At 58.3% G+C, this 230,686-nt stretch carries 209 protein-coding genes, 1 tRNA gene and 8 pseudogenes (2 of these 218 only partly in view); 116 read left to right on the forward strand and 102 right to left on the reverse strand.

The features are described from left to right. The 4 genes in view from ACWGKN_RS04285 to ACWGKN_RS04300 are tightly spaced (at most 28 nt apart) and all read left to right on the forward strand, a layout consistent with a single transcriptional unit that may run on beyond the window. Positions 1–536: the 3' end of an SPFH domain-containing protein gene (locus ACWGKN_RS04285; RefSeq protein WP_035233868.1), read on the forward strand. Its footprint begins 592 nt before the window's first position; 536 of the gene's 1,128 nt are visible here — the last part of the coding sequence; its start codon lies beyond the left edge, outside the window; its stop codon occupies positions 534–536. A 6-nt stretch (positions 537–542) separates the two neighbouring features. After that, complete coding sequence (locus ACWGKN_RS04290; RefSeq protein ID WP_452094756.1) at positions 543–1,799, forward strand: hypothetical protein; 1,257 nt, start codon at positions 543–545, stop codon at positions 1,797–1,799. Positions 1,800–1,827: 28 nt separating this feature from the next. Continuing rightward, entirely contained in the window at positions 1,828–2,397 is a 570-nt protein-coding gene (locus tag ACWGKN_RS04295; protein WP_452094757.1) for a nucleoside deaminase, read from the forward strand. Then, the gene (locus ACWGKN_RS04300; protein WP_035233870.1) at positions 2,394–3,398 is read left to right on the forward strand and encodes a radical SAM protein; all 1,005 of its coding nucleotides are present in this window, start codon (positions 2,394–2,396) and stop codon (positions 3,396–3,398) included. The genes ACWGKN_RS04295 and ACWGKN_RS04300 overlap by 4 nt, the downstream gene beginning before the upstream one ends. 4 nt (positions 3,399–3,402) lie before the next feature. Here the strand turns inward: ACWGKN_RS04300 and tatC are convergent, their stop codons facing one another. Then, on the reverse strand, positions 3,403–4,176 hold the full coding sequence (gene tatC, locus ACWGKN_RS04305) for a twin-arginine translocase subunit TatC (RefSeq protein ID WP_035233871.1): 774 nt from the start codon (positions 4,174–4,176) through the stop codon (positions 3,403–3,405). Then, a complete protein-coding gene (locus ACWGKN_RS04310; RefSeq protein ID WP_424255704.1) occupies positions 4,163–4,627 on the reverse strand; it encodes a twin-arginine translocase TatA/TatE family subunit in 465 nt (154 codons plus the stop codon). The genes tatC and ACWGKN_RS04310 overlap by 14 nt, the downstream gene beginning before the upstream one ends. 414 nt (positions 4,628–5,041) lie before the next feature. Between ACWGKN_RS04310 and ACWGKN_RS04315 the strand changes: the two genes are divergently transcribed. The 9 genes from ACWGKN_RS04315 to glyS all read left to right on the forward strand — a co-directional run bounded on the left by ACWGKN_RS04315 (position 5,042) and on the right by glyS (position 13,070). Next, a complete protein-coding gene (locus tag ACWGKN_RS04315) occupies positions 5,042–6,337 on the forward strand; it encodes an adenylosuccinate synthase (RefSeq protein ID WP_035226265.1) in 1,296 nt (431 codons plus the stop codon). 71 nt (positions 6,338–6,408) lie between these two features. Beyond that, positions 6,409–6,675: a DNA-directed RNA polymerase subunit omega gene (gene rpoZ / locus ACWGKN_RS04320; protein WP_035226263.1), complete on the forward strand. Its 267-nt coding sequence runs from the start codon at positions 6,409–6,411 to the stop codon at positions 6,673–6,675. A 27-nt stretch (positions 6,676–6,702) separates the two neighbouring features. Continuing rightward, positions 6,703–7,824 (forward strand): molecular chaperone DnaJ, encoded by a 1,122-nt coding sequence (gene dnaJ, locus ACWGKN_RS04325; RefSeq protein WP_035226260.1) that lies wholly within the window; start codon positions 6,703–6,705, stop codon positions 7,822–7,824. A gap of 16 nt (positions 7,825–7,840) precedes the next feature. Beyond that, positions 7,841–8,344 (forward strand): cyclic pyranopterin monophosphate synthase MoaC, encoded by a 504-nt coding sequence (gene moaC, locus ACWGKN_RS04330; protein ID WP_035226257.1) that lies wholly within the window; start codon positions 7,841–7,843, stop codon positions 8,342–8,344. A 35-nt stretch (positions 8,345–8,379) separates the two neighbouring features. Beyond that, positions 8,380–8,745: an RNA polymerase-binding protein DksA gene (gene dksA, locus ACWGKN_RS04335; RefSeq protein ID WP_035226254.1), complete on the forward strand. Its 366-nt coding sequence runs from the start codon at positions 8,380–8,382 to the stop codon at positions 8,743–8,745. Between the two features lie 3 nt (positions 8,746–8,748). Further along, positions 8,749–9,747, forward strand: a complete 999-nt coding sequence (gene galT, locus ACWGKN_RS04340; RefSeq protein WP_035226252.1) for a galactose-1-phosphate uridylyltransferase — start codon at positions 8,749–8,751, stop codon at positions 9,745–9,747. Between the two features lie 19 nt (positions 9,748–9,766). Then, positions 9,767–10,120: a response regulator gene (locus ACWGKN_RS04345; protein WP_035226249.1), complete on the forward strand. Its 354-nt coding sequence runs from the start codon at positions 9,767–9,769 to the stop codon at positions 10,118–10,120. A gap of 93 nt (positions 10,121–10,213) precedes the next feature. After that, on the forward strand, positions 10,214–10,942 hold the full coding sequence (locus ACWGKN_RS04350) for a GTP cyclohydrolase, FolE2/MptA family (RefSeq protein WP_052159618.1): 729 nt from the start codon (positions 10,214–10,216) through the stop codon (positions 10,940–10,942). Positions 10,943–10,994: 52 nt separating this feature from the next. Beyond that, on the forward strand, positions 10,995–13,070 hold the full coding sequence (gene glyS, locus ACWGKN_RS04355; protein WP_035226244.1) for a glycine--tRNA ligase subunit beta: 2,076 nt from the start codon (positions 10,995–10,997) through the stop codon (positions 13,068–13,070). A gap of 576 nt (positions 13,071–13,646) precedes the next feature. On the opposite strand, the gene ACWGKN_RS04360 is transcribed toward glyS, so the two are convergent. The 5 genes and pseudogenes from ACWGKN_RS04360 to ACWGKN_RS04380 all read right to left on the reverse strand — a co-directional run. Next, entirely contained in the window at positions 13,647–14,003 is a 357-nt protein-coding gene (locus ACWGKN_RS04360) for a cytochrome c3 family protein (RefSeq protein ID WP_424252833.1), read from the reverse strand. Between the two features lie 208 nt (positions 14,004–14,211). Then, positions 14,212–15,066 (reverse strand): c-type cytochrome biogenesis protein CcsB, encoded by an 855-nt coding sequence (gene ccsB, locus ACWGKN_RS04365; RefSeq protein ID WP_035226239.1) that lies wholly within the window; start codon positions 15,064–15,066, stop codon positions 14,212–14,214. Positions 15,067–15,162: 96 nt separating this feature from the next. Further along, on the reverse strand, positions 15,163–16,491 hold the full coding sequence (gene resB / locus ACWGKN_RS04370; protein WP_035226237.1) for a cytochrome c biogenesis protein ResB: 1,329 nt from the start codon (positions 16,489–16,491) through the stop codon (positions 15,163–15,165). A 355-nt stretch (positions 16,492–16,846) separates the two neighbouring features. Next, positions 16,847–17,248 (reverse strand): hypothetical protein, encoded by a 402-nt coding sequence (locus ACWGKN_RS04375; RefSeq protein WP_452095334.1) that lies wholly within the window; start codon positions 17,246–17,248, stop codon positions 16,847–16,849. Between the two features lie 97 nt (positions 17,249–17,345). Next, positions 17,346–17,753 (reverse strand): annotated as a pseudogene (locus tag ACWGKN_RS04380) (radical SAM protein); the annotation flags it as partial. Between the two features lie 267 nt (positions 17,754–18,020). On the opposite strand from ACWGKN_RS04380, the gene rpmB reads away from it, so the two are divergent. Together rpmB and ACWGKN_RS04390 are read left to right on the forward strand one after the other, a co-directional pair. After that, positions 18,021–18,215 carry a 50S ribosomal protein L28 gene (gene rpmB / locus ACWGKN_RS04385; protein WP_424252836.1) on the forward strand — a complete coding sequence of 65 codons (195 nt, stop codon included), beginning with the start codon at positions 18,021–18,023 and terminating at the stop codon, positions 18,213–18,215. A gap of 76 nt (positions 18,216–18,291) precedes the next feature. Next, on the forward strand, positions 18,292–18,546 hold the full coding sequence (locus ACWGKN_RS04390) for a hypothetical protein (protein WP_035226235.1): 255 nt from the start codon (positions 18,292–18,294) through the stop codon (positions 18,544–18,546). Positions 18,547–18,734: 188 nt separating this feature from the next. Here ACWGKN_RS04390 and ACWGKN_RS04395 read toward each other — a convergent pair whose 3' ends face one another. Together ACWGKN_RS04395 and ACWGKN_RS04400 are read right to left on the reverse strand one after the other, a co-directional pair. After that, positions 18,735–20,180 (reverse strand): DNA integrity scanning protein DisA nucleotide-binding domain protein, encoded by a 1,446-nt coding sequence (locus ACWGKN_RS04395; protein WP_035226233.1) that lies wholly within the window; start codon positions 20,178–20,180, stop codon positions 18,735–18,737. Positions 20,181–20,410: 230 nt separating this feature from the next. Next, complete coding sequence (locus tag ACWGKN_RS04400; RefSeq protein ID WP_452094758.1) at positions 20,411–20,968, reverse strand: glycine zipper 2TM domain-containing protein; 558 nt, start codon at positions 20,966–20,968, stop codon at positions 20,411–20,413. Between the two features lie 157 nt (positions 20,969–21,125). On the opposite strand from ACWGKN_RS04400, the gene ACWGKN_RS04405 reads away from it, so the two are divergent. The 3 genes from ACWGKN_RS04405 (at position 21,126) to ACWGKN_RS04415 (ending at position 22,837) form a co-directional block, all read left to right on the forward strand. Beyond that, positions 21,126–21,266, forward strand: coding sequence for a hypothetical protein (locus ACWGKN_RS04405; RefSeq protein WP_452094759.1), 141 nt, complete (start codon positions 21,126–21,128; stop codon positions 21,264–21,266). 198 nt (positions 21,267–21,464) lie between these two features. Continuing rightward, a complete protein-coding gene (locus ACWGKN_RS04410; protein WP_424252842.1) occupies positions 21,465–21,890 on the forward strand; it encodes a DUF523 domain-containing protein in 426 nt (141 codons plus the stop codon). 44 nt (positions 21,891–21,934) lie between these two features. Next, entirely contained in the window at positions 21,935–22,837 is a 903-nt protein-coding gene (locus ACWGKN_RS04415; RefSeq protein WP_452094760.1) for a DMT family transporter, read from the forward strand. 39 nt (positions 22,838–22,876) lie between these two features. Here ACWGKN_RS04415 and ACWGKN_RS04420 read toward each other — a convergent pair whose 3' ends face one another. Then, positions 22,877–23,794, reverse strand: a complete 918-nt coding sequence (locus ACWGKN_RS04420) for a LysR family transcriptional regulator ArgP (RefSeq protein WP_035226229.1) — start codon at positions 23,792–23,794, stop codon at positions 22,877–22,879. Positions 23,795–23,887: 93 nt separating this feature from the next. Here ACWGKN_RS04420 and ACWGKN_RS04425 point away from each other — a divergent pair, with 93 nt between their 5' ends. Then, positions 23,888–24,505, forward strand: coding sequence for a LysE/ArgO family amino acid transporter (locus ACWGKN_RS04425; RefSeq protein ID WP_035226318.1), 618 nt, complete (start codon positions 23,888–23,890; stop codon positions 24,503–24,505). A 50-nt stretch (positions 24,506–24,555) separates the two neighbouring features. Here the strand turns inward: ACWGKN_RS04425 and ACWGKN_RS04430 are convergent, their stop codons facing one another. From ACWGKN_RS04430 to ACWGKN_RS04440, 3 genes are all read right to left on the reverse strand, one after another. Further along, positions 24,556–25,035 carry a hypothetical protein gene (locus ACWGKN_RS04430; protein WP_452094761.1) on the reverse strand — a complete coding sequence of 160 codons (480 nt, stop codon included), beginning with the start codon at positions 25,033–25,035 and terminating at the stop codon, positions 24,556–24,558. Beyond that, positions 25,032–25,976, reverse strand: a complete 945-nt coding sequence (locus ACWGKN_RS04435; protein ID WP_035226225.1) for a helix-turn-helix transcriptional regulator — start codon at positions 25,974–25,976, stop codon at positions 25,032–25,034. Before ACWGKN_RS04435 ends, ACWGKN_RS04430 begins: the two co-directional genes overlap by 4 nt. Before the next feature lie 142 nt (positions 25,977–26,118). Next, a complete protein-coding gene (locus ACWGKN_RS04440) occupies positions 26,119–28,119 on the reverse strand; it encodes a ribonuclease catalytic domain-containing protein (RefSeq protein WP_035226222.1) in 2,001 nt (666 codons plus the stop codon). Positions 28,120–28,323: 204 nt separating this feature from the next. Here ACWGKN_RS04440 and era point away from each other — a divergent pair, with 204 nt between their 5' ends. Beyond that, on the forward strand, positions 28,324–29,235 hold the full coding sequence (era, locus tag ACWGKN_RS04445; RefSeq protein WP_035226219.1) for a GTPase Era: 912 nt from the start codon (positions 28,324–28,326) through the stop codon (positions 29,233–29,235). Between the two features lie 54 nt (positions 29,236–29,289). On the opposite strand, the gene ACWGKN_RS04450 is transcribed toward era, so the two are convergent. Genes ACWGKN_RS04450 through ftsE form a run of 4 tightly spaced genes read right to left on the reverse strand, consistent with a single transcriptional unit; the run spans position 29,290 to position 33,501 of the window. After that, the gene (locus ACWGKN_RS04450; protein ID WP_452094762.1) at positions 29,290–30,606 is read right to left on the reverse strand and encodes a S41 family peptidase; all 1,317 of its coding nucleotides are present in this window, start codon (positions 30,604–30,606) and stop codon (positions 29,290–29,292) included. A gap of 53 nt (positions 30,607–30,659) precedes the next feature. Continuing rightward, on the reverse strand, positions 30,660–31,946 hold the full coding sequence (locus ACWGKN_RS04455; RefSeq protein WP_452094763.1) for a murein hydrolase activator EnvC family protein: 1,287 nt from the start codon (positions 31,944–31,946) through the stop codon (positions 30,660–30,662). After that, entirely contained in the window at positions 31,943–32,830 is an 888-nt protein-coding gene (locus tag ACWGKN_RS04460) for a cell division protein FtsX (RefSeq protein ID WP_035226209.1), read from the reverse strand. The genes ACWGKN_RS04455 and ACWGKN_RS04460 overlap by 4 nt, the downstream gene beginning before the upstream one ends. Next, a complete protein-coding gene (ftsE, locus tag ACWGKN_RS04465) occupies positions 32,827–33,501 on the reverse strand; it encodes a cell division ATP-binding protein FtsE (protein WP_035226206.1) in 675 nt (224 codons plus the stop codon). The genes ACWGKN_RS04460 and ftsE overlap by 4 nt, the downstream gene beginning before the upstream one ends. A gap of 365 nt (positions 33,502–33,866) precedes the next feature. On the opposite strand from ftsE, the gene ileS reads away from it, so the two are divergent. The 9 genes from ileS to ACWGKN_RS04510 all read left to right on the forward strand — a co-directional run bounded on the left by ileS (position 33,867) and on the right by ACWGKN_RS04510 (position 44,156). Further along, entirely contained in the window at positions 33,867–36,689 is a 2,823-nt protein-coding gene (gene ileS, locus ACWGKN_RS04470) for an isoleucine--tRNA ligase (RefSeq protein WP_452094764.1), read from the forward strand. Then, positions 36,686–37,168 carry a signal peptidase II gene (lspA, locus tag ACWGKN_RS04475; protein ID WP_424252849.1) on the forward strand — a complete coding sequence of 161 codons (483 nt, stop codon included), beginning with the start codon at positions 36,686–36,688 and terminating at the stop codon, positions 37,166–37,168. Before ileS ends, lspA begins: the two co-directional genes overlap by 4 nt. Then, the gene (fabD, locus tag ACWGKN_RS04480) at positions 37,165–38,109 is read left to right on the forward strand and encodes an ACP S-malonyltransferase (protein ID WP_035226201.1); all 945 of its coding nucleotides are present in this window, start codon (positions 37,165–37,167) and stop codon (positions 38,107–38,109) included. Before lspA ends, fabD begins: the two co-directional genes overlap by 4 nt. A 69-nt stretch (positions 38,110–38,178) precedes the next feature. Further along, positions 38,179–39,201, forward strand: coding sequence for a biotin synthase BioB (gene bioB / locus ACWGKN_RS04485; protein ID WP_452094765.1), 1,023 nt, complete (start codon positions 38,179–38,181; stop codon positions 39,199–39,201). After that, complete coding sequence (gene bioA / locus ACWGKN_RS04490; RefSeq protein WP_452094766.1) at positions 39,198–40,508, forward strand: adenosylmethionine--8-amino-7-oxononanoate transaminase; 1,311 nt, start codon at positions 39,198–39,200, stop codon at positions 40,506–40,508. The genes bioB and bioA overlap by 4 nt, the downstream gene beginning before the upstream one ends. Next, positions 40,505–41,704 carry an aminotransferase class I/II-fold pyridoxal phosphate-dependent enzyme gene (locus tag ACWGKN_RS04495; protein WP_035226197.1) on the forward strand — a complete coding sequence of 400 codons (1,200 nt, stop codon included), beginning with the start codon at positions 40,505–40,507 and terminating at the stop codon, positions 41,702–41,704. Before bioA ends, ACWGKN_RS04495 begins: the two co-directional genes overlap by 4 nt. A 6-nt stretch (positions 41,705–41,710) precedes the next feature. Next, the gene (locus tag ACWGKN_RS04500; RefSeq protein ID WP_452094767.1) at positions 41,711–43,201 is read left to right on the forward strand and encodes a pimeloyl-ACP methyl esterase BioG family protein; all 1,491 of its coding nucleotides are present in this window, start codon (positions 41,711–41,713) and stop codon (positions 43,199–43,201) included. After that, a complete protein-coding gene (bioD, locus tag ACWGKN_RS04505) occupies positions 43,198–43,950 on the forward strand; it encodes a dethiobiotin synthase (RefSeq protein ID WP_424252856.1) in 753 nt (250 codons plus the stop codon). Before ACWGKN_RS04500 ends, bioD begins: the two co-directional genes overlap by 4 nt. Beyond that, positions 43,947–44,156: a hypothetical protein gene (locus tag ACWGKN_RS04510; protein ID WP_035226195.1), complete on the forward strand. Its 210-nt coding sequence runs from the start codon at positions 43,947–43,949 to the stop codon at positions 44,154–44,156. The genes bioD and ACWGKN_RS04510 overlap by 4 nt, the downstream gene beginning before the upstream one ends. Positions 44,157–44,186: 30 nt before the next feature. On the opposite strand, the gene ACWGKN_RS04515 is transcribed toward ACWGKN_RS04510, so the two are convergent. Beyond that, positions 44,187–44,321 carry a hypothetical protein gene (locus tag ACWGKN_RS04515; RefSeq protein WP_452094768.1) on the reverse strand — a complete coding sequence of 45 codons (135 nt, stop codon included), beginning with the start codon at positions 44,319–44,321 and terminating at the stop codon, positions 44,187–44,189. Continuing rightward, entirely contained in the window at positions 44,318–44,668 is a 351-nt protein-coding gene (locus ACWGKN_RS04520; protein WP_452094769.1) for a hypothetical protein, read from the reverse strand. Before ACWGKN_RS04520 ends, ACWGKN_RS04515 begins: the two co-directional genes overlap by 4 nt. Before the next feature lie 118 nt (positions 44,669–44,786). Between ACWGKN_RS04520 and ACWGKN_RS04525 the strand changes: the two genes are divergently transcribed. Together ACWGKN_RS04525 and ACWGKN_RS04530 are read left to right on the forward strand one after the other, a co-directional pair. Further along, the gene (locus ACWGKN_RS04525; RefSeq protein WP_424252859.1) at positions 44,787–45,146 is read left to right on the forward strand and encodes a hypothetical protein; all 360 of its coding nucleotides are present in this window, start codon (positions 44,787–44,789) and stop codon (positions 45,144–45,146) included. 87 nt (positions 45,147–45,233) lie between these two features. Then, positions 45,234–45,518 carry a hypothetical protein gene (locus ACWGKN_RS04530; protein ID WP_035226190.1) on the forward strand — a complete coding sequence of 95 codons (285 nt, stop codon included), beginning with the start codon at positions 45,234–45,236 and terminating at the stop codon, positions 45,516–45,518. A 19-nt stretch (positions 45,519–45,537) separates the two neighbouring features. Here the strand turns inward: ACWGKN_RS04530 and ACWGKN_RS04535 are convergent, their stop codons facing one another. After that, a complete protein-coding gene (locus ACWGKN_RS04535; RefSeq protein WP_035226188.1) occupies positions 45,538–45,738 on the reverse strand; it encodes a hypothetical protein in 201 nt (66 codons plus the stop codon). A gap of 96 nt (positions 45,739–45,834) precedes the next feature. Beyond that, positions 45,835–46,269 carry a cupin domain-containing protein gene (locus ACWGKN_RS04540; protein WP_035226186.1) on the reverse strand — a complete coding sequence of 145 codons (435 nt, stop codon included), beginning with the start codon at positions 46,267–46,269 and terminating at the stop codon, positions 45,835–45,837. 1,012 nt (positions 46,270–47,281) lie between these two features. Here ACWGKN_RS04540 and ACWGKN_RS04545 point away from each other — a divergent pair. Continuing rightward, a complete protein-coding gene (locus ACWGKN_RS04545; protein ID WP_452094770.1) occupies positions 47,282–47,587 on the forward strand; it encodes a hypothetical protein in 306 nt (101 codons plus the stop codon). Between the two features lie 332 nt (positions 47,588–47,919). Here the strand turns inward: ACWGKN_RS04545 and ACWGKN_RS04550 are convergent, their stop codons facing one another. Further along, positions 47,920–48,192, reverse strand: a complete 273-nt coding sequence (locus ACWGKN_RS04550; protein WP_035226182.1) for a hypothetical protein — start codon at positions 48,190–48,192, stop codon at positions 47,920–47,922. Positions 48,193–48,591: 399 nt separating this feature from the next. After that, entirely contained in the window at positions 48,592–48,918 is a 327-nt protein-coding gene (locus tag ACWGKN_RS04555) for a hypothetical protein (protein WP_035226180.1), read from the reverse strand. A gap of 445 nt (positions 48,919–49,363) precedes the next feature. On the opposite strand from ACWGKN_RS04555, the gene ACWGKN_RS04560 reads away from it, so the two are divergent. Beyond that, the gene (locus ACWGKN_RS04560; RefSeq protein ID WP_035226178.1) at positions 49,364–49,546 is read left to right on the forward strand and encodes a rubredoxin-like domain-containing protein; all 183 of its coding nucleotides are present in this window, start codon (positions 49,364–49,366) and stop codon (positions 49,544–49,546) included. Between the two features lie 285 nt (positions 49,547–49,831). Here the strand turns inward: ACWGKN_RS04560 and ACWGKN_RS04565 are convergent. Together ACWGKN_RS04565 and malQ are read right to left on the reverse strand one after the other, a co-directional pair. Next, positions 49,832–49,907: transfer RNA gene (locus ACWGKN_RS04565), tRNA-Glu, on the reverse strand. A gap of 111 nt (positions 49,908–50,018) precedes the next feature. Continuing rightward, positions 50,019–51,554 carry a 4-alpha-glucanotransferase gene (gene malQ, locus ACWGKN_RS04570; protein WP_452094771.1) on the reverse strand — a complete coding sequence of 512 codons (1,536 nt, stop codon included), beginning with the start codon at positions 51,552–51,554 and terminating at the stop codon, positions 50,019–50,021. 424 nt (positions 51,555–51,978) lie between these two features. On the opposite strand from malQ, the gene ACWGKN_RS04575 reads away from it, so the two are divergent. The 8 genes from ACWGKN_RS04575 to ACWGKN_RS04610 are packed head-to-tail and all read left to right on the forward strand — an operon-like array spanning position 51,979 to position 59,729. Next, complete coding sequence (locus tag ACWGKN_RS04575) at positions 51,979–53,313, forward strand: sigma-70 family RNA polymerase sigma factor (RefSeq protein ID WP_424252865.1); 1,335 nt, start codon at positions 51,979–51,981, stop codon at positions 53,311–53,313. Between the two features lie 55 nt (positions 53,314–53,368). After that, complete coding sequence (mqnE, locus tag ACWGKN_RS04580; RefSeq protein ID WP_424252867.1) at positions 53,369–54,481, forward strand: aminofutalosine synthase MqnE; 1,113 nt, start codon at positions 53,369–53,371, stop codon at positions 54,479–54,481. Positions 54,482–54,485: 4 nt separating this feature from the next. Then, on the forward strand, positions 54,486–55,550 hold the full coding sequence (gene mqnC / locus ACWGKN_RS04585; protein WP_035226170.1) for a cyclic dehypoxanthinyl futalosine synthase: 1,065 nt from the start codon (positions 54,486–54,488) through the stop codon (positions 55,548–55,550). A gap of 31 nt (positions 55,551–55,581) precedes the next feature. Continuing rightward, a complete protein-coding gene (locus ACWGKN_RS04590; protein ID WP_035226169.1) occupies positions 55,582–56,436 on the forward strand; it encodes a menaquinone biosynthetic enzyme MqnA/MqnD family protein in 855 nt (284 codons plus the stop codon). Between the two features lie 37 nt (positions 56,437–56,473). Continuing rightward, a complete protein-coding gene (locus tag ACWGKN_RS04595; protein WP_035226166.1) occupies positions 56,474–57,055 on the forward strand; it encodes a UbiX family flavin prenyltransferase in 582 nt (193 codons plus the stop codon). Continuing rightward, on the forward strand, positions 57,049–57,909 hold the full coding sequence (locus ACWGKN_RS04600; RefSeq protein WP_035226164.1) for a UbiA-like polyprenyltransferase: 861 nt from the start codon (positions 57,049–57,051) through the stop codon (positions 57,907–57,909). The genes ACWGKN_RS04595 and ACWGKN_RS04600 overlap by 7 nt, the downstream gene beginning before the upstream one ends. 4 nt (positions 57,910–57,913) lie before the next feature. After that, positions 57,914–58,828 (forward strand): DUF3108 domain-containing protein, encoded by a 915-nt coding sequence (locus ACWGKN_RS04605; protein ID WP_452094772.1) that lies wholly within the window; start codon positions 57,914–57,916, stop codon positions 58,826–58,828. Positions 58,829–58,838: 10 nt separating this feature from the next. Beyond that, complete coding sequence (locus tag ACWGKN_RS04610) at positions 58,839–59,729, forward strand: phosphoribosylaminoimidazolesuccinocarboxamide synthase (RefSeq protein WP_424252871.1); 891 nt, start codon at positions 58,839–58,841, stop codon at positions 59,727–59,729. A 13-nt stretch (positions 59,730–59,742) separates the two neighbouring features. Here ACWGKN_RS04610 and ACWGKN_RS04615 read toward each other — a convergent pair whose 3' ends face one another. From ACWGKN_RS04615 to ACWGKN_RS04625, 3 genes are read right to left on the reverse strand one after another with little or no spacing between them, the layout of a single operon-like run. Beyond that, complete coding sequence (locus ACWGKN_RS04615) at positions 59,743–60,636, reverse strand: TIGR01777 family oxidoreductase (RefSeq protein ID WP_452094773.1); 894 nt, start codon at positions 60,634–60,636, stop codon at positions 59,743–59,745. Beyond that, positions 60,633–61,022, reverse strand: a complete 390-nt coding sequence (locus ACWGKN_RS04620; protein WP_035226154.1) for a nitrous oxide-stimulated promoter family protein — start codon at positions 61,020–61,022, stop codon at positions 60,633–60,635. Before ACWGKN_RS04620 ends, ACWGKN_RS04615 begins: the two co-directional genes overlap by 4 nt. A 1-nt stretch (position 61,023) precedes the next feature. Further along, entirely contained in the window at positions 61,024–61,563 is a 540-nt protein-coding gene (locus tag ACWGKN_RS04625) for a shikimate kinase (protein WP_035226152.1), read from the reverse strand. Between the two features lie 287 nt (positions 61,564–61,850). On the opposite strand from ACWGKN_RS04625, the gene ACWGKN_RS04630 reads away from it, so the two are divergent. The 4 genes from ACWGKN_RS04630 (at position 61,851) to ACWGKN_RS04645 (ending at position 65,170) form a co-directional block, all read left to right on the forward strand. Beyond that, on the forward strand, positions 61,851–62,174 hold the full coding sequence (locus ACWGKN_RS04630; protein WP_452094774.1) for a hypothetical protein: 324 nt from the start codon (positions 61,851–61,853) through the stop codon (positions 62,172–62,174). Between the two features lie 11 nt (positions 62,175–62,185). Beyond that, positions 62,186–63,268, forward strand: coding sequence for a cyclic nucleotide-binding domain-containing protein (locus tag ACWGKN_RS04635; protein WP_035226148.1), 1,083 nt, complete (start codon positions 62,186–62,188; stop codon positions 63,266–63,268). A gap of 18 nt (positions 63,269–63,286) precedes the next feature. Beyond that, entirely contained in the window at positions 63,287–63,988 is a 702-nt protein-coding gene (locus ACWGKN_RS04640; RefSeq protein ID WP_052159607.1) for a DVU0298 family protein, read from the forward strand. A gap of 63 nt (positions 63,989–64,051) precedes the next feature. Next, positions 64,052–65,170 (forward strand): nitrilase-related carbon-nitrogen hydrolase, encoded by a 1,119-nt coding sequence (locus ACWGKN_RS04645; protein WP_452094775.1) that lies wholly within the window; start codon positions 64,052–64,054, stop codon positions 65,168–65,170. A gap of 8 nt (positions 65,171–65,178) precedes the next feature. Here the strand turns inward: ACWGKN_RS04645 and ACWGKN_RS04650 are convergent, their stop codons facing one another. Continuing rightward, entirely contained in the window at positions 65,179–66,006 is an 828-nt protein-coding gene (locus tag ACWGKN_RS04650) for an SDR family NAD(P)-dependent oxidoreductase (protein WP_424252880.1), read from the reverse strand. 597 nt (positions 66,007–66,603) lie between these two features. On the opposite strand from ACWGKN_RS04650, the gene ACWGKN_RS04655 reads away from it, so the two are divergent. Next, positions 66,604–68,916 (forward strand): bacteriohemerythrin, encoded by a 2,313-nt coding sequence (locus ACWGKN_RS04655; protein ID WP_052159605.1) that lies wholly within the window; start codon positions 66,604–66,606, stop codon positions 68,914–68,916. Positions 68,917–68,937: 21 nt separating this feature from the next. On the opposite strand, the gene ACWGKN_RS04660 is transcribed toward ACWGKN_RS04655, so the two are convergent. The 10 genes from ACWGKN_RS04660 to atpD form a co-directional block, all read right to left on the reverse strand. Then, on the reverse strand, positions 68,938–69,684 hold the full coding sequence (locus tag ACWGKN_RS04660; protein ID WP_424252884.1) for a TerC family protein: 747 nt from the start codon (positions 69,682–69,684) through the stop codon (positions 68,938–68,940). A gap of 132 nt (positions 69,685–69,816) precedes the next feature. After that, the gene (locus ACWGKN_RS04665; protein ID WP_452094776.1) at positions 69,817–70,713 is read right to left on the reverse strand and encodes a F0F1 ATP synthase subunit gamma; all 897 of its coding nucleotides are present in this window, start codon (positions 70,711–70,713) and stop codon (positions 69,817–69,819) included. After that, entirely contained in the window at positions 70,710–72,383 is a 1,674-nt protein-coding gene (locus ACWGKN_RS04670; RefSeq protein ID WP_452094777.1) for an alternate F1F0 ATPase, F1 subunit alpha, read from the reverse strand. Before ACWGKN_RS04670 ends, ACWGKN_RS04665 begins: the two co-directional genes overlap by 4 nt. Further along, the gene (locus tag ACWGKN_RS04675; RefSeq protein ID WP_052159604.1) at positions 72,376–73,230 is read right to left on the reverse strand and encodes a F0F1 ATP synthase subunit B family protein; all 855 of its coding nucleotides are present in this window, start codon (positions 73,228–73,230) and stop codon (positions 72,376–72,378) included. Before ACWGKN_RS04675 ends, ACWGKN_RS04670 begins: the two co-directional genes overlap by 8 nt. 3 nt (positions 73,231–73,233) lie before the next feature. Further along, on the reverse strand, positions 73,234–73,515 hold the full coding sequence (locus tag ACWGKN_RS04680; RefSeq protein WP_035226138.1) for a F0F1 ATP synthase subunit C: 282 nt from the start codon (positions 73,513–73,515) through the stop codon (positions 73,234–73,236). 30 nt (positions 73,516–73,545) lie between these two features. Beyond that, on the reverse strand, positions 73,546–74,241 hold the full coding sequence (locus tag ACWGKN_RS04685; protein WP_035226134.1) for a F0F1 ATP synthase subunit A: 696 nt from the start codon (positions 74,239–74,241) through the stop codon (positions 73,546–73,548). Then, positions 74,222–74,539 (reverse strand): N-ATPase subunit AtpR, encoded by a 318-nt coding sequence (locus tag ACWGKN_RS04690; protein ID WP_035226289.1) that lies wholly within the window; start codon positions 74,537–74,539, stop codon positions 74,222–74,224. The genes ACWGKN_RS04685 and ACWGKN_RS04690 overlap by 20 nt, the downstream gene beginning before the upstream one ends. Further along, complete coding sequence (locus tag ACWGKN_RS04695) at positions 74,532–74,870, reverse strand: AtpZ/AtpI family protein (RefSeq protein ID WP_035226131.1); 339 nt, start codon at positions 74,868–74,870, stop codon at positions 74,532–74,534. Before ACWGKN_RS04695 ends, ACWGKN_RS04690 begins: the two co-directional genes overlap by 8 nt. Continuing rightward, positions 74,863–75,252: a F0F1 ATP synthase subunit epsilon gene (locus ACWGKN_RS04700; RefSeq protein ID WP_035226129.1), complete on the reverse strand. Its 390-nt coding sequence runs from the start codon at positions 75,250–75,252 to the stop codon at positions 74,863–74,865. Before ACWGKN_RS04700 ends, ACWGKN_RS04695 begins: the two co-directional genes overlap by 8 nt. Positions 75,253–75,283: 31 nt before the next feature. Then, entirely contained in the window at positions 75,284–76,687 is a 1,404-nt protein-coding gene (gene atpD, locus ACWGKN_RS04705) for a F0F1 ATP synthase subunit beta (RefSeq protein ID WP_035226128.1), read from the reverse strand. A gap of 229 nt (positions 76,688–76,916) precedes the next feature. Between atpD and ACWGKN_RS04710 the strand changes: the two genes are divergently transcribed. From ACWGKN_RS04710 to ACWGKN_RS04730, 5 genes are all read left to right on the forward strand, one after another. Then, positions 76,917–77,291, forward strand: a complete 375-nt coding sequence (locus ACWGKN_RS04710) for an ArsR/SmtB family transcription factor (RefSeq protein WP_035226126.1) — start codon at positions 76,917–76,919, stop codon at positions 77,289–77,291. Positions 77,292–77,327: 36 nt separating this feature from the next. After that, on the forward strand, positions 77,328–78,419 hold the full coding sequence (gene arsB, locus ACWGKN_RS04715) for an ACR3 family arsenite efflux transporter (protein WP_452094778.1): 1,092 nt from the start codon (positions 77,328–77,330) through the stop codon (positions 78,417–78,419). A gap of 69 nt (positions 78,420–78,488) precedes the next feature. Next, positions 78,489–79,763, forward strand: a complete 1,275-nt coding sequence (locus ACWGKN_RS04720; protein ID WP_452094779.1) for a radical SAM/SPASM family putative metalloenzyme maturase — start codon at positions 78,489–78,491, stop codon at positions 79,761–79,763. Positions 79,764–79,816: 53 nt separating this feature from the next. After that, positions 79,817–80,338: a (Fe-S)-binding protein gene (locus ACWGKN_RS04725; protein ID WP_035226119.1), complete on the forward strand. Its 522-nt coding sequence runs from the start codon at positions 79,817–79,819 to the stop codon at positions 80,336–80,338. 559 nt (positions 80,339–80,897) lie between these two features. Continuing rightward, complete coding sequence (locus ACWGKN_RS04730) at positions 80,898–82,349, forward strand: (Fe-S)-binding protein (protein ID WP_452094780.1); 1,452 nt, start codon at positions 80,898–80,900, stop codon at positions 82,347–82,349. A 30-nt stretch (positions 82,350–82,379) separates the two neighbouring features. On the opposite strand, the gene ACWGKN_RS04735 is transcribed toward ACWGKN_RS04730, so the two are convergent. The 9 genes from ACWGKN_RS04735 to ACWGKN_RS04775 form a co-directional block, all read right to left on the reverse strand. Then, complete coding sequence (locus tag ACWGKN_RS04735) at positions 82,380–82,916, reverse strand: permease (protein ID WP_452094781.1); 537 nt, start codon at positions 82,914–82,916, stop codon at positions 82,380–82,382. Beyond that, positions 82,913–83,395 carry a permease gene (locus ACWGKN_RS04740; RefSeq protein ID WP_452094782.1) on the reverse strand — a complete coding sequence of 161 codons (483 nt, stop codon included), beginning with the start codon at positions 83,393–83,395 and terminating at the stop codon, positions 82,913–82,915. Before ACWGKN_RS04740 ends, ACWGKN_RS04735 begins: the two co-directional genes overlap by 4 nt. A gap of 6 nt (positions 83,396–83,401) precedes the next feature. After that, complete coding sequence (locus tag ACWGKN_RS04745; protein WP_452094783.1) at positions 83,402–83,872, reverse strand: arsenate reductase ArsC; 471 nt, start codon at positions 83,870–83,872, stop codon at positions 83,402–83,404. Between the two features lie 21 nt (positions 83,873–83,893). After that, positions 83,894–84,598 carry a cytochrome c biogenesis CcdA family protein gene (locus tag ACWGKN_RS04750; protein WP_035226110.1) on the reverse strand — a complete coding sequence of 235 codons (705 nt, stop codon included), beginning with the start codon at positions 84,596–84,598 and terminating at the stop codon, positions 83,894–83,896. Between the two features lie 3 nt (positions 84,599–84,601). After that, positions 84,602–84,940: a thioredoxin family protein gene (locus ACWGKN_RS04755; protein ID WP_424253177.1), complete on the reverse strand. Its 339-nt coding sequence runs from the start codon at positions 84,938–84,940 to the stop codon at positions 84,602–84,604. 74 nt (positions 84,941–85,014) lie between these two features. After that, a complete protein-coding gene (locus ACWGKN_RS04760) occupies positions 85,015–85,401 on the reverse strand; it encodes a putative zinc-binding protein (RefSeq protein WP_052159601.1) in 387 nt (128 codons plus the stop codon). Positions 85,402–85,422: 21 nt separating this feature from the next. Continuing rightward, on the reverse strand, positions 85,423–85,653 hold the full coding sequence (locus ACWGKN_RS04765) for a thioredoxin family protein (RefSeq protein WP_035226106.1): 231 nt from the start codon (positions 85,651–85,653) through the stop codon (positions 85,423–85,425). Positions 85,654–85,673: 20 nt separating this feature from the next. Continuing rightward, positions 85,674–86,975, reverse strand: coding sequence for a permease (locus ACWGKN_RS04770; protein ID WP_452094784.1), 1,302 nt, complete (start codon positions 86,973–86,975; stop codon positions 85,674–85,676). A 21-nt stretch (positions 86,976–86,996) separates the two neighbouring features. Then, complete coding sequence (locus tag ACWGKN_RS04775; RefSeq protein ID WP_052159600.1) at positions 86,997–87,350, reverse strand: ArsR/SmtB family transcription factor; 354 nt, start codon at positions 87,348–87,350, stop codon at positions 86,997–86,999. Positions 87,351–87,632: 282 nt separating this feature from the next. On the opposite strand from ACWGKN_RS04775, the gene ACWGKN_RS04780 reads away from it, so the two are divergent. From ACWGKN_RS04780 to ACWGKN_RS04790, 3 genes are all read left to right on the forward strand, one after another. Next, positions 87,633–88,064 carry a universal stress protein gene (locus tag ACWGKN_RS04780; RefSeq protein ID WP_052159599.1) on the forward strand — a complete coding sequence of 144 codons (432 nt, stop codon included), beginning with the start codon at positions 87,633–87,635 and terminating at the stop codon, positions 88,062–88,064. 451 nt (positions 88,065–88,515) lie between these two features. Further along, positions 88,516–89,112 carry a TetR/AcrR family transcriptional regulator gene (locus tag ACWGKN_RS04785; RefSeq protein ID WP_424253186.1) on the forward strand — a complete coding sequence of 199 codons (597 nt, stop codon included), beginning with the start codon at positions 88,516–88,518 and terminating at the stop codon, positions 89,110–89,112. Next, positions 89,109–91,307: an acetate--CoA ligase family protein gene (locus ACWGKN_RS04790; RefSeq protein WP_035226097.1), complete on the forward strand. Its 2,199-nt coding sequence runs from the start codon at positions 89,109–89,111 to the stop codon at positions 91,305–91,307. The genes ACWGKN_RS04785 and ACWGKN_RS04790 overlap by 4 nt, the downstream gene beginning before the upstream one ends. Before the next feature lie 24 nt (positions 91,308–91,331). Here the strand turns inward: ACWGKN_RS04790 and ACWGKN_RS04795 are convergent, their stop codons facing one another. Both ACWGKN_RS04795 and ACWGKN_RS04800 read right to left on the reverse strand, forming a co-directional pair. Continuing rightward, the gene (locus ACWGKN_RS04795; protein WP_424253190.1) at positions 91,332–91,526 is read right to left on the reverse strand and encodes a hypothetical protein; all 195 of its coding nucleotides are present in this window, start codon (positions 91,524–91,526) and stop codon (positions 91,332–91,334) included. A 95-nt stretch (positions 91,527–91,621) separates the two neighbouring features. Continuing rightward, the gene (locus ACWGKN_RS04800) at positions 91,622–92,386 is read right to left on the reverse strand and encodes a histidine phosphatase family protein (RefSeq protein ID WP_052159598.1); all 765 of its coding nucleotides are present in this window, start codon (positions 92,384–92,386) and stop codon (positions 91,622–91,624) included. Positions 92,387–92,446: 60 nt separating this feature from the next. Here ACWGKN_RS04800 and ACWGKN_RS04805 point away from each other — a divergent pair, with 60 nt between their 5' ends. The 7 genes and pseudogenes from ACWGKN_RS04805 to ACWGKN_RS04835 all read left to right on the forward strand — a co-directional run. Then, entirely contained in the window at positions 92,447–92,788 is a 342-nt protein-coding gene (locus ACWGKN_RS04805) for a hypothetical protein (RefSeq protein ID WP_452094785.1), read from the forward strand. Positions 92,789–92,890: 102 nt separating this feature from the next. After that, positions 92,891–94,065, forward strand: a pseudogene (locus tag ACWGKN_RS04810) (AMP-binding protein); the annotation flags it as partial. Between the two features lie 243 nt (positions 94,066–94,308). After that, entirely contained in the window at positions 94,309–94,545 is a 237-nt protein-coding gene (locus tag ACWGKN_RS04815) for an AMP-binding enzyme (protein ID WP_452095315.1), read from the forward strand. A 23-nt stretch (positions 94,546–94,568) separates the two neighbouring features. Further along, positions 94,569–95,558 carry an electron transfer flavoprotein subunit alpha/FixB family protein gene (locus tag ACWGKN_RS04820; protein WP_452094786.1) on the forward strand — a complete coding sequence of 330 codons (990 nt, stop codon included), beginning with the start codon at positions 94,569–94,571 and terminating at the stop codon, positions 95,556–95,558. 129 nt (positions 95,559–95,687) lie between these two features. Continuing rightward, positions 95,688–96,179: pseudogene (locus tag ACWGKN_RS04825) on the forward strand (acyl-CoA dehydrogenase family protein); the annotation flags it as partial. After that, a complete protein-coding gene (locus tag ACWGKN_RS04830; protein ID WP_424253202.1) occupies positions 96,172–96,813 on the forward strand; it encodes a TetR/AcrR family transcriptional regulator in 642 nt (213 codons plus the stop codon). The pseudogene ACWGKN_RS04825 and the gene ACWGKN_RS04830, both read left to right, overlap by 8 nt. Next, positions 96,749–97,768 (forward strand): annotated as a pseudogene (locus tag ACWGKN_RS04835) (phosphotransferase family protein); the annotation flags it as partial. The gene ACWGKN_RS04830 and the pseudogene ACWGKN_RS04835, both read left to right, overlap by 65 nt. Positions 97,769–97,890: 122 nt before the next feature. Here the strand turns inward: ACWGKN_RS04835 and ACWGKN_RS04840 are convergent. The 3 genes from ACWGKN_RS04840 to ACWGKN_RS04850 form a co-directional block, all read right to left on the reverse strand. Further along, complete coding sequence (locus ACWGKN_RS04840) at positions 97,891–98,232, reverse strand: DNA integrity scanning protein DisA nucleotide-binding domain protein (protein ID WP_452094787.1); 342 nt, start codon at positions 98,230–98,232, stop codon at positions 97,891–97,893. Next, a complete protein-coding gene (locus tag ACWGKN_RS04845; RefSeq protein ID WP_052159792.1) occupies positions 98,150–98,506 on the reverse strand; it encodes a hypothetical protein in 357 nt (118 codons plus the stop codon). The genes ACWGKN_RS04840 and ACWGKN_RS04845 overlap by 83 nt, the downstream gene beginning before the upstream one ends. Positions 98,507–98,758: 252 nt before the next feature. Then, positions 98,759–101,311 carry a cation-translocating P-type ATPase gene (locus ACWGKN_RS04850; RefSeq protein ID WP_424253206.1) on the reverse strand — a complete coding sequence of 851 codons (2,553 nt, stop codon included), beginning with the start codon at positions 101,309–101,311 and terminating at the stop codon, positions 98,759–98,761. Between the two features lie 255 nt (positions 101,312–101,566). On the opposite strand from ACWGKN_RS04850, the gene ACWGKN_RS04855 reads away from it, so the two are divergent. From ACWGKN_RS04855 to ACWGKN_RS04865, 3 genes are all read left to right on the forward strand, one after another. Then, positions 101,567–102,172, forward strand: coding sequence for an undecaprenyl-diphosphatase (locus ACWGKN_RS04855; protein WP_035228036.1), 606 nt, complete (start codon positions 101,567–101,569; stop codon positions 102,170–102,172). Then, a complete protein-coding gene (locus ACWGKN_RS04860) occupies positions 102,162–104,273 on the forward strand; it encodes an LssY C-terminal domain-containing protein (protein WP_452094788.1) in 2,112 nt (703 codons plus the stop codon). Before ACWGKN_RS04855 ends, ACWGKN_RS04860 begins: the two co-directional genes overlap by 11 nt. Before the next feature lie 117 nt (positions 104,274–104,390). Then, positions 104,391–105,389, forward strand: coding sequence for an Lcl C-terminal domain-containing protein (locus ACWGKN_RS04865; protein WP_452094789.1), 999 nt, complete (start codon positions 104,391–104,393; stop codon positions 105,387–105,389). A 60-nt stretch (positions 105,390–105,449) separates the two neighbouring features. Here the strand turns inward: ACWGKN_RS04865 and ACWGKN_RS04870 are convergent, their stop codons facing one another. The 3 genes from ACWGKN_RS04870 to ACWGKN_RS04880 all read right to left on the reverse strand — a co-directional run bounded on the left by ACWGKN_RS04870 (position 105,450) and on the right by ACWGKN_RS04880 (position 109,601). Next, on the reverse strand, positions 105,450–107,618 hold the full coding sequence (locus ACWGKN_RS04870; RefSeq protein ID WP_452094790.1) for a molybdopterin cofactor-binding domain-containing protein: 2,169 nt from the start codon (positions 107,616–107,618) through the stop codon (positions 105,450–105,452). Beyond that, a complete protein-coding gene (locus tag ACWGKN_RS04875; RefSeq protein WP_035228031.1) occupies positions 107,615–108,076 on the reverse strand; it encodes a (2Fe-2S)-binding protein in 462 nt (153 codons plus the stop codon). Before ACWGKN_RS04875 ends, ACWGKN_RS04870 begins: the two co-directional genes overlap by 4 nt. A 391-nt stretch (positions 108,077–108,467) precedes the next feature. Further along, on the reverse strand, positions 108,468–109,601 hold the full coding sequence (locus ACWGKN_RS04880; RefSeq protein ID WP_035228029.1) for a DUF362 domain-containing protein: 1,134 nt from the start codon (positions 109,599–109,601) through the stop codon (positions 108,468–108,470). Positions 109,602–110,456: 855 nt separating this feature from the next. On the opposite strand from ACWGKN_RS04880, the gene ACWGKN_RS04885 reads away from it, so the two are divergent. The 14 genes and pseudogenes from ACWGKN_RS04885 to ACWGKN_RS04950 all read left to right on the forward strand — a co-directional run. Then, positions 110,457–110,996 carry a flavodoxin family protein gene (locus ACWGKN_RS04885; protein WP_035228027.1) on the forward strand — a complete coding sequence of 180 codons (540 nt, stop codon included), beginning with the start codon at positions 110,457–110,459 and terminating at the stop codon, positions 110,994–110,996. Positions 110,997–111,444: 448 nt separating this feature from the next. After that, entirely contained in the window at positions 111,445–112,071 is a 627-nt protein-coding gene (locus ACWGKN_RS04890) for a DUF1819 family protein (protein ID WP_452094791.1), read from the forward strand. Continuing rightward, complete coding sequence (locus tag ACWGKN_RS04895; RefSeq protein WP_452094792.1) at positions 112,059–112,679, forward strand: DUF1788 domain-containing protein; 621 nt, start codon at positions 112,059–112,061, stop codon at positions 112,677–112,679. Before ACWGKN_RS04890 ends, ACWGKN_RS04895 begins: the two co-directional genes overlap by 13 nt. A gap of 12 nt (positions 112,680–112,691) precedes the next feature. Further along, entirely contained in the window at positions 112,692–116,273 is a 3,582-nt protein-coding gene (gene brxC / locus ACWGKN_RS04900) for a BREX system P-loop protein BrxC (protein WP_452094793.1), read from the forward strand. A gap of 191 nt (positions 116,274–116,464) precedes the next feature. Next, positions 116,465–119,977 carry a BREX-1 system adenine-specific DNA-methyltransferase PglX gene (gene pglX, locus ACWGKN_RS04905; protein ID WP_452094794.1) on the forward strand — a complete coding sequence of 1,171 codons (3,513 nt, stop codon included), beginning with the start codon at positions 116,465–116,467 and terminating at the stop codon, positions 119,975–119,977. 2 nt (positions 119,978–119,979) lie between these two features. Further along, a complete protein-coding gene (locus ACWGKN_RS04910) occupies positions 119,980–121,701 on the forward strand; it encodes a DUF262 domain-containing protein (RefSeq protein ID WP_452094795.1) in 1,722 nt (573 codons plus the stop codon). 37 nt (positions 121,702–121,738) lie between these two features. Then, positions 121,739–122,449, forward strand: a pseudogene (locus tag ACWGKN_RS04915) (ATP-binding protein); the annotation flags it as partial. Positions 122,450–122,474: 25 nt separating this feature from the next. Then, complete coding sequence (pglZ, locus tag ACWGKN_RS04920) at positions 122,475–124,970, forward strand: BREX-1 system phosphatase PglZ type A (RefSeq protein WP_452094796.1); 2,496 nt, start codon at positions 122,475–122,477, stop codon at positions 124,968–124,970. 10 nt (positions 124,971–124,980) lie between these two features. Beyond that, positions 124,981–127,035: a BREX system Lon protease-like protein BrxL gene (brxL, locus tag ACWGKN_RS04925; protein ID WP_452094797.1), complete on the forward strand. Its 2,055-nt coding sequence runs from the start codon at positions 124,981–124,983 to the stop codon at positions 127,033–127,035. Between the two features lie 303 nt (positions 127,036–127,338). Continuing rightward, positions 127,339–128,176, forward strand: a pseudogene (locus ACWGKN_RS04930) (transposase). Between the two features lie 35 nt (positions 128,177–128,211). Then, positions 128,212–129,213, forward strand: a complete 1,002-nt coding sequence (locus ACWGKN_RS04935) for an ABC transporter ATP-binding protein (protein WP_424254326.1) — start codon at positions 128,212–128,214, stop codon at positions 129,211–129,213. Positions 129,214–129,341: 128 nt separating this feature from the next. Beyond that, positions 129,342–130,085, forward strand: a pseudogene (locus ACWGKN_RS04940) (L-iditol 2-dehydrogenase); the annotation flags it as partial. Positions 130,086–130,130: 45 nt separating this feature from the next. Then, complete coding sequence (locus tag ACWGKN_RS04945) at positions 130,131–131,612, forward strand: mannitol dehydrogenase family protein (protein WP_452094798.1); 1,482 nt, start codon at positions 130,131–130,133, stop codon at positions 131,610–131,612. A 13-nt stretch (positions 131,613–131,625) separates the two neighbouring features. Then, positions 131,626–132,123 (forward strand): annotated as a pseudogene (locus tag ACWGKN_RS04950) (FGGY family carbohydrate kinase); the annotation flags it as partial. A 266-nt stretch (positions 132,124–132,389) separates the two neighbouring features. Here the strand turns inward: ACWGKN_RS04950 and ACWGKN_RS04955 are convergent. Further along, positions 132,390–132,623, reverse strand: coding sequence for a hypothetical protein (locus ACWGKN_RS04955; protein ID WP_035225518.1), 234 nt, complete (start codon positions 132,621–132,623; stop codon positions 132,390–132,392). 499 nt (positions 132,624–133,122) lie between these two features. On the opposite strand from ACWGKN_RS04955, the gene ACWGKN_RS04960 reads away from it, so the two are divergent. From ACWGKN_RS04960 to ACWGKN_RS04970, 3 genes are all read left to right on the forward strand, one after another. Next, positions 133,123–134,118, forward strand: a complete 996-nt coding sequence (locus ACWGKN_RS04960; protein WP_035225524.1) for a methyltransferase — start codon at positions 133,123–133,125, stop codon at positions 134,116–134,118. A gap of 325 nt (positions 134,119–134,443) precedes the next feature. Next, positions 134,444–135,628 (forward strand): serine palmitoyltransferase, encoded by a 1,185-nt coding sequence (gene spt, locus ACWGKN_RS04965; RefSeq protein WP_424255834.1) that lies wholly within the window; start codon positions 134,444–134,446, stop codon positions 135,626–135,628. 245 nt (positions 135,629–135,873) lie between these two features. Continuing rightward, positions 135,874–137,631 (forward strand): ABC transporter ATP-binding protein, encoded by a 1,758-nt coding sequence (locus ACWGKN_RS04970; RefSeq protein ID WP_452094799.1) that lies wholly within the window; start codon positions 135,874–135,876, stop codon positions 137,629–137,631. A gap of 72 nt (positions 137,632–137,703) precedes the next feature. On the opposite strand, the gene lptB is transcribed toward ACWGKN_RS04970, so the two are convergent. The 8 genes from lptB to ACWGKN_RS05010 all read right to left on the reverse strand — a co-directional run bounded on the left by lptB (position 137,704) and on the right by ACWGKN_RS05010 (position 145,822). Further along, on the reverse strand, positions 137,704–138,429 hold the full coding sequence (gene lptB / locus ACWGKN_RS04975) for an LPS export ABC transporter ATP-binding protein (protein ID WP_424255836.1): 726 nt from the start codon (positions 138,427–138,429) through the stop codon (positions 137,704–137,706). A 154-nt stretch (positions 138,430–138,583) separates the two neighbouring features. Further along, positions 138,584–138,835, reverse strand: coding sequence for an acyl carrier protein (locus ACWGKN_RS04980; RefSeq protein WP_035225532.1), 252 nt, complete (start codon positions 138,833–138,835; stop codon positions 138,584–138,586). 19 nt (positions 138,836–138,854) lie between these two features. Then, entirely contained in the window at positions 138,855–139,781 is a 927-nt protein-coding gene (locus ACWGKN_RS04985) for an NAD-dependent epimerase/dehydratase family protein (RefSeq protein WP_452094800.1), read from the reverse strand. A 120-nt stretch (positions 139,782–139,901) separates the two neighbouring features. Continuing rightward, entirely contained in the window at positions 139,902–141,641 is a 1,740-nt protein-coding gene (locus tag ACWGKN_RS04990; RefSeq protein ID WP_035225536.1) for a fatty acyl-AMP ligase, read from the reverse strand. Next, positions 141,641–141,892 carry a hypothetical protein gene (locus ACWGKN_RS04995; protein WP_424255811.1) on the reverse strand — a complete coding sequence of 84 codons (252 nt, stop codon included), beginning with the start codon at positions 141,890–141,892 and terminating at the stop codon, positions 141,641–141,643. Before ACWGKN_RS04995 ends, ACWGKN_RS04990 begins: the two co-directional genes overlap by 1 nt. 745 nt (positions 141,893–142,637) lie before the next feature. Then, positions 142,638–143,594, reverse strand: a complete 957-nt coding sequence (locus tag ACWGKN_RS05000) for a hypothetical protein (protein ID WP_452094801.1) — start codon at positions 143,592–143,594, stop codon at positions 142,638–142,640. Then, positions 143,591–144,574 carry a diacylglycerol/lipid kinase family protein gene (locus ACWGKN_RS05005; RefSeq protein WP_424255813.1) on the reverse strand — a complete coding sequence of 328 codons (984 nt, stop codon included), beginning with the start codon at positions 144,572–144,574 and terminating at the stop codon, positions 143,591–143,593. Before ACWGKN_RS05005 ends, ACWGKN_RS05000 begins: the two co-directional genes overlap by 4 nt. A gap of 39 nt (positions 144,575–144,613) precedes the next feature. Further along, positions 144,614–145,822, reverse strand: a complete 1,209-nt coding sequence (locus ACWGKN_RS05010) for a CDP-alcohol phosphatidyltransferase family protein (protein WP_035225547.1) — start codon at positions 145,820–145,822, stop codon at positions 144,614–144,616. Between the two features lie 319 nt (positions 145,823–146,141). Here ACWGKN_RS05010 and ACWGKN_RS05015 point away from each other — a divergent pair, with 319 nt between their 5' ends. Then, on the forward strand, positions 146,142–147,062 hold the full coding sequence (locus tag ACWGKN_RS05015) for a metallophosphoesterase family protein (protein ID WP_035225549.1): 921 nt from the start codon (positions 146,142–146,144) through the stop codon (positions 147,060–147,062). A gap of 14 nt (positions 147,063–147,076) precedes the next feature. Here the strand turns inward: ACWGKN_RS05015 and lptG are convergent, their stop codons facing one another. The 4 genes from lptG to ACWGKN_RS05035 form a co-directional block, all read right to left on the reverse strand. Further along, a complete protein-coding gene (lptG, locus tag ACWGKN_RS05020; RefSeq protein ID WP_035225552.1) occupies positions 147,077–148,147 on the reverse strand; it encodes an LPS export ABC transporter permease LptG in 1,071 nt (356 codons plus the stop codon). After that, complete coding sequence (gene lptF, locus ACWGKN_RS05025; RefSeq protein WP_424255819.1) at positions 148,144–149,346, reverse strand: LPS export ABC transporter permease LptF; 1,203 nt, start codon at positions 149,344–149,346, stop codon at positions 148,144–148,146. The genes lptG and lptF overlap by 4 nt, the downstream gene beginning before the upstream one ends. Further along, complete coding sequence (locus tag ACWGKN_RS05030) at positions 149,291–150,052, reverse strand: phosphocholine cytidylyltransferase family protein (RefSeq protein ID WP_052159550.1); 762 nt, start codon at positions 150,050–150,052, stop codon at positions 149,291–149,293. Before ACWGKN_RS05030 ends, lptF begins: the two co-directional genes overlap by 56 nt. A gap of 363 nt (positions 150,053–150,415) precedes the next feature. Further along, positions 150,416–151,048: a hypothetical protein gene (locus ACWGKN_RS05035; protein ID WP_452094802.1), complete on the reverse strand. Its 633-nt coding sequence runs from the start codon at positions 151,046–151,048 to the stop codon at positions 150,416–150,418. On the opposite strand from ACWGKN_RS05035, the gene ACWGKN_RS05040 reads away from it, so the two are divergent. After that, complete coding sequence (locus ACWGKN_RS05040; protein ID WP_424255824.1) at positions 151,026–151,703, forward strand: hypothetical protein; 678 nt, start codon at positions 151,026–151,028, stop codon at positions 151,701–151,703. The genes ACWGKN_RS05035 and ACWGKN_RS05040 overlap by 23 nt on opposite strands. A gap of 21 nt (positions 151,704–151,724) precedes the next feature. On the opposite strand, the gene ACWGKN_RS05045 is transcribed toward ACWGKN_RS05040, so the two are convergent. The 4 genes from ACWGKN_RS05045 to ACWGKN_RS05060 form a co-directional block, all read right to left on the reverse strand. Next, positions 151,725–152,543 (reverse strand): NTP transferase domain-containing protein, encoded by an 819-nt coding sequence (locus tag ACWGKN_RS05045; protein ID WP_424255826.1) that lies wholly within the window; start codon positions 152,541–152,543, stop codon positions 151,725–151,727. Then, positions 152,540–153,721 (reverse strand): N-acetyltransferase, encoded by a 1,182-nt coding sequence (locus ACWGKN_RS05050; protein WP_452094803.1) that lies wholly within the window; start codon positions 153,719–153,721, stop codon positions 152,540–152,542. Before ACWGKN_RS05050 ends, ACWGKN_RS05045 begins: the two co-directional genes overlap by 4 nt. 221 nt (positions 153,722–153,942) lie before the next feature. After that, positions 153,943–154,452, reverse strand: a complete 510-nt coding sequence (locus tag ACWGKN_RS05055; protein WP_452094804.1) for a hypothetical protein — start codon at positions 154,450–154,452, stop codon at positions 153,943–153,945. Positions 154,453–154,536: 84 nt separating this feature from the next. Then, on the reverse strand, positions 154,537–154,815 hold the full coding sequence (locus ACWGKN_RS05060; protein ID WP_452094805.1) for a hypothetical protein: 279 nt from the start codon (positions 154,813–154,815) through the stop codon (positions 154,537–154,539). Positions 154,816–154,959: 144 nt separating this feature from the next. Here ACWGKN_RS05060 and ACWGKN_RS05065 point away from each other — a divergent pair, with 144 nt between their 5' ends. The 6 genes from ACWGKN_RS05065 to ACWGKN_RS05090 all read left to right on the forward strand — a co-directional run bounded on the left by ACWGKN_RS05065 (position 154,960) and on the right by ACWGKN_RS05090 (position 161,116). Then, a complete protein-coding gene (locus ACWGKN_RS05065; protein ID WP_452094806.1) occupies positions 154,960–157,407 on the forward strand; it encodes an AAA family ATPase in 2,448 nt (815 codons plus the stop codon). Positions 157,408–157,584: 177 nt separating this feature from the next. Next, positions 157,585–158,085: a rubrerythrin family protein gene (locus ACWGKN_RS05070; protein ID WP_035225566.1), complete on the forward strand. Its 501-nt coding sequence runs from the start codon at positions 157,585–157,587 to the stop codon at positions 158,083–158,085. 373 nt (positions 158,086–158,458) lie between these two features. Then, positions 158,459–158,755 carry a hypothetical protein gene (locus ACWGKN_RS05075; protein WP_424255722.1) on the forward strand — a complete coding sequence of 99 codons (297 nt, stop codon included), beginning with the start codon at positions 158,459–158,461 and terminating at the stop codon, positions 158,753–158,755. A gap of 457 nt (positions 158,756–159,212) precedes the next feature. Then, positions 159,213–159,596 carry a hypothetical protein gene (locus tag ACWGKN_RS05080; RefSeq protein WP_035225570.1) on the forward strand — a complete coding sequence of 128 codons (384 nt, stop codon included), beginning with the start codon at positions 159,213–159,215 and terminating at the stop codon, positions 159,594–159,596. Positions 159,597–160,440: 844 nt separating this feature from the next. Further along, the gene (locus tag ACWGKN_RS05085) at positions 160,441–160,647 is read left to right on the forward strand and encodes a DUF2080 family transposase-associated protein (protein WP_424255724.1); all 207 of its coding nucleotides are present in this window, start codon (positions 160,441–160,443) and stop codon (positions 160,645–160,647) included. A gap of 16 nt (positions 160,648–160,663) precedes the next feature. Further along, positions 160,664–161,116: a GNAT family N-acetyltransferase gene (locus ACWGKN_RS05090; RefSeq protein ID WP_035225622.1), complete on the forward strand. Its 453-nt coding sequence runs from the start codon at positions 160,664–160,666 to the stop codon at positions 161,114–161,116. Here the strand turns inward: ACWGKN_RS05090 and ACWGKN_RS05095 are convergent. The 18 genes from ACWGKN_RS05095 to ACWGKN_RS05180 all read right to left on the reverse strand — a co-directional run bounded on the left by ACWGKN_RS05095 (position 161,094) and on the right by ACWGKN_RS05180 (position 182,699). Then, positions 161,094–161,393 carry a hypothetical protein gene (locus tag ACWGKN_RS05095; RefSeq protein WP_452094807.1) on the reverse strand — a complete coding sequence of 100 codons (300 nt, stop codon included), beginning with the start codon at positions 161,391–161,393 and terminating at the stop codon, positions 161,094–161,096. The two genes, ACWGKN_RS05090 and ACWGKN_RS05095, sit on opposite strands and share 23 nt — an antisense overlap. Before the next feature lie 193 nt (positions 161,394–161,586). Beyond that, complete coding sequence (locus tag ACWGKN_RS05100; protein ID WP_452094808.1) at positions 161,587–163,125, reverse strand: benzoate-CoA ligase family protein; 1,539 nt, start codon at positions 163,123–163,125, stop codon at positions 161,587–161,589. A gap of 244 nt (positions 163,126–163,369) precedes the next feature. Continuing rightward, a complete protein-coding gene (locus ACWGKN_RS05105) occupies positions 163,370–163,783 on the reverse strand; it encodes a VOC family protein (protein ID WP_052159554.1) in 414 nt (137 codons plus the stop codon). An 84-nt stretch (positions 163,784–163,867) separates the two neighbouring features. Beyond that, positions 163,868–165,232, reverse strand: coding sequence for a sigma-54-dependent transcriptional regulator (locus ACWGKN_RS05110; protein WP_035225578.1), 1,365 nt, complete (start codon positions 165,230–165,232; stop codon positions 163,868–163,870). Positions 165,233–165,244: 12 nt separating this feature from the next. Beyond that, positions 165,245–166,759 carry an ATP-binding protein gene (locus tag ACWGKN_RS05115; protein WP_452094809.1) on the reverse strand — a complete coding sequence of 505 codons (1,515 nt, stop codon included), beginning with the start codon at positions 166,757–166,759 and terminating at the stop codon, positions 165,245–165,247. Between the two features lie 252 nt (positions 166,760–167,011). After that, on the reverse strand, positions 167,012–167,443 hold the full coding sequence (locus ACWGKN_RS05120; RefSeq protein ID WP_035225582.1) for a Zn-ribbon domain-containing OB-fold protein: 432 nt from the start codon (positions 167,441–167,443) through the stop codon (positions 167,012–167,014). A gap of 13 nt (positions 167,444–167,456) precedes the next feature. After that, positions 167,457–168,626 (reverse strand): thiolase C-terminal domain-containing protein, encoded by a 1,170-nt coding sequence (locus ACWGKN_RS05125; RefSeq protein ID WP_424255736.1) that lies wholly within the window; start codon positions 168,624–168,626, stop codon positions 167,457–167,459. A 96-nt stretch (positions 168,627–168,722) separates the two neighbouring features. Then, positions 168,723–169,472: an SDR family oxidoreductase gene (locus ACWGKN_RS05130; RefSeq protein WP_035225587.1), complete on the reverse strand. Its 750-nt coding sequence runs from the start codon at positions 169,470–169,472 to the stop codon at positions 168,723–168,725. Between the two features lie 42 nt (positions 169,473–169,514). Further along, positions 169,515–170,648: a 6-oxocyclohex-1-ene-1-carbonyl-CoA hydratase gene (gene oah, locus ACWGKN_RS05135; RefSeq protein WP_424255739.1), complete on the reverse strand. Its 1,134-nt coding sequence runs from the start codon at positions 170,646–170,648 to the stop codon at positions 169,515–169,517. Positions 170,649–170,883: 235 nt separating this feature from the next. Beyond that, positions 170,884–172,014 (reverse strand): 6-oxocyclohex-1-ene-1-carbonyl-CoA hydratase, encoded by a 1,131-nt coding sequence (gene oah, locus ACWGKN_RS05140; protein ID WP_452094810.1) that lies wholly within the window; start codon positions 172,012–172,014, stop codon positions 170,884–170,886. Between the two features lie 55 nt (positions 172,015–172,069). After that, entirely contained in the window at positions 172,070–173,143 is a 1,074-nt protein-coding gene (had, locus tag ACWGKN_RS05145) for a 6-hydroxycyclohex-1-ene-1-carbonyl-CoA dehydrogenase (RefSeq protein WP_452094811.1), read from the reverse strand. A 28-nt stretch (positions 173,144–173,171) separates the two neighbouring features. After that, complete coding sequence (locus ACWGKN_RS05150; protein ID WP_424255743.1) at positions 173,172–173,996, reverse strand: formate dehydrogenase accessory sulfurtransferase FdhD; 825 nt, start codon at positions 173,994–173,996, stop codon at positions 173,172–173,174. Further along, on the reverse strand, positions 173,993–174,760 hold the full coding sequence (locus tag ACWGKN_RS05155; protein ID WP_452094812.1) for an enoyl-CoA hydratase/isomerase family protein: 768 nt from the start codon (positions 174,758–174,760) through the stop codon (positions 173,993–173,995). The genes ACWGKN_RS05150 and ACWGKN_RS05155 overlap by 4 nt, the downstream gene beginning before the upstream one ends. Positions 174,761–174,856: 96 nt before the next feature. Continuing rightward, the gene (locus ACWGKN_RS05160) at positions 174,857–175,723 is read right to left on the reverse strand and encodes a hydrogenase iron-sulfur subunit (protein WP_452094813.1); all 867 of its coding nucleotides are present in this window, start codon (positions 175,721–175,723) and stop codon (positions 174,857–174,859) included. A 21-nt stretch (positions 175,724–175,744) separates the two neighbouring features. Beyond that, complete coding sequence (locus tag ACWGKN_RS05165; protein ID WP_452094814.1) at positions 175,745–178,780, reverse strand: FAD-dependent oxidoreductase; 3,036 nt, start codon at positions 178,778–178,780, stop codon at positions 175,745–175,747. Positions 178,781–178,877: 97 nt separating this feature from the next. Then, positions 178,878–179,423 carry a 4Fe-4S dicluster domain-containing protein gene (locus ACWGKN_RS05170; protein WP_424255768.1) on the reverse strand — a complete coding sequence of 182 codons (546 nt, stop codon included), beginning with the start codon at positions 179,421–179,423 and terminating at the stop codon, positions 178,878–178,880. Further along, positions 179,423–181,432 carry an aldehyde ferredoxin oxidoreductase N-terminal domain-containing protein gene (locus ACWGKN_RS05175; protein ID WP_035225609.1) on the reverse strand — a complete coding sequence of 670 codons (2,010 nt, stop codon included), beginning with the start codon at positions 181,430–181,432 and terminating at the stop codon, positions 179,423–179,425. The genes ACWGKN_RS05170 and ACWGKN_RS05175 overlap by 1 nt, the downstream gene beginning before the upstream one ends. Before the next feature lie 115 nt (positions 181,433–181,547). Further along, positions 181,548–182,699 (reverse strand): (Fe-S)-binding protein, encoded by a 1,152-nt coding sequence (locus tag ACWGKN_RS05180; protein WP_035225610.1) that lies wholly within the window; start codon positions 182,697–182,699, stop codon positions 181,548–181,550. Positions 182,700–182,954: 255 nt separating this feature from the next. On the opposite strand from ACWGKN_RS05180, the gene ACWGKN_RS05185 reads away from it, so the two are divergent. The 4 genes from ACWGKN_RS05185 (at position 182,955) to ACWGKN_RS05200 (ending at position 187,653) form a co-directional block, all read left to right on the forward strand. Continuing rightward, entirely contained in the window at positions 182,955–183,455 is a 501-nt protein-coding gene (locus tag ACWGKN_RS05185) for a MarR family transcriptional regulator (RefSeq protein ID WP_052160153.1), read from the forward strand. A gap of 123 nt (positions 183,456–183,578) precedes the next feature. Then, positions 183,579–184,364: an electron transfer flavoprotein subunit beta/FixA family protein gene (locus tag ACWGKN_RS05190; protein ID WP_035231240.1), complete on the forward strand. Its 786-nt coding sequence runs from the start codon at positions 183,579–183,581 to the stop codon at positions 184,362–184,364. Between the two features lie 64 nt (positions 184,365–184,428). Continuing rightward, the gene (locus ACWGKN_RS05195; protein WP_035231242.1) at positions 184,429–185,391 is read left to right on the forward strand and encodes an electron transfer flavoprotein subunit alpha/FixB family protein; all 963 of its coding nucleotides are present in this window, start codon (positions 184,429–184,431) and stop codon (positions 185,389–185,391) included. A 159-nt stretch (positions 185,392–185,550) separates the two neighbouring features. Next, positions 185,551–187,653 carry a (Fe-S)-binding protein gene (locus tag ACWGKN_RS05200; RefSeq protein ID WP_452094815.1) on the forward strand — a complete coding sequence of 701 codons (2,103 nt, stop codon included), beginning with the start codon at positions 185,551–185,553 and terminating at the stop codon, positions 187,651–187,653. Positions 187,654–187,820: 167 nt separating this feature from the next. Here the strand turns inward: ACWGKN_RS05200 and ACWGKN_RS05205 are convergent, their stop codons facing one another. From ACWGKN_RS05205 to ACWGKN_RS05225, 5 genes are all read right to left on the reverse strand, one after another. Beyond that, positions 187,821–189,503, reverse strand: coding sequence for an adenine deaminase C-terminal domain-containing protein (locus ACWGKN_RS05205; protein ID WP_035231247.1), 1,683 nt, complete (start codon positions 189,501–189,503; stop codon positions 187,821–187,823). Between the two features lie 218 nt (positions 189,504–189,721). After that, positions 189,722–191,404 (reverse strand): class I adenylate-forming enzyme family protein, encoded by a 1,683-nt coding sequence (locus ACWGKN_RS05210; RefSeq protein ID WP_035231249.1) that lies wholly within the window; start codon positions 191,402–191,404, stop codon positions 189,722–189,724. Positions 191,405–191,494: 90 nt separating this feature from the next. Beyond that, positions 191,495–192,637 (reverse strand): cyclohex-1-ene-1-carbonyl-CoA dehydrogenase, encoded by a 1,143-nt coding sequence (locus ACWGKN_RS05215; protein ID WP_035231250.1) that lies wholly within the window; start codon positions 192,635–192,637, stop codon positions 191,495–191,497. A 45-nt stretch (positions 192,638–192,682) separates the two neighbouring features. Continuing rightward, on the reverse strand, positions 192,683–193,825 hold the full coding sequence (locus tag ACWGKN_RS05220) for a cyclohexane-1-carbonyl-CoA dehydrogenase (RefSeq protein WP_424255756.1): 1,143 nt from the start codon (positions 193,823–193,825) through the stop codon (positions 192,683–192,685). A gap of 476 nt (positions 193,826–194,301) precedes the next feature. Next, the gene (locus tag ACWGKN_RS05225; protein WP_035231255.1) at positions 194,302–195,471 is read right to left on the reverse strand and encodes a M24 family metallopeptidase; all 1,170 of its coding nucleotides are present in this window, start codon (positions 195,469–195,471) and stop codon (positions 194,302–194,304) included. Between the two features lie 430 nt (positions 195,472–195,901). Here ACWGKN_RS05225 and ACWGKN_RS05230 point away from each other — a divergent pair, with 430 nt between their 5' ends. Next, positions 195,902–197,605: a sigma-54 interaction domain-containing protein gene (locus ACWGKN_RS05230; protein ID WP_452094816.1), complete on the forward strand. Its 1,704-nt coding sequence runs from the start codon at positions 195,902–195,904 to the stop codon at positions 197,603–197,605. A 91-nt stretch (positions 197,606–197,696) separates the two neighbouring features. Here ACWGKN_RS05230 and ACWGKN_RS05235 read toward each other — a convergent pair whose 3' ends face one another. Next, on the reverse strand, positions 197,697–199,040 hold the full coding sequence (locus tag ACWGKN_RS05235) for a sigma-54-dependent transcriptional regulator (protein ID WP_452094817.1): 1,344 nt from the start codon (positions 199,038–199,040) through the stop codon (positions 197,697–197,699). Positions 199,041–199,050: 10 nt separating this feature from the next. Next, positions 199,051–200,559, reverse strand: a complete 1,509-nt coding sequence (locus ACWGKN_RS05240; protein WP_452094818.1) for a two-component system sensor histidine kinase NtrB — start codon at positions 200,557–200,559, stop codon at positions 199,051–199,053. Positions 200,560–201,005: 446 nt separating this feature from the next. Here ACWGKN_RS05240 and ACWGKN_RS05245 point away from each other — a divergent pair, with 446 nt between their 5' ends. The 4 genes from ACWGKN_RS05245 (at position 201,006) to ACWGKN_RS05260 (ending at position 205,012) form a co-directional block, all read left to right on the forward strand. Beyond that, complete coding sequence (locus tag ACWGKN_RS05245; RefSeq protein ID WP_452094819.1) at positions 201,006–201,593, forward strand: cysteine hydrolase family protein; 588 nt, start codon at positions 201,006–201,008, stop codon at positions 201,591–201,593. Positions 201,594–201,693: 100 nt separating this feature from the next. Then, a complete protein-coding gene (locus tag ACWGKN_RS05250) occupies positions 201,694–202,629 on the forward strand; it encodes a 3-hydroxyacyl-CoA dehydrogenase family protein (RefSeq protein WP_452094820.1) in 936 nt (311 codons plus the stop codon). Between the two features lie 94 nt (positions 202,630–202,723). Continuing rightward, positions 202,724–203,935 (forward strand): ISL3 family transposase, encoded by a 1,212-nt coding sequence (locus ACWGKN_RS05255; protein ID WP_452094821.1) that lies wholly within the window; start codon positions 202,724–202,726, stop codon positions 203,933–203,935. 129 nt (positions 203,936–204,064) lie between these two features. After that, positions 204,065–205,012, forward strand: coding sequence for a transporter (locus tag ACWGKN_RS05260; RefSeq protein ID WP_452094822.1), 948 nt, complete (start codon positions 204,065–204,067; stop codon positions 205,010–205,012). A gap of 245 nt (positions 205,013–205,257) precedes the next feature. Here the strand turns inward: ACWGKN_RS05260 and ACWGKN_RS05265 are convergent, their stop codons facing one another. Together ACWGKN_RS05265 and ACWGKN_RS05270 are read right to left on the reverse strand one after the other, a co-directional pair. Beyond that, positions 205,258–206,097 (reverse strand): ExeA family protein, encoded by an 840-nt coding sequence (locus ACWGKN_RS05265; protein ID WP_452094823.1) that lies wholly within the window; start codon positions 206,095–206,097, stop codon positions 205,258–205,260. A 1-nt stretch (position 206,098) separates the two neighbouring features. Next, positions 206,099–207,304, reverse strand: coding sequence for a DDE-type integrase/transposase/recombinase (locus ACWGKN_RS05270; protein WP_452094824.1), 1,206 nt, complete (start codon positions 207,302–207,304; stop codon positions 206,099–206,101). Positions 207,305–208,299: 995 nt separating this feature from the next. On the opposite strand from ACWGKN_RS05270, the gene ACWGKN_RS05275 reads away from it, so the two are divergent. Together ACWGKN_RS05275 and ACWGKN_RS05280 are read left to right on the forward strand one after the other, a co-directional pair. Continuing rightward, positions 208,300–209,949 (forward strand): (2,3-dihydroxybenzoyl)adenylate synthase, encoded by a 1,650-nt coding sequence (locus tag ACWGKN_RS05275; RefSeq protein ID WP_452094825.1) that lies wholly within the window; start codon positions 208,300–208,302, stop codon positions 209,947–209,949. An 80-nt stretch (positions 209,950–210,029) separates the two neighbouring features. Beyond that, a complete protein-coding gene (locus ACWGKN_RS05280; RefSeq protein WP_452094826.1) occupies positions 210,030–211,427 on the forward strand; it encodes an MFS transporter in 1,398 nt (465 codons plus the stop codon). A 165-nt stretch (positions 211,428–211,592) separates the two neighbouring features. Here ACWGKN_RS05280 and ACWGKN_RS05285 read toward each other — a convergent pair whose 3' ends face one another. Continuing rightward, the gene (locus ACWGKN_RS05285; protein WP_452094827.1) at positions 211,593–212,054 is read right to left on the reverse strand and encodes a hotdog fold thioesterase; all 462 of its coding nucleotides are present in this window, start codon (positions 212,052–212,054) and stop codon (positions 211,593–211,595) included. Between the two features lie 65 nt (positions 212,055–212,119). Next, positions 212,120–212,671 (reverse strand): DUF2889 domain-containing protein, encoded by a 552-nt coding sequence (locus ACWGKN_RS05290; protein WP_052160154.1) that lies wholly within the window; start codon positions 212,669–212,671, stop codon positions 212,120–212,122. A 282-nt stretch (positions 212,672–212,953) separates the two neighbouring features. Between ACWGKN_RS05290 and ACWGKN_RS05295 the strand changes: the two genes are divergently transcribed. From ACWGKN_RS05295 to ACWGKN_RS05370, 16 genes are all read left to right on the forward strand, one after another. Next, positions 212,954–214,375: a sigma-54 interaction domain-containing protein gene (locus ACWGKN_RS05295; protein WP_052160155.1), complete on the forward strand. Its 1,422-nt coding sequence runs from the start codon at positions 212,954–212,956 to the stop codon at positions 214,373–214,375. A 391-nt stretch (positions 214,376–214,766) separates the two neighbouring features. Then, positions 214,767–215,744 (forward strand): CoA transferase subunit A, encoded by a 978-nt coding sequence (locus ACWGKN_RS05300; RefSeq protein WP_035231257.1) that lies wholly within the window; start codon positions 214,767–214,769, stop codon positions 215,742–215,744. Between the two features lie 20 nt (positions 215,745–215,764). Further along, positions 215,765–216,526, forward strand: coding sequence for a CoA-transferase subunit beta (locus ACWGKN_RS05305; protein ID WP_035231275.1), 762 nt, complete (start codon positions 215,765–215,767; stop codon positions 216,524–216,526). A gap of 148 nt (positions 216,527–216,674) precedes the next feature. Next, positions 216,675–217,832, forward strand: coding sequence for an acyl-CoA dehydrogenase family protein (locus ACWGKN_RS05310; protein ID WP_035231259.1), 1,158 nt, complete (start codon positions 216,675–216,677; stop codon positions 217,830–217,832). A gap of 66 nt (positions 217,833–217,898) precedes the next feature. Further along, positions 217,899–219,656, forward strand: a complete 1,758-nt coding sequence (locus ACWGKN_RS05315) for an acyl-CoA carboxylase subunit beta (RefSeq protein ID WP_035231261.1) — start codon at positions 217,899–217,901, stop codon at positions 219,654–219,656. A gap of 113 nt (positions 219,657–219,769) precedes the next feature. Continuing rightward, positions 219,770–221,056, forward strand: coding sequence for a thiolase family protein (locus ACWGKN_RS05320; RefSeq protein WP_452094828.1), 1,287 nt, complete (start codon positions 219,770–219,772; stop codon positions 221,054–221,056). Between the two features lie 65 nt (positions 221,057–221,121). Then, positions 221,122–221,973 carry a 3-hydroxybutyryl-CoA dehydrogenase gene (locus tag ACWGKN_RS05325; RefSeq protein WP_035232924.1) on the forward strand — a complete coding sequence of 284 codons (852 nt, stop codon included), beginning with the start codon at positions 221,122–221,124 and terminating at the stop codon, positions 221,971–221,973. Positions 221,974–222,002: 29 nt separating this feature from the next. Then, positions 222,003–222,464 carry a PaaI family thioesterase gene (locus ACWGKN_RS05330; protein ID WP_035232925.1) on the forward strand — a complete coding sequence of 154 codons (462 nt, stop codon included), beginning with the start codon at positions 222,003–222,005 and terminating at the stop codon, positions 222,462–222,464. 1 nt (position 222,465) lies between these two features. Next, positions 222,466–224,469, forward strand: coding sequence for a heterodisulfide reductase-related iron-sulfur binding cluster (locus ACWGKN_RS05335; RefSeq protein WP_035232926.1), 2,004 nt, complete (start codon positions 222,466–222,468; stop codon positions 224,467–224,469). A 91-nt stretch (positions 224,470–224,560) separates the two neighbouring features. Then, entirely contained in the window at positions 224,561–225,331 is a 771-nt protein-coding gene (locus ACWGKN_RS05340; protein ID WP_452094829.1) for an electron transfer flavoprotein subunit beta/FixA family protein, read from the forward strand. A gap of 11 nt (positions 225,332–225,342) precedes the next feature. Beyond that, positions 225,343–226,260, forward strand: coding sequence for an electron transfer flavoprotein subunit alpha/FixB family protein (locus ACWGKN_RS05345; RefSeq protein ID WP_035232930.1), 918 nt, complete (start codon positions 225,343–225,345; stop codon positions 226,258–226,260). Between the two features lie 209 nt (positions 226,261–226,469). Then, positions 226,470–226,754 carry an OadG family protein gene (locus ACWGKN_RS05350; protein ID WP_035232932.1) on the forward strand — a complete coding sequence of 95 codons (285 nt, stop codon included), beginning with the start codon at positions 226,470–226,472 and terminating at the stop codon, positions 226,752–226,754. A gap of 139 nt (positions 226,755–226,893) precedes the next feature. Next, positions 226,894–227,277 (forward strand): biotin/lipoyl-containing protein, encoded by a 384-nt coding sequence (locus ACWGKN_RS05355; protein WP_452094830.1) that lies wholly within the window; start codon positions 226,894–226,896, stop codon positions 227,275–227,277. A 469-nt stretch (positions 227,278–227,746) separates the two neighbouring features. Continuing rightward, on the forward strand, positions 227,747–228,865 hold the full coding sequence (locus tag ACWGKN_RS05360; RefSeq protein ID WP_424255028.1) for a sodium ion-translocating decarboxylase subunit beta: 1,119 nt from the start codon (positions 227,747–227,749) through the stop codon (positions 228,863–228,865). A gap of 24 nt (positions 228,866–228,889) precedes the next feature. Next, positions 228,890–229,726: an enoyl-CoA hydratase-related protein gene (locus ACWGKN_RS05365; protein WP_424254988.1), complete on the forward strand. Its 837-nt coding sequence runs from the start codon at positions 228,890–228,892 to the stop codon at positions 229,724–229,726. Between the two features lie 120 nt (positions 229,727–229,846). Continuing rightward, on the forward strand, positions 229,847–230,686 hold the 5' end (the start) of the coding sequence (locus ACWGKN_RS05370) for an acyl CoA:acetate/3-ketoacid CoA transferase (RefSeq protein WP_452094831.1). Its footprint extends 1,185 nt past the window's final position; the window shows 840 of its 2,025 coding nt (coding positions 1–840); its start codon is at positions 229,847–229,849; its stop codon lies beyond the right edge, outside the window.

The raw sequence follows: 230,686 nt of genomic DNA on the forward strand, positions 1-230,686 counted from the left end.
TGGTCGAGGATTTCGCCCACTTCGGCCTCCGGCTGAGCCACCTCTACATCACCTCGATCACCCCGCCGGAGGTGGTGCAGCAGGCGATTGACGACCAGGGCCGGATGAACGCGATCAAGGATATGGACAGATTCGTCCGGATGAAGGCGGGCATGGCCATGGAAAAGGCGGCCGCCGGGCAGGGCGAGGCGGCCGCCGGCATCGGCATGGGCATGGGACTGATGATGCCGGCGATGTTCGCGAGAAATCTTGCCACGTCGATCCCTGCCCAGGCCGAGGCGGCAGTGAAATCGATCTGTCCCGACTGCCGCAACGCCATCCCTGAAGACGCGAGGTTCTGCCCGATATGCGGCCACCAGCAGGTCATCCTCAGCCAGTGTCGCCATTGCGGCAAAAACCTCTCCCCCAAGGCCCGCTTCTGCTCGCAGTGCGGCCGGCCGACGGACCAGGCGACCGCCGCCTTGCCCTGTCCCGAATGCAAGGGCGAAAACCTGCCGGATGCCCTGTTCTGCAATCATTGCGGCCGACGGTTGTAGGGGGCCATGGAGCTTGTCGTCGAACAGAGCTGTCCCTCCTGCGGCGCCCCCATCGTCCTGCATGAGGCCGACCGGCTGGTGAGTTGCCCTTACTGCGACGTCAATCATTACATGGTGGGGGGAGGCGCCCTGCGGTTTTTGCTCCGGGCAGGATGTCCGGCCGGAATTGGTGCGGAGGATCTTGTTTACCTGCCGTTCATCCGTTTCAAGGGCTGCATCTACCAGTGCCAGGGGAATGAGGTCCGGCACGCGATCATCGACACCACCCGGATCGCGCTGCGGGGTGACCGGCTCCCCATCTCCCTGGGACTGCGGCCGCAGGCGATGCAACTGGTCCAGGCGACAGCGGCGATTGGCGGCCGATTTGTCCCGCGGCAGGTGAAGCTGGAAGGCATTTTCAGCCAGGCGGTGCGGATGACCGCACCGTTCAGGCCGGAGAAGACCGGCCAGGTCCGGCATCGGGCCTTTATCGGCGAGACCGTCAGCCGGGTCTACCTCCCGGTGTTCGAGAAGGATGATATGGTGGTCGATGCCGTGACCCATCTCGAGATCATGCGGAAGGGCAGTGATTGGGACGAGATCGCCGCCACCGCCGTGCCCTTCCGGCGGCATTGGGAACCGAAATTCCTGTCAACGCTCTGTCCGCGCTGCGGGGCGCCGCTGCACGGCGAACCGGATGCCCTGGTGCTGCAGTGCCGCAACTGCGAGACGATGTGGGAGGAGTCGGATGGGCGCTTCTCCGCTCTGGAGTGGGGTCGGGTCCCGGGGGCGTCGGAGACCGACCTGGAGGTGCCGTTCTGGAAGATTGCTGTCCGCCAGGATGCCGGCAGTCCGCTGCTGCATACCTTCGCCGATTTCCTCCGCCTGACCGGGCAGCCGGTGGTGATCCGGGCCGAGGATGAATCGCGGCCGTTGTCGTTCTGGGTGCCGGCCTTCAAACTGCAGCCGGCCGCCTTTCTGCAGACCGCCCACTATCTGACGGTATCCCAGAAACGGATCGCCGATGGCGAACCGGGGCCGCTGCCGGCGGCGTACCCGGTCAATCTCCCGCGGCGGGAGGCGGTGGAGGCGTTGAAATCGGTGCTGGCCGAGGCGGCACTGACGCGGAAGCAGCTCTTTCCGCTGCTCCCTTCCCTTGACCTGCAGGCGGCATCGGCGACCCTGGTGTACCTGCCGTTCAGGGATGCGGGCCATGATCTGATCGAGCGGCAGACCTCCGTCACCATTGCCGCCGCGACGCTGCGGTTCGGCCGGAGACTGTGAACACCCAGGAAGCAATGATGAGGAGCGGATGGTGAACGGACACCTGCGATCGATGCATGAACGGTTCATGCGGCTGGCCCTGGCCGAGGCCCGGCAGGCCCTGGAGCGCAACGAGTTTCCCGTCGGCTGCGTCATCGTCCATGACGGCGAGGTCGCCGCCACCGGGGCCCGGCAGAACACCAGCGGCAGGGTCAACGAACTCGACCACGCGGAACTCGTCGCCCTCAGGGCCCTGTTCGACACCGCCCCCGATCTCGATCTCCACGAGGTGACGGTGTACTCGACGATGGAGCCCTGCCTGATGTGCTACGCGACGATGCTCGTCAACAATGTCGGCACCGTCGTCTACGGCTACGAGGATGTCATGGGCGGCGGCACGGGGCTGGCCCTGCCGTCACTGGCGCCGCTCTACGCCGATCGGCGGATCGAGATCGTCGGCCAGGTCCTGCGGCCGGAATGCCTGGAACTGTTCCAGCGATTCTTCCGGGGCGAGACCAACGGCTACCTCCAGGACAGCCTCCTGGCCCGCTATACCCTCGACCAGGGAACCTGTTCCCGGTCGAGTGCATCAATTCAATCCCCGAGGGAGAAACCATGACCCCCGTTGCCAGGACTGTCGGCTTCAAGCCGGGCGAACGCAATATCTTTTTCCATATCCTCACCGCCTGCAATCTGTCCTGCCGGCACTGCTACATCAATCCGGCCCAGCATGGCAGCGAGACCCTGGCCCTGGCGACGATCGAGCGGTGGCTGGAGCAGTTCGTCGCCCCGGGGGAAACCGGCAACGTCATCTTTTTAGGGGGTGAACCGACCCTCCACCCGGATCTCGCCGCTGCCGTCGCCCATGCCAAGGGGCTCGGTTTCTGTGTCACGGTCGATTCGAACGGCTATCTGTTCCATGATTTTCTCCACCGGACCAGCCCCGACCTGCTCGATTATCTCAGCTTCAGCCTCGACGGACCCGACCCCGGGGTCAACGACCCGCTGCGGGGCAGCGGCGTCTTCGCCACCTGCGTCGGCAACATCAGGAAGGCGGTGGAGATGGGATTCCGGACCAGCCTGATCTATACCGTCAGCAGCCGCAATCTCCTGCATCTGGAACGGATGGTGCCGCTGCTGGGTGAACTCGGCATCAAAAAGTTCTTCATCCAGGTGATCGGGCTGCGCGGCCGTTCGGCCGGCCCAACCGCCGGCGAGCATGCCCTGCAGGTCAGCCGCGACAAGTGGCTGGCCGTGGTTCCCGCAGTCGCGGCAATGGCCGCGGCGCAGGGCATTCAGGTGACCTATCCCAAGGTCTTCATCGAGCGGGATGAGATCTTCGAATGCGCCGGCAGGGTGGCGGAGAACTACTTCATCTTCCCCAACGGCCGGGTCTACCAGTGTCCCCTGTGCGAAGACCACCCGATCAACGCCTGGCGCATCGAAGGCGATCGTCTCGTCAAAAACGCGGGGCTGAGGGAGGACCGCCTGTTCACCCTCGATATCCCCGAGGGCTGTGTGATGAACAAGCTGCTGCAGCCGGACACCATCGATTACGGCGGCGACGGCCGGCCGGCCCATAAGATTTCGTGCTGCCTGCTGAAACAGGAGATCGGCTAGCGGCTCAGGAGGAGGTGTCCGCCTTCTTCCGGCGGGAGAACAGGGCGGTCAGGAAGATCCCGGCCTCGTACAGGCCGAAGAGCGGGACGGCGAGCAGGGCCGTGGCCATGAAATCGCCGGCGGTCAGCATGAAGGCGAGGACAACGATCACGGCATAGAAATAGTACCGTTTTTTCCGGAAATAACCGGCCTTGACGAAATCGGCCTTGCCGGCCATGACCATCAGAAAGGGGATCTGGAAGGACAGGCCGAAGGTGATCATCATCCGGATGATGAAGGTCAGGTACAGACCGAGTTTCGGCAGCGGCGTCAAGGCCGGTGTGGCGTAGCTCATGAAATAGATCAGCATCCGCGGCAGGACGGCGAACAGGGCGAAGGCGGCCCCGCCGGCGAACAGGAACGTCGCCCAGAACACCACGATGACCGCGAGCTTCTTCTCATCCTGGTTGAGGCCCGGGCCGATGAACCTCCAGAACTGGTAGAGGATGACCGGGAAACTTCCGCCCAGGCCGATCATGAAGGCCAGCTTGATATAGGACAGAAAGGCCTCCGGCAGATTGGTGTAGACCAGTCTGTCAACCAGCGGGCTGGCATTTTTCAGCGGGGTGATCAGAAATGCCGCGATCGGTTCGACGAAGACATAGGCGATCACCGACAGGACGAGGATGGACAGGAACGATTTGATCAGCCGCCGCCGCAGTTCGAGATGATGCGGCCGGAAAAAGGCCAGGCTCCGCTCGATGATCGGCAGCGTGACCTGGAGATTATTTCCCGCCATCGTCGTCTGCCGGAGCAACCGGGGGCATGGGGGTGGCCCGGGCAGCGCCCGGGCCTGATGCCGGCATCGTCTCGCCGGTTGGCGGCTCGGCTGCCGTCTCGTCCTTTACGACTTCGGTGTAATCGGCGTCGACCGCCGGCTGTTGGGCCGAGGTCGGCGGCGGGGCGGGAGGGTTGACGCCGGGGAAGGGGGTATCCTGGTCCCAGCCCGATTCCGGTTGCTCGAGGAGCTTGGTTTTCAGTGAACGGGCGGCATCATCGAGGTCGGAGCGGATCTCGTTGAGCGGGTTGCCTTCTTCTTTGAAGCTCTGCTTCAGGCCTTCGACGGTCTTCTTCAGGTCGAGCAGACCTTTGGCGACCGTGCGGGCGAGATCGGGCAATTTGTCCGGACCGACGACAATCAGGGCGAGGGCCAGAATCAGGATCATCTCGGGCAGGCCGATGCCAAACATACAAAAACCTCTTTTCTGCAGGTACCTGCGAAGAATTGTCAAAATTATGCGATGGCGCAGGAGAGTGGCCGAAAAGCCGGGGCGAATCCTGGGGGGATGGCTGACTCTCTGATGGAACCGATGGGTTCTGGATGCTGATCATGCCTCCCGGCATCAATGGAAATGTACGGTATTTGCCCGGCAGTGTCAACGGCGGAGGCGGTCGATGGCGGCGAAGGCAGGGGACAGGCAGAAATATATGAGGTGAATAACCTTTAAAAACAAATAGTTGGATATAGCGGCGGCAAGAGCTTTCGAGAATTGACATTTTTGATGGAGTTGGTTATATTTACGAGTTTGTCTCATGTGGATTTGACTACAGGCGACCGAGTCTTTTTATTTCTACGAATACATGGAAGGTCCGAGGAGTGTGAGATGGCCAGTGTGGTGGTGGTAGGAACGCAGTGGGGTGATGAAGGGAAGGGGAAGATAGTCGACCTGCTTACCCGGTATTCCGACTATATCGTCCGCTTTCAAGGGGGGAACAATGCCGGCCATACCCTGGTCGTCGACGGACGGCAGTTCATCTTCCACCTTATCCCTTCGGGAATCCTCTATGAGGACAAGATCTGCATGATCGGCAATGGCGTCATCGTCGATCCGGGGGTGCTGCTGGGCGAGATCGACAGCCTGCAGCAGCAGGGGCTGGCGGTCACCCCGAAGCGCCTGATGATCAGCGAGAACGCCCACCTGATCATGCCGTATCACTCCCGGCTCGACCAGGCCAGGGAGGCCTCGATGGCCAAAAAGATCGGCACCACCGGGCGCGGCATCGGCCCGTGCTATATGGACAAGGTCGGTCGGGTCGGCATCAAGGCCGGCGACCTGCTCGATCCGGACCTGTTCCGCGACAAGCTGCAGGCCGCCATCGAGGAGAAGAATTTCCTGATCGCCAAACGCTATGGAGGGGAGCCGGTCAGCTTTGAGGCGATCTATGCCGACTTCATGCGATTCGGCGAGCGGCTGAACCCGTTTGTCGGCAATGTCTCGGTCGAGCTCGATCGGGCGCGGAAGGCGGGGCGCAATATCCTGTTCGAGGGGGCCCAGGGCACCCATCTCGATATCGATCACGGCACCTATCCGTTCGTCACCTCGTCGAACACCGTTGCCGGCAATGCCTGCAACGGCTCCGGCTTCGGTCCGGCCTACATCGATGCGGTGGTCGGGATCATGAAGGCCTATACGACGCGGGTCGGGGAAGGACCTTTTCCGACGGAACTCAGCGATGAGGTCGGCCGCGAACTGCAGGCCAAGGGCCATGAATTCGGGGCGACGACCGGGCGGCCGCGCCGCTGCGGCTGGCTGGACGGGATCGTGGTCAACGATGCGGTCCGTCTCAACGGCCTGACCGGCATCGCCGTGACCAAGCTCGACGTGCTGAGCGGAAGTCCGGTCCTGAAAATCGCCAATGGGTACGACCTGGAGGGGAAAACCTTCACGACCATGCCCTCGAACATCCGTCAGGCGGAGAGGGTCGTCCCGCGCTACGAGGAGATGCCCGGCTGGCAGAAGGATATCTCCGGCGTCCGGCAATTTGAAGACCTGCCCAGCGAGGCGAAAGACTACATCAGACGCATAGAGGATTTTACCGGGACGCCGGCGGTCATCGTGTCCGTCGGCCCCGATCGCAGCGAGACGCTGCTCCTTAAAAACCCATTCGAAAAGTGCTGAAATTCGCTGAGAAGAGTGAGTTCGAAGACGCATTTTTTTGATTGCCACACTACACACAAGGATAGAAGCATATGGCGAGAATCACAGTGGAAGATTGTCTTGAGCAGGTCGGTGACGACAACCGTTTCAATCTGATCCACCTGACAGTCAAACGGATCAAGCAGCACCGGCAGGGGGAACCCTTTCTGGTCGCCGGCAAGAACAAGGAGATTGTCATGACCTTGAGGGAAATCGCCGCCGGCCGGGTGACGATGGCCAATATCGACAATCTCCCCGACACCTCCGTCAAGGAACAGCCGAGGCCTGCGGAAGAAACGGAGCGTAGCGCTGTCGAGTAATGAAGACAATCCTGTCATCGAGTTGATATGAGCACCGATTATTACGAAATCCTTTCCGTCAGCCGCACCGCCAGCGTCGCCGAGATCAAGAAGGCCTATCGCAAACTGGCGATGAAATACCATCCCGATCGCAATCCCGACGACAAGGAGGCGGAGGCCCGATTCAAGGAGTGCACCGAGGCCTATGAAGTCCTCAGCGATGAGAAGAAACGGCAGATCTACGACACCTACGGTCATGACGGGCTGAAAAACAGCGGCTACCGGGGCCCCGGCAATTTCGAGGATGTGTTCTCCAATTTCGGCGACATCTTCGGCGATCTGTTCGGCTTCGGCGGCGGTCGTGGACAGGCGCGACGGGACGGCCCCATTCAGGGCAACGACCTGCGCTACGACCTGTCGGTGACCTTCATGGAGGCGGTGCACGGGGCCTCGAAGGAGGTCGAGCTGACCCGGCGCGATACCTGCTGGACGTGCGATGGCACGGGGGCCAGGCCGGGACATCCGAAAACCACCTGCCCGACCTGCAACGGCAGGGGCCAGGTGATCCGGTCGCAGGGATTCTTTCAGGTCAGCACCACCTGTCCGACCTGTCGGGGCGAGGGCCAACTGATCTCCGACCCGTGCGTCGATTGCGACGGCGTCGGACTGGTCGAGCAGACGAAGAAGGTTGTCATCAAGATCCCGGCCGGCGTCGACACCGGAGCCCGGATGCGTCTGCGCAGCGAGGGCGAGGGCGGACGCCGGGGCGGGCAGGCCGGGGACCTCTACGTCATCATCCACGTCCAGGACCACGAGTTCTTCAAGCGGGACGGCGATACCGTCTATTGTCGTCTGCCGGTTTCGATGGTCAAGGCCGCCCTGGGGACGACCGTCGAAGTGCCGACCATCCACGGCAAAAGAAAACTCGATATCCCGGCCGGCAGCCAGTCGGGAGATATCTTCACCCTGCGCAAGGAAGGGGTTCCGAGCCTGCGCGGACACGGTCGGGGGGACATGATTGTCGAACTGCAGGTCCAGACGCCGACCAATCTCTGCGAGGAACAGAAAGAGGCCCTGCGCAATTTCGACAAGCTGTGCGAACAACACGGCCAGCACGTCGAACAGGAAGGGTTTTTTACCCGACTTTTCAACGAGGTCCTGGGAAAATAATTGGGACGGACAGGATATGGCACAGCGGAAAGAACCTGAATTCACTCATTTCGATGCCCAGGGCAATGCCCGGATGGTCGATGTCAGCGGCAAGGCGGAGAGTATGCGGGTGGCCGAGGCCACCGGTACCATCAGGATGAGCAGTGAGGCCTATGGTCTGGTCAAAACGGGATCGATGGCCAAGGGGGATGTGCTCGGCGTGGCGCGGATCGCCGGGATACTGGCGGCCAAAAAGGTCCACGAACTGATCCCCCTCACCCACCCCCTGCTCATAACCAGCAGCAATGTTGACTTTGCTTTCCAAGACGATCAAAATTTGATACATATCAGAGCAACAATCGGAATCTGCGGCAAGACGGGCGTCGAGATGGAGGCCCTGACAGCCGTATCGGTTGCGGCCTTGACGATATACGACATGTGCAAGGCCGTCGACAAGTCGATGGTCATCAGCGATATCTGTCTGGTGAAGAAAACCGGTGGCAAGAGCGGAACATACATTCGCGGGGAACATCGCGGGTAGTTTTCGCACCAATATATGTACTCAAGGAGAAGTTGATGGAGAAAGAGCAGCTCGAAAAATTCAGAATCCAGCTCTTACAGAAACGTGAGGAGATTCTTGACGAAGCCGGCAAGACGCTGTCGGAAATGACCGACCAGACGACGAATATACCTGATCCCAATGATCGTGCCACTGTCGAGTCCGGCAGGAGTTTCGAACTGCGCATCCGTGATCGGGAAAGACGCCTGTTATCCAAGATCGACGAGGCCCTGGGCAGGATCGAAGACGATAAATACGGCATTTGCGAAGGATGCGGCGAGGAGATCGGGATCAAGCGGCTCGAGGCTCGTCCGGTGACCACCCTCTGTATCGACTGCAAAACCCTGCAGGAAACGAAAGAAAAGGCGCAGGGGCAGGGTTGAACCATGCCTGAGCTGCGCAGGGACCCGGTCCTCGGCCGTTGGATCATCATTTCCAGGGAGAGGAGAAAGCGGCCGAGTGATTTCGCGATCGAGAGCCAGACGTCTCTCGGTGGATTCTGCCCGCTCTGTCCCGGCAACGAAAAGACGACGCCGCCGGAGGTGCTGGCCTACAGGCTCGGCGGCGACTCCACCCCGAACAAGCCGGGCTGGCAGGTGAGGGTCGTGCCCAATAAATATCCGGCGCTGGTCATCGAGGGCGATCTCAGCAAGGAAGGGGAAGGGCTGTACGACCGGATGAACGGTATCGGGGCCCATGAGGTCATCGTTGAAAGCCCGAATCATGACGAAAGTCTGACCCGGATGCCGCCCGACAAGATTTTTTTCGTCTTCAAGGCCTTCAAGGAGCGGATTGTCGACCTCGAGAAGGACCCGCGGTTCAGGTATGTCATGGTCTTCAAGAATTACGGCCGGGCTGCCGGGGCCTCCCTGGAACATTCGCACTCGCAGCTGATCGCCCTGCCGATACTGCCGCGGATGATCGTCTCGGAGCTGGCGGGAGCGCTCTCCTACTTCCAGTACAAGGAACGCTGCGTGTTCTGCGATATCATCCGCCAGGAGATGCAGCAGAATGTCAGGGTGGTGTGCCAGAACGAGCATTTCATCACCATTACCCCATTCGCCCCCCGGACCCCGTTCGAGATGTGGGTGCTGCCGAAGCAGCATTCCTCGGCGTACAACAAGCTTGACGATTTCCATCTCCTCTCCCTGTCCTCGCAGTTCTCCGAGACCCTGCGGCGGCTGAATGCCTGCATTCCCAATGTCCCCTATAACTTTGTCCTGCATACCGAGCCCCTCCGGTTCGGCAGTGCGGAGCATTTTCACTGGCATTTCGAGATTGTCCCCAAATTGACATCCATCGCCGGGTTTGAATGGGGTTCCGGTTTTTACATCAATCCCATGCCACCTGAGGAGGCGGCCGAGTATTTGCGCGAGTCGCTCTAAATGTTAAAAGGAGAAGGATGTGAAAAAGATACTGCTGGTCGATGACGATGCGAGCATCCAGCTTCTGTACCGTGAAGAGTTTGTGGACGCCGGATACGAGGTAATCTGCGCCTACAATGGCGACGAGGCCATCGAGAAATTCAAGAATGACACGCCGGACCTCGTGGTCCTGGACATCCAGATGCCGGGACTGAACGGCATCGAGGTGCTGCGGCAGTTGAAGATGCAGAACGCCGCTATCCCGATCATCCTCAGCAGTGCCTACCACGAATACAAGCAGGATCTGGGCGCATGGGCCTCCGAAGAGTATGTGGTCAAGTCGCCCGACATCGGCGAACTGCTCAAGGTAGTACGGAAATACCTCGGCGATTGAAGGATGGATGTGACCAAATATGGGCGATGACATGGGCGGCAGCGGTTGTCTGTCGCCTGATCAAGGATGCGGATGCACACGCAGGAATCTCGGATGAAGGATATCCAGAATCAGACCGACCATCGGCGGATCAATATCAAGAAGGTCGGCGTCAAGACCATCTCCTATCCGGTGACCGTTCTCGACAAGGCGAAGAACCGCCAGAACACGATCGCCACCGTCAACATGTACGTGAATCTGCCGCACCGGTTCAAGGGCACGCACATGAGCCGTTTCGTCGAGATCCTCAACCAGTTTCACGGGGAGATCGGCATGAAGAGCTTCCACCAGATCATGGCCAGGATGAAGGAGCGGCTCGATGCCGAGGCCTCGCACCTCGAGATGACCTTCCTTTATTTTCTGGCCAAGGAACGGAAGCCCGATTCGCTCAACCTCTGTCATTATCGCTGTTCGTTCATCGGCTCCTTCGAGCAGGATCCCGATCTGCAGCTGAAGGTCGAGATACCGGTGATCCTGCCGCTGATCAGGCGCAAAACAAGCGGGCTGCCCCGATCGATGGGACAGTGGGGCAGGGCCGAGGTGACGGTCAGGCTCAACAGCTTCATCTGGATCGAGGACCTGATTCTCCATATCGAACGCGCCATCGGCGATCAGCCGCGGCAATCCGCCGGCAATGGTCCGGAGATGCTGTCGGTCGAGACCCTGACGCGCAGGATTGCCGAATGCCTGTCGCAGCTTGCCGGTGTCGGGTGGTTTTCGCTGCGGGTCGAGAATCTGGGCAACGAGTATTCGACCTTCGCTACCCTCGAAGCGACCGTATAACCCCATGCTGTTCCATTGCCAGCCGATACCCTTACCCTCATAACGACTATTTATGCGCGATTTACTATTTGAAATTGGAACCGAAGAGCTGCCGGCGGGGTTCATCGAGCCGGCCCTGAGCCAGTTGCGCGACAATTTTGTCAGGAAGGCCGAGGCCCTCAACCTTGTCCACGGCGATGTCATGGTCAAGGGCACCCCGCGACGGCTGGCCCTGATCGTCCTTGGCCTGGCCGAGCGGCAGCAGGATAGCCGCGAAGAACTGCTCGGCCCGTCGAAGGCGGCGGCCTTCGACCGGGATGGCCGACCGACCCGGGCCGTCGAAGGCTTCGCCCGCTCGAAGGGGGTGAAGGTGGCGGACCTGCAGGTGGTGGAAACCCCGAAGGGCGCGTACCTGATGCTTGTCCGGGAGGTGGCCGGGAGGCCGACCGCGGATCTGCTGCCTGAACTGCTGCTGCAGTTGATCATCGAGATGTCCTTTGCCAAGTCGATGCGCTGGGGCAGCAATGTCCATCCCTTCGCCCGGCCGATCCAGTGGCTGACCGCCCTGTTCGGCGGCGAGGTGATCACCCTCGAGCACGAGGGGATCGTCTCGTCGGCGATGAGCCGCGGCCATCGCTTCATGGCCCATCATTCCTTCACGGTGACCGGGGCCGCCGCCTATGTGGAGCAGTTGCGCGAGCACCATGTCCTGGTCGATCCGGCCGAACGGCGGCAGGCGGTGCTGCGGGAGATCGAGGAAGCGGTGAAGACCTTCGCCGGTGCGGGCGATGCCCGGGTTGCCGTCGACGAGGAACTGGTCGATACGGTCACCAATCTGGTCGAATATCCGTTCGGGATCTGCGGCAGTTTCGAGGACAGATTCCTCCAGGTGCCGGCCGAGGTGCTGATCACCTCGATGCGGGAGCACCAGAAATACTTCCCGGTGGTCGATGCCGCGGGGCGGCTGCTGCCTGGTTTCGTCGCCGTCAACAACACCCGGGTCGACAACCCCGATGTCAGCCGCAAAGGGCACCAGCGGGTGCTGCGGGCACGGTTGTCGGATGCCCTGTTCTTTTTCAACACCGACCGGGAAACCACGCTTGAAGCGCGCCGGAACCAGCTCGGCGGGATCGTCTTTCAGGCCAGGCTGGGAACGATGCTGGAAAAGACCGAGCGGGTGGTCAAACTGACGCGGATGCTGTGCGAGATCCTCCGGCCGGACCTGACGGCCTCCGCCTGCCGTGCCGCCAGCCTCTGCAAGGCCGACCTGCTGACCAGCATGGTCGGTGAATTCCCTTCCCTCCAGGGAATCATGGGGCGGGTCTATGCCCAGCGTGACGGCGAACCGGAGGCGGTGGCGATGGCGATCCAGGAACACTATATGCCGAAACGGGCCGGGGCGGAATTGCCGGCCTCGGACGTCGGGGCGATCCTCGGCCTGGCCGACCGGATCGACACCATCGCCGGCTGCTTCGGCATCGGCCAGGTGCCGACCGGTACTGCCGACCCCTTCGGCCTGCGGCGCCTGTCCCTGGCGGTTCTCAATATCATCGCCGCCAAAGGCTACCGCCTGTCGCTGCAGGAGGTGGTGCACAAGGCGCTGGCCCTGTACGGCGACAAGGTTGATGCCGGTGCCGCAACGGTGAAGGCGGTGATGGCCTTCATCGAGGGCCGGTTCGTCAACGACTGCGCCGCCAAGGGGATGGATGTCGAGGCCGTCGATGCGGTGGTTTCAGTCGGTTTCGATGACGTGATCGACAGCCTGGAGCGGATCGATGCCTTCCGCCAGATTCGCTCGGAAGATGCCTTCACTGTCCTGGCCGCCTCCTACAAACGAATCCGCAACATCCTGAAAGACAACGGCGATACCCGGGTCGATCCATCGATCCTCCAGGCCGGGGCGGAGAAGGAACTGCATGCTGCTTATCTGCAGGTACGGGAGAGGGTTGAGACGAGGCTTGCCGGTCGTGACTACCTTGGCGCCCTGAAGGTGCTGCTCGATCTGAAACAACCGGTCGACCGGTTCTTTGACGATGTCATGGTCATGACCGATGACCTCGATATCCGCAGGAACAGGCTCAATCTTCTGACCGCGATCGGCGAGTTGATCCTGCAGATCGGCGATATCTCGAAGATGCAGGAGGGCTAAGCCGTCGTCAAACAATAACCGTTACACAGAAATACCTTTCCGGCATAAGGGGCCGTAACGAAATGGTGAAAAATGTAACGGTTATTTCGTAACGGCCCCTAAGTCCTTCTATTTCGCAACGAAGAGAAAATCTCGCTGTTCCCAGCAGGAGATCTCTGCACGGCCGGTTTGAGATCTCTCCCTTTGGTCGAGATGACGGCGGGGTAGGTCGCGATGGCTTCCTTTCGTGTTCTTTCGAGCGTCAGCATGAAAACCCGTTGTTTGTGGCAGGAGATCTCTCCCTTTGGTCGAGATGACAGCGGGGTAGGTCGCGATGCCTTCCTCCCTTGTCATTTCGAGCGATAGCGAGAAATCTTGTTGTTCCTGACAGAAGATCTCTCCCTACGGTCGAGATGACAGGGCTGGAAAAGGTCGAGATGACAGGGCTGGAAAAGGTCGAGATGACAGCATTGGAAAAGGCCGAAATGACAGGGGAGGCAGACATTCATACTGCAAGAGGATCAGAGGCAACAAAAAAGGCTTCCCGGGGAACACCCCGGGAAGCCTTTTCGCGTTTTGATGGCCGTTACGTTTGGATTACTTTTTGTGGCAGGTGGCACACTTGTCGATGTTTTTCGCCTTCAAGGCCGGGTCCTTCTTGACCATTTCCTTGTGGCACTCGACGCAGTTGCCGTGACCGGCGCCTTTGAGAGTATCGAGCTTCAGAGCGCCTTTGGTCTTGCCGGCAAGTTTTTCCGGGTTGTGGCAGGTCTCGCATTTCTCGATCTTCATCCCCTCGGTATAGGGAACCTGCTTGCCATCCTGCATGCCATGATGGCATTCGGCGCATTTGAGGGTTTCCTGATGCTTCTTGTGGGGGAAGGTAGCCGGTTTCGGTTTGGCGCTGCCGGTGGCCGTCAAGGTGATGGTTTCCGGTCCGGTGTCCGCGGCCAAACTGGTAAATGCAAGACCGCACAAGAGAAATGCCAGAGCTGTTCCGCACGTCAATGCCTTTCTGATCATAAGCTTCACCCTTTCAGTTGATATGGAAAAAATTCCGGCAACACCATATTGCCACTCGCCTATTTGTACTTTTTTTCCCGTTGGTTGTCAAATGCCCAGTGCGGTTATACGGCCACTGGACCTCGAGCGCAGGCGGATCTCAACCCGATCCGTAACTGTGCAGACCGGAAAGCCAAAAATTGACTCCATAGTAGGTGAATATGACCGAGACGAGGCCGAGAATCGCCAGCCAGGCCAGCGGTTTTCCCGTCCACCCTCCGGTATAGCGGGAGTGCAGGGTAATGGCGTAGATGAACCAGGTGATGAGTGACCATGTCTCCTTCGGGTCCCAGCTCCAGTAGGTCCCCCAGGCCGAATTGGCCCACACGGCCCCGGTGATGATCCCGGCGGTAAGCCAGATGAAGCCGAAGAGCATCGATTTGTAGATAAGATCCTCGACGAGGTCGGGTGCAGGGATGGCGGCAAGAAACTGACCCCCGTCTTTTTTCTCCGCCCCGCCCTTCGAGACCTTGAGGAGAAACATCGCTCCGAGGCCGGCAGCCACGGTGAAGGCGGCGTAACCGACGAAACAGGTGATGACGTGGGCGATCAGCCAGTTCGATTGCAGTGCCGGGATCAGCGGCGAGATCTCTTTCGAGATACCGGTTGAAAACGAGGCATAGGCCATCGCCAGAAAGGCGAAGGGAAGAGCGAACAGGCCGAGAATCCGGGTCTTGAATTTCCACTCCATCAGCAGGTAGATCAGGGCAATGGACCAGGAGAAAAAGACGACGGATTCGTACATGTTGGTCAGCGGTGCATGGCCGATGTCCATGGCGTACGATTCGTACCACCGCAGACCGATGCCGGCGGTCTGGATGGCCAGGGCGAGGACGGTGACGGCAATGGCGAAGGGATAGACACGGTATGCCTTGAAGACAAAGATATAGACGAAACACAGTGTCGCGAACAGATAGGTGAACGTTGTGATGCCGAGAAGGAGTGAGCTTGTCATGAGTTTCTCCGTGTGATCCGCGGACGCCAGCGACGTGAGATCAATTCCGGCAAGCCGGTAAAGGTGTTATGGGTGAGTTGTCTGCATGGGTCGATGTCATTGCTGCATACCTCGCAACCGATCGGCCAGTTTGGCAAAGGATCGGGCAAAACCGGTCTGGTTTTTGTTGCTGCCGCCGGCGAGCACGATGCCGGTCCCGGCATCGCCCTTTCCGGGGCGGAGGAGGAGCCAGAGGCGCTGGTGTGAAACGAAGAACGAAACATAGAGCCCGATCAGCATCAGGCTGCAACCGAGATAGACCAGCCAGACCCCCGGGTCCTTCGCCACCTGCAGCCCGGTTGCAAACATCTGCTTGGCCGAAACGGCGACGGTCTTGTCGCCTGAGGGAATGGATGCGTCCTTGCCGTTGTCCACCCAGAACGTCGACGCCGGCAGATCTCCGTGTTTCATCCAGATCTTGATCCGTGTGACGCTGTCACCCGTTCCCTCGGCATTGACGATGCCGAAGCGGATGTTTTTCTCGGGCCATTCCATTTCCTGCTGGTAGGGGATGGTGAAAATCTTGCCGGTCTTGTCGGGCTGAATGACGATCGAGACGATGAAATTCTGGTAGGCCTGGTAACTTGATTGATAAAAAGTGATCCCTTTGTAAGTCAGCGGTTTGTTGACCTCGATCATCTTTTTCAATATATCCTTGCCGTTCTCCCGGACGGTCAGAACCGAGGCGTATTCCTTCGGCATCCCGTTCGGATAATAGTCGATCGAAAACGAGTTGCAGAGGACCTCGAATCCGAGATCGATCGGCTCGGAGGAGTCGGAAGCGAATATCCTCGTCGTGCTCTCCCCCTCCGGCAGCATCACGGTACCTTTGAAACCGAGGAAGCTGCCGATGATCGCCCCGATGAAAATGATCAGTATCGAGAGGTGGACGACGTACACGCCCAGTCGCGACCATGCGCCCTTGCCGGCAAAGAGAAGGGTGCCGGTCTCGATTTCACGGGATGCCGACTTCCATCCTGCCTTTGCCAGCGCGGTGCTCAATTGGGCGGCACTCTCGCCGAGCGGCGAAGAGAGCGACCACTCCTGACGCAGGGTCATGCCCTGGAGCCGGTCAGAGTGTATCGCCAGCTGGTCCGAGGTCATGAGGCGCCAGGTGGTGGGAAAGCGATCGATGCTGCAGATGATCAGGTTGGCGCACAGCAGCCCGAGAAGGATGAGGAACCACCACGAACCGTACATGTCGGGGATGTCGAGCACCTGAAAAAACTGGGCCGTTGCCGGTCCGTATTTATCGACATACCAGGAATCCGGTTTGTTCTGAGGGATGACGGTTCCGATGATCGAGGTCAACGCCAGGGAACAGAGGGTGAAAATGGCCAGCCTGACAGAGGAGAAAAATTCCCAGGCCTGATTGGTGTGTTTCATGGATGCGTGCTGTTTGTAGGAATAATTCTTACGGATGAGAGCAACCTGCTACCATGCATGACGGCAGAATGCAATCGAAAAAGGAAGGAATGTTGACTGCTTCGCTCATTGATTCGCTTGATGGAGCTGAACATTCTACTTCCGAACACCAGTATAATCACGTTTCCTCATTCCGCTGAAAAAAGTGGAGGCCATACAATACCAATGTGATCGCGCAACCGACAGTCTCCATCTCCACAATCGCCGAAAGCCCCTTGGTACAATGAACAGCCGCTGCCATTCCGGGATGCGGCCTCGGGAGCACGCGGGGTAGGGCAGAGGACGGCGTCGTATCGTGGCACCCCCTGCACCATCTTTACATGCTGGAGGAAATTTCCTGATAATGTCGTTCCCGGACGGCGGCCGGCTGAGACAGAAATGCATCGATGGTTTCGAGCATTGACGGTCTGTCCTGCGGCAGCGTCCCCCTGATGCTGATGTAATTGTTGGCATGATCGCAGGTGAGAAACGGTCCTTCGACAGTGAGATGCCGGAGCAGAAGCTGCAATTCCAGAACCGTGCCTTCCGCCGTCTGCGGAGTGAAGTTGCCGGATTCAATTTCGGGAAGCAGCGGGCTGCCCGGACTGTTGGCCGATCCCGGATAGATCCACAGCCGGCGGATGCGGATGAAGGCCGGGGCGATATCGTTGAGCAGATCGGCGGTGGCGAGGGCATGTTGCCGCCACAGGGTCGCTCCGCCCAGACCGAAGAGGACCATACACCGAGAGTTCGATCCGCCCTTCTCTCGGCCAGCCCGCCGCCTCCCTGATCATCCTGGCGCTCTGCCCTTTGCGCTGGTAGCGGAGGATCTCGTCGCTGCCGGATTCGAGGCCGAGATGGATACGGTTCAAACCAGCCGCTGCGAGCTGCAGGACCCCATCTCTCCCTATTTTTTTGAGGGTCGATGCCCGTGCATAGGCGGTGAGACGCCGGAGCGGGAACATCTGATGGAGGTGCCTGGAAAGTTCGGCTATTGTCGCTACCCCTGCCTGCAGCGGGTCGGCATCGCCGAGGAAGAGCGTTTCGGTCTCGGGGCGGTGGTGGTGCAGAAAGGTGACATCGGCAAGGACCTCCCGGAGTGGGCGAATTGAGAAAGCGGGTTCGCCAAGGTGCGGATAGATGCCGCAGAACCGGCAGCGATTCCAGCCGCAACCCCGGGTGACGCGGATCAGGCCGCTGCGCCATTCGCTCGGGGAGCGGATGAGTGGTTGTTCGAAAGCCACGTATGGTTGTATCAAAGGTATTGAAAATGACGGCGGAAACCGTCAGAGACGGCGTAGCCGGTGAAGAAAAACCGCCCGGGGACAACGAACAGCCCCGGCCCTTGGTTATCCTGACATCATGGAATCATCGAAATATATTGCTATTCTCTGAAAAAGAAAGTAAAAGAACTGATTTTGAAATGGTTGTTCCGAGATACTTTTAAAAATCGTCTCTCTGTCACGTATATGGTTTGCGGCAAGGCGGGATGAGATAGAAGGAGAGTGAAAATGGCTAAGGTATGTCAGATTTGTGGAAAAGGGCCGGAAACCGGAAACAATGTCTCACACGCACATAACAAGACCAGGCGCCGTTGGCTGCCGAACCTGAAACGGGTCCGGGCGGTGACGGTAAATGGCGGCACCCAGAGGGTCAGGATCTGTACCCGGTGTCTTCGATCGGGAGCCATAATCAAACCGGCATGATCGAAATTTCATATGCAACAGCAATGAAGGCGAGTGGGAGATTCCAACTCGCCTTTTTCTTTGGAGAAAGGTTCAAATGAGCGAAGAGCAGATCAAATTTCTCAATTTTGATGAGGCGATGAAGATCGTTGCCGCCATCCAGGAAGAGGAAGACCTCGGTAATCCCGATAAACGGGTCCTCACCGTCTATAACCACGATGACCGCGAAATATGCTGGTTTGATTACGACGAACTGATCCAGGCCGTCGGACCCGTACCGAAAGATCAGTTGAAGGAATCCGTGCAGAACTACATCCTCAACCATATCCCTGAATGGGCCTTGGATATCTGATTTTTTCCCTCCTCTGCAACCAACGGTCGGGGTGTGGGGTGGCTGTCACTGCCTCTCCCCCTGGCGTCCGGTCTAGCCTCACACGCATTACTGTTCATCAACATCCGGGCTTCTCCCGGCACGGCAGAATTTTTGAATCCTCCCTTAACCGACACACCACCTCGGCAGGTGAGAACCTTCCTCCGGCCTCAACGGGAAGCCAGCCACTGCTCGAGTGGTTCGGGGAAGATGGCGCAATGGGAAGACGGATCAAGGTCATTCCGCAGGCGTATCTCCTTTCCATGCTGGATCACCGAAACCGGGCGATCGGCGGAGACGACGACGATGATGGTGCGGGGGTGCTCCGTCGAGAACCTCAGGGCCGAATTGTAACGCGCTCCCCGCGCCCGGTCTTCTCCGGGGATGCTGTGGCCGTCGAGGAGGCAGGCGAAGGCGTGGAGCTGCAGATCCGCCCTGAGATGGAGGGCGCCGTCGACCTTCGACAGGGCGCAGGCCAGATCCAACTGGTTCGGCAGCCGCAGATCGATCGGGGGAATCATGTCCTGCCCCGAAATCACCGATTTTTCATCAGCGAGATCGATGACGAGGGCGCAGCCGAACATCTTGTTCTGGGCGCTGTGCACGATCGAGACGATGGCCTGGAAGAGCGAATTCCGGGTACTGGTATCGAGATCGTAATCGAGCAAGGCCTCTTCGACCTCGAACAGCTTGGCCCGGTGGGTGTTGGAGGAGTAGCTGCCGTCGCTGAAACTGCAGATCTTTTCGCGGTTGAGGGAGAGAAACCCGATCTTTCCCTGGAATTCGGCGGTGAGGTGAAACTCCGGCAGAATGCCCTCGGAGATACCGATGATGCTGACGCCATCAGAAATCAGTTTCCGGTCCGAATATTCGACCGCCTGCAGCAGCTTCCTGACATGCTTGAAGTGGTTGACCCTGGGGCGTTCGTCGACCCTGAAACGGGCGAGAAATTCAATGCCGCCGAGAAAGCGCGGTTCGATGAACAGGATTTTGCCGTGCGGTCTGACGCTTTCCTCATGGGTTTTCGATACCCCGAGCACCGAGTCGAGGATATGGTAGATATCGATTCTGGTATCGAGTCCCAGATTGAGGTTGATCATGTCGACGATATAATCGTGCACGGCATGCGTGGCGTACTCCCGGAGAAAGTTGCCGGAGATGCCGGTATAGAGGATCCGTTCGTCGGCGACGTCGTGAGAGAAGCGCAGGACGGCATGTTCGAGCCACCGTTCGGTGGGCCCGATCGAACACATGTCCGGGTGATGTTCGGTGAACCACATCTGGTAGAATACCGAACCGGATTTGCCGCCGCAGGAGATGCGTCCGTCGAGATGCAGGCTCGGCACCGGATCGATGAGGTTGAAGGAATTGCGATTGAAGATGAAATTGCCCTGGCAACGCCAGTCGCTGCTGTTGAGATAGATCTCCTTGAGCTTCGGTTCGTAGCCGTTCAGCAGGTTCTGGGGGTCGAGGATGAGGAGCTCGCGGTCGGGGGCAAGACAGTAGATGACGGCCACCCTGCTCTCGCCGGAAAAACGGGTCAGGCCTTCCCGGGTGCCGGAGAGGGTATCGGTGATGCACCTGCGTATGAAGGTTTTTTCCTGGAGTGTTTTCATCCCGGTCAGCGGCTTGACAAGCGGTCGGTTGTTCTTGCTGGGGATAATAACACATATGCAACACTTTGATATACGAAAATAACGTTGATATCGGGGAGGATTCTCGGCCTGTCCGCTGCAGTCATCCCGCCGATCGCCAGGGAGAAGGGACCCTGCCGGCCGGTGCTGCCGTGCCGGCAGGATCCCTCGCGGAATTCAAACGGAGGAGTCACTCGAAGACGAATCGATTCTTACCATCTGGCATGGTGATCACGCCGGCCGTAGCGGTAACCGTCATCCCTCCAGCCCCCACGGTCCCTCCAGCCTCCTCGGTCCCTGCAGACGGTGGTCGTTTCCTCCCGATACCGGCCATGGCGCTCACTCACGACGACCGTCTCCCGACAGACTTCCACCGGCCGGTAATGATGACGTCGCGGCGGCGGAGGCGGGGCGACAACCATATGCACCCGCGGCGGCGGTTCATAGACGACGTGGACCGGCGGCGGGGGAGGAGCGTAGACGACTGGACGCGGCGGCGGCGGTGGGCTGTAGACGACGGGCTGCGGGGGAGGATAATGGCCGCCGTAGCCCTTGTCCATTTCGTTGCCGGCAATATAGCCGAGCATGCCGCCGACGGCCGTCCCGATGAGCGTTCCCTCGGTATCGCGACCGATCGCCTGGCCGACGAGGGCACCGCCCCCTGCCCCCAGCACCAGGCCATCGATCCCGTTGCTCCCGGCCATCGCTGTTCCTGTTACCACCGATCCTGCCAGAGCTGCTGCCACGACCGCCATCTTCAGTCTTTTCATTGTATGATCCTCCTTGGTTGAGATGTTCAATTGAGATACTGCCTTTGCCTCCCTTATAGATTTGGGCGAAAAAGAAAAATAGAGGACATCAGGGTGAATCGGGGTGGAGATGGCCATATATCAAGGCCATGTCGGGTCGATGTCTGGTCCATGAAAGATGGAAAAACAACAGGATATGGATGCGTGGCAATCGGGAAGGGAGCTGTGGATAATGATCGGAAAAGAATGGATGGCGACCGTTTCGCAACAACAAGATGCAGTTTTTGTCGCAGGGATCCATCAATTTTTGTTGCCTTGATCGACCTGTGGTTCTAGGGTGTACCGCCTTGCGGCCCATTCTGAACCTGTACGGTGTCATCGCGAGTGGTCGGCGCAGTGATTTTTCAAGATACAAGGACAATTATGGCGGTGATCGTTGTCAGTGCATGTCTCCTCGGGCATCCGGTGCGGTACGACGGTTCCGCCCTCAAGCCGGATAGTTCATGGCTTGGGGGGGGTGGCCGGGAAGCACACCCTGTGTCCATTTTGCCCGGAAGCGGAGGCTGGCCTCCCTACTCCCAGAATCTGTGCTGAAATCATCGGCGGTGATGGACACGACGTTCTGCATGGGAAGGCGGAGGTGGTGGATGCGGAAGGAAACTTGCTCACCGCTGTTTTTTTGTTGGCGGCGGGTAAAGTCCTTGACTTCTGCCGTTACCATAGAGCTGACGTGGCGATATTGGCTGAGAAAAGCCCCTCATCCGGCAGCACCAGTATCTATGACGGTACCTTTTGCGGCAGGCGGAAGAAGGGGGTTGGCGTGACGGCGGCGTTGCTGATCGAATCCGGGATCGCAGTGTTCAGCCGGCATCAGCTTGCCGATATCGCATCCATTTCCCCCGTGGTACTGACGGGTCCGAACAATACCCGTCCTGGCCGATGACCAACTGCAGGCGGCCCTGAAGCGGCTGCATTTCCCACCCAATCATGAATTCTGGACGCCTCTTCGGACTGGCAGACTCCCCGTATCTCCTTCTGATCCTGGCCGTTTTCTTCTGGGCCGGCAATTTCATCGTCGGTCGGGCGGTACGGGCCGATGTCCCGCCGATCGCCCTGGCCTTCTGGCGCTGGTTTATCGCCTCGATCCTGGTGACGATCCTGGCCTGGCGCCACCTCCCGGCTGATCTGACGCAGCTGCGCCGCGGCTGGCTCGCCGTCCTGCTGCTGGCGATCGCCGGGATCGCCTCGTTCAACACCCTGCTCTACATCGGTCTCCAGTACACCATCGCGGTCAATGCCCTGCTGATGCAGTCGTTGATGCCGGTGTTGATCGTCGGCCTGTCCTTTCTCTCTTTCCGGGAACGGATCAGTGTCGTCCAGGCCGGCGGGGTGGCCGTGTCGCTGGCCGGCGCCGTGGTGATCATCGGTCAGGGCAGTCTCGATACGCTGCTGTTGCTGTCGATCAATCGCGGCGACATCCTGGTGTTGATCGCCGTGGTCGGCTATGCCGGGTATTCGATCGGCCTGCGGAAGCGGCCGGCTGTTCACCCGCTCAGTTTCGTCACCGGCACCTTCATCGTCGGCGATCTGCTGCTGCTGCCGTTCCATGTCTGGGAGTCGCAGGCCGGCCACCGCCTCCACATCGACGCCGCGACGGTCATGGCGGTAGGCTACGTTGCAATTTTCCCGTCCATTGTTTCGTATCTCTGTTTCAATCGGGGGGTGGAGTTGGTCGGGGCGAACCGGGCCGGGATGTTCATCCACCTCCTGCCGGTCTTCGGCAGCGTCATGGCGATCGTCTTTCTCGGGGAGGCCCTGCAGTGGTACCACGCCGGCGGGATCGTCCTGATCGCCTCGGGGATCTTCATGGCGACTCGCCGCGGGCGTTGAGCCGCCCGGGCACGGCGTCGCCGCGATGACCGGTTGGGGCTATCTGCCGGATGAACGCCGGCCGGCGGGAGCGGCCAGTATGTCGTTCGCTCCGGCGAGAAGCTGTCGGGTAAACAAGTCGAGGATCTCCGAGCGCAGGTTCCAGCAGTGCCAGAAGAGGGCCACTCTGACACGTTGCCCCGGCGCCAGATCCACCAGGTCTCCCTTTTCCAGCAGGGTCGCGGCCTGCTGGTGCGGCAGCACGCCGTAACAGAGACCGCTTTTGACGAAATCGCTAAACGATGCGGTCGAGGGGATGAAAAAGGTCGGGCTGGAAGCCGGGATGACCTTGAAAATCCGACCAAAGATGAGGTCGTTGAGGCCGTCCTTGCGGTTGAAGCGGATGGCCGGGGCCCGTTCGGCGGCGGCTGCGGTCAAGCCGTGCGGGAACCAGCTGCGTTGGAAGGCAGGGGTACAGCAGAGCAGGTATTCCATGACCCCGACGCTGCTGACCCGGCAGCCCTGCAGCGGGCTACTGCGGGTGGTGATGCAGCCGAGGACCTTCCCTTGCTGGAGCAGCCGATCGGTCTGGTCCTGGTCGTCGACCTGGAGTTCGAGGACCACCCGCCGATCTGCCAGGAACGGTTGTATCGCCTGCAGGAACCACACCGCCAGACTATCGGCATTGATACCGATGGCCAGGGTGATGAACCCGTCCCGGTTTCCTTGCGCCGATCGTGCCAGCAGATCCTCTTCCAGGTGCCGCACCTGAACAAAGTGATTGAGCAGCGAAACCCCGGCCTCGGTCGGTCGCGGAGGATTGGTGCGCTGCAGCAGGATTTGCCCGTGGAGTTCCTCGAGCTGTTTGATCCGCTGGGACACCGCCGACTGGGTGATGCAGAGACGGCGGGCAGCCTTCTCAAACCCCTTTTCTTCCAATACGACGGCAAAGGCCTCGACCAGTCTGTAATCCAGCATATATAAGGACAGCTTATCGAATATTAAAAAGATGAATTGTACTTTTACTGTCTGATGTACGATATTCTCCCTCGATTCAACAAGGGAGATGCCATGATTGCTTCATATATTCAGGGAATGGCTGTCGGGGCGGGGTTGATCATCGCCATCGGCGCCCAGAATGCCTTCGTCCTGTCGCAGGGGATTCGCCGGCAGCATCACTGGCTGGTGGCCGCCATCTGTTTTTCCTGTGACGCCGTCCTGATCGCCGCCGGTGTGGCCGGGATCGGCGGGGCGGTTGCCGCCAACCCCTCGCTGCAGACGGTGGCGGCCTGGGGCGGGGCGCTGTTTCTTTTCGCCTACGGCGCCAGGGCCCTGCATCGGGCAATGGCCAACAGTACTTCCCTGCAGGCCGACCGCAGGAGGCCGTGCTCGGCCAAGGAGGTGGCCATGACCACCCTCGGGGTCACCCTGCTCAACCCGCATGTCTACCTCGACACCGTAATCCTGCTCGGTGCCGTGTCCGGCCAGTTCCCTCCCGGGGAACGATCGACCTTCGCCTTTGGTGCCTGTACCGCTTCCCTGCTGTGGTTTCTTTCGCTCAGCCTGGGTGGGGTGATGCTGGCGCCGGTCTTCGCCCGGCCCGGATCCTGGAGGGGACTCGATCTCTTCGTCGGGGTGACGATGTGGGTGGTCGCCGCCCGTCTGTTGCCGATCTCGGTGTGGAACTGAGTCCATTGGACACCGGTGGACGGCATGGTTGGGACGGACCGGCGGTGGGGTCAGGGAAGGACCGTACTCTCGGTGAAGAGGCCGCTGCCCGGATAACGATACCGCAACGTGGCCTGGATACCGGCAGACAGTATCGGCTGGTTGAATTCGATGGTGATGGTATATGCCCCCGGCCGCAGGTTTTTGAAAATCCATTTCATGGTCCCATCGTTACGGTTGTATCTCTGCGGCATCGGGGCGGCGCTGATGATCTCCAGCCCCGACGGGAAGTACTGCTCCACGATCAGGCTGACCGGGGGCGGATAGAGGACGCGAAATTCGAGACTTATGGTTGTGCCGTACGACGAGAGGTATCGGCCGGAGACCGGTTCGACCGCCATGGCCGGGGATGGAATGACGCAGGACAGCAGAATGAAAAAAAATAGAATCATTACAAGAAGATACGGTCCTGTCAGGGCGCCAGGCCGCATTCCGTCCATCGATTGCAACGATGTTCCGAAGGCCTGTGCCTGCCGAGATACCTGGTTCATGGCAGTATCTCATAGGTTGATTTTTTCTCGTTCCAGCGGTAGCCGGCACTCTGCCAGATCTTCTCGATCCTGGTGATATCGATCCCCAGCTTGTCGGCCCCATTGTACTCGTCATGCACGGTCAGCATTTCCTTGTCGCTGAGAACGCCGTCGGCGTTGGCGTCAGCCCAGTGATGGGCGCCGGTCTTGATGGTATCGTTGCCGGTTACGGGGTGGGCTTTTTCCGAATCCTGACTGACGGCGATATCGCCGGAGAAATGGAAGACCTCTCCCGGTTCGCCCGTAAGGGTGGCGGTGTAGATGAAACGGGTCGGCCCCTCTATCTTCTCCAGCCATTTCAATTCCCGGTCCTTTTCCGTCGCTGCCGAGAGAACGGGCGAGGTCTTTTTCAGTACCGCCTTTTCGGGCAGGATTTCCCGCAGGATGAGGGTGACCGGCCGGTCCGGGGTGCCGGCTACCTCGATGATGACCGGGAAGGGCTGGCCGGGCATGCAGTGCTTGGGGAGAATCCGCCGTGCGGTAATGACCGATTCCGTCGAGCGGGAAAAATAGAACCAGCCGGCGACGGATGCTGCGATGAGAACGAGGAGCAGGCCGACGGCGATGAACAGCATCTTTCTGGTTGGCCGGAGAAAAGCGGATTCCCTCGATTCCCTGGGTTCCTGGGCCGGCTCCTCGGCTGCCGGTTCCGGTTCATCATTCTCCTGATGCTCCAGAAGTTCATCCAGGGAAACGCCGAGGGCCTCGGCCAGTTTCAGGCAGTTTTCCTTTTTTACCGAAGGATATCGCTTATTTTCCCAACGCGAGATCGTATCGGTCGTCACCTGCACGGCCGTTGCGACATAGAGCTGGGTCAGACCCTTCTGCTCCCGCAGACGTCTGACCTTGCTCCCGTCGATTCTCACCATCATGATGCCGCCGGGCAACATTTCTTCTGTCATAGCATTGTCATGGATATCAGAGATGAATTTTCTCCCCCCGCAGCGAATATACCAAGTTCAGGTGCGGCATCAAAGCGATTAATCACAGCAGGATGGATGCTGCCACATCGGGAATGAAGATGTGTCGATCAACGGCGGGAATTCACCAGTCGAACCGGACCATGTTGTCAAGGGCATCGGCCTTGAGCAGTCTGATCTTGACCATGGATCCGGGGATCGGCTTGTGGCTGGAGGGGCAGGGCAGATCCACATCCATCAGGATGTCGGTCAGGAGGAGGAAGGTCCGTTTTGGTCCGGATTCGATCACCAGGGCGTCGAACTGCTGGCCCTTGCGGTCTTCCAGATACTTCAACAGCCAGTAGCGGTGCCGCAACTGGCGGACATTGTTGGCGGTGGTCACCGTGCGGTTGATGACCGAGGTGAAATCCTTGCACATATCGGCGGAAAAACAGGGTTGGCGGCGGCGGACAATGGAATTGAGCTGGTGCTGCATCACGAGGTCCAGCAGGCGGCGGATCGGCGAGGTCACGGTGGTGTAGTGATTGACGCCGAGTCCGCTGTGCATGCCGGCCGCGGTCAGCAGCTCGCCGCGCGGGATCTGTTTGCGCTGCCGGGTGTTCTGGAACAGGTCGTCGTCTTCACCGTGAACGATGCGGTTCTTCAGCGGTCCCTGGGTCCGGAACAGGCCCGGCACCATCCGGTCGGAGATATAGCGGGCCGCCTCGGTGTTGGCCAGGATCATCAGCTCGGAGATCAGTGTCCGTGACGGAGTGTCCGACCTGACGAGATTGACGTGGACCTTACCGTTGCTGTCGATGAAGATGTTGACATCGGGAAAGGGGAGCAGCAGGGCGCCGTTGTCCAGACGCCTCCGCCGCAACTGTTTCCGCAGCTGATCGAGGATCCGCAGGTCCGGATCACGGTCGATGATCCGGTCGGCCTCTTCATAGGTGAGACGGCGGGCCACCCGGATGACCGACGGCATGATCCGCACCCGCAGTACCTCGACCGTCGGTGTCAGCAGGATCATGAAACTGAAGGCGGCCCTGATCTCGTTCTGGATCAGGCTGCAGACCCCCTGCGACAGATGTCGGGGCAGCATCGGGATCTGCCCTTCCGGGAAATAGATCGAGGTGCCGCGCCGCATCGCCTCCTTGAACAGGGCGTCTCCCGGACGGACGTAGTGGGCGACGTCGGAGATATGGATGCCGACCAGATAATTGCCGTCCTCTTCCTGAATGGTCAGGGCGTCGTCGAAATCAAGGGTCGTGGCGCCATCGATGGTCAGCGGCGTCAGGTGGGTGAGATCGACCCTGCCGGGATCGTCGAACAGCTCCCGGGGATTGCTCTGCAGGATCGACTCCGCCTGCTGGCGGGCGGCGAGCGAGAAGCTGACCGGGATGTCGTGACGCAGCAGCGGCAGGTTTTCGTTCCTGCCCCAGATCCCGGCATTGACGAGGAGATGGAACGGGTCGTGGGGGCCGGCGAGCTGGGCCTCCTTGAGGATGCGTCGGGCCAGTTCGGCCTGATCCGCCTCGTTGCAGAACAGATAATACTCGCGGATGATGCCGAGGCATTCCTCGAGCCAGGGATCGAGTTGGTTCCCGGCTGCCGGGCGGAGCATGAGCTCGGCGATGGCCTTGGCCCCGTTCCGGATCAGTTCCGCTTCCTGGCGTTCCTTCTCCAACTGCTGGCGGATCTGCTGCACCTGTTCCGAGGTGTGTGTCCTGATCACGCCTTCGCGGTACTTGAAATAGATCCGGTCGGCTAAGATGCAGCGGAGAAAGGCCGCCACCTTGTCGTCGGTGGCCGTTTCGCCGAGGGAGAGTTCAGCGAGGAAGGCCGGATCGAACGAGGCGCCCTCCTCCTCGGAGACCAGCTCCCAGAGCTCTTCCAGGTTGATTTCCCGCATCAGTGAATTGCGTCGTTCGTGGGCCTCCTTGAGTTCACCCACCAGCAACTCACGATCGGCGACAGCGTTGTAGCTGTGCTCGGAGCAATGAATGATCCGGGAGACGGGAAGGTTGACTTCCCGCCCGTTCTGATTGATGAGGTGCACCCGTTTCGACTGGTTCTCGATGACCATGCCGCAGATGAATCTGCCTCCATCAAGATATTCGACGAGTCTGCCCGAGTACGTCATAAAGTCGATTGATCAGTCCTGTTTGGTCATGAATGTCCGGCTGTGCCGCACACCACGGAAAAAGAGTGTGCAGTGACGGCAGGAAGGGTATACTTTCGCGGCTTTGCCATTGGCAGAGGAAGTTAAAAACCGATTCAGTATAGTGTGAAAATAGGTTTTAGCTACACTATAATAAAATTTTATCGATACTCAAAATTGTCTCCCATGGACTCTACAGCACAGATCAGATCCGGAATGGTCGCCATCGTCGGTCCGCCCAATGCCGGAAAATCGACCCTTCTGAACACCCTCCTCGGCCAGAAGATCTCGATCGTCACCCCTAAACCCCAGACGACCCGCAACCGCATCCTGGGGGTGGTCAGCCACAGCGACTACCAGATCGTCCTGCTCGATACGCCGGGGCTGCATACCGCCCGGGAACCCCTGAACCGGGAGATGGTGCGGATCGCGATGAACAGCCTGACCGAGGTCGACGCGGTCCTCTTTCTGGTCGACGTCTCCCTGCCGGTTCCGGAAAGGACGAGATCCGAGCGGGAGAAGGAGTTTGCGGCCTGGTTGGAGAAGATTGTCTCGCCGGCGATCATGGTGCTCAACAAGATCGATCTCGTCGACCGGAAGGAGCTTCTGCCGCTCATCGAGGGCTATGCCGCGCTCTACCCGTTCAAGGCCATCGTCCCCGTCTCGGCGATGAACGGGGATGGCTGCGGGGAGCTGGTGACGGAGATCCTGAACCTGTTGCCTTTCGGCCCCCGGTATTTTCCCGAGGACATGCCGACGGACGCCAGCGAGCGGTTTCTGGCCGCCGAGATCATTCGCGAAAAGGTCTTTCTGAAGACCGGGCAGGAAATCCCCTATGCGACCGCCGTGCTGATCGAATCCTACAAGGAGGATGACGCCAAGGGGCTGGTGACCATCCATGCCGCCATCGTGGTCGAGAAGGACTCGCAGAAAGGGATCATCATCGGCAAAGGCGGGAAAAAGCTGCAGAGCATCGGCACAGCCGCCCGCAGGGAGATCGAGGAGATGGTCGGCTGCAGGGTCCTGCTCAAGCTCTGGGTCAAGGTTCGGAAGAACTGGTCGCAGGATGAGCGCTTCCTCAAGGAACTGGGCTTCTGAAGCGGCGGCTCATCCCCTGCAGGAGGTGGATGCGCTGAATGCGGTGCAGGCGGCTTATCGGCTGGCCTGCAGTTTGCGGTAGGATGAGAACAGATCGAGGCTTTTCAGGATATTGAGCGCCGTGTTGAGCTGGGGATCGTTCTTGAGTCTTTCCTTGGTCTCGGGGTCGATCGCCATGGCAGGCGGTGGAAGCTCCTTCTGATCCTTTATGTGATTTTTGAGGTCGGTTTCCCTGAGGGTTTGTTCGCCGTCGGGACTGTCCTCCTTGGCGGATTCCTGGGCCGAGATCTCCACGTCCGGGTTGATTCCGAGAGCCTGGATCGAGCGGTTGGCGGGGGTGTAATATCTGGCTGTGGTCATTCGCAGTCCGGCACCGTCCGGCAGCGGGATGATGGTCTGAACCGACCCCTTGCCGAAACTCCTGGTGCCGACGATGACCCCGCGTTTATGGTCCTGAATGGCCCCGGCGACGATTTCCGAGGCGCTCGCCGACCCTTCGTTGATCAGGACGACGATCGGCATGCCGGCATCGTCAGCGGTGCTGTGCGCCTGGAACACCATGTTCTGGTCCTCCGTTCTTCCCTTCGTCGACACGATCGTGCCCTTCCGCAGGAAGATGTCGCTGACGCTGACAGCCTGATTCAACAGGCCTCCCGGGTTGTTGCGGAGATCGAGGATCAGGCCCCGGATGTTCTGTTTTTTCTGGAGGCTGAGCAGTTCCTTCTTGAAATCCCTGGTGGTGTGACTCTGGAAGTTGGTGACACGGAAATAGGCGAAACCGGGGGTGAGGAAAGAGGCCTTGACGGAATGGATCGGGATGACATCCCTGACCAGGGTCATCGGCCGCAGCTGATTTTCCCCCTCACGCTGGATGGTGATATTGACCTTGGACCCCCTGGTGCCGCGCAACCGTTTGATCGCCTCGTCCGATGACATGTCCTTGGTCTTCTGCCCATCGATCTCGACGATCAGGTCGTTGGCCTTGATGCCGGCCTCATCGGCCGGTGTGCCCTCGATCGGGCTGACGACAGTGAGAATTCCGTCCTTGATCGTGATCTCGATGCCGATCCCGCTGAACGAGCCGCCGGTTTCTTCCTGCAGGTCCTTCAGTTCTTCCGGCTTGAGGTAGGAACTGTGGGGATCGAGGGTGAGGAGCAGGCCCTGGATGGCGCCGTCGACCGCCTTCTGGGTATCGATTTCCTCGACGTAATTTTCCTGCAGGATGCTCAGGACATTGGAGAATATTTCCAGCTGCTTGTAGGTCTTTTCCCGCTGTTCCTGAGAAATGTCGGCAGAGGCGGTTGCGGCGAAGACAGGGAGCAGGGAGCAAAGGACAAAGATTGTCCATCCCGAACGGGTAGGTGATGCCATGTACATCCTTAACGCACCTTTCGTGCGACGAGTGTCAGCAGGAATCGAAACTGTCAGCCAGGGTTCTGTCCTGGGGTTTGCAGCTTTCGGGTATCGAGCCAGTGCATTGGATCCAGTGAATCGGACCGATGACGGATCTCAAAGTACAACCCCTTGTCGATCAGGGTAGCCGTTTCACCGAGTTCACCGACGACGGTTCCGGTGTTGACTTCATCTCCCTTGGCGACCAGGATTTTTTCAACCCTTGAGGTGATAGAATAATACTGAAATCCATGATGCACAATAACTGTATTGCCGTAGCCGCGCAAATATCCGGCGTAGATCACCGTGCCGGGGAAAATGGCCTTGACCGGCGTGCCGTTCGGGGCCTCGATGGCAATGCCCTCGGATTGTTTCTCGATGCCGAGTGCATTGGTGGTCGCCTGGTTGAAATCGGTGATGACCGTCCCCGGGACAGGTGGGGGCAGGGCGCCTTTTCGGCGCAGGAAACCCTGTTCGTTGGCCTCTTCTTTCTTTTTCAGGGCGAGCAGCGAAGCGGTGAGATCAGTTGCAGCCCGCTCCATTTCCTTGATAGCCTGCCGGTGCAGCTTCGACCGGGTGCGGATATGCTGCAGCAGTACTTCCTTCTCTTCCTTTGTCGCGTCGATATTTTCTTTCTCGGTTACCGACTGGGCGATGAAGTTGGAAAGGACATTTTTTTCCAGGACCAGGCTGCGGGTAACTCGTTCGAGATCGGCGATGCTCTTCCGATAGGTGGCAACGACGTTCTGGTCGTATTCGATGAGCGATTGGAACGAATCGTGAAACCGCAGCAGCTCGGGCAGGGTCTGGGCCGAGAAGATGACGTTGAGCAGCCCGATATTTCCCATCTTGTAGTAGGCGTTGATCCGCTTGAGCAGATGGCGCTGGACCTTGTCCTTCTCCGCCCTGACCTCGGTCAACTCCCGCTCTTTTTCGGTGATCAGGACCTGTTGCGAGCTCAGCCTGCCTAAAAGGGTCTTCAGCCTGGCGACCTGGTCGGACAGGCGGCGGTCGAGTGTCTCGAGTTCCTGGAGCAGGCTTTTTTCCTTGTTGGTCGCCTCGAGGTACTGTTCCTGCTGGGTCGCGATGCCCTCCTGGAGGCGCTGGATATTGATACGGAAGGTCTTGATCTTCTCCTTCGGCTCCCGATCCGCTTCCCGAGCGACCGCCCCGGCGATTGCCGGGAGGAGGAAGCAGCCGCAGAGGAGAAGGAGGGTGGCCCGGTGCCCCATCGGCCGGAGAGCAACGATGGAGGCGCCGGGGCTGGTGCAATACCGCAGCAGATGACCGGCTTTGTGGAAGATTATCCTGGCCTTCATATCCTCAGGTATTTCTGGATCGAGGTGAAACTGCCGACGGTGCAGAGCAGGATGGACACGAAGACGATTGCCAGGAATGCCGATGCAGGCAGGAATGTGAAATCAAAAAGATTGAAGAGCCCCGGCCCCGAGAAGCGGACCTTGATCCAGTCGAAGAGGAGGTAGAGCGACAGCAGCCCGAGCGCCGAACCAAAGAGCCCCTGCAGCAACCCTTCGAGCAGAAACGGAGTGCGGATATAGTTATTGGTGGCCCCGACGAGTTTCAGCAATTCCATCTCCGCCTGCCGGCCCATGATCGTCAGTCTGATCGTGTAGGCCACCATGAACACGGTGGTGAGGATCAGCAGGTTGCCGGAGAGAAAAACGACGATGGACAGGAGTTTGGTGAAGGAATAAAATCGTTCGATCCAATCCTTGCCGTACTGCACCTTGATGGTGCCGGGCAACTTGGCCAGGTAGTCGGAAAACAGTTTGATCTGGTTGAGTCCGCGCAGGGTCTTGAGCGGGACGACCTCGATGGAGGCCGGCAGAAAGTCGTTGGGCATGTCTTCGAGCACGTCCCGGTTCCGCGACATCTGCTTGGTGAAACGGTCATAGGCCTCGGTCTTGGAGATGAAATGGATCGCCTCGACATCATCGAAATTGGTGATCTTGCGTCGCAGCTGTTCCTTCATTTCCGGTCCCGGTTCTTCCTCCAGATAGACGATGAGACGAAGATCGTCGCCCAGTTTGTCACCGATGGTCAGCAAATTGGTATAGACAAGATAGAAGAACGCGAAGATCAGCACCGACAGCGTCACGGTCAGCAGGGTCATCAGCTGTGACGGCCAGGTTTGACGGAGATTTCTGCCGACCTGCCGGAGAACGGTGAGCCAGAAATTCATACGGTCATCCCCCCGTGCATGGCGTGCATCCTTCCCTTGCTCAATTCCATGACCCGGTGCGGCGTGTTCCGGTAGATCGAGTCGTCGTGGGTGGCGATGACTACCGTCGCCCCGGAATTGTTACATTTGTTGAGCAGTTTCATGACCCGTTCGGTGGTGATGGCATCGAGGTTGCCGGTAGGTTCGTCGACCAGGATGAGGGTCGGAGAATTGGCCACCGCCCTGGCGAGGGTGACCCGTTGCTGTTCCCCGCGTGACAGTTCGCCGGTAATGGTGTCGTGCTTGTCGGAAAGATTGAGCTGCTCAAGCAGATCGACGACCCGCTTGCGAATGATGCTTGGCTTTTTATAGGACACTTCCATCGAAATGGCGATGTTTTCGGCCGCCGTCCGGTCTTCCAGGAGCTTGAAATCCTGATAGGCGACGCCGATCTTCTGGCGCAGGCGGGCCAGCGTCGTCCCCTTCATCGTGTGGATTGGTTTTCCCGCGACCTCGATCAGACCGTTGGTCGGCGTTTCCATACTGCAGATGAGTTTGAGCAGGGTTGTCTTGCCGGCGCCGCTCATTCCGATAACGAAAAACATCTCCCCGCGGGCGATGGTCACCGAAACATCCGAAAGAGCCGTGACATCGGGGGGGTAGATCTTCGAGACCTTGATCATCTCGATCATTGTATCCGTTTCGGGAAACCGTAGTATCATAAATTTCTGTGCCTGTTGAACGTGCCGGAGGACGGCCGTCTGACCGCGATTTCCGGTACACTTTAATAAGATCTGGAATTTATGTCAATTTTAAAGGATTTCTCTTCACCGCTTTTGACAGTGGCCGATATTTTCGACAAAAAAAATTTCTTTGTCACGGTCTGACCGTGATTTCCCGATTTTGCCTTGCATCTTGATGTTCAATTGGTAAACTTGTCAGTTTCATAAATGGCGGGTTGGCCTTCGACACATGCGAGGGCCGGCGGCATGCCAGCCGCAACGATGCTATTCCAACCGACGGCCGCCGCCGTCGCGTTACGATAAAGGAGAACGACATGGACTACCGGGCGACGCTCAATCTGCCCCAGACCTCATTCAATATGAAGGCCAACCTGACCCAGCGCGAGCCGGTCTTCCTCAAGCGTTGGGACAAGGAAGATCTTTACGGCCAGATCCAGGGGAAGGCGGCCGGCAAACCGCTCTACATCCTCCACGACGGGCCGCCGTATGCCAACGGCCATATCCACCTGGGCACCGCCTTCAACAAGATCCTCAAGGACATTATCCTCAAGTCCAGGCGGATGGCGGGATTCGATGCCCCCTATATTCCGGGGTGGGACTGCCACGGCCTGCCGATCGAGCACAACGTCGATCTCGAGCTCGGTGACAAGAAAAACTCCATTCCGAAGTTGTCGAAGCGCGGCGCCTGCCGCAAGTATGCGGAAAAGTGGATCAAGACCCAGAAGGCGGAGTTCAAGCGCCTGGGGGTCCTGGGCGACTGGGACAGGCCGTATCTGACGATGGATCATGCCTACGAGGCGACCATCGCCCGGGAATTCAATCGCTTTCTGCTCTCGGGATCGGTGATCAGGAACAAGAAGCCGGTCTACTGGTGCGCCACCTGCACGACCGCCCTGGCCGAGGCCGAGGTTGAATATCACGATCACCGTTCACCGTCGATCTACGTCAAATTTCCGGTGACCGAGGATTTCTCCGACGTCTGCCCGGCACTGGCCGGATCCGACGTGTCGATCGTCATCTGGACCACGACCCCGTGGACCCTGCCGGCCAACCTGGCCGTGGCGTTTCACCCCGATTTCACCTATGCCGCGGTGGCGGTGGAGGGGGAGACCTGGATCCTGGCCCAGGATCGGGTGGTGCCCTTCATGACCGAGGTCGGCATCGAAAAATACACTGTCACCGGCACCTTTTCCGCCCGAGACCTGGAAAATCGGCACTGCCGCCACCCCTTCCTCGATCGCGATTCGCTGCTGGTCCTGGCCGACTACGTCACCATCGATGCCGGTACCGGCTGCGTCCATACCGCCCCCGGCCATGGCGTCGACGACTACCAGACCGGGCTTCGCTACGGGCTCGACATCTTCTCGCCGGTCGACAACGAAGGCGTGTTCACCAGCGAGGCCGGCCCCTATGCCGGGCAGCGGATCCCGGCCGTCAACAAGACCATCAACCAGGATCTGCACAACCTCGGCCTGCTCATTCACCAGAGCGACATCAACCACAGCTATCCCCACTGCTGGCGCTGCAAGAAACCGGTGATATACCGGGCCACGCCGCAGTGGTTCATCTCGATGGAGATCAACGATCTGCGGGCCAGATCCCTCGACTGCATCAAGCAGGTGACCTGGACCCCGTCCTGGGGGATGCAGCGGATCTACTCGATGATCGAGGGGCGGCCCGACTGGTGTCTTTCCCGCCAGCGCAGCTGGGGGGTGCCGATCACCATCATCAGCTGCGCCGACTGCGGCGAGATCGTCAAGAGCGAGGCCCTGGTGCACAAGATCGACCAGCTCTTCGCCAAAGAAGGGGCCGACGCCTGGTTCCGGCACGGCATCGAGGATTTCCTCGAACCGGGCACGACCTGCGGCAAGTGCGGCTCGATGTCGTTTGCCAAGGAGGAGGATATCCTCGACGTCTGGTTCGATTCCGGGGTCAGCCATGCCGCGGTCTGCGAGGAGCGGGAGGAACTGCGGTCGCCGGCCGATCTCTACCTCGAGGGCAGCGACCAGCATCGGGGCTGGTTCCACAGCGCTCTGCTGACCTCGGTCGGCACCCGCGGCCGGGCCCCGTATCACGGTGTCCTGACCCATGGCTACGTGGTCGACGGCCAGGGCCGGAAGATGTCCAAGTCGGTCGGCAACGTCGTCGCTCCAGGCGAGGTCATCGAAAAATTCGGCGCCGAGATCCTCCGCCTCTGGGTCGCCAGCGAGGATTACCGCGACGACGTCAAGGTCTCGGATGAGATCCTGCGCCAGGTCGCCGACGCCTATCGCAAGATCCGCAACACGATCCGCTACATGCTCGGCAATCTCACCGATTTCGATCCCGATCGGCACCGCCTGGCCCGCCGGCAGCTGCCCGAGCTCGATCGCTGGGCCCTGGCGCGCTACGACGAACTCGCCGCCCGGATCGTCAAGGCCTTTGAGCGCTTCGAGTTCCACGCCGTCTATCAGGGGTTGAACTATTTCTGCGGCACGACGATGAGCGCCTTCTACCTCGACATCATCAAGGACCGGCTGTATGCCTCCGGCAGCGATTCGCTGCCGCGCCGCGCCGCCCAGACCGCCCTGTACGAGATCCTTCACGGCATGCTCAGACTGATGTCGCCGATTCTCAGCTTTACCGCGGCCGAGGCCTGGGAGTCCCTGCACGGTCTCACCGACCGCTCGTCGCTCACCGCCGGCATATTCTTCGCCGAGTTCCCGGTGGTCAACCCCGAGCCTGTCGACCAGGGGATGGAGCAGCGCTGGCTGCAATTGATCAGGCTGCGTGCCGAGATCACCAAGGCCCTCGAGATCGCCCGCCGGGACAAGATCATCGGTCATCCGCTCGAGGCCGAGGTGCAGTTGCAGGTCGCGGGCGAGATGGCCGAATTCATCACCCAGGAATGGCGGACGATCAGGGAGATTGCGATCGTTTCGGCCCTGTGCCTCAAGGACGACCTGGGGGATGACGTCTTCCGCAGCGAAGAGATCGAGGGGCTGGCGATCAAGGTGGTGCAGGCCCCCGGCCAAAAGTGCGAGCGCTGCTGGACCAGGTCGACCACGGTCGGTGACGATCTCCACCATCCGCTCATATGCGACCGCTGTGCGGCGGTGGTCGGATCGTTGGATACCAACCGGGAAGGGCAGGCGTGATCTATTCCCTTGTCGTGCTGCTGGCGGTGGTCCTCGACCAGGTGACCAAGCTGTGGATCCTGCGCTCCTTCGAGCTCTATGAGTCGCGGGAGATCATCCCCGGCCTGTTCAACCTGGTCTATGTCACCAATCCCGGGGCGGCCTTCAGTTTTCTGGCCGATGTCGATTCACCGTGGCGGCACTCGTTTTTCCTCGGCATCGGCCTGCTCGCCAGCATCGGCCTGACCCTCTATTACTACAAGTTGCGGGCCGCGCACCGGGCCTATGCGGTCGCCCTCGGCCTTATCGTCGGCGGCGCCCTCGGCAACCTGATCGATCGCCTGCGCTTCGGCTCGGTCGTCGACTTCCTTGACTTCCATCTGGCCGGCCACCACTGGCCGGCCTTCAATGTTGCCGATTCGGCCATCTGTGTCGGGGCGGTACTCTTTCTCATCACCAGTTTCATCGAAGAAAAGAAGACTACGAGGACGAATACATGAATATAGCGGTACTTTTTCCCGGCCAGGGCTCCCAGTTCATCGGCATGGGCCGGGAATTCATCGACAGTGACCGGAGCTGCGCCGAGATCATGACGGCGGCGGAGGCGGTCTGCGATTTCCCGTTGCGGCGGCTCATGATGGAAGGGCCGATGGAGGAACTGATGCGGGCGGTCTATCTGCAGCCGGCCATCACCGTCACCAACCTTATCTGCTGGCGGGCATTGCAGAACGCCCTGGGCGATCGCCTGCAGGTACGGTGCTTCGCCGGCCACAGCCTCGGCGAATACTCGGCGCTCTGCGCCTCCGGGGCGACAGGCCTGGAAGATACCCTGCGGATGGTGGCCAAGCGCGGTGAGCTGATGGAGCGGGAGGGGGTGAAGCATCCCGGCGGGATGCGGGCGGTCATCGGCCTCGACATCAGCGAGATCGAAACCCTGGTCAATGGATACAACGGCAGCGGGGTAGTAACCGCCGCCAATCACAATACCCCGCAGCAGGTGGTCATCTCCGGGACGATGGAGGCCATGGACGCCGTCGGCGCGGAGGCCGAGGCCAGGGGGGCGAAGGTGGTCGCCCTCAACGTCAGCGTTGCCAATCACAGCCCGCTGGTGGCCGATGCCGTGCCCGATTTTGCCGGGTTCATAAAAGAAATCACCTTCAATCCCCCGCAGATCCCTGTCTATTTCAACGTCTCCGCCAGGAAAGAAACGGATTTGGCTGTCATCCGCAGCATGATGGCGCAACAGATTGCGGCGAAGGTCAGGTGGTACGAGATTATCAGCGCGATGATCGCCGATGGTGTCGACACCTTTGTCGAGGTCGGTCCCAAGACGGTTCTCAAGGGGATGATGCGCAAGATCGTCCCGGCCGGGGTCAAGGTCACTGCCCTGCAGTTCGACTCCCCCGAAGCGCTGGCCGACTGTCTCGCCAGATTGGGCTGAACAGCTTGCGGCCGGCGGCAGGAATTCCGCGAACAACCTTGACTATGGCGATCTCTGGTGAGGAGAACCATGTCGGTCAACCCTGATGGCGGTCCAGCCTGGACCGATCCTGCAATGGCGGATACCGTTGTCAGGCGCATTGAGCAGGGCGGCAGGCTGACCTTCGCCGAGGCCCTGACCCTGGCGACCGAGACCACCCCCACCGCCCTCTTCCAGGCGGCCGACCGCCTCCGGCGGAAGCTGCACCGGAACAGGCTCGATCTCTGTTCGATCATCAATGCCCGCTCCGGCAGGTGTTCGGAGAATTGCCGGTTCTGCGCCCAGTCGGCATTCTACGACACGGCCATCGACACCTATGACCTCATCGATGCCGAAACGGCGGTGTCCCAGGCCAGGGAAAACGAGGCCGGCGGCGTAGGGCGGTTCTCCCTGGTGACGGCCGGCAGGACGGTGAGCGAGGGGCAGCTGGAACGGTTCGGCGAGATCTATGCCCGGCTCAGGCGCGAGACCGGCCTGTCGCTCTGCGCCTCGATGGGCTTTCTCGACCGGCAGAAGGCGATGCGGCTGCGCCAATTCGGGGTCAGCCGCTACCACTGCAACCTCGAGGCGAGCCGCAGCTTTTTCCCTGAGGTCTGCACCAGCCATACCTGGCAGGAAAAGGTCGAGACCCTGGAAATCGCCCGGGATGCCGGCCTGGACCTCTGTTCCGGCGGCATCATCGGCATGGGCGAGAGCCTGGAGCAGCGTCTGCAACTGGCCTTTGAACTGCGCGAGCTGGGGGTGCTCTCGATCCCGATCAATATCCTAACCCCGATCGCCAACACCCCCTTTGCCGGCCTGACCCCGCTCAGCCCCCAGGAGATCCTGATCACGATCGCGATGTTCCGCCTGATCAACCCCGAGGCCGTCATCCGCATGGCCGGCGGCCGCACCCTGATGGGGGTTGAACAGCTGCGCTGCTTCACGGCCGGGGCGAACGGGGCGATCGTCGGCAACTATCTGACCACGGCCGGCAACACCCTTGCCGAGGACCTGCGGATGTTCGCCGATCTGGGTTTCGACATTGCCGGCAAGGGGAACCGAAGGCCATGACGGAGACCCTCGCAGCCAGGTCCACTGCCGATCTCCTCGATTTCGACCGCAGGCATCTCTGGCATCCATACACCTCCATCGATCAGCCCCTGTCGGTCTATCCGGTGGCCTCGGCCAAAGGGGTGCGCCTTCGTCTCATGGACGGACGGGAGCTGATCGACGGCATGGCCTCCTGGTGGTCGGTGATCCACGGCTACAGCCACCCCCGGCTGAACGAAGCGATCAGGGACCAGGCCGAGCAGCTCGCCCATGTGATGTTCGGCGGCCTCACCCATGAACCGGCGGTGGAACTCGGCCGGCGGCTGGTGCAGCTGACCCCGGCCGGCCTTGACCGGGTTTTTTTCTGCGACTCCGGGTCGGTGGCCGTGGAAGTGGCGATGAAGATGGCGATCCAGTACTGGCATGCCCTGGGAAAACCGTGGAAAAACCGTTTCTTGACCATCAGGTCGGGATACCACGGCGATACCTTCCACGCCATGTCGGTCTGCGATCCGGTCGCCGGCATGCACTCGCTCTATGGCGGCATCCTGCCGCGGCAGTTCTTCGCCGACCGCCCCGAATGTCATTTCGATGACGAATGGGACCCGGGCGATATCGCCTCCCTTGCCGGATTGCTCGAGGAAAACCACGGGCAGATCTGCGCCGTGATCCTCGAACCGATCGTCCAGGGCGCAGGCGGCATGCGCTTCTACCATCCCGAGTACCTCCGCCAGGCCCGCCGGCTCTGCGACGAATACCGGGTGCTGCTCATCGCCGACGAGATCGCCACCGGCTTCGGCCGCAGCGGCCGGCTCTTCGCCTGCGAGCATGCCGGCATATCTCCCGACATCCTCTGTCTCGGCAAGGCCCTGACCGGCGGCTACATGACCCTGGCCGCGGTCCTCGCCACGGCGGCGGTCGGACACGGCATCTCCGGGGCGGACCCCGGCGTCTTCATGCACGGCCCGACCTTTATGGCCAACCCGCTGGCCTGCCGGGTGGCGATCGCCTCGATCGACCTGCTTGTGGAATCGGACTGGCAGGCCCGGGTGAAGAGGATCGAGGGCCTGCTCCGGGAGGGCCTGGCCCTCTGCCGGGAGTGCGGGCAGGTCGCCGAGGTCAGGGTCCTCGGCGCCATCGGCGTGGTCGAGTTGAGGGAACCGGTGCGGCTGGCTGCCGTCCAGCAGGCCTTTGTCGAGCACGGCGTCTGGGTCCGTCCCTTCGGCCGGCTGGTCTATGTCATGCCCCCGTACTGTATTACCGACGAGGATCTGCAGACCCTGACCTCGGCCATCTGCGCGGTAGTCCACTCGGAGGTCTGGAGATGAAGCCATCCTACCGGAAAGCACTTGACCGCCTGCGGGAAAACGGCCGTCTGCGCCAGCTCCACCTCCTTGATGGCCGCGAGGGCAGCCGGGTGAATTACCAAGGCAGCCGACTCCTGAACCTGACCTCCAACGACTATCTCGGACTTGCCGCCGACAGGAGGCTGCTCGAGCGCTTCTATGCCGGAATCGACAGCGGTTCGCTGATCGACCGATTCGGCCTCGGGGTCGCCTCGTCGCGCCTGCTCAGCGGCGACTGCACCGTGGCCCACGAGCTCGAGCAGACCCTGGCTGCGACCTACGGCAGACCGGCGGCCCTGCTCTACAACTCCGGCTATCATGCCAATATCGGCATCCTGCCGGCCTTGACCGACAAGGGCGACCTGATCCTCTCGGACAAGCTGAACCACGCCTCGATCCATGACGGCCTGCGTCTCAGCCAGGCCGAGCACCGGCGCTATCGCCACGGCGATTATGACCACCTCGAAGGCCTGCTCGAACAGCTGCGTTCCGACTACGAGCGGGTGATCGTGGTCAGCGAATCGGTGTTCAGCATGGATGGCGATGTCGCCGACCTCCGTCGCCTGGTGGAAATCAAGAACCGCTTCGATTGCCTCCTCTATGTCGACGAGGCCCACGCCGTCGGTCTGTACGGCGAAAAAGGTCTTGGACAGGCCGAAGAGCAGGGGGTGCTGAACGAGGTCGACCTGCTGATCGGCACCTTCGGCAAGGCCCTGGCCTCGGTCGGCGCCTTTGTCCTCTGCAGCGGCGATATCAGGGAGTATCTCGTCAACCGCAGCCGTTCACTGATCTTCACCACCGCCCTGCCGCCGGTGGTCATCAGCTGGAATCACTTCGTCTTCCGGCACATGCTCGGTCTAGGCCGGCAGCGTCTGCATCTGCAGGGTCTTGCCGGCAGGCTGCGTTCCGAACTCGTGCGAGTCGGCCTGTCGACGGCCGGCTCGACCAATATCGTGCCGGTCCTGATCGGCCAGGACGCTCCGACCGTCAGGCTGGCGGAAGCGATGCGCAAAGGCGGCTGGTTGATCTTTCCGGTCCGTCCGCCGACGGTGCCCGAGGGGACGGCGCGATTGCGTCTGTCGCTGACCGCCGATATGCTCTGGCAGGAGGAGCTGGCTCCGCTGGCGGCGGCGATTGCCGCGGAACTGGGCGGGCTGCAGGAACCCTCCGGTCGCTGAACTGCTATGAAAAGCACATGGCTGCACAGGCACAGCCGTCAGGCCCTGATCGTCTTCTGCAATGGCTGGGGTATGGACTACCGGCCGTTCCGTCACCTGGAGGCTGATCGCTGTGACGTCCTGATGCTCTGGGATTACCGGCAGATGACCCCGGTGGCCGACATCGTCGCCCTGGCCGGCCAGTATGCCGAAATCTACCTGGTCGGCTGGTCGATGGGGGTCTGGGCCGGACAGCGGATGTTTTCCCCGGTGCGGGAGCATTTCCAGGCGGCGATCGCCGTCAACGGCACCCTTTGCCCGATCCATGACCGCTTCGGCATCCCGGAGGCGACCATCGCCGGCACCCTGCGCAACTTTTCCGAGGTATCGCGGGATAAACTCTATCTGCGGATGTGCCGCGACCGGCAGGGGCGCCCGATATTCCAGGAAAACCTGCCGGCCCGCAGCCTCGCTGGCCAGAAGGAGGAGCTGCGGGCGCTCCTGCAGGAGTGCGACTGCCGGCCGGGGAAAGTCTGTACTCCCATGTCATGGTGGCCGACAAGGATGCCGTCATGCCGACCGCCAACCAGCTGCAGTTCTGGCAGGCCGCCGATCCCCGTGTCGTCTGCGGCGGCCATTTTCCGTTTCACCTGTGGCCGGGTTGGGATGCCTTTCTCGCCGCGGCGATGCGGCCCGGGACTGAGCCCCCGGGTGAGAGTTGAGAGCGGCCCGGTGATCTTTCATCCTGATAAAAACGAGGTGGCACGGCGCCTTAAGCGCAGTCTCGCCACCTATGACGACAACGCCGTGGTCCAGGAGAGGATCGGCGCCAGGCTGGTCGATCTGCTCGGCACCTGTCCCGAGCTCAGGTTTTCCAGGGTCCTGGAGGTTGGCTGCCGCACCGGTCTGATGACCGAAAAGCTCTGCCGCCGTTTTCCGGTCGAGACCCTCTACCTCAACGACCTGGTCGCCGAGTTCTGCGACCGGGCACGACAGCGGACCGAAGCGGCTGTTGCGGCCGCCCCGCGGCTTTTGCCCGGCGATATCGAGGCGACGGCGCTGCCCGATGACCTTGACCTCATCGTTTCCTCCTCCACCCTGCAGTGGCTGCGCGATTATGCCGGGGTCTTCGCCAGGTTTGCCGATGCCCTCCGGGCCGGCGGTTATCTGGTCTTCTCGTTTTTCGGCGACGGCACCCTGCGTGAGATCAGGGAACTCACCGGCCGGGGCCTGCAGTATCCCGGCCTCGAAGAGCTCAGGGGACTTCTCGAAGGACGATTTACCGTTCTCGGCAGCGAGTCCCGGTGCGACGAGCTGATGTTTGCGGAGCCGCGGCAGGTCCTGCGCCATCTCCAGGCCACCGGTGTCGGCGGTCTCGGCCGCTATCGCTGGACCCCGGCCGGCCTGCGGCGGTTCGAGCAGGATTACCGCCGGCTGTTCGGCAGTACCCGGGGGGTCCGGCTCAGTTATGTCTCGCACCTTGTAGCGGCCAGGAAGATTGGAGGAGAGAGGGCATGACGGCGATGGGCAAAGTTTTCTGCATCAGCGGCATCGATACCGATATCGGCAAGACCATCGTCACCGGTCTGCTGGCAAAATATCTCGTCCGCCAGGGTCTGCGGACCATCACCCAGAAGATCGTCCAGACCGGCTGCACCGGCATCAGTGAAGATATCCTGCGCCACCGGCAGATCATGGGGAGCGGGATTGTCGACGAAGACCGGCAGGGGCTGACCTGTCCCTATGTCTTTGGCACGCCATGTTCGCCGCACCTTGCCGCCCGTCTGGCGGGACAGGTGATCGATTGCGGCCTGATCGGCGCGGCCACGGACCGCCTGCGTGACCGCTATGATGTCGTGCTGCTGGAAGGGGCCGGCGGGCTGCATGTGCCCTTGACCGAGGATGTGACCCTGCTTGATTATATCGGCGAAAAAGGGTATCCGGTTATCCTGGTCACCAGCCCCCGGCTGGGTTCGATCAACCATACCGTCGCGGCCCTCGAACTCCTGCATCACCGCGGTATCGATCTGCGCGGGCTGGTCTATAACCGCTTTCCGGACCAGGACCCGAGAATTACCGCTGACTCCGCCGCGGTTTTTCTGCGGTTCCTGGCACGGTTCGCTTTCCCCTGCTGTCTGGTTGATCTCGGCCCTTTCCCCGGCGCGACGACAGCATGCGACACTACCGATTTCTCCTGTCTCTTTGGGGAGAAACGGGAACGGGATGAAGTTGTGAATATATCAACAATACAGGGAAAAAACGCATGAGTACGATACGGAAAGATTGTCTTCACTGCAAATATTACCGGCTCGACGATATTTTTTCCGGTGTCTGCCGGGTTGAAAAAATGGACATCTATCCGCTCAAACGCAACGAAGATACCTGCCCGTCATGGCGTGATTGCGGCCAGCAGTATTATATCAGGCTGGGTTGGATCAAGGCCAAAAAGGAGGCGGCGCTGTCGGCCTCGTAAAAACAGTGGCGGCAGGAGATGCCGAGGGGCTTACAGCGGCATCCTGGTGATCCGTACCACTCGATCTCTGTCGATCTGGACCTGGACGCCGGAATCATCCACGACCGTGACGGTCTCCTTGTCGGACGTGATGTTCCGCCCTTCGATCCTGCCGCCGCCGGTCACTTCAACCGTATAGAGGAAGGCGGCGGCGCTGCCGACGGCCTTCGGGTTGTCCGGGGGGAAGCGGCGGGCGTATTTCGACCGGTGAAGACATCCTGGAGAAACGGGATGACGGCATCCGTGTTGAACCCGTCGGCAAAATGTGTTTTGATCCCAGCCTGCAGCGTTGTTGACACGCCTCTGGAGGCTTGATGGATGGGATCGCGGAAGATGTACAGACATGACCCGGCGATGACCGACACGGTGAAGACGGCCAGGAACAGGATGATCCGAGATATCAGCCGTTTTTTCCTGCTGATCGGATCGGTTTCATCATAATGGCGGTTGTCGAATCGTTCCAGTCCGGTCATGTGAGGCGGGGAGTGTGTTCAAATATCATTGAATCGAGAGATTGTCTCGTGTGCTCCGGCTGGTGCGGTGAAAAAAAAGGGCATCGATTGGCATCGGGGCACGATCCAGGAGGAAAAGATGAAGCATCTGCCACGAATAACTCTGCTGTTGTGGGGCCTGATGATCGCCGGTTATGTCTTTCTGCCGGAGGTGGTCCTGAGGGATGCGGTTCAGTACCCGTTTGTCGTTCTCCTGTCGATCTTTCTCCCCATCAGTCTCTGGCTCAGTGTTCAGGATGGGAAGAAACTGGGGGTGGTGATTCTGGCAGGAATATTTCTCGCCAATGTGGCTCTGCTGGTATTCGCCCTGGAACGGAATTACACTTCATGGAAGACACATGAGCGCAGCGCCGGCAAAGGGATTTTCCCGCCTATCGCGGGGTTGCTGGCCGGGAAAAAAGATGCTGTAAGAAGCCAGTATGCCGCGCGGTATATTTAGGGGCCGTTACGAAATAACCGTTACATTTTTCACCATTTCGTTACGGCCCCTTATGCCGGAAAGGTATTTCTGTGTAACGGTTATTGTTTGACGACGGCTTACCAGCATTTTTCCGTTGCGGTGCCATACAAGACAGGCGAGGGAGGGTTTGCGGTCTACGCGCCGAACGAGCAGGACAAAAAGATCTTCCGGCAGCAATCTTCGCAGGATGTGGAAGCGAAAATCGTACGGATGGATGCTGAAAGTCAACTGCCGACAACCTTTCTGCTGCTCGCCCTCCATGTCGGCATCTTTGTCCTCTTGCTGCTCTTCCTGCTGATGTATGAGCAGAAGCCATTACCATCTCCAGTGCAGACTGGAGACGCATCGTAGACGGACTTTGGGCCACATCTCAGTTCTTGAGCAGGTCCTCGTTCGGCTTTTTGTAATATTTGGGGTTTGTTGAATCGGCGGAGGGTTCTTTTTCCTGCAGTTTTTCGACGATATCACGCGGCAAGGTCACGATGCTCCTGCCGGTCAGATATTGATATCCGTACGAGATCCCAAGCAGGATCAACAGATAGATGGCTATTTTTTTTATGAGATTTACCATGTCATGCCTCTTCAGCTAGCGTATTTTTTCTTCAGGGGGGCCTGTCCTGATGGTTGATCGTGGGTGGCATCCTGTAGTTTCTACCCCCAAACCTCTTCACCGGTCCTTCTTGATGCTCAGCGGCTGGTCGGGACTGCCGGCGTAGAAGACAATGATCTCCGCAGGATCCGCACCCTCATTTTTCCCGTAATGCCAGGTATCGACAACCTCGATTATCGGATCTCCCGCCTTCAAGTGCAGCATCTTCCCGTCCCTGGTGACCACAGTCAGTTGACCGTGCACCAGAACCCCGGCGTTAATGAGCGGATGCCGGTGCAGAGGCAACCTTGCCCCGGGCGGAATGGTGATCCGGAGGAGAGTGATTTCCGCCTTACCGGCAGGATAGGCGGGCAGCGGCGTGCCATCCCAGCTATGCCTCGCCTTGACCAGTTCCTTGACAGTAGAGGTTTGGACCTCCTTCGCCTGGACAGAGCCAGGGGTCAGGCACAACAACGCCAGGAGGAGGACAGGGACAAGCCGTATATGCATCATTTCTTGTCTTGCTGTCAACTTGTTTGACAGTCCATCAGATGTGAGGACCCTGTCGGTTTGTTTGATATTTCCAAACAAGGTCGGCCTGCCAGGCGGCGGAGCAGGTCGCTGATGTTTCCGGTACGTGGGAGTTGTTCGTCACTTGTGGTGACGATGAAGAGTATTCCCATGATGCCACCTGTTGTCGCCTGGATTCTGTCAAAGGCCTGTACGGTCAGAATCACCACAAAAACATACCTGCAAAAGTACCGTTTGGGAACACAAAAAGGTTCGGCCGGACAACCCGAGCGCTCATTTATCTGCCTGAATTTCCACTGCAATGTGGCTTGTCTATTGAGACAGGCTTGACAGCGGCGTGCCAGAGGGGCGCGGGCCGCGCGGTCAGTGGAATCGCATAAAAGATCAGACTGCCGGCCATGTCACGCCGCATATATGGTATTGTGTTGAAATGGCCGGCTTGCTGTCATCATCGAGTATGTTTATACCATAGATTCCGGAATTTGAATATGTTCCGGCACAAACAAGAATGCCATCTTGCTAATTTCTTAAGATAATTCGAGGCTATCGGGACGGGAGGCTTCCCCTCGATCGTGGCCGGTAATCACGGTAATGCCGAATCGATCGATAATCGCCACTCGGAAACGACTGTGAGAATCGCAGCAACCAGGGCCTTTGACCACACGTTGAACTGGCCCTGCAACGAATAATGCGGAATCCCTGAAAGTGAGCCTGAGTGGATGGATCCGATTGCATCCGGACACCGGACGGCAACGGATGGCCTTTTTTGAATCAGCGCGGTGGTAGTAGGGCATAGTTCATTTCCTCCTCCATCCTGCCTTATTTCCGCAAATATGGAAAAAAAGTGGGTGTATCCGATTATGCTGAAGCAATGTTCCGCAGAAGAGAAAGAGGAGACTGGACAAATCGACGGGGGTGGTGAATTCGCTGAATTCGTATACTGCTATTGCCGGGAAAACCATAGGCAGCCGGATATATATCCGGCTGATGGTACATGCCGACGACGAACAAGGGGGAAGGTATGGTAATGTCGGAGCAGGAATTTTTACACAACATCGCGGCGGCACAGTCGCTTCTTTCGGTCCAGGCGTATTCGGCGTTTCTCAACGGGTATATGCGCGGCCTGAGGTGTCATTTTCATGGCGAAGCGTTCGCCACCCGGCAGGAACATGGCTTGTTCATGACCCTGGTCGACGATCCCGACACGACCAAGGCTGCCATGGGGAGAGGGTACAGGGCCGGTCTTTCCGGAAAAACGGTTGAGGACCTGCTGAGAGACATGGAGTTGAGCATCGACTGACCCGCTCGACGGTGGAGAACCTCGTCGGATGGGTCTCAATTCAATTATCCGGAAAAATTCGGTAATGGTGGCGGCAGGGGTGTGCTGTCCGCCTCTTTTTTACCCCCTCTGTCGAACGGCATTTCCAGCCCGGTTGGCCGGACACATTGACTGGACAACCGGAAAGTTTACCGGCGGAGAGAACGAAACGGGACCCGGACCGGTGGCAATTCCTGCATACACTACCGGCAGAACCGACTGCAGGGTCAAAATTCGGTAGGAAGTGACAAAATATGGAACAGCGCGCAAACCCGGACGAGGCGGGAAAAGGCGTCGTTCTCCGCTGCTGGCCGCTACTTTGCGACGAGATCTGAAGGAAGCCTCCCGCACCCTCTTAATCTGTCGATGATGATAAAATATTGTTCGACGGTTTCCTTATGCTGCGGGCCGATGCGTGCCATGATATTGCGTATCGCCGTCCGGCGGTCAATTTTCATAAGCTCGTATACTGAAAATCCAAAAAAATCATGAGGCTGAGAGATCAGGAATTCAAGAAACCGATCTTCATCCTTGGAAACTTTTTTCGTGGCGGAGTTGTTGGCGATTGTGCTGGGAAAGACGTGCATTCTGTTTACACCCTACCTGTGACGGACGCATGCCACAGAAAAATATCACTATGATCGTGTGAGCTATCTATTTGGAACAACAGAAAATCTGCAAGATGGAGATCGTTTGGGTTGGTTCTGGACAATCATGCAGGTGATTGTGGCGGTTTCGGTTGCTCCTGATAGACGAGAGATGCAAAATAGAGGCCAGAATGATGGTTGAGGCCGAGATCAGCCTGCTGCCGTCGAGATCGAAAGATGGAGGGAGGCAAAGGACAGTGTGGGGCATACCGGTGGATGGTGCCGGTGGACACCTGAAAGGAGCGGCAGAGCGACGTGTGACCCTTCGCTCTGCTGAACGCTGCCCCATGGGACTTCAACCCTTCTGACCAGCGAGAGGGGATGGTCAAAAACACCATATCAGAAGATCAACTCCAGGACATACGCTATGATGAACCAGGACGCGCCCAGAATTGCCAGTATCAGTAGTGTTTTCCACAAGTTGTTGCGTGCCCGGACGAGACGGACGACGACGGTTTCTCCGCCTTCTACGGAATCGACAGTAAAATAGGCTGGTTTGCTGTTCGGCACATGAATCTCTATCACATCTCCGATTTTTACCTCCGAACCTTCATAGCGTACCTGCTGGATGAGGAATTCAGCGTTGGTGTCTTTATTCACGAAGCGATAGATGGTCCCGGCGGTATCTGCAGTCATATCCTGTCCGGGCGCAAGCTCTTCAGTCATCGGTGATGTCTCTTTCCTTGTGGGTGGCCCCTGGTGAAGCGGTGTTGGACGGAATCTGATTCATGCGCTCATTCGCATGAACCACTCCAGCATCCCGGTACTCCTTCACAGCTACTATATCCAAAGATCCTTCAAAGGAAAAGGGGCCTTGTCATCACGGAACCGATGGCTCGGAACGCCTCGGGTCTTCACCGTCTGTGGCATCGAGGGTACACCCGACCGGCCGGAAACATTTTCCGGACCTGAGCCGTGGTCACGCACAGACGCCATCCGCTCCGGCCTGCAACGAAAAGGTGGCTGCATTACTCTTCCCGACAAGAGCGACCATTTGACATCCTCCCCGGGCTATGCTGAAGTAAAAGGTACATGTTCCACGGTTCATCCGGGATGACCACGAGGGCGCAACGATCCTGGTTGAAGATGAGATCGGAAAAGGAGGTAATTTATGGCTGAAAACAAACAACAAACACCTGATCCATTCTGGAAGTGTCAAAACTGCGGCAACACGATACAGATACCGCTGCCGCCGGAAGAATGCCCGGCCTGCCATGAGAAATGCGAGTTTCTGAATGTCACGTGCTACACCCCGGAGTGCGGGTTCACCGGGATTGATCCGCGCCTGAAATAGGATCAGTGCGGTTTAAGAATCACTGTCGGATCGACTCGGTGCCACCTGATCGGAGAAGGCATCACCAGGCGGAACTTCCTGCGAGGCAAGCGGAAAGGTTTGTTGGATTGACAAGATGGTCGCGGTCTCTACCCCTTGTGGTGATCGGCAGTTTCGACTGCATGGGCGGCATCGTCCATCCATGCGGCAATAATTGAAAGGTGAGCTCAAAAATTAAAAGCCCTCTGAAAAACCTTCGAAAACAAAAAAGCCACCCGGGATAATCTCCTGAGTGGCTGAATTGTTTGGTGACCCCAAGGGGACTCGAACCCCTGTTACCGGCGTGAGAGGCCAGTGTCCTAGGCCACTAGACGATGGGGCCAAAATGTGCTGACTCTTTTACAAGACTGTATGGGGCTTGTCAAGGCTTTGTTCTCGCCGAGCTGTTTTTCATTCGAGGGAAGAATTCCGTTTGATTGCAAGGGGTCAATCATCACGGATTTCGTTCCCGGCCAAAGCGCACTGTCAGGTCATGGAGGAATGCCGCCCGCTCCGGGGTGAGGAATTCCGCCGCACAGCGCCATCGCCAGTTCCCGCTCGCCAGGCCGGGAGTATTCATCCGGCAGTCGCTGCCGAAGCCGAGTACATCCTGGAGCGGCAGGATCGTTAACCGGCCGGTTGATGACATTGCCAGGTAGATCAGGTCTTCATGGATTCCACTGCCATCGTCCAGCCGGCGGTTGGCATGACGCTTGATCTCCCGGCGCATCCCGTCGTTGATCCGGTCGCTGAGAAACCAGCCGACGGTCGTGTCGTTGTCATGGGTGCCGGTGTAGACCACGCAGTGAGGCGTCGTGAAATTGTATGGCAGAAAGCTGTTGTCGGGGTTGCCGTCGAAGGCGAACTGGAGGACCTTCATGCCGGGAAATCCTAGGCTGTCGCGCAGCGTCGAAACCTCGGGGGTGATGAGGCCAAGATCCTCGGCGATGATGTCGAGCCGGCCCAACCGGTCGAAGATCCGGTCGAAGAAGGCCTTGCCGGGGCCATGCCGCCATTGCCCCTCGACGGCCGTGTCGTTGGCCGCCGGAATCGACCAGTAGGATTCGAAGCCGCGGAAGTGATCGATCCGGGCCATGTCGACCATGTTGAAGATTGCCGCGATCCGGCTGGTCCACCAGTCGAGCAGGAGATTATCGGTCGCCTCTTCGTCGCGATCCCAGCGATACAGGGGGTTGCCCCAGCGCTGGCCGGTGGCGCTGAAATAGTCGGGGGGGACGCCGGCGACGTGGGTCGGCAGCAGCGTCCGGTCATCGAGGGCGAAGATCGGCTGGTGGGACCAGACGTCGACACTGTCGAGGCCGACATAGATCGGGATGTCGCCGAACAGGCGGACGCCCGCCTTCTGCGCGGCCAGGCGCAACAGGTCCCACTGGCGGAAAAATTCGAACTGCTCGAACTGGAAATAGCGGAACCGCGACATGTTTTCCTGTCTGAAGGAGGCAAGCGCATCGGCATGCCGCTGCGCCAGTTCCGGGGGCCAGTCGAACCAGCCGGCGTTGCCGAACCGCTCCTTGATGGTCATGAACAGGGCGTAGTCATCGAGCCAGGGCGCTGCCGCCGCAAAACGGCGGAAGGCGCTGCCGCCGAACCCGGAAAACCGGTCGAATGCCTCCGTCAGCAGCCGTTCCTTGTATTCCGTGACCGCGACGTAATCGGTGCTGTAGGGCGAGAAGCCGGGGTGGTCGCGGAGGCCCGATTCGGAGACCAATCCCTCGGTGAACAGGATGTCGGGCGCAATGAGCAGGGGGGATCCGGCGAAGGCCGAGGAACTCATGTAGGGCGAATTGTCAAATAGCGGATTGGTGGGGACGGTCGGCAGGAACTGCCAGCAGCTCTGCCCGGCGGCGGCGAGAAAATCCAGGAAGGCGTAGCTCGAGGGTCCGATATCGCCGATACCGTAAGGCGAGGGGAGGGAACTGATATGCGCGAGGATGCCGCTGGCTCGTTTCGAGGATTGGAGAGTGTGCATGGTGGTGGTCTCGCTGGTATCAATGTAACGTCATTCCGCTATGATGGCGGAAGGGGTCGGCCGCGTGGCGGAAAAGCTCAGGGCACGGGCTTGTATCTCGGTTGAAGAATGATATAATATAAGACAACGGTTGCCGTGATCCTCCTCCCCCTGTTCCGTGTATCTTGACATGGGTAACAGCGTTTTTGCCAGTACATTGTTGATGTCCCCGCGTTCAATTTTAACAATTTGCATTTTTCTTGATGATGAATTAACATTGAATGTTTTGCAGCCATGCTGCAGTGCGTGGAGAAGGAATTCTGCCGGTAATCTTTCAAATACGGATTTCTACAGAGGCAATCTCTACCATACCGGATAGATTATCGGTCAGTTGCAACCTGCTCGTCTGGTAATCTTTTAAATCAAGCAATGGAGTGGTATCTCAGTGCTGTCAGAACTCAAAGAAAATCTTCTCAAAGCCGGAAAATTGGAAGGGTGTATCAGTTTCAGCGACCTGAATGAACTGTTGCCTGAAGAAATCAAGGATCCCAGCGCGATAGAGAGCATTTTCAATTTTCTTGGTGCCCATGACATCGAGATTGTCACCATTGAGGAGTCCGGTGAGAAACGGACCCTTTCCGGAGAGATCTGGGAGAAGAAGGATGAGGCATCGCTGGATATTGATGATCTCAAGGATGAAATGGTCGGCGGCGGTGAGGAAGACGTCCACGAAGCCGAGGAGACCACCACCACCTATCTTCGGGAGATGGGCCGTTTCGATCTGCTGACCCCCGAGGAAGAGGCGAAGTACAGCAAGACCATCCGTCAGGGATTCGAGTCGATCATCCATGCGATCCGTGAAGATTCGTCCGGTGTCAAGGAGATGCGGCTTCTGGTCGACCGCATCGATCTCTGGGAAAAACGTGATCCGACCCTCAAGCCGAAGAAACAGCAATTGAATTTCATGCGCTATTCGGTGGCGAGTGCGTCGAAAAAATATCCGGATGTCCGTGAGTTGTTCGAACTGCAGGCCAAGCTCGAGGCCTACAGCCGCTCGATCGAGGTCGCCAAGGATACGATGATCCGGGCCAATCTCCGCCTGGTGGTGTCGATCGCCAAACGCTACATGCACCAGGGCCTGACCCTGGCCGATCTCATCCAGGAAGGCAACCTCGGCCTGATGCGGGCGGTCTTCCGCTTCGACTACACCAAGGGCAACAAGTTTTCCACCTACGCCAGCTGGTGGATCCGCCAGGCGATCACCCGGGCCATCCTCGACAAGACCAGGACCATCCGGCTGCCGGTCCATTTCCTCGAACTGCGGAGCCAGTTCTTCAAGGCCTTCTACGCCCTGTTCAAGGAGCTGGGGCGGGAACCGACGCCGCTCGAGATCTCGAAGGCGACCAATCTGCCGATGGACAAGATCCTGTCGATCCTCGAGGCCTCGCGCGAGCCGATCTCGCTCGAGACCCCGGTCGGCGACGATGATTCGACCCTCGGGGATTTCCTCGAGAACCAGGAGTCGCAGTCACCCTACGATGCGGTCCAGACCCGGGAACTGGCCGGTCGGGTGACGGAGATCCTCTCCACCCTGAGCGAGCGGGAGGAGAAGATCATCCGCCTGCGCTTCGGCATCGGCGAGAAGGCGGAATACACCCTCGAGGAGATCGGCAAGCGATTCAACGTCTCGCGTGAACGTATCCGCCAGATCGAGAAGAAGGCGCTCAACCGCCTGCGGCACTCGAGCCGGCGTGAAAAGCTGAAGTTCTTCATCGATTGACCGATACCACCATCCCATCGACAAGCCGGGTGCATCGCCCGGCTTTTTTATTGCCGTGAAAAAATACATTGAACAGGCCGGCTTCGGCACAATTCTCGAAAAGGTGGAGGCAGGCCGGCGCCTGACTCACGATGACGGCCTGCAGCTCTATCGCAGCCACGATATCCTCGCCCTCGGCTATCTGGCCGATATCGTCCGTACCAGGCTCAACGGCGACCGGGCCTATTTCATCTACAACCAGCATCTCAACTACTCCAATATCTGCACCAACCTGTGCAAATTCTGCGCCTTCGGCAAGGAGAAGGGGGCCGACAAGGCCTACGAGATGACGGTCGAAGAGGTCAGGCAGAAGGTCCGCGACCGGCTCGACGAGCCGATCACCGAGGTCCATGTGGTCGGCGGCATTCACCCCGATCTGCCCTTCTCCTACTATGTCGAGATGCTGCGCGGGATCCGGGAGGTGCGGCCGGATGTCCATATCCAGGCCTTCACCTGCGTCGAGATCGCCCATCTGGCCGGACTGGCCGGCACATCGGTCGGCGATACCCTCGAGGTGCTGAAGGAGGCCGGGCTCGGCTCGATTCCGGGCGGCGGCGCCGAGGTCTTCAGTCCCCGCATCCGCCGGCTGACCTGTGAGAAGAAGCTGGCCGGCAACGACTGGCTGGAGATCGCCAAGACCGCCCACCGCCACGGCCTGCGCACCAATGCGACGATGCTCTACGGTCATATCGAGACGATCGAGGAACGGCTCGAGCACCTGGCCGCCCTGCGCCAGGCCCAGGATGAGACCGGCGGCTTTCTCGCCTTCATCCCGCTGGCCTTCCATCCCCAGAATACCGGGATGGCGAGCCTGGCGAAGACCAGCGGCATCGATGACCTGAAAAATATCGCCGTGGCCCGGCTGTTCCTCGACAACTTCCCGCACATCAAGGCCTACTGGGTGATGATCGGGCCGAAGCTGGCCCAGATCGCACTGTCCTTCGGCGCCGACGACATGGACGGTACGGTCAAGGAGGAGGTCATCACCCATATGGCCGGGGCCGACACCGACCAGGCCATCGGCAGCACCATCCTGGTGCGGCTGATCCGGGAGGCCGGCCGGGTGCCGGTCGAGCGCGATACCCTCTACAACGTCCTCAGGGTCCATGGGACCGAGGGGGTGATGTGAGGCCATGACGGATCGATTGATCGCCGATATCCATGCCCGGGTGCTCGCCGGCGGGCGGATCGCTGACGACGAGTTCCCGGCCCTCGAGCGGACGGCCGGACTCTACGACCTCGCCTTTCTCGCCGATGCCATCCGCCGGCGCCTCCATCCCGAGCGGATGGTGACCTATGTGATCGACCGCAACATCAACTATACCGATATCTGCATCTCGGCCTGCAAGTTCTGCGCCTTCTTCAAGGCCCCGGAGGACAAGGGCGGCTATCTGCTGTCCTTTGACGAACTCGGGCGCAAGATCGAGGAGACCAGGGCCCTCGGCGGTACCCAGGTCCTTCTCCAGGGCGGGCTGCATCCCGATCAGCCGCTGGAGTACTACGAGGAGATGCTGCGCTTCATCAAGACATGCGGCATCCATGTCCACGGCTTCTCGCCGCCGGAGATCTGGCATTTCTCGCAGCTGTCGGGGCTGCCGGTGCGGCAGGTGGTGCAGCGGCTGATCGCCGCCGGCCTCGATTCGATCCCCGGCGGCGGGGCCGAGATCCTCTGCGACCGGGTCCGGCAGGCGGCGGCGCCGCGCAAATGCAGTGCCGACCAGTGGCTGTCGGTGATGGAAGAGGCGCATCACCAGGGACTGCGGACGACGGCGACGATGATGTTCGGCCACATCGAGACGATGGCCGAGCGGCTGGAGCACCTCCGCCGCCTGCGTGAGTTGCAGGATCGCACCGGCGGCTTCACCGCCTTCATCCCCTGGCCTTTTCAGCCGGACAATACGGTGCTGGCCGGGGTGGAGAAGACCACCGCCATGGGCTATCTGCGGATGCTCGCCCTGTCGCGCATCTATCTCGACAACTTCGCCAATGTCCAGGCCTCCTGGGTCACCCAGGGGCCGAAGATCGCCCAGCTGTCCCTCTTCTTCGGCGCCAATGATTTCGGCAGCACGATGATCGAGGAAAACGTCGTCGCCGCCGCCGGGGTCAGCTTCCGACTGACCGAGGAAGAGATCCGCCGACTGGTGGCAGACGCCGGTTTTACCCCGCGGCAGCGGCGGATGGATTATTCCCTCGTCTGAGGTGTCAATTGGTATTCCCGGGATGAACTCGATGATTACTGCTGGTGGAAGAACCGGGTGCCGGATCGGCATGGTCAACTATATCAATACCGCCCCGATCTACGAGGTGTGGAAAGAGACCGTCCGGCGTCAGGACTGGCGGGTGCACGAGGATGCGCCGGCGGCGCTGTGCCGGATGCTGGCTGCCGGCGAGCTCGATATCGGCGTGGTCTCCTCCTTTGAATACGGCGAGCGGCCGGAGAACTACCGGATCATGGACGACCTGTCGATCAGCGCCAACGGGCCGGTGGGGTCGGTGTTTCTCTTCTCCCGGGTGCCGATGGAACGGCTGGATGGCGGCCAGGTGCTGCTCACCAATCAGTCGAAGACCTCGGCGGCCCTGGTGCGGGTGATCCTCGAGGAGTTTGGCGGCGTCAGGCCGGTGTACAGTACCGGCGAGGCCCGCACTGTTGCCGACCAGGTCCAGGCGGTGCTGGCGATCGGCGATGACGCCCTGCGGCTGGCCCGGGAGGGCCGTTACCCGCATCGCTATGATCTGGGCGAGATCTGGAAGCGGGAAACCGGTCTGCCCTTTGTCTTCGCCGTTTTTGCCGTGCGCGAGGAGTATTGCCGCAACCATGCCGAGGAACTGGCCGAGATCCACCGGGAGTTCCTCCGTTGCCGGACCCGCGGCCGGGAGCAGATGTACCTGATCTGCTCCCGGGTCGCCCCCCGCATCCCGATGGATTGCGATGACTGCTATGCCTATCTGCGGGCGATCGAGCATGATCTCGGGACGGAAAAGCAGCTCGCCCTGGAGAAATTTTTCGGCTATCTGATCGCCAGGGGCGAGGCCTCGGCCGCGGCCCTGCCGCTGAAGATCCACAGACTGCCCGCTGCCACCTGACAGACGGGGAAGAACCACAACCGCCGGCGGATCAACTATGCAACCCGGAGCCCCCCACAGACTGCTCGTCGCCGTCACCGGCGCCAGCGGCATGCTCTACCTCAGGGCCTTCCTCAAGGTCATCGCCACCGGCTGCCTCGAGGTCCATGGGATCTGTTCCCCCTCCGGGCGCCAGGTCCTGCAGATGGAGGAGGACATCGAACCGGCTGCCCTGCCCGGCGTCGCCCGATGGTTTGCGCCTGACGACTTCGCCGCCCCGCCGGCCTCGGGGTCGAGCCGGTACCACGGCATGGTCGTCCTGCCCTGTTCGATGGGAACCCTGGCGGCGATCGCCTCAGGCCTCTCCATCAACCTGATCCACCGCGCCGCCGATGTGATGCTCAAGGAGAGGCGACCCCTGGTCCTGGCGGTCCGGGAAACCCCCTTCAACCGCACCCACCTCCAGAACATGCTCGCCGCCCATGATGCCGGCGCGGTCATCTGTCCGCCGATGCCGGCCCACTACCTCCGCCCGGCAACGCTGGAAGAGGCGGCCCGGACCTATGCCTGGCGGCTCGCCGATCAGCTGGGGATCGGGATCGCCGACCGCAAACGGTGGGGGGACGATCCCCTATGCTGAAGAAAATCGCCATCCTGCTCGAGATGATCAAGTTCAAGCTGACGATCTTCGCCATGCCCTTCGCCTTTACCGGGGCCTGCCTGGCGGCCGGCGGGGTACCGGGGGCGACCGTCATCCTGTGGGTGGCCGTGGCGTTGGTCGGAGCGAGGACCGCCGCCATGGGGTTCAACCGGATCGTCGACTGGCGCTTCGACAAGGCCAACCCCCGCACCGCCAACCGGGCCATCCCGACAGGCGAGGTCCGGATGGCCGAGGCCTGGGCGATGGTGGTGCTCTCGGCCCTGCTGTTCTTCTTCGCCTGTTCCCGGCTCAATCCCCTGACCCTGCAGATCTCCCCCTTCGCCCTGGCCCTGACGCTGTTGTACTCCTACACCAAGCGCTTCACCAGCCTCTGCCACCTCGTCCTCGGCCTGGCCCAGGCTTTTTCTCCCCTGGGCGGCTGGGTGGCTGTAACGGGGAGTCTCGCCGGCTATCCCTTCGTCCTCTCGGCCGGGGTGCTGTTCTGGATGGCCGGTTTCGACACCATCTATGCCTGCCTCGATGCCGACTTCGACAAGGACAGCGACCTCTTCTCGATGCCGTCGCGGTTCGGCCGGCGGAGGGCCTTCCGCCTCGCCGTCCTTTTTCACGTCCTCGCCTTTCTGCTGTTCACCGCCACCGGGGTGCGGATGGGCCTCAACTACTGGTACTATATCGGACTGGTGCTGACCGCCGGGGCCCTGTTCTACCAGCATCTGATCGTCACCCCGCGCGATCTGTCGCGGATCAAGGCCTCGTTCTTTTCGATGAACGGTGTCATCAGCCTGACCATCTTTGTCGCCACCCTGCTGTCCCTGCTGACCATGGAGAACTGAGACGATGCCGCGATTGTTTCGGATCATGCTTCTGCTGCTCTGCTGGACGCTGCCTGCCGCCGCCGCTGAACAGGACGCGCCTGCTGCCGGCGCGCCCTCCTACGGCGTGATCGACCGGGATTTGTTGAAGACGGCCTATGTCGACGGTGAAAGGATGCTGTACGAGGTCTTCTGGACCGGCGGGGTGAAGATCGGAGAACTCAGGCTGGAGATCGTCCAGATGAAGGGACTGATGCCGGAGACTTACGAGATCAAGACAACCATCACCACCGAGAACGGCGCCATCCACGGGATCTATCCGGTCAGGGATGGCCATGTGACGACAGTCTATGGCAAAAACCGCTTGCCCGGTCGCTATGAAGTCTGGCAGAAAGAGGGCTATAACTACCAGGCCCATCGCCTGACCACGTACAACCAGCAGACCGGGAGGATCTGGTACAAGAAGAACGCCGATCCCTCGACCACTACTATGGTCCAGGCGCCGATCCACAACGAGTTTTCGGCCTTTCTCGGCAGCCGGGTCATGCCCTTTGCGGTTGGCGGGTCGTTCCTGGTGCCGACCTTCGCCGACAAGCGGCGCAACGAGGTGCTGGTCAAGGTCGTGGCCCGGGAAACCCTGGAGCAGACAGTCCTGGGCACGGTCGAAACCATGCGGGTGACACCGATTCTCGAATTCAAAGGGTTGTACGACAAGAATGGGGATACGGTCGTCTGGTATACCGATGACGAGTGCCGGGTACCGGTGCGGATCAATTCCAAACTGATGATCGGTTCCTTGACCCTGGATCTGGTCAGCTATTACAATAGCCGATGCCCGCAGTATCACGGAGCAGTGCCGATCGAAGGGAAGAAGGCGGGGCAGCCGGTGGCGGCCGCCGGCCCGAAGACCGGCGGCACCAAGGATCAACACAACAATTGAAGGAATGACCATGACGATCGTGAAGACGACCGATTTTGCCGGTCTCGACCTCGTGCATCGCGGCAAGGTGCGGGACATGTACGCCCTGCCGGGCTACGACGATATGCTGCTGATGGTGGCGACCGATCGGATTTCAGCCTATGACGTGGTGATGGACGATGTCATCCCCGGCAAGGGCGAGATCCTGACCCGGCTCTCCCTGTTCTGGTTCGACCTGCTGGCGGATATCGTCGAGAATCATCTGATCACCGCCGATGTCGATGCGTATCCGGCGGTCTGCCGCCCCTACGCCGACGAACTGCGGGGGAGGTCGATGCTGGTGAAGAAGACCCGGCCGCTGCCGATCGAGTGCATCGTCCGCGGTTATATCTCGGGGTCGTTCTGGAGCGCCTACCAGAAGGACACCACCGTCTGCGGCTTCGTCCTGCCGACCGGGATGCGGGAATCGGACAAGTTCGCCGAGCCGCTGTTCACCCCGTCGACCAAGGCCGAGCTGGGCACCCACGACGAGAATATCTCGCTGGCGGCAATGGAGCAGATCGTCGGCGCCGACCGGGCCAGGGAGATCGCGGCGATCAGCACCAGCCTCTACCGGCGGGCCGCCGATTACGCCCTGCAGAAGGGGATCATCATCGCCGACACCAAGTTCGAGCTGGGGGTGAGAGACGACCGGCTGATCCTCATCGACGAGGTCCTGACCCCCGACTCGTCGCGGTTCTGGCCGCTCGACCGGTACGCGCCGGGGCAGGGGCAGCCGAGTTATGACAAGCAGTTCCTCCGTGATTACCTGTCATCGCTGACCTGGGACAAGACCCCGCCGCCGCCGCCGTTGCCGGCGGAGATCGTCGACAAGACCCGGGCCCGCTACCTCGAGGCGCTGCAGCGGATCACCGGCAGATAGGTCCCGCGTTCCCCTATCGACTGTGGGTGCAGGAGGCCAGGACCTGGCGCAGATCCTGCTCTTTGAACCGGTATCCGGCCTCGAGCAGACGAGTCGGGACGACCCGGCAGCTGCTGAGCACCATTTCGTCGGCCATCTCGCCGAACAGCAGCCGGACCAGGAAGGCCGGGGCCGGCATGATGGTCGGTCTCCCGAGGACCTCGCCCAGGGTCTTGACAAAGACCCTGTTGGTCACCGGGATGGGGGAGACGGTATTGAACGCGCCCTGCAGCCCTTCATTCTCCATCACGAAGCCGACGATGTCGGCGAGGTCGTTGATGCTGATCCAGCCGATATACTGGTTGCCGCTGCCGATGACTCCGCCGACCCCCGCCTTGAAAGCCGGCAGCATCTTGAACAACGCCCCGCCGCGCGGGCTCAGGACCATACCGAACCGCAGGAACACCACCCTGATTCCGGCCTGTTCCGCCTTCGCCGCCGTTTCCTCCCACTGCCGGCACACCTCGGCGAGAAAGCCTGATCCCGACGGTGACCGCTCGTCGACGATGGCGTCGCCGCAGTTGCCGTAATAGCCGGTCGCCGAGGCGCAGATCAGCAGTTTCGGCCGTCTGCCGGGCTGGCTGATATAATCCACCAGTTCCCAGGTGCTGTCCACCCGGCTCCGCAGGATCAATTCCTTCTGCCGGGCATTCCAACGTTTGTTGGCGACGTTCTCCCCCGCCAGATTGATCACCACATCGAAGGGGGATTGGTCGGCGTCGGCATCAAGGGATGCCGTGTCCCATAGTCTGCCCCAGGTTTTATTCCTGTGGCGGCGCAGCGGCCGGATGGTGTGACCTAGCTTGAACAGTGATTCGATCAGGGCGCTGCCGACCAGTCCGGAGGCTCCGGTGATGAGTATCTTCATGGTTTGGTCCTGTTCTTGTCACGGATTGAGAGACCGTTGTGGTGCCGCTGGCCGGCAACCGGCGCCCGGCGGCGGCCGTCAAGCAGATGCCTGAGGGCCATCAGCGGATGGGCCCAGATCATTCTGGAGCCGGCATACCGCATGACGCTGCGGACCTCGATGCGATAGCGCGGGGCATAGCAGTGCACCGGGCAATTGCCGCAGGTCGGTTTTTTCTGCTGGAACGGGCACTTCGCCAGCCGCTTGGCGGCGTAGGCCGCCAGTTCGCGGCACTGTGGGCACAGTTGCCGTCCTTCACCATGATGGTGGTCGCGGCAGTGGATGCCGATCATCGCCGTGATGGTCGCCAGTTCTCTCGCCAGGCGGGGCGGCAGGCTGTCCTTCATCTTATCGATCACCTCCGGCCATGATGTCCGTGCGTCTTTTCAACTCGTCGATGATCTGCTCGCAGACCGCTTCCTGGCTCGGTTCGGAGGCGGCGATGATGATATCGGCATAGCGGCGGTAGAGCCCCAGGCGTTCTTCGAAGAGGTCTTGAAAGCTCTGTTCCGGCCGTTTGGCCAGGCCCCGGGTCTCGTAGTTCCTGATCCGGGCCTTGAGCGTCGGCAGGTCGACGTGGAGAAAGACGCACAACCCGTCCTGTTTCAGGTGGGTCATCGCCCGGGCACTGTAGGCGGCGCTGCCCCCGGTGGCGATGACATGGTCGCGGCAGGTGACGCCGAGCAGCACCCGCTCCTCGATATCGCGCAGCACCATGTGACCGTCGCGGTTGACGATATCCTGCAGGGTCCTGTTCTCGGCCAGCTGGATCAGGACATCGGTATCGACGTAATTTTTGGCCATCATCTTGGCAAGGATAATACCGACCGTACTCTTGCCCGATCCCGGCATACCGATCAGTACGATATTGGATTTCTGATGGTCCATGATTATTATGCGCTATCCTGTTGAGGTTCCACTTTAACCCATGATAAAGTGTAAGCCGCCGGTAGTATTTGGCAACAGGATTTTTCCATGCGGTATATTTCCGGATTCGGGCGATCTCCGGCTGGGGATTGCTTTGTCCTCTTTTCCGGAAGGGGGATGAGAAAGGAATTGCTCTTTCATTCCAGCAGTGTATCATTCCGCAATTGTCATCCATGATGATCCGGTGAGGTTGCTGGTGGCAGCAACGGAAGACGAAACAAGTATATCCTTTTTCCCATGTGAGCGAAATGTGGAATAAAATTGTGGAGTGGTTCGATTCGACCCATCTGATCGAGCAGGTCACCGAGGTCGATTATGTCGGTTTGTTCACCAATCCCTGGTTCCTGGTGCCGTTCTGCATCCTGATGGCCTATCTGGTCTACCGACAGAGCTGGAAGGACCTGATCATCATCACCATTCTGCTTGCGGTCTGGTGGGTGTCCGGCACCGAATACATGAAATCCCTGATCGTCGATGGTGAACTGCAGATCTCCAAGATACTGCCGGTGGCCTTTGGCGGGGCGGTCATCCTCGGATTCGTCATCTATCTGTTCTTCGGCAGATCGGATTGAAGTGAGGACGGATGCAGTACCGCAATGGTGTCTTTATCATCACCGAAGAGAAGCGCTGTCCGATCTACAATGCCGGCGAGGAACTCAGGGTCAATAAGGGGATCCTTACCCTGCCGGTGGGCAAACCGACCTGTCTTACCCTGACCAGAGACCTGATCGTCATCGTCACCGAGGATGTCCCCTATGAACGCTATCGCCGGGGGGAGATCGAGAGGTTCCGATTCGAATGCGGCGGGTGTACCGGTCTCATCTCCTTCGAGTTCAAGAGAGACAAGGGGTATGCCACGCTGCAGATGAAAATGCTGGCGGCGAGGGATCGCAAGGAAAAGACCAGGGGGATCGTCCAGTTCGCCGATCTGCTCCGGCCCATTGAGATCTTCGCACCGCTGACCTACGACAATCTCCTGGACATCGCCACGCTGTTCACCTTCTCCCCGTATCCCAGCGGCTTTCCGATCGTTCAAAAGGGGGAGCCGGGCACCCTGCTCTATATCATCATCTCGGGACGGGTCGAGATCCTCGATGACGACGGCGTCACTCTTGCCGAGCTGACGCAGGGCGATGTCTTAGGCGAGATGAGCCTGCTCTCGGGGGAGGCGGCGATGACCACCATCGTGGCGACCGAGCCCTGCCACATCGCGACGCTGAAGTCCAAGGATTTCCGTCACATTCTGACGAAATTTCCCGTCCTCCAGGACTATTTCTACAAGCTGCTGGTCAGCCGGATCACCAGGATCAACCTGCAGCGGGCCGAAGAGCTGTCTTCCGGGATGGTCGGACAGTTTGACGATATCTCGGTGGTCGAACTCTGCCAGATGATCAATGCCAATCTGAAGACGGGTAGACTGAAGCTGGAGTTCGGGACAACACGGGCCTGTATCGATTTTCGTGAAGGCGAGATCATCCATGCCGAGTTCAATGGCAGTACCGGCCCGGACGCCTTTTTTCAGATCCTCGGCCGGTCCGAGGGACGGTTCAAATTCATCAATGGCCTGAAACCCGCCGATATGGAACGGGACGTCCTGGGCGGTTTCATGGCCTTGCTGATGCAGGGGATGAAACGTCTCGACGATCTCGAGGGCCGCGAAGACTGACCGGGGGAGTGGCACACGATGGGACGGCGGGAGATAAAAAACCAGATCCTGTTGTTGCTTGGTCGGCCCGATCTGGCCGCCATCCTTGAAACGACCGCATCACTATCCGCCCGCGACCTGATCGCCCCCCTGTTCTCCGCCCTCTGCCATCGGGACGAACTGGTGCGCTGGCATGCCGTCAGCGTCTTCGGCACCACCGTCGATCGGATGGCCGGGCAGGACCTGGAATCCGCCCGCATCGTCATGCGGCGGTTCCTCTGGAGTCTCAACGATGAATCGGGCGGGATCGGCTGGGGGGCGCCGGAGGCGATGGCCGAGATCATGTACCATTGCCGGCCCCTTGCCGAGGAGCACCTCCACATGCTCGTCTCCTACATGCGGGAAGATGGTCCGGAGGCCTTCCAGGACGGCAACTTCATCGAACTGCCGATGCTGCAGCGGGGCCTGTTGTGGGGGATCGGCCGGCTCATTCCCCGCTATCGGCAGACTTTGGCGCCGATGGGAATAGCCGGTGATCTCCGGCCGTATCTCCAATCGCCGGATGGGGACGTCCGGGGGCTGGCCGTCCGCGGTCTCCTGCTGCTCGGCGACAGGATGGAGGGGAAGGAATGTGACTTTCTCAAGCAGGATCGGCATCGCTTCAAGGTCTACACCGGGGATGGCTTCCTCACCTGCACCGTCGCCGACCTCGTTCGACAGGGGCGGCCGCGAGAGGAATAGCCTCGCGGTCACAATGGAACCGGCGGGACCGATCACGGCAGGTCCCGCCTCGGAGGAGTGAAGATGATGGAACTCGAAGACGACCTCTTTGCCGGGCTCGGTTTTGTCCAGTACCAAATCCAACTGGGCGAACCGGAGCGCAATCTCCAGCAGATCGCTCGCGCCCTGGAGTCGGTCGATGGCCTCGACCGGAGCCTCGTTGTCCTGCCGGAGTTGTGGGCCTCGGGCTTTGCCTATGACCGGTTTGACGCTATGGCCGCCGAGACCCCGGCGATGCTGGAGGAACTGGCCGCCCTGGCCGGACGCCACAACTGCATCTTCGCCGGCTCGCTGCCGGAACGGGCGGAAGAGAACAAGGGCGAGCTGTTCTACAATACGCTGTATGTCAGCGGGGCCGACGGTGTCCTGGGCTGCTACCGGAAACAGCAGGTCTTCTACTACGGCGGTGAGGGCCGGGCCTTTATCCCCGGCATCGAGCCTTACCTGGTAACGACGCCGCTGGGGCGAATCGGCTGTCTGGTCTGCTACGACCTGCGCTTTCCGGAGCTGGCGCGGCTGCAGTGCCAGCAGGGCGCCGACCTGCTGCTCTGTTCGGCGGAGTGGCCACAGGCGCGGATCGATCACTGGCGGGCGATGCTCAAGGTCAGGGCGCTCGAGAATCAGACCTTTGTCGTCGCCGGCAACGGCTGGGGCATGGTGGATGGGGTGAACCTGGGCGGCTGTTCGACGGTCATCGATCCCCGGGGGCAGGTCCTGGCCGAGGCCGGCGACGGGCCGCAGGCGGTGGTGGTCCGGCCCGATTGGAGCACGCGGGAGGAATATCGTTCCCGATTCCACTCCTTTGCCATTGCTTCGTACCCGTTCAACGACGCCGGGAAGATCCTGCCGTCGGCGGCATCCTGTCTCGACCTGCTGGCGGTGAGGTGGCGGGTGGGGCAGCGCCTGGTCTGCCGCGAGGTTGCCGGACCGGTCGACACGGCGATGCTCCAGTCCCTGGAGGAGGCGCGGCGGCAGGGGGATTTCCTGGTTGTCGCCGTGACGGCAGGGGTACAGGGCGATTCCGATCAGCGTCTGCTGGCCGCGCTTGGCTGCGTCGACGCCGTCTGTCGCCTCGATACCTTCACCGCGGCCGAACGGGCCCGGCTTGTCAAGCTGACCGGCGGGATAAAGGCGATCCGGTAGGCCGCCGCTCAGAGGATGCCCGGCGGCATCTTCGGTACCCGGTCGCCGCCGAGGACAAAACCGCCATCCAGCCGCAGCACCGCCCCTGTCATGTAGGTGGCGTCGACGGCGACAAACAGCACGGCCGTCGCGACCTCCTCCGGCAAGCCGGTCCGGCCGAGAAGCGTGTGCCGCCGCAGCTCCTCCCGCTGTTGCGGCGACAGCGCCCCCCAGCCGCGGGTCTGCTCGCCGTGGCGGCCGTCGATCAGGCCGAGCATCACCTCGTTGACCCGCACTGCCGGTCCGGCCTCCCGCGCCCAGGTCTCGGTAAACGATGACACCGCCCGGTTGGCGGCGCTGTAGCCGTCGTTGAACACCAGGGCGGCCGGGCCGCTGCGGCCGGTCATGGCGGCGATCGAGCTGACGTTGACGATCGCCGCCTCGCCGCTCCTCCGCAGCAGGGGCAGGCAATGGTGGTAGAGCAGCCACTTGGCGGTCAGCGTCGTCGCGATCTCGAGTTCCCACTGGCCGCGGTTGTGGGGCTGATCGTAACTGCCGTGGACCACCGGCATGCCGCCGCGCTCGATGTTGTTGACGAGAACATCGAGCCGGCCGAACCTTCCCTCGATGGTCGCCGCCAGGGCCGCCACCGCCTCCCCGGCGCGCAGGTCGACCGGCATGGTCACGAAGGCAAAGCCCCGCCCCTCAAACTCCTCCGTCATCTCCCGGGTGGACTCCGGCCAGTCATGGACAGGGAGGACCAGTGTGGCCCCTTCCTCGCCGAAGCGTCGGGCGATGGCCCGCCCGATCGGCCGCGAGGCCCCGGGGATGAGAGCGATCCTGCCGTGTAATCTCATGGTATTCCCCTTTCCAGCCGGCGTGCGGCCGGGAATCTTCAGTTAAACCGCAAGCGGCGTGGGCCTCGGAGCGGAGAAGAGAACGCGGTTGTGTCGCGGCCGCCCAGGCATTGGCAGCCAGGGACCACAGGCCCGCATCACTTCTTTGTAATGTGCCTCTCGCTCTCCGTCAATCGGAACAAAGGAATTCGGACCCTGAGCGCCGGCGTATGGCCGCTTCTCCGTACCGCCAGGCGGCGATCTCAGCAAAAATAGCTGATCCGCACCTCCCAGTCTGCCGCTGTTGTGCTTCTCGCCGTAATCGCTCGAATGGGGACCGGTCAGCGGGGCGAGGCGCAGCAGCAGTCGCCGGTTGGTGCCCCTGGGCAGGTCATCTCGGCGGCAGACGGCATCATGGACAAAGTTTCCCGCCAGGGTTGGCGACGGTTGTTTGACTTCCCCCGCCAATTCGCATACTCTCCTCAGAATTCGGAACCAGGATGAGTTGCCGGCCTGTCTCGTGGAATTGAACAGGTCGGGATGAGGTACGCCGTGGTCCGCCGGCCGTCGGCGGTGGGACTGGATGGTGCGTGAGGGACTGATGGAGACGGATACGGCATGAACTCGACCACCAGGCCTCAGGCCCGTTTTTCCCGGGAATGGCTGATATTCGGCCTGAGCATGACAATCCTCGGGCTATGGCACGGCTCCTTCGCCTATTACGACTATTCGCAGATAGAGGCTCGGGAACGGCAGCGCCTGTCGACCCAGGCCAGGGTGATCGATGACCTGGTCGCCCTGCAGCTGGAGGCGATCGGCAACACGCTGTCGAGGGTCCGGCAGGATCTGGGGCCGGATTGGCACAGCGACCGCGGTTCGATCCCGGCGACCGGCAGGCGGCTCGAAAACCTGGTCGAGGCCATGACCAGCCTGCGCACGATCGCCATCCTCGACGATTCGGGGCTGGTGGTCGCCTCAAACCAGAGGGACATCGTCGGCAAGTCCTTTCTCCAGCGGGATTTTTTCCAGACGGTGAAAAAAAATCCGCACCCTGACACCCTCTATGTCAGTTCTCCGTTCACGACCTCCCTCGGGGCATGGACGATGAACCTGTCCCGGGCGATCATCGATGACCAGGGGCAATTCGCCGGCGTGGTCGCCGCCTCCCTCAATCCGGCGACCTTCAGGGTCGTATTGAACACCGTGCTGTATGCCCCCGATGCCTGGTCGGCCCTGGTCCATGAGGATGGGGGCCTGTTCGTGATCGAGTCGGGAGGAGTCCTTGACCGCGGCAGCACGCCCGTCGTCGCCGCTGACATCATCGCCCGGGCGGCAGGCACCGGTGCGGAGGGCGAGGTCTTCAGAACGACCACCGATCCCGCCGGACTGCAGCGTCTGGTCGGGATTCGCACTATTCACCCGGCCCGGCTCAGGATGGACAACTGCCTGACCATCGTCGTGAGCCGCGATCTTCATGCGGTCTTCCCGGAATGGCGGCACAATGTGCTGGTGTATGGCGGCCTGTATCTGTTGCTCGTCGTCGTGGGCGGTTCCGGCGTCCTTGTCATCCGCAAGCGACGGCAATATATGGAAATGGCGGAAGCGAGGCTGTTCGAGGCCCGTGAGATTCTCGAAAATTTCTTTGCCATCACCCCCGATCTGCTGTGCATCGCCGATCTCGGCGGCGATTTCCGCCAGCTCAACCCCTCCTGGGAGAAGGTGCTCGGCTATCCGCTTGCCGAAATGGAAGGGACGCCTTTTATCGGCTATCTGCACCCGGAGGATGTCGAGCCGACGCTGGCGGCGATGTCCGACCTGGCGGCGGGGAAGGACGTGATCGGGTTCGTCAACCGCTTCCGGCATCGGGATGGTTCGTATCGCCATATTGAATGGCGATCGGCGGCCCGAGGCGACCTGATCTTCGCCTCCGCCCGTGACGTCAGCGAGCGTAAGGAGGCGGAACTGCGGTTGAAGTACCTGGCCTATCATGACCGTCTGACGGGGTTGGCCAACCGGTCGCTCCTCTTCGGCCGGCTGTCCCATTCACTCTCCGCCGCCGGCCGCAACCACACCCGGGTGGCGACCCTGTTCATCGATCTTGACGGCTTCAAGGAGATCAACGATCGATACGGTCATGAGGGCGGTGATATCGTCCTCAAGACCGTGGCCGGACGATTTCAATCGGCGGTGCGGGCGTCGGATACGGTGGCCCGGATCGGGGGGGATGAGTTCATTGTCGTTCTCGCCGACATCACCGAAACCGCCCAGGTGGGACCTGTTGCCGACAAGCTGCTGGCTACGCTCGAAGCCCCGATCTCTCTGGCCGAGGGCCGGACATGCCGGGTCGGGGCCAGTATCGGCATCAGCATGTATCCGGGCAACGGCAGGGAGATGGACGAACTGCTCGAGGCGGCTGACAACGCGATGTACCAGTCCAAGAAATCAGGCAGAAACCGCTACCAGTTCTCTCAGAGCGCGCCGTCTGCAGCATCCGCCGACGATGACCGGATCGTGCTGGGCGAGGCCTATCTGCTCGGCATCGGAGAACTGGACGAACAGCATCGGAAGATGACGGAGCTGGTCAACCTGCTCATCGATGCCGTGCGCACCGACGCCGGGGACGACCGGACCAGCCGGCTGCTGAATGAGCTGATCGATTGCACCACCTCCCATTTCAACACCGAGCGGGAGCTGATGGAGCGGTTCGACTATCCGGAACGGGCCACCCACAACGCCTCCCACGACTACCTGCTGGTGGAAATAGCCGATTTCGGCGAACAACTGGCCCAGCAGGGGAAACTGTTCATGGTCAAGCTGGTCAGGGATTGGCTGCTGCAGCACATCGACAGGGAGGATCGGCCCCTCGGCAGATTTCTCCGGGAGCGGATGGCCGACAATCATAGTGAACGGATCACATCTGACGGTTGTTGATCACATCTGAGGGGCATTGATTTATTTCTCGATCTTCTTGTTCAGTTGGACATGCGTATGCACCTGGCTGCGGCGGACCTTGATATTCAACAGTTCGACCGTGATCGAGAAGGCCATGGCGAAGTAGATGTAGCCCTTGGGGACATGGATATCGAAGCCTTCGGCGACCAGGGTGAAGCCGATCAGCATCAGGAAGGAGAGGGCGAGCATCTTGATGGTCGGGTGGGCATCGACGAAGGTCCCGATCGGTTTCGCGGCGAACAGCATGACCACCACCGCGCCGACGATGGCGATCACCATGACCGCCAGGTGTTCGACCAGGCCGACCGCGGTGATGACCGAGTCGAGGGAGAACACGATGTCGAGCAGGGCGATCTGAACGATGGTGGCGGCGAAGCCGTACGCTTGTTGCTGTTTTTCGGCCCCGCTGCCGTCTTCGAGGCTGGTGTGGATTTCATGGGTCGCCTTGGCGAGGAGGAACAGCCCGCCGCCGACCAGCACAACGTCGCGGCCGGATATTTCCTGGCCGAGCACGGTGAACCAGGGCTCGACCAGACCGATGATCCAGGCGAGACTGAACAGCAGGGCGAGGCGGGAGAGCATGGCGAAGCCGATTCCCAGGGTCCTGGCCTTGTCCCGCTGGCCCTCCGGCAGTTTGCCCACCAGGATGGTGATGAAAATGATGTTGTCGATACCGAGAACGATCTCGAGCGCCAGCAGCGTTGCCAGGGCGATCCACGCCTCCGGCATCAGGATCCAGTCGAACATGTGTCAGCTCCATGCAGGTATGACGGGAATGAGGCCCGTCGTGGTGGTTGGGAGGAGGGTGGCGACATCCTCGGGCGGGCGAAGGTTAGTGGCGCACGAGTCCTGGACAAAATGTGGCGGAATCGGCGATTGTCAAGTCGGCCCACCTCCTCTGCGGTGATTCGTCAACGCTTCGAAGCCGGAGACGACATCGAACAGCTCTTCGTCGATGGTGCTCTGCCGCAGTTGGTGCAACCGGCCGGTCAGATCCTCCAGCAGTTCCTCGATATTGGTGTCGGCGCGCTGCATCGCCGCCAGACGGCTGGCATTTTCACTGGCCAGCGATTCGGCGCAGGCCCGGAACAGCGACACGAAGAGGAACTCGCGGATAAGCATCCGCAGGGTTGGCGGCCCGCCGCCGATCACCTCCGGCAGTTGTCGCGTCGGCCAGGGAGAATCGGCCAGCTGCCGCCGCCAGGTCTCGTCGAGGGGCAGCAAGCGCTGGCTGACCGGGGTGTAGACCACCCCTTCGCGGGGACGATTGTAAAACAGATAGACCTCGTCCAGGTCCCGGTCGTCCCCGGCGGCGCCGCTGTCGATCAGGATCCGTCCGACCAGCGGGGTGATGCCCTTGACCGAGCTCGGTACCGGGAAGAAGCCGCGCACCAACGTTCCCTGCTCCTGCAGGCGGGCCTGCATCCGTTCACCGACCGCCCACAGATGCGGGACCCCGGGGAGGGTCGCCAGGATCTGCAGGGCATACTCGGCCAGCACCTCGTTGAACCGCCCGACCAACCCCTGGTCCGAACCGAAGACGATGGCCCCGATCCGGTCGGTGGCGGCGGATTTTCTTCCGCCCACCGGCCGGCTGTCCCGCAGGCAGACGCTCAGGCCCAGCTCGACGGTGTGGGCGTACGCCGCCAGGGCGCCGACCGATCGTTCATACTGGCCGATACTGGCGGCCGCCAGGGCCTTCATCGCCCGGACGACGGACTGCAGGTCCCGGGCGCCGTTTTGTTTCTGCTTGAGGCCGGCGAGGGTGTCGGTCACGGTTCCTCCGGGCGTTGTCGGGCGGCAGGCATGGCAAAGCGGGGTTCCGGCTGGAAATCCGCCAGCGCCCGGCGGGCGATCTCGATGATCAGCGCCCGGTCGGCAGCGGCGAATTCCCCGGCGAGGGCCAGCCGCAGCCCCACGTCTTCCGGGATCTGTGCCGCCGCCCGGTGCAGCACCTGTTCGGCCTCCGCCACCCGTTCCAGCGGCACCTGGTCCAGCAGCCCGGCCGTCAGGGCCAGCAGCACGGTGATCTGGGCCGGCACCGCGACGGGGGAGAATTCGGGCTGCTTCAGGCAGGCCCGTATCCGCCGCCCGTGGTCGATGATCCGGCGGGTCCCGTCATCGAGCCTGGCGCCGAAGCGGGCAAAGGTCTCGAGCTCCTCGAACTGGGCGTAGATCAGCTTGAGATCCCCGGCCACACTCCGGTAGACGGCGCGCTGGGCCTTGCCGCCGACTCGGGACACCGACTGGCCGACATCGACGGCGGGCAGGACGCCGCGTTCGAACAGGGCCGGCGACAGGAAGATCTGGCCGTCGGTGATCGAGATCAGGTTGGTGGGGATATAGGCGGCGATATTCTGGGCCTCGGTTTCGATGATCGGCAGGGCGGTGAGGGAACCGCCGCCGAGGTCGTCGAGCAGGCGAGTGGCCCGTTCCAGCAGGCGGGAATGAATGTAGAAGATGTCGCCGGGAAACGCCTCGCGGCCCGGCGGGCGGCGGAGCAGCAGCGACAGCTCGCGATAGGCCCGGGCATGGTGGGTGAGGTCGTCATAGACGATCAGGACATCCCGGCCGGCCTCCATGAAGTGTTCGGCGATGCTGGTCGCGGCATAGGGGGCGATATAGGCCAGGCCGGGCGGATCGTTGCCCTCGGCGACGACGAAGACGGTATAGCGCAGCGCCCCCTGGTCGCGGAGGATGGCGATGGTCTTGGCGACACTGGCGGCCCGCTGGCCGATGGCGCAGTAGACACAGAGCACGCCGGAATCGCGCTGGTTGAGGAGGGTGTCGATGGCGATGCCGGTCTTGCCGGTCTGGCGGTCGCCGAGGATCAGCTCGCGTTGGCCGCGGCCGATGGGGACCAGGGCGTCGACCACCTTGATCCCGGTCTGGAGCGGTTCGGTGACGGGGGCCCGGTCCATGATGGCGGGGGAGGGCCGCTCGATCGGCAGGCGCTGGCGGCAGCGCACCGGGCCGTTGCCGTCAAGCGGCTGGCCGAGGGGGTTGATGACCCTGCCGAGCAGCTCGATCCCGACCGCCACGTCCATCACCCGGCCGGTGCGGAGTACCCGGTCGCCGGCCTTCAGGCGCGCATGATCGCCGAGCAGGACGACGCCGACCTCCTCTTCGGCGATGTCGAAGGCGATGCCGGCGATCCCGTCGGGGAATTGCACCAGCTCCTCCGAGCCGACGCCGGGCAGGCCCGACACCGTGGCGATCCCCGTCGACACCGTCAGCACGGCGCCGATTTCCCGGATGGACAGCTGCGGCCGGAAGGTCTCCCGCACCCGGCCGATATCGGCAAAGGAGCGGTCAAGGATATCGGCCAGGTCGTTGCAGCCGGTGCCGGCAACCGTGACGACGCTGCGGGAGGCGTCGGAGCACACCGGGCAGGCGACCATTCCGGGTCCAGGTCCTCTCCCCGGTTGTGCAGGGGCATCAGCCATGGCGGTCTGCCCCCTGGGAGGATGGCGGTGTCGCCATTACGGTGCCGCCCCCGGTCGCCGCAGCCGTTGCTTCCCGGCCATCGGCAGGAGGGTGGTCAAGCAGCAGGTCGATGATGCCCTGTTCGAGGGCAAGGAGATAATCGGTGATATTCCAGGCCACCTGATGCCCATCCATGCTCACCGCGATCCCGCTGACCAGGTCGGGCCCGCACTCGTAGCAGAACCGGCCGCCATAATTGAAGTTCTCCCCTATCTCCCGCTCGATCGCCTGGCGCTGGTGGTCCGGCAGGGGGAAGGTGCTGCGGATGCAGACCGGGCCGACCGGCGATTTCAAAACGGCCTGCAGCTCGGATCGTTCCCCCGCCTCCATGGTCCGGCAGCGGCGGAGAAAGGTGTCGACCATCGCCTGTTCCAGGTTCGCGCCGGCGAGATCGGCCAGCGCCTTCCGCGCTATCGCAAACACCTCTTCCCGGGTCCGCCGCAGGATTTCCTCCTTCAGGGTGTTGCAGTCATCGATCATCGCCTCCTGCTGCCGGGTGCGGAAATCTTCGGCCTCCCGGCGCGCCGCCGCATAGAGGTTCTCTCTCTCGGCCTTGACCTCCCGGATCGCCTCCCGGAGGAGGGCGGCCCGCTGGCGGACGAATTCCTCGTTGCGCTGGTGGAAGACGTCGCGTTCCCGCTCCGCCGCCTCCTTGTTGGCCTCGGCCTCGGTCATCGCGGCGGCGACGCGTTGTTCGCGGGCATCGATGGCGTCGAGGACGGGCCGATAGAGAAAACGCCGCAGCAGCCAGACCAGGATGAGAAAGTTGACGATCTGGGCGGTGACGGTGAACCAGTCGATGAGCATGACTCACCGGCCCCCGGCCTGAGCGATGAGATGATTCCAGAACGGGTTGGCGAAGATCAGGATCATCGCCACCACGAGGCAGTAGATGGCGGTCGACTCGACCATCGCCAGGCCGACGAACAGGGTCCGGGTGATGGTGGCCGAGGCGTCGGGCTGCTGGGCCAGCGAACTGAGGGCCGTCGCCACCGCCCGCCCTTCGCCTATGGCCGGGGCGATGGAGCCGATGGCCATGGTCAGGCCGGCGGTGAAGATCGAGACGATGGCGACGATGGTCAGGTTATCCATATATCCTCCTTGTCGTGATGGATCTGATTTTCATTGATGTGCTCCGGGTCCCGGTCGCGAGCCCCGGTCGCTGGTGGCGGCGGCGATATAGACCGTCGCCAGGACACTGAAGATATAGGCCTGGACCATCCCGGTTAAGAGGCCGAACAGGGTCATGACGATCGGAAAGAGATAGGGGGTGACGGTGAGGAGGATGGCGACGATCATCTCCCCGCTCATCATGTTGCCGAAGAGCCGCACCGCCAGGGCCAGGGTCCGGGAGATCTCGCCGATGATATTGAACGGCAGCATGAGGACGGTCGGCTCCGTATAGCCCCGGAGATAGCCGAACAGCCCATTATCGCGAATGCCGTAGGCCGGCGCGGCCACGAAGACGCAGAGGGCGAGGGCCGCCGTGGTCGACAGCGAGCCGGTCGGGGGCCGGTACCCGGGGACGATCGTAGCGAGACTGGCCAGGGCGACGAAGAGAAAGAGGGTGCCGATAAAGCCGACAAACCTGCGGGGTTCGACGATCCCGATCTCGGCGATCTGTTTTTCCATGGCCAGGACGATGATCTCGAGGACATTCTGCCAGCGCGACCGCCGCAACCCCGTCGACAGCCGGGCGGTGATGAGTCTGGCGCCGCCGGCGAGGATGGCCATCAGCAGCCAGGTGAAGACGATGGTGGCGTTGAGCTTGACGAAGCCGTACTGCCAGAAGATCTGGTTATCGGGGCTCAGCTGCATGACCGGCCTCCTGCGGCACCGCGTCTTTTTTCATCCCTCGACCGAATCCCGCCGCCACCAGGCGGGCCAGGATGAAACCGACGAGGGCGGCGGCCAGCCGTGACCAACGGCCGCCGGCAAGGGCGTAGAAACCGAGGGTCACCACGGCCGCCCGGACGATAAAACTGCCGACGAACCACAGGGCCGGACGCGGCGAGGCCAGCCCTTTGCGCACCGTCCACCACAGGCCATAGAAGAACAAACCGCCCAGCAGCAGCCCGCCGACAAAGGCCGCCAGCAGATACATTGTCTCAGTCATCGTTGTCCTCCTCGTCCTGGCGGATTTTCTTCTCTTCCTTGGCCACCCAGTGCCAGGCATTGAGACAACCGAGGACCAGGCCGAGCAGCAGCAGCATCAGGGTCCAGGAGTGGCGGCCGGGAAAGTGCCGGTCGATCCAGATCCCGAGCGCAATACCGAGGACCGTCGGGATCGCCACCGACCAGCCGACCAGCCCCATCATCCCCAGGCCATGCCAGATCGTCCGGGTCGCATGCCGCCGGGCCTTGAGTTTGCGCTTCGCCTGGTCGTCGATCCGACGGCTGAAGGCCGCATGGTTGCGCCGGGCCTTGTCGTCGAATCGCTTATCCATGCTGGTACCTCACGAAGCGGCGGATGAACATGCTTTCCATCTTCGCCAGGACCTGGCGGACACTTCGCGCTTCGTCGTCGAGGTTGCGGAATTCCCGGTCGATCGCCTCGCGCAGCAGGCCGAGATCGTCTCCGCCGATGGCGTTGCGCACCGACACCAGGACCTGGCTGCCCTTCTTCACCAGGACCCCTTCATCGACGGCGACGTAGGTCTCGCCGCCATCGCCGTCTTCAAAGAGCAGGATGCCGGGAACGAGGGCGGCGACGCAGTCGAGACGGCGGGGCAGGATCCCCAGCGAACCCTGGAGGGTTTCGGCGACGATCCGCGACACCGCCGATCGCTCGGCGAAGATTTCAAAGGGCAGGAGAATTTTCAGGTGCATGGGCGTCGCTCCATCTTCATTGCGGGCAGAGTCACCGAGCCGCCTGCACCTTGCTGTCGGCCTCCTCGATCCGGCCGATCATGTACAGGGCGCTCTCGGGATAGTCCTTGAATTCGTCGCCCAGAATCCGTTCGCAGCCGTCGAGGGCGTCGTCGAGACTGACGACCCGGCCGACGTGGCCGGTGAACTGCTCGGTGGTATAAAACGGCTGGGTGAGGAACCGTTCGAGCCGTCGCGCCCGGGCGACCGTGGCGCGGTCGGCCGGAGCCAGCTGATCGAGGCCGAGCATGGCGATGATATCCTTCAATTCGGCGTACTGGGCGAGGGTGCGGCGGATCTCCTGGGCCAGGTGGTAATGGCGGTCGCCGATGATGCCGGGGGCGGCCATCCTGGAACGGGACTGCAACGGGTCGATGGCCGGATACAACCCTTCGCTCGCCCGCTTGCGCGACAGGACGATGGAGGCCGACAGGTGGGAAAAGGTATGGACCGCCGCCGGATCGGTGAAGTCGTCGGCCGGCACGTATACCGCCTGGATCGAGGTGATCGCCCCTTTGTCGGTATTGGCGATCCGTTCCTCCAGGGTGGAAAGTTCAGTGCCCATGGTCGGCTGATACCCCAGGCGCGACGGCATCCGCCCCATCAGCCCCGACACCTCGGAACCGGCCTGGATGAAACGGAAGATGTTGTCGATCAGCAGCAGCACGTCGCGATGGGCGTCATCGCGGAAATATTCGGCCATGGTCAGGGCGACGTGACCGATGCGGAACCGGGAGCCGGGCGGCTCGTTCATCTGGCCGAACACCATGACCATGTCCGGCAGCACGCCCGCCGCCCGCATGTCCCGATACAGTTCCTCCCCTTCGCGGCAGCGCTCGCCGATGCCGCAGAAGATGCTCACCCCCTGGTGCTGGCCGACCATGTTGTGGATCATCTCGGTCAGCAGCACCGTCTTGCCGACCCCGGCGCCGCCGAACAGGCCGGCCTTGCCGCCGCGTTCGAGGGGCATCAGCACGTCGATGATCTTGATGCCGGTGGCGAAGATCTCGGATCTGGTCGAGCGCCGCGCCAGAGGCGGCGGGTCCTGATGGATGCTGCGCCATTCCAGGTCGGGGGGAGGGGGGTGACGATCGATGGTCCGGCCGAAGACGTCGAACATCCGCGACAGGATGCCATTGCCGACCGGGGCCATCAGGGGGGCGCCGGTGTCCTTGACGACCATGCCGCGGGCCAGTCCCTGGGTCGGGGTCAGGGCGATGCCGCGCACCCGGTGCCGATCGAGCTGGGCCAGGACCTCGATGGCGATCTCGTCGGTCGTGCCGGTCCGCAGCAGGGTGGTGATGGGCGGCAGGGAATCGGCAAAGCGGATGTCGACCACGGAGCCATGGACCGAGACGATCGTGCCGGTATTCGCATGCACAGATGATTGGGTCATGCCGGGAAGCTCCCCTGCCGATCGTCGGCGTTGCCCGTGATCACGGTGATGACGGGCTGTTCTCATCGTCGTGGCTGATTGAGGCGGTTCTTCAGAAAATTGTAGCGAATACGCACTCAATAAGCAAATTATCCCCTCGGGATCCGGTGCTTGAAATGCTTTGACAGCGATGCGTACTTGATTTACCATCATTTCGTCAATTAGCGAAACATGCAACAAGAGGATATACGTGGAACAGACGTTGAACATCGCCAAGGCCCTGGCCGACGGCAGCCGGATGCGGGTGATCGCCGCCCTGATGTCCCGGGATGAACTGTGCGTGTGCCAGATCACCGAGATGCTCCAACTCGCGCCGGCAACGGTGTCGCGCCACATGACCATCCTGCAGCATGCGCGGCTGGTGCAGAGTCGCAAGGAGGGCCGCTGGGTGTTTTACCGGCTTACCGCCGCGTTTCCCGACCTGCTGTACCAGTGGCTCGCCGGAGCACTTGCTGATTCTGCGGAAATACGGGCGGACCGGGGGAGATTGCAGACCATTCTTGCCTGTGATCCGGATGATCTCTGCCGGCGGCAGAAGAACAGGAAGAGTTGCCGGAAATCCTGAGCGATCCCGGCCGATTTAATTTCAACGAGGTACCTAATGGCCCAATCCGTCAAGAAATTGTCATTTATCGATCGCTTTCTCACCCTGTGGATTTTTGTCGCCATGCTGGCCGGGGTCTTCGGCGGCTATCTCTTCCCCGGGATTACTGATTTCATCAATATCTTTCAGGTCGGGACCACCAATATTCCCATCGCCGTCGGCCTGATCATGATGATGTATCCGCCGCTGGCCAAGGTCAAGTATGAGGAACTGGGGCAGGTGTTCCGGAACGGCCGGGTTCTGGCGCTGTCCCTGGTCCAGAACTGGCTGATCGGGCCGGTGCTGATGTTCCTGCTGGCGATCACCTTCCTCTCGGGCCACCACGACTACATGGTCGGCCTGATCCTGATCGGGCTGGCCCGCTGCATCGCCATGGTCATCGTCTGGAACGACCTGGCCGACGGCGATACCGAGTACTGCGCCGGGCTGGTGGCCTTCAACTCGATCTTCCAGGTCCTGTTCTTCTCGGTCTACGCCTGGATCTTCATCACCGTGGTGCCGCGCTGGTTCGGCCTGGAGGGGGCGGTGGTCGATGTCTCGATCGGCGACATCGCCAAATCGGTCTTCATCTATCTGGGGATCCCCTTCATCGCCGGCATGCTGACCCGCCTGGTCGGCCTCAAGCTCAAGGGCAAGCAGTGGTACGAGGAGGTTTTCGTGCCGCGGATCAGCCCGTTGACCCTGATCTTCCTGCTCTTCACCATCCTGGTGATGTTCTCGCTGAAGGGCGAGTATATCGTCCAGCTGCCCTTCGATGTCCTGCGCATCGCCCTGCCCCTGACGGTCTATTTTCTGGTGATGTTCGCCGTGTCCTTCTTTCTGTCGATGAAGGTCGGGGCGACCTACGAACAGACCACCACCCTCAGCTTCACCGCCGCCTCCAACAACTTCGAGCTCGCCATCGCCGTCGCCATCGCCGTCTTCGGCATCGATTCGGGCGAGGCCTTCGCCGCGGTCATCGGGCCGCTGGTCGAAGTGCCGGTCCTGATCGCCCTGGTCAATGTGGCGCTGCGCCTCAAGGGCCGATATTTCCCCTATGCCCGGCGGACCCTCAGCGGCGTCTGTCATGTGCGGGTGAAGAGTGAGTAGACGCTGCCGGTTGCACCTTCGAGCTCCGGGCACCACTCCGCCAGGCCAGGCGGAGAGGGGATAGTGAGGATGGAAAGTCTGTACCCCGCAAAGATCTATGTCGAACTGACGACCCGCTGCAACCTGCACTGCCCGATGTGCGTCAAGCAGGCGGAGGGGAGCTGTATCGTCGAGGGCGACATGCCCCTCGCCGTGTTCAAGCGCCTCCTGCCGTCCCTGGCCCACACCCGGACCCTGGTGCTCAACGGCATCGGCGAACCGCTGCTCCATCCCGAACTGGAGGAGGTGATCCGCCTCGCCCGCGGCTGGATGCCGGCCGACGCAGCCATCGGCTTCCAGAGCAACGGCTTTCTGCTCGACCGCCATCGGGCCGAACGGTTGATGGCGGCAGGGCTCGATACGGTCTGTCTGTCGCTTGACGGCATCGATCAGGATGAGGCCGGAGGCGGTCATGCGATCTTCGCCGTGTCGCGGGCGGTCGAGGCCCTGATCCAGGCCAGGGAGGCAACCGGCCGGCGTTTCCGGATCGGGATCGAGACCGTCCTGAGCCGGGAGACGATCGCCGAACTGCCCGAACTGGTCCGATGGGCGATCGGCCAGGAGGTCGATTACCTGATCGCCACCAATCTCTTTCTCTATGACGGGTCGGCGGCAGCGGGCAGTCTGTTCAATCCCAACTCCACTGATGCCGTCGCGATCTTCGACAAGTACAACCGGCTGGCGACGGCGCAGGGCCTGAGCCTTCACCGCTATCTCGCCGCCTATCTGAAATTCACCAAGACCGCGGCGGACCGCGAGTTGCTGGGGCTGGTCGAGCGGATGCAGCGCGAGGCCCGGGACAAGGATATCCACCTCCACCTGCCGAGCCTGATCGAACACGCCGCCGGCGACCAGGGATCGGTGGCGGAGGCGTTCAGCGCGGCCAGGGCGATCGCCGGCCGGCACGGGCTGGAGCTCTTTCTGCCGCCGCTGCAGGCCCCCGCCGAGCGGTCCTGCCCGTTCATCAACGACCAGGCCACCTTTGTCGCGCTGAACGGCGATGTCATGCCCTGCCACTTTCTCTGGCACTCCTATTCCTGCCGGGTGCAGGGGGAAGAGATCCCGGTGCGGCAGCGGATCTTCGGCAATATCCGGCGGCAGACGCTGAAGGAGATCTGGCGCGGTGACGGGTACCGGCAGTTCCGTCACCAGGCCGCAAGCGCCGACTATGCCTCCTGCTGGAGCTGCTCGCTCGGACCCTGCCCCGCCCTGATCAACGACGATCTGTATGCCAACGACTGTTACGGCAGCGTCGTGCCCTGCGGTCACTGCCAGTGGAGCCTGGGCGGGATCCGCTGTCTGTGAGGCGGTGGGGGACGCCGGCCTGAATCAGACCATATCAGCTTGGAGGACCGACCATGTTGCTGACCGGCTATACCCTGGAGATCTTTCGCTCGAAGTGCAACGCCGGTGCCCGGACCCTGCACTGTTTCGCCCATCTCCACGATGACGTCGGTGCGGCGCTGCCGTATCTGAACACCGTCCTCGGCGGCTTCGCCTACACCCGCGAGCCCCCTTCGCTGACCCTGAAGACCTCCGGCAAACTGATCACCATCCATCCCCGCAAGATCGCGGTCAATGCCCTGCAGGATGAGGAGCAGGCGGAGAAGATCGTCGCCTGGCTGCAACGCGAGATCAACGGCGCCTGGGACAATCGCGCCGCTATCGAGCCCAGCGAGCACGGGGTTCAGCAGCCGTCACTGCTGGAGGTCCTGAAACTGCTGCCGAAGACCAACTGCCGGAAGTGCGGCCAACCGACCTGCATGGTCTTTGCCGTTCGGGTGATCGAAGGGGCCAAGGATCACACCAACTGCCCGGCCCTTCAGGGAGAGAAAAGGGAGGCACTGGCCGCGTATCTTTCTCAGTTCAGTTTCGAATAACTTTCCAGTATTGCCTTCCTCTCAACCCTTGGCGGGACACTCATGCCCGCCTCTGCACTGGTTTTTTCCATTGGTTTTCCTGGCAAAATTGTTGGAGTTCATTCTCATCAACCCTGCAGTCAGCTGCAATCCCTTCTTTTGCCTCCTGTGATGGGACTGGTCCGGTGGAATCGACCCGCTGGATCATAGTACACGTCCCTCCCGAAAAGCCCCCTTCATTCCTGATAAATATAATTAAAACATATATATGAATGTCAAAATTTGAATTTCGGTTGTAAGCGTTACGGATATTATTCATTAACACTCTGCTTTGCTGTTTTCCGATCGATACAGCCAATTGGACTGTCGATTTGCTCTATGGTATTGATCAAGTAATTTTCCCCAATCACAATGTAAGACAGGGGGATATATCAATGTTCCCAAGCGCCGGTTTCAAGCGATCGAGATTGTACGTTGTCAAAACTCGTATCGGGTTGGCAGGTAGTTTCTTTTCAGTCGGCGCGTTGGGCTGAATCTTCAGAGCTTTTTGTCCCGAGTCCCTGGCTGAAGGGAAAATATAATGAGAAATTACAAAAAAATATTTGTAGTCATCGGGTTAGTCGCCCTGGTGGTGATGTTTTCCGCTACGGGGATGCATCGATTTGTAATTCTGCACAACATCGGTGATCAGCACGCATCGCTGCAAGGGCTTCCGGACACTGCGGTCATTGTCAATGCCGGCAGCCGGATCGGCCGCATCAGCTTCCTTGCCGGGATCCTCTCGCCGGGATTACTGGTCGCTCTCGCGTTACTGGGCGTATTCCCGTTGGTTGTTCGTCGAGGCCTCACCTTTTTCCGCAATCGGCATCGGGAAAAGATGCCGGTTCAAGATTCAACCGCAACGGCTTCTCTCCAGTCGCCACCTGTCGGACTGCAACAACAGATCGGCGACCACTGCACCGAATGCAACGCCTGCCTGAAAAGTTGTTCGTTTCTGTCGCATTACGGGACGCCCAAGAGCATTGCCAACCGTTTCGACTTTTCCCTGGCCGAGAGTCAGCTTGTCGCCTATGAGTGCAGCCTGTGCGGGCTCTGTACAGCGGTTTGTCCGGAAAAACTTGATCCAGCCAGGTTTTTTCTCGAGGTCCGCCGTCGGTGTTGTGCCGAGGGTAATCTCGATGAATCGAAATATGGTTCAATACTTGGCTATGAGAAGAAGGGAAACTCGCAGTTTTTATCCTGGTATGGGTTGCCGGAGGGCTGTGATACGATATTTTTTCCAGGCTGCACCCTGCCAGGAACTCGTCCCGTGGTCACCACAGGGCTTTTCCGGCAGATCCGGCAGAACATCCCGACGGTCGGACTGGTTCTCGATTGCTGCAACAAACCATCCCACGATCTGGGGCGATCAGGGCATTTCGAGAAAATGTTCGGAGAAATGCATCGGTATCTTGTCAGTCAGGGGATACGAACGGTATTGACCGCCTGCCCGAACTGCACCAAGGTCTTTCGACAGTATGGGGCTGGCTTGGCAGTCAAAACGGTCTATGAAATCCTCGATACCCCGATTTCAGCCATTGGTCTGCCTGGAAATGGCGGGACCTTCACCGTTCATGATCCTTGTCCGTTGCGGAATGACCGGGATACACAACAAGCCGTCCGCAGGATGCTGGGTGATATGGGATTAGCGGTGAACGAGATGCAGCATAGCGGCAAGCAAACGTTGTGTTGTGGTGAAGGCGGGACGGTTGCTGCGGTCAAATCGCAATATGCCAGGGAGTGGGCGCTTGTCCATGAAAGGGAGTCTGCCGGGAGAACGATTGTCACGTATTGCGCCGGTTGTACCGGCAATCTCAACCATGTCGTCCCTGCGCTCCACATCCTTGACCTGTTGTTTCGACAGGTCAATTCGCAAGGGAAGGCAAAGGTCGCCAGGGCCCCTTTTACCTATTGGCATCGATTCCGCCTGAAACGAACCATGATGCGGGATGATCATTTCAAGGTGCAACGCACACGCCCAGTCACTATATGAACGTTGTTGATGTGCCTTCTCGCGGAGAGATCAGACCATCTTTTCCGCCTGGGCATAGAGCCGCCGGACTTCCTCCGCCGGCACCAGCGCCTCGATGGCTGCAGCGATCACGATGATGCCGATGATATCGATCGCCAGCCGCGCCAGGGCGAAACGGGCCCCCAGGGCCGAGCTTTCGAACAGCAGCATCGGGATCTTGGTGGTCGACCAGGCGCCGATGAAGATCAGGATGTTATTGAAGCTCGCTCCTTTTTTCATCAGCACCGCCGCCACCGGGAAAGCCCCGTAGAGAGGGCCGGCGGCAAAGGAGCCGAGGAGAAAGGCGAGCAGACCGCCCCTGGCACCCGAGCCCGGCCCCATGAACCGCATTATCTGCTCGCGCGGCACCCAGACATCGAGGAGACCGAGCAGGACAAAGATCGGCGGGATGACCAGCAGCATGGTCTCGGCCTGGAAACCGATGATCTCGACCGCCTTGACCCGGTACAGCGGCAACAGGAGAAGAAAGACAATGAAGACGGCGGCGGTCGCCATGACGGCCGCATAGCGGCGAAGGACAGGTTTCATAGGCTCACCGCCCAGCCGACGAAGACGGCGGCAATCAGGGAAAAGACATAGGCCAGGAGATTGCGGAGAAATGCCGCCCGCTTGCCGAAAAACTGGATCTCCAGCGGCAGGGTGACCACCCCGACCATCATCAGGCTGGAAATGAAGGCGGCGATCTGGGTCGCCCCCGCTCCCCCCTGCAGCAGGGCGGCGGCCGCGGGGAAGGCGACGAACCCGGGGATCAGCGTGATCGAACCGATCAGGGAAGCGGCCAGCACTCCAAAAACGCCCGAATTCTTTCCCAGCACAAGGGAAATGGTTTCGGTGTCGAGGACGGCCATACCCATCGCCACCAGCAGAAACACAACGAGAAACTGGGGGAGGATGTTCTCAAAGGCCTTGAAGGCCTTTTTCATGGCGGTTCTGGTTTTCTCCCTGTTTTTCAGGTACGACCAGAGCAGGCAGATCGCGGCGACGAGGTAAAGCAGCAGGGCGTCCATCTTCCCTCAGGATGTGTGATGTTCTTGGGGATGAAGGCCCAACGCTTCCGGCAGGGTCTCGACATAGGCCCGGATCTCGTCGCGCACCCGGCGGTAACAGTCGCGCTGCTCCTCCACCCCGGCCCCTTGTGCCGCCAGGTCTCTGGCCATCGCCGGCGGATCGGCAAAACCGGCATGGAGCATCTTCTGTGCCCCGGGGAAGAAGGGGCAGGCCTCGCGGGCATGGTCGCAGACGGTGATGATCGCATCGAAGGAAATAGCGCGCAGCTCGTCAAGGTGCTTCGAGCGGTGGCCGGAGATATCGACCCCGGCCTCGGCCATGACTTCAACTGCCGTCTGGTTGAGACCGTGGGTTTCGACCCCGGCGGAATACGCCTCGATAAGATCGCCTTTGAGGGCCCTGGTCCAGCCTTCGGCCATCTGGCTGCGGCAGGAGTTGCCGGTGCAGAGAAAGAGGATTTTCAGCTTTGGGTTCATTGGCGTTGCCGAAGTCTTATGTCAAGCGCTGAGAAATGGCTGGACGATGAAATAGACGCCGAGGAGGGCGATCATCGTCCCGGCCAGCCGGCGGAAGACCCGGCCCCCCTGCTGCCAGGAACTGCTGACCAGCAACTGTTTGACCAGCGCCGTCGAACTGCCGGCAACGACGATCGGCAGGCAGTGGCCGATGGCGAACAGCAGGATGAACACCATCCCGGTGAACACCTTGGCCTGCACCGAGACGATGGCCAGGATCGGGGCGATGAAGCCGAAGGTGCAGGAGCCGGACAGCACCCCGTAGGCCAGACCGAGGACGAAGGCTCCGGACAGACCTTTGAGTGTAAGTTTGGCCATCAGCCCGCTCGACATCGAGCACTTGGCCACCCCGAGCATGTCGAGGGCGACCCAGAGCAGCAGCAGGCCGATGGCGATGGTCCAGTAGGGGCCGACGTCGCCGAGCATCCGACCGAGCAGCGAACAGACGATGCCGATCACCGCGATGGTGATGAACAGGCCGGTGGTGAAGACCACGGCGTAGAGTGTCGCCCTGCGCCCCTCGACCAGGTGGTTCTGGCCGGCGACATAGCCGATGATCAGGGGGATCGAGGCCAGGTGGCAGGGGCTGAACAGCACGCTGACCATGCCCCACAGGAAACAGCCGAGGGCCCCCAGCAGGAGGCCCTGGCCCATCCAGGAGTTGATGGTGAGAAAGGCCTGGTCCATGGATTACCTGACCCCCAGCTTCTCCAGTTCGGCGACGATGGCCGCCTTTTCCATGAACCCTTCGTGGCGAAGCACTTCCTTGCCCTTGGCGTCATAGAAGATCTGGGTCGGGATGAGCTGGATCCCGTACTTCGGGCCTTCCTGGGGATTCTCCCAGACGTCGATGAAGACGATGGCAGCCCTGTCCCGGTACTCCTTCTCCAGTTCTTCCATGATCGGTGCCATCATCTTGCACGGGATGCATTTCTTGGCCCCGATATCGACCATGGTCACCTTGCCGGGCACGGGCGCCACCGGCACCCCTGCGCTGCCCGAGGCGAAAGCGCCAGTGGCCTGCAACACCAGAAAAGCCCCCGCCAAAATAACAAACGTATTGATTTTAATAAGAGAAAATTTTTTCACGCCGCCATCCCCTTTCAAATGAAATTATATGCCTTGTCAACGACCTGGGTGATGGTATCGGCAGTGATATCGGTTTTACCTTTTTCGAAACCGAGATCGGTCAGGCGCAGATGATTGATGCGGGTAATTCCGGCCTCGACCAGGGATTTTTTGGTGCAGTCGAGGGCACAGCCGTCGATCGCCAGAATCTTCGTCGCGACCTTCGTCGACGCGATAATGCCGCTGACCTTGCCGCTGATCCCGGCGAGGCAGAACATCTTGCCGGTTCCTTTTCTCGTCAGCCTGCGGGCCGCCCGGTCGGCCAACTCACCGACATCGGCGGCGCCGGAACAGGAAAAAATGACTCTCGGGCCGGAACTGCCGTTGCAGCCGCAGCTGCAACTACTGGGAATGGTCACCATGGTGTTGCTCCTCCTGGATGGTTATTTCAACATTGTTTTGACTTCTTCGAGGGAAGGGACCCGGCCGACCGCCTTGACCTCGCCGTTGACCACCAGGCCCGGTGTCATCATGACCCCGAACGACATGATCTTGTTGAAATCGGAGACTTTTTCGATTTCGCAGTCGAGGCCCAGTTCTTTCGCTGCGGTGGTCACTGTTTCCGTCAGTTGGGTGCATTTGGCGCACCCCGGTCCGAGAATGTGAATTTTCATTATTTTCTCCATAGTTAAGATTATCCAAAGTACATGCCGTACAACATGCCGCAGAGGGTTGAGAACACAACGGTAAGGGCCACGAAGGTGGCGGTCTTTTTCAGTCCGAGCACCGTGTTGATCACCAGCATGCTCGGCAGGCTGAGGGCCGGGCCGGCCAGCAGCAGGGTCAGGGCCGGCCCCTGGCCCATGCCGCTGCCGATCAGGCCCTGGATGATCGGCACCTCGGTCAGGGTGGCGAAGTACATGAAGGCCCCGGCGATGGCGGCAAAGAAGTTGGCACCGAGCGAATTGCCGCCGACCGCCCGGGCGACCCACTCGGAGGGGATGAGGCCTTCATGGCCGACCCGGCCGAGCAGGGCGCCGGCGACCAGGACGCCGAAGAGCAGCAGCGGCAGGATCTGTTTGGCGAAGCTCCACGACGAGGCGAACCAGGCCCCGCTCTCACCCTTGTCGGTGCTGGTGAAAATCGACAGGCCTATGAAGCCGGCGGTGAAGGCGATGATCGGCTGGTCGGGGAAAACCAGGGCCAGGACGACGACCGGCAGGGCGATCAAACCGACCTTCCAGGCCCGCATGCCGAACCATAAAATCAGAATCAGGCCCAGGACTGCGGCAAAGACTGAGGTGATCTGCCACTTCGCGGCAAAGATCGCCGCCCACAGGCCGGTGGCCTCCTGCGGTCGGCCCCAGTTGGCGAAGACCAGGACGCCGATCATCGTCGCGAAGTAGATCGTTGTCTGCCACAGCGACCGTTTCACCTCTTCGGCCGGCATCGCCATCTGGATCGCGAGCTTGGCATTTTCCTCCTTACGGAAGATAAAGGCCATCGTGGCCCCGATGACAATACTCAGCAGCACCGCGCCGACGGCCCGGGCCGTTCCCATCTCCGGTCCCAGGATCCGCGCCGTCAGGACGATGGCCAGGACATTGATCGCCGGTCCGGAATAGAGGAAGGCCGAAGCCGGACCAAGGCCCGCGCCCATCCTGTAAATGCCGGAAAAGAGCGGCAGGATGGTGCAGGAGCAGACGGCAAGGATGGTGCCGGAGACCGAGGCCACACCATAGGCCAGGACCTTGTTGGCCTTCGGGCCGAGATAGCGCATCACCGCGGCCTGGCTGATGAACACGCCGATCGCCCCGGCGATGAAGAAGGCCGGCACGAGGCAGAGCAGCACATGCTCCTGGGCGTACCACTTGACCAGGTGGAAGGCCTCGAGGATCGCATTGTCGAATCGAGCCGAGCCGACCGGCAGGTAATAGCAGCCGAGAAAGACGGCGACAATGAGCAACAGTATCTTCCACTCGTTTTTCCAGTTCATTTCACGCCACCATGTCCATTGTCATACCGCGTCAATCTGGCCGATAGGCCGTTTTTGATCCATCAGTTCAATATGGCTCTGGGCCGTTGCCTGCAAGACCGCCTCGACGCATGGCATGAAATTCAATATGCAGGGGACTTTCAGCCGGTAGTAGACCTGCTTGCCGCGCTTGTCGACCTCGACCACGCCGGCCTGCTTGAGGACGGTCAGGTGCTTGGAGACAGTCGAGAAGTCGGCGTTGATGTTTTCCGCCAATTCACATACGCACTTTTCCCCGCCTGCCAGCTGTTCGGCCATCCACAGGCGGGTCGGATGCCCCAATGCCTTCAGAATATTAGCCTTGGCTTCAATAAGCGCCTTTTCTTTTTCGGTCATGCGGACCCCCGTTGTTTGACGTATGGTAAAACGACCAAATGTGCAAGTCAAGCGCAAATTTCAGGGTACGTCAAAAAGGATCCGCCTGCAAACGTATCAGTCTGTTAATACGTAGACAATTTCTTGATCTGCCGGCGATGATCCCGCCTTGCCCCCTCGACCGGCATACTTGATCCGCAACCCTGATCTTCGACAGCCTTCACCCGTTTTTGGCAGTGAACCGGAGGCCATATACGGATAGGCATTCGGTCAATGCGTAACCGCCGCCAATAGAGGATTTTCATGCACACGGCTCTTTTCTGTAATAACGAATCGGCTAACCTTGGCAAAGTAGGAGTCATACTCTGCCAGGGCAGCAGGTCGCATGACAAATTTGCCATCTGGCATTTCAGTCAAAACAATACGGAGGAGGCCAAGCATGCCCTTGTCGGCAAGGTGACGCCCAAACAGATGGCGCGGACCGCCTTGAGCGAATTCTCCAAGGAAAACGAAACAGAAGAAGAAAGCTACGTCAGCCCTCCCAGTCAGATCGTGGTCAAGGAAGGGGGCGTGGTCGAGGTAATCCTCGAACAGGCGGCGGAGAAGGAATGTGATCTGATCGTCATGGGGGCCAGCGAGGGGTTGTTGTCCAGTTCCTCGGTCGGCAGCAATATCAAATCGGTACTCAAAAATTCGAAAATCCCGGTGCTGGTCGTGCCGGCGGAACACGAATAGAAAACAGGACGAGATCACAACCCTGCAGAACCCTCCGTCCGGGAAATCCCTGGCGGACGAAACGGCCTGCCTTATGCCCGCTTCGAGAAGGAGCAGGGCGAGAGAGCAGCAGGATGCGGCGAGGTCCCTGACTTTGCCGCATCCTGCGAAAGGGGCCGAGGGGTTCTCCTTTCGATCGCGCTGTGAACCGGCAAGCAAAACAGAGGGCGGCCTGCCGCCATGGATTCAGGGTGTGTTTCGCCATCTGGACACCCTGATCAAAAAACTCTAGCAAGGAGGCAGCCAGGCGGAGGCCTGCCCCAGATCCAATGGCTAATCACAGCCGGAAATGGCGCCGGCGGTTCGTCCATGCCAATGAATCCCTCCTTCGGCCGCAAGTAATGCTTGACAAGTCCCGGCACTGGTAAGTAAGCGTTACTTACCTTACCAATCTTCATCGACTCTCCGGAATATGAGACACAGCGGCAACACCAATCCACCGGGCCGGCAGAAACTGATCAAGGCGCTGTCCACCCTGTTGAAGACCAAACATTTTCAGGCGATCACCACCGCCGAGATTGCGGCGACCGCCGGGGTGACCGAAGGGTTGATCTATAAATATTTCAAAGATAAACAGGATCTTCTCTACCAGGTCCTCTATGAGCACTTCACCGCCTTTCTCCTGGAAGTGAAACAGCGGATGGCGCCGGCAGAAACCGCGGTCGACAAGGTCGAGATCCTGATCCGCTCCAGTCTGAAAAGTTATACCGAAAACCGGGTCTTTGCCAGGATGCTGCTGCTGGAGGTGCGGAGCACCCCGGCGTACTTCGCTACCGACGCCTATGGCGTCGCCCGTGGTTTCGCCCGGACCCTCCGCGGGGTGATCGAAGACGGCATCGCCCGGGGTGAAATCGACCGCCGGATCGATCCATTGCTGTTAACCAAATGCATCCTGGGATCAATCGAACATGCCTGCCTGGGAGAAATTCTCTTCTCCCGGCAACTCGATGTGGACAGTACCACCGCCACCTTGAGTCATATCCTCTTTCATGGAGTCCGAGCCCAATGAATACAAGTACGGTTGGAGAATTGATTGAGAGCTGTCCGTCGTCCGGCAACGGGGTGATCCCGGAGGATCGCGCCAAACGGATTTTCAGCGCCTGCGGCATCCCGGTGGTGGCCGAGAAGGCCGTTGCTCCGGACGGTGACCCCGGCGCCGCCGCGGTGGAGATCGGTTTTCCGGTCGTGCTGAAGGGGTGCGGCAGCCGGATCCTGCACAAGACCGACGCCGGTCTGGTCCGGGTGGGCCTTGCCAACCCGGGCGAGGTCAGGCAGGCGGCCGGGGAGATGATCGCCCGGGCCGGGGCCGACCTCACCTCCTTTCTCCTCCAGCCCCAGTTGCAGGGCACCAGGGAACTGGTGGCCGGTGTCTTCCGCGACCCCCTGTTCGGACCGGTGGTCCTGTTCGGCCTCGGCGGCATCCACACCGAGGTGCTCAACGATACGGTGATTCGGATCGCACCGCTTTCGGAACGGTTGATCGAGGAGATGTTCGCCGAACTGCGGGCCAAGGCCCTGCTGGGCGCCTACCGCGGCGCCAGGCCGGTCAACCTCGAGGCGATGAAGCGGATACTGATGGCGCTGTCCGACCTGGCAGTGGCGTATCCCGCCATCAAGGAGATCGACGTCAATCCGATCCTGATCGACCGGGAAGGGGAGCCGGTTGCCGTCGACGGCCTGATCATCGTCGACCGCGACCGGGGCGAGGTCAGGACGAGAACGCCGATCGACACCCGGGCCTTCATGGCCTGCTATTATCCGAAAGCGGTGGCGGTCATCGGTGCCTCGGGCACCCTGACCAAGTGGGGCAATTCCGTCACCGCCAACATCCTCAGCCGAAATTTCCAGGGGCAGGTCTACCTGGTCAATCCCCGTGGCGGAGAACTGATGGGCCGACCGGTCTACCGCTCGATCGCCGCCATCGATCAGCCGGTCGACCTGGCGGTGGTGACCATCCCGGCGGCAAAGGTCCTCGACCTCATCCCCGAGTTGCGGCAGAAGGGTGTCAAGGCGATGCTCCTCATCACCTCCGGCTTCCGCGAGACCGGCGGTGAAGGGGCGGCGCTCGAGGCGAGGCTGGTGGAGGCGGCCGAGGAGGCGGGGGTCGTCATCTTCGGCCCCAATACCATGGGGATCTGCAACCCCTGGATCGATTTCTTCTGCTCCGGCGTCCATGTCTATCCCAACCCCGGCGGCACGGCGCTGGTCTGCCAGTCGGGAAACATGGGGACCCAGCTGCTGGCGTTCGCCGAGCAGCAGGACATCGGCATCCGCGCCTTTTCCGGTTCCGGCAACGAGGCGATGGTCACCATCGAGGACTACATCCAGGTCTTCGAGGATGACGACAAGACCAGCACCGTGGTGCTGTACGTCGAAAGCATCAAGGACGGCAAACGGTTTTTCGAGTGCACTCGCCGGGTCTCCAGGAAAAAGCCGGTGATCATCCTCAAGGGCGGCCGCACCGGCAAGGGCAGCGCGGCGGCCGCCAGCCACACCGGGGCCATTGCCTCCGATCATCGGGTCTTCGCCGCGGCCTGCCGTCAGGCCGGCATCATCCAGGTGCAGCAGCCGATGGAACTGCTCGATCTGTCCGCGGCCTTCTCCTCCCTGCCGCTGCCCAAGGGCAACCGGGTAGCGATCATGACTCTCGGCGGCGGCTGGGGAGTCATCGCCACCGACCTGTGCCTGGAAAACGATCTGAGCGTACCCGATCTCCCGCCGGCGATCATCGACCGGCTCAGCGCCTTGTTGCCGGCGTACTGGAGCCACGGCAATCCCGTCGACATCGTCGGCGAGAACGATCCCAATATCCCCAGGACCGCGCTCGAGGAACTCCTCAGGTGGGATGGCTGCGATGCCGTCATTCATCTCGGCATCCACGGCAGGAGCATCCTCGCCGGTCGGATGCTGGACTCGGTCGGCAAATCCGATCCGGCCTATCCCCCGGCAAGGATCGAGGCGATCAAGAAGATGGTGGCCGCGATGGAGGCGGACTATATCCGCCACGTCGTCACCCTGACCGAGCGTTACGGCAAACCGGTGCTCGGGGTCAGCCTGCACACGAACGAAGACATGCGGACCGTGTACCGGTTTGACGACTGCCGCTACCAGGGCGTATTCTTCTCCTCGCCGGAGCGGGCGGTGAAGGCCGTGGCCGGGATGTTCCGGTATCGGCAATGGCTGACCGGCAGCAGTGAAGCCTGAACCGCTCGTCGATTGCGGTCCTTTTCAATCGGGCTTCGTCCCAAGGCCGGGGGCAGTGGTCAAGGAATGCCTGACCACTGCCCCCTCGATACGTGATTCCGCCAGGGCCGGATTGCACTGTCCCGCAGCGCAACCATAGCCGGCCTGATGCTCGACAGCGGCCTCCGGATCGCCATTCAGCCGCCCCATGATCTGTTCGATTTTGTAACCAATCCTCATTATCATCCCCACCCCGATTTTCCCCAGGAATCACGCCGGTAACATTCCACGAGCGGAGCGTTTGGCCGGACGGCGGATTGCAGCCGCGGTGGCCTTCACCGGTAGGTGGCCAGATCGGGGTTGCCGGTCAGGTCGAGATGGGCGGTTGAATTGAAGCTCATCAATCGGCACCGCAACGGGGAGCCGGCCCCGGCCGCTGGGCCCGGCCGCGCGGTGAAGAGGGAGACCGAGGTATTTCTGATCCGCCAGCCGAGTTCGGTCGCGATCGAATCCGGCAGATCGAGCGCCAGTTGCAGAACCGCACTGATCACGCCGCCGGAGGTGAAGATGGCGATATTCTGCCCCGGGCGGCTGTTCTCGGCGACCGGTCGCAGTCCCTTCTCTATGCTGGATATATATTGCCGATATGATTCGATATCTGCTGAATCGTCGGTGCCGGCGACCCAGCGGCTGTAGAGGGTGTTGAACAGTTTCTGAAAGGCCTTCCGGTCTCCCCGGATGGCGGCGAAGGCGTTATCCGCCAGGCCCAGCTCAGCCGCTAGGCCGGGGAGAAGGGCGCGGATAATCGACTTGAAGTCGTATTCGTTGAACTCGCTCCGGATTGTGGGGGCAGGCGGTGGCTGGACGGGCTGTCGTTCGAGGACCAGCCCGGCCGTATCCCGCTGGCGCTTCATCTCGCCGGAATAGACGGCATCGAAGCGCAGGCCCGTCCTGGCGCAATGCGTTCCCGGGACCCGGCTCTGCTCCATGCCCAGCCGGGACAGACGGTCGTAATCCTCCTCGCCGAAGGATGCCTGGCCGTGCCGGACCAGCCAGAGCTTGACGCTTCTGCCGTGAGGGGAGGTGTCGGTTTCGATCATATATTCCCTCTAATGTATCAGGTTTGATTATTATAGTGTATTTAAGACAGGTTAACCGCCGTGGTCCGGTTGCGGCATGAGGCGGGCAGGTTGCTCTGCGATCGGGACTGGGAAGGCGGGATGCGGGAGACCCTCGAGCTCCCCGTGCCGGCTCTGGCGACCATCCAGGCGGGGCATTACGCTCCCCGCTACCCGAGCCTGTCCAATATCCTCAAGGCGGCGGCGGTTGCGAGCCGAATCATCACGGCGGCAGAGCCGGCCCTGGCCGGGACGGAGCCGGACGCGATCTTTCTTGCACCGATCGAGCCGGAAAAGACCAGGGCCGGGCGGATGGTCGGCGGCGGTATTCAGGCCCAGGTGGGCATATTCACATCGTTTTTGCAGGAGAGGGCGTTTTTGTGACAGTGGCGATCAACGCCTGGATCAAGGTGACTGCCGGACCGGTCGAGGTGGACGGACCGGTCCCGGATCACGAACCGAGCAATGGTGAGGACAACGACAATGATGGATGCAAAACCCTGGCTGGCCCACTACGATGAAGGTGTGCCACCCACGATCGACTACCGGCAGGTCCCCCTGCCCGAGATCCTGGCGGCCAACATCAGAGACTATCCCGGTCGCACCGCTCTGTACTTCCTGGGTTTTCGCCTGAGCTACGCCGACCTTGGCGGGATGATCGACCGTTTTGCCGCCGCCCTGGCCGGTTTCGGCATCGGCAAGGGCGACCGGGTGGCGATCCTGCTGCCCAACACGATCCCCTGTGTCGCCGCTTATCACGCCACCCTCAGGCTGGGTGCGGTGGTGGTGATGAACAACCCCCTCTACACCGACCGTGAGCTGATCCACCAGCTCAACGATTCGGGGGCCGTCTGCCTGGTCACCCTCGACCTGCTGGCCGGGCGGATGGCAGGTCTCAGGAGCGAAACGGCGATCCGCCGGATCGTCCACACCAGTCTCGAAGACTACCTCCCCCCGGCCCTGAAGGCGGCCAGGGTGGTGCCGACCGCCGAGGTCGCGCCCGCCGCAGACCTCTATCCCTGGTGCGCCCTGCTCGAAGAGCAGGTCCCCATGACGGAAATCGCCCCTGTGGCGATGGATGACCTGGCGATGCTGCAGTACACCGGCGGGACCACCGGGGTCGCCAAGGGAGCCATGCTCACCCACGGCAATATCAGCCGTCAGCTGCAGCAGGTCGACGCCTGGTTCCCGGCCTTCACTCGCGAAAACGACGAGGTGATGCCGGGGGCGTTGCCGTTCTTCCATGTCATGGGCCTCACCACCAGCATGAACTACTCCCTCTACCTGGGCTGGAGCAACGTCCTGGTCCCCAAGCCCCAGCCGGACCAGCTGATCGACACCCTGGACAAGTTCCGGCCGGGTTTCGTCTCGATGGTGCCGACCATGTGTATCGGCATCCTCCGCCACCCAGGATCGACAGCCTCGATCTCTCCTGCATCAAGGGCTGCTTCTCGGGCAGTGTCCCTCTGCCGGTCGAGGTGATCAACGAATTCAGGGCACGTACCGGGGCGACGATCTCCGAGGGCTTCGGCCTCAGCGAGTCCTGCCCGGTGACCCATATCAATCCCTGCATGGGCCGGACCAAGATCGGCTCGATCGGCCTGCCCCTCCCGGACACCGACTGCCGCATCGTCGACCTGGTCGACGGAAGCACCGATGTCGCCCCGGGCGAGGCGGGGGAACTGATCGTCAAGGGGCCGCAGGTGATGGCCGGCTACTGGAACCGGCCCGACGAGACCGCCGCCACCCTGCGGGACGGCTGGCTCTTCACCGGCGACATCGCCACGATGGATGGCGAAGGCTACTTCTATATCGTCGACCGCAAAAAGGACATGATCATCTCGGGCGGGTACAACGTCTATCCGCGGGAAATCGACGAGGTCTTCTTCGCCCACCCCAAGATGATGGAGGCCTGCGCCATCGGAGTGCCGCACTCCACCCGGGGAGAGCAGATCAAGGTCTTTGTCGTGCTCAAGCCGGGTGAGACCGCCACCGCGGCGGAAATGATCGATTTCTGCCGGGAGCGGCTGGCCGCCTACAAACTGCCCACCATGGTGGCCTTCTGCAAGGAACTGCCGAAGTCGACGGTCGGCAAGGTGCTGCGCAAGGACCTGCGCCGGATGGCGGCGGACGAGCCGTGAGCGGCGGCTGTGGGATACCGGAGATGACGGCTCTGCAATCCGGGATCCTGGTGATCGCCGAACCGGTCGCCGACCGGACCCCCTCGTTCCGTCACGAGCTCCTTGCCGCGGCGCAGACGATCCGGCGATTGTCCGGCGCCGGGGAGATGGCGATACGGATCCTGGTCCCGGGATCAGCTCCCCATGCCCTGGCCCAGGAGATCCATGATCGCACCGGGATCCCGACGCTGGCGGTGCGGTGGCCGGGCGAGGTGACGCCGGAAACCCTGCGCCAGGGCTTGACCCATGTCCTGGGACAATTGCGCCCCGCCTATGTCATCCTGCCCCAGACGACCATGGGGCGGGAGGTCGCGCCCTGTCTCGGGGCGCAACTCGGCGCCTGCACGGTGGCGGACGTTACCGATATTCAGCGGCATCGGGGGCGGCTGGTCTTCTACCGGCCGGTGCTGGACAACACCCGCCTCCTTCCCCTCCGCCCGGCCGGGAAGGGCATGTGCATCGTGACGATCGCCCCCGGGAGCTTTACCGGCGGACAGGGCGAAGGCGACGCCGCCAGGGGCGAGGTGATGACAATGGACGTGCCGCCGTCCTGCCTGCAGCCGGCGGTGCGGCGGTTGTCGATGACCAGGCCGGCGACGGAGAACCGGGAGATCCAGGGGGCCAGGATTGTGGTGGGGGCCGGCCGGGGCATCGAGAAACAGGAAAATCTTGCCAGGATGGAAGCGTTCACCAAGCGGTTCGCCGGCGCCTGCCTGGCCACCTCCCGCCCCCTGGTGGACATGGGCTGGGTGCCTTATGGCCGGCAGGTGGGGATTACCGGGGCCACGATCGCCCCCGATCTCTATATCGCCTGCGGCATTTCCGGATCGACTCAGCACCTGGCGGGGATGTCCGGGGCGAAATGGGTGGTGAGCATCAACAAGAATCCCGATGCCCCCATCTGCCGCCATGCGGACCTCGCCATCGTGGCCGACCTGAATGCCTTCATCGAGGCGTTCCTGGAATCGGGATGAGCACCATGCCGCCGGCCACCATCCACAGGCGGCAACGTTAACGGGTTTAACGCCTTCAAACTTCGTCAAAAGGAAATCACCGTGGACTTCCAGATATCGAATCGGATTCAAACCATCGTCGGCATGATCATGCTGGGGGCCGAAGGGCAGGGGTTTGTCATGGCTCAGGAACGGCTGGGGCCGGGCCGCATCCACCATTGCATGCGCTGGCTGGGGGTCTGCCGCCGGGCCTTCGACCTGATGTGCCGGCGAGCCAACAGCCGGGTGGTTTCGCCTTGCGGCGAGACGCTCGGCAGCCGCCAGATCGTCCAGGGCTGGATCGCCGAATCGGCAGCCGAGCTGGAATCGGCCCGCCTCCTCACCCTGCATTCGGCCTGGCAGATCGACAGCGTCGGGGCGGCGGCAGCCCGCGACTCCATCGCCATGATCAAATTTGTCGTCGCCAACACCATGGGCCGGATCGTCGACCGGGCCCTCCAGGTCCACGGCGGCCTGGGAATGACCGATGACACCATCCTCGCCTGGTACTACCGCCATGAACGGGCGGCCCGGATTTACGACGGGGCGGACGAGGTGCACAAGACGGCACTGGCCAGACGGATATTGAAAACCTATGCATGACGGCAGCACGAACTACACGACGTTCAAGAAACAGTACGCCGCCCGCTCCACCGCCGTCTCCCAGCAGGTCTACCTGGCCAACCAGGATACCATGCGGATCAAGAAGGAAAAGACGGCGGTGGACAACCTGGAAAAGATCCTCGCCGCCGTCTTCAGCATCTCCTCGAAGAAGGGCTTTCATGCCATGACGATGCGGGACCTGAGCCAGAAATCGGGGTTGAGCCCGGGCGCACTCTACCCCTATTTCGAGAGCAAGGACCAGCTGCTGGCCATCATCCTGGAACAGGGACGGTGCATAGTCTGCGACACCCTGGAGATGTTTTCCCGCGAACTGGCCCATCCCCTGGAGAGGCTGCGGGTGACCATCAAAACCCATATCTTCCTTTCGGAGCTCCTCCGACCCTGGTTCTATTTCGCCTTCATGGAGGCCAGGAACCTGAAATCGGCGGAATTCGAGGCGGTCAAGGCCCTGGAGGACCATACCCAGAAAATCTTATGCGATATCCTCGAGCAGGGGGAGGCGGAAGGAGTGTTCCGGCCCGGCGACCACGGTCAGGAGTGGGGAGGAGATCGATGCCGGACGAATCGGGGAATATCTCAGGACCAGGGTGCCCGGGCTGTCCGGCGCCATTGAAATCAGCCAGTTTCCTTCGGGCTATTCCAACCTGACCTACCAGTTGAAGGCCGGCGACAGGGAGATGGTGCTGCGCCGCCCCCCGATCGGGGCCAAGGTGGACAAGGGCCATGACATGGAGCGGGAATTCAGGGTGCTGTCGGCGCTGCATCCGGTGTTTCCCCGCTGCCCCCGGCCCCTGGCCTATTGCGATGATCCCGGACTCATCGGCGCCCCGTTTTCCGTGATGGAAAAAATGTCCGGCGGCATCCTGAGAAAAGACCTGCCCCCGGGGCTGACCCTGTCGCCGGGGCAGGCGCGGGCGCTGTGTGAAGGCCTGACCGACACCCTGGTGGAGATCCACGCCATCGACATGAAGGCCACGGGGCTCGATTCGCTCGGCAGGCCCGATGGCTATGTGCGGCGCCAGGTGGAGGGCTGGTCGGCCCGATACCGCAAGGCCAGGACGGAAGATGCCCCGGACTGCGAGAGGCTGATGGCCTGGCTGGCTCAAAACATGCCGGATGATACGGCCGCTCCCGCCATGGTCCATAACGACTACAAGATGGACAACCTGGTGCTGGACCCGGAGCGGTCGGACCGGATCGTCGGCATCCTGGCCTGGGAGATGGCCACCTACGGCGATCCCCTGATGGATCTGGGCAACAGCCTGGCGTATTGGGTCAACGAACATGACCCCGAGGAGATGCAGGTGATCCGGTCCATGCCCACCCATCTCCCGGGGATGCTGACCCGGCGGGAGATCGTCGCCCGGTATGGGGAGAAGACCGGCAGGAATATGAGCGATTTTCAGTATTATTACTGCTTCGGGCTCTTTCGCCCGGCCGTTATCGCCCAGCAGATCTACAACCGCTATTTCCACGGCTTGACCCGGAATAAACGGTTCGCCACCTTGATTTACGCGGTGCATGCCCTCGAAAAAGCGGCGTTGCGGACCATCGATACGTCTGAAATCCGACAGGTTTTGTCGGCGGTAGCGATGGCGACAAGGGCTTGGCAGGAGCGCCGTCCCGATCAGGATCGCATCGACGAGCGATCGGCGCCTCCGGAGGGGGAGAAGTCCGGTCGAATCCATTATCAGGTGAAGTGGAGCAGTTCTCTGCCCGCCTGGTAGACCGTGATCTCTCCGGAGGATTCGGAGAGGACGACCGCTATGGCATGGGTATGACCTGTGAGTGCGCGGGCTGAGTGGTGGCGCGCCCCCTTGCCGGATTGCATCCCGTCGTCGGGACGGCCTTGAGAAGCGATGAAGGCGGCGGAAGACCGGACTTCACCGTTGGGGCTGACCAGAAACGCCCCGTCCAGGGCGCTCAGTTCACGGATTATTTCAATGAAATCATTGCGGGAAGATGTTGCGTATGTTTTCGGGATAGCCGGCGCATGGGTTGAGGATGAACTGCCAGGTGTACGGTGCCACATCCTCGGGTGAGCTGAGAATGAAGCTGGTGCCGATCGGCTTGCCCTCCCGCCCTTCACGGGCGAAGCGCATGGCGATTGTGATGAGCATCAGCAGGGTTTGCGGAGTTTTGATGCTTTCGAACGAGTCGATCTGGTTGTCCAGCAGCCAGGGCAACCGACTGGAGGGGATGACGATCTGCAGTCCGTTGATCATGCCGTGTTCGCAGGCGGTGAGATTGATCGCTCGTTTGTGGAATTCCAGCCTGCCGGTGACGACGGCGAGGAAATAGCCCAAGGTGAGAAAATTTTTTCCCGACCGACGAGAGGGGGATTGCCACGAGTGGAAGGGGAAGGAAGGGAACAATGAAAAAGCCGCTGCAGCAGCTTGCCACTCACGCCGTCAGCCGGCAATCGCACCGTCCGCCCGCACGCCCCAACGCCAGGACCATCAGAGGACAGCAAGGAGGGCGCTCCTGTCAAAAAAAGAAAGCCATCTCCGGGCGCAACTCCGAACCTGCGGATTGCGTACAACGTGATCGCGGGACTTTCAGGTGGTGTGGGCGCTCCGGTTCGTCACCAGTTTATAGAGCTCAAATCCCGCGATGCTCAGCAGGCCAGCGAGGGAACAGAGGGCAATCTCCAGCGTATCGACCTTTTCAAATTGAAACACATTTCTCAGGAACGGGACATTCAACACCAGGGCCAGGAAAAGGATGGCTCCGCCCACAACCCATTTCACGGTTACATTGGGGGTGGCGAGGATCTGGAAGATATTTTTGTTCCAGGAACGGTTGGACAGTATCACGGCGATATTGGAGGAGATAAGGGCGATAAAGGAGAAGGCCCGCACCTCTTTTTCCGCATACCCCAGATACAGACCGGCACCGTACAGCGCCAGGACGATGACCAGAACACTCACCCCCTGCAGGCAACTGAGAAAGATCTTGCGGCCGCTGAAAAAGGGTTCATCCAGCCTGGCTGGAGGCCTGGCCATCACGTTGGTCTCCGCCATTTCAGCCTCAAAAATGATCGAACAGGCAGGGTCGATGATCAATTCCATAAAGACAATATGAACAGGCCACAGGATAAGCGGCAGGTCGGCGAAAAAGATCGGGATAAGGGAGAGACCGGCGATCGGTACATGGATCGCAAAGATATATCCCAGGGCTTTCTGGAGGTTGTCGAAAATCCGCCGCCCCATCCGTACCGCCCCGACGATGGAGGCGAAGTTGTCATCGAGAAGGACCAGCGATGAGGCCTCGCGCGCGACATCCGTACCTTTTTCACCCATGGCGATGCCGATGTGCGCCGCCTTCAGGGCCGGGGCATCATTGACTCCGTCACCGGTCATCGCCACGATCTCATTGTTTTTCTTCAAGGCGTTGACGATTTTCAGTTTCTGTTCCGGCATCACCCTGGCAAAGACATTGACGGTCTTGATTCTCTCACCCAACTCAACTTCAGACATCGCCTGCAATTCCGGGCCGGTGATGCAGGCGTCATGGTTGCGCAGACCGATTTCCCCGGCGATGTTCATCGCCGTCACGGGATAATCGCCGGTTATCATGATGACCCGGATGCCGGCACGATAACATTCCTGAACCGCCTCCGGCACATTTTCCCGAACAGGATCGGCCAGGCCGATCAGACCGACAAATGCAAAATCGAAATCATGCTGTATTGCCGGCAGGTTTGAGGCGTTGACCCGGGCCTTGCCTACCCCCAGGACCCGCAGGCCTTTGGCCGCCAGATACTCCACAGCCGTGGCCAGTTCTCTCTGTTTATCGTTATCCAGATGACACAGGTCGAAGATCGCCTCGGGAGCACCCTTGACGGCTGAGGTTTTTTCATCGGTACCTACCTGTCTGAAGACTCTCGACATGGCCAGCAGGTCCCTGGACAATGGATATTCCTTCAACATCTCCCAGTCGGCGTGGACATGCTCGGTGTCGCGCAGATACAGCTCACTCATCCGCAATATGGCTTTTTCCATGGGATCAAAGGGATTGGTCTGGCTCGACAGCATGGCGTATTCGGCAATTTCGTGGAATCCTTCAGGGAAATTCCGGGACTCGGCCAGAGAAAAAAACTCGGTGCCGTTGGACAGCCAGGCGACAGTCATCTTGTTCTGGGTGAGGGTGCCGGTTTTATCAGAGCACAGGACTGTGGCCGAGCCGAGGGTTTCGATGGCGGCAGGCTTCCTGGTCAGGACATTGCGTTTTGACATGCGCCAGGCACCGAGAGCCAGAAAGACAGTAAGGACAACCGGAAATTCCTCGGGGAGCATGGCCATGGCCAGGGTAATACCGGCGAGAAAGCCCTTCAGCAGATCTCCTCTGGAAAGGGTATAGACGACGATCACCAGCAGACACAGGGCGAGACCGATGACGGTCAGTTTTTTTACCAGCCTGCCCATCTCGCGCTTGAGCTTGGTCTCCTCTTCGGTTACAGACTCAAGGGCCTTGCCGATTTTACCGATCTCGGTGTTCATGCCGATGGCCGTGACCCTGGCCAGGCCATTGCCCTGGACGATCAGCGAACCGGAATAGACAAAAGGCAGATCATCACCGCCCGGGTGGACCTTTTCCTCCAATCCGTCCCATTCGCTCTTGCGAACCGGTACCGGTTCGCCGGTCAAAAGTGACTCATCGGCCAGGAGGTTGACGGATGTCAGGACGGTGGCGTCGGCGGGCACCCTGTCGCCCTCCTGCAGAACGATGATGTCATCCGTTACGACCTCGCGTCCGGCGATTCGCTTTTCCATGCCATCGCGGATGACCAGGGCTCGGGGACTCGCCAGATCCTTCAAGGCATCGAGGGCCTTCTCGGTCTTTTTCTCCTGATACAGCTCAATCCCCATGATCACAAAGACGAAGCCGAGGAGCATCAGGCCTTCATGCACATCGCCAAGAATCAGGTACAGTGCCCCGCAGGCCACCAGCAGCAGGAACATCGGTTCCTTGACCACCCCCAGGGCAATGGCCAGAATATTTCTGGGCTTCGAGGAGGGGAGTTCGTTGTGACCATCCTGTTTGATTTTATCGAGCGCCTGCGACTCGCTCAAGCCTTGCGCCATGTTCTGATGTCTGTCGATGGTCATGGTGTGCGTCGTGTGATGATATTCAAGTGGGGAAGGGCTGATCGGCTTAAGACTCAACGGCTGGAAATGTGGTGTCGCCGTTTAAGCGGAGCATTGGAACTGGGTCTGTTCGTCAGACCTCCAGACTGGTTTTTCACAATTTCTTCATCTTGCAATGGTAACACTCCGTCTCGGTCGACAACGTGCTCGTATGTAATTCCTGTGTTCCAGGTTTCTCCCTGCTGAAGCAATATAGAGGTTGGCGAGAAAAATACAATGTTAAATCAATTAAATATAGTAATATTCGAGTGTATCAACGCTTTTGCCGGCAGATCCTCAGTCCTCGATCAGGTGGCACGGATAACAGCCGAATATCTCCCGCTGATTTTTGCCGTATGGCTCGTCATTTTATGGCTCAAGAAGGAAAAAATTTATAAAAACATTGCATTGCTCGCAGGATATTCAATGTTGACTGATCTGTCGCTCAATTTCATGGTCACCATCTTTTATTTCCACCCAAGACCTTTCATGGAAGACATGGGAATACTCCTGGTTCAACATGCCGCTGAAACATCGTTCCCGTCTGATCACGCAACGCTCATGCTGTCAATTGCCAGCACGCTCGTTTTCTTTGAACAATCATGCATGCAAGGTATCATTCTGTTTGTTCTTGGCCTTCTCGGCGGGCTGGCAAGGGTCTTCTGCGGACTCCATTTCCCGTTGGACATCGTCGGGTCGATCCTCATCGCTACCTTGTCTTCGATCTGCATCTTCCGCATCCGGACACATCTGTCTTGCCTGAATGATCCGGTTATCAGATTTTTCGATTATTCTTCACGGCGTATCAAAGCACAGTTGTCGAGAGACCATCATGTTCAATGACCTTATCAATCATATACTGCCTTCGGTCGAACATTTTCGCGGTGGAGGGTATTGGGTCGCTTTTTTTGCCGCTCTGCTTGAAACAACCGCAGGGATCGGCCTCATTCTTCCCGGTTCGACAATAATCCTCATCCTTGGCGCGCTGGCCGCCCGGGGGTATCTCGACCCCGGTGATCTTATCTGGTTCGCCGTTCTCGGGGCGATCGTCGGCGATAATGTAAATTACTCTCTCGGAAAGAGATTCGGTGCGCGCTGGCTCAAGAACGGCATCTGGTTCATTAAGCCAGATCACCTTGAAAAAAGCAGACATTTCATGGATAAGCATGGAGCCAAAAGTATCTTTCTCGGGAGATTTGTACCAAGCCTGAAAGAGGTGATGCCATTCATCGCCGGCAGCATCCAGATGAATATCAGAACATTCATGTTCTGGAATGCCCTCGGGGCCATTGGATGGGGTTTCCAATGGGTCCTTGCCGGATATGTTTTCGCCCATTCCCTTAACCTCGCAGAATTGTGGTTGTCGCGGGCCGGCTTGTTCCTTGCGGTGGTCCTGCTCCTCGGCACGCTTCTCTACAGCGCCAAATGGTTCATTATAAAAAATGGCAAGGATATCTCTCCTGTCGTCGGTTCTCTGTGGAATTCCGTCAAGGGAGCTTTCCTCGGCAATGAGCATATACATGCCTGGATTGAACGACATCCTGGGACCACCACGTTTCTCCACAGTCGGTTGAACAATTCAACCTTTACCGGATTGCCGTTATCGATTCTGATATTGGCGTTTATTTACGTACTGGCGTTGTTCGGCGGCATCGTTGAAGACCTGATAACCTCTGATCCCATTGTCTTCGCCGATATCCGTGTTGCCAACCTCCTTGCCGTCTTCCGTTCCGACGGTCTGGCAACGGTTTTTACCTGGATAACCTTGCTCGGGAAAAGCCAGGTCGTCATCGTCGTCATCGCCGCAGCAACCGTCCTGCTGCTGATATGGCGGAGATATATGTATGTCTTTCCTTTTCTCATCGCCGTGACGGGAAGCGAGATTTTCACCTATCTTGGCAAACTCGCATTCCATCGCCCCCGCCCGGAAATGGCAATTTTTGCTGAAAGCTCATTCTCTTTTCCCAGTGGTCACGCGACCATTGCGGTTGCACTGTACGGCTTCATCTCCTACATCCTCATTCGCTTGACACCCAGTTGGCAGAGGAAGGTGAATATTTTTTTCACCGGGATCCTGATGATATTGGCCATTGGACTCAGCCGGATATACCTCGGAGTCCATTATCTGAGCGATGTGTGGGGCGGTTACCTGGTTGGGGCGATGTGGCTGATCATCGCCATCAGTATCTGCGAGTGGCTGCAGTATCGGGTTATCCGCAATGAACCCCCCGCTCCAATGCGAATGGCGGGGCCAATATCGCTTGCCCTTGTCTGCACCACCGTCCTGTTCTTTGTGGGCTTTGCCCTGCATTATCATCCTTCTCCTGCGACCAGCGGTTCAAACCCAATGACAGCCGTTTCGGATGTCACCGCTATTTTTGCAAATGATCACATGCATTCCACCGAATCCGTGCTGGGCGAAAAACAAGAACCCCTGAATTTTATCATTGTGGCCAAAGATGAGCGGCAACTGATCGACACATTGACGAGTAGAGGTTGGATCAATGCCGATCGAGTCGGCGCTGCTTCCTTCATCAAAGTCATGCAATCCCTTGTCTTAAAAACTCCGTATCCATCCGCGCCAGTGTCTCCCTCATTCTGGAACGCCAGGACACAAAACTTCAGTTGTGTAAAACCGGACGCTAACACTCTTGCCCCCGTAACCCATCACCTCAGGATCTGGCGTACGTCGGCGATTACCAGGGAAGGGGCGTCCATATTTGTCGGTTTGGTCAATGCCGTTGCCGGTACCAAATGGGGGATCGTTCCGAAACTCTCCGCCGATCTCGATTCCGAACGCGAGTCGCTCTATCAGGACCTGCTCGTGTCGGGTAAGATTCGGCTTCTGGGCAAAAAGCAACTGGTTCAACCTCAAATCGGGACAAATTTTATAGGGGATCAATTTTTTACGGATGGGAAAGCCTATATAATCTCGCTGTTATAAGCATGAAACGACCTTCCCCGCTCACTCGGCCACCGGCAAAGGTGGTGACCTCTCATCCGGCAGCGAGCGAAATCGAGGTCTCCATGCTTATCCACTTTCCTGCGGAGAACGAGTGCAATGAACCATATCCTGTGGACCGGCCAGACCGGTTGCTACGACAGTCGCGGTCAGGAGATCCCCTGTCCTGGAAGCGGCCAGGACGGCGAAACCAGGCCGGGCCTGTCCTGGCCTGATCCCCGGTTCCGGCCCGTCGACAGCGATATCGTCGAAGACCGGGCGACCGGGCTCCTGTGGAGTGCCGACGCCAACCTCTTCACCTTTCCCATGAGCTGGCAGGAGGGGCTCGATGCCGTCCGCCAGCTGCGACGGGAAGGGGCCTTCGGCCGTGACGACTGGCGGCTGCCGAACCGGCGGGAACTGCGCAGCCTGATCAGCCACCAGACCAGAAAGCCGGCGCTGGCCGCCGGCCATCCGTTTCGAAATGTCTTCCTCGGCTGGTACTGGACCTCGACCACGTCGGCCGTGGCCCCCGGCTACGCCTGGTATGTCCATATGGAAGGGGGCAGGATGTTCTACGGGAAGAAGGACAGCCAGTATCTGATCTGGCCGGTGAGCGGCGAGAGCGGGGTACTGCCGGTCACCGGCCAGACGAGGTGTTTCGACAGCCACGGCGCTGCGGTGCACTGCGGCGACAGCGGCCAGGACGGGGAGCTGAAGACCGGCGTCCGCTGGCCGTCGGATCGGTTCATGCTTCAGGATGACGGGGTTGAAGACCGGCTCACCGGGCTGGTCTGGTACGGCCGCGGCGATCTGCCCGGCCGGCCCGTCGCCTGGGATCAGGCCCTCGACAGGGTCAGGGCCCTGGCGGGGCAGACCCGGCGGCCGTGGCGCCTGCCGACCATCAACGAGTTGGAGAGCCTGGTCGATGCCTCGGCCCATGACCCGGCCCTGCCGGCCGATCACCCGTTCGCGGCGGTGCTGGCGGCCTACTGGTCCTCCACCACCAGCGGCTTCGAAACCGACTGGGCCTATGTGCTCTACCTCGATAAAGGGGCGGTGGGGGTCGGTTTCAAAAGGAATGAAGATTTTTATCTGTGGCCGGTCGCTGCCCGATAGAGATGGATGCTCAAAGGTCGGGCCGCCGGGGGATGAGCCCCGGCAAGGCCCGTGTTCCATCTAGCCCTTGGCCTGCGCCGCCAGGACCTTGTCCGGGGTCAGGGGCAGCGAGCGCACCCGGGCGCCGGACAAGCTGAAGAGGGCATTGGCCACTGCCGGGGCGATCGGCGGCACTCCGGGCTCACCGATCCCGCCGGGGTCTTCGCTGCTCGGCACCAGATGGACCTCGATCTGCGGCGTCTCGTCCAGCCGCAGCAGCGGATAATCGTCGAAATTGCCCTGCTCGACCCGGCCGTCCTTGAAGGTGATGGCGCCATACAGGGCGGCGGTGAGGCCGAAGATGATCCCCGATTCCATCTGGGCGGCGATGGTGTCGGGATTGACGATCCGCCCGCAGTCGACGGCGCAGACCACCCGATGCACCCGGATCGCCCCGCTCTTGCTCATCGAGATCTCCGCGACCTGGGCGACGAAACTGCCGAACGAGGCGTTGACGGCGATTCCCATGCCGCGGCCGGGGGACAGGGGTTTGCCCCACCCGGCCTTTCGGGCCGCCAGTTCCAGCACACCGAGATGGCGGGGGTGGCCGGCGAGCAGCGTCCGCCGCAAGTCCAAGGGATCCCGGCCGGTGGCGTGGGCCACCTCGTCGAGAAAACTTTCGACCACGAAGGCGGTGTGGGAATGACCGACCGACCGCCACCACAGCACCGGCACCGGCAAGGTCGGGGTATGGAGGTCGACCAGGATATTGGGGAAGGCATAGGGGATGTCGGATGCCCCCTCCACCGAGGTGTCGTCGATCCCGTCCTTGATCGATCCGGCAAAGGCGGTGCCGGCCATGATCGACTGGCCGACGATGGTGTGCCTCCAACTCTCCACACCGCCCTTGGCGTCGAGGCCGGCGGTGATCCGGTCATACCAGAAGGGGCGGTAGTAGCCGGCCCGCATGTCGTCCTCACGGGTGCGGATGACCTTGACCGGCTTGCCGATCGCCTTGGCCACCTGCACCGCCTCGGCCACGAAATCCGAGTTGGGGGTGGCGCGGCGGCCGAAACCGCCGCCGAGGTAGGTGGTGTGGACCCGGACCTGTTCCGGCGGCAGACCGCTGATGCGGGCGGCGGTGTCGCGGGCGCCGGTCTGCATCTGGGTCCCGGTATAGATGTCGCAGCCATCGGGGCGGAGATCGACGCAGCAGTTGAGCGGTTCCATCGGGGCGTGGGCGAGGAACGGCACCTCGTACTCGGCCTCGAGGGTCTTCGCCGCCCGTGCCAGGGCAGCGGCGACATCACCCTCGCGGCGGGCGGGGGCCCCCGGGGTGCGGGCCAGAGCGGCATACTGCCGCCGCAGTCCGTCGGTCGACAGCGTCGCCCCCGGGCCTTCATCCCACTCGACCTGCAGGGCATCGCGGCCCTGCAGCGCCGGCCGGAAGCGCTCGGCCACGACCGCCACCCCGGCCGGAACCGCCACCACCGCCTTCACCCCGGGCACCGCCTTGGCCTTCTTGTCGTCGAACTCTTTCAGTGTGGCGCCGAAGACCGGCGGCCGGGCGATGACGGCGACCAGCATGCCGGGGAGTTGGACGTCGATGCCGAAGATCGCGCTGCCGTTGACCTTGGCCGGGCTGTCGAGGCGATGGACGGGATGGCCGATGAGCGTATACTTTGTCGGGTCCTTGAGCTTGACCTCGGCGGGAACCGGCAGTTTCGCCGCTTTGGCCGCCAGATCGCCGTAGCTGAGCCTTCTGCCGTCGGGGTGGATCACCTGTCCCTTGGCGGTCCGGCAGGCGGCGGGGTCGGCCTTCCAGGTCTGGGCCGCCGCCGCAACCAGCATGGCCCGGGCCGCAGCGCCGGCCTGGGCCAGCCGCTGCCATTCGGTCCGGACGCTGGTGCTGCCGCCGGTCACCTGGCTGCCGAACAGGGTGTGGTTGTAGATCGGGGCCACCGGCGCCGCCTCCACCCGCACCTTCTGCCAGTCGCAGTCCAGCTCTTCGGCGACGATCATCGGCAGCGCGGTGTACACCCCCTGTCCCATCTCCGATTTGTTGTTGATGATGGTCACCGAACCGTCGGTGCCGACGCGGAGGAAGGCATTGGGGGCGAAGGGGGCGGGCGGCTCGGCGGCGCCAGCCGGCGAGGGGAAGGAAAAATAGCAGGCCAGAACCAGGCCGCCGCCGAGGGCGACGCCGGTCTTGAGCAGATAGCGGCGGTCCAGCTTGATGATTCCGTTCATTTTCCACCTCCTTTCGTCTCGGATGCCACCTGATGAATCGCCTTGCGGATGCGGGGGTAGGTGCCGCAGCGGCAGAGGTTGTCGCCCATGGCGCTATCGATTTCGGTGTCGGTCGGGGCCGGGCGGCTCTGCAGCAGGGCGGCCGCGGCCAGGATCTGGCCCGGTTGGCAATAGCCGCACTGCGACACTTCCTGCTCCAGCCAGGCCCGTTTGACCGGGTGGGTGTCCGGCAGCCCTTCGATGGTGACGATTTTCCGGCCCTGCATGGTCTCCACCGGAGTGACGCAGGAGCGGGTCGGATCACCGTCGACCAGGACGGTGCAGGCGCCGCAGATCCCTTCGCCACAGCCGAACTTGGTCCCGGTCAGTTGCAGTTCCTCACGCAGCACCCACAGCAGGGGGGTGTCGGCGGCTACGGAGACCTCGATTTTTTTACCGTTAACATCCAAGGTGATCATTGTGCTCTCCCCTATGCAAGAATGAGACGGCAACTTCCCATGAGGGGGAAGTCCCTTCAGGTTGCGCACCAGCGCCAGGCAACGGCGCGGCGGTTGTGTCCGAAAAATATGCTGACGGGAATCGAGCCTTCGTTACGGCTCCATGTGTAGAAAAGCATATCGCAAGACAATGGCCAATTGCAAGGAGGATGCGCCGTGCTCTTCACCGGCACCGGCTGAAGGTCGGCTCCGATCCTGCCTGGCGGCTGCAGCGTACTTAAATGGGGTCAGAGTAAAATATAATATATGATTACTCTGACCCCATTTATCTCCATTTATCTGCTGACCCCATTTATCGCGATTCACCTCTTTCCGTCACCCTGAGTATTGACCGGATTGGATGAAGGAGCGGCTATTTGATTACAACCAGCTCATACTCCCGCGTCCCCAAACCGATTTTCTCCGCATGCTCCAGGCAGGTATGCCACTCCGATTCGGGTCTCGAGTTGGTGAAATGATCGTGATGGTCGATAAAATCAGGGTTGACCATATTTTCGAACAGTTGACTTCCCGGCATCGGGGTGGCTCGCATGCAGGCATCTACACAGGCCTGATCAAGGGCCAGGGGATCAAGGGAGGCGAACATCCCCAGATTCGGGAGTATGGGGGCATCGTTTTCGTTATGGCAGTCGCAGTTGGGAGAAACGTCGACAACCAGGGAAATATGGAAACAGGGGCGACCGTCGACCACTGCCTTCGTGTATTCGGCCATCCGTCTGTTCAACAGCTCTACCGCCGCGTAGTCGGCAAACTCGATCGCATCGAAATTGCACGCCCCCAGACAGCGTCCGCAGCCGACACATTTCTCTTTGTTCACGTGCATTTTTTTGGCATCGTCATCGAAGACGAGGCCATCGTTGGCACACTGCTTGAAACAGGCAAAGCAGCCGCGACATTTTTCCTCGTCGATCGAGGCCTGGCCGCCGCTATGCTGCTCGGTCTTGCCGGCCCGGGAGCCGCATCCCATGCCGATATTTTTGATCGCACCGCCAAAGCCGGTCATCTCGTGCCCTTTGAAGTGGGTCAGACTGACAAAGACGTCTGCATCCATGATGGCCCGCCCGATCTTGGCCGCCGTCACGTACTCACCACCGGCCACCACCACCTCGATATCATCGGTTCCCTTCAGCCCATCACCGATAAGAATCGGGCAGCCGACGGTCAATGCTGTAAACCCGTTCTCCCAGGCGCATTGCAGGTGCTCGAGGGCGTTTTTCCGGCTCCCCGGGTACATGGTATTGCAATCGGTCAGGAAGGGTTTTCCACCCAGGTCCTTGACCACGTCGGCGACGGCTTTCGCATAGTTGGGACGAAGATAGCTGATATTGCCCAATTCGCCGAAATGCAGTTTAATCGCGACGAATTTGCCATCCATATTGATCTGGTCAATACCGGCCTTCCTGATCAGCTTCTTCAATTTTGCCGGCAGCCCATCACCGAAAGGTTCTGTTCTGAAATCCGTAAAATAGACTCTTGCTTTCTCCATTGTCGTAGCTCCTTTCAGCCATACGTTTTTTTTACCACTCGACCCGGCATCGACCACCAGTGCTGTCCGCCTGGAGCACCAGGGGATCGATACGCCTTGTGCCGGAGAACCACTCCATCGGCCCTGACAGCGAAGGTTATGAACCGTTGTTGAGTATTTTCATGATCTTTTCTCATGTTGATGATTTTTTCCGTCGGCGAGAGGTTCATTCCCGATCGCTATCTCCGGATGCGCCTGCTCCAATATAACCCGGCGATCCCGGTTGCAGTAGAACAATCCTCCACAATCCTTGCCTGATCTTCCAGGAATCCGTAACCCCTGTCTTCAGCGTCACTGCATTGATCGGAGTTTTTGTCCGCTTCTCCAAAGTCATGTCGAATGCAGAGGGAAATCGCCCCCTCCCCCGGTGTAACATTTGCTAATTCGCAATCAACCCGGTTCGTGTATACTGGCGGAATTATCCGCCTGGAGGCTGCCATGTCACCACGGTATCGAGTTAGTGTCCATCCATCCGGAAACAGCTCTTTTTCTCTGATTCAACGGCCCCAGGTGGAAGGTTGCCGACGTCGCCGCTGGACTGTCCACCTGCTGACCGACAAAGCGGTGGAACTTGATTGTGCACCATCTGTTTCCCACAACACGGTGCAACGGCTACCGAGGAAATCGCGCATACGACTTTCCTCCGGAAGTACTGGAAAATCGCGCCATAGGGGAACCATCCCCCGGCGCGGCAATGGCAGATGTGCTGAAGACATCTCATCTGCCCTCTGGCCCGGAGCATCCGGGAGTATGCATCGATCAATTTCGCTGGTCATGAGCTCACTGAAAATCTGATGCCGCAAAGGGGAGTTATCCATGGGCAAAAACGTATTGATAGTGTCTGCGAGTCCGAGGAAGGGAGGGAACTCAGACCTATTGTGCCTGCAGTTCATGATGGGCGCCAAGACACAAGGCCATCAGGTCGAGAAGGTCAACCTGCGGGAGACAAAAATCGGCTATTGCCTTGCCTGTGAATACTGCCGGCAACACGACGGCATTTGCGTGCAACAGGATGACATGGGAGGCATCCTGGAAAAAATGGTCGCCGCCGATGTCATTGTCATGGCCACTCCGGTGTACTTCTACAACATGAGCGGGCAGATGAAGACCTTCATCGACAGGGTCTATCCCGTTTACCCGAACATCAGCGACAAGAACCTGTACTTCATCATGACCGCCGCCGATGAGAGGAAAGAGGCGATGGACACAGCCCTTGCCGGGTTCAGGGGTTTTCTTTCCTGCCTGGGGGAAGTATCGGAAAAAGGCGTCGTTTTTGGCACCGGTGCCTGGAGGATAGGCGATATCAAGGGCAAAACGGCGATGGACCAAGCCTATGAAATGGGGAAGAACGTGTAGAGGTGAAGCAACGATGGCCTATTCCGGCCCATCGTCACTGAGTAGCCACTGCAGCCGGATCGGCCGATACTCAGGCAAAGGCGGGTTTTTCCCAATGTATCTTCAATCCGGGCGTACCGGCAGGCTCCTCCTGCCGGTGTCCTTTTGTTTCGGTCGGAAGGGTTTTTAACCGGTGCACCCCAAAGTGGAAGTGTCGTTTGTCCTTGAATTCCCCCGGATGGGTTGGCACCGTGCAGGACATTGCCGACGGACGTTCGGGCCTGTTTTCCACCGTAACGAATGAACGGATAGGGCTCAATCAGTAGAACGGTACCATTATTGGGTGCTATTGGTAGCAGATTTTCCACTTAACGGCTTGTTCAAATTGTTAGAATTGATAGTTGTTTTTCATTTCCGAAACGGAAAAGGAAAACCATGTCATGGACAGAGGGGCAGGATCAGTAATCATATGCCGCCAAATGAGTTGAAAACTCAGTACAGCATGTCATTCAGCACCGGGGGGCTATTCTATAACGAATCGTTACTCATTGTTGATGGGTATTTTTCAACCAATGATTGGACCCTGACCCGAAAGTCAGCATTGGAAAAAAACAGTATCCAATCCCGCACCGAAAGCAGCGTCAAACGAAGAGTAAGAGAGATCTGCTCGCGTCTTGAACTCCTGTCACAGCAGCAACTCACCCTCATTCAAGATGGTTCCAGATCGGAGCAGCAATACCTGCTGTGGCTGGCGATCTGCAAGCGTCATATCTTTATCCAAGAATTTGCCGTTGAAATAATCAGAGAAAAATTCCTCCGCATGGATGTGTTGCTCAATGTTCAGGAATACGATGCTTTTTATCAAAAAAAAGCATTGTGGCACAACGAGCTTGATCAATTACAAAAATCGACTCGCAATAAACTTCGACAGGTTCTCTTCAAGATCCTGCGCGAGGCCGAGATTATTTCCGACAGCTGCATGATCCTTCCCGCCTTGCTTACTCCGGAACTTGTTCAGGCAATCACAACAGATGATCCGCAGTTATTTCGTGTATTTCCAATATCGGATATGGATATCCAGACATGGCTGAAATAAGAGTTGATATAGCAGGTCTTCCCATTCAGGAACGATTTGAGCACCTGCTGAAACTTATCGGCAGCGAACGATTCCTGAAGAAACAAGGGCTTGGGAACGAGGTTCCATTCTTTATCTGCCCATTCAATCCCAGGGAAGCGGTCGATATGGAGCGGATTCGTAACCAGCTCCGCAACCAACTCGAACATCAGGGCATTCAGGTCCTCGATATCAACCTCTACGATCTGGCAATCAAGCTCTTGAAGGAGCGGGATATCTGGGATCGTCTGCTGGAGATGGAGCGGGAGATCGCCAAAGATCAGCTCAAGGAACTCCTGCAAGGCGTGCTCGATTCGGAAGCGCACCTGGTGCCGGCCATAGCCGAAGAGATGGGCAAGTGTTCATTTGATGTCATGTTCATCTCGGGTATCGGCGAAGTGTTTCCCTACATTCGCTCTCACAATGTCCTGAACAACCTGCAGAGCACCGCCAAGGATAAGCCCACCGTGCTGTTCTTCCCCGGTGAATACACCCATTCGCTGGAAGATGGAGCTTCGCTCGATCTGTTCGGACGCCTGCATGATGACAAATACTACAGGGCATTCAATATCTACCATTGCGAGATATAAAAGGATAACGCCATGTTGCTGAATGAGATCTTCGAGAAACCGGTAAATCGTCCCATTGAAGGCGTTATCAAGGCAGATGACGAGGCCAGCTTGTTGCTCGAGGTTGAAGAATACGTCCTTACCAACGAGGCGGCCAAGCGGTTGGAAAGTTTTCTCGATGCCTATACCAAATACCAGGGTGCCAATGGCGTCTGGGTTTCAGGGTTTTTCGGTTCCGGTAAATCCCATCTCCTGAAGATTCTCGCTCTTCTTTTGGAAAATAGATCGATTAACGGTACCACGGCGCTCGATCTCTTTTTACCCAAATGCAAGGATAACGAAATCCTGCGTGGCGACCTCAAGCGGGCTGTTGCCATCCCCTCCAAATCCATCCTGTTCAACATTGATCAAAAAGCGGAGATTATCTCGAAAACCCAGATTGACGCCTTGCTCTCGGTGTTCGTCAAGGTGTTTGATGAGATGTGCGGGTATTACGGCAAACAGGCCTACATCGCCAAATTTGAACGGGATCTGGATGGTCGTGGCCAATATATCCCGTTCAGGGAGGCCTATCAGAACGTGTCGGGACAGACGTGGGAGCGGGGCCGTGAGGTCGCTCTCCTGGAGGCGAAGAACATTGCGCAGGCCTATGCTCTGGCTACCGGGGCGGAGGTGACGGCCGCGCAAGGCATTCTGGATCGCTATCGGAGTGATTACAAGCTCTCCATCGAAGATTTCGCCAATCAGATCAACAGCTATATCGAACAGCAGAAACCGAATTTCCGGCTGAATTTCTTTGTCGATGAAGTTGGGCAGTATATCGCCGACAACACCAAGCTGATGACCAACCTGCAGACGGTGGCCGAAAGTCTGGAGACCAAATGCCGAGGTCGAGCATGGATTATTGTCACCGCCCAGGAGGATATGAACGCCGTCGTTGGTGAAATGAACAAACAGCAGGGAAATGACTTTTCCAAGATCCAGGCTCGTTTTGCCAATCGGATGAAACTCACCAGTGCCAACGTTGACGAAGTCATCCAGAAACGTCTGCTGCTCAAGAATGAATCAGGGGTGGCCCTTCTCACCGATATCTATCACGAGCAGACCAATAATTTCCGGACCCTGTTCGACTTTGCCGATGGCTCCCAGACGTATCGCAATTTCAAAGATCGCGACCACTTCATCCATGCCTATCCCTTCATCCCGTATCAGTTTACCCTCTTTCAGGCGGCCATCCAGACTCTGTCCCAGCATAATGCCTTTGAAGGGAAGCACAGCTCCGTCGGGGAACGATCGATGCTTGGGGTGTTTCAACAGGTCGCCGTGCATATCGCCCGGCACGAGATACGAAAACTGGCCACCTTCGATCTGATGTTTGAAGGTATCCGTACCGCCCTGAAGGCCCAGATACAACGGAGTGTCCTGGTTGCCGAAAGCAATCTCGGAGATGCCTTTGCGGTCCGGCTCCTGAAGGCTCTATTCCTTGTTAAGTATGTAAAGGAGTTCAAGGCGACCGTCCGTAATCTCAGTATTCTCATGCTGGATAACTTCGATTGCAATGTGACCGAGTTGCAGAAGCGGGTAGCGGCAGCCCTCGATCTTCTCGAACAGCAGACCTATATCCAGCGCAATGGCGATCTCTACGAGCTCCTGACCGATGAAGAAAAGGATGTCGAACAGGAGATAAAAAACACCGATGTCGAGAATTCCGAGATCAACAAGATTCTCGAGGAGATCATTTTTGATCATGTGTTGAAGCAACGGAAGATTCGTTACGAGGACAACGGTCAGGATTATCCATTCTCACGGCGGCTCGATGGTTCCCTTTGCGGCAGAGAATATGAACTTGCCATCAATGTCATAACCCCACTGAACGAGCTGATTGACAACGAAACGACTCTTTCGATGCAATCGATGGGCAAGGCCGAACTTCTGGTAATCATGCCGGCCGACAATCGTTTCTACCAGGATCTGCTTCTCTACAAGAAGACAGACTCGTATATCCGCATCAACATGACCCAGACCCAGCAGGAGATTATCAAACGCATCCTGACCGACAAGAGTGTCCAGAACAGGGAACGGCGCAATGAGCTGCAGGCGAAGTCCAAAGAACTGCTCGGCAGGGCGAAGCTCATCATAAATCTGAAGCCGATGGAGATAGGTTCGTCGGATGCACAGACAAGAATTCAGCAAGGATTTTACGATCTGATCCGCCGGACCTATCCGAACCTGAGCATGCTGCGCGGCATAAAATACTCGGAAAATGACATCGCCACCTATCTGAAGCCATCGGGTGCGACCCTGTTTGGTGATGATGAAAAGATGATGAGCGAGGCGGAGCAGGAGGTACTTTCGTATATCCAGGGCAATACCCGTAATGGCCTGCGCACCACGATGAAAGGGCTGGTCGAATGGTTCGAAAGGAAACCTTACGGCTGGTATCTGGCTGCTATACAGTGCATCACAGCCAAACTCTGTGCCAGGGAAAAAATCGAGATTCGTCAGGACTCCAATGTCCTTGAAGGTCCGGCCCTTGAGAAGGCCCTTCGCAATACGCACGGGTTTGGCAATAGCATCATCGATCCGCAGCTTGATTTTACCGCCTCACAGGTGCGCAACCTCAAAGATTTCTACGGGCACTTTTTTGATACTCCGGCCAAAGCCAACGAAGCCAAACATCTGGCGCGGGAGACGCAGGAGGCCTTCAAGAATACACTGGTAAAACTTGAAAGTCTATTCAGTCAGAAAGGGCAGTATCCTTTTCTCACGGTATTGGCGGAACCGCTCAGGAGACTGCAGGACCTGTCCAAAAAAGAATATGCCTTCTATCTCACCGAGCTGGCAAAACTGCACGATGACCTCGAAACAACCAAGGAAACTATCTTCGATCCTCTTCTCACATTCATGTCTGGTTCGGGCAGGACAATCTTTGATGACAGCAAACGGTTTCTCGAACAACAGCACGCCAACTTTTCTGAGATAGAAGGCGATCAGAGCCAGCAGGCCCGAGATATTGTCGCCGATCCCCGCTGTTTTGCCGGAAGAAAAATGCTGGAGTTGAAAAAGTTGGTGGATGCGCTTGCCGCATCGATAGAAAAATTGTTGGCCGAGATTCGCCAGGAAGGAAGGGAAGCAGCTGAGTCGATGAAAAAGGAACTCATCTCCATGGATGATTTCAACCTTTTGACCGAAGGCCAGAAAGGCGAACTGCTCCAGTCCTTCTCAGGGTTTGATCGGAGAATACAACAACAGAAGATCGTCGCTGTTGTGCGTGAAAATATCCGCCATTTCAAAGAGACGGAGTTTGTCAATATCCTCAACAAACAGAGTGGCTGGGTTGCTGCTGCCAGGAAAGCCGCCGATCCACCACCGCATACCGGGAAGAGCACTGGAGGATCCACTTCGACTCAACCATATCCAGATCCTGGAGACGACGACAATCGTACTGGCTCGGGCGCAAGCACTCGGGAACCTGAATTTATAAGCAAAAGCAGTATCAAGATATCATTTCCCGGGAATGTCCTTGCGAGCGAAAGTGACCTTGATGATTATTTGAAGGCAATAAAAACAGCATTCCTGGCGGAAATTCATCAAGGCAAAAGAGTACGTCTCTAACATTCCCGACCATCAGCAAAGATATGCATCCCTGCCGATAGGGAAGACCGACAGTCGATGACTCCGCCAATTATAGAGGGCCCGAGCAGGTGGAAGGGGCATGGCAATGTTTCATCGGAAACAGGAAAATAACGGTGCGCGGCCGATGACGTACAAGCGGCATGCCGACAACTGACATACAGATACAATCTATGAACACGACAGGCTTGAAAAAGTTCGCCCAGGCGGCACGGCGGCAGTTGCTGGAACAGGTCGAGGCGCGATTGAAACTCGTGCTGCAGAGCGATAGTGCCGAACTGCGTGAGCGGGAAAAAGCGGTCGTCCAGTTGCGGGCAGAGATCGCCAAGACCTCGAAAGCAGCGGTGATCGAGCGGGTGGCCTATATCTGGTTCAACCGGTTCTGCGCCCTGCGGTTCATGGACGTCAACCGCTACACCAGGATCGGCACGGTCAGTCCGGCATCAGGTTTCTCGCAGCCGGAGATCCTCCAGGATGCCAAGCAGGGCCATATCGACGATGAACTGCAGGTGGACCGCAAAAAGGTCCTTGATCTGCTGAGTGGGCAGGTGCAGGCGGCCGATCCGCAGCAGGAGGCCTATCGCCTGCTGCTGGTGGCGGTATGCAATGACTATGGCCGGATCATGCCGTTCATGTTTCAGCGGATCATGGATTATACCGAACTGCTGATGCCGGATGATCTGCTCAGTGAAACATCGATTCTCCAGGCGATTCGTCAGGCCCTCACCGAAGAGACCTGCCGGAATGTCGAGGTCATCGGCTGGCTGTACCAGTTCTATATCTCCGAGAAGAAGGACGAGGTGTTCGATGGCCTGAAACAGAACAAGAAGATCACCCCCGAGAACATCCCCGCCGCCACCCAGCTCTTCACCCCGCACTGGATCGTCCGCTATCTGGTGGAGAACTCCCTCGGCCGCCTGTGGCTGCTCAACCGCCCCGGCTCGAAGCTGATTCAGCAGATGGACTACTACATCAGGCCCGAGCAGGCCGAGGCGGACTTCCTGCTTATCAGCACGCCGGAAGAGATCAGGATCTGCGATCCGGCCTGCGGTTCCGGCCACATGCTGACCTATGCCTTCGACCTGCTCTATGCCATTTATGAGGAGGAAGGCTACGAGCCGGCCGAGATCCCGGATAAGATCCTCACGAATAACCTCTACGGCATCGAGATCGACGAACGCGCCGGGGAGCTGGCGGCCTTCGCGCTGACCATGAAGGCTCGCGCCAGGCAACGGCGGTTCTTCACCAAGGGCGTGGGGCCGAATATCTGCGTGCTGGAGAACGTCCATTTCGACGAGGGTGAGCTGAAAAATTACATGGATTTTATCGGGCGCAACCTCTTTACCGCGCCGCTGCAAACCACCCTGCGCCAGTTTCAAGAGGCCGACAACTTCGGCTCCCTGATCCGTCCCGATGTCACCGATGTGGACGGCATGTTCAGGATCTTGGAGTCAAAGAATGTCTCCGGGCAGCTGTTTATCAGCATGACTCATCAGAAGGTGCTGCAAGCCCTGCGACAGGCCGATTACCTGAGCCCCAAATACCATGTGGTGATTGCCAATCCGCCGTATATGGGCGGTAAGGGGATGAATGGGCGACTGGCTGCATGGGCGAAAGATAACTTCCCAGATAGCAAATCAGATTTGTTCGCAATGTTCATGGAACGTTCTTTGGGCATGACCCAGAAACGCGGCATGATGGCAATGATTAATATGCAAACGTGGATGTTTCTTTCATCCTTCGAGAAACTTCGAACAAAAATCCTTTCTTCGGCCACGCTGTTATCGATGGCACATCTGGGCGAACGTGGTTTTGATACTATTGGTGGGGCCGTTGTCTCAACAACCGCCTTTGTGTTCAAGAACGCATACCATTCAATATGGAAAGGCGAATATTTGCGATTGGTTGATGGTGGTTCTGAAGCTGAGAAATCTGTGATGGCACTTGAGGCTATTAAAAATCCTAATTCCAATTGTCGTTTTCGAGCATCTGCTCAAGATTTTTCAAATATTCCAGGAAGCCCGACTGCATACTGGGTCAGTAAAAAAGTATTTGAAGCATTCGCCAAATTTGCCCCTCTTGGGGAAATTGCGTCACCAAAAATCGGTATGAGGACTGGAAACAACGAAAGGTTCTTGCGCATATGGTTTGAAATTGATGAGAGATACTTTCAACATCCAATTTCCAATATAGGCAAACGCAAATGGGTCCCCTATAACAAAGGTGGCGAATTTCGCAGGTGGTATGGAAACCTTGAGTTCGTAGTAAATTGGGAGAATGATGGTTACGAGATAAAGGAATCTACCCTTGAGGCATACCCTCAATTGAGTTGGGATAATCTTGGGTGGAAAATCTCAAACGAAGGATTCTATTTTAAAAAGGGTGTGACTTGGACCGATCTGAGTTCATCAAGCTTTGGCGTTAGAATCCTGCCATCTGGTCTTGTTTTTGATGCTGCAGGGCCAGCTCTTTTTGGGGAATCACCGGAACTTTACCTTGCCCAAATGGGGAGCAAAGTTTCGTTTGAAATCCTGAAAATCCTTAATCCAACACTCCATTTCAAAAATTACAACATTGCGGCTTTGCCGACGCCAGATACAAATAAAATAGCTCAAGCCGAACCTCTGGTAACGGTATTATGCGAGCTGTCTAAAGCCGACTGGGACTCCTTCGAAACCTCCTGGGACTTCAGCAGTCTACCGCTCCTGAATCCCGACTACTGCCAGCCAACCCTAAGGGCCACCTACCAGAAGCTCCGCGCCCATTGGCGGGAGATGACGATGGAGATGCAGCGGCTGGAGCAAGAGAACAACCGTATCTTCATTGACGCCTACGGTCTGCAGGATGAACTGACACCCGAGGTGCCGCTGGGCGAGATCACCCTGACCTGCAACCCGCACTACCGCTACGGCGGCAACAAAAGTGAAGAAGAACTGGAAGCACTGCTTCTGGCCGACACGATGAAGGAGTTCATCTCCTATGGTGTCGGCTGCATGTTCGGCCGCTATGCCCTCGACAAATCCGGCCTGATCCTCGCCAACCAAGGCGAGACCATCGAGGACTACCTGCAGCAGATCCCCAAACCGACCTTCCCGGCCGACACCGACAACGTCATCCCCATTCTCGACGGCGAGTGGTTTATGGATGAGATCGCCGGGCGTTTTCGCTCTTTCCTCAAGCTGACCTTTGGCGAGGACCACTACGACGAAAATCTCAAATTCCTCGAAGAGGCCATCGGCAAGGATATCCGCAAATACTTCCTGAAGGATTTCTATGCCGATCATGTCCAGCGCTACAAGAAACGCCCCATCTATTGGCTGTTCTCCAGCCCCAAGGGGAGTTTCAACGCCCTGATCTCCATGCACCGCTACCGCCCGGATACGGTGTCGATCATCCTCAACGATTACCTGCGCGAGTTCCGCACCAAACTGGCGGCAAGAAAAGAACACCTGGAACAGGTCTCCATCTCCGCTTCGGCCTCGAAGGTCGAGAAAACCAGGGCACTGAAAGAAATCGGCCAGCTCAAACAGACCATCGATGAGCTGAACGGCTACGAAAACGACATCCTCTTCCCGCTGGCCACCGCCAGGATCGACATCGATCTCGACGATGGCGTAAAGGTCAACTATGCCAAGTTCGGCGCTGCATTGAAGAAAATTCCCGGTCTTTATGCGAAGGAGGATTGACTATGCCAATGATGAATTTCAACACCACTAATTCAACATTCCGTCAGTTATTGGGAAACGGCTTATCCTATCATGTCCCCCCTTTTCAACGAGACTATTCATGGACGGAAGATGAATGGGACGATCTGTGGCAGGATATTCTCGGTCTTTTCGAAGCAGATGGAGAATCGGCTCATTATATGGGATATCTTGTGCTGCAGTCTTCAAACAACAAGAACTTTGATATCATAGACGGGCAGCAGCGCATGACAACCCTCAGTGTCATGATCCTTGCCGGCCTCGGTCATCTGCAAGATCTGGTGACAGCCGGAGTGGATGCGGAAAACAATACAACGCGAAAGGCGCAACTGCAAAACAGCTACATAGGATATGTGGATCCGGTCTCTTTAGTTTCCCGGTCCAAATTGGAATTGAACAGACACAACAACCGTTTCTACCAAACGTACATGGTGCCGCTGGAGAGACTCCCGCAACGGGGATTGAATGCATCTGAGCATCAATTGCGAAAATCTTTCGGGTGGTTCAAAGAAAAAATCAAAACTCGAATAGGTGTGGGGGACAATAGTGGCCAATGTTTTGCGGCTTTCATCGACTCATTGGTCGACAAGTTGTTTTTCACGGTCATAACCGTAACCGACGAACTAAATGCCTTTAAGGTATTCGAGACGTTGAATGCCCGTGGCGTAAGGCTTTCCGCAACCGATTTGCTGAAAAATTATCTGTTTTCAGTGATAAGTTCGGCGGATACCCATGAAACCGAGTTGAAAGCACTCGAGGAACGATGGGAGCGCATTGTGGGGCTTTTGGGAAGCGAGAGCTTTCCGGAGTTCTTGCGCATTTTTTGGAATAGCCGCAACAAACTGGTTCGCAAATCGGATTTGTTCAAAACCATCCGCAAACGTATCACCACGCGAGATGACGCTTTTACTCTGATACGAGATCTTGACCATTGTGCCGCCATTTATGCGGCCCTGCGCGATCCGCAAGATGGTTTGTGGCAGCCTGAGGAAAAGTTCGCTCTTGAGCAATTGGTAATGTTTAACGTTCGCCAGCCTCTGGCCATGCTTTTGGCCTGTTATGAATGCTTCTTCGAAGGACAACGCAATTCGTTTACCCGGATTCTGCGAGGCATTTCGGTGATTTCCTTTCGCTATAACGTAATCTGCAACCTGCAGACGCACGAACAGGAACGACTTTATAATGAGGTGGCTTGGAAGGTATCGGATGGCACATTCAATTCATACCGGCAAGTAATGGCTGTACTGCAGGACATTTATCCGGATGATCGCCAGTTCAAGGCTGCGTTTTGTGAGAAAGAACTGCGGACGACCAACAGTCGCAATAAAAAGGTTGTTCGCTATATCCTGTTTGAAATTGAGAAGCAGCTTTCAGGAAGTGCCTTTGACTTCGAGAGCGCAACCTATAATCTAGAACATATACTTCCAGAAAATCCGTCATCTGATTGGTCGTATATCGAAGAACCAAAACAGGATCGGTTGATCTACCGGCTGGGAAATATGACTCCGCTGGAATCAGCTGGAAATCGTGATGCAGGAAACGGTGGGTATAGTCTCAAGCGACCGATTTATGGTCAAAGTGATTTCAGGATCACCCAAGCAATAGCTGAACATTACGAGATCTGGGATGAGCACAAGATTGAAGCTCGACAGAAAAAAATGGCCGATGTAGCTGCGGGGATTTGGCGGATTGACTTCGGAGCATGATGCGAAAGCACTGTTTCCCAAGCTGCAGTAAGAAAGGATGCGCGGCGCCGACTTCTCCGAGATACGCCGCAAGGATGTCTGGAGCATTCCCCTTGGAATTCTCCGCGAGGCGGTCATCAACGCCCTGGTACACAGCGATTACTCCCAGCGCGGCGCACCGGTACGTATCGCCTTTTTCGACGATCGGATCGAGATCGAAAACCCCGGCATCCTGCTGCCCGGTATGACGATCGAGGATATGAAGCAGGGTGTTTCAAGGATTCGTAATCCGGTCATTGCTCGCGTATTTCGTGAATTGAAACTGATCGAGCAATGGGGAAGCGGCGTCCGCCGCATCTTCACCGAGGCCCAGGAACTGGGACTGCCGGAACCGCAAATCGTGGAGATCGGTATGCGGGTGCGGTTTATTGTACCTTTGCTGGAGCCAATCTTCGTGAAAAGCGGGAAGCAACATGTCGGTGAGCAGATAACCCAGCAAGTAACCCAGCATGTAACCCTGCAAGTAAGGCTGTTGCTTGAAAATACTATTGGCGAGATGTCACGAGCGGAATTGATGGCGGCATTATCACTCAAAGACAGGGTAAACTTTGCCAAAAAATATCTTGAGCCGGCATTAGCCGAGGACTTGATTGCATTGACCCAACCGGATTCTCCCCAAAGCCCAACCCAGAAATACCGGTTGACCGACAAAGGGCTAGAATTGTTGAACCAGATAAAAGGATTGTTCAATTCAGGAACTGTCTCCTGACCACTGATAGCTGATATTTTTTTCTATGAGCAATATACAGGATCCCCTTGCACGACTGTTTGCGAAACATCGTATCGTCTTCTGGTTTGATTCGGACAAAGAACTTCGTAAAGATTTTGAACAACTGGAGCTTGCCGGCGTGGAGAAAATCGAGCTCTTGGGCAACGAGTTCGGGGTAAAACACCGAATCTTGCGGGAATGTCCTTTTGACAAGTTCCTCATCTACCATGAAGGCCCAGAACCTGAGAATCCTCTCGACAACTGGTTGCTCGACGTCCAGCTCGCCCAGGGCGAGTTCAGAACCGACCAGGCCTCGATGCACCTTGGCGATCTCGGGCTGGGGCCGGAATTTGCCGATCTGGTTGATCAGCATCTTGATTTTTTCAAGTCCAGTGCCCGCAAAGAGGCGCTCAAAACCCTGCTGCGCGACAAGGATTCGCACGGTGCCATCCGCATGAAGATGCTGGCGGTCTGTGCAGGGGCGGAGCCGAGGATAGATGTCATCCTGGAGAACCTCCTGGCCGAATTGGCCGCCGAGCGGGGCGAGAAATTGAAGGCGCTGCAGCGTGCGAATCTCGAAGAGTTTCTCTGGAGTCAGCTCGAAAAGCAGTATGGCTACAGCTCGGAGAGCAAGTCGGTGCGCGATTTCGTCATCGAATTGTTCAAGTCCTGCTACGCAATGGAGATGGGCCAGGAAAGCCGACTCAACACCGAGGCGGTAATCTTCCTGAAACGGTGGAAGGACTCGATCACCCATCGCTCCTCGTTCGAGAAACTGTCGAACGAATGCGGCGACCTCCTCAACATCCGGCAGGACCTGCAGGGGCGAGATTATAAGGCCCTGCAGGAAATCGATTATTTCCGGCTCATCGATCAGAAGGTTATCAGCGATCTGGTCCGGGCGATCACCGACCGGACGATCAGTGCCGGGGAATGTGCCCTGGTGGTGCGGGCCAGGAGACAGGGCCACTGGTATGCCGATTTCAATGATCTCTATGAAGCGGTGGAATTTGCCTCGAGCTTCATCTACGAACTCGAACATCTGAAGCTGCAGATCGAGTCGTTTGCCGCGGGTATTCAGAAGTACTGCAGCTCCTGGTTCCGGATCGATCAACTCTACCGGAAATATATGTATCATGAAAAACAGTCCGGTCAGACCTCCCTGTTGGAGAAAATGACAATTAGGTTAGAAGATCTCTATACCAATGCCTTCCTGTTAAAATTGGGTGATGGCTGGCAACAGCACGTCGATAGATGTGTATCCTGGCACAGCCCTTTGGTGCCGGTGCAGAATCGGTTTTTCGATCAGTACGTGGCCCTGCCTTCCTCCCAGAAGAAGAAAATGTTTGTCATCATCTCCGATGCCTTCCGCTATGAGATAGGCGAGGAACTGTTGCGGCGGATTCAGAGCGAAGACCGCTATGACGCGCAGCTGGAGGCGATGGTCGGTATGCTGCCGAGTAATACCCAGGTGGGTATGGCCGCACTCCTGCCCCATAAATGCTTGTCGTTTGGAGAGGGCGATTCGGTAACTGTGCTGGCGGACGGGATTTCAACCCTGGGAACGGCGAACCGGGCCAAGGTGCTCAATAACGCCTTGGCCGGGAGTGGAACTGCGATCAAGGCCGACGAGTTTCTCGACCTCAACAGAGACGACTGCCGAGAGCTGATCCGCAGCAATGATGTGGTGTACCTGTACCACAATCGCATTGATGCGACGGGTGACAAGAAAGAGTCGGAAGGAAGGGTCTTTGAGGCGGTCGAAGATACGCTGCAGGATCTGGTGAAGATCGTCAAAAAGCTCGCCGGCAACAATGCCACCAATATGATCGTCACCAGTGACCATGGCTTTATTTACCAGAATAAGCCCCTGGACGAGTCGGATTTCTCCGCCGCCGAGGTGCGGGGAGATACTCTGTATCACCAGGATAGAAGGTTTGTCCTGGGAAAGGGTTTGAAGGATCACAGCAGCCTGCGCCATTTCACCGCCGAACAACTCGGGTTCTCGGGTGAGGCGGAAGTGCAGATCTCAAAGTCTACCTATCGCATGCGGCTGAAGGGCTCGGGAAGTCGCTTTGTCCATGGCGGCGCGTCGTTGCAGGAGATTGTTGTTCCTGTCGTCAAGATCAATAAAAAACGGCAAAGCGATGTCAGCAGTGTTGCGGTCGATATCATCCGGAGCAGCAGCACCGTCATTTCTTCCGGCCAACTGTCGGTGGCCTTTTTTCAGGCCGATCCGGTATCCGCCAAGAAACATGCCCGTACCCTGCGGGCCGGTATCTATACCAAGAGCGGCGAGTTGATCTCGGACAGCCACGAAATATCCTTTGATCTGACCTCGGAACAGTCGAGAGAACGCGAAATCAAGGTTCGCTTCCTGCTGAATAGAAAGGCCGAGGAGGCCAATGGCCAGACAGTGCTGCTCAGACTTGAAGAAAAAGTGGCGGGAACCGGGCACTATACCGAATACAAAACGGTCAGCTATACCATGCAGCGATCGTTCACCAGTGATTTTGATTGATAGAGGCCCTATGAGCGCACTCGATGATAAGATAAATGAGCATTTTCAGGGTCTGGTAGTTCGCAAAGACCTGGTCAAGATTGTAAAGGGCAACGCCATCGTCCCGACCTACGTGCTCGAGTACCTGCTGGGTCAGTACTGCGCCACTGCCGATGAGGACAGTATCAAGAGCGGTATCGATACGGTCAAGGAGATCCTCAGCAAGCATTATGTCCATCGCAACGAGGCCGGCCTGGTCAAATCGGTGATTCGTGAGAAGGGCCGGCACAAGGTCATCGACAAGATCGGCGTGCAACTCAATGACAAGGATGATGTCTACGAGGCGACCTTCAGCAATCTCGGGGTTGCCAAGGTTCTGGTCGCCACCGACACGATCAAGAAGCATCCGAAACTGCTGGTGGGCGGGGTTTGGTGCATCTGTGATCTGGAATATGAGCCTGCCGAGGATAAACGTGTCTGCCCCTGGATCCTGCAGAGCCTGAAACCGATCCAGCTCTCCTATTTCGATTTTGATGCCTATATCGCTGCCCGCAAAAACTTCACGACGGAGGAATGGATCAATCTGCTGCTGCAATCGATTGGGTTCAATCCGGAGATGTTCGGGGCCAGAAGCAAACTCCTGCAACTGATCCGTCTCATTCCCTTCTGCGAGCGGAATTACAATCTGATCGAGCTCGGCCCGAAGGGGACGGGTAAATCGCATATCTATTCCGAGTTCTCCCCGCATGGCATTCTGATATCGGGCGGGGAGGTTACCGTCCCGAAGCTCTTCGTCAATAACTCGAACGGCAGGCTCGGTCTGGTCGGTTATTGGGATGCGGTGGCCTTTGATGAATTTGCCGGGAGGGAGAAGAAACCGAACAAGGCCCTTGTCGATATCATGAAGAATTATATGGCCAACAAGACCTTTTCCCGTGGGGTCGAGACGTTGGGTGCCGAGGCCTCCATGGTGTTTGTCGGCAATACCCGGCACAATGTCCCCTATATGTTGAAGCACACCGATCTCTTTGACGAATTGCCGACGGTATACCACGATTCGGCCTTTCTGGATCGACTGCACTTTTATATCCCCGGCTGGGAGGTCGATATTATCCGGGGGGAGATGTTCTCGGAAGGGTATGGCTTTGTCGTCGATTACCTGGCCGAGATTCTGAAGAACCAACGCAGCCAGGATTTTTCTCAGGTCTATACCGACCATTTTCAGTTGCTGAGTGATATTTCCACCAGGGACCGGGATGCGATCCACAAGACTTTTTCCGGTTTCATGAAGATCCTCTTCCCGCATGGAGAGGCAAGCCGGGATGAGATTGAGGTCTTGTTGCAGTTCGCCATCGAGGGACGCAAGAGGGTGAAGGACCAGCTCATGCGGATCGATTCGACCTATGCAGCGGTGCAATTCGGCTATACGGCGGTCGATACGGGAAAGAAACAGTTGGTGAAGACGCTCGAGGAAAAACAGTTTCCTCAGCATTATTATCCTCACGGCGCCGCTGCGACTGAAGAGGCGGGCGATGATAAAGAGAAATCGGAAGCGACATCTGGGCCTGCCGCTGATGATGTGCCAAAAGATGAGGTCCTGAAGGAAAAGCACCTGGTCATTGAAGAAAACCAGAAGGGGATTTCATTTGATGACCTTTTTGGACCCTACCTCAAGGGAGCTTCAAGCCTCGTTATCACTGACCCGTATCTTCGAAAATTCCACCAGCTGCGAAATCTGATGGAATTGTTGGAGACCGTTACTCGATTAAAATCCGACGATGATGAGGTTCAGGTGCATCTCGTAACGGTTGAGGACGAGTTCAACGGCGATCAACAGAAGGGATATCTCATGAATATCCAGGAGAACATCTGGAACGGCGGCATTCGGTTCTCCTGGGAGTTCGTTCCTGACAAAAGTATTCATGCTCGACATATCGTGACGGATAATGGCTGGAAAATCCTGCTCGATAGAGGGCTGGATGTTTTTCAGGCCTTTGATAGCAAGGATGCCTTCTCACTTTCCAGTCGATTACAGAAGTATCGGTCGTGTAGAACGTTTGAAGTAACTTTTGTGAAAGAAAAGTAGCCAGAAATTGCTCAGCTGAAGTTTCCCGTTATTAAACCCGGCTGACCCGAGATCCTGGCAAGCGAGGCTCGTGATTCGAATCCGAACCGAGTTCGGAGAAATATTTATTTCAATAATTTCAAGACGATGCAGTGAAAAATTGGCGAAAGCTAACTGATTGATATTACACGGCAAATCAAGAGCGATTTTTCACAGGAAATGAGAAAATTTGAGTAATAACAGTGACATAATAGTGAATGCGAGGCCCGCTCATGGTAAGATGTAATTCTCCATAACAAAAAACCGGAGGAGCCTCGCAAGCCCATACTACACTCTCTGCTCGCCGAACTCAAAGCCGAATTTGCCGGATCCGAAAAAGCCGAGGAACGCGGTGTCTGGTTCCCGCATACCCTGCTCGCCATTATCCTGCCGTTCACCTCGTCCAAAACGTCAAATCTCCTCCGGGTCTTCCACGTCCTCTTCGGTTTTGCCGAGATCGGCAGGAAACGCTACTACACCTTTATCGCCTCGCCCAAAATCCCCTGGGACAGGCTTTGGCCAAGGCTCTGGCAAATGATCCCTCGACCGGAAACCAACGGCGGACTGATTGTCGCCCTGGATGATTATCTCAACCCCAAAACGGGCAAAAATCAGCGGGCAGTTGAAATGCTTGCGGCGTTTGCCGGAGAATTCCCCCGGCAGCGTATCCTGGTGGTGGCCGACTCATGGTTCGGCAATCAGGGGCTCTGGAAACCGTTGCGCAAGGAACTCGGCACGCAGGCCCAGCTGCTGTTTCGTCTGCGCGTCAACCGTCGAGATCATCGAATATTACGGCGCCAGATGGAAGATCGAAGCCGGCTTCAAAGAACTCAAACAGGATATCGGCAGTGCCGAGACCCAGAATCGAAACCCGATAGCGGTGAAAAACCATCTCAACCTTTGCATGATGGCCACCTCACTCACCCGGGTGTATGCCTGCCACCTCGACAAAACGCCTTCTCGGCGGCATGCGGTCAAAGGCCGCAACCATTTCGCCTTTTCCGATGTCCGGCGATTGATTGCCCAAGATGCGTTGGACAAGGATTTTCAATGAGTTTGCCCACTTCCGCGTAAACCAATCGAAAATTCCGTCGCCGTCGCGTTTATGAGGCTCGCCGCATGAAACTTTTTCGGGAAACTTCAGATAGGAAGGTATCAATGGGAAATATCACACTGAACAAGGTGACCAAGAAATTCGGCGATACCGAGGTCATCCCGCCGATAAACCTGGAGCTCAGCGAAGGGGAATTCCTGGTCTTCGTCGGGCCTTCCGGCTGCGGCAAGTCGACCCTGCCGCGGCTGATCGCCGGGCTCGAGGACGTGACCAGCGGGGTGATCGAAATCGACGGACGGGACGCCACCAGGATCCCCCCGGCCAAACGCGGCCTGGCCATGGTCTTCCAGTCCTATGCCCTGTATCCGCACATGTCGGTCCGCAGAAACATCGCCTTCCCGCTGAAGATGGCCGGTTTCGCAAGGAAGGGGATCGACCGGCGGGTGGACAACGCCGCCAAGGTCCTCAATCTCACCGACTATCTCAAGCGGCGGCCCGGGCAGCTCTCGGGCGGCCAGCGGCAGCGGGTGGCCATCGGCCGGGCGATCGTCCGCGAGCCGGCGGCCTTCCTCTTCGACGAGCCGCTGTCCAATCTCGATGCGGCCCTGCGGGTGAACATGCGCCTGGAGATCTCGGAGCTGCATCGGAACCTGAAGACCACCATGATCTACGTCACCCACGACCAGATCGAGGCGATGACCATGGCCGACAAGATCGTGGTCCTCAACGCCGGTCGGATCGAGCAGGTCGGTTCGCCGATGGATCTCTATTTCCACCCTCGCAACCTGTTTGTCGCCGGCTTTATCGGCTCGCCCAAGATGAATTTCATCGCCGGCGCCGAGGCGGCCCAGCACAATGCGGCAACGTTCGGCGTCCGGCCCGAGCATATCGCCCTCTCCCGGGAGATCGGGGAGTGGCGGGGGAGTGTGCGGGTGGCGGAACACCTCGGTTCCGACACCTTCCTGCATGTCAATGTCGAAGACATCGGCCTGCTGATCGTGCGCACCGACGGGGCCTTCAATTTTTCGTATGGGGATGAGGTGCTGCTGACACCTGATCCGGCCAAAATTCACCGCTTTGACAAAGATGGGGTAACAGTGACATGAAACGACTCGAGGGCAGATCAGCAATCATTAGGGGCCGTTACGAAATAACCGTTACATTTTTCACCATTTCGTTACGGCCCCTTATGCCGGAAAGGTATTTCTGTGTAACGGTTATTGTTTGACGACGGCTTACCGGCTCGGCGCGGGGGATCGGCAGGGCCTTCGCCAGGGCCTACATCCGGGAGGGGGCAACCGTGGCGATCGCCGACATCAACCTGGCGGAGGCCGAAAAGACCGCAGCCGAGATCGGCGCCGGCGCCTATGCGGTCCGGCTCGACGTCACCGACCAGGCCTCGATCGATGCCGCGGTGGCGGCGGTCGAGGTCCGCACCGGCGGCATCGACATCCTGATCAACAGCGCCGCCCTGTTTGATCTTGCCCCGATCAGCGAGATCAGCCGCGACAGCTACAACCGGCTTTTTGCGATCAATGTCGGCGGCACCCTGTTCATGCTCCAGGCCGTGGCCAGATCGATGATCACAAGAGGCCGGGGCGGCAAGATCATCAACATGGCCAGCCAGGCCGGCCGGCGGGGCGAGGCCCTGGTGGCGGTCTACTGCGCCACCAGGGCCGCGGTCATCAGCCTGACCCAGTCGGCGGGCCTCAACCTGATCCAGTACGGCATCAACGTCAACGCCATCGCCCCCGGGGTGGTGGAGGGCGAGCACTGGGAGGGGGTCGACGCCCTGTTCGCCAGGTACGAAAACCGGCCGCCCGGCGAGAAGAAGCGCCTGGTCGGCGAGGCCGTGCCCTTCGGCCGCATGGGGACCGCCGAAGACCTGGTCGGCATGGCGATCTTCCTCGCCAGCGCCGAGGCCGAGTATATCGTCGCCCAGACCTACAATGTCGACGGCGGCAACTGGATGAGCTGATTCCCGGCCCGAGCGGCAGGACAGAATTGAACAGAGGAGGACCTCATGACCATACGACTGGCCCTAAGGCAGCTTGACACAATTGCCACCGCCGCCACACCGGCATACCAACGATCGTCGCTCTCACCCGGTTTCGTGCATTTCGGTGTCGGCAACTTCCACCGCGCCCATATGGCCGTCTATCTCGACGCGCTGTTCAATAGCGGCCGGGACAGGGACTGGGCCATCATCGGCGCGGGTGTACTGCCCTCAGATGAAACGATGCGCCGGATCCTTGCCGGCCAGGATTTTCTCACCACGGTCGTCGAGCAGTCGGCAGGGCGCAGCGTCGCCCGGGTCACCGGTTCGATGATCGATTTCCTGTCGCCCGACGATCCGGCGGCGATCATCCGCACCCTGGCCGACCCCGCCATCCGCATCGTCTCGCTGACCATCACGGAACGCGGCTACTTCATCAACCCGGCCACCGGCCTATTCGACCATCAATCGCCGGCAATCGCCGCCGATGCGGCCCACCCCGAAAGCCCGAAAACGGTCTTCGGCCTGATTATCGCCGGGCTCAAGGCCAGGCGCCAGGCGGGCATCCAGCCGTTTACCGTCATGTCCTGCGACAATGTCCCCCATAACGGGGTCGTGGCCCGCAACGCGGTGGCTGGTCTGGCTAGGCTTTTCGATCCCGGCTTGAGCGACTGGATTATCGCCAATGTCGCCTTTCCCAATGCCATGGTTGACCGGATCACCCCGGCCACCGGCGACCGCGAGCGGCAGATCCTGGCCCGCGACTTCGCCATTGCCGATGCCTGGCCGGTGTTCTGCGAAGACTTCAGCCAGTGGGTGCTCGAGGACAGATTTCCGGCCGGCCGACCGGCCCTCGAAACCGTCGGGGTGGAGTTCGTGGCCGATGTGACGCCCTACGAGAACATGAAGATCCGGATTCTCAACGGCGGCCATGCGGTCATCGCCTACCCGGCCGGGCTGATGGATATTCATTTCGCCCATGAGGCAATGGAACATCCGCTTATCCTGGGGTTTCTCCGGAAGGTCGAGAGCGAGGAAATCATCCCCATCGTGCCGCCCGTGCCGAACACCGACCTGCATGCCTATTATAAAAAGACCGAGAGCCGCTTCGCCAATCCGAAGATCGGCGACACTATCCGCCGACTGTGCCTGGACGGCTCCAACCGCCAGCCCAAATTCATCATCCCCTCGATTGCCGATCGCCTCACGGCCGGCCTCGGGATCGACGGGCTGGCCCTGGAATCGGCCCTGTGGTGCCGCTATTGCTTCGGTACCGGTACCACCGACAGCGGCCAGGTCATCGAGGCCAACGACCCGAACCGGGACCGCCTTGTCCCAATGGCGCGGGCGGCCAGGGACGACCCCATGGCCTGGCTGGGGATGACCGACATCTACGGCGAGGTCGGCCGTTCCGAGGTTTTCCGCACGCGCTTTGCATCGATGCTCCAGGCCCTCTGGATTGATGGGGTGGAACGGGTGCTCGCCCGGTATGATCTAGGTGTGATCTGAGGGGGAAAATCCTATGTATCTCGGGCTTGATCTGGGCACATCCGGGGTCAAGGCGCTGCTGATTGACGGCGACCAGCGCCTCGTCGCCTCCGCCACCGGTGAACTTGAGGTCAGCCGCCCGCATCCGGGCTGGTCCGAGCAGGACCCTGCCGCCTGGATCCGGGCCACCGAAGCGGCGCTGGAGGCCTTGAAGATGAGCCACGGCAATATGCTGGCGGCGGTTCGTGGCATCGGCCTGTCGGGGCAGATGCATGGGGCCACCCTGCTTGATCAGGCCGACCGGGTCCTCAGGCCCTGCATCCTGTGGAACGACACCCGCAGTTATCGGCAGGCGGCCCGACTCGATGCCGATTCCCGGTTCCGGGTGATCACCGGCAATATCGTCTTTCCCGGTTTCACCGCCCCGAAGCTGGTGTGGGTGAAAGAGAACGAACCGGCGATCTTCGCCCGGGTGCATTGCGTTTTGCTGCCGAAGGACTATCTCCGGCTGTGGCTGGCCGGCGAGCGTGTCTTTCCGCCGGCGGCGGGAGGACGCCTCCAGTTGAAGAGGACACCGGGCAACAGAAAAGGCCGATGAAGAGGGGAATCCTCATCGGCCTTCGTGCGCCTGCCGTGCCCTCCAGGGCGGTGCAGGAGATGGTCGTACAAGTCGTGCGGGCTGGCGGGTTGTTGGTTTTTACCGCCTTGAAATTGCTCGAAGTCCAGTCAGCCGCGGAATCCTCGAGCCAGTAACCGGCCATGGGGATGATGAGTGCATCCGGATGGTCCCGGCCCCGATCACATCCTCGAGAATTGTTTGATCCATCCCTCCAGGAGCGGCTTTTCGGCGTCGTCGATCTCGAGGATCTCGCACCGCGACAGCAGCCAGTGATGCATGTCCATGGCGGCACCATTCCATTCCTCGATGGAGAGCACCGGCTGTCCGAATTGTGATGCCGGATGATCACTGGTGATGTTGCATGTCAGTTCCACGTGTTCCCGATCGAAAATGTCAAAAGATCTGATTTTCATGGTCTGTCTCCATTTTGAAAGGCTGACCGATACTCTTCATGGATACCTTGTCCTGACGATTCGGTCGAGAGAAAATCTCTCTGTCGGTGAATCGAATGCCATTATATCCGCGACTCCGCCCGGACCGCCGGCCGGCGGGGAGGGGCCGACGCCTTCAGGGCCGGATTGAGGCGCGGTACGACCACGATGTTCTCTCCAACCGCTGCCGATGACAGGATGCCGAACTGTTTCTTTTGCGATTTTTTCGCACTCTGATAAAGTTTCTTGACGTGCTTTTGTCCATGCAACGGCGTGTTTGATTTCCGGGGGCTCTCCGTGAGTATGCATCCACCGATGGAGACGGGTATCAGGGAAATATTTTTATGCCACGTTGGGGAGACTTGTCATCATGGCGCCGAGTGCCGGAAGAGGATGATTTTTGAGTTATCAGTAACTTGCAAATATATCGCTGTCATATTTCAATCCAGGGCGCCGGTATCGACAAATGGAGGAACGGGAAATGGAGAAAGAATGGGGCAGGGCAGACCTGCTGGGTGTCTCGAGTGCCTACTGGCGGGGTTGCACCCTGCAGGCCGGGGTACGGCTTGGAATCTTCACCGAGCTGGGGGAACAGACCCTGGCCGGGGAGGAGGTGGCGGCGGCGATCGGCGGCGAGCGCCGGGCGACCGGGCTGCTGCTCGATGCCCTGGCCGGAATGGGCCTCGTCGAAAAGCAGGATGACCGCTACCGCAACAGCACGGCGGCACGGGACATGCTCATCGCCGGTGCGCCCGGATACCTGGGCCATATCATCCTCCATCACCATCACATCCTTGACGGCTGGGCCCAGCTTGACCGGGCGGTGATCTGCGGCGGACCGGTGCGGAAAAGATCCTACGGCGCCGAAATCGAACGGGAAAGCTTCCTGATGGGGATGTTCAACCTGGCGATGGGGATAGCCCCGCTTGTGGCCGGACAGATGCCGCTCGCCGGCCGCCGGCGGCTGCTCGATCTCGGCGGCGGACCGGGCACCTATGCCATCCATTTCTGCCTGGCCCATCCCGACCTCCATGCGGTCATCTATGACCGGCCGACCACCGCCCCCTTTGCCCATGCGACCGTCGACAAATTCGGATTGACCGGCCGCATCGAGTTTCATCCGGGCGATTTTGTCAGCGATCCGATCGGCGGCGGACCCTACGATGCCGCCTGGCTGTCCCACATCCTGCACAGCAACGATTCGGCGCAGTGCCGGCTGTTCATCGACAAGACCGCAGCGGCGATGGCGCCGGGCGGGGTGATCATGGTCCACGATTTCATCCTCGACGACAGCGGGGACAGTCCGGAATTCGCGACGCTCTTCTCCCTCAATATGCTGGTCAATAACGGCCGCGGCCGATCTTATCGTGAACGGGAGATCAGGGAAATGCTCGAGCAGGCGGGGTTCGGCCGGATCGAAAGACTGGCCTTCCGGGGGCCGAACGATTCTTCGGTGATGATCGGGGTGAAACAGTGATGGGGAGACAAGGACAGCTCCTGCGTCGGCTGCCCGAACTGATCGACCGGAGTCTCAAACTTAACCCCCTGATTATATTTACGGAGCATGAATTCCAGATTCCATTTGCATTCATAACCATTCCACGCTACTATTTTCAGCCTTCTCCATCTTCCTCCCGGTTTTCCTGTGGAGAAATGGGCCTCTTGTCGAATCCACCGTCCCATGGTATTCCCGTGGTTGTTGCAGGGAGTAGCGCGGTCGTCAGCTTTTGTCGTAATTCGGGCCAATTCACATCTCAACGACCATTGAGTGAGTTACATCGGACAGATTGAAAATGAGTAAAATGGATATCTTTGATAAGTTTCAGCAGTTGGCAGAGGCCCGAAAATCGATGGAGAAGAATTGCAGCGAGTTCTTCCACATCGTTCTCGAAGACATATCGTCACCCACCGAGGCGGTGGTGAACGGCCGCCCGACACTTCTGGCCGGTACCAATAATTACCTGGGGCTTACCTGTAACAAGGAGTGCATCCGGGCCTCCTGTCTGGCCGCGGAAAAGGAGGGGACGGGCACCACCGGATCGCGGATGGCCAATGGGACATTTGCCGGACATATCGCCCTGGAGCGGGAGTTGTCGGATTTTTACGGCCGTTCCCATACCATCATCTTTTCCACCGGCTATCTCGCCAACCTGGCCATACTGTCGACCGCCGTCGGCCCGGGAGAGGTGATTCTCCTCGATGCCGACTGCCATGCCAGCATCTATGACGGATGCCGCCTGGGCGGGGCGGAAGTCATCCGGTTCCGGCATAACGATGTCCATGATCTGGAAAAACGGCTGCAGCGGCTCGCCAAGAGAGAGACCAATGTTCTGATCGTCGTTGAAGGCATCTACAGCATGATGGGCGACAAGGCGCCGCTGGCGGATATTGTCGCCGTCAAGCGGAAGTATGGTGCCTGGCTGGTCGTGGATGAAGCGCATTCCCTCGGCGTGCTGGGGGAAAACGGCCGCGGCCTGACGGAGGAAGCCGGAGTTGAGGATCAGGTTGACTTCATCGTCGGGACGTTCAGCAAGAGTCTGGGGGCGATCGGCGGTTTCTGCACGAGCAATCACCCGGGCCTGGAACTTATCCGCTATGCCAGCCGGCCGTATATCTTCACCGCCTCGTTGTCGCCATCGACGATCGCCTCCACCCGGACAGCCCTGGGGATCATCCGGACACAGCCTGAATTGCGGAAACGGCTGTGGGACAACGCCAATGTGCTGTATGCCAGGATCAAAGGACTCGGCTACGAGGTTGGACCCGTCCCGAGTCCGATTATTGCCATCCCTTACCGTAACGTGGAAGAGGCCTTCGCGATGTGGAATGGTCTGCTGCAACGCGGCATCTATGTCAACATGGTTCTGCCGCCGGCCACCCCCGGCGGCGGGGCGCTCCTCCGCTGCAGTCTCAGCGCCGCCCACTCCAGGGACCAGATTGACAGGATTGGCGAGGCCTTTGCCGCCCTGGCCGGTATTCATGTCTGATGCCTCGGTCTCGGAGATTGACGGGTCCCGGTCATAGGCCTCGGCCATCCCGTCCGGACCGATCTGCGCATGGGACTGTGACGGGCGGGACCTCTTCCGTGACCGTGCCTGACGATATGCACACCCTGACCGCGACCACCTGCATTTCCGTGTGGCGGATGGATTGCATCCATGGCCGCCATCGCGGATAAACGACGGATCCTCCGGCACTCACATTTTCTTCTCGGCATCAACTGCAGGCAGTCATGCGATTAATCCTCACATTCTTCAAGGCATACCCGACCCAGAGCATCATCACGCTCGTCGCCATGCTGCTGGCCGGTATCGCCGAAGGCTTCGGCCTGTCGATGCTGCTGCCCCTCCTTGGGGTGGTCATCAACACCACGAGCGGAGCAGAGAGTCTCGCCGGAATTTCGCCATCCCATCTCGAACGCTATGTGAACGGAATCTTTGCGGCGGTCGGTCTGCAACCCACCATTGGCGTCCTTCTGGCCTTTTTTGTGGGATGCATCGTCCTGACCGCCCTGCTGTCGCTGCTGGCGAACAAGAAGGTCGGGTATATGGTGGCCCAGGTGGCCACCGATCTCCGTCTGGCCCTGATACGCGCGCTCTTCGCCACCCGCTGGGAATACTATGTCCATCAGCCGATCGGGATGTACACCAACGCCTATGCCACCGAGGCCAACCGCTCGGCGGATGCCTATCTGTATGGCATCCGGGTCATCGCCCTGCTGCTGCGGACGACGGTGTACGCCGCTGTCGCCCTGCTGATGGCGTGGAAGGAGACCCTCATCGCCCTGGGGGCCGGCTTCTTCATCCTCTACATTCTCCGCCGGCTGGTCACCAAGGCCAAAAAGGCCGGGCAGCGCCAGACCAACCTGCTCAACTCGCTGCTCGCCCTCTTAACCGACACCCTGCAGTCGATCAAACCCCTGAAGGCCATGGCCCGCGAAGACATGGCCGATCTGGTGCTGCAGAAGGAGACCAACAAACTGAACCGCGTCCTGCGGAAACAGGTGTTCAGCAAAGAGGCCCTGAAGGCCCTGCAGGAACCGCTGATCACCATCTTTTTCGCCTTCGGCCTCTATGTGGCGATGATCTGGTGGCATATCCCACTGGCCACGGTGATAACCATGGCCTTCATGCTGGTGAAAATCATCAAGACCCTGCAGAGCGCCCAGAAGGAACATCAGACCATGGTCATCGCCGAAAGCGCGTACTGGTCCCTGGTGTCCAGGATCCAGGAGACCGAAGGGGCGCATGAAGACCTCGGCGGCACGATCGAGCCGATCTTCGACGAGTCAATCCGCCTGTCCCAGGTCAGCTTTTCCTATGGCGACAAACCGGTATTGCGAGATATTTCGCTGAATTTTCCCCAGGGGACATTTTCGGCGATCATCGGCCCCTCCGGGGCCGGGAAGACGACCATCGTCGACCTGATCACCGGGCTGCTCTCGCCCCAGTCGGGGCGGGTGTGGCTGGATGATCTGGACCTGGCCGCCGTCGACCTGAGGGCCTGGCGCCGAATGATCGGCTATGTGCCGCAGGAAACCCTGCTGCTGCATGATTCCGTGCAGATGAATGTGACCCTCGGCGACCCGAAATTTTCCTCCGGGGACGTGGAAGATGCCCTGCGGGCGGCAGGGGCCTGGGATTTTGTCGCTGAAATGGCGGACGGCATCGATACCGTGGTCGGGGAGCGGGGCAGCCGCCTGTCGGGCGGGCAGCGACAGCGTATCACCATCGCCCGCGCCCTGGTCCACAAACCCAGGCTGCTCATCCTCGACGAGGCCACCAGCGCCCTTGATCCGGCCAGCGAGGCCGCCATCTGCGCCACGCTGAGGCAACTGCGAGGAACGCTGACAATCCTGGCGATTTCGCATCAGACGGCGATCCTGGATGCAGCCGACCGGGCCTACCGGCTCAGAGGTGGATGTGCCCATCTCATAGAAAAAAACGCCGCTGCCGGGGGAGAGGTGGAGCGCCACGGTCCCTCGGCGTAACAGGTCGATACGACGAGGCAATGCGCTTAATGCCGGCTGTGGAACAGAAGTCGGGCAAGGGGAGCGCAGGGCTTAAAGCCTGAATTTCTCACCCAGGTAGGTTTCCCTCGCTTTGGGACTGGCGGCGATAAAATCCGGGTCGCCGAATTCCAGTATTTCCCCATGGTCGAGGATATAGGCCTTGTCGCAGACAAACAGCGTTTCGCGGACGTTGTGGTCCGAGATCAGGACGCCGATCCCCCTTGCTTTCAATTGGCGGATAATATTTTGAATATTGATGACGGCAATGGGGTCGACCCCGGCAAATGGTTCATCCATCAGGATGAATGACGGTTCGATCACCAGGGCCCGGGCGATCTCAAGACGTCGCTGTTCGCCCCCGGAGAGGGTATAGCTCAGGTTTTTGGCCAGATACGACAGGCGGAAATCGGCCAGCAACCGGTCCTTGCGGTCCTGTTGTTCGCTGCGGCTGATCCCCAGGGTCTCGAGGATGGCCAGGAGATTGTCCTCGACGGTGAGTCTGCGAAACACGGACATCTCCTGCGGCAGGTAGGAGATTCCGGCCCGGGCCCTGGTGTATATGGGCAGGTCGGTTACGTCCCGGTCGTCAAGCAGAACCTGGCCCTTGTCAGGTTGGATCAGGCCGACCACCATGTAAAAAGTTGTTGTTTTTCCTGCCCCGTTGGGACCCAGCAGACCGATGACCTGCCCTGATTCCACCTCCAGGTCGACCCCGCGCACGACCTTCCGGCCCTTGTAGGATTTCTCGAGTCCCCGTGCTGAAAGCATCCTCTCCATCATTCACTGTGCGTCAGGTGTGGCTTTCGGGTTCGGCTCTCAGAGCAAACGCGAGAGCTCGCAGGAAAACGGCTGCCGGTCAATCTCTCCAGGGCGGTACCAGCAATGAAAGGCCGGGATCCGCAGGATACGACTGACAAACGGACCGATCGTCTCATGACGATTCGGTCAGTTTCTGCAGTTCGTCAACGAGATTTCCGACTGTCCTGATCCCACCCAGAATGTTGATCGGGATGGAGATGTCATGGGCGTCTTCCAACTTCTCCAGAAGTTCCATGACCTTGAGTGAATCAAGATTCAGATCGTTCATCAGATCCAGTTCCATTGTCACCTGCAGGGCATCCTGCGGGAGGATCTCGTGCAGCATGTCCTGGATCTGTTGCAGAATGTGTTCTTTCGTGGCCATCAAATGTGCATCCTTGTTTCTATTTGAACATCGTCTGCCGCAGCCCTTCCTCCAGCAAGATCCGGGGAATCCATGCCGTTTCACGGTGCAGTTGGCTGTTGTCCGCGACCCAGTCCGCATGGACCAGTTCCCGTACCTTCCCGGGCGTCAGCATGGGGACACCGCCCAGAACATGCGCCGCCATCAGGTTGATTGCAGCGACCATCCGTACACAGCATACCGGTATGTGCGCCCGGACGATGGCCTTCCCCCGCAATTGCTCGGCGACGGCGATAATTTCCTGCCATGAATAGCCGTTCGCCTGTCCATCGTGCAGTTCGTAACACCGTCGCGGATGGGTGCTGTGTTGCAGCCAGGAGTGCATGGCCTCAACCAGGTCTTCGACGTACAGCAGGGACACACGGTTTTCGGCGGATCCGATGACCGGAGCGACACCTCTGAACATCCATTGGAACAGGGGCAGCAATTCCCGGTCCCCGGGGCCGTATACCGCCGCGGGTCGAAATACCCCCCAGAACATATTACCGGCAAGAGAGGCCAGCGCCTGCTCGCCGTTGCGCTTGCTCGCGGCGTAAAATGACAGCTGGGGTTCACGGGCCGCGAGGGAGGAGACGAGCAGGAACCGCGGTTGGGGGTTCCGTGCCGTCGCTATTTTGACCAACCGTGCCACGCCTTCGACATTGACGTGGTCAAAGTCCGCCGCAGTGGAGCCGCGGACCGCACCGGCGCAGTGGACAATAGCTTCGGCCCCGGCGATCAGCCGTTCCAGGCTTTCTGCATCACCCATGTCGCCGGTAATCCATTCGACGAGGGGATTGTGAGGACGTTTGTGGAGTGAAGAGGCGCGTACCAGGGCCCGCACCTGCCAGCCGGAAGAAGCCAGCCGTTGGGCCGCCAGGCTGCCGATAAACCCGGTGGCGCCGGTTATCGCAATGGTTCGAGTCATCACTGTCCGTCTGGATAATGCCGCTGATTTCGTTCAATGGGTGATGGCCCGCTGTCGCTCGGCCGAACCGGGCAGGCCCGGCCTATCGGCTGGCGGGTTGTTCGGGATTTTAACGGTGCTTCAGGAAGTTGCGGGGTTGAGTTGAAGCATATTCTGCAGGTAATCTTTTCTGGTGGAGTGACGGGATGGCTTACCGGACGTTGTTCGAATCAGGGTGTTGCGGGCCACCAGCTCAATAATGCAGTCAATCCCCAACTCCGCGCGGACCAGCTGGTTTATTTTCCTGATCAGATCCTGACGTTTCTGTTCGTCATTTTCCCGACATTCGACCAGGAGCACCGCCTGATCGTACATCTGCGGATTCGGGATAGGGAATGCCGTTGCATCACCGGTCCGGATCTCCGGCTGCGATTCCGCCAGATATTCGATATCCTGCGGCAGTATATTGCGGCCGTTGATGATGATCACGTCTTTGGACCGTCCGATGATGACCACATCGGTACCGACCAGGTAGGCGATATCGCCGGTATTGAGCCAGCCGTCCGGCGACAGGACTTCCCGGGTGGCCTCGGGGTTGCCGAAATACCCCGACATCACGCTTGGGCCTCGTACATACAGGGTCCCGCATTGCCTTTCGGGGAGGATTCGGCCCTGTTCATCTCTGATTTCCAATTCGTAGCCAGGCAGCAGGCTGCCACAGTTGGTAAATATTTTGGCCCTGGAGGTTCCATTTTCCACTTCAGGATCGACGGCAAGGGCCTGCTGGTGGGAAGCCAGCTGTTCCGCATCGACTCGATCCACCTGCACTCCGGCACCCAGCCGGCCGAAGCACACCGCCAGGGCACATTCAGCCATGCCGTAGCAGGGCAGGAAAGCGCGGGCATCAAAGCCGCTGGGCTTCAAGCGGTCGGCAAAAAAGGCCAGGGTTTCGGTATGGATCATCTCCGCGCCGACACCGGCTACCCGCCAGTTGCGCAAGTCATAGCCGGCCAGATCGTCGTCCCTGAGACGCCGGGCGGCGAGATCGTAGCCGAACGGCGGGCTGAAGGAGATGGTCGCCCGATTTTCCGACATGATTTTGAGCCACAGCCGCGGGCGCATGGCGAAATGACGAGTGTTCAAATAGTCGACCGAGATCTGGCAGACCAGGGGAGTGAGGAGCAGCCCGACAAGTCCCATATCGTGATAATAGGGGAGCCAGGACACGGCGCGATCCCCCTCCCGGACCTGAACACCATGCTGGATGATCGCCCGGGTGTTATTTAAAACGGCTTCCTGGGAGATCATAACCCCTCGCGGGAAGCGGGTGCTGCCTGAGGTATACTGCAGATATGCCAGTTCATCAGCCTGCAGGGGCTGCAGTGGGGTTGTTGATTCCGGCAGACTTTCGAAGGTCTGTGAATTCCCTGCGAAGCGGATATTCTGTCGCGCGGCGGCATCTGTCAGAAAGAGCAGAAAATCATCATTGGCTATCGCAACCTCCGCCCGGCATATGGACAGGAGGCGTTGCAACTGGTTGGTATACTCCTGCTGGCCGCTCAATTGTATCGTGGCCGGCAGCGGAACCGGGGTGAACCCTGCATACTGGCAGGCGAAAAAGAAACGGACAAAATCAGGATGGGTATCGGCAACGATAGCTACCCGTGTGCCTCGGGGCAGATCAAGAGAAAGCAGCTTTTTGGCCAGGCTCAGGGCATCGCTGCGCAATTGTGCATAGGAGAGTGTGGCGTAGAGTTTTCCCTGACCGGAATAGAAGTTATAACCGGTATCCCCCTGAGCAGCGTAGTCCAGCGCTTCGGCCAGGGTTGAAAATCCTTCAAAAAGTAACGGTAAATCATGTGTAGTGGGCGTTGCTTTCATCAAATCGAGATAACTCCAGGGATACGGTCGGTTGAAGATCCTGCACTGTCCGATGAAAAATCTGCGTGTGCGTCGACCTGGTAAATATGTTCGTCGAGGTCGTTTTGCACACCTCTCCATGCAGAAAAAAATTGGTTCACGATACTGCCGCGCATCCGTTCCGACGCCTGAAAGCGTGTTGGGTCCGTGCTCGATTTTTTCGCGGCATCAACGTGTGCCGCCCGACCCGGGTAGGACAGCACACCGGTCATACATTCCGAAGAGCTGATCAACATCTTGTCCCGGTTCCATATGCAACAGTTCCCTTCAGGCAGGAAACTGTAATACCGGCCATGCCGAGTGACAAGTATTTGCGGGACTTGGAACTTCCGGCGGGAAATGTGATAGATTCCAAGGTGTCTGACACGGTATCCGGATGCAGGAAGAGGGAGTAGGAACGGTCGGGTAATGCAACCCTGTCCGCGCTCAATATATTTCCACTGCCCGTGCTCTTGTCATGACCAGAAGTATGCCGGGCCAGTTTCCGTCGATCGACATCGGCAGGTGCACTACCAGACTCGTCATAATGCAGAGATTGCTCATCTCCGCCGGTCCTGCCAGCAAGCCGCCGGGGCAGATCACGGTTCACAACGAAAAGCTTATGCGAATACCTGACAAGACAATTCTGCTGAAGAATATACTAATCAGTTTCGATGCTAGTTTTTACCTCAAGAGGGCATTTTTTACCACTTTTTTAATGTCCTATGAAAAAAACATTCAATTTGAATGAAACAAAAAACAGCGGCGAAATCCTGATTGGAGCGATTGTAATGCGTATTCCGGTAGCTGGCTGAGAAACAAAAAAACATCTGATATTCAAATGTTATAAGTGAAATATGATATTAATGCCGGCGTGGTGAAGATTTCAGTGCAGTCTTTCGTCGTTCGCCGCAGGGAATGGCGAAAATGCCCTCGGTCGTATGGACAGCTGCACACGATGCGACCAGATGTTAGAAATCATCGAACTCCGCCCCGGCGGTACAACCGTAATGACAAGACACACAGGGCCAGAATCGGATGGCGCTGCAGGAAAGGGCTGACATCGATCTTGACCCCGGAGTGCCGTTCAATTTTCCAGACGATGTACTCCACCCCCCCCTCAAAGGTCAGCGCCCCTTTCGCCAGTCTCAGCACCGAAAGGATCTTGCCTTGGACAATGCGAACGGTCCAGGTGATACGCGCCAGGAAGCGCGCTGTAGTGTCAATGCCGGCCGAATACAGCGTGGACCCCTGGCTGTCCGTGGAGGTTATCTGGAACGGAACACTGTCAAAGGCCTTGCGGGCGACCTCCTCGAAGTAATCAGCGGAGGCTTCGAACAGGCGTGCCTGCCGGTCCGGGCGTTCCGGCCGAAACTCGGCCCGGTACGTCATTTTTAGCCCCGTGAGCCACAGTTCGCGGATGGTCCATCGCTGCGGCAGCAGCGGCAGGACCCTGGCGATAAAGGTGATGACCGCCTGGGCAAAGGCCGTGTGAATTTGCGTTGCCACCCTGTCGTTGCAGGTGTAGACGACTGCTGCAGGTTGGCAGAAACGGGCCCAGAAATAGGAGTGGAACCAGCGTCTCGATGTTCCTTTCTGTAAATCGGCCAGGGACAGGAGGGCGTATTTGGCGCGGACCCGTTTGCCCTCGAGAAGGGTTTCCAGGTAGAACACATTGGGCGGCAGCAGCTTGTTGAGCAAGGCCTGGCGGAGGTTGCGGTTGGCGGAGAGATATCCGTCCACCAGGACGTAGAGATCAAAAAGTCCGTCCAGGTCCTTACCCGCGTGCAGGCACGATCCATAAAACACAATCCCCTGCACAGCCGTGCCGTAACGGGAAAAAATCTCCTCGACCAGGAGATTGACAGCCGGCGGGACATCTCTGGGGGCATGCTGCTGGATTGCGCGAACCAGTTGTGCTGGAGCGGTCATCATTCTATTCGTAAAAAGGTTGCTCTGCCGCCGGATCGCAAGACGGTTGGTTCCTGTATGGTACTCGGTGTGTACACTTCTCCGTCGAGGGCAACAGGGCTGTCAAGAAAGACACGTATTTCTTCGACATTGCTTGATAAATAGCCATTCTCCGGCGTTCCACGGCGGCACCGGCGGCCTCGTGCCAGCATCGGCAGGACCTGCAGCAGATACGGGGCCCCGGTTCTGACTGCCGTATAGCGCAGCGGCCCATGGCCCCCTCCCCAGAATGGCCGCAGACCGAAAAAAAGGCGGTCCAGTGTCGTAACGAGGAACAAGAGAAAATTTTCCTTCTGCGGTGGCTGACCGTCAAGGCTGACCGTCATGGCGGTGGTGGTCATCCGGCGGTTGCTGTGCCGCACAGCGGCCCACAGAGAACGGCACAGGGTCAGGACTATCCCCACGACACCATGCAGTCCCTGGTTATGGAGGTTCTGCTGATAGTAGCGGATGCCCTGACTGATGATGGCGGCACCGCAAAACATGCCGTATTTCGCCTCGTGACCGGGGACCTGGAGGCACAGGACCGACCGCTCTATCCGGACGACCCGGCCCTTGCCGGTCCGGGTCCAGTCAAGCAGACGGCGCAGGGCGCGGTGCTGGTCGCCGGCCATGCCGACATCGCCGGCAATCATGTTGGTCGTCCCTGCCTCCAGTACCACCAGGTGCGGACAGGTGGCAAAGAACCGGCGGGAGAACAGCACTGTCAGGGTGGCCTGGACCGTGCCGTCGCCGCCGCTGATCACGATCAGATTGATGTCCCGGCGGGCGAAGTCGGCCAGGGCGTCGTGTACCTCCAGGGGGGTCCGAACCTCTGTCATGAGGATATCGGAACAGCCGCTGGTGGTGCGCGGCAGGGCCCCGGGGGCCTGACGGTTGCTGCCGCTCAGCGGATTGTACAGGATTCCGATCCGTACAGTCTCGTCGATTGCCGATAGTGTCATGGTCGTTTCGCCGGTATCAGGATGCAACCATTGCCCTCATCAGCGGCCCTTGCGGCCGGTAAAGATCCGCGCCGCCAGGGAGTGCTGATACCTGGGCGTATCCGCCTCGGCCAGCCATGAATCGAGCGGTCGGCCCTGCCTGAGGCGATCGTATCCGGCGGTCGCCAGCCGGCCCAGCAGGAACACGGTGCTGGCCACCGTCCACAACGTCACCGCCACCAGTCCCAGATCCGGCCTCCCCGCGAGATGGCTGAGGGTCAGCAGGATCAGGTTCGGATTGCGCCTCGCCGTGATCAGCCGGAACCAGGAGTCGACCGGCTGCCAGCAGAAGATGCTGAACTTGCCCAGCAGCAGTTGGAACGATCCCTCGACCAGACGGCCGCCGATGTACCCGGCCAGGATCAGCCAGAAAAAGGTGGTCAACGGCCAGCCCAGGCCGTCGACCTGGGCGGCGGGCAACCCAAGGGCCCACAGGATATACCACAACGGGGGATGGACGAGATCGATCACATGGTCGAAGTAGTGGCCGAATCGGCTGGAGGTCAGCGTCACCCGGGCCAGTTTGCCGTCCACGGTGTCGAGAAAGGTCATCAGCCATCCTGCCAGCAGCCCCGGGCCGAAGTGGCCGGCGGCAAAGGCGATACCGGCGATGATAACCAGCATCAGGCCGGCCAGGGTGACATGATTGGGCCTGACATGCAGTCGGACGCAGAGTCCCACCACCTGTCGGGCCAGGCAGGGCCAGGCCCATTTGGTGACCAGATCCGTGACCCCTTTGTAGGACCAGTCGAAAAGCCGCCGCTCCAGATCTTTTCTGCGCTCGGCAGTGATCCGGAGGATGAAAGGCGGTTCTTTCTTACGCAATTTTTTGTGAAAGGGGAGGGGGATGGTCGCCGGAGTCAGGTTGTCGATGCCGGGCAGCGTATCGTCCGTGGTCCTGCCGGTGATGAGATCCAGGGCCTGTTGCGCCAGACCGGCCGGGACATGGGCGGCAACGGTTGTCTGGGGCTGGTGGTCCGGCAGTTGCAGGAGAATGTTGGGGGTTGCGGTAAGGTTCTCGATCAACCGGTCATCGAACAGGTAGTCACCGCGGAGGATCAGGACGGTGTCATGATCGGACAGCCCTTGAAGTTCATCCGCGCTACAACTCCGGACGGTATCTCCCAGTATGCGCTCTATCCGCTGTTGTGAGGTCATGCCCCAGATCCGGATCGGACTGATATGGCAAAAATTGATATAGATAGTCATTACAATGCTCTTTATCGTTCAACGAACCAAAATACGACGGGATGCTCCACCTGTGGGCCTGGATCACGTCCTGCCGCGCGGGTCCCTGAGGGTGGAGAGCCGTCTGTCCAAAATTTGCGCGCCGCGCTCCGATGACGGCGAGTCGCAGGCACCGGCCGCCCTGTTGCACCGGTTGTAGAACTGAAAAAGTCAATCTTTGCAAAAAAATTCTTCTTCCTGTATAGCTTTGGCCATTATGGCTCCGACCTCTCCAGGTACCCTCAACTCCGGCGGGACGTTTATCCGGTCGGCGGACGATGCGCCCCCGGCCGCAAGGTATGTGGTTGCCCATTGCTCCGACCCGCACATCACCTGCGCCGGGCAGAGCGGCCTCGGTGATTATCTCAACAAGCGGCTGCTCGGCTGCCTGCGGTGGCAGCTGAAACGGCGGCACGACCAGCACGATGGGCTTCTTACCACTCTTTATGAAGATCTGCAACGGACACGACCGGACCACATCGTCGTAACCGGCGATCTGACCCATCTCAGCCTGCCGGCTGAATTCGCAGCCGCCCGGGATTGGCTGCAGACCATGGGCACCCCCGAGCAGGTCACCGTCGTTCCCGGCAACCATGACCAGTATGTCAGGACGGAATGGCGGCAATCGTTCGCCTGGTGGCTGCCGTACATGGAGGGCGATATGCCGCTGCCGCAGGCCGTCGCCACCGACCCGGGTCCGGGGGATATCTTTCCGGCATTGCGCATCCGTCGAGATATCGCCCTGATCGGCACCAGTTCTGCCCGGCCGAGCGCTCTGCATCTGGCCACGGGAGCAATCGGCGACAGACAGCTGGCGAAGCTGGAAACGATCCTGCAGCAGCTGAGCGGACAACCCCTGTTCCGCATCCTCCTGATCCATCACCCGCCGGTAAACGGCGTCGTCAGCCGGCGGCGCAGTTTGACCGATGCCCCGTCGCTGCAGGCACTCATTGCCCGATACGGGGTTGAGCTGATCCTCTTCGGTCATGCCCACAAAACGGCCCGGTATTTCCTCCCCGGGCCGGCGGGGCCGATCCCGGTCATCGGGATGCCGTCGGTATCATCCCTCGAGCGCTCCGATGATCAGCGGGCCCGCTATTGCCTGTATGCAATCGTGCGCTCCGCCGATCGTTGGGTGGTGCGCATGGAAGAGCGGCTCCTCGGGGCTGACGGCATGCGATTCGTGGCCGGACCGCGGCGGGAGTTCATTGTCCCCAGGTAGCGGGCTGCGCTCCGTCAGAAGACCTTGCGCAGGCGCACCAGCGTGATGCCCGAAATCAGCAGGACCGGCAGCATTGCGGTGACAACCGGGCTCATGTTGAGCAGCAGTCCCCACTGGACCGACATCTGGTCGACAAAATACAGCACGATCCCGACCAGGGAGCCGATGGTGATGCGATAACCGGCACTGATGCTCCGAGTCGGACCGAAGACAAAACTGAGGGCGAGCAACGCCATGGCCCCGGTGGCCAGAGGGACGCTGATTTTGCGCCACAGGGCGATGGCATACGGATCGGCATCCTGGCCGCTCTCCTTGAGGGCCTCGATATAACGGATCAGATCGGAGGTCGACAGACTGTAGGGCGGCAGGCCCAGGACGCTGACCTGGTCCGCCCGTAAAAAGCTGTCCATGGCCAGGGTGGGCAGTTGCCTGGTGGTTATCTCACCGTCGTCGATCGTCCTCTGGGTGACATCGTGCAGCATCCATTGCCGGTTGTCCTGGAGAACGGCATTTTTGGCATGGGTATAGGTTCGCAGCTGTTTCCGGTCATCAAATCGGAAAATATCAAGACCGGCGGCGACCCCTTCCCGGAGCATCTTTTCAACATGGATATACGAATTGCCGCGACGCACCCAGAAGCCTTCCCGGCTCAGGTCGATGCCCTCGTCGCTGGAGATGGCCAGCGCGTGAGATTTGCGGGCCTGCTGCTCCATTGCCGGCACCACCATTTCCGCCAGTAAACCGGCGGTCAGCATCAGGAGCATACTGGTGACAAAGACCGTCGCGCAGATTCTCGGGACGGAAATGCCCGCCGCTTCCATGCCGACAATCTCCCCGTGGTCGGCCATGGTCCCCATGGCGACGATGCCGCCGAGCAGCGTCGTGATCGGCAGCAGGTCAAGGATCCGCTTGGGGATGGTCAGGAGGACGAAGAGGAGGGCGTCGGGCAGCCGATAGCTGCCTTTGCCGACATCGTCGAGCTGGGCGATCAGCTCGAACAGACTGAGCAGCACGGCCAGGACCAGCATGATGAGCAGACAGTAGATCAGAAACGTTCTGCCGATATACAGGTCCAGTATTCTCATTGCCGGTGCCAATGCCGTATAAAGGGAGGCCGCCAGACGAGGAGGACGAGGCAGGCGAGCAGCAGCAGTTGTCCCCAGAAGATGCCGGGCAGTACGTCGATGACCCCCTGGGACACCAGCTTCTTGGTGATGGCGCTGAGATTGTAGTACACGGCGAAAATCACGATGGCCAGCAGAGTGCCGGCACGCCGGCCCTGACGCGGCGAGGAGCGGCTCAACGGGATGGCGAGCAGCGCCAGCAGGATGGTCGACATGGGGGTGATGATCCGCCACTCCAGCTCGGCCGTTTCCTCCAGATTTCGTGCGGGCACCAGGGTGCTGGTCGCCGCGGCCTTTACCTTGTGGTCGGGGAGGATCGGGTTGTCGGGCCGCAGCGGCATGGTCGCGTTCTCGAACTCGATGATGACCCCTTTCCGACCCGAGGCGGAAAACTCGTACAGCCGACCGTGGTTGAACGAAATCACAGGGGCGTTGGTTTTCTCGTCATTGTGCTGGACCGCCCGGGCGGCATAGATGATCTGCAACGACGTATCTTTTCTGTTCAGAATGAATACGCCCTTCGCCTGGCTTTCCCGGGGGGCGACCTCGTCGGCGAAGATGACCCGGTCGCCGCCGCTGATCTCGTAAAAATTGCCGCTTTGCATCCGTGTCAGTTCAAACTGCGCCTCCGTCTGGGTCTTCAGCAGGAAAAACTGGGTCCAGGCCCAGGGACGGATGTACAGCGACAGGACGGCAACGATCGCGGCAACCAGCAGGGACAGGGAAAAAACGGCGAGGGTGATCCTGGCGATGTGGATGCCGCCGGTAAACATCGCGGTGATCTCGCCGTTCTGGTGGAGGCGACCGAGGGCAATCACCACGGACAGGTAGAATGTGGTCGGCAGCAGCACCTCGGAGGCGATGATGATCCTGAGCAGGACCAGCTGGAAAACGGTGGTGCCGGTCAACAGTCCATGAACCGCGTCTTCCCAGAAACGGGCGGCGATATAACAGCCGAAAATACCCACCAGCACAATGCAGATGATCACTGTGGGCTTGATTATTTCCCGCATGATATAACGATCGATAATCACGCTGCGTCCGTCGCTGAACCACGTTATGAACGGGATGCGCCGGCCGGCGGCCGGGGCGGCAACCCGTTGGTCATGAAACCGGAAGTGCTTCCATTTCCTCCTGCCGGTGAAAATGAGCGGCGACAATCCGTTCCGCCTGTTGCAGGTCTGCCGGAAAATCGATTTCGCACCAGGCGAGTCCCTTGATGGAGCAGGTCGATACGGTTCCCTGCCCGGCTATCTCGTCGATGACCGACAGAAACCATCTTCGGGAGCATGACTGGTCCTCCCGGGCCTTTTCCAGGCCGTTTCTGAACAGCATCGGGCCTGAACCGCGGAACAGGATCATACCGATCGATTCGCCGTGAATTTTATCCTGCGGGATGTCCTTGCCGACATGGACAAGACGGTTGCCCTCCAGGCTGACCTTCATGTCGTCGGTGTCATAGGCGTCTTTGAGATTGATGGTGACGGTGATCGGGGCGGCCGGCGAGTTGAGCAGACTTTCCACAATCGGCGCCTCGAAGAGGGTGTCGCCGTTGAGCAGGATAAAATCCTCGGTCATCTCCTCCCGGACCATCCAACAGCTGATCAGGTTGTCGGTAGTGGCATAATCCGGATTGCGGCAGGTCCTGATCTTGTTCGAGCCGTAGCGCCGTTGCAGCAGGTTTTCAACCTTATCGGCATTGTAGCCTACGACCACGGTGATATCCTCGATGCCGCATTTATGCAGTTCGTCGATTTGCCATTCGACAATTGTTTTTCCCCGTACTGTCAACAGGCATTTGGGCAGGGTAGCCGTCATGGGCAACAACCGCTTGCCCTGGCCGGCGCTTAAGATGATGACTTTCATGCAAAGATCTCCTTTCTGGTGTAATAAGCAGGGTTGGAAAATCCTGCTGGAAAAATAAAACGATCAATGCGCCGGACTCGACTGCGGTCGTATGCCGCTGCCGCCGGGGGCGCACGGTGTCGGGGGCGACAACTGCCAGGGATTCCGACTCGCACCCGGACATGACGCCATCGCTTCCGCCGGCCGACCTAACGGATCACCTGCCAGGCAGTATGCCGAGGAGTTGTCCGGGCTCCGGATCGATCTGCCGCCGGCAGGGGGCGGTAGTCGGGCGCAACTCCGGTCGACTCGTGCGACACGAGATCACGGTTCCGGGCCGGTCCAGTGGGAAGACCGTCGGTCCGCCCTCCTGTTTTCGAGTCGTCAGGCGAGGTGAAAGCGGCCTTGCAACCGCGTACGGCCTGTCGGCTGGACCGCAGCCGGTGGTTGCCGGTTCAGCCCGCTGAGCGGGATGAACAGCAAGCGACAAGCGCACTTGTAAATCAATTTGGCCGAGGAATAAAGAAATCTTTGCCTGGCGGGAAAAAATTCCTTACTATATGCACTGTACTCTCCGCAGTGAGACCGGGGAGACGGGGCTTGAATTTCAGAAAAAATGCCACGCATCGGTAAATTTTTTTGGCTTGAGAAACCATTTATGCCAATTTTACGAAATTTTTTCAAAGCATTGTTGTCGGAGATGCCGGACGGGGTGAAGGCGGGATGGTCGGTCCTGGGCTCCGGAGGGATATTTTTGCTGTTGACGGTGCTGGTCGTCCTGCCGCAATCCGGTTCTGCCGACGAAGGCCCCCCGGGAACCGCCATGGCGGCCAATAAGGTTTCCTGGTCCGATTTGACCTTTACAGGTTCCAAATTCCCAGCGGCCTTCACCGTCCGGATGCAGCTTGAGTCGATGGATGACTCCCCGGCAAACGCTGCCTCCCCGGAAAATGAGGAATGGGGGGAATGTCCGGTTGCAATCCGCGATGACAGCATGCGGTTGACCATAAAGGCCACGTTGCAGGTCCTGGGGGCGGAGGACAGATACGAAGAACGGGTCTGGTTCACTGCACAGGATGGACTGCCCTACGAGCGTGATCGCCTGAACCGGGGCGATGCCCTGTGGATGAAAAGCTACTGCTGGGAGGACAAGGGTGTACGGCGGCGGAAGTTCGAGCCGGAAAACCCGGCCGAGGGACAACAATCCCGGCCCCTCTGGTCACAGCGCACGGAGTCCCTGTACCGGTATCCTGACAATTATACCGGCTGCAGCGCGATATCCGATCCGGCCCTCATCGTCTACAAGATATCGAGACTTGCCCCCGGCATCGGCCAGGATCCGTTCGAACTCTGCGTCTTCGGCAAAAAGCAGCTGCATCGTCTCATCATCAGGCAGGGACAGGCCCTGCCGTTGAAGGTCGCCTACACGGTCCAATCCGCCACCAGGGAGAGGACGGTGGTGAAGGATCGGATTCTTCCCCTGGTGTATACAGTCACCTCGGAGAACATTGCCGCAGCCGACCAGGCCCCCGAGGCCTTTTCGCTCTTCGGCCTGCAGAAGGACATTCGGATATATCTGGATCCGTCCAAAGGAATCCCGGTCCGGATCAGCGGAACCGCCGGCCCCATCGGCGAGCTCGACTTCGAGGTGCAACAGGCGACCATCAACTGATCGGGCGGTCTGCGGCAGGGATCATGACGGGGATTGAGCTGCGATCCGTTGCACGTAGTGCCAGTCGTCGGCCGAGTCGACATCGATCGCTGCCTCCGGATAGGGGAGGACCACCACGCCGGCGGTGCAGCCCAGTCGCCGCGACAGCCTGTCCAGGACCTCGGCCAGGGTGAGGGTGCCCAGCAGATAGCGGAGGACCGTCATCCACCCCAGGATATTGATGACCTTCAGCGGATTCTTGCGCTGTTGTTCAATCCGGCGCCAGAATTGCGGCACCTGCCGCGATCGCGGGGTCATGAAGGCAAAGAGGTTGCACGAGCAGTACTCCCCATCCTTGAAACGGTAAGCGGTCCGGCGGGTGTCCGGATAGGCCGCGGTGACGGTCTCACGGCGGACAACCGCGGCCGCGACATCACATCCCGCCTTGCATGCCTCGAGACAGAAATGGTCAACGATCCGCGGGCTGAGCAGGGCATGGTCGCTGGTGGTCAGCAGCAGGGGAATGTCGGCGGGCAGTGAGGCCATGGCATGAAAGGCGCTCAGGCTGGGGGTCGCCTGATTTTCCTGCCAGCCGACCCTGCCGGAAGATACATACTCCTTCAACGCCGGTTCCCGATCAAGGATCGATCGGGGCGGGCCGCACAGGGTCCGGTCGTGGACGTGACCGGATGATGCCAGCGCTTCAATGACCCTGAACAGCATCGGAGTGCCGTTCACCGGCGCCATCGATTTGCAGCTGACGCCGGCCGCCGCGGCGACGGGGTTGTGGGGTTCGCGGTCGGCGGCGAGGATGATCGCCGAAAACATCTGGTGTCCGGTTGTCATGGTGTCGGTGCTCACAGTTGTTTGCTGAAAATGCGGTAGCGCTTGTACTCCCTGCCGCCGCAATCCTCGATGATGCTCCGGATCCCGATGTTGTCTTCCAGGATCCACGACAGTTCCAGCTCCTTCATGCCATGATCGACAACCGCCTGCCGGGTATCCCCGATCACCCTGTAGGCCAGGGCCGCCCCCAGCGTGGTTCCCTGATACGCCTTGCGCACTCCCATCAGCAGGACCCGCCCGGTCCGCAGGCGGCGGACCTTGAGCCGCCACAACAGCTTGAGCCAGCCCAGCGGCAGCAGCCGGCCGTCGAGATCCTCGATCGCCTCGTTGAGGTTGGGCAGCAGCACGACAAAGGCGGAGGGCTGGCCATCCACATAGGCGATCCTGGCCAATTGTTCATTGATCAGCAACTTCAAATCGTTCGCCATGTGGGTGATCTCGTTCCTGGTGAACGGGATAAAACCCCAGTTGTCCGACCAGGCGTCATTGAATATGTCGAAGACGATATCGATGTCCTGCTGAAAGTTCTTTTTGCGAACGGTCCGGGTCTCGATCCGGTTTTTCGTCCGTTTGAGGATCACCTTCATGGCGTTGGAGAATTCGACGCCGGTATCGATGGCATACGCCAGGAGATCCTTCTCCTTGACGTAACCGCACTGCCCCAGACGGATCGCATAATACGGCCGGGCATGGCCCATCATCATCGCCGGCTTGGTCTCAAACCCATCCACCAGTAAACCGCATTCCTGGTTGATCGACAGGTTGAATGGACCCCGGATTCGTTTCATGCCCCTGCCGCGGTTCCAGTCCTCCGCAGTCCCAAGGATTGCCTGAAATGTGTCGCTGTTGTCTTCGGCCTCCAGCATCCCGAAAAAACCTGTAGCATCCTGGTAGCGGTCGAGATGCAGGCTGTCGATCTGGGCACTGATCCGGCCGACTGGACGGCCGTTCCGAAGGGCTGTCCAGCAGCGGCAGGTTGCGTGATCAAAGTAGGGATTCTTTGGCGAAAAGAGCATCCGCTGCTCATGGAGGAGCGGCGGAATCCATTGTGGATCGTCCCGGTACAACGACCAGGGAAGCTTGAGAAAGGTATTGAGGTCGGAACGACTCTCGACCTTCACGATCCGCAGCGAACCATGGGTATCTGCCGGACCGGTGTGGGGTGTCGCATCTGCAGGAGTGACGTCTTTCATGCGGTGTAGAGATCGGGACTGGATGAAATAAGCGGAAAACGGGATGAACCGGAATTGACGATGCATTGGCTCGACACGCCTCGAGACCATCCCTGCAAGCAACAACTGGCGGCAAACGGTACACGACCTGCGGTATCAGGTCAATAGCCGCTGTCACGAGGTATATCCCCGCTTGTTGCCTGGAAAGGGCCCCATATTTGCAACTGCAACGTCGGCGACATTCAGGCGCCGTGCTTGGGTGGTCGGGGTAAATCCGGCTGTCGGCACCCGGAATTACAATGCCGCCCCCCCTCGGCCTTCCTCCTGGTGTTCAATCGCACAATCTCATGCCGGTTCACCTCCATGTCGCCCAGAAAACCCCTGCGGTAGTCGAGGACAAAGGTCATCCGACCCGACCAGCGCTGCGCCTTCGTCGTCGCCATTTTAACGAGGATGTTGCCGAGGATCTCGGCCTCGGCATCGTCGCAGTGTTGAATGAGTCTCATGATGTCGGTCTTGTCCAGGACCTTGCCGTGCGGAGGAAAGGACAGGGCCGACGCCGTCTCCCAGACCGGCGGCATGATCGACCATTGGCCGCAGTCGGGGCAGCGACAGTGCATGACGTTATCCTTCCGTTCCATCTTCGCCCTGGCGAAATCGAACTGCTCCAGGCAGTGGGGGCAATGAGGCTCCATGTCGTCACCAAGGCCCAGTGCCGGCAGTCCGCCAAAATCGTTATCATAGTCAATCATGACGATTCCCTCCCCAACTGACCCCCGGTCTTCATTGTCTCGCCCCCTTGCCGCATTTTTTCGATATGATCTATCTATTCACAATTATGTGAGATACACAGAGGGATCGGCGATAGTCAAGCGGATATGGAGCTGAACTCCATTTTTGTGGAAGCTGGTCCGGTTTTGCGGAAGAAAATTACTGAATAGTAATTGATAGCCGCGTTTGGCTGGGCGGACACGTGCACAGAGTGGTATCTGCTTCAGGGTGAAGATCGGACTGAATGGGCAGACAAAATTTGTATCGCCGGGGCGGCCGGTAAAAAGCCGTCCGGCGAATGCCGTGAGGTTGACCGGTGGTTTCAAAATATCTGCGCGTTGCACCGTGATCTGCACGAACGAAGTTTGAGTCGGCTGCCGTTCTCGTGCTATGATGGAACACAGATATCAGGGAACGGCTGGATTTTCCTTGTCCTTGTCCAGCCGGGGGAATGTTTTTCGCACACTAACGAGAGAAAGAGGTGAGAAATGCCCATCCGGAAAATCAGTCCCGAGAGTGCGTGTCTTCAATGCCCGCTGGAGATGTTTGCCTTTGAATCGACCGATGAGATCCATGAGGTCGCCCGGATAGTCGGCCAGGATCGCGCCCTGGAGGCGGTGGAGTTCGGCATCGGCATCGAGCACAAGGGGTTCAACCTGTTTGTGATCGGTCCCCAGGGGACCGGACGCCACACCGTCATCCGCTCGTTCATCGACCAGAAGGCGCTGACCCTCCAGGCGCCCCGAGACTGGTGCTACGTCAACAACTTCCGTCAGTCCCACAAGCCCCTGGCCTTCGATTTCCCGCAGGGGGAATCGCTCGTCTTCAAGAAAGAGATGCATGACCTCATCGACATGCTGCGGGTGACGCTCAGCACCGTTTTTGAAGGAGACGATTTCAAGTCCCGCATCAAGGCGGTCAACGAGGAGTTCAAACGCAAGGTTGACCGTCTCTACCACCAGATCGAAGAACAGGCCAAACGGGAAAGCATCGCCGTGGTGAAAAGCGATCAGGGGATCATGGTGGCGCCGATCGATGGTGCCGGCAACATTCTCGATACCGAATCCTTTCGTAAACTGCCCGAAACGATCCGTCAGCGCATCGATGAACTGATCGAAAAGTACCAGAATGTCCTGCAGGACGGCATGCAGCAGATCACCCAGATGAAACGGGAAACGGAAGGGGAGAAAGGCAAGATCAAGGAGGATCTGGCCCGCCAGGTCGTCTCCACCCTGACCAGCACCCTGAAGATGAAATATCAGAGCCGGGCCGCGCTTAACCAGTACCTGCAGGATGTGGAAGACGACATCATCGAGCATGTCGACGATTTTCTGTACCGTGCCGAAGAAGGCCGGGAAAATTTCGTCAATCTGATGACCGCGCACGCGCCGTCCTTCGACCGTTACGAGGTGAACATCCTGGTGGCCAACGACAGTTCCAGTGCGCCGGTGGTCTACGAGGATCTGCCGACCTACCAGAACCTGCATGGCCGTATCGAAAACGTGGCCAAAATGGGCATGCTGTCGACCCATTTCACCCTTATCAAGCCGGGGTCGCTGCACATGGCCAATGGCGGCTACATCATCATCGATGCCCGACGGCTGCTGATGCAGTCGTATGCCTACGAGGGGTTGAAAAGGACCCTGCGGTCCCAGCAGATCCGGATCGAACCGCTGGAGCGGCTGCTCGGTTTCATGAACACCGTGTCGCTCGAACCGGAGCCGATCCCCCTGCAGGCCAAGGTGGTGCTCATCGGCGATGCCTATCTCTACTACCTGCTGAAACAGTATGATGCCGAGTTCGACTCGCTGTTCAAGGTGCAGGTCGATTTCGAACATGCCATGGACCGGACGCCGGAGAACGTCCGCCTCTATTCTTCGCTGGTCGCCGGCATGGTCCAGTCCGAGAAACTGCTGCCCCTCGACCGCGGCGGCATGGCGCGGCTGGTGGAGCACAGCGCCAGGGTTGCCGGGGATTCGGGCAAGATATCCCTCTACCTCGAGCAGTTCTGCGACATCGTCAAGGAGGCCGATTATCTGGCGCGGAAAAGCGACAAGGCCACGATCGCGGCGCCCGAGATCGTGGCGGCGCTGGCGGCGGCCCGGCGACGGGCCGGGCGGATCCGGGACAGGATGATCGAATACATCGAGCAGGGCATCCGCCATATCGCCACCGACGGCGAGGAGGTGGGACAGATCAACGGGCTGTCGGTCGTCTCCCTCGGTTCCTCTTCCTTCGGCATCCCTTCACGGATCACGGCCCTGACCCGGCCGGGCAAGGAGGGGGAACTGATCGACATCGAAAAGAAAGTGGAACTTGGTGGTCCTATCCATTCGAAAGGGGTATTGATCCTTGAATCGTTTTTCCGCGCCCGTTATCTGCGGGACATGCCGATCGGCCTGCGGGCGAGCCTGGTGTTCGAGCAGTCCTATGGCGGAGTGGAGGGAGACAGCGCGTCCTGCGCCGAACTCTGCGTTCTGCTCTCTTCCCTGGCCGGCGTCGGGGTGAAGCAATCGCTGTCCATCACCGGGTCGGTCAGCCAGCGGGGCGAGGTGCAGGCGATCGGCGGGGTCAACGAGAAGATCGAGGGATTTTATGATCTCTGCCAGGGACGGGGCCTGACGGGCGGGCAGGGGGTTATTCTCCCCGAATCGAATGTTCGCCACCTGATGCTGAAAGAAGAGGTGGTCCAGGCGGTGGCGAACGGGACGTTCCACCTCTGGTCCGTCAGCCATGTCGATGAGGCGATTGAACTGCTGACCGGCATTCCCGCCGGTGAACGCGGAGCCGACGGGACTTATCCGGCGGACAGCATCAACGGCCGGGTGGAGAATACCCTGAAACAGTTCGTCCTCGATCTCCGGGCCTTCAATAAACCCGGGAAGGATGAGAAAGAGGACAACGGGGAGGCGCCGGACGCGGCGCCAACTTTCTGAAACCCGCGCATCCCTGAGTCAATTCTCTCGAGGTAATGTCGCCACCCCAGTACGGCCCCGATTGAAAAACCGGGGCCGTACTGGTCTTGCAGTCCGTTTGCGGTAGCGGTACAATGGATGATCGGGTTGTGACGGAGTCCTTGTCATTCGACAATCAACAACATCAAAGGAGAAAAAATGGCCACAACGACAGAAAATCTGAAAGAGGCATTTGCCGGCGAAAGTCAGGCCAACCAGAAATACAAGGCCTTTGCCAAGAAGGCGGAAAAAGAAGGTTTCGTCAATATCGCCAAACTGTTCCGCACAACCGCCGAGGCCGAGAGAATCCATGCCGAAGGTCATTTGAACGCGCTGGAGCATATCCATTCAACAGCCGAAAATCTGCAGGCGGCAATCGATGGCGAGACCTTCGAATATACCAAGATGTACCCGCCGATGGTGGAGTTGGCTCAGTCCGAAGGGCACAAGGCCAAGACCATGTTCAAGTTCGCCGTCGATGCCGAAGAGGTTCATGCCAGAATCTACCAGAAAGCCCTCGAGGCCGTGAAAAAAGGGGTGGATATGGATGTCAGCGATTTTTATCTGTGTCCGGTCTGCGGCTATATCGAGGTCGGCAGCGCACCCGACAAATGTCCGGTCTGCGGGGCGTTGAAGAAAATTTTCGTCAAGGTTGATTGATCTCTCCCCACTCCTCCGGCAGGCCGTGAGCGGTACGGGCCTGCCGGCTACGCCCTCTGCCGGATGGATGTTGTGGCCGGCCTCAACCAACCGTAGCAGCGGATGATCAGTGCCTGCGGTTGCCGTTTCTCCCCTGACTCTTTTCGTTACCCCTGCCTGATGTCGTGGTATTCTCGGTTGGGCAGGTTCCGCTGACGATGCGCCTCCAGTGCGAGATCAGACAACAGCGTTTTGCGCGACCTCGCTGTCGCGTCCTGGACTTCGAATCGAGGCGGTTTCCATATTGGCCGTAGTATTCCGGCCGTCCTGTACGTGATCCCCGAATCCTGTGGTTTTTCTCCCCGTGTTATGGCGTCTGGCATTCGTTCGGCATGTGGCGATTGAAAAAATCGGCCCATGCTTCCGGAAAATTTTATCTGTTTCCGGAGAGATGAATATGCTCAAGAAATGTGCCTGGATCAAAGGCATCGTTAATCCTGTGCCCGATAAACGTCATGGGGTAACGGCAATTCCCGGTGCCGGCGTGTGCGATAAAGCTGTCGGGACGGATGAAGAAAGGATTGAAATCCGGGCCGCTCGGTTAACCAATACTCGCTGTAGATTCCATGTGATTTTGGCGATATTGATGCTGCTCGAGCGTGATCGACGGATTTCATTTCACGATCTCTGAACCGGATTTTCAGAGAAGTGGACGATTTTATCATTCTGTTATCGTTATTGCCTCTTGTAAACGAATATCTTGATGCGTAATCTGTTAGCGAGAAGCATTCACAACAACACGGAAAGATCGATTTTTCACCAGTCAAACGTTCAGCTTCGAGCGAGAGGGCATCTGATTTTATAAGGAATACGAGACTCCTGTGGAGGCGATAACGATTGTCTCAAATGAAGGTCTGTGCTGGTGAATCGGGTAGGCGATATTTCTATAGTAAGACAAAATCTTTTGAAAAGAATATTTTTATGTGTTGGAATTTTTCATATTCAGGTTATTATCCTGCCATTGTTACGGTACCGGATTCCAGATGATGTTTTAACTCTGCTTATCCATTTCAAGGGAAGCTCAACCACAAGATTAGCCTTCGGGGCAACATCCAATGATGCTGCAATCATAAAAAAGGAGAACACTCATGAAAGATAAGCCCAAACAAAAAAGAGTCAGGCTCGGTAGTGATAAAGAGTTCTTAAGTAAGCTGGTAGCGATTCTTGAGAAAGAGAAGGTTACGAAAGAAGAACTCGCACAAAGATTGGGCCTGGATAATGCGAAAAAAATCTCCGATACAGTGCTTCTTGCCGCTGTGAAACTCGCCGGAGATAGCTCTTTCCTGGCCAATATCGGTGGAAAAACGAGCGGAAGGATTAAAAAAGGGGCGCAGTACGCCCAGAAGAAAGGGTTGGTTATTCCGGCGTGGCTGTTTGAGGGGAGAACTGTGGCCGATGGTCAGCAGTTTATGGTCCAGTTCGGGCGGAAGGGAATCATCACTCTCAGGCCGCAAACCGAAGACAACGCCTGATTGTCCACCTACCCGGGTCAGGGGCGGAGATCGACATATCTGTATGTCGTCACAGAATGCTGCCCAGAATTTGACCTCGAAACGCCGTTAGTCCGACACTCCCGGGTCAATTCCGTACGAGTGTCGGACTCGTCTTGAACGCGACCTCCCTCACTTCGGCACAACCACGGCTGAGCATAATGGCCGGGGTTGTGAACCTGGATCGCGATGGCCGCTCATCGCCTTGCGATACACTGTCGTTTATCCTGGACGTTCGGCCGGCCCCCGGTTTGCCTGACAGGTGAGGGGGCACCCCTCAGGGGCGGTATGGCTTGAGTCCGTTCTTCTTTTATTCATCACTCTATCAGTATCCTGGTCGTCAGCCTTGACTGCTGTGGTCGCGACCCGGGCGGTGGCCGATCCTGGCCGGGCCCCAGCCTATCGGGCATATCCGCTGCGATTCCTGGGGCATCAGCGTGTGGCCGTCAGAAGTCGGCGGCGAAGGTTGGTCAAAGAACCGAGGCCGCCTCACCGAAGAGGGCGATAGCCATATCGTAGCCACTTCGACTTGACCATCCGGGTATGTCATGCTATAAAATAGAGTATTCTCTGAAAATCTGGATTATTCTTGTCGGTTGGTAGATGAGGCTGTATACATTCGAATGCATCTTTCCCTGTATCTGCCAGGAGCCCGGCAGAAAAAAATCTTCCGCATTTCTCCCGCTAGCTGCAGAAGGAAGCACCTGGTCGCCATACGCTGAATGGTTTGCAACCACACGGATGGCGAAAGTAAAGACAACTTGATACTCCCCGGACTTGATGTATCAATTCTGATTTGAACGTAAAATAATTGAGTGATAGAACAGTGGAAAGCAAAATCAGCAATACTGATGGCCCTGAACACCTCGCCGTCCAATCAGACCAGGCCAATACCAAGCCTGGGAAGGTCAAATTTGAGGTATTTGGTGAGGAAATGATCGAAAAGGAGGTCAAACTCAGTGGCAACAGCGGCAGAGTTTATTTACCCCCGGTCTGGGTAGGCCACCGTGTGAAGATTATCAGATTAGACTGAGGACGTGCTGAAAAAAATGAATCCAGATGAAATAAGCGTCTCAATCAGAAAGATGAGACTCGATGATATCGATGATATCAAGAGAATTTACGAGCTTATCACCAAAAAAGACCTGCCCGAGGATTTCGGGGAGTTGGTGGAAAATCCTCGCGAAAAGCTGACACTGGAGCCGAATTGCTTCGTGGCCGAATTCGAAGGCAAGGTGGTCGGTTTTATGATCAGTTTCGTCATGGCCTTTACCTTTGGTATGGGAAAAAAAGCATGGATTGCTTCCATGGGGGTAGAGCCGAAGTACATGGGGAAACAGATCGGCGCCCGGTTGGCACGGGAAATTTTCGAGTTTTACAAAGCCCAGGGCGTCACCAATCTCTACACCGCCGTACAATGGGATGCCACGGATCTCGTCTCTTTTTTCAAGACGCTGGGATTTCATCGAAGCGACTTCATCAACCTGGAAAAATCCCTGTAGCCCTGATTCCAGCTGTTTGTGGTATGAAGAGTGTCGCCATGCTGAATGGTTTCCACCATATGCCGCTCAGCCCCACAACGACCAGAAAACCAACCACACCAACCGCCAAACCGACAACGGAATACCAGATCCCGGCCCAGGGCTGGCGGTCGGTGAGCGAATATTTGCCATAACCGCCGAAGAGCAGGGCCTGCCAGATCCAGGCGTTGATGATCATCCAGAAGAAAGTCGCTTCGGCGAAGACCTGGAAAAATTTCCCGGCGGTTTTGGCATCCACCTCCTGCGGCCCCGGCGCTCCGAAGGCCAGAATAATGCTTTTGGACATCCATCCCCAGACCGGCCAATAATCAGGCTCAGGATGAAGCAGGCCACAGCGGCAACAATTCCCGTTGTGATCAGGCTGTTGAAACTGCGTTTTACCATAAATTGATCCATAACTGGTATCACCTATCGTATTGTTGGATCGAAGTCTATGCTCTCAACTCAAAACGTTTGAGCTTTCCGGTCGCTGTCTTGGGAAGGTCATCGACAAACTCGATCCATCGCGGGTACTTGTAATGGGCGAGCGTTTTTTTGACATACTCCTTGAGATCCTTTTTCAATTGATCATCTGGGGCATAGCCACGTTTCAAGACGACAAACGCCTTCGGTTTGACAAGGTTCTTGTCATCGGTAGCACCAACGACGGCGCATTCGAGCACTGCCGGGTGTTCGATCAGGCACGCCTCGACCTCGACGGGAGAGACCCATATTCCCCCTACCTTGAGCATGTCATTGGATCGACCGATGTAATAGAAGTAGCCTTCTTCATCCACAGCATACTTGTCATCGGTGTTCACCCAATCACCCAGCATGGTGCTTTTCGTCTTCTGATGTTTATTCCAGTACGCGGCAGCCGCGCTATCCCCTTTGATGAGAAGGGTTCCGACCTCTCCGACCGGTATATCCTGAAAATTTTCATCCACTATGCGGGCGTCGTATCCGGGGACCACTTTTCCCGAGCTTCCCGGCTTGGCCTTGCCCGGGAGGTTTGAGATAAAGATGTGGCTCAGCTCTGTGGAACCGATGCCATCGATGATCTCAACGCCATGCCGCTGTTGCCAGCGTTTGAAGATATCAGCAGGCAACGCTTCCCCGGCAGAAACGCAGAGCCTGACACCGTCGAGGCTGCCCTCTTCCTGCAGCATCGAGCCATACAGGGTCGGGACGCCGAAGTACAGGGTCGGCCGGTAGCGGGCGATGGTCTCGTACACCGAGGCCGGGACCGGCCGAACCGGCATCAGGACGGAGGTCGCCCCGACGCTGAAGGGAAAGTATAGGCCATTGCCAAGACCGTAGGCGAAAAAGAGCTTGGCCGCCGAGAAACAGATGTCGTGTTCCTGAATCCCCAGCACCTGCTTGCCATAGGTTTCGGCGGCATAGACCATGTCATGCTGCAGGTGGATGGTCCCCTTGGGTTGACCGGTGGACCCCGAGCTGTAGAGCCAGAAGCAGGCATCGTCCGGGGTGATCGGCGCCGCCTCGAGCTGGTCGGATGCCCCCGCGACGAAGGAATCGAAACTGATGGTTCCGGCCGGGGCCTGTCCGTTCACGACGATGATATGCTTGAGGAAGCGGAGCTTGTCTTTGATCGGTTCGAACTTGCTGTAGAGTTCCTCGTCGATGATCAAGACCTTGGCACGGCTGTCGTTGAGAAAATAGAGGTAGTCCTTGGGTTGCATCAGGGTGTTGAGGCAGATTGGTACCGCCCCGATCTTGATGGCCCCGAAGAAGGACAGGGGATAGAATTCCGAATCCAGCAGCAAAAGGGCGACTCGATTCTCCATTTCGATGCCCAGCCCCTTGAGCGCATTTCCCACTTTGTTCATGCCTGCCTGGACCTGGGCATAGGTAAAGGCATTGTCGCGGCAGAGAATCGCAGTCTTCTGGCCTCGGCCTTCTCTGATGTTCCGATCGACGAAGTAGTCGGCGGCGTTGAACGTTTCTGGGAGATTCAATTCAACATGCATTTTTTTTCCTCCTGGTGCCTGATTGATTGGAGACTGCCCCGATGGGCAACCGATGGTGCACACTATGCTCGTAATCAAGCAAGAATCACGCCAGCAAAAACAGTGGCATCATTTGCGCGGAGGAATTTTGAAGTGTATTGATTCCAGATAGATAGCTTAATGGTGGAGAGGGCCGAAAACGGTGCTTGGTCGACCTGGGGGAAAGTTTTTTTCGGTGGGAGAAAGATCTTATCTGGGGATATCTCTATTTGCGACCGCCATCGATGATTTCAACCAGAACCCCATTGAGGGCTTCAGGGTGGAGAAAGGCATAATGTGAGCCCTCCCAGACCCGTGGTTTCCGGTCGATCATCTGGTAATGATTGGCGTTGAGAATCGGGATGGCGGCGGCAGTGTCCGGCACCTGAAAGGAAATGAGCATCACCCCCTCGCCATGCTTGTCGATAAACTGGTCGACAGGGCTGCCGCTGCGGGTGGAGCGCATCAGTTCGAATCCCACCTCGCCGACGTAATACCTGGCGACTTCGATCGATTCTTCAGCGAAGATATATTCGAGTTCGGGCTCTGCTTTGCCAAGAAGCCGTCCCCATCGCTGCTTCGCTTCCTGCAGGTCACGAACCGCGATACAGATGTGGTCGATTTTGTTGATCCCGATCATCTCTTATCCTCCATGCACAAGGTTGGGTTGCGGATTTCCGGCGGCCCTGGGAAAGCCGGCAGCGGGGCTTCCAGGTTGTGACGATCAATGATATGACTCGCCGTCCGATGGCTTGATATTGTATTTTTTGATCTTGCTTCGCAGTGTGGGCATCGAAATCTTAAGACGCTGGGCCGCCTCGGTACGTCTCCAGTTCAAGGCATCCAGGGTTTTCCTGATATGCTCCTTTTCCATGTTGTCCAACGAACAGGGGCCACCCTCGATTTCTTCCGTCTGAAGGTACCTGCACAGGATTGTATCAATGTCGTCGAGCAGCAGCACGCTGCCTCTGGTTTGGACTACCGCTTCAACCAGAACATTTTCAAGTTCGCGCACGTTTCCCGGCCATTGATGCGCTTTTAGCCGCTCAAGAACACCATCCTGCACATGCAGGACCCCGGAATGTAATTTGAGATTGATTTTCTGGAGAAAATGATCGACCAGTTCATCGATATCCGAAAGTCGTTCTCGCAGCGGCGGTAATTGAATGATGACCACCCGCAGGCGGTAAAAAAGGTCCCGTCTGAACTCGTTCCTGTTGACCATGCCGAACAGGTCGCGATTGGTGGCGGCGAGAATTCGACAGTTGGATTTCAGCGTCTCCTGGCCGCCTAGGCGCATATATTCATGGCGTTGGAGAAATCCCAGCAGTTTGCCCTGGACTTCATACGCCAGTTCGCCAATCTCATCCAGAAACAGGGTGCCGTTTCCGGCAAGCTCGATTTTGCCTTTCTGGGTGCGGCTGGCGCCGGTGAAAGCGCCTTCCATGTGTCCAAACAACTCGCTCTCGATAAGACTTGGGACCACGGAACTGCAATCAAGGGTCACGAAAGGTTCATTCTTATAGAGACTGTTGCGGTGAATGACCCGGGCAACGACTTCCTTGCCGGTGCCGGTCTCTCCCTGGATCAAAACCGTGGTTCGTTTCTGGCACGCCAATCCGATGGTTTTGAAAATCTTTCGCATCTGCTCGCTTTTGCCGACGATCAGATCCGGATTCGAGTTCTTCGGTTTGGGGAGATCGTTCAATTTCACCTGCTCGGCCTCGAGCATGCTGGTGACGCGCTGGATCGCCTCTTCCACCAGATCTACGTCCAGCGGCTTATGAATATAATCGAATGCCCCGGATTTCATCGCCTGGATGGTGGTTTCCATATCGTGATAGGCGGTGATCATTATCACCTTGGTGAGATGGCCTTCGTTCTGGATCCGGGTCAGTATCTCCAGACCGTTGCTGTCGGGCAGGTGAATATCGATAATCGCAATATCCGGCAGATGTTCACAAAACAGGGCGAACCCTCTCTCGCCGGTTTCCGCCTTGAACACCTGATGCCCTTTTTCAGTGAAGAACATCTCCAGGGTTTCCAGGATGGATACTTCATCATCGATCAGCAGGATCTTCAGCTTCATCGAACAGTCCTCCTATTGCACCGGGATCTGAATGGTAAAGCATGCGCCCCGGGGAAATATTTTTCGGACCTCGACGCGTCCCATGTGGGCTTCGGCAATACGTTTGACATTGTTGAGCCCTAGACCGGTCCCCCTGACCTTGGTGGTGAAAAACGGCTTGAAGATCTCCATCATAATATTGTCAGGTATCCCCGGGCCTTGATCGGAAACCATAATTTCAACCATCTCCCCGAGTTCCTTGTCATATTGGCTGCGGAGATAGATTGTCTGTCCCGCCGTGGAGGCCTCGACGGCGTTTATCAGGAGGTTCAGGACGGCCTGGACGAGCAGTTGGCCGTCGATATGCATGAGGGGGATGGTGGGATCCAGGTCTGTATTGAGGATGATATTCTCCGATTCCAATTTCATCTCCAGCAGTTCAATGGAAGAGAGCAGAACTTCGTTCAGGGATTCTTTCCTGGCATTCAACCGGATGGGTTTGGCGAAATCGAGCAGTTCCTGCAGTATTTTTTCGAGACGTTTCACCTCTCTTACGGAAATATCGACCCTTTTTTGGTCGTTTCCCTGCAATTGGGGGTTTTTCTTGAGAATCTGAAGATTCATCTGTACCGCCGACAAGGGATTGCGGATCTCGTGAGACAGCGAGGTCGTCATCCGGCCGATGTCGGCCATCCGTTCCGATTCACGAATCTTCTGCTCCAACTGCACCCGGGTGGTGATGTCGCGGCAGATGCCGATAACGGACATTCTGCCGTCCCACTCTGTAACCTTGGAGAAAATCTCGGTGGGATAGCATTCACCATTGCGGGCAATGCGCTGATATTCGAACATCGGCAGGGAATCCCTGGTCGCTAATTTCGGATGATAGGCCGCCTTGACTCGTTTACGGTGGCCTGGAGCGACGAAATCCCAGAATTTCTGGCCGATCATCTGCGAGGGCTGATATCCGTGCATCAATCCGGTCGCGGAGTTGACAAAGACCAGGACCTCATCGTGAATGACAATGAATCCGTCATTGATCTCCTCGACTAAAATCTTATACCTCTGTTCCGATTCCTTCAATTCGGCCGTGCGCAGGCGCACCTGTTTTTCCAGGAGTTGGTTCTGCTTGAGAATTTTCTCCTGCTGCATGGATTGAAACAGATCGCTGAAGCGATGGATGGTATAGGTCAGACATCGGTTGATGCATTCGATGGCATCCTGCAATTCGTTGCCGGTGGTCTCTTTGACCAGCAAGGGAATAGAAATGCTACGGAAAAACTCAAAGGCCATCTGGACATCGGAGAGAGGGAAGCCGATCATCAGCCGCATTCGCGCGATCATCTCGATAAAGCGGTTGATGCGACTGAGATCGTTGTCGAACAAGGCGGTGATAAAGGATTCGTAGGCCTCGGTGACTGTGGCGACAATCTCACTTTCCGGCCGATCGGCGTACATGGCGCTGATCTGCGTTCTGACCGAGTCGATCCATTCCGCGAGGATGGCGCTTTTGTTATCGTCAAAGATGGCGATCAGTGAAGATCTCATGGGAGCTCTTCCGGTGAGGAAAACTATTGGTCTAACAACGAATATGCGGCCTGCCGGAAGAGAGGTGTCACCACATCTTCCGGAGGCCGCTCCGCGCACGAGGGATACTGCCCTCGTCACTCCACCTGCCTGGCGGTATCCCTCAAGCCGCTGCACTGCTGGGCCGCGAATTGCAAACGGCGGCAGCAGGGCAGGGGGGCTTGGATCAACCCTGTATGTATTCCACGTTCTTTGTCGTCAATAACCCTGTAGCTATGCTTTTTTAAAGATATAGTTCAACTGGCCGTTGGCCAGGTGATTGACGACGGTGGTCATCGCCATGCCGATCTTGACCTCGGACAGATCGAGGGCGTTGTCGAGCCGTCCGAAGACCTGATAGTCGCCGTAATCGAGCATGGCGATGCTGTAGGGCACGTCTTTTTCAAATCCCACCGGGGCGTACTGGAGCTGGCTGTAGGATACCAGTTTGCCGGCACCGCTGACCTCGCGCCACTCCATGTCGCTGGAAAGGCATGCGGCACAGTCGGCCCGGGGCGGAAAAAACTTGGCCCCGCAGCCTTTGCAGACGGTATGCATGACCTTGCCGCCTTCCAGATGGTCAATAAAATCGTTGACCCGTGTTGTTTTGGTGAAGCTCACCGTGCCGAATTTGCCGAAGCGGACATCTTCTTTTTTTTCACTCATTTCATCCTCCAGATTACTCGTTGCCAAGAATGGTTACGTTGCCGTAGATGCCCACCCCGCCGATATTATGCACCAAGCCGATCTGCGGATCCTTGACCTGAATGTCGCCTGCTTCACCCCGCAGCTGCAGGACAATGGTGCGGACCTGGCTGCCGCCGGTGGCGCCGATTGGGTGACCCTTGGAAAGCAGACCGCCGTCGACGTTGACCGGGATGCTCCCCTCCTTGTAGGTCTCTTTGCCCCGGATCAGCTCCTTGGCCCCGCCGGGCGCGGCAAAGCCCAGGGCCTCGTAGGCCAGCAGCTCGGCGATGGTGAAGCAGTCATGGACTTCGGCCACATCGATATTTTTGGGTCCCACCCCGGCCATGGCGTAGGCCTCCTTAGCCGCCTGCTCCGCCGCCTTCAGCCCGAACAGACGATCCCGGCCGGCGAGGTTGACGCTGGCACTGGCGGTGCCTATTCCCTTGATCCACACCGGTTTCTTGCTGAAGGACTTGGCCTTTTCGGCACTGGCGACGATCAGGCACGAGGTGCCGTCGGCGTTGGCACAGCAATCGCCGACCCGCAGGGGACTGGAGACCGGGCCCGACATCATGTTCTTGGGGTCGGTGAAGTTTTCCAAGGCGACCGCCTTGCGGAATACCGCATGGTCGTTGAGCTGGCCGTAGGTCGAGGCCTTGACCCGAACCGCCGCCAGATCTTCCAGGGTGGTGCCGTACTTGGCCATGTGGGCCTGGGCGTGCATGGCGTAATAGGCCGGCATCATCGTGCCGAAGGGGCTCTCCCACTGGATGTCGGCGCCGCGGCCCATCCGTTCCTGGCTCTCGGCCGAGGAGATTTCCGACATCTTCTGCAGGCCGATGACGGCGACGACGTCGTGCAGGCCGGAGGCCACCATGGCGTAGGCCATCTTGAGGCCGGTGCTCGACGACGAGCAGAGGGTTTCGACATAGAAGGTCGGCTGCGGGTTGAGCCCGAGGTATTCGGCAACGACCGCTGACGGCGACCGCTGTTTGTCATATTCCGGGGCCGAGCACAGAATCGACGCATCGATATCCTTGGCGGTGATCCCGGCATCGGTGATCGCTTCCTTGAAACCTTCGAACGCCAGCTCACGGATCGATCCCGGATAATTACGGACAAATTTGCTCTGTCCAACTCCGATAATGGCTACTTTTTTCATCGCTGTGTCCTTTTTGAGACGAGCGCCTTGTCCGCTCCCGACGGTTTTGCATCGCGGGATGATCCGGACAAGGCGCTCATGCCCCCCAACGGGGTGTTAGATGTATTGGCCGCCGTCGACCTTGATGCATTCGCCGGTGATATGCTTGGCCTTGTCCGATGCCAGGAAGGCGATCAGGTTGGCCAGGTCGTCGGGTTCGCCGACCCGCTTGAGGACGATCTCGGCCATCGCCATGTCGACGATCTTGTCGCGGGCCTCGGACTCTTTCAGCATCGGGGTCTCGATCAGCCCGGGGGCCACGGCGTTGACCGTCACCCCGAAGGCGCCCAATTCCTTGGCCACCGCCTTGGTGTAGCCGATGATGCCGGCCTTGGAGGCGCTGTAGTTTGACTGGCCGAACTTGCCGCGCAGGCCGTTGATCGAGGTCACGTTGATGATCCGTCCCGATTTCTGCTCCTTGAGCAGGGGGGCGGTGTGACGGGTGAAATTGAAATAGCCCTTCAGGTTGACCTCCAGGACCCGGTCCCACTGCTCCTCGGTCATCTTCCAGCAGACGCCGTCCCAGTTCATGCCGGCGTTGTTGACCAGGATATCGATTTTGCCGAAGGCCTCCAGGGCGGCCTTGACCACGGCTTCGGCCTCGGTGAAGGAGGCGATATCACATTTGACGCAGATGGCCTTTCGCCCCATCCCTTCGATCTGTTTGACGATCGCTTCGGCCTCTTCCTTGTGGCTGCGGTAGGTCAGACAGACGTTGGCGCCTTCCTCGGCCAGCATCAGGGAGACGGCGGTGCCGATTCCCTGGGAGCCACCGGTGACGATGGCACTTTTACCTTGCAGTAACATACATTTCCCTCTTGGTGATGGTTGGTCGATTGATCGCTATGGTTATTCTTTCGGGGTTGCCAGCACGGCTGCCATCATCTCGGTATCCAGGGATTCTCCGGCGGCGAGGCGCTTGCGGTATTCGATGAAATCGATGACATCGGTGCCGGTGATCTTCTTGGTGTTGAAGGCGTTGAAACCGAGGAAGGCCTCGCCGGACATGTTGGCGGCCAGCCAGTGACGGTTGATCACCTTGGACTGATCCCAGAAAAATTTCTTCTTCAAGCGGATCCCCTCGATGCTCTTGATCAGGCAGCCGGGGAACAGGTTGGTATAGGTCCAGATGACCTTGTCGACTTCCTTGTCGAGCAGTTCGAAATCGATCGTGGCCTTTTTCAGATAGTCGCGTCCGGTTTTGGCGGCGTCGCCGCTCTTGTACTCGCCGTACACCAGTTCGCCGTCGGCGACATAGGAATCGGTATGGACGGTGGGGTTGCGGACCCACTTGCCGTTGTCCTTGATGACCGGCACACACTTGGAGATCAGGCCAAGGCGGAACATCTTGTAGGCGCTCCACATCTCGCAGGAGACACAGTTCCACATCGCCAGTTCCGTTGGCAGCATCCACGGCAGGAAATCGGTGCTGCCTCCATCCGGGGCGGAGCCGTGCTTGGCGCCGGCCTGACCGAAGATCGCCAGGTCGCTGGAGATGGTGATATCGGTGGCCATGCCGATCTCCTGACCACCGGCCACCCGCATGCCGTTGACCCGGCAGATGGTCGGTTTCTTGCACGACAGAATACCGTCGACCATGGCGTTGAACAGATCCATGTAGATCCCGTACTCGTTCGGCCGTTTGGAGTAGTACTCGGCATACTCCTTGACGTTGCCGCCGGTGCAGAAGGACTTGTTGCCAACGGCGGTGAAGACGCAGGCCACCACCGAGGAATCGGCCGAGGCCCGGTGAAAACCGGCAATGACCGCCTTGACCATCTCGGTGGTATACGAGTTGTACTGATCGGGGTTGTTCAGGGAGACCCAGGCCGAGTACAGTCCGTCAACCAGGTTGCCCTGCGGGTCGCGGATCGGTTTTTTTTCAAAAATTACGCCGGGGGCCTGGGTGGAAAAGATATCCTCGCTCCACAGGTGATGGTCTTTCAGTCCGGACTCTCGAGGCAGCCAATTCAAATCGCTCATGTTCTATTCTCCTTTTTGTTCCCCGGGAGCACCGGGGGAAATTGTGTTTGCGAGTTACGGTACCATGATGGGACGCTGGGAAAAAACAATTCACTCTTGGTGGTGGTTGGTCGAATGATCTCTGCGCTTATCCCTACAACGGCAATTATGAACATGTGTTCCACATGCTGTAGGTCGCTTCGGAGTACGAATACTGCATATTGTGTCTATATTGACATGTTGCGTTGTAGGGTTATTATTTCGGGGTGCCCAGAACGGCTGCCATCAGCGTGTCATCCAATGTGTCGCCGGCGGCCAAGCGACGGCGGAATTCGATGAAATCAATGGTATCAGTGCCGGTGATTTTCTTGGTGTGGAAGGCGTTGAAGCCGAGGAAGGCCTCGCCGGCCATGTTGGCGGCCAGCCAGTGACGGTTGATCACCTTGGACTGATCCCAGAAAAATTTCTTCTTCAAGCGGATCCCCTCGATGCTCTTGATCAGGCAGCCGGGGAACAGGTTGGTATAGGTCCAGATGACCTTGTCGACTTCCTTGTCGAGCAGTTCGAAATCGATCGTGGCCTTTTTCAGATAGTCGCGTCCGGTTTTGGCGGCGTCGCCGTTCTTGTACTCGCCGTACACCAGTTCGCCGTCGGCGACATAGGAATCGGTATGGACGGTGGGGTTGCGCACCCACTTGCCGTTGTCCTTGATGACCGGCACACACTTGGAGATCAGGCCAAGGCGGAACATCTTGTAGGCGCTCCACATCTCGCAGGAGACACAGTTCCACATCGCCAGTTCCGTTGGCAGCATCCACGGCAGGAAATCGGTGCTGCCGCCATCCGGGGCGGAGCCGTGCTTGGCGCCGGCCTGACCGAAGATCGCCAGGTCGCTGGAGATGGTGATATCGGTGGCCATGCCGATCTCCTGACCACCGGCCACCCGCATGCCGTTGACCCGGCAGATGGTCGGTTTCTTGCACGACAGAATACCGTCGACCATGGTGTTGAACAGATCCATGTAGATCCCGTACTCGTTCGGCCGTTTGGAGTAGTACTCGGCATACTCCTTGACGTTGCCGCCGGTGCAGAAGGACTTGTTGCCAACGGCGGTGAAGACGCAGGCCACCACCGAGGAATCGACCGAGGCCCGGTGAAAACCGGCGATGACCGCCTTGACCATCTCGATGGTATAGGCGTTGTACTGATCGGGGTTGTTCAGGGTGATCCAGGCCGAGTACAGTCCGTCAACCAGGTTGCCCTGCGGGTCGCGGATCGGTTTTTTTTCAAAAATTACGCCGGGGGCCTGGGTGGAAAAGATATCCTCGCTCCACAGGTGATGGTCTTTCAGTCCGGACTCTCGAGGCAGCCAATTCAAATCGCTCATGTTCTATTCTCCTTTTTGCTCCACCGGGATAACCGGGGAAAATTCTTTTTGCAGGTTAAGGTACCATGATGGGACGCTGGTTGATCTTGCGCTGGTGCGCCATCTCGAACACTTCGTTGATGGAAGCCAGCGGGAAGGTCTTGACAAACGGCTTGAGGTCCATCTTGCCGGCCAGGATCAGATCGACGACCGGTCGATAGTATTCCGGTATGCATCCCCAGTTACCCCGGGCCGTGGCATTGAAGGCCATCAGGTTGGACAGACGGAACTCGGCCATGTCGAGGGTGAAGCCGACGACCGACAGGTGGGCGCCGAAGGTCAACAGGCCGAAGGCGGTCTTCTGTCCGGCGGCGGTGCCGGAGGTCTCGAAGATCTTGATATGGGTGGTCGACCGCCCCGTCTCCTTGGCGACGCCGTAGACCTTCTTGCGCAGATCCTTGAACGGGATTTCCTTGACGTTGAAGGTCGCATCGACATAAGGAGACAGATTTTCGAGCTTCTGCGAATCGAGGTCGATTGCCACTACCGCGGCCCCGAAGCTCTTGGCCAGCAGGGCGCCGAAGCCGCCGACACCGCCGACGCCGATGAACACGGCCAGATCCTGCTCGGACAGGCCGGCCTCGATGATCGCCTGATAGGGCGTGGTGATGGCATCGGCCACAACCGACAACTCCTCCAGGGTGATGCCGGTGGCGCTGATCGGCTGCATGTTCTCGTCGACCGGGACGTTGCACAGCTGCTTGGCCGGCACCACGATATGGCTGGCGAAGCCACCCTGGATGTCGTTGCCCGGCATCTTCTGGAAGCTGCAGATGTTGCCGCGGCCTTCCTTGCAGGACTCGCATTCGCCGCAGGGCATGACCGCCGGGACTACGACGGCGCATTTGGCCCATGCTTCGGCCCCGGGGCCGGTCGCCTCGACGATGCCGCTGATTTCATGGCCAAGGGTCAGCGGCAGAGCCGATTTGATCGGAACTGCGTCATAGAAGAAGCCCAGGTCGGTGTGGCACACGCCGCAGCCGCTGACTTTCAGCAGGACTTCACCGTCCTTCGGCTCGGGAAGGGGAGCTTCCACACGTTCCAGCGGTTGCTTGGGGTTGACCATCTGCCAGGATACCATTGTTGTCATAACGACCACTCCTTATCTTGTTTGCGGTTCATAGGGAATCCAGATCATGGATGAAATGTTCCTGCCCGTTGAAAATGAGAAACTTCTCGCCCTTGACCCGGGCGATCATGATGATGCCGAGGTCCCGGGCGAGATTCAGCCCCATGTGGGTGATGCCGGACCGGGAGATGATGGCCGGTATCTCCATCAACGCCGCCTTCATCACGATTTCCGAGGTGAGGCGGCCGGTGCTGTAAAAGACCTTGTTGCGGCCGCTGATCCGGTCCAGCCACATCTTGCCGGCGATGGTGTCGGCGGCGTTGTGACGGCCGACATCCTCGACGAATATCTCCACATTCCCGTCGCTGCACAGCGCACAGCCATGCACCGCCCCGGCCGACCGGTAGATCTCGTTGTAGGGGGCGAGCGACTTCATCAACCGGCTCAACTGCGACTGGCGCAGGGTGATGGGCTGCAGCTTGACGGCATAGAGCCCGTCGATCATGCAGCTGAACACGGTGCCCTGGCCACAGCCGGTGGTAACCGTCCGTCCGGTCAGCTTCTCCTTGAGTTGCTCACCGCTGCCGTCCTTGGTCTGGATAGAGACGGACTCGGTCGGCCAATCGACCCGGACCGATTCGATGTTCTCGATCTCGGTGATCAGGCGCTGGTTGCGCAGATACCCCAGCGCCAGCATCTCCGGTTGGGTGCCGAGCGTCATCAGGGTGACGATTTCATGGCCGTCGACCCGGATCGTCAGCGGTAATTCGCCGGCAATCTCGACCTGCCTGGTTGCACCCCGTTCGTCGATTACCGAAACGGTATGCGTCGGCCGGACGCCGGCGTCGGTCATGCGAGGACGGTAGTCGCTCACCTGTTCTTCCACTCGGGACGACGTTTTTCTTCAAAGCTTTTGATGCCTTCAAGGGTGTCCTCGGTATGCATCAACTGGTTGAGGAACATGTCGTTGACGCTTTCCATCGCCTCGTTGATCGACATGCCGACATGCTGGTTGACCGCCTTTTTGTTGAGCCGGATGATCAGCGGACTGGCGTGCTGGATCTCCTTGGTCAGATTGGCCACCCCTTTTTCCAATGCACCTTCGTCGAAGACATCGCAGACGACTCCCATCTGCTGCATTGCCTCGGCGCTGTAGCGCTTTCCGGTGGTACAGATCTCGATGGCCCTCGACGGCCCGACCAGCCGAGGCAGACGGACGGCGGCGTAGGGCGGCAGGAAGCCCAGCTTGATCTCGGGCTGGCCAAATACTGCCGATCTGGCGGCGACGACGATATCGCAGGCGATGGCGACCTCCATCCCACCGCCCAGACAGGCGCCGTTGACGGCGGCGATGGTGGGAACCGACATGGCATGAATCTGCTTGAGCAGGGCGTCGAAGTTCAGGATCATGTCCGGCGCCAGTTCAGGTTTGTGGTCGAGGACTTCGACGCCGGCACACCAACTGGCCCCCTGGGCGGCAATGACCACACATTTCAGCCCGGAATCGCCGTTGAGTTCAGCCAAAATGGCGGTCAACTCCTGCATCATGGCCATGTTCAACACATTGTGCTTCGGACGGTTGAACGTGATTCGGGCTATGCCGTTTTCCTGTGTCAACTGATGATAGGTAAGCTCCATAATGTCGTTATCCTTTTAGTTCTAAATTGCTGAAGAAAATCGCCGCCATTTCCGCTGGTTCCACGTCATATGTTCCGTTCCAGATGGTATCTTCGGTCATGGCAGCGCCTTTTCAGTCGAAGTGGTTTTTTCTTTCCCGCCCTTGCGTACAATGGTTCGCTGGTCCAGCGGCAGTGGCGGCGGCACCGGGCCGCCGACAATTTTGGTGACCGCACCGAACCGGGAGGGGCAGGCATTCAGGCAGGTGCCGCACTTGATGCACTTGTCCTGATCGATGACATGGACCACGCCCTTGCCGCCGTCGATGGCCTCGACCGGGCAGCTCCTGGCGCAGATCATGCACGCCTGGCACTTGGCCGGGTCGATATGGTACGAAGCCACCTCAGCGAACAGCCGCTTGATCTCGTCGAGGCTGAAATGATCGTCGTAGGCGGTTTCATCCTCCAGGCAGACCGTCAGCTTGTCGTGTTTTTCGATCTTGATGTAGGGGACCAGTCGGATGATGTCGGTCACGGCATCTTCAAGCCGGGCCGGCGTGATCTCCTCGGATTGGCCGATGGGGCCGAGCTCTTTGATCGTCTTGCAGAAATCGTCCACCACCGAGGCAAACAGGTTGCCTTCACCGCCCGACATGAAGGCGATGTGCAGCCGCCGCGGATTGAGCCCGATATGCTCGAGGATCTTTTTGCCCAGCAGGGCCAGGTTGAGGGCATGGTAGTTGCCGTGGGTGATGTAGTTGCATTCACCCAGCCGGCAGCCGCCGATGAAGACACCATCCGCGCCCTTGGCGAAGGCCCGCAGGATGTGCGCCAAATCAACCCGGCCCGAACACATCAAGCGAACCAGCCTCATATTCGTCGAGTATTGCAGTCTGGAAACTCCAGCCAGGTCAGCCGCCCCGTATACTCACCAGTGGCAGACAAAGCCGATGATTCTGGGGGTGAACATGTGTCCTTTACTCATGGTTCGCAATCTCCTCGCTTGTCATTTGACGACTATCGGTTCGGGAAGCAGCGCATCGATCTGGCTTTCGATCTCCCGGTCGGTGAAATGTTTCAGGACAATGGCCCCGGTGGGACAGACGGCGTTGCATAGACCGTCTCCCTTGCAGATCACCGGATTGACGACGGCCTTCTGGCCCAGTTTTGTCTTGCGCAACTCAATGGCATCATAGCTGCAGACCTCGATACAGGCGCCGCAGCCCATGCATTGTTTTTCGTTGACCTCGCACACCGCCCCGGACACGGTGACGATGTCGTTGGCGAGCAGGGTCAGGGCCCGGCCGGCCGCGCCGTAGGCCTGGTTGACCGCCTCGGGCATATGCTTGGGGTAGTGGGCCATGCCGCAGAGAAAGACGCCGCTCGTGGCAAATTCCACCGGCCGGAGTTTGACATGGCCTTCCTGGAAAAACCCGTCCGGTCCCAGCGGCACCTTGAACAGGCCGGCAATCTCCTGGGCGCCTCTGGACGGGATAACGGCCGCGGCCAATACCAGCAGGTCGGCGTCCAAGGCCAGCTTCTGGCCCAGGATCGGGTCGGGCAGCGTCACCTGCAGCACGGCGCGGCCGTCATCGGCCTCGGCCGCCTCCACCATCGGCGGATCTTCCGGGGTCCAGCGAATGAAGCGCACGCCTTCGTGGGATGCCTCACGGTAGTATGTTTCGTTGAAGCCGTAGGTGCGCATGTCCCGGAAGGCGATGGCGACATCCATCTTCGGGTTGATCGCCTTGAGTTTCAGGGCGTTCTTGACGCTATGGCTGCAGCAGACCCGGCTGCAGTAGTTGCGGTCCTGGTTGCGGCAGCCGACGCACTGGATCATCACCACGCTCTGGGCCCCGGTGACGGCGGTATCGTTTCGGGCAATGCGTTCACCCAGTTCAAGGTGGGTCACGACGCGCTCATCCTGCCCGTACAGGTATTCGGTGGGTTTGTACTCTTCGGCGCCGATGGCGATGACCGTGGCCCCATGCTCGATGACCGAAGGCCCCCGCTCCGAGGTGATCCGGGTCACGAAGTTGCCGATGTAGCCGGTTGACTCGGTGATGACCACCTCGTTGTAGACGTGGATTGCCGGATGGCGGTAGACCCTGCGGATCAGTCGGGCGAGATCGGCCTGGACGTCCTTGCCGTCGATGGTGGAATGAAGCCGGCGGGCGTTGCCGCCCAGTTCGGCCTCCCGTTCCAGCAGGTAGACGTCGTGGCCCTGGTCGGCGATGGACAGGGCGCAGGTCATGCCGGCCAGACCGCCGCCGACCACCAGGGCCGCCCTGTTGACCGGCAGGTCGAACTCCTGCAAGGGTTCGAGGTTGATCGAGCGGGCCACCGACATGCGGACGATGTCCTTGGCCTTGGCCGTGGCTGCTTCCTTCTCGCGGGAATGGCACCAGGAGCAGTGCTCCCGGATATTGGCCATATCCAGATAATATTTGTTGATCCCCGCTTCACGCAGTGTGTCGCGGAACAGCGCTTCCAGGGTCCTGGGGCTGCAGGCGGCGATCACCACCCGATTGAGCGACTTCTCCTTGACGGTGTCGACGATCGCCTTCATCGAGTTGGTAGCGCAGGAGAAGAGCTGTTGCTGGACGTGGACCACATTGGGCAGCGTCTGGGTGTAGGCGACCGTGTCGGGGACGTCGACCACCCGGCTGATATTGGCGCCGCAGTGGCAGACGAACACCCCGATACGCGGCTCCGCCGCGGTATTGTCGGTCTCCGGTGGGTAGACTCTTTCGGTGGTCAGTTTGCCCCGGCGGTAGTTCAGCAACTCGCCGCATTGGGAGCCGGCGGCACTGGCGGTAAAGACCGATTCGGGGATGTCCATCGGCCCCTGGAAGGCGCCGCTGACAAAGATCCCCGGACGGGTGGTGGCCATCGGGTTGGCGGAATCGATCTGACAGAAGCCGTGGCCGTTGACCTCGATACCGAACTTCTTCGCCAGACCCTGATAATCCTTGGGCGGGTTGAGACCGACGGAGAGCACGACCATGTCGAACGATTCTTCTTTGACCCCCTCGGATTCGGTGGCATAGCGGACGATGACGTTTTTGGTTTCCGGGTCTTCACCGACGATCGACACATAACTGCGGATAAACCTGACGTCCGGGAGCTGCTGGGTCCGCTGGTAGAAGGTTTCGAAGCCCTTGCCGTAGGCGCGCACATCGTTGTGGAAGATCGTGCAGGCGGCATTGCTGTCGTGATCCTTGGTAAGAATAACCTGTTTCTGGGCGTAGGTGCAGCAGACCGATGAGCAGTAGCCGTTGTCGCCTGCGGTTTCCCGTCGGGAGCCGACGCACTGGATCCAGGCGACGTTGTGGGGATGGCGCCTGTCCGAGGCGCGCAGGATCTCGCCCTCGTACGGACCGGTGGCGCACATCAGCCGTTCGTAGTCCATGCCGGTGACGACGTTCTGCAGCCTGCCGTAGCCGTACTCGTCCCGGATCTTCGGATCGAAAACGTCATAGCCGGGAGAGAGGACGATGGCTGCCACGTTCAGCTCCATCTTCTCCGGGATCTGGTGCAGATCGATGGCGTCGTTCTTGCACGCGCCTTCACAGATCCGGCATTTCTTTTCTTTCAGGTACAGGCAGCTCTCGTCGATGTAGGTGATCAACGGGATGGCCTGGGCGAAGTAGATATGGACGGCCTTGTTGTCGGAGATTTCCTGGTTGTACTGATCGGGATATTTCACCGGACAATACTCGACGCAGACGCCGCAGCCGGTACATTTGTCTTCGATGATGTAGCGCGGTTTCTTGGTCAGCCTGACGGTAAAGTCGCCAGACTGTCCGTCGACGCTGTCAACGTCGGTGTAGGTGAGAACCTTGATATTGGGGTGCCGGCCGACCTCGACCAGTTTCGGTGAAAGAATTCACATCGAGCAGTCGTTGGTCGGATACGTCTTGTCCAGCTGCGCCATGTGGCCACCGATGGCCGGCCCCTTTTCGATCAGGTAGACCTTGAAACCGGCGGTGGCCAGATCCAGCGAGGCCTGAATGCCGCTGATTCCGCCGCCGACCACCATGACGTCTCCAAAGTTGCCTTGACCCGAACCCTCAGAGCGTTGTACAATCGACTGGTTTTCCACGGTTTGTTTCCTTTTTTTCGAAGGATTAGAAGCGTTATTTGAGACTTTTTGTAGAAGCAGACATTCTGGCCACGGCATCCATGACCTTCTGCTTGCCGTGCTTTTCGATCAACGATGCCAAGCCGATGTCCAGCATTTCCTGTTCTTCCACAACTTCAACCTCTTCTTCCCGTACCTCCAATACCAGTGCATCGGTGATGCACCACTTGACGCACAAAGGTTCCTCTTCTCCTTCGCACATATCGCATTTCAACGGCAGGCCTGAATCAGGTTCTTTGAAGTCTTCGCGGGATGGACAGGGTGAACGGCAAAAGGCACACTCTTCATATTCCTTGCCATCTATGACGTAAACGCCCCGTCCAGCGCATTCAGCTCCGGCGGACTCACCGGCATAGACCGGTATATAGATATCTTCCAGTGGATGGCGCAGGACCTGGACCCGGGATCTGGCTGGATTGTTACTGGAGTATTTGGGCTCGGCGTGAAAGGCTGAACAGATCATTTCACAGGCACGGCAACCGTTGCACAGGTCAGCATTGATTTTAATTGTTTTGACGATCTTTTTTTCAGTTGCCAAAATTACACCTCCTTGCCGGTCTCGGCCGGGGTCGTCTCGGAAGGTGCATCCCCATTGTCCGAATAGACGCCGCGTTTCTCAAACTCTTCATATACATAGTCCAGTCCCAGATTGCGCAGCGCCTCCTCGGTGGGGATACCCTGCTCGTTCCATCCTTTAAATGCGTAGTAGGTGTCCAAGAGCTCTTTTTCTAAATCTGGGAAGCGCTTCTTCCAGTGATTTTCCGGTGGCTTATCATCTTTTCTGCGCACACCTCGTGTGGTGTTGATGGCCCGCACCAGGGTACGATAGCGCTTGGCTGCCTTGGTTAAGCTCTCTTCGTCCATGGCAAATCCAGCCCCTGCAGAAATGAATTTTGGATAGTTGTGGATATGATAGGGCGGTTTGAGCGGAAACGACGACAAACCGGCACACATACCCAAGGCATCGTCGATGTAGTGCATCCGTTCCTGCCAATCAACGATATCGCAGCACATCGCCGGGGTGGGGTAGAACGGGATCGAATTGTCGCCGCGCGGTTCCCAGTCCAGGAAATACTGTTTGAATTTTTCGTCCGGCACCTGGAACCAGTCCTTGACGAAGGTCTCCCGCTCTTCGCGGGTGGGGAATGGCGCTTGCGGGAACTGCCCCTCGATCTGGGTGATGTTCAGTTTCTCGCCAGTTGCGTACATGAGAAAATAGATGGGGTTGAGCATGGACAACTTGAGAGGCAGCTGTTCCGTCTTTTTTATAGTGTTGTGGGCATACTTCTCAGCGCCGTTACCGATCTGCTTGGCTGCCCAGTAAGTCCCGTTGGCCAGCACATCGCCGATACCTTCCCGTCGGACTATATGATCCAGCAACCAATAAAATCGCCCTTCGTTGTCTTCGGGCATTCCCGGGAAGTCATCGTCCGTGAGTATCCCATCTGCCAGGAGTTCCAGGGCAAATGCCATAACCTGCGGGGCGGAAAATCCGTCAACCCCATACTCGGTGGCGGCCTGGGCAATCCCCAGACCGAACTGCAGGTCGGAGAAAGCCGCCATGGTATAGGTGAGCTTGGAGAAACATTTCATCATATATGTTGGTTTATCCGGTGGAGAAATGGTCGCGCCACATTTCATCGGACAATTGTAGCAGCTGATCAAACGTGTCTGCATGCCCTTCATAGTTGAGGTCCAGTCCTCGGCGATCTGATCGGTCCAGAAATCTTTACGGCGCTCCCGTGAATTGCCCCACATGAAATTTTCGGTATGCCACTTTTCATCGTGGGTTTTCATCTCCTGGGGCGATCCCAGTCCGGAAAGGATGGCCATGACTCCAGGGATCGGATTCTTTTCACGGAACTGGATGTACTGCAACACTTCGTTACAGAGGCCAACAAATTCAGCAGGCCGCGCTGTATGAATATCCTTGGTCCCGCGGACGACAATGGCTTTTACTCCCTTGTCACCCATCACCGCCCCGAGCCCACCCCGGCTGGCACTGGAGCGACCTTGTTCAATAGAGGCAAAATAGACCCGATTCTCACCAGCCATGCCGATGGCTGCCACCTGGGCCTTGGGTTCCTTGAGTTCCTCGCAGATCAGCTTGGCCGTCTCTATGGCACCTTTGCCTCTGAGGTGCGAGGCGTCGCGAATCTCGACCTTGTCGTCCTTGATCCAGATGTAGACCAGGTCGGGGGATTTGCCGCGCAGGATTACCTTGTCATAGCCGGCGTACTTCAATTCCGGCGCCCAGAATCCGCCCATCATGGAAAAGGCCAGTAACTGATTCACCGGCGAAATGGTAGTGACGATAGTCCGGTTGCAGCCTATGGCCGGGGTTCCACACAAAAGACCGGTGCCGAAAATAAGCAGGTTGTTAGGCGAAAAGGCCTCTACTTCCGGGGCTACCCGGTCCCACATGATCTTGGCATTGGTCCCCAATCCCCCCAGATACAATTGGCTGTCCTCGGGATTGCTGGCTACCCGCTCGATATTGCCGCGGCTCAGATCAATCTCCAGATTATATCCAGTCTCTGCGTATCTCATTGTCTTTTCCTTGTGCTGTCGCTAATTTACTTCAGATTTACCGGTAAAACTCAACCAACCGGAAAATCCACTATCCAGACTCTCGGGATGAATTTCACCTGTTTGCCGGCATTCGCTACATTGCTTCCTGAACGATTTCCGTAATATCTTTAATTTCCAGCAAGTCACCGTATTCGAGGTTGAGGCGGCTTTCCTCGAAGTTGGTAATGCAATATGGGCAACTGGTTACCAGCACCTGGGCTCCAGTTTGAACGGCCTGATTCAACCTGATGTCGGAAAATCTCTGGTCTTGCGGCGTGTCCATCCATATTCTTCCGCCGCCACCACCACAACATAGGCTGTCACGGCGTGATTCGGCCATCTCAACCAGTTCAAGCCCGGCTATCCTGTTCAAGACAGTACGGGGTTGGTCATATATATTGTTATGCCTGCCGAGATAGCAGGGATCATGGTAGGTGACTTTCTTTTCAAATGGATGGTTGAACTGGAGGCGTCCTTCATCGAGCAGTTCCAGCAGATATTGGCTGATATGGACAACTTCAAAGTTGACCATGAATTCGGGGTATTCGTTTTTAAAGGTATGGTAGCAGTGGGGGGACGAGACCAGGATTTTCTTTACCCCTTGGTCGATAAAGGTCTTGATATTTTCCCTGGCCAGGGACGTGAATACCTGTTCACTGCCGAACTTGCGGATACTTTCGCCGCAACAGTTTTCCTTGTTGCCCAATATGCCGAAATCAACCCCTGCTTTTTTGAGGATAGCGGCCGTGGCTGCGGCAACTTTTTTCATTCTCGGATCGTAACTCAGATAACAGCCGACAAAGAACAGCACCTCCATTCCTTCGGAATATTGTTTGACCCCGTGCTCCTTTGCCCAATCCCCTCGTTTCTGCCGCTCTACCTGCAACGGATTCCCTTCCGAGATAAGGCTCGCCCTTGCCGTGCGGGCGGACTTGACTGACGCCGGGAAGACTTCATAGCCGGCGGCAACCCGCCGCAGAGAAACGCCGAGTTGAATCTGATTTACTCCCCTTGGACATTGTGCTGGACATCTTCCGCACGTGGTGCAGCGCCAGATGTCTTCTCCGTCGATTTCGGTCAAACCAAAGGTGGCCTCACGTATGACTTTGCGCATACTGAACTGCCTTACCTTGTTCCAGGGACAAACTGTGTCACACAAGCCGCACTGAAAGCAGAATCTCTGTGATTGTCCGCCGGCTCCCTCTATCTCTTCAACGACTTCTTTGAAAGGGGCAACTGTTTCCACTTTGTTTCGTCCTCACTCTCATTTTAAAGGGTTGACTAATATGTTAATAGACAATATGTTAATTATTAATGCGTGTCAAGACAAAAAAGCTAGTATTAAGCTATAATATTTAACCCTGAACGTTGCTCCAAATCAAATGGGCAACATTTTGTAATTATTATTTTTCTGTGTTATACATACCCTGAACGTTGCACCATTGTAAATGGATAACATAATGTAATTATAATTTATCTGAATTGAACGAAGGATGAGGATATGCCAGCAGAAACCTACCCAGCAGAAACCAACGAAAATGATTGGGGCGAATACAACTATAAAAACAACATGGAAATTGGCGAAAAAGTCATTGCTGTCCTGTTTCGAGCTTCTGAGACGATAAAAAAGGATCTCGATTTGACCTATAAAAATTACGGGTTGACGTTTTCCCAATATAACGTACTGAGAATATTGAATAATTCAAAGAATGGCCAGAATACGGTGAGTAATACCAGCAAGATTATGCTGGTGTCCAGTTCCAATATTACCGGTCTCACTCAACGATTGGAAAAAAACGGATTAATTTTGAGAAAGCAGGATCCCGGTGATGAGCGGATTACCGTGCTTGAAATTACCCCCAAAGGATCACGCATATTAAAGAACATTCAAGATTCTCATTTATCTAAGATTAACATCTATTTGAAGCACTTTCCCAGCCAGAAGCAAAGAGAATTGCTAGAAGATCTGAAGCTGGTATACAGAGATGTGCGGAAAAAGTAATTTTCCTGAGAACAAAATTGTTGACACTGAATTTGTTAACATGTTACTCATTAATATATTCATTGTTATCTTGGGTGATCGATGTTTTCTCAACAATGCTTGATACAATAGCAGGAGGATATTTTGAAAATTCTTACTACCGTAAAAAAAGTCGTTGATGTGGAATTGACCATCCGCGTGGAGTCAGGGGCCATTGTCGAAGAGGGGCTGCAGTATGTCATGAATGCCTGGGACGAAAATGCGGTAGAAGCCTCTGTCCAGCTCAAGGAAAATAATGGTGCAGAGACAACGCTGGTCAGTATCGGCGGCGGCGATGACAACACCCAGATTATCCGTCGCGGCTATGCCATGGGTATTGACAACGGTATCCAGGTCGATGACCCGCAACTTGCCGGAGCGGATTCCTTTGTCTTGGCCAGGGTACTGCAAAAGGTTTACGAAACCGGAAGCTATGATCTGGTCGTAACCGGCAAACAGGCCCAGGACACCGATAATGGCCAGACCGGAATAATTCTGGCCGAGAACCTTGGGATACCCTGCGTCAGTAATGTGGTCGCAATCGACGTGATAGACGACAAGCTCATCAAGGTGACGCGGCTGGGCGACGGCGGCAAGGAGATTGTGGAATTGAAGTTGCCGGCGCTTGTCACGGTCAGCGATAGTATCAATGAACCCAGACTGCCGCAAATGCGTGGTCTGATGATGGCCAAGAAAAAGAAGATCGAGGTGATGGATCTGGCCGCACTTGGCACCTCGTTTGCTGAGGTGGGTGGCAGCGGCAATCGATCTGAAATCCTCGAATTCAGTAGATCTCAGGCGCGTGAAGCCGGCAAAAAATTTGAAGGTGATGCCGCTCAAATCACCGCCCAGGTTGTTGATCTGCTGATGAATGAAGCCAAGGTCTTGTGAAGACACCCTCTCAATTACGTATATTTCATTGATTTAAATAAATTTATATAAGGAAAAGAAGATCATGGCTAAAGTACTCGTAATTGCGGATATCAAGCGAGGTGAGGTGAAGCGCAGCACAGCGGAACTTTTGGCAAAAGCCAGAACTCTTGGTGCTGAGACTGCTGTCGTTGCTATCGGTAACAACCTGGAAGCATTGATTCCTGACCTGGTGAGTGTCGGCTCCGGTAGCCAATATATAGCTGATGATCCAGGTTTGGAACTGTTTTCAGCCGGCCCATACGCCTCCTGTGTCGTCGACGCGGCAAGCCAGTTTGGCGCCGACCAGATCTGGTTCGCGTCAACAGAAAGCAGCAAAGCCGTGGCACCGAGGGTGGCTGCCCGGCTCGCGGTGGCCTGTGCAACCGATATTACCGATGTGGCCTCTACTGGGGGCAATATCGAAATAACACGGCCTGCCATTGCCAATAAAGTGATACAGCGGGTGAAAATAAACAGTGAAAAGCTTGTTGCAGTTGTCAGGGCAGGGGCTTTTCCGATGACGGACGAGGGCACTGCCGGCAGCGAAAATGTCATCCGCCTTTCAGCGCCGCCCACTGATCTGGGGGCCGTGATCAAGGAACTGATAGCCGATGCCAGCGGAGATATCGATCTGGGCGATGCCGCCATTGTCGTCTCAGTCGGGCGCGGCGTCAAGGATCAAAAAGGTATTGATCTGGTGAAAGGACTGGCGGATGATCTGGGTGCCGGTTTCGGCACTTCCAGGGCCATGGTCGACAGCGGTTTGATGGGGCACAACAAACAGGTTGGCCAGACAGGAAAAATAGTGGCCCCGAAACTGTATATTGCCGTCGGCATTTCCGGCGCGATTCAGCACCTTTCCGGTATGACCGGCTCGCAGGTGATTGTGGCTGTCAATAACGATCCTGAAGCGCCGATCTTTAATGTCGCTGACTACGGCATAGTAGGGGATCTTTTTGAAGTGGTTCCGATTCTCCGTGAACAGATAAAGAGCATTAAAAGGTAGTTTTTTCCGGTAACTCTTCAAACTCAGCCCGGTTGGTGAAGGATCGGATAATCTTCTGAAATTTAGCCAGGCCGAGTTTCTCGGTTTTCAGATAGATCTTATGTTCCAGCAGGATGTGCTCAAATAATTCCATTATATATACGAGTTGAGGAGATAGTTTTGAATCCCTTAGTAATGGCTTTTTTACTTGTTATTGCCCTGAGTGTATTCTGCTATTCCATGGTTCGTAAGATTCAGCTGCTCCAGGCGCTGGCGCCCGCCGACAGAGCGAACCACCTGAAAGAACGCTTCAAAAACATGATGGTTCTGGCCGTCGGCCAGCAACGTCTTATCGGCAGGGCCAAGGAAAGAAGCTCCGGAATCATGCATGCCTTTATTTTCTGGGGATTCTGCATTCTGTTAATTCGCAGCTTGATGCTCTACGGGGAGGGATTCCAGAAGGGATTCGAGCTGCCTCTCTTCGGCGCGCCACATCTGCTTGGCTACCTGTACGTTGCGTTAAAAGATTTGGTCGAGGGGATTGTCCTGGCCATGGTCATCTGGGCAATCTATCGTCGAGCCGTTGTCAAACCAGAAAGATTGCATAACAGCTTCAAAGCGTATCTGGTTCTGGTGTTGATCGGCATTTTAATGGTGTCTGATCTGTTATACGACGGTGTGCGATTCAACCTGGTCCAATTACCTGATTCTTCAAATAATATCCATATATTTAACAACCCGCAGTATGGCCCGGAAGCTCTTTGGGCGCCGTTATCGAACGTAACAGCTGCACTCATTTCCGGCTTCAGCGCTGAGACCCTGGCTCTGCTGATGGGAGCCATGTTCTGGCTGCACATCTGTACTCAGCTGGTCTTCCTCAACCTCCTCCCGTATGGCAAGCACTTCCATGTGATCACGGCACTTCCCAACGTTTATCTCAAAAGCCTGGGCTATCCCCATGAAAAGGCAAAACTCCTGGATATGGAGGACGAAGCTGCCTGGGAAAATGAAACATTGGGTCTTAATCACATCCACCAACTCGACTGGAAACAGGCGCTGGATCTCTTCACCTGTACCGAATGCGGCCGATGCAAGGAGGTGTGTCCTGCCTACACCACTGATAAGCCACTCAATCTGTACGATTTCAATCTCAATCTGCGGCAGGAACTGACTGATAATGAAACGGCCATCATCCAGAGGGCCAAACTGTTATCAGGTGCGGAACAAAGCGGCGAAGATGCCGATGCGTTGAAAGAAAAGGTCCTGGCACTGAACAGCGAAAAACAATTGGTTGGCGATGTCATTGCAGGGGACACGCTCTGGGCATGTACAACATGTCGAGCCTGTGAAGAGGTGTGTCCGGTGGCGATTGAACATGTGCCGCGTATCATTGCCATGCGCCAGGGACAGACCCTGATTGCCCAATCGTATCCCAAAGAGCTGAACCCGGCTTTGAAAGGTCTTGAACGCAACGGCAATCCCTGGGGTATTGGGTATGATAAACGCGAGGAATGGGCCAAGGGACTGGGGGTTACTACAATGGCGGAGAATCCGGACGTCGAATATCTCCTCTGGGTAGGATGTGCCGGTTCGTTTGATGATCGAGCGAAAAAAGTATCCGTCAGTCTGGTGAAGATTCTGCAAAAAGCAGGCGTCAGATTCGGTATTCTCGGGGTGGAGGAAAAATGTACCGGTGATTTTGCCAGAAAGGTCGGCAATGAAATGCTGTTTCAGATGCTGGCCCAGGAAAATATCGAAACACTCAATGGATATAACGTTAAAAAGATCATCGCCGCCTGTCCTCATTGCCTCAATACGCTCAAGCATGATTATCCGCAATTGGGAGGAAATTATCAGCTCATCCATCATAGCGAATTCATCGAGCAGCTTGTAAAAGTGGGCAAAATCAAGCTGAACCAATCGATGAAAGGCACGGTAACATACCATGATCCATGTTATCTAGGCCGCTATAACGACATTTACCGCCAGCCGAGGTCAGTGCTGCAAGCTGTTGCTGTTGATGGGATCAGGGAGATGGATCGAAGCGGCAAGGAAAGTTTCTGTTGCGGTGCGGGCGGGGGCCGAATGTGGATGGAAGAGAACATAGGCAAAAAAATATATCTCGAGCGGACAAGGGAAATCGTCGATATGGAGGCCACGACCGTTGCGGTGAGTTGCCCCTTCTGTCTGACGATGATCGAAGACGGAATCAAGGAAATGGAAAAGGTGGACACAGTCCGGACCAGGGATATCGCCGAACTCGTAGCGCAGTATATGGTGTAGCCCGGAAATAGACAACGCACAGGGGCCAGGAAGATACAATCAACGCCCGCTAAATAGTTTCTTGTACATTCTGTTTTCATAAGGTCACCCGTGTTGAATATGTATCGTGTCGGAATCGCGCTAAATATTTAACACGACTGACCTTTTTGCATTCTCTAAGTGAGAAATCAAAAGACAATCTTTCTCCTGCGTACGTCATAGACCCCTTCATAGGTCAGCCGAAGTTGCAAAACCGAGGTGAAGGTCAAAAAGACAAGGGTCCACAAGGGATTGTCCAGGTCCGTACCCAGGGATTCGATTTCACCATTCAGATGGCGGATCTCGGCTGCCAGTTCCGGAACGGATTTCAGCGAACAATGGCCGCCCAACGGCAGCGGGATGCTGGCCCGAATTTCCCCGTTTTGAACAAACCCGACGCCGCCGCCGGGTTTCAGTGCCTCGGCGGCGGCCAGGGCCATGTCCGAAGGGTTGCTCCCGATCACCAGGAGCCCATGGGTATCGTGGGATACGGTGGAGGCAAGTCCGCCCAGTCCACGCGGGTACCCCTTGACGAAACCCCGCCCGGTCTTGCGCCCGTCACGGGCGATCAGGAAGGCCGGCAGGACGTCTTCAGGTGGTGCATAGAAACCGTTTCGGATCGGCAGGGCTATTTCCTCGGCGCCGGTCACGGTGCGGTTGACAATGGTGATTACCGGTACCGTGGCAAGGCCGGGCCTTGCCACGATCCGGAAAAGATCCGGGTGGATGTCGGCAATCTCAAAGGGGCGGCTGCCCACGACTGGATCGACCTGTTGATAGGCATCGGTCAGGAGCCGGCCCTCTTCGGCGACCAGGCCTCCCCTGGCGAAGACCAGCCGGGGGGTCGGCTGTTCCAGTGATGACGTCACCAGAATGTGGGCCAGGCGGCCGGGGGCGATGGCGCCGACCTCATGGTCCAGGCGGAAATAGCGGGCCGGATTGAGGGTGGCCATCTGGATCGCCCGCACCGGGTCGATCCCGCACCGCACCGCCTCGGCGACCACCCAATCCATGTTGCCCCGCTCGATGAGGTGATCGGCGAAGATACCATCCGACACCAGCATGATCCGGCTGGTGTCGAAGGCCTCGGCTGCGTGCACCGCCTCGATGTATTTCGGCATGTCCTCCCGAATGGAACCGTGCCGCAGCATGACATAAAATCCCAGCCGCAGGCGCGAGGTGACATCGGCTGCGTTCAACGACTCGTGGCACGAGAGCACGCCGCCGTAAGCCAGCGCATTGAGTCGGTCCCAGTTGGCCCCGGTGGTATGGCCCTCGATCAGCTTGCCCATGGTGCGCGCCAGTGCAAACCGCTTCATGAGGTTTGGGTCGCGGTGCACGATCCGCAGATAGGCGACCGTCTCGCTGACGGAGAGAATGTCTTCGCAGGCCATGGCCTTGGTGAAATCGGCCATGGACCAGAGGTTTTCTCCTTCTACATCCGGATACGGCGGCGTTGCGGCCGGGGCGCCGCTTTTGATGGTCATCGGGCCGTGTTGCAGGCTTTGGATGATCGCGAGAAACGCGTCCACCCCCACGGCGGCGGCCAGATCATGGCCGTCGTTGAAGATGCAGGTGGTGCCCCGGGCGAGGACGCAGCGGGCATAAGCGAAGGGGTTGTAGAACAGGTCCATATGGGCGTGGCCGTCGAAAAAACCCGGGATCAGGTAATCGCCTTCGGCGTCGTGGATCGAGGTCGACGGTACACCCTCGGTGGGACAATCCCCGACGTGGAGTATTCTGCCGTCGCGTATCGCCACGTCGGCCGTGAGAATTTCCCCCGAATAGACATTGACCACCCGCCCGTTGCGGATGATGGTATCGGCTTGCATCTGTTTCTCCTTTCCTGATTGTAAATCCGTATTCGTTTGCTGCGGTATTCAAGTTCCAGAAACTGGATACAAGCTTCACTCGCGCCAGGCGGGGGGTGGTCCGAACCGGAGGGGCAGGTTTCACGAGCCGGTGGAAGCTGGTGAAACCCGGTATGGCCTGTGATCAGTCCCCCGGAGTGCGATTCGTCCATCACACCCGATATCCTGACAACCTCACACTATATTTTCCCCACCTTTTCAAACAACCCGTTCTTCATATCTTCCGCAGCCTGCGATCTGGCCTTGTAGTGCAGCAATTTGCCGGTCGCCGTCATCGGCAGTTGATCGACAAAACAGTAGTATCGCGGCCGCTTGTAATTGGCAAGCATCGGGTGCTGGACGCAGAATTCATCCAGTTCTTTTGCGGTGACGGAATTTCCCGATCTGACGACAATATATGCGACTACCACTTGCCCCCATCTAGGGTCAGGCGTGCCGACGACTAAATTGCTGCTCACCGCCGGATGCTCATTGAGAATCGCCTCCACCTGCGCCGGATGAATATTTTCACCGCCGGAAATGAACATGTCGTCTTTCCTGCCGACGATCGTCACGTATTCTTCCTTATTCCATTTGGCCAGATCACCTATATACAGCCACCCCTTGTAATACTTGGCCTTGGTTTCTTCGGGCCGGTTGAGATAGTTGAAGGAACACTTGGTTGCGGCTCTGACGATCACCTCGCCCACCGCTTCGTTGTTTTTTTCCACATGGTCGTCCGGTTCCGCCAGTCGGTCGTGGTAGACATTGACCACCGCCATGTCGTCATCGGTGCAGGAGCGTCCGGCAGACCCGGCCATTTCCGGGAGATCGTAGGGCCTGAGAAACGTGTTCCAGAACGCCTCGGTACTTCCATAGCCATTGAAGATATTGGGGGTGAGCATCTTCTGGAAATTGATGCACGCCGCCTGTTCAAGAGGGGCCCCCATGGTGACGATCCCCTTCAAGCGACTGAGGTCACGGGGGTTTCTGGTCTGCTCGTCGCACAGTGCCGACAGGGTGACCGGCGCCCCGATCAGGAAGTTGATTCCATACTTTTCCGCCAACGTCAGCACGGTGGCGGCGTTGAAATGGCGGAGAGGAACCAGCCCGCCGCCGACGTAGAGCGTCGGGCACGGCCCCCCCGAATACAGACCGCCGCGATGGAACCAGGGGGTCATGTTGAGCGTCTTGTCCATCGGCGAGAGCGGAAAGTGCATGATCACGTCATGGGCACTGAAGATCTCGTTGATATTGTTGAGAGGAACCCCTTTTGGCTTGCCGGTCGTCCCTGAAGTGTAGAGCCGGGTGACTTCGTCGTAAATATGTGTGGGGCGGTATACGTCAGGTTCCGTTGTCGGCTGGTTCTGCACGTACTGGTCATAGGATACGGCGCCCGCAATCGGTTTGGAGGTTCCATACATGTCGACCATGACGACGGTTTTGGGTTTGTGGGCGGCGGTGTTCAGCGCCTTTTCAACCGTATCCGAGTCGGCGGCATCGTAAAAGAAGATCTTGGGTTTGCTGTCATCGATGGTGGTGGCAATTTCACCATACGAAAGTCGGAAATTGATCGGACAGTTGATGGCGCCCAGTTTCTGTGGCGCCAGATAAATAAATACCCACTCGGCACAGTTATACATCTGGTACATAATAACATCGGCTTTACCGACACCGTTACCCATCAGCGCATGGGCGAGACGGTTGCATTCCTGATTCAGTTCTCGATAGGTCCACTGCTTATCCCGCTCGTAACAGGTCACCGCAATTCGATCGGCGTACCTGTGGGTGTTGCGCATAAATCCGTTGATATAGGTGAAGTCGTTTTCGAAGGTGTCCTGAAACATTGAAATATCGTAGGTGTATTGCCGATTTTGCGTCATGGAGTGCTCCTTTGATGGGCATTATGGACGGGCAACGGTTTGCATTCAGGTTATCGCTCGCTTATCGCATCGCCTCCGCCTGACTCCGGGTTATGTGAACAACAGTTCGCGGCCGGTGACCATCCGGGTGATCTGGTTGGTGCCGGTGTAGATCTGGGTCAGCTTGGCGTCGCGCATCATCCGCTCGACGTGGTTCTCCTTCATATAGCCGGAGCCGCCCAGGACCTGGACCGCATCGGTGGTGACGGACATCGCGGTGTCGCTGGCCATGGTCTTGGCCATGCTGCCGTACAGCACTGCCGCCCGGTCATGCTCGTCGACCAGATGGGCGGCCTTCCGGGTCAACAGGCGCGAGCACTCGACGGCGGTGGCCATGTCGGCGATCATGAACTGGATCGGCGCCAGGTGGGCCAACGGCTTGCCGAACTGGACCCGGTTCCGGGTGTGCTTGATCGCGATATCCAGGGCGCCCTGGCCGATGCCCACCGCCTGGGCGGCGCAGAAGATCCGGTTGATCGTCAGGGTCTCCATCAGGTTCTTGAACCCGCCCCCTTCGGCCCCGATGATATTGGCGGCCGGGACCTCCATGTTCTCGAAGAACAGCTCGGAGTTGATCGAACCGCGCATCCCCATCTTGTTTTCGTTGCGGCCGTAGATCAGGCCCGGGGTGCCCTTCTCGACGACGAAGGCGGTCATCCCCTTGGCCTTCTTCGCCGGATCGGTCATGGCATAGACCACGATGATGTCGGCCACCGAGCCGTTGGTGATGAAACATTTCTGGCCGTTGATGACGTACGTGTCGCCCTGGCGCACCGCCCGGGTCTTCATCCCCAGCAGGTCGGAACCGGCGTTCGGCTCGGTGGCGCCGAGGGCGGTCAGCAGCTTGGATTCGCCGGCGAAGGGGCGGAGGAAGCGTTCCTTCAGCTCCGGGCTGCCGCCGTGGATGATCGGCAGCATGCCGTCGGTCTGGGCGATCAACAGCAGCGCCGTCGCGGCGCAGGCCTTGGCGATCTCTTCCAGGACCATGGCCAGAGTCAAGACCGGCATGCCGGTGCCGCCGTACTCTTCCGGCAGCAGGGGGTTGAGCAGGCCGAGCTGGGCGAACAGGTTGCGGGCGTGTTCCGGAAACGCCGCCGTCTCGTCGAGTTCCAGGGCCCGGGGGGCAATTTCCTTGGTCACGACGTCGCGGACCATGTCGATCGTCAAGCGTTGTTCTTCAGTCAGATGTTTCATCGGTGGACCTCTTTATCGGTGGTGCAGCAATTGGCGTTGGGTGATTTACACGGTCTCTTTCAATATTTCCCTGGCGATGACCAGCCGCTGGATCTGGTTGGCGCCTTCGAAGATCTGGGTCAGCTTGGCATCGCGGAACATCCGCTCCACCGGGTAGTCCTGCATGTAGCCGTAGCCGCCGAAGACCTGGATGGCGTCGGTGGTGATCTGCATGGCGGCATCGGAGGCGAACAGCTTGCCCATCGAGGCCAGCTTGGTGTTGCGCTGGCCGTTGTCGAACTGGGCCGCCGCCCGGTAGATCAGACCCCGGGCCGCCTCGATCCTGGTGGCGCTGTCGGCGATGATCTGCTGGATCATCTGGTGTTCGCACAGCGGCTGGCCGAAGGTCTTGCGCTCCTTGGCATGCTTGACCATCTGCTCGAACGCCCCTTCGGCGATCCCCAGGGCCTGGGCGCCGATCGCCGGCCGCGACATGTCGAAATCCTTCATCGCCAGCAGAAAGCCCTTGTCGACCTCGCCGAGCACATTGCCGACCGGGACGCGCACCCCGTCGAGATACATCTCGGAGGTCTTGGAGCCGCGCTGCCCCAGTTTCCTCTCGATCTTGCCGACCGTCAGGCCGGGGGTGTCGCGCTCGACCAGAAAGAAGGTCAGACCGTTGCGGCCGTTGTCGGAGGTGCGGGCGAGGACGGTGTAGTACGAGGCGACCGGGCCGTTGGTGGAGAAACATTTGGTGCCGGAAAGGATGTACTCGTCGCCGTCCCGGACCGCCGTGGTGCGCAGGGCCGCGACATCGGAGCCGGCACCGGGTTCGGACACCAGGTAGGCCGCCAACTCCCGATTCTTGACGATGCGGGGCAGGACCCGGGCCAGCAGCTCGGGGCTGCCGCCGTGCAGCAGCGGGAAGCTGCCGACCGCCTGGATGATCAGCATCAGGGCCGACGAGGCGCAGTGGCGGGCAATTTCCTCGACCGCGATACAGAGCAGCGTGCCCTGGTTCTGTTCCGGGCCGCCGTGTTCGGGCGGGAAGGCCATGGTCATCAGCCCCAGGTCCCACAACAGCGTCAAGACGTCGCGGTCCAGTTCGCCGGTGGCGTCGGTCGTTGCCGCCACCGGGGCGATCTTCTCGCGTGCGGCCTGGCGGATGGTCTCGGTCACTATGCGGATTTCATCGGATTCGGCAAACATTGTTCCTCCTGCGTGATGGTTGTTGGGTTCGCGTGATGTCTGTAACTTTGCGAACTCTCTCATTCAGCTATCGTGCCATTTCGGATGAAAGCGTAAATTGAATGTTAAGATATTGATAGTTAACAGTTATTGTTCTTTGTCCATATCAGGAAGGCTTTGCTGCATATCATACATGTAGACCAGCGTATACATATACACAGTTCAGATGAGGCCTGGATGGGGGTATCGCCAGGGTGTAGCCGGCCGGGGACATGTCGATCAATGGATACACCGCCCGGCAAAAGTCTTGATCCGGAAAGCCGACTCTTGCGGATGTGGTTTCGTCTTTTTACGAGCGAACAGGCCGAGTTACCGTCCTGAATACGGACTTTTCCGGTCCTGAATTTGTTAAAATCGATGAAGGTTCTCAACTTCCAGCTGAATCATACCATCTGGGTTGGGGGAGAATGTCAAGGCCTGGGAGCACAAAGGGTTCGTTAGACCCGGATCAATTCCAGGGGGATCGGAGCAAGGGGGCGGACACCGGTGTCGTCGAGGAGCAGGGTATCCTCCACCCCGACTCCGCCAAGATTGGCGATGATTGCCTTGGGCTCGAGGGCTACGGCCGAGCAGAGCTGCAACACCTCCTTCACCCCCTGGGCGATCAATGGCGGCTCGACAATTTCCAGGCCTACCCCGTGCCCCACGAAACGGCAGCGATGCCCGGGGCGGCCGAGATAGCCCGATAACCCCAGGGACTCCGCCTGCTCCTCCCCCCGGGCGAACACCTCCCCGGCAATCGCCCCCTCCCGGAGTGTCGCCACCATTGACCGGTATACCTCGAGGACCCGGGCGTGGCCCTCCAGGAGCCAGTCGGGCGCCGGCCCGACGCAGAACGTGCGGGTCTGGTCGGTCTGATAACCGAAAAGGCTTACCCCGAAGTCGACGATCACCGGTTCCCCGCGTTGGATTTCCCGTCGTCCGGCGCCCCAGGGAAAGGCCGGCGACAGGCCCTCTCCCGACATCGGCGTATCGACGGCACCGGGACGGGCGGTGTTGGGCCCCGACAGGACATGCCAGGAGTAGGCCTCGAAACTGCCACGGGTACGAAGCAGTCCCTCGTGGCCGTGTTTCATCGCGTGGGCGAAGAGCAGCCCTGCAAATTCCGCTTCGGTCATCCCTGGCCGCAGGATCTCCGCCGCGTGGCGAAAAACGGCGGCCGCGACCCTGCCGGTCTCCTCGAGACGGCCAATCTCCCAGGGGCTTTTCCGGAGGCGCAGTGCCAAGAGATCCGGACTGATGTCGGTCACGGCATGAAGGTAGTCGAGTCCCAGGTGGCGCAGATGGGCAACACTGAGCACATCGAGAGTCAGGCCGATCCTCCCCGCCCCGACGAGGTCCCGGACTTGATTCCACAGGTCACGCCAGCCGGAGACCGCTACAACCTCCAGCGGGGTTTCCGACCGGGCCCGATCAGTGTCGCGGAGCACGAACAGCCGGGGATCCTCCTCGGCACCGACCCAGAGAATCCCCTCCTGCACCGTGCCGGAAAGGTAGAACCGGTCCACCCGGGCGGTGAAGAGGGCCCCCCGAAGCCCACGGGTCGACAACCGGGCTCGCAGTGATTTTACCCTTGCACGTATTTCATTCTCCGGAACGATCAGCATCCTAATCTCCTCTGCCCATCAACCATCTTGACTTCCTCGAAAGAGAACCGTTTTCTTTAGCTCATACTTCAGCCCGGTTGTCTGCGTCAAGTTCTGCAATTGATTGTACCACTCTTCGGATTGGTGACCGGTGGCAGCCGAAATGCCGAAAATTCCAGGCCGATTTTGAGCTTGAGGGACTCTGTGACGAGGCTGTTGTACCTTCGAAAAATGCCGCATTGTGAAAGGTCGACCCCCTCCAGAGAGGTCAACAAACCGCCACCCGCCTTGAGGGCTGGGTGGTTATGAAACGCTGAACTGCAGATTCCCTATACAAATGAAAAGTGATTTGCTACGTTGTGAACCTGTAGACGAGCGTATACATATATGGCCCGAATCAGCTCTGAAATGGATATGCATCAGGGCGTTCCCAGCAGGAGACTGACGATCAATGGATACATCATCGGCAACAACCTTGATCCGGAAAGCCGGCTATTGCAGATGCGGTATTCTCTTCCTCGACCAGTCAGGTCGAGTGACTGCCCTGAACCCGGACTTTGTGGGCCCTGAAGATCTGAAAATCAAAGAAGGTTCTCAACTGCCGGATGAATTATGCCGTCTGGATCCGGGGCAATGGCTTTTCTGGGGTAGAGACTGGTTTGTCCAGGCAGCAGGTAGAAAGACCGCCGAGATCCTGGTTTTTCGGCGGCTCAGGATGGCGGACCAGCTGTTGGGTCCCTACGGGGAATCATCCACCAATGAAGAAATGGTTCGGATGGTGCTGAACAATCCTTACGAGGGCCTGACGGTTGTCGACACGGAAGGCAACGTGACCTTCCTCAGCGCTGAAAATGAACGATGGTTGAAACTTAAGATGGGGGAGGGGGCAGGAATCGCGCTGTCATCCTTCGCCCCTGCCAGTCGTTTGGCGGAGGTGGCCCGTACCGGTATTGCCGATAATGCCCAGATTGTGGACCTGCAGGGCAGGACAAAGATCACGGTCAATCTTCCGATCAAAAAAGATAATAAAGTGATCGGCGCGGTCGGAAAAATCCTGTTCCAGAACACCGATCAATTGGAGAAACTGGCGAGCAGGGTGCGTGCCGTCGAGTTACAGGTCGAACGCTATGAAACTTTGCTGGACGAGATGCGCGGTCATCTCTACACGTTTGACGATATCCTCTCGAATAACCCGGCCATGTTGAGTCTTATCGCACAGGCGCGCCGTATCGCTGACTCTTCTGCCACGGTTCTCATCCTGGGAGAAAGCGGAACGGGGAAAGAGCTCTTCGCCCAGGCCATCCATGAGGCCTCGAATAAAAACAAGGGGCCGTTCATCGCAATCAACTGCGGTGCGATCCCCGGTGATCTGATTGAGTCAGAGCTCTTTGGTTACGAGGAGGGAGCCTTCAGTGGCGCCAAGAAAAAAGGGAAACCAGGAAAATTTGAACTCGCATCCGGCGGGACCCTGTTTTTAGACGAAGTGGGAGAACTGCCCCTCGAAAGCCAGGCCAAATTGCTGCGCGCCCTCGAGGAGCGCAAGATAGATCGCCTTGGCGGCACGACCCCCCTGCCTGTCGATTTTCGTCTGGTAACCGCGACCAACAGCGATCTGTTCACTCTCGCCAAATCAGGAAAGTTCCGCAGCGACCTGTATTATCGTATCAACGAGTTCCCGATCGACATTCCTCCACTCAGGTCACGACCGGAAGACATCCCGCTGTTGGCGCGCCACTTCCTGGCGGAGGTCTCCCGTCGGGAACAGTTGCCGATGCTGAAAATTTCCGAGGAAGCGTCACAGATTCTGACGCATCATAACTGGCCCGGGAATGTGCGGGAATTGCGCGGCCTTATGCGACAGATGACCTGGAAAGCGCAAGGGCAGACAATAGAACCGCATCATCTGCCTTCGACACTCAACAAAGGGCGGAGCCGAACCGGAATTTCAGGGACATTGGAAGAGCAACTCGATCAGGCCGAACGCAATGCCATCCTGTCGGCCCTCCAGGCAGCGGAAGGAAATCGAGCCTTCACCTCACGCCTGCTCGGTATCCATCGTACCGCGTTATACAAAAAGATGGCACGGCTTGGTATCGACTTCAACTATAAGAACGATGCACCGAACGGTGAGTGGTCGAGAGTTGGGGCGGATTGATATGCCGTCTCCGTAAGGTGATTGGCAAGCTACTCTCAACTTCAGTTAATGGGAAAGAACCGTCAAAAGTGGCAACCTATCTTTCTCTTTCCTATTCATAATCGTACAGACGCAGTTTGGTCCTGAGAGTGGGCCTGCTGATACCCAAAGTCTGGCATACCTCTCCCAAGTGTCCGTTCTTACTCGCGAGTACGTTGAGAATGTGCTCTTTTTCCACCTCTGCCAAGGTCTTGAACGATACATTTTTCGAGAACTCTCCCTGCGTTTCCGATAAGGCATTCATTATGTCCTGATTGGTGAGCACCGAGGCCTTGGTCAATACCGCCGCTCTGGTCAGACAATTCTCGAGCTGCCTGACGTTCCCGGGCCAGGAGTAGTTTTCCAACTGGGTCATCGCCCCTGATGTAAGGGTCTTGACAGATATATTAAACTTGCGACTAATCTTATCGAGAAAATGGCAGGCTAAAAGAGGAATGTCGGAGCGGCGGTTGCGGAGCGGCGGAACGTGAATCGTCACCACTTGCAGGCGGTATAAAAGATCCGTCCGCATATGCCCCTCGGAGGCCATCCGGGTCAAATCCAGGTTTGTGGCGGCCAGGATGCGGGCATCGGAATGCATGAGCTCACTGCCTCCCACCCTCGCATATTCCTTCTCGTGTAAAAACCGCAACAGTTTGCTTTGAAGTCGCAGCGGTAGTTCTCCGATTTCATCGAAAAAGATCGTGCCTTCCCCGGCCAGTTCGAGCGTACCTTTGCGAGTGATATCAGCCCCGGTGAAGGCACCCTTCTCATAGCCGAAAAGTTGACTTTCAGTAAGCGTATCCACCAATGTGGAGCAATCGACAACCATGAATGGCAGTTTTTGGAAGGAGCCCTGATAGTGGATGGCCCGTGCAATCAGTTCCTTGCCGGTACCGCTCTCCCCCTGGATCAACACCGTGACCTTGGAGTCCGAAACCATGGCGATCTTTTTGAAGACCTCTTTCATGGACTTACTCTTTCCCACAATGTACGAGTTCCCCTCGGAAGAACGGTTGAAAGTTGCCGGATCGGGTTGTTGCTGCGATTTCTGGGCAACGCTGACTTTGGCAAAACGATCCAGAGCAGCGTCCAGTTCGTTGATATCTATAGGCTTGTGAATAAAATCAAACGCTCCGAGCTTGATGCAGCAGATGGTGTTCTCCATGTCCTGAAAGGCCGTGACCACAATCACCTGAGTGCCCGGCATCTCCCGCCTCAATTGCTCCAGGACGCGCTGCCCGTCCATGTCAGGAAGCCTCAGGTCCAGGACCACCAGCGAAGGATTGAGGCTGTGGGCCATCTCCAAAGCCTGGCCTCCTCGCAGGGCGGTGGAAACCTCCCATCCGCGCCCTTCGAAAAACTCTCGCATCGACTCCAGAAGGGAGGCCTGATCATCTATGATGAGAACTCGCATGAACATTATCTCACTTCACCGGCAAGCGGAGATGGAAACCCATACCCCGTGGCTGGTTCAGCTTCGCCCGCACCGATCCGCCGTGCGCCTCGATGATGCGTTTCACATTATGCAGGCCCAACCCGTTGCCGCTGATTTTTTGACTGAACATGGAATCAAAGAGGTACGGCAGCATTTCCTTGGGCACACCCGGGCCTTGATCCGATATCACTATCTCGACCCATGCCTCCGCCCCTTCGTTTTGAGGCCGGATGGAAATTGCTATTCTACCCCCGGTCGGTTGAGCTTCAACGGCATTGAAGAGCAGATTGATCAGTGCCTGCTCCAAACGATGGGGATCCGCCTTGATCACTGCAACATGACGATACTGCCTGAGGGAAACTCTCACCTGATTGCCGGCCAGGCGCTGACGCATGCTCTCCAGACAGTGAGCAAGCAATTGCCTGAGATCCACCGACTGCCAGTTCAGTCGCAGCGGAAAGCTTATATCCAGCATGTCCTTGAGACTTCTCTCTATCCGGTCCACTTCGGCGAGGCTGGCCTCAAGAAGCCGCAGACATTTGGGATCCTGCTCGGACCGGGAAAACATCTGGAGATTCATCCTCACCGTGGAGAGAGGATTTCTCACTTCATGGGCAAGGGCGATTGCCTGCTGGGCAAGGGCCTTGAGCTTCTCCGTCTCCCTGGTGCGTTTTTCCAGATCCACCCGCTCACTGATGTCACGCCAAATCCCGATATCGGCCGGCTGGTCTCCGAACATGGTTCTCTTGGCCATGATTTCGGTCGGCAGTTTGCTCCCATCCCTGCAGAGACGCAAAAACTCATACCTGGTCGGTATGTTGCCGTTTTCGAGGCTTAGCTCGTATGCCCCTCGAGCGACTTCCCGGTGCTCCTCAGCGATGAAATTCAGATAGCTGGTCTGGAGCACCTGATCGAGTTCATACCCGAGCATGCGGGCGAAGGAACGATTGGCAAAAACTACGCGGTCCTCAGCCAGAACAAAGAAACCGTCGTTGATATCTTCGACAAGAGTTTTGTACTTCTCCCTGGACTCGGCGATCTCACGAGTCCGGGCCTTGATCTCATGTTCGAGGATGTTGTTATGGTTGCGCAGGAAATTTTCGTGGATGCCTTGAAAATATTCTGAAAATTGAGTGATGGTAAAAACCATACATTTTTGAAGTTTAATGAGTATTGGCTCCAATTTCTCTAATTCAAGATCGGCAAACAGCAGTGTAATCAGGGTTTGCCGGTAGAACTCAAAGGCCTTCTGCACCTCCGATACCTTGAATCCTGCATTAAACCTCTTCTGGGCTATTTGAATAATGAACTCTTTTAAGTCGGTCCAGTCGTCATGGAGCATGACGTGGCGGAAGGCTACCGCTGCTCGGTTCAGGAAGGCCCGAAGATCCTGAGACGGTTCGCGATGATAGCGGGTAGTGCGGTCGTTGGAGAGCGACCGGAACCATATATCCACGATCCGTTCATGGTGCTGCTGGAAGAACTCCTTTGTATCCATTTCGGGCTCCATAATTGAACGTATACACAGGACCTGCGTGAGCTGTGGAAGCTCGTTCAAGGAAAGAGAGATGAAGGATAAATCCCTGACCGGCGGCTCAATTGCTCGTGCTCAAGGAGGATACTATACACTTCCATTCTCCGCCCGACAACCACATAGCCCGATTGAAGTTTATTTTTCATCATAGTGAAAAAATATTTCAAATATACCTGACATGAAAAAGATAATATCCTGACAAAACATGAGATATTGTTATGGCATGAAATTTGCTTTACACCTTGGCAAAAGAGTCGACCAACAAAATTCCACAACAGATCGGGAACAACCCGATGCGCTTTTCTGCTCCGTTTGCATAGATGGAGTTATTTGTACGGTTACAGCAGCAATGCATTGGGGTCACAAGCGGTATCTCAAATGATCTCGACGCATTTTCACAAGGAGATGCCGTGAAATTAGCAATCGCAGTCATAGACATGTTAGTAGACAATCTGAAGACAGGAAAACATGCTGCTGTCGAACGTGAGGGGATGGCGATCGTGCCGGCGCTGGTGGCACTGTTGCGTAAATGCCGCGCAGCTGGCATACCCGTCATCTTCGCCAACGATAGCTTCCTGCCCGGAGACGCAATTTTTGAAAGCTGTTTGCAGCCGCATTCTCTACGCGGTACTCCCGGGGCATCGGTGATTCCCGAATTGACCCCCCAGCCCGGGGACCACATCCTGCCCAAGCGGCGTTTTTCAGCTTTCTATAAAACCGATTTGGACCAGACTCTCCATACGCTAGGCCTCGACACGCTGGCCGTTACTGGCATCACGACCAATTTTTGTGTCCTCTCCACCGTATTGGATGCATTGCAACATGACTTTAACACTGTAATCGTGGAAGATGTCTGCGCCGCGCCTGTGCCCGAGGTTCACCAATCCTGTCTTGATTTGTACCGCAAGACGGTGCTGTGGCCCCGGCTGCGGGTAGCAACCGCCGAGGCGTTGCAAAATGCTTGGGAGCAAGGCTCTTGGGGGCCTTCCGGCGGTTGAAACCGACGACACGACTGATCCATAGATAAAAAACCTGACTCCATTCAGAGATAGGGGTCAGGTGGAAAACAAACCTCTACAACACCAAAGGGAGCAGAAGATGAAGTTTGCCGTACTGGGAACCGGAATCATGGGCAGGGGGTGGATCACGCAATTCGCCATGAATGGCCATGATGTGCATTGTTTCGACGCCAACACCAAAGGGCTCACCGGGGTGATCCCCGGTTGCGAGAAGATGGCCGCCACCGCCGCCAAGAAATTCAAGAACGACGATCCCGACTTCATCGCCAACACCACTTCGCACATCACCATCCACGAGGACAAAGATGCGTTCATCGCTGCGGTCAATGATTGTGACGTCTTCTTGGAGGCGATATTCGAAGATCTGAAGCTCAAGTGCACGGTTCTGGCTGATTTCATGCCGCAGCTTTCAGACAAGGTGGTCCTATGGTCCAACACCAGCAGTCTGGACATCGACCCGATGGCAGACGCTTGCGGAAGGCCCGACCGCGCGATCGTTACCCATGGCATGAATCCCGTGCCGCTCATGCCGGGCGTGGAGGTGGTGCCGGGAGCAAAAACCAGCGCTGAAACGGTGGAGTTTACCCGTCAGACCCTGCTCAGTATGAAGAAGTCTCCCTTCCTCGCCCCCAACATCCCCGGGTTCTGGGTCAACCGGCTCCTGATGCCGCAGATGCTGGATGCTGTCAGGTTGCTTGAACAAGGTAAAATCAAGGTGGAAGACGGCGACATCGGCCTCAACACCAGCCTCGGACACCCGCAGGGCACCTTCAAACTCCACGATTTCGTGACAGCTCCGACCATGCTCCGCGTTGCGCTCCAGATGTATCAAGCCTCCAACGACCCGCGACTCTACCCGCCGCTGACGCTCATGAGGATGGTCCAAAACGGCGAACACGGAGCCAGCACAGGAAAGGGCTTTTACGATTGGAGCGATCCAAGGAACCCTAAAGCCAGAGATGTCTCGCACTACCTGGTTGACAATGTTGACGACATGCTGGAACACATTAAATAAGGTTCATCCGGTTGAAGCGTACTTTCCAAATAAAAATGTGGACATATTCCTTCTTTAACAGTGATCCTCATCAACTGATAAAGGAGGTGGAAGTATGTCCACGAGCATATTGTACCATGGATTCGGCATTTACGGCTACCGCTACACCAGGACTGAATATCAGCAAGGCGATCTTGTCTTCAGCATCGAGAAGGATCCGACTTCTTTGCGATGCCCGTGCTGCAAAGGGATTCAGGTCATACGCAAGGGAACCGTCCTTCGATGGTTCCATACCCTGCCGATCGGGAGCAAGCAGGTGTACCTCAAACTGCAGGTGCCAAGAGTCATGTGCCGAGCCTGCGGCATCGTCCGCCAGATCACCCTTGGTTTTGCCGATGCCCGGCGCACATATACCAGGGCATTTCAGCGCTATGTCGTTGAACTGTCGAAGCGTATGACCATTCGCGATGTTGCCCGACACCTCGGGATAGGCTGGGACACCGTCAAAGAAGTTCTGCGGACATACCTCTCGAGCCGCTTTTCCCGGCCGGATTTGAAGCATCTGGAGTTGATCGCCATCGATGAGATCGCCATCGGCAAGGGACATCGGTATCTCACCGTGGTGCTCGACCTTCTCTCCGGTGCTGTGGTCTTTGTCGGAGACGGCAAAGGCGCTGACAGCCTTGCACCGTTCTGGAAACGCGTGAAAAGGGCCAGGGCGAAAATCAGGGCTGTGGCTATCGATATGTCGCCGGCCTATATAACCGCGGTATCGACCAACCTGCCCGAGGCAGTCATCGTCTTTGACCATTTTCATCTCGTCAAACTGTTCAACGACAAACTGTCCAAACTTCGCCGGGAACTGCAGCGACAGGCCGAGACCGCCGGCAAGAAGGTCCTCAAAGGCACCCGTTGGCTGCTGTTGAAGAAACCGGAACGTCTTTCCCCGGACCACAATGAACAACAGCGACTGGAAGAGGCATTGCGCCTGAACAGTTCCCTTGCCACAGCCTATTACCTCAAGGAAGATCTCCGGCAGTTGTGGCAATGTCCGGATAAACCGGCTGCCGAAACATTTCTGGATGACTGGATTGCCAGGGCCAGAGCCTCAGATGTTCCCATGTTGCACAAATTTGCCCAAACTCTCGACGATCATCGGGAAGGGATCCTCGCCTACTTCGATTTTCCGATTTCAACAGGTCCACTGGAAGGGACCAACAACAAGATCAAGACATTGCAAAAACAGGCATATGGTTTTCGGGATATGGAGTTTTTCAAACTGAAAATCTATGCCCTTCATGAATCCAGGTACGCTTTAGTCGGATGAACCAGAAGGTACTTCTGACGATGCATAGCCGTGATGCTGCCGATGGTTGAATTGGCGGCATAAAACCAGGCAGGGATTCCACTTATAACTGCTGCTCATTTTTCAAACAAAGGAAAGAAGGAGGAACAGATGAAGAGTAGGCAATTTCAAAAAATTTTGTTTTATGGTGTGCTTATGTCCAGCATGGCAGGAACACAGGCTTTAGCTGCAGACGATACAGCACAGAATGTTCCATCCCAACCGGAAAATGTCAAAAAGATGGCTCCGATGAGTGGAACACCTGTCAGTGCCGCCCACACCGGTGGAACCATCGTGCCTAAGGGAGTGCTGTTGAGCACCCTGAGCTATTCCTATCGGGACAAGGATGACATTGTTGAAGATGCAGGTTTTGGTGCCAGAACAATGGAGCAGGAACTGTATATATTGAAGCTGCGATATGGCCTGACAGATCACCTCGAAGTCATCTTTGTGCCTGGATACATCGATATGGATCGTGATGCATACGGGCCTTTTGGATCGGATCATATTGACGGATCTACGGATTTCTTTCTTGGTGCAACTTATGCCCCATTCCTGCAAAGACTTGGAGATCCCCTGAGCTTTAACATGACGTTTGGCGTCAACATGCCCACCGGCCAAGAAGGACCAGAACATCCTGTGGGCGGTGATGTCTGGTCATATACTGCCAAAATGGGAATAACAAAGATTTGGCACCCCAATCACCGTGTCGACGTAGACTTGGGAATTGTCCAACCTACGGAAACCGGTAATCAGGATGTGAAAAAAGACACAGTCTGGAGCATAACCGGTGGTTATAAATATGTTTTTAATCCAACATTCGATATGGGATTGGAATTCACGGCCGAGAATTGCCGGGATTGGGAAAGAAACGGTATTAACATTCAGAATGGCAGTACGGAAGTATATGTCGGTCCCACGATGAACTATGTCATCCCAAAATGGAAAGTTTGGCTGGGCGCTGGTCTATATTTTCCGATAGTGAGGGATTATGACGTAGCGACAGCAACGGACGACATCCGGTTGGAAATCAAGTTGGGTAAAATCTGGAGTTTCTAAAACAATGGCTGATCAAACAGCGTGATCGAACAACGCTGTTTGATCAGTACACAGAAAACACCGTGCGAAGTGTATAGTTGTAGATTCTCACAAACAAATCCAGTAATTATCTCAAGAAACCTTGCCAGCCAATATCCAAACAAGACAGCCGGTCGGATCACTCCAACCGGTTGTTGTGTGTAGACAGCAGTCTACCGCACCGAGTTATCCCTTGGCGGCGGAGTCCCCTCGCGTCCGCCTCCGTTTCACTCGGATTCGTTGAACCATTCCGAGTTGTAGAACGTACTGGCGGAGATGGTTTTTTCTTCGAGATAGTATGCTTCTTCAAGAGCCATTGTTGCGGTATTCATGAGGGTACGTCGGTTACCCCTGGTGAAGGCGGCAATGATTTCTACGGCATCTTTGTCAAAAAGCACTGGAGAGGCATCGGCGTTTTTTAGGCGATGCTCGATAAACAACCGGGTTTCGTTCTCATTCATAAACTGGGTTTTGATGATGCCTGTGAGTCGTGAACGAATGGGGGCCAGGATATGGAGATCCAGTCTTTTGGCCAGGGTTTCATCTCCGACGAGCAAAAGGGAAGCGGCAGCAGTCGGCTTGGCCGTTTGAAAAAGCAGAGAGCAGAGATCCCAAAGGGAGTCATTTTCGAGCCTCTGGGCATCATCGACGACGATCACTGGATGACGAGGATTGGCGCCGTCGATCATCGCTTCGATATGTTGCTGGGTCCTGGCAATCAACGGAACCCCCCGGCCTTTGGTATCGACGCCGAGGGATTCGGCGAGGATTCGAGTAATGCCGTTTCTTGAGTGCCCGGCATAGGGAATGAGGACGGAGCGGTAGGCGTTCTTGTCAAGTTCATGGAGCAGGGCATGGACGAGGGTGGTTTTGCCGGAGCCGGAGGGACCGCAGAGGGCGAGGCTTTTGCCGGTATGCAGTAATCGTTCGATGGTCTCTTTGTGTTTATTGTCCCGATCAGGCAGAAAGAGATGCCGTTGTCCATAGGTGTCGGCAAAGGGATGGTGTTTCCAGCCAAAGAAATCGCCCATGGGCGATTTCCCGGGAATTTCAGTAAAACGTGACATATCAGCTCCTTGTTTTTTGGGCGTTTTGGTGGCGATCGACCGGTTTGGCCGGTTTCATCTCGGGTCCGTACCAGACTTGGCTGGTATCCCGGGGCATGAACCAGACATCGACCCTCTCACCGGGGAGGGCATCGATCACCTCATAGCTGCATTTCTTTATGCGGATAGTGCTGTTGAGATAGACTCGGCAGCGACGTTTCATGCGGAATAATGGTTCAATATCGATGGCCTCCGGCAGCATTTTGCAAGCGCTCGGGCGGCTGAGCCGTTGCTGCAAAGGGGAGACACCAAGTGAACTGTGCACAGATTTGTGATAGAGTGAGAGCCACTTCTGCAGTGCGGTGTTGATAGCGTCGAGGGTATGGGCGACGGGCGTTTCGCCGTCGAGGAACTGGTCTCGGACCCGGCGGAAAAATCTTTCGACCTTGCCACGGCCGCGGGGTTTCCCTGGTGGAGTATGGATAAGATGGATACCGAGAGTGGCACAGACAAATTTCAGATGGTGGCTGGCATAACAGGCGCCGTTGTCGGTGTAGAAACGGATCGGCTTGCCGTGGATCTTGACGGCGGCCATGAGTTCCCGCATCATCACCTCGGTATCCTCGGCGAGGAAAAAACCGGCATGAACCACATGGCGGGTGGCATCATCGATGATGGCATGCAGGTAGGTTTTGCGTTTCTGACCATTCACCCTGATCTTTGGACCATGGAGGAAATCGGCGGTCCAGAGCTGGCCAAAATCCTGATGGGCAAAGGCCCTTGCCGGCGGGTCGGTTTCGAGATGCGGGTCACGGTGCAGATTTGCGGTCGCCGCGAAGCGGTAGAGGGTTGCACGGGAGGGATTTACCATATCCCAAAGCTTCTCGTTGATCAGTTGACTGAGAAGACGGGCCAGAGTCCATCGTGGATGCTCTCCGCGTAACTCGAAAAGGCGGTCTTCGAGTTTTTTCGGAACGGAGTTGTGGCTGCCGAGGTTTTTCCTTGGCGAATCCTCCAGTGCAGGAAGACCTCCGTGTCGGTAGCGATAGAGCCATTTCCGAAGGGTCTCCGGTGAAAAGGTTACAGTTCTCCCGTCCGGTTTGCGAAAGGATCGTGAGGAAAGTCGGGTGAGCTCGTTTTGCAGGGTTGCATCCTCTTCATTCGGGTGAAGAAGACGGCTGATGATGCCGTATCGCCATACGGCTTGGTCTGTTTTTTCTGTTGTCATGGATGTCTCCGGGTTAAAGGTTGAAAAACCCGGCTATGACACCATATCTTACTGAAAACAGATAGGTAATTATTGTGTTGGCGCGTGCATCAGCCACCTCTTCGGGTACAAGCTTTGCGAGAAATCCCTGGTGAAATCAGGCCATGAGAGGAGTAGAATTGCGTCAGGATCAGGTCCCCGGCCGGCGATCTTCTTTTCATGGTCGAACCATGGCAGAAACTTGGCTCCCAGAGCGACCAGACGTTTGACAACCCCGCGGCTTAGACCGAAGATCCGAGTACATCTCGCTTGGCTTTGCTCTCTGATGGCCGACATACACCATCCGGGAAGCATTCGAGGAGGCACATCACACGTCCCCTGAAAAACGGATTATTCTGACTCCGGATTTCTAGGCAATTTCAATCGTGGACATCTGCTCAGTCATCGCATCGGGCAGATGTCCAGCGTCATGCAGTTTAACGTCATCTCCATCCAGCATCAGCTCAACAACTCCGAGAGCCTTCTCTCTCTGGCAGGATTTCCCCTGCAACCGGTTTGAATTCCCACTTCATATTGTCCCGGCTTCTACGGACCGGGATATTCCTTTGGCCATCAAGCCCCATTCTCCGCATGGCAATCATCTGCTTCAATTGTAGAATATATTCAAAGCATATTGAAAAATAGTTTCAAAAAATCTGGTCTTAAAAATATATCATACTGATAAAACAAGAAATATTATGTGGCATAAAGTTTGCTTATTCTACTCTTCAAAGGCGTCGAACACTACACGTCCATAACAAGTTCCATGGAATGGGCAGAATGACCCAAAATCAGTTTCCGAATGTATTTCGCGAGCCCCAAGTCGGAAGGATCGCTCGCCGTCTCTTAGGTTCTACTGAAGGCTTTACGAGGCAGGAGTGCGCATCTGACCAAACGCAAACAAGGTCGGAATGCGCATTTAACCACATTCAACGTTCTTCGCCGGCTTCCGGTGGAGGCAATGAAAGGAGAAAGGTATGGAAGGTTTCGTTCCCTGGCCGTCTGAATTCGCTCAACGTTACCGTAAGGAAGGGTATTGGCTGGACAAGACCATCAGCGAAGTCATGGATGAATGCTTCGAGCGCTTTGCATCCAACACATTGTTGATCTCGGCGAAAGATGGTCGAACCTATAGCTACCGGGAATTCGGGAAGCTGGTTACCCGGCTGGCTCTCCATCTCAATGCTCTCGGACTGAAGCTCTATGATCGAGTGATTCTGCAAATTCCGAATCAGCCGGAAGTGCTCTTGGCCTATTTCGCCATCCTCAAGGCCGGCGGTATCCCCATCATGGCCCTCCCTCCTCACCAGGAGGCCGAGATCGGCTTTTTTGCCAAACATGCCGAGGCGAAAGGAATAGCGATATCATCGGTATACCACAAGACAGATAAGCAGCAGATGGCCGAAAACATCATGCGTGAAACCCCCTCCCTCGACCTGGTCCTGGTAACCGGCGGTGAGCCCCGACCGGGTTTCCACTCCCTGGATAAACTGCTGGCAGACCCCATAGAAGAACATATCGATACCGGGATCCTGCCTCGCCCCGATCCCGACCAGCCGGCGGTATTCCAGTTGTCGGGTGGGACTACCGGTATACCGAAGCTCATACCGAGAACACACAACGATTACGCCTACAACTTCCTGTGTAGCGCCGAAATCTGCGACCTGAACGAAAGTACCATCATGCTGCTGGCCATTCCCCAGCAGCACAACTTTGCCATTGCCTGCCCCGGATTCATGGGATTGGCCTCGCGTGGCGGTTGTGAAATATTGAGTGACTCACTTACTCCACAGTCCGCTTTGGAGTTGATCGCCAGCTATCGGGCCACCCACTGGACCGCAGTTCCGGCCTTGATCATCGCGCTGCTCAATTACCCGGATCGAAACGGTTACGATATCGGGTCGCTGGACATGATCCTCACCGGCGGCCAGAAGCTCAACCCCGAGGTTGCCATGCGCATAAGGCCGGAGCTTGGCTGCGATGTCCAAGAAGTCTTCGGAATGGCGGAAGGGCCACTCTTCTGGACCCGCCTTGATGATCCCGATGAGGTGCGCTTTACCACCCAGGGGCGTCCGCAATCCCCGGGCGACGAGTTCAGAATAGTGGACACGGTAAGCGAGGAGGATGTGAAGCCCGGAGAGATAGGCGAGCTATGGTGCCGGGGACCCCACACCATTCGGGGCTATTATCGTTCTCCGGAGCACAACGCTAAATCCTTCAGCGTTGATGGCTTCTACAAGTCCGGCGATCTGGTCCGGCTGCATCCCAGCGGTAATGTGATTGTGGAGGGCAGGTTGAAGGATTGTATCAATCGAGGCGGAGAAAAGATCAGCGCAGAAGAGATAGAAAACCACATTCTCGCCGCACCCCAGATAGATATTTGTGCCTGCGTAGCCATGCCGGACCCGGTGTTGGGCGAGAGGATGTGTGCATTCGTAGTGCTCAAGCCAGGCAAGGAGCTAACCTTGGCCGAATTGAATCGCTTTCTGCTGGAAGAGCGGCGGATCGCCAAGTTCAAGTTGCCCGAGCGCCTTGAACTGCTCGAGTCCATGCCGCTGACCAATGTTGGTAAATTGAACAAGGTGTCTTTGAGAACCATGATCGCGGAGAAACTCCAAGCGCAGTGAAAATTGGCGAGAGGCAATCAGATCGGCCCGGCCTGACCGGGCCGGGCCATGATATTGGAATATGAGAAAGGGGAACAAGGATGACTATGCAGCCGCCAGATAAAACGAAAAAGATACAGACTGGACCTTCGACCACCATCATCCAGTGGTGTGACGAATTGCAATTGAATCGATTGCATGCCCTTATCTTTACTTTAGCCGGTATGGTTCTGATCTTCGATGGCTATGACTCGCAGATTATTGCCTACATCATGCCGCATCTGATGAAAGAGTGGAACCTGACGCCCGTGACGGCTGGTTCCATAGCCTCTTATGGCTTCCTTGGCCTTATGATAGGGGCGGCCGGCTTCGGCATGATCGCCGACAAGATCGGCCGTAAAGGGGGGCTGCTTATCTGCCTCGCTATTTTCACCATCTTCAGCGGTGCCGCCTATTGGGCTCCCAATTTCAAGATATTCTGTATCCTCCGCTTCCTCGCCGGCCTGGGTATGGGCGGCGCCATGCCCCTTGCCATTACCCTGGTCTCCGAGTTCGCTCCTGCCCGCATCCGGGCAAAGGCAGTGACGGCAATGTTCGGAGGCTTCACCTTCGGCTGGGCCGTAGCGGGGCTGATCGCGATGCTGATAATCCCCACTTACGGGTGGCGGCTGCCTTTGCTTTTCGGGTTTTTACCAATCCTCTTCCTGCCCGTTTTAGTTTTTTATCTGCCCGAATCTATCCGCTTTCTCGTCTCAAAAGGAAAGATTGAATCGGCCGTCAAAGAGATACGTAGGATGGAGAATGCCGCAGGACTTGACCATCAGGAGTGGGGAACGGCGGACTTCGCCCTGCCTGCCACCCCGCCTGCCGGCGGTTTCAAGGAACTTTTCAGCCCCCGCCTGGCGGTCATGACCATCCTGATCTGGGCCACCTACTTTTGCAACCTGCTGGTCGTCTACGGTCTTGCCACCTGGCTCCCTTCACTGCTGGTCAAGTCCGGATTTTCCATGGTCAAGAGCTATAGCTTTGGCTTTGTTCAGGCCCTGGGAGCATCTGCAGGAGGATTTCTGCTCGGTTACCTGATGGACCGTTTCGGCCGAAAATCCGGTCTTATCGTGGCCTATCTGGCAGGCGGTGTCGCCATCTGGATGTTCGGAATCGTTACCGGCAACATAAGCCTGTATCTCGTCGGTGCAGCAACAGGGGTGTTTGTCATCGGATCGCAGATAGCCCAGCACGTGGTGAGCGGGGAGGTATACCCCACCCATATACGTTCCACAGGCGTGGGCTGGGCTCTCACGGTCGGCAGGCTGGGGTCGATTGTCGGTCCGCTCCTGGGCGGCTACATGCAGATGTGGGGCCTGACATTCAGTCAATACTTCGTTGTCTTCGCCATCCCCAGCTTCCTTTGTGCCGCCCTGGTCATAATGTACCAGGTCAACGTGAAACAGGAAGGTCTCGAGATCATTCACGAGAAGCTGATGGGCGATAAATCCTGATTGCCATCAGGTTGTCCCCCGGCTCTTCCGGGGGACAACCACAGTTTGACTGTTGCCGCAGCATTTTTTTCACATCTTGAAACAGGAGCTTACGTTAAAAACACAGTGATGGAGATCTGTGTTTTTAACGTTTGCGAATTTGTCCTTTTGAGGGGCCTGCAACCATCACCCGACGCTGGTGCCTTCTGGCGCAGCGGGGTTGTCCAGAACCGCCATGGTGACCCTTGACACGCAGACGAGTCGATCCTGCTGATCGGTGATCATGACATGCCAGATGTGGGTCGTGCGGCCGATATGCAGTGGGGTGACGACCCCGACGACATATCCTTCCTTTACCGACCTGACGTGGTTGGCATTGATCTCCAGACCGACGCAGTGCTGTCTGCTGCGGTCGATCGTAAAGGCGGCGGCACAGGAGGCCAGCGACTCGGCGAGAACGACCGAGGCCCCGCCGTGCAGGAGTCCCGCCGGCTGGCGGGTCCTCTCGTCGACCGGCATCCGGGCCTTGAGAAAATCGTCGCCCGCCTCGACCATTTCGATCCCCAGATGACCGATGGCACAATTCTTCCATCGGGTGGAGGCGAATTCGATAGGGGAAACGTCATGCCAGATTGGATTCTTGACCACAATGTACCTCGCTGAAGGGATCAGGTGAAGTCACTCTTTGTCGGGGAGGTATTTCCCTGAGCGGGCTATTTGTCGACCTTGATGCCCAGTTCCGCAACCAGAGGGCCATCCTTGCGCCAGGCCCAACAGGAATCGACCAGGTGGCTGCCGGTTTGCGGATCGGGCCGGACGGGCTCTTCCCGCAGCCAGGCGATGTTTATCCACGCCCCCTGAACAGCCGCCGGGGCCATGGCCAGCAGCAGGGTGTTCAAGTGGACGCAGCCTTTGTTGCCGCCTACCATCTTCCTGATCCTGGAGGAAAAACCACGGGTGATATCCATTCCTTTGATCCGGTCGAGGCTGGTTGCCATCGCCGGACAATCTCCACGTGGGACCCGGGGCAGGGTCACCACCACATCCTCGATCGTTTTGGTCCCGGTGTCGATCAACAGCTCGATTCGCATGTGGTGATAGACGCCCGGGGTGATTTGCTCGCCAAAACCATTGATAAAGCCGACATATCGTTGCTCCTTCAGCTCCCCGACCACGAGGACGTGGTCGGCATCCCAGGAATAGGTCGATATGTCGATGTTACGGTTATGAATATTCTTTTTGTCGCATTGATCCAGAAGGCTCATCGTGTCGTATCCAGTTTCAGCGGTTGTGGGTGGTCATGTGGGTGATGGCGCCTAGGCTATCGAACATGGCCGGAGTTGTCAACCTCGATGCCTTGCCTGCAACGGCAAGAGGTGGTCTTTCTTGAAGAGGGTTTGACAACGGGCCGTTTTGTATTTTCAACTTGTTGTATTGATATATTATCATGACACTCTCTGGTATAATTGTCTATCTGGGGGATAAGCCACTGGCTGCGTTCCGGCGCACTTTCCTCTCAACCTGATCGACAGCTATGAAGACGGGCCATGGACGATAAGCAGATCGAAGAGCACAAGGCAAAATTACGCAGCCTCGGGGAAGAATGCATCTACGCCCTCATCGACAACCCCTACGAATGCCCCATCGTCATCGGCCCGGACGGCGTCATTATCTACGTCAGTCGCTACAGCGGCAAACTTCTGGGGATCGATGCCGACGCCGCCGTCGGCAGGCATGTCACCGAGGTTGTCGAAGGCACCCACCTCCATGAAATCCTCAAGGACGGCAAGGCCCGGATCGGGGACATGCTGTACATCGGCGGGCGGCAACAGCTGATCTCCAGGATCCCGCTCAGGGACTTCGAGGGCAGGCTGCTCGGCGCCGTCGGCAAGGGGATGCTCAATGAGGTCACCCGGCTCTGGGACCTCCAGAAAAAACTCGAACTCCTCGACGGCCAGCTGCGATATTATCAGAATCAGGTGAGCCAGCTCAAGGGGGGAAACATCATCATCGGCCAATCCGCCCCCATCCGGGATATCAAGGAAAAATGCCTGCTGGCGGCGAAAACGACGTCGACCATCCTGATCACCGGCGAATCGGGGACGGGCAAGGAGGTCATCGCCTATTTCATCCACCAGTCGAGCCCGCGGGCCGATCAACCCTTCATCAAGGTCAACTGCGCCTCGATCCCGCCGGAGCTGTTCGAAAGCGAACTGTTCGGCTATGAACACGGGGCCTTCACCGGCGCCCGGTCGAAGGGGAAAATGGGGAAATTCGAGATGGCCCACGGCGGGACGATCCTGCTCGACGAGATCGGCGAGCTGCCGATGTCGATGCAGGCCAAGCTCCTGCGGGTGCTGCAGGAGCGGACCGTGGACCGGCTCGGCGGGACGAAGACCATTTCGGTGGATTTTCGGCTCATCGCCGCGACCAACCGTGACCTCAGTGAACTGATCAAGGAGGATAAGTTCAGGATCGACCTGTACTTCCGCATCAATGTCTTCAACATCCAGGCGCCGAGCCTGAGGCAGATGCCGGAGGATATCCCGCTCATTGCCAATTATCTGTTGTCGCAACTCAAATCGGAGATCTCCTGGGGCCCTTCCGGAATCTCCGATGAGGCTCTGGGGCTGATGAAACGCTACTCCTGGCCCGGCAATGTCCGGGAGTTGCGCAATGTCATGGAAAAGGCCTCGATCATCGCCAGGGGCGATATGATCATGCCGGAGGATCTTCCGGAGCAGATTCGTCATTGTGACGATCAGGGGCAGGAGCGGCACGATGCGCCGCTGGTGGGCAACCTCAAGCAGATCCTGGAAGAGACGGAAAAAAAAGTGATCGAGGACGTCCTGCGGTCGGTTCACGGCAACAAATCGAAGGCGGCCGACATCCTTGGGATTCACCGGACATCGTTGTACGACAAGCTCAACAAGGCCAAACCCGGGACGACGGGGAACGAGAATGGTTGAGTGGTGGAACGTTCCCGATCGATCTCTTTCCCCATCCACGGACAAAAATTTTCCGCCGCTGGCATCGCAACCCGTCGGCAGCAAATGACATTGTTCACCTGTCGGTGCCTGTATCTCTCTGTGCAGGGCAAACCCTACAGTGTAGAAAAAACCCTACACGATTGACGAAATAGTGTAAGACAGGCCATTTGCCGGTGGGCTGTCAACATTCTCCTCAGTGAATGTAGTCTTATTCCTACAACTGATCCTCGCCCTCCCTGCCAGTCCCGAATCCCGATTTATCCCATAATCTCAATAATATAAAAATTTAAACATTATTGGCATCCCTGTTGCAACATAATGTGCAGTCGGAGGGGCAGGTGTGTATTGCATCCATCAGGGAACAGGTTCGATGAATTCCAATCAAGACAAAGTCATGACGCTCGAGGAGGCAATCGCCAGATTTGTCACTGACGGTTGTCATATTTCGATCGGCGGCTTCACCGTCAATCGGAATCCCATGGCTGCAGTCTATGAGATCATACGACAGGGGAGGAAAAATCTCCATTGCTATGCCCATTCGAACGGTACCGGCGTCGATGAGCTGATCGGCGGCGGCTGCATCGCCAGGATCGAGATCGCCTACGGCGGCAACGGCAAGGCGGCTCCGACCTGCATCCGCTTCAAGCTGGCGGTGCAGCGGGGGGAACTCCTGGTCGAGGATTACACCAATTATCAGATGGCGCTCCGCTTTCTTGCCGGGGCCATGGGGGTTCCGTTTCTCGCGACGTTGTCGGGGTTTGGCACCGACATCGTCGGCAAATGGGGGTTCTCCCGGGAGATGCGAGCCAACCACCCTGAATTGCCGAACAAGAAACTGGAAATTATCGACAATCCCTTCGACAGCTGGGGCGGCGCCGCCAAGGTCGTCCTGGTTCCGGCGATCAATCCCGATGTCACCATCGTCCATGTCCAGAAGGCGGACAGACACGGCACCTGCCGGATCGAAGGATTGAATTTTGCCGATATCGATCAGGTGAAGGCTGCAAGGAACGTGATCGTGACCTGCGAAGAAATCGTCGATACGGAGCAGCTAAGAGATAAGCCCGAGTACAATTCGATCCCTTTTATTCATGTCGACGCCGTGGTGCATGTGCCGTTCGGCGCCTATCCAACCGCATGCCATAACTTTTACGATTATGACCCCATCTATTTGAGGCATATCAGTCATTTCGCCAAAGACGAGAAGCTGTATGCGGAATACCTGGCAAAGTTCGTCCATGGTGTCGAGGATCATCACGGGCTGTTGAATCTTGTGGGCAAAGGGCAACTGGACATTATCGCCGCCGATAAGAAAACAGGATATGCAGTCGGCCTGGACCGGCGTTGATTTGCATGGGAAGCGAATTGATGGGGTATACATTGCAGGAAATGATGACGATCATGGCCGCCAGAGAGATCCACAACGGCGATATCGTCTTCTGCGGGACCGGTATTTCCATGGTCGCTGCCATGGCAGCCAAACATATCAACGCTCCGGACAGCATCATTTTTTTTGAGACGGGGCCAATCGACCCGAGGCTGGAAGAGATACCCATGGCCGTGGCCGACCCTCGTGTCATGTACGGCGCCGCCTCCAACGGCGGGTTGCTGGAGGCCTTCGCCACCATGCAGAACCGCAAGACCGGTCGACGGGTCATCGGCATTCTGGGGGCGGCGCAGGTCGACAGGTACGGCAACCTCAACTCGACCTGCATCGGCGAGTATGCGCAGCCGGAGATCCGTTTTCCCGGCAGCGGCGGCGCCTGCGATGTCGCCTCGTTCGTCCCCCGGTATCTCATTTTCATACAGCACGAAAAACGCAAGTTCCCGGTCAGGTTGGATTATCTGACCAGTCCCGGTTATCTGGATGGACCGGGGGCCAGGGAGCGGGAGGGGCTGTTGCCCGGTGGGCCGACGGCGGTCATCACCAATCTCGGGGTGATGCATTTCGATGACGACACCAAGGAGACGTATCTCGCCTTCTATTATCCCGGCGTGACCCCTCGGGATATTCTGGACAACATGGAATTTTCGGTGGACGTCTCGAGGGCGGCGGAAGCGGCTCCTCCTACCGAGGTTGAACTGACGATTCTGCGGGAAAGGGTCGATCCCCACAAACTGATTTTATAGGGCCGGAAACCAGGTCGCAGATGCCGATGGCGTTACGGTATCGGTTCGGGATGACGTCAGAGAAGAAATTATCCTCCGCACTGGAGCACAGGTTGTAACAAAGCAGGAAATAACAGAGAAAAATCCTACCGAACAAAAGGAGAACACCATGCATTTCAAATTGACCGACGAACAGAAGATGATGCAGGACATGGCCAAGGATTTCGCCGAGAAGGAAATCGCCCCCACCCTGAAGGAAGATGAAAAAAACCACACCTTCCGTCCTGAGCTGGTGAAGAAGATGGGCGATCTCGGGTTCTTCGGCTGTGCGATCCCGGAGGAATACGGCGGCAACGGCTGTGGGTTCTTCGAGTCGGTTCTCCTCGGCGAACAGTTGGCGACGGTCAGCGGCTCCTGGCGGGTGCCGCTCAACATGCAGAACATCGGACCGGCGATCACCGTCAACAAGTTCGGCACCAAGGAGCAGAAAGAGCGCTTCATTCCGGGCTGGGTCAAGGGCGAGTCGCTCGGCTTTTTCGGCATCACCGAGCCCAACTCCGGTTCGGACGTCGCCAGCATGGGAACGACGGCCACCGATCGGGGCGACCACTGGGAACTCAACGGCCAGAAGATGTGGATCTCCAACGCCCATGTCGGTGATTATGGCCTGGTCTATGCCTTCACCGACCGGAGCAAGAAATACAACGGCATGACCTGTTTTATCGTCAACCTGAAAGGCAATGAAGGCATCGTCACCGCCCCGATCGAGACCAAGCTGGGACTCCATTGTTCTCCCACCGGCGAGATTGCCTTCACCAACGCCAAAATTCCCAAGGATTCGGTTCTGGGCGAGGTCGGCCAGGGTTTCAAGATCTGCATGTTCCAGCTCAACAACACCAGGGTCAGCTGCGCCTCCGGCGCGCTGGGCATCGGCGGCGGAGCCATTGCGGCGGCCATCAATTATGCCAACGAGCGGACCCAGTTCGGCAAGAAGATCGGCAGCTACCAGATGATCCAGGCCTCGATCGCCGAAATGGTTGCCGAGCACGAAGCGGCCAAACTGCTGGTCTATCAGGCCGCCTGGCTCAAGGATCAGGGGATGCCCAACCAGTATCAGACCTCGATGGCCAAGCTGTTCGCCTCCGAGGCCGCTGTTCACGCCGCCCTCGAGACCATGAAGATCTTCGGCAGCTACGGCTTCTCCACCGAATTTCCGGCCGAGCGTTTCCTGCGCGACGCCCAGTCGCTGCGGGTTGTCGAGGGGACCAGCAATATCCAGAAAACGATCATTGCCGGAATGGCCCTCGGGGATACTCCCAACCGCTGATCACATCGGGGGCAGAACTCGAAACAGTGGAATTACACGTGTTAAGTTGAACAGAAGGAGATTGGTATGTCACGTCGCCAAACACCATTACGCCCATATTTTGAGAGCATGCCCCCGATCGGCAGTGCTCTGAGTGAAGTAGAGATCAACCGCACCGCGGAAAATGTCGACTTGGTCAAGGAGCAGGAGCAGCTCATCGCCAAGGAGGTCGAGCGCGTCAAGAACGCCGGAATCCCGGCCCAGAAGATCCATGACCGCGGCGGCATGACCGTGTATGACCGTCTCGCCTATCTGGTCGACCCCGGGACCTGGTGCCCCCTCCACACCCTGTACAACCCCCGCGACAACGAGGAGGGATGCACCGGGGTGGTCAACGGCATCGGCAAGATCTCCGGCAAGTGGGCGGTGATCATCGGCTTCGACAACAAGGTCATGGCCGGTGCCTGGATATCGGGCCAGTCGGAGAACATTCTCATGGTCACCGATATGGCCAAACGGCTCAACGTCCCCCTGGTCTGGATGACCAACTGCAGCGGCGTCAAGCTGATGGAGCAGGAGACCGTCTACGCCGGCCGGCGGGGCAGCGGTACCCCGTTTTTCCGCCATGCCGACCTCAATCATCTCGGGATTCCGATCCTCAATGCCATCTACGGCACCAACCCGGCCGGTGGCGGGTATCAGGGGATCAGTCCGACGATCCTGCTGGCCCACAAGGATGCCAATATCGCCGTCGGCGGTGCCGGCATCGTCGGCGGGATGAATCCGAAGGGCCATTTTGATGCGGAAACGGCCAAGTCGCTGATCGAGGCCACCAAGGCCTTCAAGGCCAAGAGCCCCGGCCGGGTCGAGACCCATTTCGACAAGACCGCCTATTTCCGCGAGGTCCATGACACCGAACAGGGAGTATTGGACGGTATCAAGGAGTACATGCGGATGATGCCGGCCTACGATCCCACGATGTTCAGGGTCGCCGCCCCGGCGGAACCGAAGTTCCCCGGCGAGGATCTCAACCGGATCCTGCCGGTCAACCAGAAGCGGCAATACGATGCCAAGCAGATTCTCGCCCGTCTGACCGATAACAGCGAGTTCATGGAGTATCGTGCCGACTACGGTCCCGAGGTATTTACCGGGATCGCCAAGGTCGACGGTTTCCCGGTGGCCTTCATCGGCAACAACCAGGGGTTCTTCCCCGATTATCCGAAATACGCCAACGACACCTATTTCGGGGTCGGCGGCAAGCATTACCGCGAGGGGCTGATCAAGCAGGGCGAATTCGTCACCCTGTGCGGCCGCGACAACCTGCCGATCGTCTGGCTGCAGGACACCTCCGGGATCGATGTCGGCGACCTGGCCGAGGAGGCCGAACTGCTCTCTCTCGGTCAGTCGCTGATCTATTCGATCGAACAGACCGAGCTGTCGATGATGTGCGTCGTGCTGCGCAAAGGCTCGGCCGCCGCCCATTATATCATGTGCGGCCCCCAGGCCAACAACAACAATGCCTTTACGCTGGGTACCCCGATGACCGAGATCTATGTCATGCATGGCGAGACGGCCGCCGCCGCCTCCTATGCCCGACGACTGGTCAAGGAGGATTCGGCCGGCAACCCCCTCGATCCGGTCCTCGACAAGATGAACCAGATGATCAAGGACTATCAGGACAAATCACGTCCGGCCTATTGCGCGATGAATGGCTTCGTCGATGAGATCGTCCCGTTGTCTGATCTGCGCAAGTACGTCCAGGCCTTTGTCGGGGCCAATTATCAGAATCCACGATCGATCACTCCGGTCCATCAGATGCTCCTTCCCCGGATCATCAAGGGGTAGAAGCGGCAACGGCAACCGCGGGGATCGCCTGTCATGGTGCAGCGTCACCTGACAGGCGATCCCCGTAGCGCAAAAATTCGGAGCACATGGAGTGATAAAGAGAAGCTATGGAAATGAATAAGGCTGTCATTGTCAGCGGATGCAGAACAGCGGTGGGCGCCTTCGGCGGCGTCCTGAAGGATGTGGCGGTGGTCGACCTCGGAGCCCTGGTCCTGCGGGAGACCCTGGTCAAGGCCGGGCTGCGGCCGGTGGCCGGCGCCGATCTGGCCGAGACCGTGCCGGGCAGGCTCGCCGATCGCAACCAAACCGAGCTGGAAGAGAAATATGCCGGCTGGGACGCCGGCCTGCGCGAGATCGCCGTCGACGAGGTCATCATGGGCAACGTCCTCCAGGCCGGCCAGGGGCAGAACCCGGCCCGCCAGGCGACGATCCGGGCCGGGATCGCCAAGGAAACCCCGGCCTTCACCATCAACAAGGTCTGCGGCTCCGGCCTCAAGGCGATCGCCCTGGCCGCCCAGTCGATCATGACCGGCCAGGCCGAGGTGGTGCTCGCCGGCGGCCAGGAGAACATGAGCCAGGTGCCGATGGCCCTGATGAAGGGGCGCTGGGGCTACCGCATGGAGATCACCGGGGTCGGCGAGATCCACGACCTGATGGTCTATGACGCCCTGTACGAGAAATTCTACGGCTACCACATGGGCGTCACCGCCGAGAACATCGCCAGGCTGTACGCCATCAGCCGCGAGGACCAGGACCGCCTGGCCTGCCAGAGCCATGCCCGGGCCATGGAGGCAATCGAAACCGGGATCTTCGCCAGCGAGATCGTGCCGGTCAAGGTCCCCTCGCGCAAGCAGGAGATCATCGTCGACCGCGACGAGCGGCCGATGGTCACCAGCATGGAGAAACTGGCCAAGCTGCGGCCGGTCTTCACCAAGGATGGCTCGGTCACCGCCGGCAACGCCTCCGGGATCAACGACGGGGCGGCGGCGGTGCTCTTGATGAGCGAGAGCCGGGCCAGGGCCCTGGGGCTCAAGCCGCTGCTGACCATCGAGAGCTTCGCCTCGGGCGGGGTCGACCCGGCCTACATGGGCCTCGGTCCGGTGCCGGCGATCCGCCGCGCCCTGAAACAGGCGAAGATGACGATCGCCGATATCGACCTGATCGAGCTGAACGAGGCCTTCGCCTCCCAGGCGATCGGCTGCATGCTCGAACTGGGGATCGACGTCGACAAACCCAACCGTTACGGCAGCGCCATCTCGATGGGCCACCCGGTCGGCTGCACCGGCGCCCGGCAGATGGTCGCCACCCTCAACCAGATGCAGCGCGGCAACCACGCCACCGGCCTGATCAGCATGTGCATCGGCGGCGGCATGGGCATGGCCATGATCGTGAAAAGATAAATCCGGCCGACCCGGCATGCCGGGTTGGCTTTACGCATAATTTTCTTACAGGGAACAAGGCGGTTATGGAAATACATACATTGGGCGTCGTCGGCGCCGGTCAGATGGGTGCCGGAATCGCCCAGGTCGCCGCGACCAATGGCGTTCGCGTCATCATGAACGACATGAACGACGAGTTCGTCAAGAAGGGACGGCAGCGGATCGTTGACAATCTCAACCGACTGGTCGAAAAACGGCGATTTTCGGAGACTGAGCGCCGGCAGACCCTCGATCGCATCTCGGTGAGTTCCGACCTGCGGCACATGGCGACCGCCGATTTCGTGGTCGAGGCCGCCTCCGAGAACGAACAGATCAAATTCAAGCTCTTCCAGGAACTGGACGATATCTGCCGGGAACATGTCATCCTGGCCTCCAATACCTCGTCCATCCCCATCGGCAGGATCGCGGCCGCCACCCGAAGGCCGGACAGGGTGATCGGCATGCACTTCATGAACCCGGTCCCGATGATGCAGCTGGTCGAGATCATCCGCGGTCTCGCCACCTCCGACGAGACCTATGATACGACGCGTCTCCTTACCGAAAAGCTGGCCAAAACACCGGTACTGGCCAATGATTTTCCGGGATTCATCGCCAACCGGATCCTGCTGCCGATGATCAACGAGGCCATCTACTGCGTCTACCACGGGGTCGGCGATTGCGAGGCGATCGATACCGTGATGAAACTGGGCATGAACCATCCAATGGGGCCACTGGCCTTAGCGGACCTGATCGGCCTCGACACCTGCCTGGCGATCATGGAGACCCTGCACAAGGGGCTGGGAGATCCGAAATACCGTCCCTGCCCGCTGCTGCGGCAGTATGTGGAGGCGGGGTGGCTGGGACGCAAGTCAGGCCGTGGTTTCTATACCTATAATTGAACGTTTCATGACCTTTGGAGGATGCGGAGATGACGGAACTGGTGGCCATTCAGGATTGCTATGCCGATGAATACGCCCATTGCTATGGCTGCGGAAGACTCAACGATGATGGTCTGAAGCTGAAGAGCTATGCCGATGGCGACGAGACCGTTTGTCGGTTCACTCCCGATCCCAAGTATTCGGGCGGCTATCCGGGCTTTCTCTACGGTGGCATGATCGCCTCACTGATGGACTGTCACGGCGCCGCGACCGCCTGGGCCGCCAAGGCCAGGACCGAGGAGCAGACGGTGACCCGGTTTGTGACCGCTTCGCTGAAGGTCGATTTTCGCGCTCCGACCCCGACCAACGTCGAGATCGAGATTCGGGGCAGGATCAACGAGATCAAGGGAAGGAAGGTCGTCGTCGACCTGACCGTGTCGGCCGCAGGCAAGCTGTGTGCCGAAGGGTCGGCGGTGATGGTCCAGATCCCTGTCAACAGGCAGGAAGGTTAAGATGGAAGCTACCCGTGAAATATATTGGAATGTAGGGCACGGCTGGACCACGCTGGTGCCGATGTACCTGCTGACGATCGCCGCGATAGGAGTACTGGCGTATGGCGGCATGCAGCGGGTGAAGGTCTATCGGTTGGGCAAACCGATCGATCGCACCGATGACCTGTGGCAGCGAATCGCCGACGCCGCCGCGACCGTGCTGGGACAGGCGAAAGTCATCCGGGTCCGCTGGCCGGGTCTGGCCCACGGGGCGTTTTTCTGGAGCTTTTTCGTGCTGTTCATCGGCACCTCCCTCATTGTCCTGCAGGCGGATTTCTCCGACCTGCTGTTCGACATCAAATTCCTGAAAGGCACCTTTTACAAGCTGTTTTCGATATCCCTGGATCTGGCCGGACTCCTCGCCCTGGTGGGGATGGGGGCCCTGTTTGTCCGCCGCTACCTCGTCAATTCCGCCGCCCTGGACAGCAACTGGAACGATGCCTTCATGCACGGTCTACTGTTTCTGATCCTGCTGACCGGCTTCGTGATCGAAGGCGCCCGGATGGCGGTGACCGAACTCGGCACCCCGCTGTCATACTGGTCCCCTGTCGGGCTCGTCTTCGCCAAGGCCATGTCCGGGATGGAGGCAACGGGACTGCAGCAGCTGCACGTCTTTACCTGGTGGTTTCACCTGCTGCTGGTGATGGTGTTCATCGTCTCGATTCCCTTCACCAAGTTTCGTCACATCGCCACCATCGCCCTCAACATGGTCTTTGCCGATCGGGGCCCGATCGGCAAACTGCAGACCATCGAACTGGAAAACGAGGAGGCGGAGAGCTTCGGGGCGGTGCAGCTTACCGATCTCAGCTGGAAGGATATCTTCGATACCGACGCCTGCATCAAATGCCGGCGCTGTCAGGACCGCTGTCCGGCCTATGCCACCGACAAGCCGCTGTCGCCGATGAAGGTCGTCAGCGACCTGGGCGGAGTCGCCTTTTCGCCGACGCCGGATGCCAACCTGATCGAGACCGTCGGCCGTGACGCCCTGTGGTCGTGCACGACCTGTCGCGCCTGTCAGGATATCTGCCCGGCCGGGGTCGAGCACGTCGGCAAGATCGTCGAGATGCGCCGCAATCTGGTCCTGATGGAGGGCGAGTTCCCCGGCGACGAGGTGATGACGGCGATGGAGGCCACCGAGGTCAACGGCAATCCGCTGGGAATGGGCTATGCCTCGCGCGGCGACTGGGCCGACAACCTCGGGATCAAGACCCTCGACGAGGATGCCGAGGTCGATATCCTCTACTTTGTCGGCTGCTATGCCAGCTTCGACAAGCGCAACATCGCCGTCGCCCGCAGCTTCGTTGCCCTCTGCCAGGCCGCCGGGATCAAGGTCGGCATCCTCGGCAAGGAGGAGAAGTGCTGCGGTGAGCCGATGCGCAAGATGGGCAACGAATATCTCTATCAATCGCAGGCGATGGAGAATATCGAGACCATCAAGGCCTACGGGGTCAAGAAGATCGTCACCACCTGCCCCCATTGTTTCAATACCCTGGAAAAGGATTACCGGGATCTGGGCCTCACGGCCGAGGTCGTCCCCTACGTTGTATTCCTCGAACAGCTGATCGCTTCCGGTCGACTGCAGCTCAAGAGCGAGGGCTTTTCCTGCACCTATCACGACTCCTGCTACCTGGGGCGCCACAACGGTATCTATCAGCCGCCTCGGACCCTCATCGCCAAGGCCGGTGGCCAGATCACCGAGATGGGCCGCAACCGCGACCAGGCGTTCTGCTGCAGCGCCGGCGGCGGCCGGATCCTGGCCGAAGAGAAGCTGGGCAGCCGGATCAACATCAAGCGGGTGCAGATGGCGACCGAGGCCAAGGCCGATGTGCTGGTCTCCAACTGCCCCTTCTGTCTGACGATGTTCGAGGACGGGGTGAAGGGGGCCGGAGTCGAGGAATCGCTGCGACCGCGCGACATCGCCGAGATCCTGGTCGAGAGGGTGGTACAGCCGTCGGCCCGGGGTTGAGCGGGCGGAGCGGCCGGGGAGACGCCCGGGCGAGAAATTTGAAAAGAAACAATACATTTCAGGTATTGGGTACTCAAACAAGGAGAATGACATGAATATTCTGGTGTGTATCAAACAGGTTCCCGACATGGAATCGAAGTTCAAGGTCAATGGCGAAGGCAACTGGTACGACAGCGCCGGCCTGGCCTGGCGGATGAATGAGTATGACGAGTATGCGGTCGAGCAGGCGGTGCAGTTGAAGGAGCAGGCCGGCGGCGATCTGACCGTGCTCTGCATCGGTCCGGAGCGGGTCAAGGAGACGATGAAGAAGGCGCTGGCCATGGGCTGCGACCGGGGTGTCCATGTGGCCGATGACGACAGCTACAAGAAGGACCCCTTTTCCATCGCCTCGATCATCGCCGAGCATGCCAAAACCAAGTCCTATGACGTGATCTTCACCGGGTTGCAGTCCCAGGATCGGGGCAGTGCCCAGGTCGGGGTGCTGACCGCCGAATCCCTCGGAATCCCTTCCGTCACAACCATCGTCGGCTTCGAGTTCGCCAATGGCACGATTACCGTCAAGCGGGAACTCGAGGGCGGGGTCAAAGCGGTGGTGAAACTGCCGGTGCCGGCGCTGGTGACCTGTCAGCTCGGGCTCAACACCCCGCGTTACCCCACCCTGCCCAATATCATGAAGGTCAAGAAGAAGGAACTGATCACCGTTGCCGTGGCCGATCTGTTGAAGGAATCGGCCCTCGAGGAGACCCAGGCCCTCTACTTCCCGGAGAAGAAGGGCGGCGGTCTCGTCCTGGAGGGGGATATTGGCGAAATGGCTGACAAATTGATCAAGATTCTGAAAGAAAAAACCGCCGTTCTGGCCTAGGGGAGGATCCGATGAAAACATTGCTTGTTGCTGAGTATCGAGAAGGAAAGTTGCAGGGCGGGGTCTACGATCTGGTCGCCTTCGCCCAAAAGGTCGGCGCCGAGAGTGCGATGTTCCTCGTCGGCAGTGACAGCGAGCTGCCGAAATTCGCCGGGACCCTCTACCTCGCCGATGTCGCGGCCTGCGGCGAATACAACCCCGATGTCCACAAGCAGCTGGTGCTGGAGACGATCGGCAAGGTCAAGCCGGATATGGTGGTCTTCTGCCACTCCTCCTACGGCTGGGACCTCGCCCCGCGGGTGGCCCACGCCTTGAAGGCCGGCCAGGTGTCCGAGGTGGTGGATTTCGTCGACGGTCTGCCGGTCGTGCCGGTCTGCAACTCGAAGTTGCGGCGCAAGGTCGCCGTCAAGAGCGGCGTCACCGTGTTGACCCTGCAGGCCGGGGCCTTCAGCCTGGCCGACGACCCGGCGGGCACCCCGACGGTTGAGAAGATCGGCACCGGCGCGACCGGCAAAATCGAATTGACCGGCTACGAATATGCCGAGAAAGGCGGGGTCGACCTGACCAAGGCGTCGGTGATCGTCAGTGCCGGCCGCGGCATCGGCAAGCCGGAGAATATTGCCATCGTCGCGGCCCTGGCCAAGTCCTTGAAGGGCGAATACGGGGCCAGTCGACCGGTCGTCGATGCCGAGTGGGCCGAACATAACCGTCAGGTCGGCACCACCGGTCAGACGGTGTCCCCGAAGCTGTATGTTGCCTGCGGTATCTCCGGGGCGATCCAGCATCTGGCCGGAATGAAAAAATCCGAATTTATCGTGGCGATCAATACCGACAAGGATGCACCGATCGGCGAAGTTGCCGATGTCCTCGTGGTTGCCGATCTGAAGCAGTTTATCCCGGTCCTCACCGAGAAGATCGAAGCGATGTAAGGCGCAGGCGGAAGCCGAACCCTGTAGAGACATCCCGGCTCCACGCGACACAGGGGCCTCGGTGACAATAGACGCCATCGCCATGGGGGCATCCTGTCTCATGAACGGCCTCTCAGGCAAAGCGACGTGATCCGGAAATAGCGGGGGCGGCCCTGATTAAAGCGGTTTTTCAGCAGGCCCCCCTGCACTACAAGTGAGGCAAGAGTCCAATGATTTTTGAAGGTGTCAAACTTATGGTCGTCGGCATGACCACCGTCATGCTCTTTCTTTTGTTGATGATTTACTTCATCAAATTGGTGGCATTCCTGACCCGGGGAGCCGCGGCGCGCGAAATTCAGGCGATTGCCAACGATCGAGCCATCCTGGCCAGTAAAAGAAAAAAAGCACGAGCAGTACCAGTACCAGTATCAGTACCTGTCAGTGATGGAGGGGCGGAATTTGCAGTCATCGCCGCCGCCGTTGCCGCCTACGAGAGTGATATGGGTATTCGGTAATAATATTTGATTACAGACTCTGGGAGGAAGGCGAGTGCCTGTCCCCCCACCGGATCGGAATACACCAAACCCACCAAGAGTCACAGCTTGAATAACTCGAGCGAAAGAGAAACTGCGAGCACAAAAAGGGAGTGAAACAATGAGCGATACCACCTCGACGGGTCCTGCAGCTGCCGGGACGCGTAATTACATCATCACTGTCAACAACCAGACGTACAACGTCACCGTCGCTTTGGCGGACGGTTCCCAGGTGCCGACGGCGGGCGGGATCACGGTCGCCCCGGCAGCGGCTGCCGCTCCGGAAAAAGAAGGAACCGACGTCGATGCCCCGACGCCAGGTAATATCATCAAAATCCTGGTTGATGTCGGCGAGAACGTTGTCGTCAATCAACCGCTGGTGGTGATGGAAGCCATGAAAATGGAATCCGAGGTCAACGCCCCCTGCGCCGGCAAGATTCTTGCCATCCACGTTGGCGCCGGCGATGCCGTCCAGGCCTCTGAGCCGCTTCTCACCATCGGCTGACAGGGTGCAGGTTTCCTGCTTACCGGTCTTTGACCGGTAAGCCTCTCTTCTTTGCTCATATCGGGTAGGTATTATGAAATTCAAATTTTTCATATTTCTATTGCTGACATGGCTGTGTACCTGGTCGCATGCCGCCCTCGCGGCGGACGAAACGGTAGATATAGTCGCGCCGGCAGACGCAAAAATAATTCGGGTTCTCGCCCATCAGGACAGCTTCGTCTATAGCGGCGACGAGATCGCGACCCTGAAAAAGGAGGACGGCACGGTGATCGTCCTGAAGGCCGGTTCGGCTGGAAAAATCACCAGTATGAAGGCTGTCGCCTACCAGAAAGTCCACAAGGACGACCTGCTTGGAACCATTGCCACAACCCCGGTGGTTGCCGACCAGCCCGCCGTCGGCGGCGGCGGAACGCTGCCGTCCATCTCCGGACTTCTTGTCGCTCTTGCCAAAACCACCGGGGCGTACGGCATATTCGAGGCGCAGACGACCCAGGACTGGACAGTCGGCATCGGCCGGGTGCTGATGATATCCGTCGGCCTGGTGCTCCTCTACCTCGGCATCTTCAAAGGTTTCGAGCCGCTGCTGCTGATTCCCATCGGCTATGGCGCCATCCTCTCCAACATTCCGCTGGCCGGGATTGCCGAACCGGGGGGAATCCTCGCCTATATCTATGACGTGGGGATCAATACCGGGGTCTTTCCGCTGCTGATCTTCATGGGGGTCGGAGCCCTGACCGACTTCGGCCCGATGATTGCCAATCCGATGACCATTCTGCTCGGCGGGGCGGCACAATTGGGCATTTTCGCCACTCTGCTCGGGGCCCTGTGGCTTTCTGACCTGGTGCCCGGCATCAATTTTTCCCTGCGGGATGCCGCCTCCATCGGGATCATCGGCGGCGCCGACGGTCCGACGGCGATCTTCCTGGCCAGCCGGCTTTCTCCTCGTCTGCTGGGTTCAATCGCCATTGCCGCTTACTCCTACATGGCGTTAGTTCCGCTGATCCAGCCACCGATCATGAAGTGGCTGACCACCGAGGAGGAAAGAAAGATCAAGATGGTGCAGCTGCGGCATGTATCGAAAATGGAGAAAATCATCCTGCCCCTGCTGGTGCTGACCATCTGTGCAGTACTGCTGCCGTCGGCCGCACCGCTGATCGGTATGTTCATGCTCGGCAATCTGGCCAAGGAGTGCGGTGTCGTCGACAAGCTCTCCGATGTCATGAAAAATGCCCTGATGTATACGGTCATCATCTTTCTTGGCCTGGCTGTCGGCAGCAAACTGTCGGCCGATAAATTCCTCAATGTCGAGACCCTCGGCATCCTGGTCCTGGGCATGATCGCCTTCAGCATCGGCACCGCCGGCGGCGTCCTGATGGCCAAATTGATGAACAAGCTCTCGAAAAACCCGATCAATCCGCTCATCGGCGCGGCCGGGGTGTCGGCGGTACCGATGGCCGCCCGGGTGGTCAACAAGGTCGGTCTCGAGGCCAATCCGCAGAATCACCTGATCATGCACGCCATGGGTCCGAATGTCTCCGGGGTCATCGGCTCGGCCGTGGCCGCCGGCGTGCTTCTGGCGCTGCTCTAGCCGTTTATATCGATGGGAGGTTGTATGGATTCTGTCGCACCCAAGGCCGGCGGACTGCCACAGTTACAGAATTCACTCATGGAGGTGGAAGGTCGGGTAGCTGTCCTGACCTTCCAGCGGGATGATGTCCGCAATGCCCTGACCGGCACGCAGCTGATCGACGACATCCTGCAGACGGTTGCCTGGGTCAACGGCAATGACGGGATTTCGGTGCTGATCATCACCGGCGATGGCACGGCCTTTTCTTCCGGCGGCAACGTCAAGGAAATGCATGATCGCTCCGGCAGCTTTCAGGGCACGCCGATCGACCTGCAGGACCAGTATCGACGGGGGATTCAGCAGATACCGCTGGTCGTGCACGGGGCCGAGGTGCCGATCATCGCCGCCGTCAACGGCCCGGCGATCGGGGCTGGTTTTGATCTCGCCTGCATGTGCGACATCCGCATCGCCTCGACTCGGGCCGCGGTGAGCGAGGCCTTCATCAACATGGGCATCACACCGGGGGACGGAGGGGCCTGGTTCCTGCAGCGACTGGTCGGTTACCAGCGGGCTGCCGAACTGACCTTTACCGGTCGGCTGGTCTCGGCCTATGAGGCCCTGAGTCTGGGCCTGTTCCTCGAAGTGGTGGAACCCGAGACCCTGATGGCACGCGCCCGCGAATTGGCCGGGCAGATAGCGGCCAAGCCGCCCCAGGCCCTGCGCCTGACCAAGCGGATGATGAAGCTGGCCCAACGCAGCGAACTTCCGGATTTTCTCGAACTATGCGCCTGTTTTCAGGCCATGGCCCATCATACCGGCGATCACCTGGAAGCGGTGGGCGCCTTTCTCGAAAAGAGGGCGCCACGTTTCAAGGGGGAATAGGACAACTGGCGAGGTGGTAACACAAATTATTGAAAAAATACGATTAAATAGCATGTCCGCACGATGAATTCTGGATCTTCTGGTTTAATCGTCCTTGTAAATTTATAAGGGAGTTGTGTGATGCAAGAGATCAATCCGTTGATCGGGAAAATGCACTTGAAAGAGATCGGGCACCCGATGGTCGACCCGATATCGGCCATGCGGATCAAGAAGGGCAAGATCGTCTCGGCCGAGGAGGCCATCGACCTGATCCGCGACAACGACACCATCGTGACGGCCGGTTTTGTCGGGGCCGGTTTTGCCGAGGAACTGGCCATCGCCCTCAAAGAGCGGTTTCTCAAGACCGGCCGGCCGAGAAATCTGACGCTGACCTATCCGGCCGGCCAGGGGGACGGCAAGGGCAAGGGCCTCAATCACCTCGCCCTCGAGGGCCTGGTGGGGAGAGTCATCTGCGGCCATACCGGTTTGACCCCGGGGCTGGGAAAACTGATCCATGAAAACAAGATTCTCGCCTACAACGTCCCGATGGGGGCCGTGACCCAACTCTATCGCGACATCGCCGCCGGCAAGCCGGGCAATCTGACCCATGTCGGCCTCGGCACCTTCATCGATCCCCGGGTCGATGGCGGCAAGCTCAACGAACTGACCAAGACCCAGGGTGAAGATCTCATCACCTTGATGAATATCGATGGCAAGGACTATCTCTTCTACAAATCATTCCCCATCAATGTCGCCTTCCTCCGCGGGACGACTGCCGACCCGGACGGCAACATCACCATGGAGAAAGAGTGCATGGTCCTCGATGCGCTGGCCATGGCCCAGGCCGCCCGGAACTCCGGCGGGGTCGTGATCGTTCAGGTTGAACGGCTCGCCGACAGCGGCACGCTCAGTGCCCGCAATGTCGTCATCCCCGGGATCCTGGTCGACTGCGTGGTGGTGGCCAAGCCCGAGAACCACTGG

The sequence above is a fragment of the Desulfoprunum sp. genome (assembly GCF_053613775.1).

Coding starts and splice junctions, on each gene's coding strand:
- ACWGKN_RS04290 (WP_452094756.1), top strand. CDS start 543: ATGGAGCTTGTCGTCGAACAGAGCTGTCCCTCCTGCGGCGCCCCCATC.
- ACWGKN_RS04295 (WP_452094757.1), top strand. CDS start 1,828: ATGGTGAACGGACACCTGCGATCGATGCATGAACGGTTCATGCGGCTG.
- ACWGKN_RS04300 (WP_035233870.1), top strand. CDS start 2,394: ATGACCCCCGTTGCCAGGACTGTCGGCTTCAAGCCGGGCGAACGCAAT.
- tatC (WP_035233871.1), bottom strand. CDS start 4,176: ATGGCGGGAAATAATCTCCAGGTCACGCTGCCGATCATCGAGCGGAGC.
- ACWGKN_RS04310 (WP_424255704.1), bottom strand. CDS start 4,627: ATGTTTGGCATCGGCCTGCCCGAGATGATCCTGATTCTGGCCCTCGCC.
- ACWGKN_RS04315 (WP_035226265.1), top strand. CDS start 5,042: ATGGCCAGTGTGGTGGTGGTAGGAACGCAGTGGGGTGATGAAGGGAAG.
- rpoZ (WP_035226263.1), top strand. CDS start 6,409: ATGGCGAGAATCACAGTGGAAGATTGTCTTGAGCAGGTCGGTGACGAC.
- dnaJ (WP_035226260.1), top strand. CDS start 6,703: ATGAGCACCGATTATTACGAAATCCTTTCCGTCAGCCGCACCGCCAGC.
- moaC (WP_035226257.1), top strand. CDS start 7,841: ATGGCACAGCGGAAAGAACCTGAATTCACTCATTTCGATGCCCAGGGC.
- dksA (WP_035226254.1), top strand. CDS start 8,380: ATGGAGAAAGAGCAGCTCGAAAAATTCAGAATCCAGCTCTTACAGAAA.
- galT (WP_035226252.1), top strand. CDS start 8,749: ATGCCTGAGCTGCGCAGGGACCCGGTCCTCGGCCGTTGGATCATCATT.
- ACWGKN_RS04350 (WP_052159618.1), top strand. CDS start 10,214: ATGAAGGATATCCAGAATCAGACCGACCATCGGCGGATCAATATCAAG.
- glyS (WP_035226244.1), top strand. CDS start 10,995: ATGCGCGATTTACTATTTGAAATTGGAACCGAAGAGCTGCCGGCGGGG.
- ccsB (WP_035226239.1), bottom strand. CDS start 15,066: ATGACAAGCTCACTCCTTCTCGGCATCACAACGTTCACCTATCTGTTC.
- resB (WP_035226237.1), bottom strand. CDS start 16,491: ATGAAACACACCAATCAGGCCTGGGAATTTTTCTCCTCTGTCAGGCTG.
- ACWGKN_RS04375 (WP_452095334.1), bottom strand. CDS start 17,248: ATGGTCCTCTTCGGTCTGGGCGGAGCGACCCTGTGGCGGCAACATGCC.
- rpmB (WP_424252836.1), top strand. CDS start 18,021: ATGGCTAAGGTATGTCAGATTTGTGGAAAAGGGCCGGAAACCGGAAAC.
- ACWGKN_RS04390 (WP_035226235.1), top strand. CDS start 18,292: ATGAGCGAAGAGCAGATCAAATTTCTCAATTTTGATGAGGCGATGAAG.
- ACWGKN_RS04395 (WP_035226233.1), bottom strand. CDS start 20,180: ATGAAAACACTCCAGGAAAAAACCTTCATACGCAGGTGCATCACCGAT.
- ACWGKN_RS04400 (WP_452094758.1), bottom strand. CDS start 20,968: ATGAAAAGACTGAAGATGGCGGTCGTGGCAGCAGCTCTGGCAGGATCG.
- ACWGKN_RS04405 (WP_452094759.1), top strand. CDS start 21,126: ATGGAAAAACAACAGGATATGGATGCGTGGCAATCGGGAAGGGAGCTG.
- ACWGKN_RS04415 (WP_452094760.1), top strand. CDS start 21,935: ATGAATTCTGGACGCCTCTTCGGACTGGCAGACTCCCCGTATCTCCTT.
- ACWGKN_RS04420 (WP_035226229.1), bottom strand. CDS start 23,794: ATGCTGGATTACAGACTGGTCGAGGCCTTTGCCGTCGTATTGGAAGAA.
- ACWGKN_RS04425 (WP_035226318.1), top strand. CDS start 23,888: ATGATTGCTTCATATATTCAGGGAATGGCTGTCGGGGCGGGGTTGATC.
- ACWGKN_RS04430 (WP_452094761.1), bottom strand. CDS start 25,035: ATGAACCAGGTATCTCGGCAGGCACAGGCCTTCGGAACATCGTTGCAA.
- ACWGKN_RS04435 (WP_035226225.1), bottom strand. CDS start 25,976: ATGACAGAAGAAATGTTGCCCGGCGGCATCATGATGGTGAGAATCGAC.
- ACWGKN_RS04440 (WP_035226222.1), bottom strand. CDS start 28,119: ATGACGTACTCGGGCAGACTCGTCGAATATCTTGATGGAGGCAGATTC.
- era (WP_035226219.1), top strand. CDS start 28,324: ATGGACTCTACAGCACAGATCAGATCCGGAATGGTCGCCATCGTCGGT.
- ACWGKN_RS04450 (WP_452094762.1), bottom strand. CDS start 30,606: ATGGCATCACCTACCCGTTCGGGATGGACAATCTTTGTCCTTTGCTCC.
- ACWGKN_RS04455 (WP_452094763.1), bottom strand. CDS start 31,946: ATGAAGGCCAGGATAATCTTCCACAAAGCCGGTCATCTGCTGCGGTAT.
- ACWGKN_RS04460 (WP_035226209.1), bottom strand. CDS start 32,830: ATGAATTTCTGGCTCACCGTTCTCCGGCAGGTCGGCAGAAATCTCCGT.
- ftsE (WP_035226206.1), bottom strand. CDS start 33,501: ATGATCGAGATGATCAAGGTCTCGAAGATCTACCCCCCCGATGTCACG.
- ileS (WP_452094764.1), top strand. CDS start 33,867: ATGGACTACCGGGCGACGCTCAATCTGCCCCAGACCTCATTCAATATG.
- fabD (WP_035226201.1), top strand. CDS start 37,165: ATGAATATAGCGGTACTTTTTCCCGGCCAGGGCTCCCAGTTCATCGGC.
- bioB (WP_452094765.1), top strand. CDS start 38,179: ATGTCGGTCAACCCTGATGGCGGTCCAGCCTGGACCGATCCTGCAATG.
- bioA (WP_452094766.1), top strand. CDS start 39,198: ATGACGGAGACCCTCGCAGCCAGGTCCACTGCCGATCTCCTCGATTTC.
- ACWGKN_RS04495 (WP_035226197.1), top strand. CDS start 40,505: ATGAAGCCATCCTACCGGAAAGCACTTGACCGCCTGCGGGAAAACGGC.
- ACWGKN_RS04500 (WP_452094767.1), top strand. CDS start 41,711: ATGAAAAGCACATGGCTGCACAGGCACAGCCGTCAGGCCCTGATCGTC.
- bioD (WP_424252856.1), top strand. CDS start 43,198: ATGACGGCGATGGGCAAAGTTTTCTGCATCAGCGGCATCGATACCGAT.
- ACWGKN_RS04510 (WP_035226195.1), top strand. CDS start 43,947: ATGAGTACGATACGGAAAGATTGTCTTCACTGCAAATATTACCGGCTC.
- ACWGKN_RS04520 (WP_452094769.1), bottom strand. CDS start 44,668: ATGACCGGACTGGAACGATTCGACAACCGCCATTATGATGAAACCGAT.
- ACWGKN_RS04525 (WP_424252859.1), top strand. CDS start 44,787: ATGAAGCATCTGCCACGAATAACTCTGCTGTTGTGGGGCCTGATGATC.
- ACWGKN_RS04535 (WP_035226188.1), bottom strand. CDS start 45,738: ATGGTAAATCTCATAAAAAAAATAGCCATCTATCTGTTGATCCTGCTT.
- ACWGKN_RS04540 (WP_035226186.1), bottom strand. CDS start 46,269: ATGATGCATATACGGCTTGTCCCTGTCCTCCTCCTGGCGTTGTTGTGC.
- ACWGKN_RS04545 (WP_452094770.1), top strand. CDS start 47,282: ATGCCGACGACGAACAAGGGGGAAGGTATGGTAATGTCGGAGCAGGAA.
- ACWGKN_RS04550 (WP_035226182.1), bottom strand. CDS start 48,192: ATGCACGTCTTTCCCAGCACAATCGCCAACAACTCCGCCACGAAAAAA.
- ACWGKN_RS04555 (WP_035226180.1), bottom strand. CDS start 48,918: ATGACTGAAGAGCTTGCGCCCGGACAGGATATGACTGCAGATACCGCC.
- ACWGKN_RS04560 (WP_035226178.1), top strand. CDS start 49,364: ATGGCTGAAAACAAACAACAAACACCTGATCCATTCTGGAAGTGTCAA.
- malQ (WP_452094771.1), bottom strand. CDS start 51,554: ATGCACACTCTCCAATCCTCGAAACGAGCCAGCGGCATCCTCGCGCAT.
- mqnC (WP_035226170.1), top strand. CDS start 54,486: ATGACGGATCGATTGATCGCCGATATCCATGCCCGGGTGCTCGCCGGC.
- ACWGKN_RS04590 (WP_035226169.1), top strand. CDS start 55,582: ATGATTACTGCTGGTGGAAGAACCGGGTGCCGGATCGGCATGGTCAAC.
- ACWGKN_RS04595 (WP_035226166.1), top strand. CDS start 56,474: ATGCAACCCGGAGCCCCCCACAGACTGCTCGTCGCCGTCACCGGCGCC.
- ACWGKN_RS04600 (WP_035226164.1), top strand. CDS start 57,049: ATGCTGAAGAAAATCGCCATCCTGCTCGAGATGATCAAGTTCAAGCTG.
- ACWGKN_RS04605 (WP_452094772.1), top strand. CDS start 57,914: ATGCCGCGATTGTTTCGGATCATGCTTCTGCTGCTCTGCTGGACGCTG.
- ACWGKN_RS04610 (WP_424252871.1), top strand. CDS start 58,839: ATGACGATCGTGAAGACGACCGATTTTGCCGGTCTCGACCTCGTGCAT.
- ACWGKN_RS04615 (WP_452094773.1), bottom strand. CDS start 60,636: ATGAAGATACTCATCACCGGAGCCTCCGGACTGGTCGGCAGCGCCCTG.
- ACWGKN_RS04620 (WP_035226154.1), bottom strand. CDS start 61,022: ATGAAGGACAGCCTGCCGCCCCGCCTGGCGAGAGAACTGGCGACCATC.
- ACWGKN_RS04625 (WP_035226152.1), bottom strand. CDS start 61,563: ATGGACCATCAGAAATCCAATATCGTACTGATCGGTATGCCGGGATCG.
- ACWGKN_RS04630 (WP_452094774.1), top strand. CDS start 61,851: ATGTGGAATAAAATTGTGGAGTGGTTCGATTCGACCCATCTGATCGAG.
- ACWGKN_RS04635 (WP_035226148.1), top strand. CDS start 62,186: ATGCAGTACCGCAATGGTGTCTTTATCATCACCGAAGAGAAGCGCTGT.
- ACWGKN_RS04640 (WP_052159607.1), top strand. CDS start 63,287: ATGGGACGGCGGGAGATAAAAAACCAGATCCTGTTGTTGCTTGGTCGG.
- ACWGKN_RS04645 (WP_452094775.1), top strand. CDS start 64,052: ATGATGGAACTCGAAGACGACCTCTTTGCCGGGCTCGGTTTTGTCCAG.
- ACWGKN_RS04650 (WP_424252880.1), bottom strand. CDS start 66,006: ATGAGATTACACGGCAGGATCGCTCTCATCCCCGGGGCCTCGCGGCCG.
- ACWGKN_RS04655 (WP_052159605.1), top strand. CDS start 66,604: ATGAACTCGACCACCAGGCCTCAGGCCCGTTTTTCCCGGGAATGGCTG.
- ACWGKN_RS04660 (WP_424252884.1), bottom strand. CDS start 69,684: ATGTTCGACTGGATCCTGATGCCGGAGGCGTGGATCGCCCTGGCAACG.
- ACWGKN_RS04670 (WP_452094777.1), bottom strand. CDS start 72,383: ATGGCTGATGCCCCTGCACAACCGGGGAGAGGACCTGGACCCGGAATG.
- ACWGKN_RS04675 (WP_052159604.1), bottom strand. CDS start 73,230: ATGCTCATCGACTGGTTCACCGTCACCGCCCAGATCGTCAACTTTCTC.
- ACWGKN_RS04680 (WP_035226138.1), bottom strand. CDS start 73,515: ATGGATAACCTGACCATCGTCGCCATCGTCTCGATCTTCACCGCCGGC.
- ACWGKN_RS04685 (WP_035226134.1), bottom strand. CDS start 74,241: ATGCAGCTGAGCCCCGATAACCAGATCTTCTGGCAGTACGGCTTCGTC.
- ACWGKN_RS04690 (WP_035226289.1), bottom strand. CDS start 74,539: ATGACTGAGACAATGTATCTGCTGGCGGCCTTTGTCGGCGGGCTGCTG.
- ACWGKN_RS04695 (WP_035226131.1), bottom strand. CDS start 74,870: ATGGATAAGCGATTCGACGACAAGGCCCGGCGCAACCATGCGGCCTTC.
- ACWGKN_RS04700 (WP_035226129.1), bottom strand. CDS start 75,252: ATGCACCTGAAAATTCTCCTGCCCTTTGAAATCTTCGCCGAGCGATCG.
- atpD (WP_035226128.1), bottom strand. CDS start 76,687: ATGACCCAATCATCTGTGCATGCGAATACCGGCACGATCGTCTCGGTC.
- arsB (WP_452094778.1), top strand. CDS start 77,328: ATGGCCCAATCCGTCAAGAAATTGTCATTTATCGATCGCTTTCTCACC.
- ACWGKN_RS04720 (WP_452094779.1), top strand. CDS start 78,489: ATGGAAAGTCTGTACCCCGCAAAGATCTATGTCGAACTGACGACCCGC.
- ACWGKN_RS04725 (WP_035226119.1), top strand. CDS start 79,817: ATGTTGCTGACCGGCTATACCCTGGAGATCTTTCGCTCGAAGTGCAAC.
- ACWGKN_RS04730 (WP_452094780.1), top strand. CDS start 80,898: ATGAGAAATTACAAAAAAATATTTGTAGTCATCGGGTTAGTCGCCCTG.
- ACWGKN_RS04735 (WP_452094781.1), bottom strand. CDS start 82,916: ATGAAACCTGTCCTTCGCCGCTATGCGGCCGTCATGGCGACCGCCGCC.
- ACWGKN_RS04740 (WP_452094782.1), bottom strand. CDS start 83,395: ATGGACGCCCTGCTGCTTTACCTCGTCGCCGCGATCTGCCTGCTCTGG.
- ACWGKN_RS04745 (WP_452094783.1), bottom strand. CDS start 83,872: ATGAACCCAAAGCTGAAAATCCTCTTTCTCTGCACCGGCAACTCCTGC.
- ACWGKN_RS04750 (WP_035226110.1), bottom strand. CDS start 84,598: ATGGACCAGGCCTTTCTCACCATCAACTCCTGGATGGGCCAGGGCCTC.
- ACWGKN_RS04760 (WP_052159601.1), bottom strand. CDS start 85,401: ATGGTGACCATTCCCAGTAGTTGCAGCTGCGGCTGCAACGGCAGTTCC.
- ACWGKN_RS04765 (WP_035226106.1), bottom strand. CDS start 85,653: ATGAAAATTCACATTCTCGGACCGGGGTGCGCCAAATGCACCCAACTG.
- ACWGKN_RS04770 (WP_452094784.1), bottom strand. CDS start 86,975: ATGAACTGGAAAAACGAGTGGAAGATACTGTTGCTCATTGTCGCCGTC.
- ACWGKN_RS04775 (WP_052159600.1), bottom strand. CDS start 87,350: ATGACCGAAAAAGAAAAGGCGCTTATTGAAGCCAAGGCTAATATTCTG.
- ACWGKN_RS04780 (WP_052159599.1), top strand. CDS start 87,633: ATGCACACGGCTCTTTTCTGTAATAACGAATCGGCTAACCTTGGCAAA.
- ACWGKN_RS04785 (WP_424253186.1), top strand. CDS start 88,516: ATGAGACACAGCGGCAACACCAATCCACCGGGCCGGCAGAAACTGATC.
- ACWGKN_RS04790 (WP_035226097.1), top strand. CDS start 89,109: ATGAATACAAGTACGGTTGGAGAATTGATTGAGAGCTGTCCGTCGTCC.
- ACWGKN_RS04795 (WP_424253190.1), bottom strand. CDS start 91,526: ATGAGGATTGGTTACAAAATCGAACAGATCATGGGGCGGCTGAATGGC.
- ACWGKN_RS04800 (WP_052159598.1), bottom strand. CDS start 92,386: ATGATCGAAACCGACACCTCCCCTCACGGCAGAAGCGTCAAGCTCTGG.
- ACWGKN_RS04815 (WP_452095315.1), top strand. CDS start 94,309: ATGGAGGCCTGCGCCATCGGAGTGCCGCACTCCACCCGGGGAGAGCAG.
- ACWGKN_RS04820 (WP_452094786.1), top strand. CDS start 94,569: ATGACGGCTCTGCAATCCGGGATCCTGGTGATCGCCGAACCGGTCGCC.
- ACWGKN_RS04830 (WP_424253202.1), top strand. CDS start 96,172: ATGCATGACGGCAGCACGAACTACACGACGTTCAAGAAACAGTACGCC.
- ACWGKN_RS04840 (WP_452094787.1), bottom strand. CDS start 98,232: ATGTGGCACCGTACACCTGGCAGTTCATCCTCAACCCATGCGCCGGCT.
- ACWGKN_RS04850 (WP_424253206.1), bottom strand. CDS start 101,311: ATGACCATCGACAGACATCAGAACATGGCGCAAGGCTTGAGCGAGTCG.
- ACWGKN_RS04855 (WP_035228036.1), top strand. CDS start 101,567: ATGTTAAATCAATTAAATATAGTAATATTCGAGTGTATCAACGCTTTT.
- ACWGKN_RS04860 (WP_452094788.1), top strand. CDS start 102,162: ATGTTCAATGACCTTATCAATCATATACTGCCTTCGGTCGAACATTTT.
- ACWGKN_RS04865 (WP_452094789.1), top strand. CDS start 104,391: ATGAACCATATCCTGTGGACCGGCCAGACCGGTTGCTACGACAGTCGC.
- ACWGKN_RS04870 (WP_452094790.1), bottom strand. CDS start 107,618: ATGAACGGAATCATCAAGCTGGACCGCCGCTATCTGCTCAAGACCGGC.
- ACWGKN_RS04875 (WP_035228031.1), bottom strand. CDS start 108,076: ATGATCACCTTGGATGTTAACGGTAAAAAAATCGAGGTCTCCGTAGCC.
- ACWGKN_RS04880 (WP_035228029.1), bottom strand. CDS start 109,601: ATGGAGAAAGCAAGAGTCTATTTTACGGATTTCAGAACAGAACCTTTC.
- ACWGKN_RS04885 (WP_035228027.1), top strand. CDS start 110,457: ATGGGCAAAAACGTATTGATAGTGTCTGCGAGTCCGAGGAAGGGAGGG.
- ACWGKN_RS04890 (WP_452094791.1), top strand. CDS start 111,445: ATGCCGCCAAATGAGTTGAAAACTCAGTACAGCATGTCATTCAGCACC.
- ACWGKN_RS04895 (WP_452094792.1), top strand. CDS start 112,059: ATGGCTGAAATAAGAGTTGATATAGCAGGTCTTCCCATTCAGGAACGA.
- brxC (WP_452094793.1), top strand. CDS start 112,692: ATGTTGCTGAATGAGATCTTCGAGAAACCGGTAAATCGTCCCATTGAA.
- pglX (WP_452094794.1), top strand. CDS start 116,465: ATGAACACGACAGGCTTGAAAAAGTTCGCCCAGGCGGCACGGCGGCAG.
- ACWGKN_RS04910 (WP_452094795.1), top strand. CDS start 119,980: ATGCCAATGATGAATTTCAACACCACTAATTCAACATTCCGTCAGTTA.
- pglZ (WP_452094796.1), top strand. CDS start 122,475: ATGAGCAATATACAGGATCCCCTTGCACGACTGTTTGCGAAACATCGT.
- brxL (WP_452094797.1), top strand. CDS start 124,981: ATGAGCGCACTCGATGATAAGATAAATGAGCATTTTCAGGGTCTGGTA.
- ACWGKN_RS04935 (WP_424254326.1), top strand. CDS start 128,212: ATGGGAAATATCACACTGAACAAGGTGACCAAGAAATTCGGCGATACC.
- ACWGKN_RS04945 (WP_452094798.1), top strand. CDS start 130,131: ATGACCATACGACTGGCCCTAAGGCAGCTTGACACAATTGCCACCGCC.
- ACWGKN_RS04955 (WP_035225518.1), bottom strand. CDS start 132,623: ATGAAAATCAGATCTTTTGACATTTTCGATCGGGAACACGTGGAACTG.
- ACWGKN_RS04960 (WP_035225524.1), top strand. CDS start 133,123: ATGGAGAAAGAATGGGGCAGGGCAGACCTGCTGGGTGTCTCGAGTGCC.
- spt (WP_424255834.1), top strand. CDS start 134,444: ATGGATATCTTTGATAAGTTTCAGCAGTTGGCAGAGGCCCGAAAATCG.
- ACWGKN_RS04970 (WP_452094799.1), top strand. CDS start 135,874: ATGCGATTAATCCTCACATTCTTCAAGGCATACCCGACCCAGAGCATC.
- lptB (WP_424255836.1), bottom strand. CDS start 138,429: ATGGAGAGGATGCTTTCAGCACGGGGACTCGAGAAATCCTACAAGGGC.
- ACWGKN_RS04980 (WP_035225532.1), bottom strand. CDS start 138,835: ATGGCCACGAAAGAACACATTCTGCAACAGATCCAGGACATGCTGCAC.
- ACWGKN_RS04985 (WP_452094800.1), bottom strand. CDS start 139,781: ATGACTCGAACCATTGCGATAACCGGCGCCACCGGGTTTATCGGCAGC.
- ACWGKN_RS04990 (WP_035225536.1), bottom strand. CDS start 141,641: ATGAAAGCAACGCCCACTACACATGATTTACCGTTACTTTTTGAAGGA.
- ACWGKN_RS04995 (WP_424255811.1), bottom strand. CDS start 141,892: ATGACCGGTGTGCTGTCCTACCCGGGTCGGGCGGCACACGTTGATGCC.
- ACWGKN_RS05000 (WP_452094801.1), bottom strand. CDS start 143,594: ATGATGACCGCTCCAGCACAACTGGTTCGCGCAATCCAGCAGCATGCC.
- ACWGKN_RS05005 (WP_424255813.1), bottom strand. CDS start 144,574: ATGACACTATCGGCAATCGACGAGACTGTACGGATCGGAATCCTGTAC.
- ACWGKN_RS05010 (WP_035225547.1), bottom strand. CDS start 145,822: ATGACTATCTATATCAATTTTTGCCATATCAGTCCGATCCGGATCTGG.
- lptG (WP_035225552.1), bottom strand. CDS start 148,147: ATGAGAATACTGGACCTGTATATCGGCAGAACGTTTCTGATCTACTGT.
- ACWGKN_RS05030 (WP_052159550.1), bottom strand. CDS start 150,052: ATGAAAGTCATCATCTTAAGCGCCGGCCAGGGCAAGCGGTTGTTGCCC.
- ACWGKN_RS05040 (WP_424255824.1), top strand. CDS start 151,026: ATGCGGTTGACCATAAAGGCCACGTTGCAGGTCCTGGGGGCGGAGGAC.
- ACWGKN_RS05050 (WP_452094803.1), bottom strand. CDS start 153,721: ATGAAAGACGTCACTCCTGCAGATGCGACACCCCACACCGGTCCGGCA.
- ACWGKN_RS05055 (WP_452094804.1), bottom strand. CDS start 154,452: ATGATTGACTATGATAACGATTTTGGCGGACTGCCGGCACTGGGCCTT.
- ACWGKN_RS05065 (WP_452094806.1), top strand. CDS start 154,960: ATGCCCATCCGGAAAATCAGTCCCGAGAGTGCGTGTCTTCAATGCCCG.
- ACWGKN_RS05070 (WP_035225566.1), top strand. CDS start 157,585: ATGGCCACAACGACAGAAAATCTGAAAGAGGCATTTGCCGGCGAAAGT.
- ACWGKN_RS05080 (WP_035225570.1), top strand. CDS start 159,213: ATGAAAGATAAGCCCAAACAAAAAAGAGTCAGGCTCGGTAGTGATAAA.
- ACWGKN_RS05090 (WP_035225622.1), top strand. CDS start 160,664: ATGAATCCAGATGAAATAAGCGTCTCAATCAGAAAGATGAGACTCGAT.
- ACWGKN_RS05100 (WP_452094808.1), bottom strand. CDS start 163,125: ATGCATGTTGAATTGAATCTCCCAGAAACGTTCAACGCCGCCGACTAC.
- ACWGKN_RS05105 (WP_052159554.1), bottom strand. CDS start 163,783: ATGATCGGGATCAACAAAATCGACCACATCTGTATCGCGGTTCGTGAC.
- ACWGKN_RS05110 (WP_035225578.1), bottom strand. CDS start 165,232: ATGAAGCTGAAGATCCTGCTGATCGATGATGAAGTATCCATCCTGGAA.
- ACWGKN_RS05115 (WP_452094809.1), bottom strand. CDS start 166,759: ATGAGATCTTCACTGATCGCCATCTTTGACGATAACAAAAGCGCCATC.
- ACWGKN_RS05120 (WP_035225582.1), bottom strand. CDS start 167,443: ATGAGTGAAAAAAAAGAAGATGTCCGCTTCGGCAAATTCGGCACGGTG.
- ACWGKN_RS05125 (WP_424255736.1), bottom strand. CDS start 168,626: ATGAAAAAAGTAGCCATTATCGGAGTTGGACAGAGCAAATTTGTCCGT.
- ACWGKN_RS05130 (WP_035225587.1), bottom strand. CDS start 169,472: ATGTTACTGCAAGGTAAAAGTGCCATCGTCACCGGTGGCTCCCAGGGA.
- oah (WP_424255739.1), bottom strand. CDS start 170,648: ATGAGCGATTTGAATTGGCTGCCTCGAGAGTCCGGACTGAAAGACCAT.
- oah (WP_452094810.1), bottom strand. CDS start 172,014: ATGAGCGATTTGAATTGGCTGCCTCGAGAGTCCGGACTGAAAGACCAT.
- had (WP_452094811.1), bottom strand. CDS start 173,143: ATGACAACAATGGTATCCTGGCAGATGGTCAACCCCAAGCAACCGCTG.
- ACWGKN_RS05155 (WP_452094812.1), bottom strand. CDS start 174,760: ATGGAGCTTACCTATCATCAGTTGACACAGGAAAACGGCATAGCCCGA.
- ACWGKN_RS05175 (WP_035225609.1), bottom strand. CDS start 181,432: ATGAGATACGCAGAGACTGGATATAATCTGGAGATTGATCTGAGCCGC.
- ACWGKN_RS05185 (WP_052160153.1), top strand. CDS start 182,955: ATGCCAGCAGAAACCTACCCAGCAGAAACCAACGAAAATGATTGGGGC.
- ACWGKN_RS05195 (WP_035231242.1), top strand. CDS start 184,429: ATGGCTAAAGTACTCGTAATTGCGGATATCAAGCGAGGTGAGGTGAAG.
- ACWGKN_RS05205 (WP_035231247.1), bottom strand. CDS start 189,503: ATGCAAGCCGATACCATCATCCGCAACGGGCGGGTGGTCAATGTCTAT.
- ACWGKN_RS05210 (WP_035231249.1), bottom strand. CDS start 191,404: ATGACGCAAAATCGGCAATACACCTACGATATTTCAATGTTTCAGGAC.
- ACWGKN_RS05215 (WP_035231250.1), bottom strand. CDS start 192,637: ATGAAACATCTGACTGAAGAACAACGCTTGACGATCGACATGGTCCGC.
- ACWGKN_RS05220 (WP_424255756.1), bottom strand. CDS start 193,825: ATGTTTGCCGAATCCGATGAAATCCGCATAGTGACCGAGACCATCCGC.
- ACWGKN_RS05225 (WP_035231255.1), bottom strand. CDS start 195,471: ATGCTGATCGTTCCGGAGAATGAAATACGTGCAAGGGTAAAATCACTG.
- ACWGKN_RS05230 (WP_452094816.1), top strand. CDS start 195,902: ATGGATACATCATCGGCAACAACCTTGATCCGGAAAGCCGGCTATTGC.
- ACWGKN_RS05235 (WP_452094817.1), bottom strand. CDS start 199,040: ATGCGAGTTCTCATCATAGATGATCAGGCCTCCCTTCTGGAGTCGATG.
- ACWGKN_RS05240 (WP_452094818.1), bottom strand. CDS start 200,559: ATGGATACAAAGGAGTTCTTCCAGCAGCACCATGAACGGATCGTGGAT.
- ACWGKN_RS05250 (WP_452094820.1), top strand. CDS start 201,694: ATGAAGTTTGCCGTACTGGGAACCGGAATCATGGGCAGGGGGTGGATC.
- ACWGKN_RS05255 (WP_452094821.1), top strand. CDS start 202,724: ATGTCCACGAGCATATTGTACCATGGATTCGGCATTTACGGCTACCGC.
- ACWGKN_RS05260 (WP_452094822.1), top strand. CDS start 204,065: ATGAAGAGTAGGCAATTTCAAAAAATTTTGTTTTATGGTGTGCTTATG.
- ACWGKN_RS05265 (WP_452094823.1), bottom strand. CDS start 206,097: ATGTCACGTTTTACTGAAATTCCCGGGAAATCGCCCATGGGCGATTTC.
- ACWGKN_RS05270 (WP_452094824.1), bottom strand. CDS start 207,304: ATGACAACAGAAAAAACAGACCAAGCCGTATGGCGATACGGCATCATC.
- ACWGKN_RS05275 (WP_452094825.1), top strand. CDS start 208,300: ATGGAAGGTTTCGTTCCCTGGCCGTCTGAATTCGCTCAACGTTACCGT.
- ACWGKN_RS05280 (WP_452094826.1), top strand. CDS start 210,030: ATGACTATGCAGCCGCCAGATAAAACGAAAAAGATACAGACTGGACCT.
- ACWGKN_RS05290 (WP_052160154.1), bottom strand. CDS start 212,671: ATGAGCCTTCTGGATCAATGCGACAAAAAGAATATTCATAACCGTAAC.
- ACWGKN_RS05295 (WP_052160155.1), top strand. CDS start 212,954: ATGGACGATAAGCAGATCGAAGAGCACAAGGCAAAATTACGCAGCCTC.
- ACWGKN_RS05300 (WP_035231257.1), top strand. CDS start 214,767: ATGAATTCCAATCAAGACAAAGTCATGACGCTCGAGGAGGCAATCGCC.
- ACWGKN_RS05305 (WP_035231275.1), top strand. CDS start 215,765: ATGGGGTATACATTGCAGGAAATGATGACGATCATGGCCGCCAGAGAG.
- ACWGKN_RS05310 (WP_035231259.1), top strand. CDS start 216,675: ATGCATTTCAAATTGACCGACGAACAGAAGATGATGCAGGACATGGCC.
- ACWGKN_RS05315 (WP_035231261.1), top strand. CDS start 217,899: ATGTCACGTCGCCAAACACCATTACGCCCATATTTTGAGAGCATGCCC.
- ACWGKN_RS05320 (WP_452094828.1), top strand. CDS start 219,770: ATGAATAAGGCTGTCATTGTCAGCGGATGCAGAACAGCGGTGGGCGCC.
- ACWGKN_RS05325 (WP_035232924.1), top strand. CDS start 221,122: ATGGAAATACATACATTGGGCGTCGTCGGCGCCGGTCAGATGGGTGCC.
- ACWGKN_RS05330 (WP_035232925.1), top strand. CDS start 222,003: ATGACGGAACTGGTGGCCATTCAGGATTGCTATGCCGATGAATACGCC.
- ACWGKN_RS05335 (WP_035232926.1), top strand. CDS start 222,466: ATGGAAGCTACCCGTGAAATATATTGGAATGTAGGGCACGGCTGGACC.
- ACWGKN_RS05340 (WP_452094829.1), top strand. CDS start 224,561: ATGAATATTCTGGTGTGTATCAAACAGGTTCCCGACATGGAATCGAAG.
- ACWGKN_RS05345 (WP_035232930.1), top strand. CDS start 225,343: ATGAAAACATTGCTTGTTGCTGAGTATCGAGAAGGAAAGTTGCAGGGC.
- ACWGKN_RS05350 (WP_035232932.1), top strand. CDS start 226,470: ATGATTTTTGAAGGTGTCAAACTTATGGTCGTCGGCATGACCACCGTC.
- ACWGKN_RS05355 (WP_452094830.1), top strand. CDS start 226,894: ATGAGCGATACCACCTCGACGGGTCCTGCAGCTGCCGGGACGCGTAAT.
- ACWGKN_RS05365 (WP_424254988.1), top strand. CDS start 228,890: ATGGATTCTGTCGCACCCAAGGCCGGCGGACTGCCACAGTTACAGAAT.